Source organism: Mycobacterium sp. ITM-2016-00318, assembly GCF_002968285.2.
Taxonomy (GTDB): domain Bacteria; phylum Actinomycetota; class Actinomycetes; order Mycobacteriales; family Mycobacteriaceae; genus Mycobacterium.
The window spans coordinates 1,534,951-1,765,636 of sequence record NZ_CP134400.1; the positions used below are offsets into that span (position 1 = coordinate 1,534,951).

The 230,686-nt window shown below is 65.2% G+C and carries 202 protein-coding genes, 1 tRNA gene, 1 other RNA gene and 6 pseudogenes (2 of these 210 running past the window's edge); 105 read left to right on the forward strand and 105 right to left on the reverse strand.

What is annotated here, in order from left to right:
• Nucleotides 1-35 carry the 3' portion of a hypothetical protein gene (locus tag C6A82_RS26940; protein ID WP_396836806.1) on the forward strand. Its footprint begins 127 nt before the window's first position, so the window shows 35 of its 162 coding nt (coding positions 128-162); its start codon lies beyond the left edge, outside the window; its stop codon occupies nucleotides 33-35.
• A gap of 42 nt (nucleotides 36-77) precedes the next feature.
• On the opposite strand, the gene C6A82_RS07515 is transcribed toward C6A82_RS26940, so the two are convergent.
• From C6A82_RS07515 to C6A82_RS07525, 3 genes are all read right to left on the reverse strand, one after another.
• Nucleotides 78-368, reverse strand: a complete 291-nt coding sequence (locus C6A82_RS07515) for a hypothetical protein (protein ID WP_105344419.1) — start codon at nucleotides 366-368, stop codon at nucleotides 78-80.
• A 231-nt stretch (nucleotides 369-599) separates the two neighbouring features.
• Nucleotides 600-1,082 carry a Clp protease N-terminal domain-containing protein gene (locus C6A82_RS07520; RefSeq protein ID WP_105344421.1) on the reverse strand — a complete coding sequence of 161 codons (483 nt, stop codon included), beginning with the start codon at nucleotides 1,080-1,082 and terminating at the stop codon, nucleotides 600-602.
• 9 nt (nucleotides 1,083-1,091) lie between these two features.
• Complete coding sequence (locus C6A82_RS07525; protein WP_105344423.1) at nucleotides 1,092-2,468, reverse strand: FAD-dependent oxidoreductase; 1,377 nt, start codon at nucleotides 2,466-2,468, stop codon at nucleotides 1,092-1,094.
• 152 nt (nucleotides 2,469-2,620) lie between these two features.
• Between C6A82_RS07525 and prfB the strand changes: the two genes are divergently transcribed.
• From prfB to C6A82_RS07560, 7 genes are read left to right on the forward strand one after another with little or no spacing between them, the layout of a single operon-like run.
• Entirely contained in the window at nucleotides 2,621-3,715 is a 1,095-nt protein-coding gene (prfB, locus tag C6A82_RS07530) for a peptide chain release factor 2 (protein WP_105344424.1), read from the forward strand.
• 1 nt (nucleotide 3,716) lies between these two features.
• Complete coding sequence (locus C6A82_RS07535; RefSeq protein WP_105344426.1) at nucleotides 3,717-4,691, forward strand: mechanosensitive ion channel family protein; 975 nt, start codon at nucleotides 3,717-3,719, stop codon at nucleotides 4,689-4,691.
• The gene (locus C6A82_RS07540; RefSeq protein WP_105344427.1) at nucleotides 4,688-5,137 is read left to right on the forward strand and encodes a hypothetical protein; all 450 of its coding nucleotides are present in this window, start codon (nucleotides 4,688-4,690) and stop codon (nucleotides 5,135-5,137) included. The genes C6A82_RS07535 and C6A82_RS07540 overlap by 4 nt, the downstream gene beginning before the upstream one ends.
• 45 nt (nucleotides 5,138-5,182) lie before the next feature.
• Nucleotides 5,183-5,872, forward strand: coding sequence for a cell division ATP-binding protein FtsE (gene ftsE / locus C6A82_RS07545; protein ID WP_105344429.1), 690 nt, complete (start codon nucleotides 5,183-5,185; stop codon nucleotides 5,870-5,872).
• A complete protein-coding gene (gene ftsX / locus C6A82_RS07550) occupies nucleotides 5,872-6,765 on the forward strand; it encodes a permease-like cell division protein FtsX (protein ID WP_105344430.1) in 894 nt (297 codons plus the stop codon). The genes ftsE and ftsX overlap by 1 nt, the downstream gene beginning before the upstream one ends.
• 2 nt (nucleotides 6,766-6,767) lie before the next feature.
• A complete protein-coding gene (smpB, locus tag C6A82_RS07555) occupies nucleotides 6,768-7,262 on the forward strand; it encodes an SsrA-binding protein SmpB (protein ID WP_105344432.1) in 495 nt (164 codons plus the stop codon).
• Nucleotides 7,259-8,104, forward strand: coding sequence for an EamA family transporter (locus C6A82_RS07560; RefSeq protein WP_105344434.1), 846 nt, complete (start codon nucleotides 7,259-7,261; stop codon nucleotides 8,102-8,104). The genes smpB and C6A82_RS07560 overlap by 4 nt, the downstream gene beginning before the upstream one ends.
• Before the next feature lie 9 nt (nucleotides 8,105-8,113).
• Here C6A82_RS07560 and C6A82_RS07565 read toward each other — a convergent pair whose 3' ends face one another.
• Nucleotides 8,114-8,806, reverse strand: coding sequence for a GAP family protein (locus C6A82_RS07565; RefSeq protein ID WP_158261622.1), 693 nt, complete (start codon nucleotides 8,804-8,806; stop codon nucleotides 8,114-8,116).
• Nucleotides 8,807-8,921: 115 nt separating this feature from the next.
• Between C6A82_RS07565 and C6A82_RS07570 the strand changes: the two genes are divergently transcribed.
• Nucleotides 8,922-9,758, forward strand: coding sequence for a maleylpyruvate isomerase family mycothiol-dependent enzyme (locus tag C6A82_RS07570; protein WP_233216888.1), 837 nt, complete (start codon nucleotides 8,922-8,924; stop codon nucleotides 9,756-9,758).
• A 79-nt stretch (nucleotides 9,759-9,837) separates the two neighbouring features.
• Nucleotides 9,838-10,206, forward strand: a transfer-messenger RNA (tmRNA) gene (gene ssrA, locus C6A82_RS07575).
• A 266-nt stretch (nucleotides 10,207-10,472) separates the two neighbouring features.
• Here ssrA and C6A82_RS07580 read toward each other — a convergent pair.
• Nucleotides 10,473-11,413, reverse strand: a pseudogene (locus tag C6A82_RS07580) (transglycosylase SLT domain-containing protein).
• A 1,108-nt stretch (nucleotides 11,414-12,521) separates the two neighbouring features.
• The gene (locus C6A82_RS07585; protein WP_199193712.1) at nucleotides 12,522-13,475 is read right to left on the reverse strand and encodes an esterase family protein; all 954 of its coding nucleotides are present in this window, start codon (nucleotides 13,473-13,475) and stop codon (nucleotides 12,522-12,524) included.
• 375 nt (nucleotides 13,476-13,850) lie between these two features.
• On the opposite strand from C6A82_RS07585, the gene C6A82_RS07590 reads away from it, so the two are divergent.
• Both C6A82_RS07590 and C6A82_RS07595 read left to right on the forward strand, forming a co-directional pair.
• Nucleotides 13,851-14,666: a DUF2182 domain-containing protein gene (locus C6A82_RS07590; protein WP_311101730.1), complete on the forward strand. Its 816-nt coding sequence runs from the start codon at nucleotides 13,851-13,853 to the stop codon at nucleotides 14,664-14,666.
• 8 nt (nucleotides 14,667-14,674) lie between these two features.
• Nucleotides 14,675-15,304, forward strand: a complete 630-nt coding sequence (locus C6A82_RS07595) for a DUF1326 domain-containing protein (RefSeq protein ID WP_105343588.1) — start codon at nucleotides 14,675-14,677, stop codon at nucleotides 15,302-15,304.
• A 252-nt stretch (nucleotides 15,305-15,556) separates the two neighbouring features.
• On the opposite strand, the gene C6A82_RS07600 is transcribed toward C6A82_RS07595, so the two are convergent.
• Nucleotides 15,557-16,633 carry an NAD-dependent epimerase/dehydratase family protein gene (locus C6A82_RS07600; protein ID WP_105343590.1) on the reverse strand — a complete coding sequence of 359 codons (1,077 nt, stop codon included), beginning with the start codon at nucleotides 16,631-16,633 and terminating at the stop codon, nucleotides 15,557-15,559.
• 58 nt (nucleotides 16,634-16,691) lie between these two features.
• Between C6A82_RS07600 and C6A82_RS26945 the strand changes: the two are divergent.
• Together C6A82_RS26945 and C6A82_RS07605 are read left to right on the forward strand one after the other, a co-directional pair.
• Nucleotides 16,692-16,791, forward strand: a pseudogene (locus C6A82_RS26945) (hypothetical protein); the annotation flags it as partial.
• Between the two features lie 191 nt (nucleotides 16,792-16,982).
• Nucleotides 16,983-17,147: a hypothetical protein gene (locus C6A82_RS07605; RefSeq protein ID WP_158261615.1), complete on the forward strand. Its 165-nt coding sequence runs from the start codon at nucleotides 16,983-16,985 to the stop codon at nucleotides 17,145-17,147.
• A gap of 437 nt (nucleotides 17,148-17,584) precedes the next feature.
• On the opposite strand, the gene C6A82_RS07610 is transcribed toward C6A82_RS07605, so the two are convergent.
• On the reverse strand, nucleotides 17,585-18,553 hold the full coding sequence (locus C6A82_RS07610; protein ID WP_158261616.1) for an NAD(P)-dependent oxidoreductase: 969 nt from the start codon (nucleotides 18,551-18,553) through the stop codon (nucleotides 17,585-17,587).
• A gap of 170 nt (nucleotides 18,554-18,723) precedes the next feature.
• On the opposite strand from C6A82_RS07610, the gene C6A82_RS07615 reads away from it, so the two are divergent.
• From C6A82_RS07615 to C6A82_RS07635, 5 genes are all read left to right on the forward strand, one after another.
• Entirely contained in the window at nucleotides 18,724-19,917 is a 1,194-nt protein-coding gene (locus C6A82_RS07615; protein WP_105343592.1) for an NADH:flavin oxidoreductase, read from the forward strand.
• Between the two features lie 716 nt (nucleotides 19,918-20,633).
• On the forward strand, nucleotides 20,634-23,042 hold the full coding sequence (locus tag C6A82_RS07620; RefSeq protein ID WP_105343594.1) for a nitric-oxide reductase large subunit: 2,409 nt from the start codon (nucleotides 20,634-20,636) through the stop codon (nucleotides 23,040-23,042).
• Between the two features lie 2 nt (nucleotides 23,043-23,044).
• Nucleotides 23,045-23,701: a hypothetical protein gene (locus tag C6A82_RS07625; protein WP_233216836.1), complete on the forward strand. Its 657-nt coding sequence runs from the start codon at nucleotides 23,045-23,047 to the stop codon at nucleotides 23,699-23,701.
• On the forward strand, nucleotides 23,701-24,528 hold the full coding sequence (locus C6A82_RS07630) for a slipin family protein (protein WP_105343599.1): 828 nt from the start codon (nucleotides 23,701-23,703) through the stop codon (nucleotides 24,526-24,528). Before C6A82_RS07625 ends, C6A82_RS07630 begins: the two co-directional genes overlap by 1 nt.
• Nucleotides 24,521-24,853, forward strand: a complete 333-nt coding sequence (locus C6A82_RS07635; RefSeq protein WP_105343601.1) for a hypothetical protein — start codon at nucleotides 24,521-24,523, stop codon at nucleotides 24,851-24,853. The genes C6A82_RS07630 and C6A82_RS07635 overlap by 8 nt, the downstream gene beginning before the upstream one ends.
• Before the next feature lie 61 nt (nucleotides 24,854-24,914).
• Here the strand turns inward: C6A82_RS07635 and ctaD are convergent, their stop codons facing one another.
• The 8 genes from ctaD to C6A82_RS07675 all read right to left on the reverse strand — a co-directional run bounded on the left by ctaD (nucleotide 24,915) and on the right by C6A82_RS07675 (nucleotide 35,941).
• Nucleotides 24,915-26,663: a cytochrome c oxidase subunit I gene (gene ctaD, locus C6A82_RS07640; protein WP_311101731.1), complete on the reverse strand. Its 1,749-nt coding sequence runs from the start codon at nucleotides 26,661-26,663 to the stop codon at nucleotides 24,915-24,917.
• 597 nt (nucleotides 26,664-27,260) lie between these two features.
• Entirely contained in the window at nucleotides 27,261-27,845 is a 585-nt protein-coding gene (locus tag C6A82_RS07645; protein ID WP_142405794.1) for a hypothetical protein, read from the reverse strand.
• A gap of 291 nt (nucleotides 27,846-28,136) precedes the next feature.
• Nucleotides 28,137-29,375, reverse strand: a complete 1,239-nt coding sequence (locus C6A82_RS07650; protein ID WP_105349294.1) for an MFS transporter — start codon at nucleotides 29,373-29,375, stop codon at nucleotides 28,137-28,139.
• Nucleotides 29,375-30,568 (reverse strand): hypothetical protein, encoded by a 1,194-nt coding sequence (locus C6A82_RS07655; protein WP_142406065.1) that lies wholly within the window; start codon nucleotides 30,566-30,568, stop codon nucleotides 29,375-29,377. The genes C6A82_RS07650 and C6A82_RS07655 overlap by 1 nt, the downstream gene beginning before the upstream one ends.
• Nucleotides 30,565-31,224 (reverse strand): hypothetical protein, encoded by a 660-nt coding sequence (locus C6A82_RS07660; RefSeq protein WP_105349296.1) that lies wholly within the window; start codon nucleotides 31,222-31,224, stop codon nucleotides 30,565-30,567. Before C6A82_RS07660 ends, C6A82_RS07655 begins: the two co-directional genes overlap by 4 nt.
• Entirely contained in the window at nucleotides 31,208-33,640 is a 2,433-nt protein-coding gene (locus C6A82_RS07665) for an acetyl-CoA carboxylase biotin carboxylase subunit family protein (RefSeq protein ID WP_158261678.1), read from the reverse strand. Before C6A82_RS07665 ends, C6A82_RS07660 begins: the two co-directional genes overlap by 17 nt.
• Nucleotide 33,641: 1 nt before the next feature.
• Nucleotides 33,642-35,132, reverse strand: a complete 1,491-nt coding sequence (locus tag C6A82_RS07670) for an FAD/NAD(P)-binding protein (RefSeq protein WP_105349298.1) — start codon at nucleotides 35,130-35,132, stop codon at nucleotides 33,642-33,644.
• Between the two features lie 302 nt (nucleotides 35,133-35,434).
• Nucleotides 35,435-35,941, reverse strand: a complete 507-nt coding sequence (locus C6A82_RS07675) for a hypothetical protein (RefSeq protein WP_105349299.1) — start codon at nucleotides 35,939-35,941, stop codon at nucleotides 35,435-35,437.
• A gap of 98 nt (nucleotides 35,942-36,039) precedes the next feature.
• On the opposite strand from C6A82_RS07675, the gene lnt reads away from it, so the two are divergent.
• The 4 genes from lnt (at nucleotide 36,040) to C6A82_RS07695 (ending at nucleotide 41,453) form a co-directional block, all read left to right on the forward strand.
• Nucleotides 36,040-37,587 (forward strand): apolipoprotein N-acyltransferase, encoded by a 1,548-nt coding sequence (gene lnt, locus C6A82_RS07680; protein ID WP_105349300.1) that lies wholly within the window; start codon nucleotides 36,040-36,042, stop codon nucleotides 37,585-37,587.
• A gap of 278 nt (nucleotides 37,588-37,865) precedes the next feature.
• Nucleotides 37,866-39,533 (forward strand): alpha-glucosidase, encoded by a 1,668-nt coding sequence (locus tag C6A82_RS07685; RefSeq protein ID WP_233217189.1) that lies wholly within the window; start codon nucleotides 37,866-37,868, stop codon nucleotides 39,531-39,533.
• Nucleotides 39,530-40,009: a DUF309 domain-containing protein gene (locus tag C6A82_RS07690; protein WP_105349302.1), complete on the forward strand. Its 480-nt coding sequence runs from the start codon at nucleotides 39,530-39,532 to the stop codon at nucleotides 40,007-40,009. Before C6A82_RS07685 ends, C6A82_RS07690 begins: the two co-directional genes overlap by 4 nt.
• A gap of 19 nt (nucleotides 40,010-40,028) precedes the next feature.
• Nucleotides 40,029-41,453, forward strand: coding sequence for an NAD(P)/FAD-dependent oxidoreductase (locus tag C6A82_RS07695; RefSeq protein WP_105349303.1), 1,425 nt, complete (start codon nucleotides 40,029-40,031; stop codon nucleotides 41,451-41,453).
• Here C6A82_RS07695 and C6A82_RS07705 read toward each other — a convergent pair.
• Nucleotides 41,439-42,623: a hypothetical protein gene (locus tag C6A82_RS07705; protein WP_142406066.1), complete on the reverse strand. Its 1,185-nt coding sequence runs from the start codon at nucleotides 42,621-42,623 to the stop codon at nucleotides 41,439-41,441. The two genes, C6A82_RS07695 and C6A82_RS07705, sit on opposite strands and share 15 nt — an antisense overlap.
• Nucleotides 42,624-43,119: 496 nt before the next feature.
• Here C6A82_RS07705 and C6A82_RS07710 point away from each other — a divergent pair, with 496 nt between their 5' ends.
• From C6A82_RS07710 to ppk2, 3 genes are all read left to right on the forward strand, one after another.
• Complete coding sequence (locus C6A82_RS07710) at nucleotides 43,120-44,163, forward strand: methyltransferase (RefSeq protein WP_105349323.1); 1,044 nt, start codon at nucleotides 43,120-43,122, stop codon at nucleotides 44,161-44,163.
• 379 nt (nucleotides 44,164-44,542) lie between these two features.
• Complete coding sequence (locus C6A82_RS07715) at nucleotides 44,543-44,755, forward strand: hypothetical protein (RefSeq protein ID WP_105349305.1); 213 nt, start codon at nucleotides 44,543-44,545, stop codon at nucleotides 44,753-44,755.
• Nucleotides 44,756-44,780: 25 nt separating this feature from the next.
• A complete protein-coding gene (gene ppk2, locus C6A82_RS07720; protein WP_105349306.1) occupies nucleotides 44,781-45,623 on the forward strand; it encodes a polyphosphate kinase 2 in 843 nt (280 codons plus the stop codon).
• Between the two features lie 251 nt (nucleotides 45,624-45,874).
• Here the strand turns inward: ppk2 and C6A82_RS07725 are convergent, their stop codons facing one another.
• Nucleotides 45,875-46,189 carry a hypothetical protein gene (locus tag C6A82_RS07725; RefSeq protein WP_105349307.1) on the reverse strand — a complete coding sequence of 105 codons (315 nt, stop codon included), beginning with the start codon at nucleotides 46,187-46,189 and terminating at the stop codon, nucleotides 45,875-45,877.
• A gap of 711 nt (nucleotides 46,190-46,900) precedes the next feature.
• Between C6A82_RS07725 and C6A82_RS07735 the strand changes: the two genes are divergently transcribed.
• Nucleotides 46,901-47,590, forward strand: coding sequence for a L,D-transpeptidase (locus C6A82_RS07735; protein ID WP_105349310.1), 690 nt, complete (start codon nucleotides 46,901-46,903; stop codon nucleotides 47,588-47,590).
• A gap of 12 nt (nucleotides 47,591-47,602) precedes the next feature.
• On the opposite strand, the gene C6A82_RS07740 is transcribed toward C6A82_RS07735, so the two are convergent.
• Both C6A82_RS07740 and C6A82_RS07745 read right to left on the reverse strand, forming a co-directional pair.
• Nucleotides 47,603-48,037: a VOC family protein gene (locus tag C6A82_RS07740; protein WP_233217191.1), complete on the reverse strand. Its 435-nt coding sequence runs from the start codon at nucleotides 48,035-48,037 to the stop codon at nucleotides 47,603-47,605.
• Between the two features lie 211 nt (nucleotides 48,038-48,248).
• Nucleotides 48,249-49,898 (reverse strand): amidase family protein, encoded by a 1,650-nt coding sequence (locus C6A82_RS07745; protein WP_199193984.1) that lies wholly within the window; start codon nucleotides 49,896-49,898, stop codon nucleotides 48,249-48,251.
• A 1,185-nt stretch (nucleotides 49,899-51,083) separates the two neighbouring features.
• On the opposite strand from C6A82_RS07745, the gene C6A82_RS07750 reads away from it, so the two are divergent.
• Complete coding sequence (locus C6A82_RS07750) at nucleotides 51,084-52,805, forward strand: TrkA family potassium uptake protein (protein ID WP_158261679.1); 1,722 nt, start codon at nucleotides 51,084-51,086, stop codon at nucleotides 52,803-52,805.
• A gap of 10 nt (nucleotides 52,806-52,815) precedes the next feature.
• Here the strand turns inward: C6A82_RS07750 and C6A82_RS07755 are convergent, their stop codons facing one another.
• Together C6A82_RS07755 and C6A82_RS07760 are read right to left on the reverse strand one after the other, a co-directional pair.
• Nucleotides 52,816-57,054 carry a TIR domain-containing protein gene (locus C6A82_RS07755; protein ID WP_105349313.1) on the reverse strand — a complete coding sequence of 1,413 codons (4,239 nt, stop codon included), beginning with the start codon at nucleotides 57,052-57,054 and terminating at the stop codon, nucleotides 52,816-52,818.
• A 2-nt stretch (nucleotides 57,055-57,056) separates the two neighbouring features.
• Nucleotides 57,057-61,277 (reverse strand): TIR domain-containing protein, encoded by a 4,221-nt coding sequence (locus C6A82_RS07760; protein WP_105349314.1) that lies wholly within the window; start codon nucleotides 61,275-61,277, stop codon nucleotides 57,057-57,059.
• Between the two features lie 107 nt (nucleotides 61,278-61,384).
• Here C6A82_RS07760 and C6A82_RS07765 point away from each other — a divergent pair, with 107 nt between their 5' ends.
• On the forward strand, nucleotides 61,385-62,116 hold the full coding sequence (locus C6A82_RS07765; RefSeq protein WP_105349315.1) for a VIT family protein: 732 nt from the start codon (nucleotides 61,385-61,387) through the stop codon (nucleotides 62,114-62,116).
• A 156-nt stretch (nucleotides 62,117-62,272) separates the two neighbouring features.
• Here C6A82_RS07765 and C6A82_RS07770 read toward each other — a convergent pair whose 3' ends face one another.
• From C6A82_RS07770 to C6A82_RS07785, 4 genes are all read right to left on the reverse strand, one after another.
• On the reverse strand, nucleotides 62,273-63,493 hold the full coding sequence (locus C6A82_RS07770) for a biotin carboxylase (protein WP_105349316.1): 1,221 nt from the start codon (nucleotides 63,491-63,493) through the stop codon (nucleotides 62,273-62,275).
• Nucleotides 63,494-63,723: 230 nt separating this feature from the next.
• Nucleotides 63,724-65,076, reverse strand: a complete 1,353-nt coding sequence (locus C6A82_RS07775; protein WP_158261680.1) for an MmgE/PrpD family protein — start codon at nucleotides 65,074-65,076, stop codon at nucleotides 63,724-63,726.
• 87 nt (nucleotides 65,077-65,163) lie between these two features.
• Nucleotides 65,164-66,387, reverse strand: a complete 1,224-nt coding sequence (locus C6A82_RS07780) for an MFS transporter (RefSeq protein ID WP_105349318.1) — start codon at nucleotides 66,385-66,387, stop codon at nucleotides 65,164-65,166.
• A gap of 170 nt (nucleotides 66,388-66,557) precedes the next feature.
• Nucleotides 66,558-67,700: a BTAD domain-containing putative transcriptional regulator gene (locus C6A82_RS07785; RefSeq protein WP_105349319.1), complete on the reverse strand. Its 1,143-nt coding sequence runs from the start codon at nucleotides 67,698-67,700 to the stop codon at nucleotides 66,558-66,560.
• Nucleotides 67,701-67,841: 141 nt separating this feature from the next.
• Between C6A82_RS07785 and C6A82_RS07790 the strand changes: the two genes are divergently transcribed.
• On the forward strand, nucleotides 67,842-70,841 hold the full coding sequence (locus C6A82_RS07790) for a protein kinase domain-containing protein (protein WP_105349320.1): 3,000 nt from the start codon (nucleotides 67,842-67,844) through the stop codon (nucleotides 70,839-70,841).
• A 74-nt stretch (nucleotides 70,842-70,915) separates the two neighbouring features.
• On the opposite strand, the gene C6A82_RS07795 is transcribed toward C6A82_RS07790, so the two are convergent.
• Nucleotides 70,916-72,307 (reverse strand): nitrate/nitrite transporter, encoded by a 1,392-nt coding sequence (locus C6A82_RS07795; protein WP_105349321.1) that lies wholly within the window; start codon nucleotides 72,305-72,307, stop codon nucleotides 70,916-70,918.
• Nucleotides 72,308-72,495: 188 nt separating this feature from the next.
• Here C6A82_RS07795 and C6A82_RS07800 point away from each other — a divergent pair, with 188 nt between their 5' ends.
• The 3 genes from C6A82_RS07800 to C6A82_RS07810 are packed head-to-tail and all read left to right on the forward strand — an operon-like array spanning nucleotide 72,496 to nucleotide 78,335.
• Complete coding sequence (locus tag C6A82_RS07800; RefSeq protein ID WP_105349322.1) at nucleotides 72,496-73,416, forward strand: two-component system response regulator; 921 nt, start codon at nucleotides 72,496-72,498, stop codon at nucleotides 73,414-73,416.
• A gap of 4 nt (nucleotides 73,417-73,420) precedes the next feature.
• Nucleotides 73,421-77,203, forward strand: a complete 3,783-nt coding sequence (locus C6A82_RS07805; protein WP_311101732.1) for an FAD-binding oxidoreductase — start codon at nucleotides 73,421-73,423, stop codon at nucleotides 77,201-77,203.
• Between the two features lie 7 nt (nucleotides 77,204-77,210).
• Complete coding sequence (locus C6A82_RS07810; RefSeq protein WP_105348099.1) at nucleotides 77,211-78,335, forward strand: sensor histidine kinase; 1,125 nt, start codon at nucleotides 77,211-77,213, stop codon at nucleotides 78,333-78,335.
• Nucleotides 78,336-78,447: 112 nt separating this feature from the next.
• On the opposite strand, the gene ponA2 is transcribed toward C6A82_RS07810, so the two are convergent.
• From ponA2 to C6A82_RS07830, 4 genes are all read right to left on the reverse strand, one after another.
• The gene (gene ponA2, locus C6A82_RS07815; RefSeq protein WP_105348097.1) at nucleotides 78,448-80,913 is read right to left on the reverse strand and encodes a transglycosylase/D,D-transpeptidase PonA2; all 2,466 of its coding nucleotides are present in this window, start codon (nucleotides 80,911-80,913) and stop codon (nucleotides 78,448-78,450) included.
• A 161-nt stretch (nucleotides 80,914-81,074) separates the two neighbouring features.
• Nucleotides 81,075-82,874 (reverse strand): acyl-CoA dehydrogenase, encoded by a 1,800-nt coding sequence (locus C6A82_RS07820; protein ID WP_105348096.1) that lies wholly within the window; start codon nucleotides 82,872-82,874, stop codon nucleotides 81,075-81,077.
• A 56-nt stretch (nucleotides 82,875-82,930) separates the two neighbouring features.
• The gene (locus tag C6A82_RS07825; RefSeq protein WP_105348094.1) at nucleotides 82,931-83,341 is read right to left on the reverse strand and encodes a hypothetical protein; all 411 of its coding nucleotides are present in this window, start codon (nucleotides 83,339-83,341) and stop codon (nucleotides 82,931-82,933) included.
• A gap of 95 nt (nucleotides 83,342-83,436) precedes the next feature.
• A complete protein-coding gene (locus C6A82_RS07830) occupies nucleotides 83,437-84,237 on the reverse strand; it encodes a hypothetical protein (RefSeq protein WP_311101733.1) in 801 nt (266 codons plus the stop codon).
• A 199-nt stretch (nucleotides 84,238-84,436) separates the two neighbouring features.
• Here C6A82_RS07830 and C6A82_RS07835 point away from each other — a divergent pair, with 199 nt between their 5' ends.
• Entirely contained in the window at nucleotides 84,437-86,014 is a 1,578-nt protein-coding gene (locus tag C6A82_RS07835; protein ID WP_105348092.1) for an alpha/beta fold hydrolase, read from the forward strand.
• Nucleotides 86,015-86,016: 2 nt separating this feature from the next.
• Here the strand turns inward: C6A82_RS07835 and C6A82_RS07840 are convergent, their stop codons facing one another.
• The 4 genes from C6A82_RS07840 to C6A82_RS07855 all read right to left on the reverse strand — a co-directional run bounded on the left by C6A82_RS07840 (nucleotide 86,017) and on the right by C6A82_RS07855 (nucleotide 90,663).
• Complete coding sequence (locus C6A82_RS07840) at nucleotides 86,017-86,742, reverse strand: PAS and ANTAR domain-containing protein (RefSeq protein WP_142406037.1); 726 nt, start codon at nucleotides 86,740-86,742, stop codon at nucleotides 86,017-86,019.
• Nucleotides 86,743-87,113: 371 nt separating this feature from the next.
• Nucleotides 87,114-89,315 carry a molybdopterin-dependent oxidoreductase gene (locus C6A82_RS07845; RefSeq protein ID WP_105348089.1) on the reverse strand — a complete coding sequence of 734 codons (2,202 nt, stop codon included), beginning with the start codon at nucleotides 89,313-89,315 and terminating at the stop codon, nucleotides 87,114-87,116.
• Nucleotides 89,316-89,390: 75 nt separating this feature from the next.
• On the reverse strand, nucleotides 89,391-89,993 hold the full coding sequence (locus tag C6A82_RS07850; protein ID WP_105348087.1) for a class I SAM-dependent methyltransferase: 603 nt from the start codon (nucleotides 89,991-89,993) through the stop codon (nucleotides 89,391-89,393).
• A 1-nt stretch (nucleotide 89,994) separates the two neighbouring features.
• Entirely contained in the window at nucleotides 89,995-90,663 is a 669-nt protein-coding gene (locus C6A82_RS07855; protein ID WP_105348086.1) for a response regulator transcription factor, read from the reverse strand.
• Between the two features lie 121 nt (nucleotides 90,664-90,784).
• Here C6A82_RS07855 and C6A82_RS07860 point away from each other — a divergent pair, with 121 nt between their 5' ends.
• Together C6A82_RS07860 and C6A82_RS07865 are read left to right on the forward strand one after the other, a co-directional pair.
• Entirely contained in the window at nucleotides 90,785-90,940 is a 156-nt protein-coding gene (locus C6A82_RS07860; protein WP_199193919.1) for a DUF6131 family protein, read from the forward strand.
• A gap of 127 nt (nucleotides 90,941-91,067) precedes the next feature.
• Nucleotides 91,068-91,364 (forward strand): annotated as a pseudogene (locus tag C6A82_RS07865) (STAS domain-containing protein); the annotation flags it as partial.
• Here the strand turns inward: C6A82_RS07865 and C6A82_RS07870 are convergent.
• Nucleotides 91,312-91,971, reverse strand: a complete 660-nt coding sequence (locus tag C6A82_RS07870; protein ID WP_105348082.1) for a nuclear transport factor 2 family protein — start codon at nucleotides 91,969-91,971, stop codon at nucleotides 91,312-91,314. The pseudogene C6A82_RS07865 and the gene C6A82_RS07870 overlap by 53 nt on opposite strands.
• Nucleotides 91,968-93,761, reverse strand: coding sequence for a serine/threonine-protein kinase (locus C6A82_RS07875; RefSeq protein ID WP_105348080.1), 1,794 nt, complete (start codon nucleotides 93,759-93,761; stop codon nucleotides 91,968-91,970). The genes C6A82_RS07870 and C6A82_RS07875 overlap by 4 nt, the downstream gene beginning before the upstream one ends.
• Before the next feature lie 111 nt (nucleotides 93,762-93,872).
• Here C6A82_RS07875 and C6A82_RS07880 point away from each other — a divergent pair, with 111 nt between their 5' ends.
• Nucleotides 93,873-94,067: a hypothetical protein gene (locus C6A82_RS07880; protein ID WP_142406036.1), complete on the forward strand. Its 195-nt coding sequence runs from the start codon at nucleotides 93,873-93,875 to the stop codon at nucleotides 94,065-94,067.
• A complete protein-coding gene (locus C6A82_RS07885; protein ID WP_233217117.1) occupies nucleotides 94,048-94,497 on the forward strand; it encodes a hypothetical protein in 450 nt (149 codons plus the stop codon). Before C6A82_RS07880 ends, C6A82_RS07885 begins: the two co-directional genes overlap by 20 nt.
• Nucleotides 94,498-94,631: 134 nt before the next feature.
• On the opposite strand, the gene C6A82_RS07890 is transcribed toward C6A82_RS07885, so the two are convergent.
• Nucleotides 94,632-95,042 (reverse strand): IclR family transcriptional regulator, encoded by a 411-nt coding sequence (locus C6A82_RS07890; protein WP_304598322.1) that lies wholly within the window; start codon nucleotides 95,040-95,042, stop codon nucleotides 94,632-94,634.
• 117 nt (nucleotides 95,043-95,159) lie between these two features.
• On the opposite strand from C6A82_RS07890, the pseudogene C6A82_RS07895 reads away from it, so the two are divergent.
• Both C6A82_RS07895 and C6A82_RS07900 read left to right on the forward strand, forming a co-directional pair.
• A pseudogene (locus tag C6A82_RS07895) lies at nucleotides 95,160-95,393 on the forward strand (glyoxylate carboligase); the annotation flags it as partial.
• Between the two features lie 8 nt (nucleotides 95,394-95,401).
• Nucleotides 95,402-96,559, forward strand: coding sequence for a glycerate kinase (locus C6A82_RS07900; protein WP_105348079.1), 1,158 nt, complete (start codon nucleotides 95,402-95,404; stop codon nucleotides 96,557-96,559).
• Nucleotides 96,560-96,668: 109 nt separating this feature from the next.
• On the opposite strand, the gene C6A82_RS07905 is transcribed toward C6A82_RS07900, so the two are convergent.
• Together C6A82_RS07905 and C6A82_RS07910 are read right to left on the reverse strand one after the other, a co-directional pair.
• Nucleotides 96,669-96,959, reverse strand: coding sequence for a hypothetical protein (locus C6A82_RS07905; protein ID WP_142406035.1), 291 nt, complete (start codon nucleotides 96,957-96,959; stop codon nucleotides 96,669-96,671).
• 5 nt (nucleotides 96,960-96,964) lie between these two features.
• On the reverse strand, nucleotides 96,965-98,353 hold the full coding sequence (locus C6A82_RS07910; RefSeq protein WP_105348076.1) for an L-serine ammonia-lyase: 1,389 nt from the start codon (nucleotides 98,351-98,353) through the stop codon (nucleotides 96,965-96,967).
• A 215-nt stretch (nucleotides 98,354-98,568) separates the two neighbouring features.
• On the opposite strand from C6A82_RS07910, the gene C6A82_RS07915 reads away from it, so the two are divergent.
• Both C6A82_RS07915 and C6A82_RS07920 read left to right on the forward strand, forming a co-directional pair.
• Complete coding sequence (locus C6A82_RS07915; protein WP_105348074.1) at nucleotides 98,569-100,611, forward strand: NADH:flavin oxidoreductase; 2,043 nt, start codon at nucleotides 98,569-98,571, stop codon at nucleotides 100,609-100,611.
• 27 nt (nucleotides 100,612-100,638) lie between these two features.
• A complete protein-coding gene (locus tag C6A82_RS07920; RefSeq protein ID WP_105348072.1) occupies nucleotides 100,639-101,724 on the forward strand; it encodes an S-(hydroxymethyl)mycothiol dehydrogenase in 1,086 nt (361 codons plus the stop codon).
• 96 nt (nucleotides 101,725-101,820) lie between these two features.
• Here the strand turns inward: C6A82_RS07920 and C6A82_RS07925 are convergent, their stop codons facing one another.
• The 6 genes from C6A82_RS07925 to glyA all read right to left on the reverse strand — a co-directional run bounded on the left by C6A82_RS07925 (nucleotide 101,821) and on the right by glyA (nucleotide 108,842).
• Nucleotides 101,821-102,447, reverse strand: coding sequence for a GntR family transcriptional regulator (locus C6A82_RS07925; protein WP_105348070.1), 627 nt, complete (start codon nucleotides 102,445-102,447; stop codon nucleotides 101,821-101,823).
• An 85-nt stretch (nucleotides 102,448-102,532) separates the two neighbouring features.
• Entirely contained in the window at nucleotides 102,533-103,126 is a 594-nt protein-coding gene (locus tag C6A82_RS07930) for a sarcosine oxidase subunit gamma (RefSeq protein WP_105348069.1), read from the reverse strand.
• Complete coding sequence (locus C6A82_RS07935) at nucleotides 103,119-105,977, reverse strand: 2Fe-2S iron-sulfur cluster-binding protein (RefSeq protein WP_105348067.1); 2,859 nt, start codon at nucleotides 105,975-105,977, stop codon at nucleotides 103,119-103,121. The genes C6A82_RS07930 and C6A82_RS07935 overlap by 8 nt, the downstream gene beginning before the upstream one ends.
• Nucleotides 105,977-106,252, reverse strand: a complete 276-nt coding sequence (locus tag C6A82_RS07940) for a sarcosine oxidase subunit delta (RefSeq protein ID WP_105348066.1) — start codon at nucleotides 106,250-106,252, stop codon at nucleotides 105,977-105,979. Before C6A82_RS07940 ends, C6A82_RS07935 begins: the two co-directional genes overlap by 1 nt.
• 29 nt (nucleotides 106,253-106,281) lie before the next feature.
• Nucleotides 106,282-107,517 (reverse strand): sarcosine oxidase subunit beta family protein, encoded by a 1,236-nt coding sequence (locus C6A82_RS07945; RefSeq protein ID WP_105348064.1) that lies wholly within the window; start codon nucleotides 107,515-107,517, stop codon nucleotides 106,282-106,284.
• Nucleotides 107,514-108,842 carry a serine hydroxymethyltransferase gene (glyA, locus tag C6A82_RS07950; RefSeq protein ID WP_105348062.1) on the reverse strand — a complete coding sequence of 443 codons (1,329 nt, stop codon included), beginning with the start codon at nucleotides 108,840-108,842 and terminating at the stop codon, nucleotides 107,514-107,516. The genes C6A82_RS07945 and glyA overlap by 4 nt, the downstream gene beginning before the upstream one ends.
• 110 nt (nucleotides 108,843-108,952) lie before the next feature.
• Between glyA and C6A82_RS07955 the strand changes: the two genes are divergently transcribed.
• Complete coding sequence (locus C6A82_RS07955; RefSeq protein WP_105348060.1) at nucleotides 108,953-109,624, forward strand: GntR family transcriptional regulator; 672 nt, start codon at nucleotides 108,953-108,955, stop codon at nucleotides 109,622-109,624.
• Nucleotides 109,625-109,726: 102 nt separating this feature from the next.
• Nucleotides 109,727-110,356, forward strand: a complete 630-nt coding sequence (locus C6A82_RS07960) for a GntR family transcriptional regulator (protein ID WP_105348101.1) — start codon at nucleotides 109,727-109,729, stop codon at nucleotides 110,354-110,356.
• Between the two features lie 69 nt (nucleotides 110,357-110,425).
• On the opposite strand, the gene C6A82_RS07965 is transcribed toward C6A82_RS07960, so the two are convergent.
• Complete coding sequence (locus C6A82_RS07965) at nucleotides 110,426-112,885, reverse strand: FAD-dependent oxidoreductase (RefSeq protein ID WP_311101734.1); 2,460 nt, start codon at nucleotides 112,883-112,885, stop codon at nucleotides 110,426-110,428.
• Nucleotides 112,886-113,061: 176 nt separating this feature from the next.
• On the opposite strand from C6A82_RS07965, the gene C6A82_RS07970 reads away from it, so the two are divergent.
• The 5 genes from C6A82_RS07970 to C6A82_RS07990 all read left to right on the forward strand — a co-directional run bounded on the left by C6A82_RS07970 (nucleotide 113,062) and on the right by C6A82_RS07990 (nucleotide 118,601).
• Nucleotides 113,062-113,844 (forward strand): IclR family transcriptional regulator, encoded by a 783-nt coding sequence (locus C6A82_RS07970; protein ID WP_105342545.1) that lies wholly within the window; start codon nucleotides 113,062-113,064, stop codon nucleotides 113,842-113,844.
• Nucleotides 113,845-114,091: 247 nt separating this feature from the next.
• Entirely contained in the window at nucleotides 114,092-115,660 is a 1,569-nt protein-coding gene (locus C6A82_RS07975) for a BCCT family transporter (protein ID WP_233216778.1), read from the forward strand.
• Nucleotides 115,661-115,866: 206 nt separating this feature from the next.
• Complete coding sequence (locus C6A82_RS07980; RefSeq protein WP_105342547.1) at nucleotides 115,867-116,226, forward strand: bifunctional 3-phenylpropionate/cinnamic acid dioxygenase ferredoxin subunit; 360 nt, start codon at nucleotides 115,867-115,869, stop codon at nucleotides 116,224-116,226.
• On the forward strand, nucleotides 116,223-117,419 hold the full coding sequence (locus tag C6A82_RS07985; protein WP_105342548.1) for an NAD(P)/FAD-dependent oxidoreductase: 1,197 nt from the start codon (nucleotides 116,223-116,225) through the stop codon (nucleotides 117,417-117,419). Before C6A82_RS07980 ends, C6A82_RS07985 begins: the two co-directional genes overlap by 4 nt.
• A gap of 48 nt (nucleotides 117,420-117,467) precedes the next feature.
• Nucleotides 117,468-118,601 (forward strand): aromatic ring-hydroxylating dioxygenase subunit alpha, encoded by a 1,134-nt coding sequence (locus tag C6A82_RS07990; RefSeq protein ID WP_105342550.1) that lies wholly within the window; start codon nucleotides 117,468-117,470, stop codon nucleotides 118,599-118,601.
• Here the strand turns inward: C6A82_RS07990 and C6A82_RS07995 are convergent.
• Entirely contained in the window at nucleotides 118,591-119,451 is an 861-nt protein-coding gene (locus C6A82_RS07995; protein ID WP_233216777.1) for an LLM class flavin-dependent oxidoreductase, read from the reverse strand. The genes C6A82_RS07990 and C6A82_RS07995 overlap by 11 nt on opposite strands.
• A gap of 106 nt (nucleotides 119,452-119,557) precedes the next feature.
• On the opposite strand from C6A82_RS07995, the gene C6A82_RS08000 reads away from it, so the two are divergent.
• From C6A82_RS08000 to C6A82_RS08015, 4 genes are read left to right on the forward strand one after another with little or no spacing between them, the layout of a single operon-like run.
• Entirely contained in the window at nucleotides 119,558-121,084 is a 1,527-nt protein-coding gene (locus C6A82_RS08000; RefSeq protein WP_311101735.1) for an adenylate/guanylate cyclase domain-containing protein, read from the forward strand.
• A 20-nt stretch (nucleotides 121,085-121,104) separates the two neighbouring features.
• Nucleotides 121,105-122,625: an adenylate/guanylate cyclase domain-containing protein gene (locus C6A82_RS08005; RefSeq protein WP_105343670.1), complete on the forward strand. Its 1,521-nt coding sequence runs from the start codon at nucleotides 121,105-121,107 to the stop codon at nucleotides 122,623-122,625.
• Between the two features lie 40 nt (nucleotides 122,626-122,665).
• Nucleotides 122,666-123,649: a TIGR03885 family FMN-dependent LLM class oxidoreductase gene (locus C6A82_RS08010; protein ID WP_105343668.1), complete on the forward strand. Its 984-nt coding sequence runs from the start codon at nucleotides 122,666-122,668 to the stop codon at nucleotides 123,647-123,649.
• Complete coding sequence (locus tag C6A82_RS08015) at nucleotides 123,646-125,325, forward strand: alpha-amylase family protein (protein ID WP_105343665.1); 1,680 nt, start codon at nucleotides 123,646-123,648, stop codon at nucleotides 125,323-125,325. Before C6A82_RS08010 ends, C6A82_RS08015 begins: the two co-directional genes overlap by 4 nt.
• A 31-nt stretch (nucleotides 125,326-125,356) precedes the next feature.
• Here C6A82_RS08015 and C6A82_RS08020 read toward each other — a convergent pair whose 3' ends face one another.
• Together C6A82_RS08020 and C6A82_RS08025 are read right to left on the reverse strand one after the other, a co-directional pair.
• Entirely contained in the window at nucleotides 125,357-127,810 is a 2,454-nt protein-coding gene (locus tag C6A82_RS08020) for an alkaline phosphatase family protein (protein ID WP_311101736.1), read from the reverse strand.
• A gap of 164 nt (nucleotides 127,811-127,974) precedes the next feature.
• Nucleotides 127,975-128,817 carry a mycofactocin-coupled SDR family oxidoreductase gene (locus C6A82_RS08025; protein WP_105343672.1) on the reverse strand — a complete coding sequence of 281 codons (843 nt, stop codon included), beginning with the start codon at nucleotides 128,815-128,817 and terminating at the stop codon, nucleotides 127,975-127,977.
• 36 nt (nucleotides 128,818-128,853) lie between these two features.
• Here C6A82_RS08025 and C6A82_RS08030 point away from each other — a divergent pair, with 36 nt between their 5' ends.
• On the forward strand, nucleotides 128,854-130,230 hold the full coding sequence (locus tag C6A82_RS08030) for a wax ester/triacylglycerol synthase family O-acyltransferase (RefSeq protein WP_105343661.1): 1,377 nt from the start codon (nucleotides 128,854-128,856) through the stop codon (nucleotides 130,228-130,230).
• On the opposite strand, the gene C6A82_RS08035 is transcribed toward C6A82_RS08030, so the two are convergent.
• The gene (locus C6A82_RS08035) at nucleotides 130,227-130,967 is read right to left on the reverse strand and encodes an SDR family NAD(P)-dependent oxidoreductase (RefSeq protein WP_105343659.1); all 741 of its coding nucleotides are present in this window, start codon (nucleotides 130,965-130,967) and stop codon (nucleotides 130,227-130,229) included. The two genes, C6A82_RS08030 and C6A82_RS08035, sit on opposite strands and share 4 nt — an antisense overlap.
• Nucleotides 130,968-131,014: 47 nt before the next feature.
• Between C6A82_RS08035 and C6A82_RS08040 the strand changes: the two genes are divergently transcribed.
• Entirely contained in the window at nucleotides 131,015-131,752 is a 738-nt protein-coding gene (locus C6A82_RS08040; protein ID WP_105343657.1) for a TIGR02206 family membrane protein, read from the forward strand.
• Between the two features lie 7 nt (nucleotides 131,753-131,759).
• Here C6A82_RS08040 and C6A82_RS08045 read toward each other — a convergent pair whose 3' ends face one another.
• Nucleotides 131,760-132,935 (reverse strand): SpoIIE family protein phosphatase, encoded by a 1,176-nt coding sequence (locus tag C6A82_RS08045; protein ID WP_311101737.1) that lies wholly within the window; start codon nucleotides 132,933-132,935, stop codon nucleotides 131,760-131,762.
• On the reverse strand, nucleotides 132,932-133,672 hold the full coding sequence (locus C6A82_RS08050; RefSeq protein ID WP_105342862.1) for an alpha/beta fold hydrolase: 741 nt from the start codon (nucleotides 133,670-133,672) through the stop codon (nucleotides 132,932-132,934). Before C6A82_RS08050 ends, C6A82_RS08045 begins: the two co-directional genes overlap by 4 nt.
• Nucleotides 133,673-133,800: 128 nt before the next feature.
• On the opposite strand from C6A82_RS08050, the gene C6A82_RS08055 reads away from it, so the two are divergent.
• Nucleotides 133,801-134,751: an alpha/beta fold hydrolase gene (locus C6A82_RS08055; RefSeq protein WP_105342859.1), complete on the forward strand. Its 951-nt coding sequence runs from the start codon at nucleotides 133,801-133,803 to the stop codon at nucleotides 134,749-134,751.
• Here C6A82_RS08055 and C6A82_RS08060 read toward each other — a convergent pair.
• The 5 genes from C6A82_RS08060 to C6A82_RS08080 form a co-directional block, all read right to left on the reverse strand.
• Nucleotides 134,744-135,874: an ABC transporter substrate-binding protein gene (locus C6A82_RS08060; protein WP_105342857.1), complete on the reverse strand. Its 1,131-nt coding sequence runs from the start codon at nucleotides 135,872-135,874 to the stop codon at nucleotides 134,744-134,746. The genes C6A82_RS08055 and C6A82_RS08060 overlap by 8 nt on opposite strands.
• A 135-nt stretch (nucleotides 135,875-136,009) precedes the next feature.
• On the reverse strand, nucleotides 136,010-136,294 hold the full coding sequence (locus C6A82_RS08065) for a hypothetical protein (protein ID WP_105342855.1): 285 nt from the start codon (nucleotides 136,292-136,294) through the stop codon (nucleotides 136,010-136,012).
• 14 nt (nucleotides 136,295-136,308) lie between these two features.
• Complete coding sequence (locus C6A82_RS08070; RefSeq protein WP_105342853.1) at nucleotides 136,309-137,502, reverse strand: amidohydrolase family protein; 1,194 nt, start codon at nucleotides 137,500-137,502, stop codon at nucleotides 136,309-136,311.
• A 14-nt stretch (nucleotides 137,503-137,516) separates the two neighbouring features.
• Entirely contained in the window at nucleotides 137,517-139,742 is a 2,226-nt protein-coding gene (locus tag C6A82_RS08075) for an acyl-CoA dehydrogenase (RefSeq protein WP_105342851.1), read from the reverse strand.
• Between the two features lie 6 nt (nucleotides 139,743-139,748).
• Nucleotides 139,749-140,615, reverse strand: a complete 867-nt coding sequence (locus C6A82_RS08080; RefSeq protein WP_105342850.1) for an amidohydrolase family protein — start codon at nucleotides 140,613-140,615, stop codon at nucleotides 139,749-139,751.
• Between the two features lie 103 nt (nucleotides 140,616-140,718).
• On the opposite strand from C6A82_RS08080, the gene C6A82_RS08085 reads away from it, so the two are divergent.
• Nucleotides 140,719-141,399 carry a TetR family transcriptional regulator gene (locus tag C6A82_RS08085; protein ID WP_233216795.1) on the forward strand — a complete coding sequence of 227 codons (681 nt, stop codon included), beginning with the start codon at nucleotides 140,719-140,721 and terminating at the stop codon, nucleotides 141,397-141,399.
• 2 nt (nucleotides 141,400-141,401) lie between these two features.
• Here the strand turns inward: C6A82_RS08085 and C6A82_RS08090 are convergent, their stop codons facing one another.
• Both C6A82_RS08090 and C6A82_RS08095 read right to left on the reverse strand, forming a co-directional pair.
• Complete coding sequence (locus C6A82_RS08090; protein WP_311101738.1) at nucleotides 141,402-144,287, reverse strand: MMPL family transporter; 2,886 nt, start codon at nucleotides 144,285-144,287, stop codon at nucleotides 141,402-141,404.
• Nucleotides 144,284-144,727: an MmpS family protein gene (locus C6A82_RS08095; protein WP_105346104.1), complete on the reverse strand. Its 444-nt coding sequence runs from the start codon at nucleotides 144,725-144,727 to the stop codon at nucleotides 144,284-144,286. Before C6A82_RS08095 ends, C6A82_RS08090 begins: the two co-directional genes overlap by 4 nt.
• A 212-nt stretch (nucleotides 144,728-144,939) precedes the next feature.
• On the opposite strand from C6A82_RS08095, the gene C6A82_RS08100 reads away from it, so the two are divergent.
• Nucleotides 144,940-145,509 (forward strand): TetR/AcrR family transcriptional regulator, encoded by a 570-nt coding sequence (locus C6A82_RS08100; protein ID WP_105346069.1) that lies wholly within the window; start codon nucleotides 144,940-144,942, stop codon nucleotides 145,507-145,509.
• A gap of 45 nt (nucleotides 145,510-145,554) precedes the next feature.
• A complete protein-coding gene (locus C6A82_RS08105; RefSeq protein WP_105346071.1) occupies nucleotides 145,555-147,012 on the forward strand; it encodes a phospholipase D-like domain-containing protein in 1,458 nt (485 codons plus the stop codon).
• Between the two features lie 233 nt (nucleotides 147,013-147,245).
• Here the strand turns inward: C6A82_RS08105 and C6A82_RS08110 are convergent, their stop codons facing one another.
• The 5 genes from C6A82_RS08110 to C6A82_RS08130 all read right to left on the reverse strand — a co-directional run bounded on the left by C6A82_RS08110 (nucleotide 147,246) and on the right by C6A82_RS08130 (nucleotide 150,403).
• Nucleotides 147,246-147,548 carry a putative quinol monooxygenase gene (locus C6A82_RS08110; protein WP_105346073.1) on the reverse strand — a complete coding sequence of 101 codons (303 nt, stop codon included), beginning with the start codon at nucleotides 147,546-147,548 and terminating at the stop codon, nucleotides 147,246-147,248.
• 9 nt (nucleotides 147,549-147,557) lie between these two features.
• The gene (locus tag C6A82_RS08115) at nucleotides 147,558-148,487 is read right to left on the reverse strand and encodes an NAD(P)-dependent oxidoreductase (protein WP_105346075.1); all 930 of its coding nucleotides are present in this window, start codon (nucleotides 148,485-148,487) and stop codon (nucleotides 147,558-147,560) included.
• A 20-nt stretch (nucleotides 148,488-148,507) separates the two neighbouring features.
• Nucleotides 148,508-149,011, reverse strand: coding sequence for a nuclear transport factor 2 family protein (locus C6A82_RS08120; RefSeq protein ID WP_105346076.1), 504 nt, complete (start codon nucleotides 149,009-149,011; stop codon nucleotides 148,508-148,510).
• Between the two features lie 25 nt (nucleotides 149,012-149,036).
• Nucleotides 149,037-149,462 (reverse strand): hypothetical protein, encoded by a 426-nt coding sequence (locus C6A82_RS08125; RefSeq protein ID WP_233216981.1) that lies wholly within the window; start codon nucleotides 149,460-149,462, stop codon nucleotides 149,037-149,039.
• A 131-nt stretch (nucleotides 149,463-149,593) separates the two neighbouring features.
• Nucleotides 149,594-150,403 (reverse strand): SDR family oxidoreductase, encoded by an 810-nt coding sequence (locus tag C6A82_RS08130; RefSeq protein WP_105346106.1) that lies wholly within the window; start codon nucleotides 150,401-150,403, stop codon nucleotides 149,594-149,596.
• A gap of 49 nt (nucleotides 150,404-150,452) precedes the next feature.
• Here C6A82_RS08130 and C6A82_RS08135 point away from each other — a divergent pair, with 49 nt between their 5' ends.
• Complete coding sequence (locus tag C6A82_RS08135) at nucleotides 150,453-151,760, forward strand: hydroxyacid-oxoacid transhydrogenase (RefSeq protein ID WP_105346080.1); 1,308 nt, start codon at nucleotides 150,453-150,455, stop codon at nucleotides 151,758-151,760.
• A gap of 9 nt (nucleotides 151,761-151,769) precedes the next feature.
• Here C6A82_RS08135 and C6A82_RS08140 read toward each other — a convergent pair whose 3' ends face one another.
• A complete protein-coding gene (locus tag C6A82_RS08140; protein ID WP_105346107.1) occupies nucleotides 151,770-152,219 on the reverse strand; it encodes a universal stress protein in 450 nt (149 codons plus the stop codon).
• Nucleotides 152,220-152,313: 94 nt separating this feature from the next.
• Here C6A82_RS08140 and C6A82_RS08145 point away from each other — a divergent pair, with 94 nt between their 5' ends.
• A complete protein-coding gene (locus C6A82_RS08145) occupies nucleotides 152,314-152,598 on the forward strand; it encodes a hypothetical protein (RefSeq protein ID WP_105346081.1) in 285 nt (94 codons plus the stop codon).
• A gap of 5 nt (nucleotides 152,599-152,603) precedes the next feature.
• Here C6A82_RS08145 and C6A82_RS08150 read toward each other — a convergent pair whose 3' ends face one another.
• The 4 genes from C6A82_RS08150 to C6A82_RS08165 are packed head-to-tail and all read right to left on the reverse strand — an operon-like array spanning nucleotide 152,604 to nucleotide 156,565.
• Nucleotides 152,604-154,871, reverse strand: coding sequence for an ATP-binding cassette domain-containing protein (locus tag C6A82_RS08150; protein WP_105346083.1), 2,268 nt, complete (start codon nucleotides 154,869-154,871; stop codon nucleotides 152,604-152,606).
• A 58-nt stretch (nucleotides 154,872-154,929) separates the two neighbouring features.
• A complete protein-coding gene (locus C6A82_RS08155; RefSeq protein ID WP_105346085.1) occupies nucleotides 154,930-155,421 on the reverse strand; it encodes a universal stress protein in 492 nt (163 codons plus the stop codon).
• 53 nt (nucleotides 155,422-155,474) lie between these two features.
• Nucleotides 155,475-155,741 carry a YdeI/OmpD-associated family protein gene (locus C6A82_RS08160; RefSeq protein ID WP_105346087.1) on the reverse strand — a complete coding sequence of 89 codons (267 nt, stop codon included), beginning with the start codon at nucleotides 155,739-155,741 and terminating at the stop codon, nucleotides 155,475-155,477.
• Complete coding sequence (locus tag C6A82_RS08165; protein WP_105346089.1) at nucleotides 155,738-156,565, reverse strand: hypothetical protein; 828 nt, start codon at nucleotides 156,563-156,565, stop codon at nucleotides 155,738-155,740. The genes C6A82_RS08160 and C6A82_RS08165 overlap by 4 nt, the downstream gene beginning before the upstream one ends.
• A 254-nt stretch (nucleotides 156,566-156,819) precedes the next feature.
• On the opposite strand from C6A82_RS08165, the gene C6A82_RS08170 reads away from it, so the two are divergent.
• Complete coding sequence (locus C6A82_RS08170; RefSeq protein WP_105346090.1) at nucleotides 156,820-157,887, forward strand: low specificity L-threonine aldolase; 1,068 nt, start codon at nucleotides 156,820-156,822, stop codon at nucleotides 157,885-157,887.
• A 14-nt stretch (nucleotides 157,888-157,901) separates the two neighbouring features.
• On the opposite strand, the gene C6A82_RS08175 is transcribed toward C6A82_RS08170, so the two are convergent.
• Nucleotides 157,902-158,231: a hypothetical protein gene (locus tag C6A82_RS08175; protein WP_199193811.1), complete on the reverse strand. Its 330-nt coding sequence runs from the start codon at nucleotides 158,229-158,231 to the stop codon at nucleotides 157,902-157,904.
• Nucleotides 158,232-158,290: 59 nt separating this feature from the next.
• Between C6A82_RS08175 and C6A82_RS08180 the strand changes: the two are divergent.
• A pseudogene (locus C6A82_RS08180) lies at nucleotides 158,291-158,692 on the forward strand (amino acid permease); the annotation flags it as partial.
• Between the two features lie 63 nt (nucleotides 158,693-158,755).
• On the opposite strand, the gene C6A82_RS08185 reads toward C6A82_RS08180, so the two are convergent.
• The 7 genes from C6A82_RS08185 to C6A82_RS08215 all read right to left on the reverse strand — a co-directional run bounded on the left by C6A82_RS08185 (nucleotide 158,756) and on the right by C6A82_RS08215 (nucleotide 165,614).
• The gene (locus C6A82_RS08185; RefSeq protein WP_105346096.1) at nucleotides 158,756-159,700 is read right to left on the reverse strand and encodes a R2-like ligand-binding oxidase; all 945 of its coding nucleotides are present in this window, start codon (nucleotides 159,698-159,700) and stop codon (nucleotides 158,756-158,758) included.
• On the reverse strand, nucleotides 159,697-160,374 hold the full coding sequence (locus C6A82_RS08190; RefSeq protein WP_105346109.1) for a TetR/AcrR family transcriptional regulator: 678 nt from the start codon (nucleotides 160,372-160,374) through the stop codon (nucleotides 159,697-159,699). Before C6A82_RS08190 ends, C6A82_RS08185 begins: the two co-directional genes overlap by 4 nt.
• A gap of 82 nt (nucleotides 160,375-160,456) precedes the next feature.
• Complete coding sequence (locus C6A82_RS08195; protein ID WP_105346098.1) at nucleotides 160,457-161,260, reverse strand: SDR family NAD(P)-dependent oxidoreductase; 804 nt, start codon at nucleotides 161,258-161,260, stop codon at nucleotides 160,457-160,459.
• A 16-nt stretch (nucleotides 161,261-161,276) separates the two neighbouring features.
• Nucleotides 161,277-161,939, reverse strand: a complete 663-nt coding sequence (locus C6A82_RS08200) for a TetR/AcrR family transcriptional regulator (protein WP_105346100.1) — start codon at nucleotides 161,937-161,939, stop codon at nucleotides 161,277-161,279.
• On the reverse strand, nucleotides 161,936-163,081 hold the full coding sequence (locus C6A82_RS08205) for a sulfotransferase (RefSeq protein WP_105346102.1): 1,146 nt from the start codon (nucleotides 163,079-163,081) through the stop codon (nucleotides 161,936-161,938). Before C6A82_RS08205 ends, C6A82_RS08200 begins: the two co-directional genes overlap by 4 nt.
• The gene (locus C6A82_RS08210) at nucleotides 163,078-164,304 is read right to left on the reverse strand and encodes a DUF1214 domain-containing protein (protein WP_105346103.1); all 1,227 of its coding nucleotides are present in this window, start codon (nucleotides 164,302-164,304) and stop codon (nucleotides 163,078-163,080) included. Before C6A82_RS08210 ends, C6A82_RS08205 begins: the two co-directional genes overlap by 4 nt.
• Before the next feature lie 119 nt (nucleotides 164,305-164,423).
• Nucleotides 164,424-165,614: a thiolase family protein gene (locus tag C6A82_RS08215; RefSeq protein WP_311101739.1), complete on the reverse strand. Its 1,191-nt coding sequence runs from the start codon at nucleotides 165,612-165,614 to the stop codon at nucleotides 164,424-164,426.
• 94 nt (nucleotides 165,615-165,708) lie between these two features.
• Here C6A82_RS08215 and C6A82_RS08220 point away from each other — a divergent pair, with 94 nt between their 5' ends.
• The 3 genes from C6A82_RS08220 (at nucleotide 165,709) to C6A82_RS08230 (ending at nucleotide 168,308) form a co-directional block, all read left to right on the forward strand.
• The gene (locus C6A82_RS08220) at nucleotides 165,709-166,107 is read left to right on the forward strand and encodes a Zn-ribbon domain-containing OB-fold protein (RefSeq protein ID WP_233216827.1); all 399 of its coding nucleotides are present in this window, start codon (nucleotides 165,709-165,711) and stop codon (nucleotides 166,105-166,107) included.
• 338 nt (nucleotides 166,108-166,445) lie between these two features.
• Nucleotides 166,446-166,898: an STAS domain-containing protein gene (locus tag C6A82_RS08225; RefSeq protein ID WP_105343335.1), complete on the forward strand. Its 453-nt coding sequence runs from the start codon at nucleotides 166,446-166,448 to the stop codon at nucleotides 166,896-166,898.
• Nucleotides 166,899-166,943: 45 nt separating this feature from the next.
• Nucleotides 166,944-168,308, forward strand: a complete 1,365-nt coding sequence (locus tag C6A82_RS08230; RefSeq protein ID WP_233216826.1) for an aldehyde dehydrogenase — start codon at nucleotides 166,944-166,946, stop codon at nucleotides 168,306-168,308.
• A gap of 19 nt (nucleotides 168,309-168,327) precedes the next feature.
• Here C6A82_RS08230 and C6A82_RS08235 read toward each other — a convergent pair whose 3' ends face one another.
• Nucleotides 168,328-169,686, reverse strand: coding sequence for a cytochrome P450 (locus tag C6A82_RS08235; RefSeq protein ID WP_233216825.1), 1,359 nt, complete (start codon nucleotides 169,684-169,686; stop codon nucleotides 168,328-168,330).
• Nucleotides 169,687-169,787: 101 nt separating this feature from the next.
• On the opposite strand from C6A82_RS08235, the gene C6A82_RS08240 reads away from it, so the two are divergent.
• Both C6A82_RS08240 and C6A82_RS08245 read left to right on the forward strand, forming a co-directional pair.
• The gene (locus tag C6A82_RS08240) at nucleotides 169,788-170,936 is read left to right on the forward strand and encodes a zinc-dependent alcohol dehydrogenase (protein WP_105343334.1); all 1,149 of its coding nucleotides are present in this window, start codon (nucleotides 169,788-169,790) and stop codon (nucleotides 170,934-170,936) included.
• Nucleotides 170,937-170,948: 12 nt separating this feature from the next.
• On the forward strand, nucleotides 170,949-171,506 hold the full coding sequence (locus C6A82_RS08245; protein WP_105343332.1) for a hypothetical protein: 558 nt from the start codon (nucleotides 170,949-170,951) through the stop codon (nucleotides 171,504-171,506).
• 6 nt (nucleotides 171,507-171,512) lie between these two features.
• Here the strand turns inward: C6A82_RS08245 and C6A82_RS08250 are convergent, their stop codons facing one another.
• A complete protein-coding gene (locus C6A82_RS08250) occupies nucleotides 171,513-171,968 on the reverse strand; it encodes a Rieske 2Fe-2S domain-containing protein (protein ID WP_105343330.1) in 456 nt (151 codons plus the stop codon).
• Between the two features lie 86 nt (nucleotides 171,969-172,054).
• Here C6A82_RS08250 and C6A82_RS08255 point away from each other — a divergent pair, with 86 nt between their 5' ends.
• Both C6A82_RS08255 and C6A82_RS08260 read left to right on the forward strand, forming a co-directional pair.
• Nucleotides 172,055-173,131, forward strand: coding sequence for an NAD-dependent epimerase/dehydratase family protein (locus C6A82_RS08255; protein WP_105343328.1), 1,077 nt, complete (start codon nucleotides 172,055-172,057; stop codon nucleotides 173,129-173,131).
• Between the two features lie 41 nt (nucleotides 173,132-173,172).
• On the forward strand, nucleotides 173,173-174,270 hold the full coding sequence (locus C6A82_RS08260; protein WP_233216824.1) for an NAD(P)/FAD-dependent oxidoreductase: 1,098 nt from the start codon (nucleotides 173,173-173,175) through the stop codon (nucleotides 174,268-174,270).
• Here the strand turns inward: C6A82_RS08260 and C6A82_RS08265 are convergent.
• A complete protein-coding gene (locus tag C6A82_RS08265; protein WP_311101740.1) occupies nucleotides 174,249-176,441 on the reverse strand; it encodes an MMPL family transporter in 2,193 nt (730 codons plus the stop codon). The two genes, C6A82_RS08260 and C6A82_RS08265, sit on opposite strands and share 22 nt — an antisense overlap.
• A gap of 119 nt (nucleotides 176,442-176,560) precedes the next feature.
• Between C6A82_RS08265 and C6A82_RS08270 the strand changes: the two genes are divergently transcribed.
• The 6 genes from C6A82_RS08270 (at nucleotide 176,561) to C6A82_RS08295 (ending at nucleotide 184,039) form a co-directional block, all read left to right on the forward strand.
• Complete coding sequence (locus C6A82_RS08270; protein WP_233216961.1) at nucleotides 176,561-177,397, forward strand: PHB depolymerase family esterase; 837 nt, start codon at nucleotides 176,561-176,563, stop codon at nucleotides 177,395-177,397.
• A 40-nt stretch (nucleotides 177,398-177,437) separates the two neighbouring features.
• The gene (locus C6A82_RS08275; RefSeq protein WP_105345791.1) at nucleotides 177,438-178,382 is read left to right on the forward strand and encodes a DUF808 domain-containing protein; all 945 of its coding nucleotides are present in this window, start codon (nucleotides 177,438-177,440) and stop codon (nucleotides 178,380-178,382) included.
• Nucleotides 178,383-178,397: 15 nt separating this feature from the next.
• A complete protein-coding gene (locus tag C6A82_RS08280) occupies nucleotides 178,398-179,081 on the forward strand; it encodes a PAS and ANTAR domain-containing protein (protein ID WP_105345793.1) in 684 nt (227 codons plus the stop codon).
• Between the two features lie 136 nt (nucleotides 179,082-179,217).
• Complete coding sequence (locus C6A82_RS08285; protein WP_105345818.1) at nucleotides 179,218-179,583, forward strand: STAS domain-containing protein; 366 nt, start codon at nucleotides 179,218-179,220, stop codon at nucleotides 179,581-179,583.
• Nucleotides 179,580-183,740, forward strand: a complete 4,161-nt coding sequence (locus C6A82_RS08290) for a SpoIIE family protein phosphatase (RefSeq protein ID WP_105345795.1) — start codon at nucleotides 179,580-179,582, stop codon at nucleotides 183,738-183,740. Before C6A82_RS08285 ends, C6A82_RS08290 begins: the two co-directional genes overlap by 4 nt.
• On the forward strand, nucleotides 183,740-184,039 hold the full coding sequence (locus C6A82_RS08295; RefSeq protein WP_105345797.1) for an STAS domain-containing protein: 300 nt from the start codon (nucleotides 183,740-183,742) through the stop codon (nucleotides 184,037-184,039). The genes C6A82_RS08290 and C6A82_RS08295 overlap by 1 nt, the downstream gene beginning before the upstream one ends.
• 12 nt (nucleotides 184,040-184,051) lie before the next feature.
• Here C6A82_RS08295 and C6A82_RS08300 read toward each other — a convergent pair whose 3' ends face one another.
• On the reverse strand, nucleotides 184,052-184,810 hold the full coding sequence (locus C6A82_RS08300) for an SDR family oxidoreductase (protein WP_105345799.1): 759 nt from the start codon (nucleotides 184,808-184,810) through the stop codon (nucleotides 184,052-184,054).
• Nucleotides 184,811-184,812: 2 nt separating this feature from the next.
• Nucleotides 184,813-185,571 (reverse strand): TVP38/TMEM64 family protein, encoded by a 759-nt coding sequence (locus C6A82_RS08305; protein WP_105345801.1) that lies wholly within the window; start codon nucleotides 185,569-185,571, stop codon nucleotides 184,813-184,815.
• Between the two features lie 41 nt (nucleotides 185,572-185,612).
• Here C6A82_RS08305 and C6A82_RS08310 point away from each other — a divergent pair, with 41 nt between their 5' ends.
• Nucleotides 185,613-186,461 (forward strand): SDR family NAD(P)-dependent oxidoreductase, encoded by an 849-nt coding sequence (locus C6A82_RS08310; protein WP_105345819.1) that lies wholly within the window; start codon nucleotides 185,613-185,615, stop codon nucleotides 186,459-186,461.
• Nucleotides 186,458-187,990, forward strand: coding sequence for an FAD-binding protein (locus C6A82_RS08315; RefSeq protein ID WP_105345803.1), 1,533 nt, complete (start codon nucleotides 186,458-186,460; stop codon nucleotides 187,988-187,990). The genes C6A82_RS08310 and C6A82_RS08315 overlap by 4 nt, the downstream gene beginning before the upstream one ends.
• On the opposite strand, the gene C6A82_RS08320 is transcribed toward C6A82_RS08315, so the two are convergent.
• Complete coding sequence (locus tag C6A82_RS08320; RefSeq protein ID WP_233216962.1) at nucleotides 187,987-188,571, reverse strand: VOC family protein; 585 nt, start codon at nucleotides 188,569-188,571, stop codon at nucleotides 187,987-187,989. The two genes, C6A82_RS08315 and C6A82_RS08320, sit on opposite strands and share 4 nt — an antisense overlap.
• Entirely contained in the window at nucleotides 188,558-189,472 is a 915-nt protein-coding gene (locus tag C6A82_RS08325) for an acyl-CoA thioesterase II (RefSeq protein ID WP_233216963.1), read from the reverse strand. The genes C6A82_RS08320 and C6A82_RS08325 overlap by 14 nt, the downstream gene beginning before the upstream one ends.
• A gap of 36 nt (nucleotides 189,473-189,508) precedes the next feature.
• On the opposite strand from C6A82_RS08325, the gene C6A82_RS08330 reads away from it, so the two are divergent.
• Together C6A82_RS08330 and C6A82_RS08335 are read left to right on the forward strand one after the other, a co-directional pair.
• Nucleotides 189,509-190,390 carry a LysR family transcriptional regulator gene (locus C6A82_RS08330; RefSeq protein WP_105345806.1) on the forward strand — a complete coding sequence of 294 codons (882 nt, stop codon included), beginning with the start codon at nucleotides 189,509-189,511 and terminating at the stop codon, nucleotides 190,388-190,390.
• A 57-nt stretch (nucleotides 190,391-190,447) separates the two neighbouring features.
• Entirely contained in the window at nucleotides 190,448-191,722 is a 1,275-nt protein-coding gene (locus tag C6A82_RS08335; protein ID WP_105345808.1) for an MFS transporter, read from the forward strand.
• A 19-nt stretch (nucleotides 191,723-191,741) separates the two neighbouring features.
• Here the strand turns inward: C6A82_RS08335 and C6A82_RS08340 are convergent, their stop codons facing one another.
• Nucleotides 191,742-192,248: a nitroreductase/quinone reductase family protein gene (locus C6A82_RS08340; protein WP_105345809.1), complete on the reverse strand. Its 507-nt coding sequence runs from the start codon at nucleotides 192,246-192,248 to the stop codon at nucleotides 191,742-191,744.
• 15 nt (nucleotides 192,249-192,263) lie between these two features.
• Here C6A82_RS08340 and C6A82_RS08345 point away from each other — a divergent pair, with 15 nt between their 5' ends.
• The gene (locus tag C6A82_RS08345; RefSeq protein WP_105345811.1) at nucleotides 192,264-192,695 is read left to right on the forward strand and encodes a VOC family protein; all 432 of its coding nucleotides are present in this window, start codon (nucleotides 192,264-192,266) and stop codon (nucleotides 192,693-192,695) included.
• 61 nt (nucleotides 192,696-192,756) lie between these two features.
• On the opposite strand, the gene C6A82_RS08355 is transcribed toward C6A82_RS08345, so the two are convergent.
• Complete coding sequence (locus C6A82_RS08355; RefSeq protein ID WP_105345813.1) at nucleotides 192,757-194,340, reverse strand: PTS transporter subunit EIIC; 1,584 nt, start codon at nucleotides 194,338-194,340, stop codon at nucleotides 192,757-192,759.
• A 116-nt stretch (nucleotides 194,341-194,456) separates the two neighbouring features.
• Between C6A82_RS08355 and C6A82_RS08360 the strand changes: the two genes are divergently transcribed.
• From C6A82_RS08360 to C6A82_RS08375, 4 genes are all read left to right on the forward strand, one after another.
• Nucleotides 194,457-194,927, forward strand: a complete 471-nt coding sequence (locus C6A82_RS08360) for a glucose PTS transporter subunit IIA (RefSeq protein WP_105345822.1) — start codon at nucleotides 194,457-194,459, stop codon at nucleotides 194,925-194,927.
• Complete coding sequence (gene nagB, locus C6A82_RS08365) at nucleotides 194,927-195,712, forward strand: glucosamine-6-phosphate deaminase (RefSeq protein ID WP_105345814.1); 786 nt, start codon at nucleotides 194,927-194,929, stop codon at nucleotides 195,710-195,712. The genes C6A82_RS08360 and nagB overlap by 1 nt, the downstream gene beginning before the upstream one ends.
• A gap of 10 nt (nucleotides 195,713-195,722) precedes the next feature.
• Nucleotides 195,723-196,859, forward strand: a complete 1,137-nt coding sequence (gene nagA, locus C6A82_RS08370) for an N-acetylglucosamine-6-phosphate deacetylase (protein ID WP_105345816.1) — start codon at nucleotides 195,723-195,725, stop codon at nucleotides 196,857-196,859.
• 88 nt (nucleotides 196,860-196,947) lie between these two features.
• Nucleotides 196,948-197,478, forward strand: coding sequence for a DUF998 domain-containing protein (locus tag C6A82_RS08375; protein ID WP_311101741.1), 531 nt, complete (start codon nucleotides 196,948-196,950; stop codon nucleotides 197,476-197,478).
• 33 nt (nucleotides 197,479-197,511) lie between these two features.
• Here C6A82_RS08375 and C6A82_RS08380 read toward each other — a convergent pair whose 3' ends face one another.
• Nucleotides 197,512-198,429, reverse strand: a complete 918-nt coding sequence (locus tag C6A82_RS08380; RefSeq protein ID WP_105341260.1) for a LysR family transcriptional regulator — start codon at nucleotides 198,427-198,429, stop codon at nucleotides 197,512-197,514.
• A 170-nt stretch (nucleotides 198,430-198,599) separates the two neighbouring features.
• Here C6A82_RS08380 and C6A82_RS08385 point away from each other — a divergent pair, with 170 nt between their 5' ends.
• From C6A82_RS08385 to C6A82_RS08405, 5 genes are read left to right on the forward strand one after another with little or no spacing between them, the layout of a single operon-like run.
• On the forward strand, nucleotides 198,600-199,874 hold the full coding sequence (locus C6A82_RS08385; RefSeq protein WP_311101742.1) for an aromatic ring-hydroxylating dioxygenase subunit alpha: 1,275 nt from the start codon (nucleotides 198,600-198,602) through the stop codon (nucleotides 199,872-199,874).
• A complete protein-coding gene (locus tag C6A82_RS08390; RefSeq protein ID WP_105341700.1) occupies nucleotides 199,871-200,194 on the forward strand; it encodes a hypothetical protein in 324 nt (107 codons plus the stop codon). The genes C6A82_RS08385 and C6A82_RS08390 overlap by 4 nt, the downstream gene beginning before the upstream one ends.
• Nucleotides 200,195-200,199: 5 nt before the next feature.
• On the forward strand, nucleotides 200,200-201,030 hold the full coding sequence (locus C6A82_RS08395) for a TauD/TfdA family dioxygenase (RefSeq protein ID WP_105341701.1): 831 nt from the start codon (nucleotides 200,200-200,202) through the stop codon (nucleotides 201,028-201,030).
• The gene (locus C6A82_RS08400; protein ID WP_105341703.1) at nucleotides 201,027-201,884 is read left to right on the forward strand and encodes a TIGR03619 family F420-dependent LLM class oxidoreductase; all 858 of its coding nucleotides are present in this window, start codon (nucleotides 201,027-201,029) and stop codon (nucleotides 201,882-201,884) included. Before C6A82_RS08395 ends, C6A82_RS08400 begins: the two co-directional genes overlap by 4 nt.
• Before the next feature lie 9 nt (nucleotides 201,885-201,893).
• Nucleotides 201,894-202,121: a hypothetical protein gene (locus C6A82_RS08405; protein WP_105341705.1), complete on the forward strand. Its 228-nt coding sequence runs from the start codon at nucleotides 201,894-201,896 to the stop codon at nucleotides 202,119-202,121.
• A gap of 4 nt (nucleotides 202,122-202,125) precedes the next feature.
• Here the strand turns inward: C6A82_RS08405 and C6A82_RS08410 are convergent, their stop codons facing one another.
• Genes C6A82_RS08410 through C6A82_RS08445 form a run of 8 tightly spaced genes read right to left on the reverse strand, consistent with a single transcriptional unit; the run spans nucleotide 202,126 to nucleotide 208,816 of the window.
• Entirely contained in the window at nucleotides 202,126-202,737 is a 612-nt protein-coding gene (locus C6A82_RS08410; protein ID WP_105341706.1) for a TetR/AcrR family transcriptional regulator, read from the reverse strand.
• Entirely contained in the window at nucleotides 202,734-203,891 is a 1,158-nt protein-coding gene (locus tag C6A82_RS08415; RefSeq protein ID WP_396836807.1) for a lipid-transfer protein, read from the reverse strand. Before C6A82_RS08415 ends, C6A82_RS08410 begins: the two co-directional genes overlap by 4 nt.
• A gap of 2 nt (nucleotides 203,892-203,893) precedes the next feature.
• Entirely contained in the window at nucleotides 203,894-204,340 is a 447-nt protein-coding gene (locus C6A82_RS08420; protein ID WP_311101743.1) for a MaoC family dehydratase, read from the reverse strand.
• Nucleotides 204,337-205,446 (reverse strand): acyl-CoA dehydrogenase family protein, encoded by a 1,110-nt coding sequence (locus tag C6A82_RS08425; RefSeq protein ID WP_311101744.1) that lies wholly within the window; start codon nucleotides 205,444-205,446, stop codon nucleotides 204,337-204,339. Before C6A82_RS08425 ends, C6A82_RS08420 begins: the two co-directional genes overlap by 4 nt.
• 6 nt (nucleotides 205,447-205,452) lie before the next feature.
• Nucleotides 205,453-205,863, reverse strand: a complete 411-nt coding sequence (locus C6A82_RS08430) for a Zn-ribbon domain-containing OB-fold protein (RefSeq protein WP_105344033.1) — start codon at nucleotides 205,861-205,863, stop codon at nucleotides 205,453-205,455.
• On the reverse strand, nucleotides 205,863-206,432 hold the full coding sequence (locus tag C6A82_RS08435; RefSeq protein WP_105344035.1) for a MaoC family dehydratase N-terminal domain-containing protein: 570 nt from the start codon (nucleotides 206,430-206,432) through the stop codon (nucleotides 205,863-205,865). The genes C6A82_RS08430 and C6A82_RS08435 overlap by 1 nt, the downstream gene beginning before the upstream one ends.
• Before the next feature lie 2 nt (nucleotides 206,433-206,434).
• Nucleotides 206,435-207,634, reverse strand: a complete 1,200-nt coding sequence (locus C6A82_RS08440; protein ID WP_105344037.1) for an acyl-CoA dehydrogenase family protein — start codon at nucleotides 207,632-207,634, stop codon at nucleotides 206,435-206,437.
• A 3-nt stretch (nucleotides 207,635-207,637) separates the two neighbouring features.
• Complete coding sequence (locus C6A82_RS08445; protein WP_105344038.1) at nucleotides 207,638-208,816, reverse strand: cytochrome P450; 1,179 nt, start codon at nucleotides 208,814-208,816, stop codon at nucleotides 207,638-207,640.
• 158 nt (nucleotides 208,817-208,974) lie between these two features.
• Here C6A82_RS08445 and C6A82_RS08450 point away from each other — a divergent pair.
• Together C6A82_RS08450 and C6A82_RS08455 are read left to right on the forward strand one after the other, a co-directional pair.
• Nucleotides 208,975-210,436: pseudogene (locus C6A82_RS08450) on the forward strand (aldehyde dehydrogenase family protein).
• Nucleotides 210,433-212,724, forward strand: coding sequence for a CaiB/BaiF CoA-transferase family protein (locus tag C6A82_RS08455; protein ID WP_105344040.1), 2,292 nt, complete (start codon nucleotides 210,433-210,435; stop codon nucleotides 212,722-212,724). Before C6A82_RS08450 ends, C6A82_RS08455 begins: the two are co-directional and overlap by 4 nt.
• On the opposite strand, the gene C6A82_RS08460 is transcribed toward C6A82_RS08455, so the two are convergent.
• Complete coding sequence (locus C6A82_RS08460; protein ID WP_105344041.1) at nucleotides 212,714-214,213, reverse strand: NAD(P)/FAD-dependent oxidoreductase; 1,500 nt, start codon at nucleotides 214,211-214,213, stop codon at nucleotides 212,714-212,716. The two genes, C6A82_RS08455 and C6A82_RS08460, sit on opposite strands and share 11 nt — an antisense overlap.
• Before the next feature lie 153 nt (nucleotides 214,214-214,366).
• Between C6A82_RS08460 and C6A82_RS08465 the strand changes: the two genes are divergently transcribed.
• Together C6A82_RS08465 and C6A82_RS08470 are read left to right on the forward strand one after the other, a co-directional pair.
• A complete protein-coding gene (locus C6A82_RS08465) occupies nucleotides 214,367-215,062 on the forward strand; it encodes a proteasome protein (RefSeq protein WP_105344045.1) in 696 nt (231 codons plus the stop codon).
• A gap of 26 nt (nucleotides 215,063-215,088) precedes the next feature.
• Nucleotides 215,089-216,042 carry a TIGR03619 family F420-dependent LLM class oxidoreductase gene (locus C6A82_RS08470; RefSeq protein ID WP_233216866.1) on the forward strand — a complete coding sequence of 318 codons (954 nt, stop codon included), beginning with the start codon at nucleotides 215,089-215,091 and terminating at the stop codon, nucleotides 216,040-216,042.
• 39 nt (nucleotides 216,043-216,081) lie between these two features.
• On the opposite strand, the gene C6A82_RS08475 is transcribed toward C6A82_RS08470, so the two are convergent.
• Entirely contained in the window at nucleotides 216,082-218,022 is a 1,941-nt protein-coding gene (locus C6A82_RS08475) for a DUF1214 domain-containing protein (protein WP_311101745.1), read from the reverse strand.
• Between the two features lie 46 nt (nucleotides 218,023-218,068).
• Here C6A82_RS08475 and C6A82_RS08480 point away from each other — a divergent pair, with 46 nt between their 5' ends.
• Both C6A82_RS08480 and C6A82_RS08485 read left to right on the forward strand, forming a co-directional pair.
• The gene (locus tag C6A82_RS08480) at nucleotides 218,069-218,668 is read left to right on the forward strand and encodes a TetR/AcrR family transcriptional regulator (protein WP_105343252.1); all 600 of its coding nucleotides are present in this window, start codon (nucleotides 218,069-218,071) and stop codon (nucleotides 218,666-218,668) included.
• 81 nt (nucleotides 218,669-218,749) lie between these two features.
• Nucleotides 218,750-219,049, forward strand: a complete 300-nt coding sequence (locus C6A82_RS08485; RefSeq protein ID WP_311101746.1) for a nitroreductase family deazaflavin-dependent oxidoreductase — start codon at nucleotides 218,750-218,752, stop codon at nucleotides 219,047-219,049.
• Between the two features lie 6 nt (nucleotides 219,050-219,055).
• On the opposite strand, the gene C6A82_RS08490 is transcribed toward C6A82_RS08485, so the two are convergent.
• Nucleotides 219,056-219,253 carry a hypothetical protein gene (locus tag C6A82_RS08490; RefSeq protein WP_105343256.1) on the reverse strand — a complete coding sequence of 66 codons (198 nt, stop codon included), beginning with the start codon at nucleotides 219,251-219,253 and terminating at the stop codon, nucleotides 219,056-219,058.
• Between the two features lie 87 nt (nucleotides 219,254-219,340).
• On the opposite strand from C6A82_RS08490, the gene C6A82_RS08495 reads away from it, so the two are divergent.
• Nucleotides 219,341-219,718: a hypothetical protein gene (locus C6A82_RS08495; protein WP_396836808.1), complete on the forward strand. Its 378-nt coding sequence runs from the start codon at nucleotides 219,341-219,343 to the stop codon at nucleotides 219,716-219,718.
• 4 nt (nucleotides 219,719-219,722) lie between these two features.
• Complete coding sequence (locus tag C6A82_RS08500; protein ID WP_105343259.1) at nucleotides 219,723-220,460, forward strand: TIGR03619 family F420-dependent LLM class oxidoreductase; 738 nt, start codon at nucleotides 219,723-219,725, stop codon at nucleotides 220,458-220,460.
• On the opposite strand, the gene C6A82_RS08505 is transcribed toward C6A82_RS08500, so the two are convergent.
• From C6A82_RS08505 to crcB (C6A82_RS08520), 4 genes are read right to left on the reverse strand one after another with little or no spacing between them, the layout of a single operon-like run.
• Nucleotides 220,457-221,872, reverse strand: coding sequence for a CYTH and CHAD domain-containing protein (locus C6A82_RS08505; protein ID WP_105343270.1), 1,416 nt, complete (start codon nucleotides 221,870-221,872; stop codon nucleotides 220,457-220,459). The genes C6A82_RS08500 and C6A82_RS08505 overlap by 4 nt on opposite strands.
• A 40-nt stretch (nucleotides 221,873-221,912) precedes the next feature.
• The gene (locus tag C6A82_RS08510) at nucleotides 221,913-222,965 is read right to left on the reverse strand and encodes a DUF190 domain-containing protein (protein ID WP_105343261.1); all 1,053 of its coding nucleotides are present in this window, start codon (nucleotides 222,963-222,965) and stop codon (nucleotides 221,913-221,915) included.
• Entirely contained in the window at nucleotides 222,962-223,327 is a 366-nt protein-coding gene (gene crcB / locus C6A82_RS08515) for a fluoride efflux transporter CrcB (protein ID WP_105343262.1), read from the reverse strand. Before crcB (C6A82_RS08515) ends, C6A82_RS08510 begins: the two co-directional genes overlap by 4 nt.
• Complete coding sequence (gene crcB, locus C6A82_RS08520; RefSeq protein WP_105343264.1) at nucleotides 223,324-223,722, reverse strand: fluoride efflux transporter CrcB; 399 nt, start codon at nucleotides 223,720-223,722, stop codon at nucleotides 223,324-223,326. Before crcB (C6A82_RS08520) ends, crcB (C6A82_RS08515) begins: the two co-directional genes overlap by 4 nt.
• 71 nt (nucleotides 223,723-223,793) lie before the next feature.
• Between crcB (C6A82_RS08520) and pgm the strand changes: the two genes are divergently transcribed.
• The 3 genes from pgm to C6A82_RS08535 all read left to right on the forward strand — a co-directional run bounded on the left by pgm (nucleotide 223,794) and on the right by C6A82_RS08535 (nucleotide 226,815).
• Nucleotides 223,794-225,428, forward strand: coding sequence for a phosphoglucomutase (alpha-D-glucose-1,6-bisphosphate-dependent) (pgm, locus tag C6A82_RS08525; protein WP_105343265.1), 1,635 nt, complete (start codon nucleotides 223,794-223,796; stop codon nucleotides 225,426-225,428).
• Nucleotides 225,425-226,687: an MFS transporter gene (locus C6A82_RS08530; protein WP_105343267.1), complete on the forward strand. Its 1,263-nt coding sequence runs from the start codon at nucleotides 225,425-225,427 to the stop codon at nucleotides 226,685-226,687. The genes pgm and C6A82_RS08530 overlap by 4 nt, the downstream gene beginning before the upstream one ends.
• A 55-nt stretch (nucleotides 226,688-226,742) precedes the next feature.
• Nucleotides 226,743-226,815, forward strand: a tRNA-Ala gene (locus C6A82_RS08535).
• A 162-nt stretch (nucleotides 226,816-226,977) separates the two neighbouring features.
• On the opposite strand, the gene C6A82_RS08540 is transcribed toward C6A82_RS08535, so the two are convergent.
• Together C6A82_RS08540 and C6A82_RS08545 are read right to left on the reverse strand one after the other, a co-directional pair.
• On the reverse strand, nucleotides 226,978-227,118 hold the full coding sequence (locus tag C6A82_RS08540) for a hypothetical protein (RefSeq protein WP_199193660.1): 141 nt from the start codon (nucleotides 227,116-227,118) through the stop codon (nucleotides 226,978-226,980).
• A 217-nt stretch (nucleotides 227,119-227,335) separates the two neighbouring features.
• Nucleotides 227,336-227,800, reverse strand: a complete 465-nt coding sequence (locus C6A82_RS08545; RefSeq protein ID WP_105343268.1) for an SRPBCC family protein — start codon at nucleotides 227,798-227,800, stop codon at nucleotides 227,336-227,338.
• A gap of 97 nt (nucleotides 227,801-227,897) precedes the next feature.
• Here C6A82_RS08545 and C6A82_RS08550 point away from each other — a divergent pair, with 97 nt between their 5' ends.
• The 4 genes in view from C6A82_RS08550 to C6A82_RS08565 are tightly spaced (at most 25 nt apart) and all read left to right on the forward strand, a layout consistent with a single transcriptional unit that may run on beyond the window.
• A complete protein-coding gene (locus C6A82_RS08550; protein ID WP_311101747.1) occupies nucleotides 227,898-228,578 on the forward strand; it encodes a metalloregulator ArsR/SmtB family transcription factor in 681 nt (226 codons plus the stop codon).
• A gap of 25 nt (nucleotides 228,579-228,603) precedes the next feature.
• Nucleotides 228,604-229,380, forward strand: coding sequence for a methanethiol S-methyltransferase (gene mddA, locus C6A82_RS08555; RefSeq protein WP_105341333.1), 777 nt, complete (start codon nucleotides 228,604-228,606; stop codon nucleotides 229,378-229,380).
• Between the two features lies 1 nt (nucleotide 229,381).
• The gene (locus C6A82_RS08560; RefSeq protein WP_105341332.1) at nucleotides 229,382-229,873 is read left to right on the forward strand and encodes a DUF4395 family protein; all 492 of its coding nucleotides are present in this window, start codon (nucleotides 229,382-229,384) and stop codon (nucleotides 229,871-229,873) included.
• Nucleotides 229,874-229,876: 3 nt separating this feature from the next.
• A protein-coding gene (locus C6A82_RS08565; protein ID WP_311101866.1) for a rhodanese-like domain-containing protein crosses the window boundary here: on the forward strand, nucleotides 229,877-230,686 show its 5' portion. 552 nt of this gene lie beyond the right edge of the window; only the first 810 of its 1,362 coding nucleotides appear in the window; the start codon lies at nucleotides 229,877-229,879; its stop codon lies beyond the right edge, outside the window.

Here is a 230,686-nt window from a genome sequence, read left to right on the forward strand (position 1 = left end):
CCGACCAACCCCATAAAAGCCTGCCAACTTCTTGACTCAAGACACCACACCGCCGACATCGAAACTGATGCGGTAGATCAGCCGTCAATGTGTACCGGCGGGTCGGCGAAGGCGAAATCCCACCGGGTCTGGGTGGGGCCCATCGAATCGCACTGCTTGACGGGTGTGAGGTGAGAACTGAGACCGCTGGGAACCCAGGTGGCGACACCGATGCATCGCTGCCATGTGCCGTCAGGCTGGAGAGGGCCATCGCACTTACTGATGACGGGACCTCCGTACAGGCAACCCGCGCTCGCCGGCGGCGCGACGGCGATCAGCGCTGCGGACATCAGAAGAGCGGCAGATGCCCCGACTATGCAACGCCTCATGCCTGCCTCCCGTGAGCCCCAGCCGGCAGTCAACGACGCTACCGCGCAGAGGAACGAAGGTTCACGGCTTTTCTCTATTCGTGCGCCAGCGCTTCTTGTCGGCGTCGTCGACCCGGACAACGTATTCCGTTACTACGCCGTGCGTGGCCACGTGATCGACATGACCACCGAGGGAGGGCAGGTGAGCATCGACGGTCGAGGCCGACTCGATTCTTCCGCCGACGGGCTGACTCAGGGTTCGGCGGGGTCACCGCCGAGCCGAACCAGCACCGCGTCGCGCACGGCCTGCGGCTGCGCGCCCAGCCCGGCAAGTACGTCGCCGACTTCCGGCGAATCGTCGGTCAGCAGCCCGAGCACGAGGTGCTCGGTGCCGATGTACGTGTGATCAAGGCCAAGCGACTCACGCAGCGAGTGCTCCATCGCCTTCTTGGTCTCCTCGGCGAACGGGATGTGGCCTTCCGTGTCGGCGACTCCTGGACGGCGAAGCTCATGATCGTCAACGTCGTCGGTGCCGTACTTTGCGACGGCCGCACGTCGGATACCTTCTGGCTCGACACCGAGCGAAGCGAGCACCGGACCCGCCGTTCCGTTCTCGGCCATCAGAACCCCGAGAAGCAGGTGCAGAGGACCGATCTGCTTCTGCGCGAGTGCGCGTGCTTCCTGCTGCGAGATGACGACGGCGCGTCGCCCCATGTCGGTGAACCGCTCGAACACGTTCGGCTCTCAGCCGTGCGCGATCCGCAACAGATCGGCGACGCTCGTCAGCTTCACCCGCGGCCTGCCGCCGGTTCCGCCCGAGGAGCGTTCGTGCTCGTCGATCAGCTTCCAGTGGTCATCGGTGACGACCTTCGGCTGGCGCTCGACGAACCACTCGGCGAGCGCCTCGGGATGGTTCTCAGGGAGGTCCGCCAACGTCGCGCCTGCGAGATCGGAGAGCAGGGTGTCGACGGTCTCCTGCGAGTCGCTCTTGTTGCTGCCGATCACGCCCGTCGGCCCCCGTTTGATCCAGCCCACCACGTATTCGTTGCGGCTGCCGTCGACCCGTCCGGAGTCGTGCGGGATGGTGCCGCTGCGCTCGTCGAACGGCAGCCCGGGCGTCTGCACGCCGCGGTAGCCGACCGCGCGGACCACGAGCTGGGCGGGCACCTCTTCGCGCTCGCCGGTGTCCTTCGCCGAAACCCGCCCGGTGTCATCGGCGACGAGTTCGTTGCGGCCTAACACGATCGACTCGACCTTGCCGTCGCCCTTGATCTCGATGGGCGAGGTGCGGAACCGGAACACGATGCGCCGCTTGGCGCCCTTCGGTGTGACTTCGGCGTAACCGCGCAACACCTTGATGTTGTTGCGGACGGTCTTGCTGGCCGCCTCCAGGTCCTCGTCGGTGATGTCGGCGAAATCGGCGGGGTCGACGATCACGTCCACGTCACCGAGGCCCTCCAGATGACCGAGCTCCCGCAGCTCCAGCGTCGTGAACGGGGCCTGCAGCGGCCCGCGCCTACCGATGATGAGCACCTCCTCGACACCGCGGTCGTGCAGCACCTGCAGCGCGTGGTCGGCGATGTCGGTGGTGGCCAGCACGTCGGGGTCGGTGACCAGGATGCGGGCCACATCGAGCGCGACGTTGCCGTTGCCGATCACCACGGCCCGCCCGGTGGACAGGTCGGGTGCCATCTCCTCGAAGTGCGGGTGGGCGTTGTACCAGCCGACGAAGTCGACGGCGGCCACGCTGCCGGGCAGGTCCTCGCCGGGGATGCCGAGCGCCCGGTCGGACTGCGCGCCGACGGCGTAGATGACCGCGTCATAGCGTTCGGCCAGTTCCGTGGTCTGCACATGCTCGCCGACGACGATGTTGCCGAAGAAGCGGAACCGGGGGTCGAGCGCCGTCTTCTCGAACTGGGCGCTGATCGACTTGATCTTCGGATGGTCGGGCGCGACGCCGGAGCGCACCAGGCCCCACGGCGTCGGCAGCATCTCGAGCATGTCGACCCGAACGTCGGCGTCGTCGTCGGCGTCCGCGAATTTCAGCAGAGAAGCCGCGGCGAAGTACCCCGACGGGCCTGAGCCGACGATCGCCACGTGATACGGGCGCCTTTGACGCATATATGTGTGCCTTTACTGTCGCTGCCCGGCGACATGCAAAGGGGCTGTCGCGTCTGCCGCCAAGCTGTTGTTCCCCCACGTGACTCTAGAACGAGGAACCGCCCTGCTGCCGCTGGTCAGCAAGAACTGCCTCGCCGGTACCCTGATTTCTCGTGGATCCTGACCGTCAAGCCGATATCGCCGCCCTCGACTCCACCCTGACGACGGTGGAGCGGGTGCTCGATGTCGACGCGCTGCGGAGCCGCATCGAGAAGCTCGAGACCGAGGCGTCCGACCCGAACCTCTGGGACGACCAGACTCGCGCCCAGAAGGTAACCAGTGAGCTCTCTCACACCCAGGGGGAGTTGCGGCGTGTCGAGGAACTGCGCCAGCGTCTGGACGACCTACCGGTGATCTACGAGCTCGCCGCCGAGGACGGCTCGAGCGACGAGCTGGCCGATGCCGATGCCGAGCTCAAGCAGCTGCGCGAGGACATCGAGGCGATGGAAGTCCGGACGCTGCTCTCGGGTGAGTACGACGAGCGCGAGGCGCTGGTCAACATTCGCTCGGGCGCGGGCGGCGTGGACGCCGCGGACTGGGCCGAGATGCTGATGCGGATGTACATCCGATGGGCGGAGCAGCACAAGTACCCGGTCGAGGTGTACGACACGTCCTACGCGGAGGAGGCGGGCATCAAGAGCGCGACGTTCGCCGTGCACGCCCCGTTCGCCTACGGCACGCTTTCGGTGGAGCAGGGCACGCACCGGCTGGTCCGCATCAGCCCGTTCGACAACCAGGGGCGTCGGCAGACCTCGTTCGCCGAGGTCGAGGTCCTTCCGGTGACCGAGACCACCGACCACATCGACATCCCCGACAGCGACGTGCGCGTCGACGTGTACCGATCCAGCGGTCCCGGTGGGCAGTCCGTGAACACCACCGACTCCGCTGTTCGACTCACCCACGTCCCGACCGGTATCGTGGTCACCTGCCAGAACGAAAAATCGCAATTGCAGAACAAGGTCTCGGCGATGCGCGTTCTTCAAGCAAAGCTGTTGGAACGCAAGCGTTTAGAAGAACGTGCTGAGATGGATGCGTTGAAGGGTGACGGCGGCAGTTCGTGGGGTAACCAGATGCGGTCCTACGTCCTGCACCCGTACCAGATGGTGAAGGACCTGCGCACCGAGTACGAGGTCGGCAACCCCGCAGCGGTACTGGACGGAGATATCGACGGATTCCTCGAGGCGGGAATCCGTTGGCGCAACACATAAGATGACGAATAACAACCTACTTGCACTGAACTTCGCCGAGAGCTGGCAAGGCTTTTGGGATGGCAACCTCGGCGTTTGGATGCTGGATCGCGGCGTTCGGATCGCGCTGCTGTTGATCGGCGGTCTGCTGGCGGCCCGGTTCATCAACTGGTTCGCGAACAGGGTGGTCCGCCGCATCGACGCCGGATACCAGGAGAGCGACCAATTGGTCCGCTCGGAGAGCAGCAAGCACCGTCAGGCCGTAGCGTCCGTGGTCTCGTGGGTGACGGTCGCTCTGCTGTTCGTCATCGTCACCGTCGAGGTCACCGACATATTGGCGGTACCGGTCGGCTCGCTCGTCGCGCCCGCTGCCGTGCTCGGTGCGGCACTCGGTTTCGGCGCCCAGCGGCTTGTCCAGGACCTGCTGTCCGGATTCTTCATCATCACCGAAAAGCAGTACGGCTTCGGCGATCTGGTGTCGCTCACGGTTGCGGGCATCGCGGCGCCCGCAGAAGGCACTGTGGAAGACGTCACGCTGCGTGTCACCAAGCTGCGTTCAACCGAGGGTGAGATGTTCGTCATTCCGAACGGGCAGATCGTCAAGACGCTCAACCTGTCCAAGGACTGGGCCCGCGCCGTCGTCGACATCCCCGTGCCGACGTCGGCCGATCTCAACGTGGTCAACGACGTGCTCCACGACGTGGCTGAGGCGTCGACGAAGGATCCGACACTCAAGGATCTTCTGCTCGACACTCCGCAGCTGATGGGCGTGGAGAGCATCGAGTTGGACACCGTGAACCTGCGGATGGTCGCGCGCACGCTGCCGGGCAAGCAGTACGAGGTGGGACGGCGCATCCGCGTGCTGGTGGTCCGGGCGCTGCGCCGGGCCGGCATCGTGTCCTCCGACGGGAACGCGCCGTCGGTCGCCTCCATCCCGCACCCGGCCGAGGCGTCCGAGGACAACGAGACGCAGCGCGCGCCGGAGCAGAAGGCATGACCTCGTGGTTCAAGGCGAAGCTCGGCGGCCGCTTCCGCGTGTCGACGATCGTGCTCATCGTGGTGTTCCTCGCTTTGTTCTGGGTGCAGCAGACCGTCCAGCCCGAGCCCGCAGCACCTGAGCAGCCCACGCCCGCTGTCGTCCCGCCTGGTTTCGTGCCGGATCCGAACTACACCTGGGTGCCGCGCACACAGGTGCGGCGGCCGAAGGAACCGGACTACACGACCACCACGCCGACGACGACCACGACGACCACCACGACGACGCCGGGTCCTGACACGACCAGCCCGACCTCGCAGACCCCGACGACCACCGTGGTCGATCCGGACGGTCCCGGGGGCCCGCTCGGCCCGCAGACGCTGATCCAGACACCGACGGTGACGGCGCCTGCCACAGAACCACCGCTACCGGGTGTGGTGCCCGCCACGCCAGAAGCGCCGAGATAGCTGGCCGGAGGCTGCTTTGTCTCACCGCTACACTGGCGTGCCGTGATGATCACGCTCGACCACGTCAGCAAGCAGTACAAGTCTTCGGCGCGACCGGCGCTCGACAATGTCTCCGTCACGATCGACAAGGGGGAGTTCGTCTTCCTCATCGGTCCGTCCGGTTCGGGGAAGTCGACGTTCATGCGTCTATTGCTTGCCGAGGAGTCCCCGACCAATGGCGACGTGCGGGTGTCGAAGTTTCACGTCAACAAACTGCCGGGGCGGCATATCCCCAGCCTGCGGCAGGTCATCGGCTGTGTGTTCCAGGACTTCCGGCTGCTGCAGCAGAAGACCGTCTTCGAGAATGTCGCGTTCGCTCTCGAGGTCATCGGGAAGCGCCCCGACGTGATCAATCGCGTGGTGCCCGACGTGCTGGAGATGGTCGGTTTGTCGGGAAAGGCCAACCGGTTGCCCGGCGAGCTGTCCGGCGGTGAGCAGCAGCGCGTGGCGATCGCCCGTGCGTTCGTGAACCGCCCGCTCGTGCTGCTGGCGGACGAGCCGACGGGAAACCTGGACCCTGAGACCAGTAAGGACATCATGGATCTGCTCGAGCGCATCAACCGCACCGGGACCACGGTGTTGATGGCCACTCACGACCATCACATCGTCGACTCGATGCGTCAGCGGGTCGTCGAGCTCAGCCTGGGCCGCCTCGTCCGCGACGAGCAGCGCGGCATCTACGGAATGGATCGCTAGTGCGCTTCGGCTTCCTGCTCAACGAGGTCTGGACCGGTCTTCGTCGCAACGTCACCATGACGGTCGCGATGATCCTGACCACCGCGATCTCCATCGGGTTGTTCGGTGGCGGTCTGCTGGTGGTGCGCCTCGCGGACAACTCGCGCGGCATCTACCTGGACCGGGTCGAGAGCCAGGTGTTCCTGACCAACGACGTGTCGGCCAACGATCCGACGTGCGACGGCGATCCATGCAAGTCGCTACGGCAGAAGATCGAGGACAGAGATGACGTGCGGTCCGTACGGTTTCTCAACCGCGACGACGCCTACAACGACGCGATCAAGAAGTTCCCGCAGTACAAGGATGTCGCAGGCAAGGACGCGTTCCCGGCGTCGTTCGTCGTCAAGCTGGACAATCCCGAGCAGCACAAGGATTTCGACGACTCGATCGCCGGCCAACCCGGCGTCTTGAACGTGTTGAACCAGAAGGACCTGATCGACCGGTTGTTCGCGGTGCTCGACGGGCTGTCGAATGCCGCGTTCGCGGTGGCGCTCGTGCAGGCGGTCGGAGCTGTTCTATTGATAGCCAACATGGTTCAAGTGGCGGCCTACACCCGAAGAACCGAGGTGGGCATCATGCGGTTGGTCGGTGCGAGCCGCTGGTACACACAGCTGCCGTTCTTGTTGGAGGCGTGCCTGGCCGCGCTGATCGGCGTGGTCATCTCGATCATCGGACTGATCGTCGTGCGCGCGTTGTTCCTGGAGAATGCGCTCAGTCAGTTCTATGAGGCGAATCTGATTTCGCGAGTGGACTATGCCGACATCCTCTATATCTCGCCGATACTCTTGTTCGTCGGCGTTGTGATGGCGGGTGTCACCGGGTATGCCACCTTGCGACTCTACGTACGTCGCTAGCCGTGGCCAAGAAAGCCGACCCGGAGCGGTCAAGCAACAATCGAGTGGTCGCCACCAATCGCAAGGCGCGCCACAACTACTCGATCCTCGAGACGTTTGAGGCCGGCGTTGCGCTGATGGGCACCGAGGTGAAGAGTCTGCGCGACGGGCAGGCGTCGATGGCAGACGCATTCGCGACCGTCGACGACGGCGAGGTCTGGCTGCGCAATTTGCACATCCCCGAGTATCACCATGGCAGCTGGACCAATCACACGCCGCGGCGCAACCGCAAACTGCTGTTGCACCGCAGGCAGATCGACACGTTGATCGGCAAGATCCGCGACGGCAATCTGACGCTGGTTCCGCTGTCACTGTACTTCACCGACGGCAAGGTCAAGGTCGAACTCGCGCTGGCGCGCGGCAAACAGGCGCGTGATAAGCGGCAGGACATGGCGAAGCGCGACGCCGAGCGCGAGGTGGCTCGCGAAATGGGCAGGCGCGCAAAGGGTATGACCTGACCGGGATCGTCTTCGCGCTGGCTTCGGCGCTGGGTTACGGCATCAGCGATTTCGTCGGCGGCATCGCATCGCGGCGGGTGGCCGCCTTGCGCGTGGTGCTGGTGTCCTACCCCGTCGCGTTGGCGCTCCTGTTGGTGATCGCGCTGATCGTCGGGGGTGAGATCTCCCAAGATGCGGTGCTCTGGGGCGGGCTGTGCGGTGTCACACAGGCATTCGGAATCTGGTGGTTCTACGCCGCGCTGGGCGCAGGCCCGATCTCGGTGGTGTCACCGCTGACCGCGATCCTCGTCGCGGCGATTCCAGTCGGTGTCGGTCTAGCGCTGGGGGAGCGGCCCGGCGCGATCGCCGGCGTCGGTGTGGTGCTCGCGTTGGTCGCGGTGGTGCTGGTCAGTCGCGAGGCGACGGACAAGGACGTCACCCCGCACCGCTTCACGAAGAAGGTCGTCTGGTTGACAGTGGGCGCGGGCATCGCCTTCGGGATGAACTTCGTGTTGATCGCACAGGCGCCGCCCGAAGCGAATCTTTGGCCGCTGGTGTTCGCACGGTTGGCGGCCAGTTCGGTTGTGATCGTCATCGCGGCGGTGAGCGGCAGTTTTGCTGTCCCGCACGGACAACCGCTGCGGCTGGCGCTACTGGCCGCGGTGCTCGACGTCGCCGCCAACATCGCGATGCTGCTGGCACTGCATGCGTCGCTGCTGTCGCTGGCGGGTGTTCTCATGTCGTTGTATCCCGCAGCGACGGTGCTGCTCGCGATTGTGGTGCTACGTGAGCGGGTGACCCGCTGGCAATCGGTCGGCATGGTGCTCGCCGTGGCGGCGGTCGCGATGATCGCGGCCGGCTGAACCCTTCGGCTAGATACCGCTGACGCCGTTGACGAAGAAGAACGCCCCGATGACCGCAACGATCACGGCTGTCAGTCGCCTGCGGCGAACGATCACCCAATCGTGGAGCCGCAGCATCACGGCGTAAGTCGCCGCCGGTGCGACCAGGCTGCCCAGGAGCGGGATTTCAGCGAGGGCCAGCACGACGAGGTGATAGACGATCAGCGCACCGAACTGCGTCGCGGCACCTTCGCCCGACACCAGGATCGCGGCGAGCGCGACGACGTATTGAAGTGGCGTTGCCAGCGCCACGCCCGCCAAGTACGCGACCCACGGAGAGCCGCCCCGGATCGCGTCGCCAGCGCGTGCCGTCAGGCGGGAAAGTGCTGACTCCCTGGGCTGCGTCGCCGCCGCTCGGCGAGGGAAGCCCAGCGCAACCAGCGCGGCTATGAGCAGCGCGACGACGCCCACGCTGGTTTCGACGAGCGCGAGAGCGACGCCGTCTCCGGTCGCGGGCATGTCCTTCATGAGCCGCAGCGCGGGACCGCGCAGCAGAAACAGCGCACCGATGCCGACGGCCAGACCCATCGCGAGGCCGCCGAGCCAGAAGGCGAGAAGTTGCAGGACGGGTCGCGGACGCGAGATCACCAGGACGGTGACCCCTATCCGCAACGGGTCGATCATTGCGGCGAATGCCATCACCAGCACCGCGCTCCACACCACGGGGACGCTCCCGGGCGGTCTCCGGGTGTGCCGTTCGCCGATGTGATCGCAGTCTTTGTCGGGGCGCGACGCCAATCGCGGATCTGGCGGTTTCGCGGAAGGTACCGTCGGGCCGGTGAACAGCCCGTCACGCCCGTTGACCCGTCTCGACAAACCGGATGTTTTGAGCGGCCTTTTCGCCAGCTGGGATGCCATCGACGATGTCGTCGGCGACTTGCCCGATGCGCAGTGGTCACAATCCACGTCGCTGCCCGGGTGGACAGTGCATGACGTCGTCGCGCACGTGGTCGGCACAGAGTCGATGTTGCAGGGCGTCGGCACGCCGGAGGCCGACATCGACGTGTCGACGCTCAAGCATGTCCGCAACGACATCGGCGTCCTGAACGAGCGGTGGGTGCGCAGGCTGAGGGGCCTGTCCCATGCGGAACTGCTCGAGCGTTTTCGCGCGACCACGGCCGAGCGCCGTGAGGCACTGACCGCCATGGCGGAGGACCGGTGGCATGAGCTGACCGCAACACCGGCGGGGCCCGACAGCTATGGACGGTTCATGCGCGTTCGGACCTTTGACTGCTTCATGCACGAACAGGACGTCCGTGACGCGGTCGGCGAACTGGACGCTGACCTGGCGGGGCCGGCTTCGCGGTTGGCGCTCGACGAGATGGCAACGAGCATGGGCTTCGTCGTGGGCAAGCTGGGTAAAGCGCCGGACGGTTCGCGGGTGCGGCTGAAGCTGACCGGCCCGCTCGCGCGCACGATCAACGTTGCCGTCGACGGCAGGGCGAAGGTCGTCGATGACTTCGACGGCGAGCCGACGACGACGATCGCGCTCGACGGGCTGCTGTTCACCCGGCTGGCGGGCGGCCGGGTGGCCGTCGACCACGGCGCGATCGCGTACGGCGGCGACGAGGCCGTGGGTAGGCGGATCGTCGAGCACCTCAACTTTGTGATCTAGCTGGGATTAGTTGAACCCTGGCCATTGTTGGACCGCACGGTAAACTGGATTGTCCTGCCGAAAGTCGGCAGGTGTGCGAGGGGCTGAACGGTTTCGACTTCGCGCATCGAATCAAGGGAAGCGTGCCGGTGCAGGCAAGAGACCACCGTAAGCGTCGTTGCAACCAATTAAGCGCCGATTCCAATCAGCGCGACTACGCACTCGCTGCCTAAGCGACTGCGTGTCTGTCAGACCGGGAGCGCCCTCGGCCCGGACCCTGGCATCAGCTAGAGGGACAAACCCATACGTCCGGTCGCGGGATGTATGGGGACACCAAACAGCGACTGGGATCGTCATCCTGACTTGTTCGCGTGATCAGGAGATCCGAGTAGAGGCCTAGCGGGCTGCGCACGGAGAAGCCTCGAGGAAGTGCCGTAGGACCCGGGTTCGATTCCCGGCAGCTCCACTCAAGAAGAAGGTCAGAGCATATTTAAGCTCTGACCTTCTTCCTTTTCGGGCACATTTTGGGCACACCTTGATACCAGGTCGTCCATTTTGTCGGCCACCTACTCAAGGTCGTCAGGGAACAGGTCGCCGTACTGATCGAGTGTCATGGTCGCCGACTTGTGGCCCAACTGCGCCTGCACCGTCTTGACGTTGGCACTGCTGGCGATCATCAACGACGCCGCCGTGAGGCGCGCGATAGTGCACCACGGCCGGCAGGGCGTGAGCGGCTTACTGCGGGTGGGTCGCCAGGTAGTCCGCGACGGGGATCGGTGAGGTTGCGGAGTAACCGACGGGCAGGACCACATCGCCGGCAGTGGTGTTGTAGTAGACGTCCCACCGGTGGTAGCCCGCGAGAGCAGTGGGATCGGCTGCGAGCACCGCTGCGTAATCGTTGACCGCCTGCACGTATTGGTTCGAGTTGTTGTACCGGTACAGGGCGTAGTCGCGGTTGTCGGCGAAGCCGTTGACGGCGAGGTAGCGGCCGGCGGCCATGATGCTGTCGTGGGGCGAGAGGATGTCGCCACCGTCGCCGTAGGCGGCGAACGTCGAGGGCAAGAACTGCATGGGGCCTTGCGCGCCCGCGCTGCTCAGGCCGGCGACGCGGGCAAAGCCGGTCTCGATCAGGTTGATCGCCGCCAGATAGGTCCAGCTGACACCGGACGCCGATTCCGCCTCGCGGTAGTAACCCAGCAGTTCGTCGGCCGGCGGCGGCGGGTCGATGCGCCACGCAGGCAGCGTGGTTTGGGCGTAGCCGTTGCTCATCGCGGTGAGCTGGCGACGTGCGTCGACATTGTGGTCATAGATTTTGAGCAGCGGCGGGGGATTCGCGGGCGGGCGATCGGGTCCCATTCGGGGTGTCGGCCGAGGGCGCGGTAGGCCGCTTGCTGACGGCGTGCCGCCGCCACTAACACGCCCTCCGACGACGACGGGTCGCGCAACGCCTGCTGGTCGGCGACGAGGTCGTCGGCCAGATGCGTGGGGTCTGATGCCAGCCGCCACTGCGCGGGGTCGGACGCCGGCCGCGGCTTGGCGGGGTTGGTCGTCAGCCTCTGCTGTCGGAGCGGGAGCGCGGTCGCAGTGGTAGCCGACGGCGTGGTTGACGGCCTATTCGATTCTGAGCAGCCGACGAGTGCGAGCAGGACCATCGTGACGACGACAACTGGCGTCATGCACCGAACCGTACGAACGCCCGCGACAGCCAACCGCAACACGGTGCCGAGGACACGGTGGTGAGTCAAGGTGTTCACTTTCCGGCCAACTGGTGAATTGCCTAGGTCGAATTTACTAGGCCGCAGCTAGTTCTCGTATGGATCGTGTGACATCAACGCCCTGTAGATGTGCTGGTTTCGCGTGGACCATGCCGTAGATCGCGAGCTCAGCCACCACGCCGCCACGCCCTCCGCCTTGCTGGAACGTTGCAGTGGCGGTGGGCCCGCGAGGTTGGCACGGTGGTAATCGGGACGGCCCTAAGTTCCCAGGCCTCGCTTTCTGGGTGGATCGCCAAAATGGAGGGCGCGTTGTCCGCCGGGTCGTGCCGCGAACTTGAGGGAGAACAAGCCGGATTGAGGAAGTACCGGCAACCGACCTCTCAGCGGGCGCTAGGGCCTATCGTCTACGGCCCCTGTCGACCCCCCGACCCCCGGAACCGGGTTGGGAACCCGCTTCCCACAGTCCTGACAGGTACCCCAGTTTGACGTAACAGGATCGATCTCGCCGTCCGGGATTGCCCCCGATTCGCTGACGCTGACGCGTGAATGGGCGCAGTTCTCGGGATCGCTCTCGTATTGAATGGATTCGTCATGAGTGTCATCGGCCATAGCTCCCAGTATGAATTGCGCCGACGGACGCTGTAGGTACAAGTCGTAGTAGTCGTCATTGGATAGACCGCCGCCGACGATGCGATTGTCGGCGACGACCGCGAGTCGGGTTCGGTCCCGCACAAAATTCATCATTCGACCGTCATCACGATGCATCTGCTGCAGTCCGGCGGCCCGGTACGGGATGTTCAACGCAGCCAGGGGATCGTCGGGCAGCACGTAATACTGAACGTCACGGTCGGTCGTCTATCGCACGCCGACCCTGCTATCCGTCGGGGACACAGGTCTTTTCGTCTCACCGTGTGTTCGCAGTGCATGCGGCATGCTTCAGGAGACCGTTTTTGCATACCGCGATATGTGAACACAGCGCCGGCGTCGACTACCGCCTCGACCGTGATCGGGAACGCGCGCATGTCGACCGTCGGCCAGACCCATGGAGCAGCAGACCGAGGCGCCCAGATTAGGCGCCCAGCGTGCGCTGAATCTCGGGCTTCATCGCCTGCAGCTGCTGACCCCAGTAGCCCCAGCTGTGCGTGCCGGTAGGCGGGAAGTTGAACACGGCGTTGTTGCCGCCCTGGGCGATGTACGCGTCCCTCCAGGCCTGGTTGGCGCGCAGCGCGAAGTTGCCTTCAAGGAAGGTTGCCGGAAGGCTGGCCCCGCCCAACTCGCCCGGTACGCCGCTGCCGCTGTAGAGCCAGATGCGCGTGTTGTTGCCGATCAGCTTTGGAATCTGCACCGTCGGGTCGTTGCGCAGCCATGCCGGGCTGCCCGGTGGTCCCCACATGTCCTCGGGGCGGTAGCCGCCAGCGTCGCCCATCGCCAGGCCGATCCAAAACGGCCACTCACCGGCGGACGGGTTCAGGAAAGCCGACAGCGAGCCGGCATAGACGAATTGGTTGGGATGGTAGGCCGCCAGGATCAGCGCAGCGTTCCCGGCCATCGACAGCCCGACCACGGCGTTGCCGGTCGTTGAGATCCCCCTGTTGTTGGCCAGCCATTGGGGCAGCTCCTGGGTCAAAAAGGTCTCCCACATATAGGTCTGGCAGCCAGCCGCACCGCATGCAGGGCGTTCCCAGTTGCTATAGAAGCTCGACTGTCCGCCGACCGGCATCACGACCGACAGGCCGGATTGGTAAAACCACTCGAACGCCTGGGTCTCGATGTCCCACCCATTGGCGTCCTCGCGAGCGCGCAGCCCGTCGAGCAGGTAGACCGCGTGCGGCCCGCCGCCCTGGAACTGGACTTTGATGTCCCGACCCATTGACGGTGACGGGACCATCAAAGTTTCGACCGGCAGACCGGGCCGGGACCACGCCTCGGCGGTGGCCGAACCGCCGGCGAGTCCGACAAGTCCCGGCAGCACCAAAGCCACGATCGCTGCGACCAACACCCGTCGCATCTGGGCACACATCATGGGGACGAATGTGACCACCGCAACCAACCCCCATCACTCCTCGCAGAATCATGTGCGGTCGATACCGTCGTATCTACTCCACTTCCAGTAATGAAGCAAGGTTGACTTGAGAACCGCCATGGTGGCTGCTCCGCAGCTGCAGCCGGTCGAGACCACCGATTCCCGGCAGCTCCACCGATAGGGCCGCTGATCAGCGGCCCTATTCATTGCACGTCATTGCACGCCGGCCCACATCGACACCTTCGTCAACATCTGCGGTGAGTCCCTCCACCTGCGTCGTCGGTCGATGGCTTCCGGTGAATCGCCGACGGTTGCGGGCGTGTCCAGTAATACTTCGGTTTAGGAGGTCGGGCGGGAAGGCGCGGTCGAATGGGGATGAGCAACGCAGACGCACGGATTGTCGGGCACCCCGAAAGCGGCGACGGACTTGCTTTGCGCATTGGCGTCCCTGTCGTGCTGATCGGGCTGGCCGGCGTCGGCTGGTGGTGGTCTGCGCAGGTGGCCGCGGAGATGACTGGCGGTGCGATGGAACCGATGGCCGGGGAGAGAACCGACGGCGGAATGGGTCCCATGGCCGGCCCGATGTCGCTGGGCGCCTTCGCAGTGGCCTGGGTGGCGATGATGGCGGCGATGATGCTTCCGGCCATCCTGCCGGTGGTGATGCTGTACGCCCGGGCGGCGGCCCGCGGCACCGTCGCGCCGGTGCCCTTCTTCGTCGCCGGCTACCTCGCGCTTTGGACCGTGCTCGCAGTGCCTGCTTATCTCGTTTGGCGCGCGCTGGCGATGCCGTTGGCCGACGGACGTGCATGGGCCGGTCAGGTCGCGGGCGCCACGCTGCTTGTGGCGGCGCTGTGGCAAGTCAGCCCGCTGAAGTCAGTATGTCTCCGGCACTGTCGTTCACCGCTCGGATTCTTCATGCGCTACGGCGAGCGCCTCCGTCGCCCAATCGGCGCGCTTGGCATGGGAGTCCGCCACGGGGCGTTTTGTATCGGTTGCTGCTGGGCGCTGTTTGCCGTCCTCCTCGCCACCGCCGGCATGAGCCTGCTGTGGCTGGTCGCCTTCACCGCGTTGATCCTCCTTGAGAAGAACTTCCGCTACGGCGAACGCGTCGCGCTCGCAGCCGCCCCCGCCTTGGCCGCTCTCGGTATCGCGCTACTGATCTCACCGTCATTAATCACCACCATCGCCTAGGAGGGCACATGTCAGTCACCGAAACAACCACCACGTGGCGACTCAAGGGCACGGGGTATGAGTTCTGCAACTGCCAGCCGGGCTGCACCTGCAACTTCAATGGTTTTCCGACCTCGCCGGACGGCAGTTGCAAGGCCGCGGTGGCCAACCGGATCACCGAAGGCAACTGCGGCGACGTCGATCTGTCCGGCGTGACCGCGCTGATGATCATCGACTGGCCGAAGGCGATTCATGACGGCAACGGAAAGGCCGTCTTCGTTGTCCCACCAGAGGTCAGCGACCAACAACTCGACGCGCTGGCCCAGATCTACACCGGACAACTCGGCGGGATGCCGTGGGCAATCCTCGGGACCACCTACGAGGTCGCCGGCGTAGTGCGCGCCGATGTGGATCTCGACGACGACGGCATCAACAGCGGGTTCCGTGTCCCGGGTGTGGGCGAGGCGAAGGGCACCACGCTCAAGAACCCCGTTACCGGCGAGGATCACCGCGTCGCAATCGTGCTCGACCAAGGCTTCATCTGGAAACGCGGCGACTGCGGCCAAGGCAGCTTCGACGTCGAGGCGGAGGGCATCCACCTGTCGTTCAAGGACAGCAACTGGATTCTCTACGACTTCGACTGGACCAACGACGAATGAGCGAAGGCCGCCAGCAAGACCTGCGAGACGGATTTCGCCACGTGTTCACTGTGCGTGATGGCAAGCTCACGAGCTGGCGCGACTTCGTCGATACCGATGCCCTGGCCCGGCATACATGAACTGACTCGGGACATTCCGCCGTTACGCATCGCTGGCGGGAAGGGTGAGCGATGAACATGGCCGCCGGTCGCGATCTATGCATACGTCCGAGTCGACCAACTGCGAGCGAGCCTGCCCAGCAGCTGTACTCCGTTAAGTTTTGGTGGGCACGCAGCCGGCGGCCTTTATCTGCTTGTACAGATCGATGTAGTAGGGCAGGCACCCGTGCATCGCCTGCTCTGTTGTATACAGCGGCTCGTAACCAATCTCACGTCGGGCCTTTTCAACTGAAAAGTAGTTGTCGAGGTAGAGCCGTTCTACAGCCAGCGGCTCCATCGGTGGCTGCGGCCAGCCAAACCGAGAATGCAGCAGCTGCCATACGATCATGGCGGCGTGTACCAGCCGGCCGGAGACCCGCAAGCGGGGCCAACGTTCGCCGCACGCCTCGATAACCGGCCGGGCGAATTCGAACATGTTCACCGGATCGTCGTCGTTGATGAAGTACGGCTGGCCAGGCGCCGTGCCGCCCTCGATAAGATGTTCTGCGGCCAGGATGTAGCCGTGCACGAGGTTGTCGATGTAGGAGTTGTCCAACTTGGCGTGGCGGCTGCCGATGAGCGTCTTGACTTTACCGGCGGCCACTTGCTCGAAGATCTTGCGGAACATCGTCGTGTCGCCGCGACCCCAGATGCCGCTGGGCCGGATCGCACACGTCAGCATGCCGCCCACCCCGTTCTGAGATAGCACGAACTTCTCGGCTGCGACCTTCGTCTCGGTGTACACATCCGCGAATCTGGTCGTATAGGGCAGACTTTCGTCTCCCCCGGAGATCTTCTTGCCACAAAGGACAACGCTGTTGCTCGAGGTATACACGAAGCGTTTCACGCCAGCCTTCCGGGCTGCATGCGTGAGGTTCTTGGTACCGCCGACATTGACCGCCCAGCTCTGCTGGCGGTACTCCTCGCTGACCGGACCGCTCGGTTCGATGAGCGCGGCCGTGTGGAAGATCGTGTCAATCCCAGTGACGGCGGCCGCCACGGTGTCGGAGTCGCAGATGTCGCCCTCGATCGACTGCAGTTGCTGATGCTCCCGCAGCGGTGATCCTAGGCGGTCAAACGAGCGCACCGAGCACCCGCGGTTCAGGAGCTTCGAAACCAGGCTGGCGCCGACGAAGCCAGAGCCGCCGGTAACCATCACACGCTCGAGCTCGGCCGTCAACGATTCGCCCATGGCCGCGAGGATAACCCAAACCTGTTGGAGCCGTGAATGATAACTGGGCTATGGCATCAACCCCGAGTACGCGTTGTTACTGCGTCACCAGGAGCCACGACCATGGCCGGTGTGTGCACGGTGCCGTGATGGGCGGAGGCTTACTCGACCTCACGCTGCTCTGATACTCCCAAACTTCCCCGTGGCGGCTGATGGGTCCGCCGTATCCGCGCGTGAGCCGAGGAACGGTTGATGGGGGGTTTCTGCTCGGGCGATGTGGGTGTAGCGTTTCTCGGCGGTGCGCGACGTTCGGGTCGTCGCTCTGTTCGTCGCAGGGTGGGAACGTGATGTCTTCGTTAGAGGCCAAAGGATGAATCGCTGGTCCATCGTCGTCGGAGCGGTGATGTTGGCTGTCGGCGCGATAGGCACGGCTGTCTGGCTATTGCTCAAGCGGGGGCGGCCGGTGGTGGGTGCGGCCACACCGAGTGGGCAAGCAGTGGTGATCGCGGCCACGCCCCCACCTCCCGGGATCTGACCCTCCGACGGCAACACACGTCGAAGAAGTGAGTCAGAATCAGCTCAAACGCTGCCGGCGTCCGTTGAATCTTCGTCGACGTAGGTCACTTTCCACTCCGTCGTCGCGTTGTTTCCGGCGAACATAATTGCCGACACATTCCCGCCGTGGGTTGAGGGGAAGGCTGCGCGGTAGGGCTCTAGGTCGTCGAGCGAGTCCTGCATTCCCGCGCGAACAGCGGCGTCGACCTTGTCGACGTCGGGGGTTTCAACCGAATTAATCGGCAATCGTCCTTCGGCGTGGCCGACTGATCATTCCGCGCGGCGGGGACTCAAGACTGGACGCATTCTAAAGGCCGCTGTTGTATCGGCAGGCAACCCAACACCGTAGCCCGCTAGGGTTCCTGCCCGTTCAGCGCCTGCTGCTCAAGTGGACCAGCCAAGGTGCCCCGTTTTGCCCTAAAGGACCCCAACGGTTTCGGCGATCGCATCATCGAGACCGCCCGATCCATAACCGAGCGCGCTGCGGTAGGGCGCCGGGTCGAAGTAGAACCCGCGCGTCAGCGCGGACGCGAATTCCGGCAAGTAGAGTCCGCCTTCGAGGCGCTGCAGCGCATGCCACCAGTGCAACGGGGTCAGCCCCGCGCGCACCAGCACGTCCGGCACCGTGTGGGCTCGGCGAGGCTTGCCGAGTATGGCGGCGAGGCGCTCCAACAATTGATTCCAGGACAGGTTTTCGTCGCCGACCAGTGCAGGGCCGTGGTAGCGACGCTCCAATCCGCCAACGATCGCCTCGGCGACGTGCTGCACAGCGACCGCGTTGGTCCCCCCGCTCGCACTCAATAGCGGCAGCGGGGACCGGGCGTAGCGCACCAGTGGCCCCCACAGCGGTTCTCGGCCGGGAATCGTGCCGAACATGTACGGAATTTCGAGCACGGTCAGCGCCACATCGTCGCCCGCTGCGGCAAGAGCGGCGTCCGCCTGCTCCCGACGCACCCGGATGTAAGGGTGGTGGCGCGCAAGTTCGAGGTCGGGCCAAATCCGGTCGAAGTACGCGAAGTAGGAACTGCAAAGCACCGCCCGGTCGGCGTCACACTCGCGAGCCAGCCGCACAACTCGCTCCGCGGGTTCGACATTCGCTTTCCGGAAGAACTCGTAGGCCGGTCGCGGCGGGACCACGCGGTCGTCCTTGCCCAACGCGAACACCACCGCGTTGCATCCGTCGAACAGCTTGCGGACCTCGTCGTCGCTGCACTTGTCGAGGTCGGCGAGCAGGACCTCGACGCTTTCGGGCAGGAGGCCCTCGGCTGGCATGTCGAGAGCGAGCACCGAGACCCGGTGGCCGCGCCGGCACAGTTCCCGGACGGCGTAATAGCCGATTAGGCCGGTGCCTCCCAGGACTAGCGCGTGCATCGGGTCAGTCGACATCCAGGCTCCTTCGACAAGTGCTCCTGAGCCCACAACGCTGCCATAGAGGCGTAGATTGCGGGCCCTTCCAGGTGAATCGTTGACCCGCGTCCACAGTGAGCGGAGCCTGTGGTTCCACACCCCTAAAGCACTGTCGTGGTCAGTACGACGTTGTGGCAGGCTCCGTAGTTGTGGGTCCCGTTCCCGACGTCTTGTCGCCGGCTCAGCTCGGTCCGGTGACATTACGCAACCGAGTTATCAAAGCCGCGACGTTCGAGGCGGCCACCCCGGACGCGCTAGTGACCGATGACCTCATCGACTTCCACCGCAAACCGACCGCCGGTGGCGTCGGGATGACCACGGTGGCCTACTGCGCGGTGACTCCGGGCGGGCGCACAGAGCCTCACCAGATCTGGATGCGTCCCGAGGCGGTGCCCGGACTCCAACGGCTCACCGACGCTGTCCACGCCGAGGGCGCTGCGGTCAGCGCCCAGATCGGCCATGCGGGACCCGTGAGAGCCGTCAGGCCGGGTAAAGCCCGGGCATTGGCCCCGGTTCGGTCATTCAATCCGATCACGATGCGCTTCACGAAGAAGGCGACCCGTGACGACATCGAGGGCGTCACGGCCGCACACGCGGATGCAGCACGGTTGACCATCGATTCCGGCTTCGACGCGGTTGAGATCCATCTCGGTCATGGCTACTTCTGCAGCTCGTTCCTCAGCCCGCTGGTCAACCGTCGCGACGATGAGTTCGGCGGATCGCTCCAGAATCGCGCCAAGGTGGCCCGCGGTGTCGTTCAGGCCGTCCGACGTGCAGTGGGCAATCAGATCGCGGTGACCGCAAAACTGAACATGAGCGACGGAATTCGAGTTGGCATCACCGTCGACGAGGCCCTGACCACCGCCAAGTGGCTGGAGAGCGACGGCGGACTCGACGCGCTCGAGTTGACAGCCGGCAGTTCGTTCATCAACCCGATGTATCTGTTTCACGGCGACGTGCCGCTGCGGGAGTTCGCGAGCGTCTTCAACCCACCGTTGAGTTGGGGCGTTCGAGCAGTCGGGAAGAAAATCCTGCGCGAGTACCCGTACCGCGACGCGTACTTGCTCGACCTGGCGCGCAAATTTCGCGCTGAGCTGTCAATGCCCTTGATCCTGCTAGGCGGCATCACCAACCGCGAAACCATGGACCTTGCCATGGCCGAGGGCTTTGAGTTCGTCGCGATGGCGCGAGCTTTACTCGCGGAACCGGACCTGATCAACCGGATTGCTGCCGACATGAACACTCAATCCGCTTGCACACACTGCAATCAATGCATGCCGGCCGCATTTCGATCCCGCCCGTCCGTACGCACCCATTGCGTCGTGACCGGTTCTCCCGGTTGACCCTAGATGCACGGTCACATCGCCGTCGGCGATAGGTACCTGATGTCGGGCTTGCAGATGCCGCAAGCAACACCGTTATGCTGGTCGACATCTGCCGTCAAGGTTGTCAAGGGCGACGTTTATCCCAAACAGGAGCGCCTCAATAACTTCATGCGAGCTGGCGCGACGATATGACGGATATCGTTTGCCTTCCAGGCCCACACCCGAATACCTCACATCGACGTTGCAGTTCGTCGATTGGTTGTAGCGTCTGTTGCAACCAAAGCTGTTGAACTACAGCCGATGTCGTTGATAAACGGTGCTTTTCGGCCCACATCGCTTGCCGGAGTACACCGCGAGAAGAGCCTTGTGTTGCGCCTGGGCGAGCCGCGACTCGGCCCGGGTCGCAGCGGTGACTGCATGTACAGCACGGGCGGGCTTGGCAGTCTCCGTGTCTGGCGGCGCCTGCACCGTGAGGTCTTCCGGGGGTAGCGACTCGCGAAAGACAACCGCGTAAGTTCGCGCTGGGCAGATCATAGGAGCCGATCATCGCCTTGCCGGGTCGGTGCTCTTGCTCGCGGCGATCGCGGAAGCCCGGGTAGATCGGCGAACCAGTCGTCCCGGCTCCCGGACCGGGGTCGCGCGCAATGTGTCAAACCTCGCCACTTCGTCGCGGGCTTTGGTTACGTTGGCCAAGGAGCTGTGATTGTGAATCCGTCTCAGCAAGGGGTGCGGTAATGACAGATCAGTCCTTCAAGCCCAATGCGACCAAGGCCGAGCTTGCGATCTCGAAAGGCTGGGTTCAGGGCGTCGCCCTGGTCATGGTGTTCGGCTTCCTGGTGATGGGCGTGCTGGCCGCGCGCACCTATTCGGACTCGATGCCGCTGCCACAGCGGGTGGTCGGGCCGAACGGCCAGACCCTCTACACCGACCAGCAGATCACTTCAGGACAGCAGATCTTCCTGCGCCGTGGACTGCAGGAGTACGGCTCGGTGATGGGCCATGGCGGCTACCTCGGGCCGGACTACACCGCGGAGTACCTGCGGCTGTCAGCCGATCACGTCGGTGACGCATTGCGCGACTCCGGATCGCCGGACCCGACCGCCGCCGTCGTGGACATGATGCGAACCAACCGCTACGACAAATCAAAGGGGACTTTGCAGTTCACCGCCGAGCAGGTGCGCGCCTTCGAGCAGATACGCGCCTACTACGCCGACTTCTTCGGCACCGACTCCACAGAGCACGGGCTGATCCCGCAGATGATCACTGACCCGCAGGAAATCCATGACCTGACAGCGTTTTTCAGCTGGACTAGCTGGGCCAGCGCGGCCCAACGCGAGGGGCACAGCTACTCCTACACCAACAACTGGCCACCGGAAACGCGGGTCGATAACACGCCGACGGCCGACATCCTGGTCTGGTCGGCGATGTCGCTCATTGCCCTGCTCGCCGGGTTGGGCGCACTGTTCGCCCTCTACGGTCGGTGGAGCCGCAGGATCGGCTGGCACGCGGCCGAAACCCCGTCGCTGGCTTTCCGTCAACCGGGTGAGGTGGCGATCACGCCATCTCAGAAAGCAACGGCCTGGTTCTTCCTCGTCGTCGCCGTGCTGTTCCTCGGCCAGGCGGTGCTGGGCGGCGCGATCGAGCACTACCGTGCCGAGCTGAGCGACTTTTTCGGCTTCGATCTGGCCCGAATCCTGCCGTTCAATCTGGCACGCACCTGGCATGTGCAGCTGTCGCTGCTGTGGACAGCGGCATCCTTCCTCGCCGCCGGCATCTTCCTTGCCCCGATCATCTCCGGCCGCGAACCTCGGCGGCAGTCGTGGCTGACGTACGGGCTGCTCGGCGCACTGTTCGTCGTTGTGGCCGGCACGTTGGCGGGAACGGCATTGAGCACCTTTGGCGTCGACTGGGCGAAGGGCTCTATCTTCTTCGACCAGCAGTGGGAATATCTCGACCTGCCGAGGTTCTGGCAGATCCTGCTCGTCATCGGCCTGTTTCTGTGGATGGCGATTATCTACCGCTCGATACGATCCCGGTTGAAGACCGAGAGCAAGTTGAACATGCCCTGGCTGTTCTTCTATGCAGGCCTGGCCATCCCCGCGTTCTACGCGGTCGGCATGCTCGCCGGCACCCAGACGCACCTGACCGTCGCCGAGTTCTGGCGTTTCTGGGTGGTGCACTTGTGGGTCGAGGACTTCCTCGAACTGTTCACCACGGTCATGGTCGCGTACATCTTCGTGATGCTGGGCGTGGTGCGACGCCGGATCGCCATCCAGCTCATCTTCTTGGACATCATCCTGTACTCGGTAGGCGGGGTGATCGGCACGATGCACCACCTGTACTTCTCCGGCACACCGGTCGAGCACATGGCACTGGGCGCGTTCTTCTCCGCGATGGAGGTCATCCCGCTGACGTTCCTGACCATCGAGGCGTGGACGTTCCTCCAGCTGGGCTCCCGGCAGCAGTCGCGCAGTAGCGCGCCGTTCCCGCACCGGTGGGCGGTGATGTTCCTCGTCGCGGTCGGTTTCTGGAACTTCGTCGGCGCAGGGATATTCGGCTTCCTGATCAACCTGCCCATCGTGTCCTACTACCAGATCGGCACGGCGCTCACCGCAAACCACGCGCACGGCGCGATGATGGGCGTCTATGGGATGCTCGCCGTCGGCTTGGCGCTGTTCGCGCTGCGCTACATCATCCCGCCGCGACGCTGGCCGGACAAGCTGGCCAAGCTGTCGTTCTGGTCGCTCAACATCGGCCTGGCCTGGATGGTCTTCGCCACCCTGCTGCCGCTCGGTGTTCTGCAACTGTGGCATTCGGTCAACGACGGATACTACGAGGCGCGGACACTGGGCTACATCACTCAACAGGGCAACGTCGTGCTGGAGTGGCTGCGGATGCCCGGGGACTTCCTGCTCATCCTCGGTGGTGTGCTGCCTTTCCTCTGGATCGCCTGGCTTGGGGTTCGCTACGGGATCAAGGCGACCACGCATACGCTTCCCGCCGAGACCCTGTTCGTCGAGGAGCACGCCGAGGCGGAAGAGGACCGGACCGGGTTGGCTGTGACGGGGGGCGGCCGCCAGTCGCCCTACGCATCCGACCGCCGTCCGGCGCCCGATGACAGTGAGACCCGGGACAATCCGTGACCGTGGGCATCGGCATCGGCATCGCCGCGTGGCTGACCGTCGGCTACGCCGCCCTGCTCGTCGTCGCCGCATACGGCATCGATGCATTCGCCCGACGCGCTGCCGCCAAGGTGGAGAAACATCGGGCGGGTGCGTTCGTCTACCACGAGGATCACGACGCATGGCTCTGCCCGGAGGATCAGTGGTTGTGGCCCAAGTCGTTTGACCCCGACAACCGGGTCATGCGCTACCGGGGCAGCCCGTCGATCTGTAACGCCTGCCCGGTCAAGCAGACGTGCACCACCTCAAACGACGGCCGTGAGGTGAGCCGGGCGATCGACAGCTGGCCGGCGTCGGAAGCGGCGCGGTTCCACCGCGGGATCGCGTGCGCCGTTAGTGTCATCGCTGTCCTCTGGCCGCTCGCAATGGCTCTGGCGGCTGGGACCGCACCCGAGGCGCTCCTGCTCGTCGGGTGCGCCATCACGGCCGGCCTGGTGTCGCTGCCACTGTGGTCGCACCTGCGCCGCACCCCAGCAGTACCCGCCGGCGTGGTGTTCCAGTCGCTCGACGAGAACATCGAGGCTCGAAAGCGGTTGGCCGAAGCGGAGATTCGCCGCCGCACGTCCTACGCGTCTGATCGGCGGGAAGAGACCGAGCCCCAGCCGCGGAGGGTACGCTGATGGATCTGTGGGTGGTTGGTGTCGTCTTCGTCGTCATCCTGCTCGTGGCGCTGGCGATCGCTTCGCTGCGCATCGTCAAGGAGTACGAGCGCGGTGTGGCGTTCCGCCTCGGCCGGCTGCGCGGCCCGCTTGGGCCGGGCATCGTCATCGTGCTGCCCGGCATCGACAAGCTCGTACGTGTAGACCTGCGAACAGTCACGCTGACCATCCCGCCGCAGGAGGTCATCACCCGCGACAACGTGACCGCGCGCGTCAACGCCGTAGTGCTGTTCCGGGTAACCGATCCCACGAAATCGGTTATGGCCGTGGAGAACTTCGCAGTCGCCACCTCCCAGATCTCACAAACCACCCTGCGCTCGGTCGTCGGACGCGCGGACCTCGACACGCTACTCGCGCATCGGGCCGATCTGAATGAGGACCTGGCTGCCTCGATCGCGAGCCAGACGGAACCATGGGGAATCAAGGTCGAGGTCGTCGAGATCAAGGACGTCGAGATTCCCGAGATGATGCAGCGGGCGATGGCCCGCGAGGCCGAGGCGGAGCGGGAGCGGCGCGCGAAGGTGATCAGCGCGCACGGCGAGCTGCAGGCGTCGGCGGAACTGCGTGACGCAGCGATCACGCTCAGCGAGAGCCCCGCGTCGCTGCAGCTGCGCTACCTGCAGACGCTGCTCGAGCTCGGCGCTGACCAGAACTCGACGGTCGTCTTCCCGATCCCGATGGACATCGTCCGCCCGTTTCTGGAGGGCGCGCAGAGGAACTCGACAAAGGAGGCGGGCGGTACTGGCGACGCCGTCTCCCACATCAGAAGGGTGAAGTCCGATGAATAGCGCAGCACCTGATCCGGCAACCGTAGACGAGCGCGGCGGTGACGAGGTCGATGCCCTGGAGCCCGGTCGCGCCGTGGTCCTCGAGCCCAACCCGCCGGGGATGTGGCGGACGCTGATGGGATTGGCAGTCGCCGTGCTGGCGCCGCTGTTCGGCTTCCTCGTGGGCAGCATCTTCGGCGCCGGGACCGTGGGTGACTCGATCGACCCGATGTTTCTGTCCCTGTTCATCGGCATTGTGATCGGCGGCATCGGGGTGCTCGTTGCGCTTTCCGGCGGGGCGCGGTTGTGGAGGCATATCCATCAAGAGGATGCGGCCGAGTCGTGATGTGTGTCGTAGCCGGCGCTACGACGTCGTGGCCCAACGCATGCTCGAGAGACCTGGCGACCTAGCTGCGATCCGGCTCGGTGCGGGGACCGAAGCCTTCCTCCGATTCGCCGGCAGTGGCGTGGCGCCCGATGTGCGCCTCGGCGCGCATTCGGTCCACCATGTGCGGGTAGTGCAGCTCGAATGCCGGTCGCTCCGAACGGATTCGGGGCAGCTCGGTGAAGTTGTGCCGCGGCGGCGGGCAGCTGGTCGCCCACTCCAGCGAGTTGCCGTAGCCCCACGGGTCGTCCACGATGACCGGCTCGCCGTAGCGCCAACTCTTGAACACATTCCAGGTGAACGGCAGCACTGAGATACCGAGCGTGAACGCGCCGATCGTGGAGACGACGTTCAAGACGGTGAATCCGTCCGTCGGCAGATAGTCGGCGTAGCGGCGGGGCATGCCCTCGTCGCCGAGCCAGTGCTGCACCAGGAACGTGGTGTGGAAACCGATGAAGGTCAACCAGAAGTGCAGCTTGCCCAGCCGCTCGTCGAGCAGCCGGCCGGTCATCTTCGGGAACCAGAAATACACCCCGGCGTAGGTGGCGAACACGATGGTGCCGAACAGCACGTAGTGAAAGTGCGCGACGACGAAATAGCTGTCAGTGACGTGGAAGTCCAGGGGCGGGCTGGCCAGCAACACCCCGGTGAGCCCCCCGGCCAGGAAGGTGACCATGAACCCGACGGCGAACAGCATTGGCGACTCGAACGTCAGCTGGCCCTTCCACATGGTGCCTATCCAGTTGAAGAACTTGATACCTGTAGGCACGGCGATCAGGAACGTCATGAAGGAGAAGAACGGCAGCAGGACCGCGCCGGTGGCGAACATGTGGTGCGCCCACACCGCGACCGACAGCGCGGCGATGCTCATGGTCGCGTAGATCAGTGTGGTGTAGCCGAAGATCGGCTTGCGGGAGAACACCGGGATGACTTCGGTGACGATGCCGAAGAACGGCAGCGCGATGATGTACACCTCGGGGTGACCGAAGAACCAGAACAGGTGCTGCCACAGCAGCACACCCCCGTTGGCGGGGTCATAGATGTGGGCGCCGAGGTGGCGGTCGGCGGCCAGACCGAACAGCGCCGCGGTCAGCAGCGGGAACACCATCAACACCAAGATCGACGTCACCAGGATGTTCCACGTGAGGATCGGCATCCGGAACATCGTCATGCCCGGCGCGCGCATGCACACGACCGTGGTGATCATGTTGACGCCGCCGAGGATGGTGCCCAAGCCACCCACACCCAGCCCGAGAATCCACAAGTCGCCACCGGCTCCGGGGCTGTGGATCGCATCCGACAGCGGTGTATAGGCGGTCCAGCCGTAATCGGCGGCGCCGCTGGGGGTGATGAAGCCGGAGAGGGCCATCAGTGCGCCGAAGACGAACAGCCAGAACGACAACGCGTTGAGCCTCGGAAAGGCGACGTCGGGGGCGCCGATCTGCAGCGGCAGCACCAAGTTGGCGAAGCCGAACACGATCGGCGTGGCGTAGAACAGCAGCATCGCGGTGCCGTGCATGGTGAACAGCTGGTTGTACTGCTCGTTGGACAGGAACTGCAGCCCAGGCAGGGTGAGTTCGGCGCGGATGAACAAGGCCATCAGGCCGCCGATGAAGAAGAAGATGAAGCAGGCGACCATGTACATGATGCCGATCAGCTTGTGATCGGTGGTGGTCACCAGCTTGTAGATGAGGCTGCCCTTCGGCCCGAGCCGGGCCGGGAATGGCCGGCGGGCTTGCAGTCCCTGCAACGGGGGTGCTTCAGCTGTCATGGGGTCCCCAGACCAATCATCGGGGTCGCATGGATGGTGCTTCTAAGCCTAATACCGCTATCCCTGAGTGAACGGAATTTAGCGGCGAGAGTTCGGGAATGCCTGCGTCAGTTCTCGGTTGATTGTCGAGCACAGAAATCGTGGGCCTCGTCATAGCCATAGTCCCCGCCGTCGCGGAGATATGACCCACGTGGCGGATCGACTCGATGTGCTGCAGGAGTTTCATGCCGCGGCCCGGCAGGCTCGTCGTGCGCCTCGTCGTACTCGAAGTCAGCGCCCGGGGGTATGCGTATGTGATCGGCGCCGGGATTATCAGCGGGCCTGGTCTCTTCCATGTCACACCTCTTTCATGGGCGCTCGACTTGCCGCAGGGCGGTCGCCGCATCTCATTGTCGCGCCGTTGAGGACCACGCGGACATAGAAGTGACACTTCATTGGAGTTTTCTGCAGGGCCACGACAGCGATGGGTTGACCGCCGCCACTTCCCCGCTGGGTGGCGGGTAGACGACGTCAACATCCTGCGCGTTCCGCTGGTCCGGCAGCTCCACTGGAAAGAAGCAGGTCAGGGCCTGTTCAGCCCTGACCTGGCTTCCCTTCCTAGCCGTGGCTACCCGGTCCGTATGGGCCGAAGAAGTGGCATCCGACCGGGTTGGTTGCGCAATAGGAACCCGGTGCAGGTGCTGCGGGCGGCGGAGGCGGCGTCCGCACGGGTTCCGAACCGATCCAAATATGGCTCGCTAGTGGTTCGCCGGTGTTGATGTTCGTGATTGAGACGTTGCCTTCACCGAACGGGACGTACCAGTAGTCGTGGCAGACATTCGAGTCCCAACCGAACGCCGCTAACGGTCCCAGCGGTACCGGCTGTCCTGGGCACCATGTTCCGGTGGGATTCTCAGCCGCGGCAGTGCCTGTGCCCAGCCCCAACCCGGCCGCCGCGATGCCGCCTGAGATCAACGCCCCAACGACCGTGTGCCTCATCATCTTGTTCATCCTGTTTCCTTTGTCCACCGCGGCCTCCGGGGCTACAAATTTTGTGTGTGCTTGCTGGAATTTGACGCTGCGGGTAATTTTCCAGCTTGTGCGGTGTAATTGAACCTTGCCTCTGTTGCTACCGATCTCAATTTCGACATATTCACGGTCCGCCACACGACGAGTGGTCTCGACCACCGAGTCGACGCGCACAAGCGAAGGGATATCGGCGTGCGCTCCAAACCGGTGCTGGCCGGGGCGCTGTCCCCGGTAGGCCGCGCGGCGTCAGGCTTGGGCCCGGGAATGGCACCGCGCTGGCCCTCCCGTCGCAGCCATATGAATGGCGCCCGGGAATGTCCACCACAACCCGCCCGGGCCTGGGCCATCCTCGAACTATCGTGGCACGCGGACCGATTGCACCGCGTGGGCGCCGGCCTGAAACCCGACCTCAATCGGGGTCGCATCGCCACCACAGTCGCGATGCTCCGCCGAAATGGCACCACGTCATTCGGACGCAAGCGAGGGCTGTGACGAAAAGCGCTCGTGGTTGACGCTTTCGCGGCGGGCGACGCCCATGTTCACAACCACTCCCAGTGTGAGGACAACGAGCACGGCCCCGTATGCCGCAGCGAGATCCTTATCAACCAGGTATCCGACCACAGGAAGGGTCGTCGCGGTCGTGACACCGATGACCGCCTGTCGCAGCGCGCCGATCCTGCCCAGTGTGGACGCCTTCGCCTCGGACTGGAGGATGCTCACTTGTTGGCTGGACGACACCGCCACGCCGAGCCCGAGGACGACCGCACCGAGCAGTACAGCCGATTGCCCTATGGGACCGGCCAATTCGACGCCGACGGCAATCGTCGCGAAACCCACGATCTGTACCCCGAAGCCAGAGGTGACGGCTCCTCTTCTCGACACCTTCGACGAGTACCGTGCCCATAAGGGAGAGGCCATCATGGCCCCGACCGCAAAGCACACATCCAAGATGCCGAGCCAAATTTCATTGCCGTAGAGCTGGTTGACCAGCGGTGCCAGCGCGACATTGAACGCGGCGATCGTCAGGAAGTCGACGCCCAGTAGGAGCAGCGACAAGACGGAACTGGGGCTGTCGAGGGCATCTCGGAGTACCGCGCCCCACCCGGGTTTGTCGGCGTCGTCGCCGTCGTGCGTTGACGAGATCATCGATCGCGCCGATGCCAGCGCGTACGCGGCGACTGCGTAGGCAGTGGCGGCCGCAAAAAATGCCCACTTCGGCCCTGCGACCCAGAGGAAGGCGCCTGCGACCGCACCACCGACGATCTGACCCGCCTGAACAGAGACCGTCCATCGCACGTTGTATTGCGGAAGGTCGTCCGGATCGACCGATCGCGGGCCGACCGCGAAGATTCCTGCTCGATAGAACGGGCGGGCGAGGTTGACGATCAGACCGATGGCGATGCCCATGACCACCAGTCCTACGGGCGCGACGAGATATCCCATCAACGCCAGTGCAGGAACGATCGACGCGACGGCACACACCACTGCGGGGTTGACTCGGTCCGCCACACTACCGGCCACCGCCCCCAGCAGGATCGGCACCAGGAACTCGATCACCACAACACCGGTGAATGCGGAAACCGATCCCGATTTCTCGAAAAGCGCCTGCCCAAGCGTGATCGTGAAGCAGCCCGAGGCCAGGTTGAACAACATCGACCCGGTCAGCACGGGCAGTCCGGGCCACTGAGGAGCGATCGACACCATCAGGCAGACTCCAGAACCGGCGTCGGCGCAAGCGCAGCGATGCGGGCCCGATTGCACGCTTCTCGTGGATCGTCCGCGCGGGCGAGCGCGCCCACGGACCTCCCGTAGCTGGAGTGGACATGCGGCGACACCTGGTCTCCCGCGTTCAGGAGGGTGGTCACGACATCCACGCCAGGCATCGATCGCGCCTCATCGACGCCGTCCCAACCCGCTATGACGCCGATCTCGACCGGAAAAACGAATTGACTACTCGCGTAACCGAAGTTGTCGACTTCCGGGATGTCGTCGAGACCCTCGAGCAAGTCACGGACGAAGAGCTCGACAAGATCAAGTCCAGTGGAGGCCCGCACGAGGTCGAGAATCATGTCGCCGCCACCCCGAAGGTGTGTTTCGACGATGTGCGCCGCGCCGGCGTCGTCGAGGATCACTTCGGTGTGCAGCAGCCCGCGGTCGATGCCCAACGCTTCAACACACGCGACCGCAGCGTCCACGATGCGAGTACGGTCCACGAACTCAACTGGGGCCGGGTGCAGGTGTCCGGATTCGACGGCGCCGATGGTGGTCTTGGCGGTCACTCCGTGCCATGACGCGCCCGAACGCACGATCAGAGATTCGACACTGAATTCCCTGCCGCGCTTGCGCTCTTCGGCCAAGTAGCCTTCGACCTCGCCTGGGCGATCATCGAGCCACGCTTGCAGCTCATCGGCCGAACGGTGGAACGTCACGCCTATGCTGGCGCGCCCATCGACCGGTTTCAGCACGATCTCCGACGCCGGAACCGGACCCGACCATTCGACCCGACCGTCGACAACGAGACCGTGAGCGACGGAACCGAGGCCGGTGGCGTCGAGGCGGGTGCGCATCGCGGACTTGTTGATCGTGCGATGGGTCACCCCTGGGCTCGGAAAGCGAAGACCCAGCTTCTGAGCGACCAGCGCCCCGGTTGCGACGGCCTCGTCGTGGAGGCAGAGCATGCCGTCGAACCTGGTTCCGGAAGCAGCCTTGATCACTCTGTTCGCCAACGCGACATGGTTGTCGCCCTCGTATTCCGAAACGTCGATGATCCGCGCGTATGCGTCGGGCGTAAGCATCGTCTGCGCTGCCCCCGTCTTGATCAGTGTCAGCTCGGCTCCATGTCGACGGGCGACCTCGTGCACGGATGCGATGCCGCCCACCACAAGTAGATGAGTCATGCCGCGGTCCCCCCGGCACCGACAACCATCAGTGCGCTAGCGCCGGTCGGGAGCAGGCGATGTCCCACCCGCGCATCAGTGAGCTCGCGACTGATGCCGGGGAAGTCGTTCATGTCGACGAGTGCGACGTCGTCGATCATCGCCGTGTCGACGTCACCGACCAGGTTGCGCTCGAGAAGCAGACGCCGGCGACCGTCGGGATAGGTGACGGCCTGTGTGCACCGGAACCCGTAGGAGAAGTAATTCCGGAGCGACCGGTGGTTACGTGCCGAGATCTGAGCGAAACCGCGGTGTGCACCGAGGGCCTCCGCCGTCGCAATGTGGCGGTGAATGCCGGCACGGTGCAACGCACGTCCCTGATACATCGGCAACACCATCGCCGCGGCGAACGCGACGTCATTGGAAGCCGGTGCACAGGCGGCGAACTCGACGTCCTCACCCGCGGCCACCAGGTCGGTGGTCAGCGCGAGGTATGCCACCAAGTCGTCTCCATCGAAGAAGCCGAGCGACTCGCCGAAGACGTTCAAGTGACCGCGGACGAACATCTCCTCGTCGTCCTCGCGAACGTAGAAGTCAGAGTCGGAGAGGCTGCCGAGTACGACATCGCGCAGAGCGATGACCGCGTCGTAGTCCTCCTGGTCAAGCTGACGCCACATAATCAGGTACCTCCCATTTGGTTGTTGTGTCGATGTGGTGCAGAAGCTTCGAGATGGTGATCAGGCCGGACTCCACCGAATCGGTACGAAAAACCGCCCGGGCGAACTCGGCGTTGGTGTGGGTCATCGCGGAGAACTGTCGGCCGGGTTCGGCGATCTCCGAGAGAACCACGTCGGGATGTTCGAAGCGCTCCGGAGCTTCGGCGAGTAGCCCCGACACCGGAGAAATATTCAGCTGCCCCGCCAGTGAACGCTGATGCACCGAGGCGTGCCGGAAAGGAACCCCGCGCTGGGCGAGAATCGACTCCTCGACGAGGTTCACCCCGTAGGAGAGTTCGACCTCCTCCGGAATGGATCCGCCGCCGATTCGCGACCCCACTTCGCTGAACACCGGACCGTCGGGCGTCAGGAAGGCCTCGAGGTGGAATGCGCCGTCGAAACCGGGAAGGCCGTCTTCCAATGCAGTCCTTGCCAGTTCGAGGATGGTCTGTGCCTCCGGGCTGTCGGCGGGAAGCATCACCGAGCCCATGTAGCCGCCGCCGAGGAAGTCCAGGTGCGTGTTGACATAGAGCGCGACAGCCGAGAACACAACGCGCCCGCCACGGCACACGCCGTCCACCCGGTACTGTTCGCCGGGCTGAAACGCCTCGACCAGCCACGGATACGTTCGGCCTTGGTCGCTGAACGGACCGGTCCGCAGGAACGTGCGTAGTTCCTCGACATTGTCGAGTACGGACACGCCGGAGGAGCCGCGGCCGTGCGGTGGCTTGACGACGCACGGATAGCCGAGCTCGGCGACCGCGTCGTGCAGCTCGAGCGCGGACCGGACCTCGCGGTGCGGGGCCACCGCGATGTTCGCACGGCTCACCGCCGCCTTCATCACTGTCTTGTCTCGGAAGTGGAGCGCGTCGTCGGGGTACTGGCCGGGAATCCCTCTCCGGGAACGGATTTCAGCTGCTCGAAGGATGTCGGCTTCGGCCAGCACGATGATGCGCTGCAGACCGTGACGAACGACCATCTCGTCTGCGACCAGCGGAATCTCGTCGTCAGTCGTGTAATCGGAGAACTCGATCAGGTCGGCCAACCGGGTGGTGTCGACGTCAACGGGTCCTGAGGTGATCAAGACCGATCCTGCGGGGACGACGTCGGCGAACCGCGTCCGTCCGAAGTGATTGATGACCTTGGCCGGACTCATGACCAGGACCGGAGCATCGGTCATGATCTGTCCCTTTGCGGCTGCGCAGGAGTCTTCCGCCCGTGTCCAGGCTTCCCGCATGTCGTCGCCAACGGTCAGCACGTAGCCATTGAGGTCCGAGGAATCGGTGATGTCCGCGACGTCCTCGGGGCGATGTCGGCTTGGGCGCGCGACCCGCACCACTCCGGCACGTCCGTCGATCCCATCGACATACGCCGGGTCTGCCCAGTCCAGCTTCCGCATGGCGGCGGCGCCGTGCCGGTGGCCGGGTTCGGGCGCTGGGAGACCGAGGACCGCGAAGATGGTCTCGGTAGCGAAATGGCGCCCTGTCGTCAACTGGGTGAGTTCCCAGATCTGGTCGCCGCCGAATCGGGTATGGGTCTCGATCAGTCCGATGTTGAGGCCGTCGACCATCACCTCGGTGTGACTCGGTCCTGTGCGGTGCCCGATCGCATCGAGGATCTGCACCGTTCGGTTCACTACGGCTTCTCGTTGATTCGAGCCAAGCTCCGCAGGCTGCCAGTGGCCGAGTTCGACGAATTCCGGTTCCCCGGTGGTGAATTTCCCTGTGATGGCGAGGATTTCGTGACGCCCGTCGACACTCATCGCTTCGACGCTGAACTCATCGCCGGGCAACACCGCCTCGGCGATCACCGCGTTCTCCGGATTGTCCACGAGTGCCCACCATTTGAGCCCTGCGATCGAGTCCCATGCTGCACGTAGATCTGCGTCGTCGCGGATCAACCGCACGCCGGCGCTGCCGGCGCCGGTGACGGGCTTGAACACGATGGGAGCGTCCGACAACGCTTTACGGAACTCCAGGATCTCGTCGAAGCTGCGGCACAGGCGCCACGGTTGTTGGTGAACTCCATGGCTTTCCAGCGCCTGTCGGGTGAGTGCCTTGTTATGGGCGGTGCGGACGGCGTCAACCGGGTTCGACGGAATGCTCAGCGCGTCGGCGGCGACGGCTGCGGCCAGGATGGCGGATTCGAGGAAACACACCAGCGCGGTGACGGGTGATTCTTGGTGCATCGGCCGCAGCAAGTCGATGAGGGAGTCCGCCGAGATCTCGGGTACCTCGATGAACCGATCGACCGCGGAGCGCTGGAAATCGGTGGCCCGATCCGGTGTCTGGATCAGCGTGATGGTGGTGTCGGGCGGGCGCACCACCGGCAGGCTGGAGTCATTGCCGCTGATGACGACGAGATGGAGGGTATTCATGTCAGGCCGCCGTGCTTGTCGTCGGCGCGCGGAAGTGAGTTCGAGAGGTGATGGCATCGGCGATCGTCTGAGCAGCATGGCTGGCCTGTCGGACGACCACATCGAGTGCGGAAACGGTGAAATAGCTGGCAGCAGACACCTGGCCGACGAGCAGGAGGTCGTCGCGTGGCCCGCCTCCTGGGATCAGGGCCCTGCACGTCGCAGGATCGACTAAGCCGTGGCCCTCGTCATCACAATCGACCAGGCCCGACTTGACGAGGTCGGCAACTAGTTCGGGGCCATCCGCCAGGATCGATGACTGTCCGTGCGCGGGTATCACGCGGTCGACACCCAGGTCGGTGAGGATTCGGTCGAGGCCTTTGTCATTGGCGTCCACTCCTGCATGCAGAATCAGGCGCCCGGCGTCCTGCATGGCGCGAAGCTGACGCCAGCGGCTCAACGGGATCCTGACCCGGTATCGGAACCACTTCGATCCCAGCGATGCACGAAGCGCTGTCCTTTCCCGCTGGGGGAGCAGGGCGAAGGCGCAGTTGAGGGCGTGATTGGTGGCGCTGAGTGTGTGATGGCAGGCGAGGTCGGCCGGATCGGCCAGCGGGTCTGACCAGTGGGCGGCGTGGGCGGCGTCATCGAGGACATCTGAAAGCGAGAATCCGAACCGGCCGAGTTCGTGCTCGAGCAGCCCGAGCACCGAATCCGCTGTCAGCTCGTTTTCCAGCCCGAGCCCGATGACCGCGTCCTCAGTGAGATGCTCTGGCGCATCGGCGATCTGCGTCGCCTCGACCTGAATGCGGGGCAGGGTGCCGGTGCGGGAGAGCAGATGAACGATTGTCTCGCCATCGTCGAGCGCACAGGCGACGTCCACGGCGGTGAGACCGCTGCCGAGGACCGCAACCTCACGCTCACCGCCGACTCGGGCCCGCAGGCCACTGAGCGGGTAGGGGTCGACGATGGCGTGGGAGGTCGCGGGCGGGGACGGGGACCACACACCGGGAGCGACGACTGTGATGTCTGCCGGCGGCAGATCGGCTGTGTCACCCACGACCGACATTCCGTCGGCTCGGGGCTCGATGGTTCGGGCGTGCATAGGGTAGAGCCGGACGCGGACCCCGCAGTCGCGCAAACGAGTTATTGCCTTCGCCAGGGTCGCCGCCAGGTAGTCGCCGTAGACGGACCGCGGCATCGGCATTTCGTCCAAGCTGGTCGAGGGGCTACCGCAGCCGTCCAGCCAGCCCCGGAATGAATGAAGCGACGGAGACAGCGCCTCCAGCCGGTTTTGAGAGGTGTTCACCGCAGCGGCGGGCAAGTCACTACCGAAAGCGCTGCCGCGTCCGAGGTTGTCTGGGCGGTCGACGACGTCCAGTGCCAGTCCGCTCCAGGAGCTGTCTGCAAGCTCCGCGAGTCGACTGACTGTGAGGGTGCCTCCGACACCGATTCCGACGAAAGCGATGCGCCCGACGCTTGCCGTGTCCACCGTCGCAAGCCCGATCGTCATCGTGTTCCCCTCGTGGTCTTTTGGGCGTTCGTAGCCATGAGGGAAATAGTCGTGATTAGCGAATCGCTCCGTAATCCTCGCGAAGCCAGATTCCTCTACAGAATGGGAAAGGGTTTTCTATCCGACGGGTAAGGAAGCGCGGCTTCGCTCCCGCGGAAGTCGATGAATCGTGCGGGCTTCCGTACTCCCGCGCGAACGCGTGACGACCACGGCTACCGATCTGAATAGCCAAGCGCCGCAGTCAAGTCGAGGCCAGCGTGCGACTCAGCGCCGCGATGATGACGTCGGCAGGTGGTTGACCGCTACGGCCCGGCCCGGCCCGGCGCCATGGCTCGGGCGGCCCATGCGGCGGCAGCGGCAGAGAGGACGTGCCAGGCGCCGTGGTACTGCCAGAGGCTGTCCGGTCGGCACAAGGGCGACCCGGTGCGCCCTGCGGCGTAGGCGGCCAATCCCAGCGCAAAGACCCCGGCCGCCGCCGCCCATACCGAGCGCCACTGCCGGCGCCCGCTCCAGACAAGCCCGGCGAGGTACACCGCTCCCACGGCGACGATCGGCCAGTCGTGGGCCATGCCCGCCCATGACGGCTGGGGCCCGTGGAAGACGAAGCTGCCTGCCCCGACCGCCATCAGCGCCACGCCCGCAGCCTCAGCCAGCGGTGCTCTCAACCGCATCGCCCAGCACAGCACGGCGATCCCGGCGACGACGTAGGCCAGGCTGGTGGCGGCCAAGACGGGCTGCGCCAGCGCGCCGTCAGCGATGCGCTCGCAGTCCGAGTGACCGAAACCTGTGGGAGCGCTCAAGACCTGCATGGGCGACCCACGGTAGCGCGCATCGCTTCGCGAATTCGAGAGCCGGTCCTTCGAATCGCGGCAATCGGCAACCGCCAACCGGCAAACTTGGTCTCCTGATGTCATTGCGGAGCGTCCGCCTGATCGCGCACGCGGGCCGAACGTGGGCGGGCCTCACGGCGGCATTGGTTCTCGGCGCGCTGCCGGCGCTTGCGTTTCCCGCGCCATCGTGGTGGTGGCTGGCGTGGTTCGGCTTTGTTCCGCTGCTGTTGGTGGTGCGCGCCGCCCCGACCGCCCGAGGGGCGGCCGGGCGCGCGTTGTGCGGTATGGCCGGGTACATTCTGGCCACCCAGTACTGGCTGTTGCCGAGTGCGGGACCGCTGCTCATCGTCATGGCGATCGGACTTGGCGCGCTGTGGCTGCCGTGGGGACTGGCCGCCTATCTGCTTCTGCGCGAACCGATTACGGTCCGCGGGACTCTCGAGGCCATGGTGGTGTTGCCGAGTGCCTGGGTAGCGGCCGAAGCGGTTCGATCCTGGCCGAGTCTGGGTGGTCCATGGGCAACGCTCGGCGCGTCGCAGTGGAATCAGCCGGCCACGCTGGCCTCGGCCTCACTCGGCGGCGTGTGGTTGACGAGTTTCCTGATCGTCGGCGCGAACACCGCCATCGTCAGTGTGATCCTTAACCGGCGCTTGTCCGCCCGCCTCATCGCCGCAACGGTGGCAGTGGCATGTGCGGGTCTCGGCCCGGCATGGTTCTGGCTGGGACCGGCGCCTCCTGATGGGTCGACGGTGCGGGTGGCGCTCGTTCAGCCGGGCAATATCGAGGACTCGGCCGCCCGTCAGGCGGCTGGGGAAGCGCTGACCGCGGATCTGGCGGGCCGACGACTCGACCTGGTCGTCTGGGGTGAGAGCAGCGTCGGGGTCGATCTCACCGGTCAGCCGGCGGCGATGGCGCTATTGGCGGACCTGTCCCGGCGGGTCGGCGCGGACCTGCTCGTCAACGTCGACGCCCGTCATCGCACGGGCGGAATTTACAAGTCGTCGGTCCTGATAGGACCGAACGGATCGCGCGGCGCCTATTCGAAGACGCGGCTTGTGCCATTTGGCGAGTACGTACCGCTTCGGCCGCTGCTCGCATGGGCCACCCGGCACACCAAGGCGGCGGCCGAGGACCGACAACGCGGCAGCGGTCAAGTCGTGTTGCACACCGGACGGCTGCGGGGAAGCGACGCGGAAACACTTGTCGAAGGACTCGCAATCGGACCGCTGATCAGTTTCGAGACAACCTTCTCCGACCTTCCTCGCCGGGAGGTGCAACGCGGCGCGCAGCTGCTGGTGTATCAAAGTTCCACCTCGTCGTTCCAGGGAACTTGGGCGCAGCCACAGTTGGCCAGCCAGGCCGCGGTGCATGCCGCGGAGGTGGGCCACCCGGCAGTGCACACCGGTTTGTCAGGCGTCAGCGCGGCCTTTGACGCACGAGGCCGACAACTTGCGTGGTACGCCGCCACCGAACGCGGCGCGATCGTCGTAGATGTGCCGCTCGGATCACGCACCACCGCTTTCCAACGGCTCGGGAATTGGGTGTGGGGGTTGGCGTTTTCGATCCTCGCCGGCGCAGGCATCGTCGCGACCATGCGGTCCGGCCGACAGACATCTGCTGGCTGAAGGAGTCGCCTACGTGTGAACTCGGACGTAGCCGGGTACTGAGTGCACAGGTGTACGCCGAATGGTGACTGGAACGTGAAACATAGGGAGCCGACTGTGGCTGCGACGCTACGGGGCTTCGTGCGGTGGAATGTCAAGCCCGCCCACATGTCGACGGCGCCACGACGCCAGTGGTGCGGATGCGGTGCTTCACCTGGTCGACAACATCGATTCGGCGGCAGCGACGTCATCGGCAACCGGAAATGACACTGTCGCAACAGACTTGGTGGAAGCCTGCCGTGGTTTACCAGATTTATCCGCGCAGTTTTTCCGACTCGAACGCTGACGGATTCGGTGATGTCGGCGGCATCATCGGGCGGCTCGACTATCTGCGGGAGCTCGGGGTTGACGTGATCTGGTTGTCACCGGTCTACCGTTCACCGCAGATCGACAACGGCTACGACATCAGCGACTACCGCGACATCGATCCGCTGTTCGGCACGCTGGCCGAGTTCGACACGCTGCTCGCCGAAGTGCACGAACGGGGCATGAAGTTGGTGATGGACCTGGTGGTCAACCACACCTCGGACGAGCACTCCTGGTTCGTCGAGTCGCGGTCGTCCCGCGACGACCCGAAGCGGGCTTGGTACATCTGGCGGGACGCCCGCGACGGTGTCGAGCCGAACAATTGGGGCTCACTGTTCGGGGGATCGGCGTGGGCGTGGGACCAGGCCACCGAGCAGTATTACCTGCATCTGTTCGACGGTAAGCAACCGGACTTGAACTGGGAGAACCGTGAGGTGCGAGAGGCCGTGCACGACATCATGCGGTGGTGGCTCGACCGCGGCGTCGACGGCTTCCGGATGGATGTCATCAACTTCATCTCCAAGGCAGAGGGACTTCCCGACGCACCGGCGATCCCGGGCCAGCGATTCGTCAGCGCCATGGACCTGTTCGTCGACGGGCCGCACGTGCATGACTACCTGGCCGAAATGACCCGGGAGGTTTTCGCCGGCCGCGACGGCGAGTTCATCACAATCGGCGAGATGCCGGGCGTGACACCCGAACAAGCGCGGCTGTACACCGATCCGGCTCGAGGTGAGTTGAACATGGTTTTTCAGTTCGAGCACGTGTCCGTCGATCAGGGCCCGGCGGGCAAATTCGACTATCGCGGTCTCGACTTGGTCGTCCTGAAGAATGCGCTTCATCGGTGGCAGAAGGCGTTGGCCGACACGGGATGGAACAGCCTGTATTGGAACAACCACGACCAGCCACGCGTGGTGTCCCGGTTCGGCGACGACGACCCCGACTACTGGGCTGCTTCGGCGAAGGCGCTCGCGACCATTCTGCACGGCATGCGTGGCACCCCGTTCGTCTATCAAGGCGAGGAACTCGGAATGACGAACTACCCGTTCCGGAATCCGCAGGACCACAAGGACCTTGAGGCCGTGAACTACTACAACAGCGTCGTCGGACTCGGCGGCGACGAACGTGCGGCACTGGCCGGCCTGGCCAAGATCAGCCGCGACAACGCCCGCACACCAATGCAATGGGGCGCAGGACCAAGCGCCGGCTTCACCACCGGCGATTCATGGCTGCCCATCAACCCCAACTACACGTGGCTGAATGCCGCAGCGCAGATCCACGCACCCGACTCAGTGTTCGCGCACTACCAGGCACTGATCCGGCTCCGCCACGCACTACCGATCCTGGTGGACGGCGACTTCACGCCGCTGATGGCCGAAGACCCGACGATCTGGGCGTACGCCAGAACCAGCCCGAACTCACGACTCCTCGTGATCGCCAACTGCGGACGTGAACCCCGGACCGTCGAACTAGGCCCAGACTGGGTCGACGGGAAACTGCTGCTCGGCAACCTGCCTCAGATCCCGGCCACGACGACGTCATCGTCCCTCGACTTGGCCGGCTGGGACGCACGCATCTATTCTCTGGTGACTCCACAATGAATCGGCATGAGCGTGACCGCGACGAATCCGGCCGGCCCAGGAGCGGTCGACCTCGCGACGCCCTCGGTCGACCACTTCCGCTGGGCAGCGAAGGCGTTCCGCGCATTCCGGATGACCTCGAGTTGCCGCCGGCCGAAACCCTGGCCTTTGCTCAAGATCTGCTGGACCGGGGCCTGGCGTTCAACGCGCACGAAGTGCTCGAGGCCGCATGGAAGAACGGCCCGGACGACGAGAAGGAACTGTGGCGAGCACTGGCCCAGCTCGCGGTCGGCATCACGCATGTCCAGCGCGGCAACGGCGACGGGGCGGTCGCCTTACTTCGCCGCGCGTGGGCGGGCCTTACCCTCGACGGCACGGCCCCGTACGACATCGACGTTGCAGGCTTGGCCGACTACGCGGACGTGCTGATCGACGACCTCGCGGCGAATGCCGCGATAACACCGGAACGCCTGAGACCGCGTCTGGTCCGCAAGTGAGTGTGAGAGGAGCTCGCCAATGCGCATTGTTGTAATTGGGGGCGGCCCCGCCGGTGTGGCCGCCGCCCTGAACGCCGCTGAGTTGGGCGCAGAAGTCACGCTTATCGAGCGGCGGCGGGTCGGCGGAACGGCCTTCAACAGCGGCCCCGCGCCGGTGCGGACCCTCGCTCGGGCCGCGCGCCTGGTGAGGGACTGGAGTTCATGGGAGGCGTTCGGCCTGCGCGGCCCGCGGCCCGAGGTCGACCTCACCGCTACCTTGGCCAACGCCCAGCGGGTGGCCGCCTACCTCCATGAGCGGAAGCGCATCGCCGACCACATTCGCTCCGCCGGGGTCGACCTCGTCGAAGAGGCCGGCGACGCCCGTTTCGTCGACGCCAACACGGTCGCTTCGGCCGACGGCCGCACGTGGACTGCGGATCGGGTGATCATCGCCGTCGGCGGCAGGGCGGGGCGACTACCCATACCGGGGGCCGAACTTGGCCTGACCTACGAGGACGTGCGCAACGTGACCGCTCTGCCCGAGCGGGTCTGCGTCATCGGGGCGGCCGACACAGGCTGCCAACTCACGTCTATTCTGGCCGATTTCGGTTGTGACGTAACGCTTGTCGAGTATGGGCCGCGGATCGTGCCGCGCGCGGATGTCGATGTGTCGGTCGCGCTCGAACACGCTTTCCGGGGGCGAGGCATCGAGGTCATCACCGGCGCCGCAGTCCACCAACTCGAGGGCCTTGCCTCGGGTGTGCGCGTTCTGTACCGAGTCGGCGACGACTCCAGCGTGGTCGACGTGGACGCGGCGTTCTTCGCCGTCGGCTGGCCGGGTAATGCCGACCTCGTCGACGCTGCCGCCGCCGGCGTGGTCACCGAGCGTGGCTACGTGACGGTCGATGCGTTCATGGCCACTAACGTCCCTCACATATTCGCCGCCGGCGATGTCGACGGGAACAGCATGCTGGTCAGCAGTGCGACGATCGAAGGCCGTGCCGCCGCAGAGAACGCGGTGCTCGGACCGCGTCGTCGAGTTCGCCATGAGATTGTTCCCGCCGGCAGTTTCACCGATCCCGAGTACGGCAGCGTCGGGCTCACCGAGGAGCAGGCCCGCGCTCGCTACGACTGCGTCGTCGGTGTGGCCCGCTATGAAGACATGCTGCGACCCGTCGCTGACGGGCAGCCGGAAGGGTTTTGCAAACTCATAGTGGAAACTGCAGAGCGGAGGATTGTCGGCGCTCACGTGTTCGGCGAGTACTCGGCCGAGGTGATCCAGATGGTCGCGGCCTGCATGGCGGCGGGGATGCGCGTCGAGGATGTTGCCGAGCTTCAGTTCGCCTTTCCCACCTTCACCGAGGGAGTCAGTCAGGCTGCCCGGATGGTGGTCAATCAGCTCGGCGTCCGTCCGATGTCCCGACTCTGGAGCAGTCTGGGCGCTACACCGTCAGTCCTGGAATGACGTCGCGTCGCGCGCTTTTCGGCAGATGACGAGAGCCTCGATGTAGTCCCAGCGGTAGCGGTCGGGAGCCGCTGCGACGCGCTCCTCGAGCTCTCGGAGGAAGTCGGAGAGGAGGTCGGCCGCGCGTGCCTCGCCCTCGCGTGCAAAGGCCCGAAGAAGTAGCGGCCCTCCCCATGCGGTCACGCTCTTGACGTAGTCCCGCGCGAACAGTGCAGGATCGTCGTGCCAGTAAGGATTGTCGAGACGGAAAAGCTCGATGCTCTCGAGCTTCAGACCGGCGAAACTCCCGCCGCCCGCCTCGAAGGGCGCCCGGAATTCCTCAAGTGTGCGCGACCAGACCGGAACGACGGCCGCGGCGACGGTCGCGCCGCCTATGCGCCCGGCGCGGCGCCAGTCGGCGAGTAGCAGGTTCATGTCCCCGACGATCTCGACGTAGAGACCCGTCCTGTCCGGGCATGCGGCGGGGGAGGCGGGGATGGCGGCGATGAACCACCCCCCGGGCGCCAGCTCTGTTGCGCGCATCTCGAGCATTCGCTCCCACTGCCGCTCGGCGGTGACGCGCCAGGCGCTTCGCTCGTCCTTGTCCATGTGATCGGGGTAACCGGGAAAGACCGACCCGGTGGAGGCCAGGCCGGCGGTCTCGGCCACCCAGTGCATGGTTGTACCGGTCACCGCGAGGTGCACTGTGCCCTGTGGAAAAGAAGGCGCCTGGTGGAGAGGGATGCCGGCCATCGAAATGACTTCGGCGGGAGGCGGATTGCGATCGAGCGCGCGCATGCACGCCTCGCCGTTGGTCTCCGGCGAGGCGTAATGGGCGCCTGTGCCCGTGTCGACGACCCCGGGACCGGACTCGTCCAGCGCTGGGATCACGACCAACGCTCCTTGGTCCTCAGCCGGGCCGAAAGCGTCCCGAAGGTGGGCGGCTGCGACCCGCCACGCGTTCGTCGGGAGATCAACGAGTGCGTAGATCAGCGGGTGGCCGGCGCGCTGTGTCGCGAGAGCCCGGATCAGGCCGTGAGAGTTCACGCCGTCGGCGGCGCCCAGATCGGCCACGCAGAGCACGGACTCGGTGGCCAGCTCCGCAGCGGCGGCCATCACGGCCGGGTGGATTGCCTCGAAAGAGGCACGCTGCGAGAGGGCGTGCCGCGCGTAGTCGTCCGCCATGCTCACGAGCTCCGGGTTGCGTGACGGCGTGGCGGTTCCCTCCGCGCAGCGCCGCCGCGGCTCGATGGCGCGGGCCTATCGTCCCACACCGCCGGCGCGCCGTACCGCGTCTGGAAAACGGCGGACTGCCGATCGACGCGTGTTGACGTCATGTCGTCGGCTGATACGCCAGCCTCACCATGCCGGATGCATAGTCGTGGCCGAGATCAGGCTCAGTCGAAGTGGGAGTTCACCTGTGTGGAACGGCCTCACGCCGCGAGGATGATGGCATCGGCCGCACGCAGTTGCGCAAGCCCGTCGGCCACCGCCAGGCCCGGCTGAAACCACATTTTCCGCGCGCCCGTCGAAACTCGACGGAAAGCAGCCGGCAACCAAGGCCCACGTTCAGCGGTCAAACTTGTGGCGCAAACTTGTTGCGGCTCACGCGATTTTGGTGACGCGGATTTCGACGTGTGCGATGCTAATAGCGACTCTTCGACCGATTCAGCACACGGAGCCTGACATGAAAGAGCTTACCGACCAGGACGAGAATGCGATTTTAGATCTATTTCTCGGGATGTACTTTTTTCAATTCCTGGCTTCCGCAGTCGAGCTCGACCTATTTACGTTGCTCTCGGCCTCGCCGGGCCTCACGCGCGAAGAACTTGCCGAGCGCCTGAAGCTCGAGAACCAGCCCGCGCGCATCCTTCTACTCGGCTGTGGCGCGGTCGGCCTGCTCCGAAAGGAGGGCGATCGATACTTCAACACGTCAGGCGCGGAGCGGTTCTTTTCCAAGGCGAACCCGGCGAACATGGTGCCCGCGGTGCGAATGGCGAACCATATCCAATATCGGCCCATGGCGCGCTTCACGGAGGCGCTCAAGACCAACACCAACGTCGGGCTGCAGGAGATCCCGGGATCTGCACCGAACCTCTATATGCGCCTCGCGGAAAACCCCCCGTTGGAAAAGATCTTTCACGAGATGATGAGCCTCGTATCGTTGGGGACCGCGGCCTTCCTCGCGGGAGCGGTCGACCTGTCGCGTCACCGCAGATTGTTGGATGTGGGCGGTGGCGAGGCCATGAACGCCATCGCCCTGGCGGGCCGCTGGCCTGAGTTGCACGTGACCGTACTGGACCTTCCGACAGTTGCGGAGACCACTCGCGCGCGTCTGACGGAGCAGGGGATGGCCGAGAGGGTAACGGCGGTCGGCGGAGACTGCTTCACGGAGGAGCTTCCCGGAGAATTCGACGCGGTTTTGTTCTCGCGGTTCCTCGGGATCTGGTCCGAAGAGAAGATTCGCGGTTTGCTCGCGAAGGCCTCGCGGGCGCTTCGGCCGGGCGCGAGTCTCTATGTGATCGATGCGCTACAAGACGACGACGAGATGGGGCCGCCCTTCGTGGCGCACCTTAGCGCCTACTTTTTAACGCTCGCCTCCGGCGAGGGGATGATCCGAACATGGAACGAATGGACGGGCTGGCTGGAGGAAGCCGGTTTCGAGTCCTTCTCGCGCCGTCCCCTCCCTGGCGGCATGTCGGAGTTCCTCATTGAGGCCGTGAAAATCTAGGCCGCCGTAAGCGGTTCGACGGCGTTATCGTCCTCAGCCACGGACAGGGGAGTTTCAGTTCGTTCCCGGGCGATCCTTGTGCGTTTCGATTCCCGGCAGGTCCTGAGCAAGAAGCAAGTCAGTCCGAAAGGCCTGGCCTGTCTTTGCTTCTCGTCAGCGTCTCATCAGCCGCGGCATCATGCCTCCTTATCGCCATCTGCCAGATAACTGGAGTACACCGCAAGAAGTGCCTCCTGTGACTGAGAAAGCCGCGGCTCGGCTCGGATGGCAGCGGTAACTGCGTCGACCGAGCTACCGGGCTTCGCAGGCTCGACATCTGGACGCGCCTGCGCAGTGAGGTCTTCGAGGGCTGACAGAGAGATTCGGCACGATCGGACGGTTGCGCACCGTCGCCGACGCGGCGGCCGATTTTCTCGGCGCTGTCCCGCGGCCGGTGCAGACTGACATGTTTGCTACACGGGCCGTCATTTGCTACACGGGCCGTCAATGGTGGAAACGCCTCGGCAGCGCGGAGAAACGACGAGCAGTCCCGACGGACCGCCCGAACCTACTGCGCGAATCGTTCGAAGAAATGCCGGAAGCCGCCCAGTGAATCGTGCCCGCAGTACGATTCTTCGATGAGTAAAGGTGGGAAAAAATCGGGCGAGAAGTCCGCACGGAAGATCCCCAAAAACGTCTACCAAGCCGAACTTTTCCGCCTTCAAACAGAATTCGTCGGGCTCCAGGAATGGGCCCGGGAAACCGGTGCCAGGATCGTGATCATATTCGAAGGTCGCGACGCCGCGGGTAAGGGCGGGACCATCAAGCGCATCACCGAATATCTGAGCCCTCGCGTCGCGCGGATCGCCGCGCTGCCGGCACCCACCGAGCGGGAGCGCGGGCAGTGGTATTACCAGCGCTATGTCGCGCACCTACCGACGCGGGGTGAGATCGTCCTGTTCGACAGGTCCTGGTACAACCGGGCGGGTGTCGAGAAGGTGATGGGATTCTGTACGCCGCAAGAGCATGCGTTGTTTCTGCGGCAGACGCCCATCTTCGAACAGATGCTCATCGACGAGGGCATCATCCTGCGCAAGTACTGGTTCTCGGTATCCGATGAGGAGCAACTGCGACGGTTCAGGTCCCGGCGCAACGATCCGGTTCGCCAGTGGAAGCTCTCGCCGATGGACTTGGAGTCGATCTTCCGGTGGGAGGACTACTCGCGCGCCAAGGACGAGATGATGGTGCACACCGACATCCCGATTAGTCCGTGGTACGTGGTGGAATCCGATAGCAAGAAGCACGCCCGCCTGAACATGATGGCGCACTTGCTGTCCACGATCGACTACGAAGCCGTCGAGGCTCCCGAGGTGGACTTGCCGGCACACCCGGTGCGGTCCGGCAACTATCAGCGACCGCCGCGAGAACTGTCCACCTATGTCGGCGACTACATGGCCACCGTGCTGGGGGATACGGAGTGAAGCCGCGACCTCGGTGAGTCGAGGCCCCGGGGGAGTCGAAGGAGCCTCGGGTGATGACGGTCACTGAGGTGGTCTGCCCATCGCGATACCTCCTCGTCTCGCCCTGCATATAGGACTGACCAGACGGCCTGAACTCATCGACCGATCAGGGACGGTGTCGTCGGACGGTTCGGGAAACCTCTTGACTCGCGCGACGACGGGTAGGGCGGCACTGTGCGTAGACTGCGTGCGTTCCACCAGGGAACATCTCGTCAATGTTGGCGATCGCCGAGCAGCGTCGTGCGGAGAAGTTTAGATACGACCGCACGGGAAGTTTCCGTGCGTTCGTACTGCATGAGTCGTCCGAGATCCACGACGAGAACGAAGGCTGCATGCACAGCGAACCGCGCCTCACCCTCGCTGACGTCAGGTCGCGCGGCCGCCACCTGACGGACCCAGGCTTCGATGGTCGCTCGTTGCATGTTGTGAATTACGTTGAGATCCGGCGCCGGTACGTTGCCTCGCTCCACGTAGTAGACGTAGGCGAGTTCAGGCTGGGCGAAGGACCGGTCAACGTAGGCGTCCACCAATTGAGTAACTGCTTCGGCCGGTTCCTCGGTGGCAGCAAGGATGGTGGACGCGTCACCCGCTTGGACTGCCGCAAGTTAACGGCGATGCCGACAAGAATGGTTCGTTAGGTACTGACGTATGACTAGCCTCCGCTGTGATCGTATTCGCAACGGCGTCGTCCCTCTTGATCGCGACGGCGCGCCAAATCACCAGCTTCATGCCGTGTGAGCTGCTTCTTCACGTGGCTCACGCAAATTCGTTCTGCGTCAACGTCGTCATGGCCACGGTGCTGTTGCGAGGCGATCACGCCTGCATACCGATGCTTGGTAAAGCCTGGTCTCAGCGGTTGGCTGGCACACAATGATCTGGGCACGCGCTCGGCAGTCGAATCCAAGCGTCGGTGTGGCCGCCAGAGCATAGGAATCGAAACAGATGACGACAGGGTGGATTCCGTCCACAGTTTCTCCCGATCCGCAGGGCGGCCGCATGCTCGACACGGCGCTGGGGATTTTGATCGGGCTTCGGCGGTGTCGTTCGGAAGCAGCGTTCCAGGAACTGCTCGTCGCCGCCCAACGCCATCGGGTGCCGGTAAGTGCGATGGCATGGGGGCTCGTTCATCTGACCTGCGGTGGCGACAGATCACAAGAAACTCTGAACGCTGAGGAGTCTGCCGCGCGTCATGAGTGGGGCCGGTTGCTCGCCGAGCCCGTGGTGTTGCCCTGTTGAGGATGGCCCGTGCGTCCAAACTGGCGACGCTGGTGGCGGGACAACTCGGGTGGGCGCTCATAAGCCTGTCACTCGCTGTCCCCACCGCGGCGGACCCGGTACCGTCCGGCGCGGCGCAGCCCGCTCAGTGGATCGTGGTGGGCGTGCCCGCCGCAAACGCGACAACAGGAACCCTCACTGCCTTTCAGCGCGTCGGTCAGCAGTGGAAAGTGGTGCTGGGCCCCACGACCGCCAAGGTAGGCGAGCTCGGCGTCGGCGCACCCGCGGACGGCGTCCACCGGACTCCTGTCGGAACGTTCACATTCGACCAAGCCTTCGGACGCCAGCCCAACCCGGGCACCAAAATGCCCTATTTCCAAGCCACCGACCAAGATTGGTGGGACGAGGACGCCGGCTCACCTACTTACAACACGCACGTGCGCAGGACCGGCAGACCCTCATCGATCGCGGAAAATCTTTATGACTCCGGTCCCGTCTACGACTACGCCGTGAACATCGCCGTAAACCCGCAACGTATCCCGGGACGGGTGTCGGGAATCTTCCTCCACGTGACCGATGGCACTCCCACCTGGGGATGTGTGGCCGTCGGCCGCGACGAGATGCGTTCGGTGCTGAATTGGCTCGACCCTTCGGCGTCCCCACGAATGACCATCGGCGTCGGAAATCCAACGGTGGTCGCAGCCAATTCGTGACCCAACTCCCGACTAAGGCATCGGCCGCCACAGCTGCACCGTAGATTTTGCTCCTCCGGGCAGTTCGATCAGTTCGATAGGCGTGCCGTCGGGGTCGTAGATGAAGAGCATCCGTACGCCGGCGATGTCAACCGGTGGCGTGAAGCGCACGTCGGAATGGTGTTGTGTCAGCGCGTCATGCGTGTCGTCCAAGTCCGCGACGCGAAACGAGATATTCGTGTAGCCCAGGTGAGGTCCATCGACGTTGGGTGCCACAGCACCGAGGCTGAGCAACTCAATCATGGCCTGACCGACGAGCCCCCCGACCATCCGGCCGCTCTGTGCGGCGCCGCCCGTCACGGTGTCCAGACCGGCGCCCTCGAGGTCGACGTCGAACACGACGTCCATGCCGAGTACATCGGTGTAGAAGGACACCGAAGCATCCATATCGGATACTCCGATGCACACGTGAGAGAAGTTGTCGACAGAGAGCGGGCGAGGCTGGGACACATGGCCACACTTACCGCGTGGCGGGGTGCAGCGCAACGGGTCGGCGGCGGAATTGCCGCGGACTGCCGTTGCAACAGTGGTGAGGTCTGCGGAATTCAGCTCATTTGCCGTGGCTCCTCCGCGGTGGCCTGCCGGGACAGGGACGCTACTCGGCGGCCTCGCTGAGCTGTCAGCCTCCGACGGTCGGCAGGTATCCCGGCGTACGGCGGGCCTTCGTCGCGGTCTCGAAGGCGTAGGCGAGGTCTAGCACGTCGGCGTCGTGCCACCGGGCGCCGATGAAGCTGATGCCGATGGGGAGCGCCCCCTGCGGTCCGGCGAACCCGGCGGGTACGGTGACGTTCGGGTACCCGGCCACCGCTGCCGGTCCCGCACTGCCGTAGAGGAATTCGTCAGCGACACCGTCACGGTTGAAGTACTTGGTCACCCACCCGGGTGTGTTGGTGAGCGCCACGATGGCGTCTAGACGGTTCTGGGGTTCTGGCCCTCGGGCTAGCGCGTCGTCGATGGAGCCGCGGGCCAGACTGCGGATCGTGCTCCGCTGCGCGCGGACCGCCGGGTTGTCGGCCGGCACCGGGGACGCCTCGGCCTGTTCGAACAGCTCCTGGCCGAAGTATGCCAGCTCCTCCGGGTCCTGGCGGTCGAACGCGATGAGCCCTGCGAGGTCTGCGGGGTGGTTGCCGGGGGTGGCTGCTAAATAGTCTTCGATGTCGCGGTGGAATTCGGCCAGCAGGGCCGGGGTCTCACCGGCGCGGATCTCCTCCTGGTGGGCCAATTGCACCGGTACCGTCTTGGCGCCGGCAGCCATCAGCTCCTCAACCGCCATGGCGAATACCGCCTCGGTCCCGTCGTCAACGACCTGCGACTCGTCGGGGGTCAGTGTCAACACACCGATCCGGGCGCCCTTGAGCTTGTGTGGATCGAGCTCCGCGAAGTTTGGGTCAAAGTCGGCCGGACGCTCCGCGGTGGCGGCGTCGGCCGGGTCCCGACCGGCGATGGCCGACAACAGAATCGCGGCGTCAACGGCATGGCGGGCGATCGGGCCTGCCGTGTCCTGCTCGGCGGAGATCGGCACGATCCCCTCACGGCTGACCGTGCCGAGGGTCGGCTTCAGCCCGACGACACCGGTGGTGCCCGACGGGCAAACGATCGAGCCGCTCGTCTCCGTGCCAACCGCTACCTGGGCCAGCGACGCCGCCACACCCGCAGCGGATCCGCTGGAGGAAGAGCACGCGCTGCGGTCGAGGACGTAGGGGTTGGCCGTCTGCCCGCCGGCCCCGCTCCAGCCGCTGGTCGAGTTCTTCGCGCGGAAGTTGGCCCACTCGGAGAGGTTGGCCTTGCCGATCACGATTGCGCCGGCGTCGCGCAATTTGCGGGTGATCGTCGCGTCGTCCGGCTCGCTGTGCAGGAGCGCGCGGGAACCGGCCGTCGTCGGCATCCCTTCGGCGTCCACATTGTCCTTCAGCAGGACCGGGATGCCCTCCATCTCACTCCGCTGGCCCTGCTGCGCGCGGATGACGTCGCTGTGCGCGGCCTCGTCGAGCGCGTGCGCGTTGACGCTCAACACCGCTCGGACCTCATCGTTTACCTCGGCAATGCGGTCTAGGTAGGCCTGCGTCAGATCGACGGCGGTCAGCGCGCCGAACTGCATGCGCTCCTGCAGCTCCGGGATCGTGATTGCGTCTAGGGACAGTCCACCCGGCGCGAGCGTGCCGGGCTCTGCTTCGGCCATGGGGTTGGTGGAGAGAATGCCCGCAGTCGCCAGGAGAACGGCCAGCAGCGGGTGCCCGATGCGGCTCGAAACGATACGCGCGAAGCGCATCATGTCTCCTTCCGCACTGATCGTGAGACATGAACGATACGGGCCACCCGCACATCGCAAGTTTCAACGCAGATTTCCATCCCCCAGGAATGTCGTAGCTGTTCCTTTGGTAGAACCACACACGGCGGTGTGGCCAACCCGGCGAAGCCAGCCGAGGGGCCGACGAAAAAACATCGTGAAGTTGTCTGAGTGCCAATCGAATTAGACGCAGAGTTCATCGCCAGATGCAGCGCAATGGGAAGCTATCCCTCACTTCCGCCGTGTCCTCACGGCTGCCGAGGTGCCGGGGTGTCTGCCGACTATTCGCTTAGTCGACTTTCGTCAAGGTGAACTCGGACGTAGGACCACGGAACCCGTTCGGGTCAGAGCTGCCACATATGCCGGGGCCCGCTTGGCTGAACGCGGTGCCGGCGAGTGTTGATGCGCCCCATGAATATATGGTCGTTCCCGGGACCCGGTTGTTGTCGTCGCACGTGAGGGCATCGGACCGCGCAGCCGTCATGTTCCAGCGATCGCCCGCCAACTGCGCTTGCCCGGTATAGGGCGCGTTACCCGCCGACGAATTTGTCGCCGCGACATTGGCGCATCCGGGGCCACACGGTGTGATCGTCCACGTAGTCGTGTTTCCGGAGTCCACAGTGAAGGTGTAGGTGCCGCTCAACTCCCCAACGGGGGCGGCCGGGGCAGGAACACTGGGCGAAGGGGTAGTCGGACCGCCGGCCCATGCGGGGCTCGGAAACCCGACAGCGACCGCAGCGAAGACGGCCGCTGTGCCAAACACACCGGCGATATTCATGTTTCCCCCTCAATGGCCCGAACGTAGCCGTTCAGCCGTTGTACGGAGTATTGCTTCTATTCCGCCGCCATATCGACCAATTCAGTAAACCGCAGTCTGACCTTGAAAGCTTGTCACCGGTGAGGCTCGTTTCCGATCCGCCCAGTTGCGGGCATGGCCATGGCGATTCTGATGGCGTCGCGTGTTTCGTCGCCCATGTGCTGATCGGGGTCTCGATGCGGTCGGTCGCCATGTCGCGTTTTCTGTTTGCTGCAACATGTTTTCGGTTACGCTCGCCCAATGCGGTCGATCCGAAGTGGCCCGCGCAGGTGCGGTATCACTGATGCGCATAGGTCTCGATGATGTCCCCAAGGTCGTTTCGGGGGTTCATCGCTGACTTTCGATGGGCCTTGCTCGGTTCCGCCGCCTTGATCGCGTTCGTGCTTGGCTGGCTGGGATATACGGAATACCTGAACGAGTTGTACGTCGAGGGGGCAACTAAGCACCCCCCTCGGGCGACCGACATCGCCTACAACACCTTCAAGCTGTTTTTGATGGGGTCGCCTGCCACGACGGGGCTACCGGTCAAGATCGAGATCGCTCGGATCCTCGCGCCGCTCGTGTCCGGTTGGGCCGCGTTGAGCGGGCTGGCGTTGTTGTTTCACGATCGGTTTCAACAAATCCGCATACCGCTGATGCGGGGTCACGTCGTGATCTGCGGTCTGGGCTATGTCGGCAGCTTGTTCGGCGAGCATCTTCGTCAGGCCGGTCACCAGGTAGTCGTCGTTGAATCCGACTCCGCGAATCCGCTCGTAGAGGTGTGTCGCAAGTGGCGAAGTCCGGTCGTTATCGGCGATGCTCGGCTGGAAAGCACGCTACGGGGCGCCGGTATACAGCGTGCGGCACAACTTCTCGCGGTGTGCCCTACCGATGCGGTGAACACCGAGATCGTCGCCGTCGCGCGGCGACTCCCGACCGGCCGTCGAAGTGGTCCGCTGCGTTGTCTTGCTCGTATCGGCAGCCCGGAGCTGTGCCGGTTATTGCGGGTCCAGGAGGCCAACGCTTTGGACGGCGCCCCCTCGTCACTGGACTTCTTCAACATTGACGAGATCAGTGCGCAATTGTGCCTTGACGAGTTCTCCATAAGGGCCGAGAACGGCCGGCCGCATGTCCTCGTCAGTCGCCTTGATGCGCTGGGAATGTGGTTGGTGAAACACGCAGCATGGAGCTGGTTCACAGACCGAACCGACGACACCCCCCTCTGGGTCACAGTTGTCGACGACCGAGCCGAGGAACGCCTCGGCGGGCTCCTCGACCGACACCCCGCCCTCGAGTCGGTGTGTCGGTTCATTCAATCCTCGGCGTCGGTCCGTGATCTGCACCGACTCGACGCGGTGCAAGCCGACGTGGGAGCGCCCCCTATAACGTGCGCATACGTCAGCGCGTATCGCGACGAAGACGCAATTGAGGCCGCGCTCACCTTGCGCCATTACCTTGATTCGGCGGTTCCGATGGTGGTCGCGTTGTCCCGCACGGACGGAGTGGCCCGGCTCATCACCGACGCGACTGCCAGTGGCGAGCTGACGAACGTCAACGTGTTTCCGGCGTTGGAGCGCACGTGCACGGCCGAACTCGTCGCGGGCGGGTCATACGAGAGGATCGCGGTCGCCATCCATCGCCGTTGGTGCGCAGGGCAACTCGCCGCCGGCAAGGAGGCGCCGTCGTGGTCCGAGCTGGACGAGTCGCGCAAGGAGTCCAATCGAGCTCAAGCCCGCGACATGCCAGTCAAGCTGCGCAGCATCGGGTGTAGCATTGCGCCGCTGCACGACGTAAGCGCACCAGCGTTCGAATTTTCCGACGAGGAATTCGAGATGCTTGCGATCGCCGAGCACAAACGGTGGGTAACCGAACGACTGGAGTCCGGCTGGCGGCTGGGGCCCAAAGATGTTGGGCGGAAGACCACGCCTTATTTGATTCCGTTCGACGAGCTGCCGGACGACATCGCCGACCTCGACCGCGACGCGGTACGTCAGATCCCTGACGCGCTAGCCTTGGTCGATCTCAAGGCCATCCGGTCCGTCACTAGCTCAGGCCGTGTCGAACCGCCGGCGCTCATCGGCGATGACCGGTAGGCCTTCCTCGCTAGTCCGGCGGGATCGGTAGATCGGGGCAGACCTTGATGTAGTCGATGTCCGGCGATACCCACTCGTTCCACTGCTTATGGCTCATGTTCTCAGCGAGCTTGTCACACAGATCTGGTGGACCTGCAATGGCAGGCCAGACCCGGACAGTACCGTCCGTGCTGCCCGAAACGATGCGCTGGCCATCGGGACTGTACGCAATACTGTTCACGTTGTCGGTGTGGCCGATCAACGCATCAGCTGCCTGCTTGCCCGACTCGGTGTCCCACATCCGGATGGTTTCGTCGAGACTCGCGGACGCGAGCGTGCGGCCGTCGGGGCTGTACGCCAACGCAACGACCGTGTCCTCATGGGCTTGCATTGGCTCGCCGACTTTCTCGAGACTGCCCGCATCCAACCGCTGAATGACGCCATCGCCACCTGCGGCCGCGATCCGGCGGCCGTCGGGGCGGAAGGCCACTGCGAACACAACTACATCGGCGCCGCCGATTGGGACTGCCCGTATCAATTGACCTGTGTTGGCGTCCCACAACCCCACTGTGCCGTTGTAGCCCGTCTCCATGCCGCCAGAGGCGATGCGGTTGCCGTCGGGACTGAACGCGACGCTGTGTACCAGTTCGCCGTGTATCCGCGGCTCACCGATGGGACTGCCCGTTTGGACATCCCACAACCGGACGCTGTTTCCACCGCCGATAACCACGCGGCGTCCTTCGGGACTGAACGCCACGCTGGTCAGTGGCCCCTGCCCGGGATTGATCGGGGCGCCAACGGGCCCGCCCGCGTTCACATCCCACATCCGCACGGTGCCGTCGGCGCCAGCGGTGGCGAGGCGCCGTCCATCCGGGCTGAAAGCGAGGCTGGACAGCGGCTGCCCGCTGGCCACGACCGGCTTGCCCATCAGACGGCCATTGTCGGCGTTCCACAACCGCACCGTGCCGTCGTCACCAGCCGAAGCGATGCGATCTCCGTCAGGGCTCACCGCCACACTCGACACCCCTCCGATGTGGCCGACGAGCGGCCGACGTATGCCGACATCCCACAATCGGATCGTCCCGTCCTGCGCTCCCGACAGTAGGTGGGTGCCGTCGGGATTGAACGACAAAGTAAACACCGCGCTCTTGTGGCCCATCATGGGGGCACCGAGCAATTGCCTGGTGTCGACGTCCCACATCCGCACCGCACCGTCATTACCTCCGTCAGCAAGCCGGTGGCCGTCGGGGCTGAACGCCACGCTCATCACCTGGGTGCCGTGGCCGGTCATGGGATCGCCGATCGGCAGGCCGGTTTCGCCGTCCCATATCTGCACATCCCCGTCGGCACTCGCCGAAGCGAGTCTGCGGCCGTCGGGGCTGAACGCCACGTCCATGATGATTTCCGTCATGTCGTCCTCGTGGACTCGGTGCGGAGGACCGATCTGCTGCCCGGTGCGGACGTCCCAAATCCGTACAGCCCCGTCGTAACCGCCAGTGACGACACGCCGTCCGTCGCGGCTGAATTCCACGCAGACAATCTCGGCGGGATGGTCAATTGGTTGGCCGATGGGCTTGCCGGTTTTCGCGTTCCATAGCCGCAAGTCGGTGTCCACGCTGCCCGTGGCGATCATGAGCCCGTCGGGGCTGAACGCCACGCCCCACACCTCGTCTTCGTGGCCTGTCATTGGCCGGCCGATCGGTTCTCCAGTGTCCGCGTTCCACAGCCGGACGGTGCGATCGTCACTTGTGGTCGCGAGCCGGTCACCATCGGGACTGAACACAGCATCGTTAACCCATTCAGTGTGTCCGGTAAAGTCTTTGCCCACCTGTAGGCCTGTCTGCGTGTCCCACATGCGCAATGTTCCTTGGTCGCCTGCAGTGACGAAGCGGTCACCCCGAGGGCTGAAGGCGGCACCAGGGCTGAGGGCGCCACCGTAGGTTCCCGTCGCGGTGTCGATGAGCTTGAGGGTGTCGAAGGTCTTTACCGCCGCTGAGTACAACTGTTGGTCAAATGTGTTCGGAGAGATCGCGTTCGCGGCAAGTAGCTCATGCAAGGCCCTTTCATCACTGCCCGGCCTGTTGTCGTCCAAGATGCCGTCCGACTCGGCGACCAGCCGCACGCCCGTCGCCTGGCGGAACCGGTCTTGTGCTTGATGGCGGGCGCTGGTGGCATAGACCAGTCCAACGACGGCAACCACGGCGACTGCCGCGGTGATTGCAACAACGGCACGCAAGATCCGCGACCGCTTGCGCAAGGCGGTCGCGTGCTTGCGCAGGGCGGTCGCGTGCGCTTCGGCCTGTGATTGCCGTTCTTGCGCATTGCGTAATTCGGAGTGCCGACGTTCTTCCTCCGCGGCGACCCGATCGTTCTCGCTTTGTCGAGAAGCGTCGAGGTATTCGCGAACGGGATTCATCCGTTGTGTGAAGGTGGATGAGCCGACAACTTTTTCGGCATCAGCAAGACGGGAACCCGCGAGAAGCCATGCCGGGTCTTTGCCGTTGCTTCGCCATGCGGTGTCGGCTCGCTCGACGTCGTCGGCGACCTGAAGCTCCTGGCGTTGCTCGCGAAGCCAGTCTGCCAACTCATCCCACTGGCGCAGCAGGCTTTCCAGGGCGACCTCGACCACGACTTGGCCGTCGCGCTGGTCCTTGAGTAACAGCCGCTTGGCGACCAGTGCATCGATCAGGGGTCTGCTTTCCTCGGGCAGGTCGTCATAGCGGGCCACCCGACGCATCGGCTGGTCATTATGTGGGTTGACCGTGGCGAGCCATGGAATGAAAGCGGCTCGCAGACAATTGAGTTGGCGACTTCGTTGGTCGGGATCGGTGGCGAGCACCTCATTGATCTCCGTCTCGACGACACGGCGCATCCCGCCCATCGCCTGGTACTGCTCGACCGTCAACTCACCCGTCGATCCATAGTCGGCATACAGTCGCGCCAGCGTCAACGACAACATCGGCAGTGTGTCGGCGCCCTCGGCGGCGTCGACGAGAAGCCTCTCCACCAAGTGCGGTGAAATCGCGAGGCGCCGGCCGCCTTCGCTTGCACGAACCGCCGGGCCGGTGATCACCTCTTTGAACTGGGTCGGCGGCATCGGCTTGAGGTCGTCGAAAACCCGTGACTCGACGCCGACCAGTTCGGGATGCGTCTGCATGACCTCATATCGGTCGGTCCGAATGGTGGCGACCACTATCAGGCCCAGCGGTTGCAGATCCGTCCGCACCGTCAGTCGTCGAATCAGCGACATCAGCTCCGCCCCTTGGGCTCCGGCGTCAGCGGAGAACAATTCCTCGGCCTGGTCCAGGGGGAGTATCAGCGTAGGGGGAGTCGGTCTCTCATCGCCGCGAATCGGATCGGGTAACCGATCCGCGGCTGCATTCTGTACTTCGATCAGCAACTCGCGAAGTCGCTCGATGTCGTCGGTGCATGCGGACTTGATTTCGCCCAGGCTAGGTGCCGATAAACCGAGCTTGTCTCGAGCATGCCAAATGGCCGCTGCCAGGCCCGCGTCCCCGGTGAGCGCGTTGCGACCGGGCCGCACGACGCCCAACAGTGTGAAGCGACGATCTTCGCGTGCCAAGCGCGGCAGTAAACCCGCGCGTAGGAACGACGACTTACCTGTGCCCGACGGACCCAACACGACGAACAGCGACTTCGTCTCGGCCAGCCTCATGCCCCGCAGCTCATCGAGGCCGTGCACGATCGGCGCATCACGGCCGAAGAACACGGCGGCATCGACCTGTTCGAACGGTTCCCACCCGCGATATGGAGCCCGATCGACGTCGTCTGGCGGTGGCCAAACGAACGAATGCGCACTGATGCCAGTCCCGCGGATGGCATCTCGCAACCGGTACAAGCCAGTGGTGGCGAACAACACCGGAGGGCCGCTGCCCACATCGACCGAGGTCATGTCACTCTCGCCGAACAGGTCGCAGCGCTGCCACTCCGACGTCAAATCATCACCGGCCGACGGCTCGAGGCGGGCACACAGAATCTGCTTGTTCAAATTCTCCGCGACGCGATATTCAGTCCTGCACTCATGCGACGCTTCCCATTTTCTCGACAACAGGCAGACCACGGCTTCACATTTGGCACTCGCCTGCTTCAGCCTGTCCTTCCATCGCTCGCCCGGTCGCAGCCCCACTTCCGGATCGATGTCAAGGAAGATGTCAGTCGCCAGCGGAGGCTCCTGGCCCACCAACCAGCGCTTCAAAGCCAACGCCTCACGCGCATCATGACTGGAATGGCTAAGGAAAATTCGCGACATGTCTAGTCCGGCGGGATCCGCAGGTCGGGGCAGACCTTGATGTAGTCGATGTCGGGCGACACCCACTCGTTCCACTGCTTGTGGCTCATGTTTTCAGTCAACTTGTCGCACAACTCTTTTGATCCGGCAACGGCCGGCCAGACCCGGACGGTTCCGTCTGTGCTGCCTGAAACGATGCGCTGGCCGTCGGGGCTGAACGCGACGCTGTCGACATCGTCAGTGTGCGCGGTCAGCGCTGCACCTACTTGCTGGCCGGACTCGACGTCCCACAACCGGATGGTTTCGTCTCTACTGGCGGAAGCGAGTGCGCGGCCGTCCGGGCTGTACGCCAGAGAAACGACTCTGTCCTCGTGGCCTTTCATCGGCTGACCGATTATGTCGAGCCCGTCGGCATCCAAGACTTCAATGAACCCGTCGACACCGGCTGCCGCGACTTGGCGCCCGTCGGGACTGAACGCTACGGCCCATACGATCCTCTGTGCCTCGCCGATCGTGGTTGCCGCAACCAATTCACCTGTGTTGGCGTCCCACAACCTCACCGAGCCGGTGTTGTCACCCTCGTTGCCGCCGGAGACGATGCGGTTCCCGTCCGGGCTGAACGCAACACTGTTCACCCGTTCGCCGTGTCTCCGCGGCTCACCGACAGGACGAAACGTTTTGACATCCCACAACCGGACGGTGCCATCGTGGTCGCTCGATACGCCAACCGACGTGTCTCCACCGCCGATGGCCAAACGGCGCCCATCGGGACTGAACGCCACGCTCGTCAGTGGTCCCTGCCCCGGATCGATCGGGTCACCGACAAGCGTGCCCGTGTCCGCGTTCCACATCCGGACCGTGCCGTCGGCGCTGGCGATGGCCAGACGCTGTCCATCCGGGCTGAACGCGACGCCGGACAACGGCTTGTCGCTGTCGACAAGCGGCTTGCCGATCGGGCGGCCGCTGTCGGCGTCCCACAGGCGCACCGTGCCGTCGTCACCAGCCGACGCGATGCGATGTCCGTCTGGGCTCACCGCCACACTGGCTACGCCCCCGATGTGGCCGATGAGCGGCCGACGTATGCCGACATCCCACAATCGGATCGTCCCGTCCTGCGATCCCGAGAGGAGGCGGGTTCCGTCGGGGCTGAACGACAGAGTCCACACTCCACCCTTCTGGCCCAGCATGGGCGCACCAAGCAACTGGCGAGTGTCGGCGTCCCACAGCCTTACCGCACCGTCACCACTCCCGGAGGCAAGCCTGTGACCGTCGGGGCTGAACGCCACGCTGAGCACCCGACTCCCGTGAGCGGGCAAGGGCTCGCCGATCGGCAAGCCGGTCTGGGCGTCCCACAACCGCACGTCGCCGTCGCCGCTCGCCGACGCGATTCGGCGGCCGTCCGGACTGAACGCCACATCGATGACTTCTCCGGTGTGACCCTTCAACGGGGGTCCGGACTGCTGCCCGGTCGTGACGTCCCACAACCGCAACATTCCGTCGGCGTCCCCGCTGGCGATGTGCCGGCCGTCGGGGCTGAATTCCACGCTGATGACCCTGTCTGGATGTCTCAGCGGCTGGCCGATGGGTCGGCCGGTGTCGACGTTCCACAGCCGCATGGTGCGGTCCACGCTGCCGGACGCGAGCATGTGCCCGTCCGGGCTGAACGATATCGCCCACACCTGGTCTTGATGGCCCAACATCGGCTGGCCGATGGGTCGGCCGGTGTCGGCGTTCCACAGCCGCACGGTGAGATCGTCACTTACGGAAGCGATCTTGTGACCGTCGGGACTGAACGTGGCACCGTCGATCCACTTGGTGTGTCCGACCAGGTCCGCACCCAGCTGAAGGCCGGTCTGAGCGTCATACAAGCGCAGCGCTCCGTTATCGCCTCCTACGACGAAGCGGCGGCCATCGGGACTGAAGATGGCACCAAAGACCCCCATTGAGGGGTCGATCAGCTTGAGGGTGTTGAAGGTCTTGACACCGACGGAGTACATGTTCTGGCCGAATGTATTCGGAGAGAGTGCATTTGCGGCAAGTAGCTCGAGCAGGGCCCTCTCATCACTGCCCGGCCTGCTGCCGTTCAACATGTTGTCCGAATCGGAGGCCAACCGCACGCTTGTGGCCTGGCGGAACCGGTCTTGTGCCTGACCACGAGCACTTACGGCATAGACGAGTCCGACGACGGCAACGACGGCGACCGCCGCGGTGATTGCAACAACGGCACGCAGGATCCGCGATCGCTTGCGCAAGTCGCTCGCGTGCGCTTCGGCAACTGCTTGCCGTTCTTGCGCATTGCGTAACTCGGCGTGCCGGCGCTCTTCTTCCGCCGCTAGCCGATCGTTCTCGCTTTGTCGAGAAGCGTCGATGTATTCGCGAACGGGATTCATGCGCTGGGTGAAAGTAGGACTGCTCACAACTCTCTCGGCGTCGGCGAGACGAGAACCGGCGAGAAGCCACGCCGCATCCCTGTTGTTGCTTTTCCACGCCGTATCGGCACGCTCGACGTCGTCGGCGACCTGGAGTTCGTGGCGTTGCTCGCGAAGCCATTCTGACAATTCATCCCATTGGCGCAGTAGGCTTTCCAGGGCGACCTCGACTACGACTTGGCCGTCGCGCTGGTCCTTGACCAGCAGCCGCTTGGCGACCAGTGCATCGATCAGCGGTCTGCTTTCCTCGGGTAAGTCGTCATAGCGGGCCATCCGACGCAACGGATGGTCGTTCTCCGGGTTCACGGTGGCGAGCCACGGAATGAAAGCGGCTCGCAGACAGTCGAGTTGGTGGCGCCGTCGGTCCGGATCGGCGGCGAGAATCTCGTTGATCTCTGTCTCGACGACACGGCGCATCCCGCCCATCGCCTCGTATTGCTCGACTCTCAACTCACCCGTCGAGCCATAGTCGGCATATAGGCGCGCCAGCGTCAACGACAACATCGGCAGTGTATCGGCACCCTCGGCGGCGTCGACGAGAAGGCGCTCCACCAGGTCAGGTGAAACAGTCAGGGGGCGGCCACCCTCGCTGGCACGAGCGGCCGGGCCGGTGATCACCTCCTTGAACTGCGTCCGCGGCATTGGTTTGAGGTCATCGAAAACCCTTGACTCCACGCCGGCCAGTTCGGCGTGCGTTTGCATCACCTCAAACCGGTCGGTTCTGATGGTGGCGACGACGATGAGGCTCAGCGGTTGCAGTTCCGTTCGGACCGTCAGCCGTCGAATCAGCGACATCAGCTCGACTGCTTGGGCTCCGGCGTCGGCGGAGAACAGTTCTTCGGCCTGGTCCAGGGGGAGTATCAGCGTCGGAGGGGCCGGCTTGTCATCGCCGCTCACCGGATCCGGTAACCGATCCGTCGCCGTCTGCTGGATCTCGATCAGCAACTCGCGGACCCGCTCGACGTCGCCGTGGCACGCGGTCTTGATTTCGCCCAGGCTTGGTGCTGACAGGCCCAGCCTGTCTCGAGCGTGCCAAATCGCCGCCGCCAGACCGGCATCGCCCGTCAGCGCGTTGCGACCGGGCCGCACGACGCCCAACAGAGTGAAACGACGATCCTCACGGGCCACACGCGGCATCAAACCCGCGCGTAGGAACGATGACTTACCTGTGCCAGACGGACCCAACACAACGAACATCGACTTCGTCTCAGCCACTCTCATGCCGCGCAGCTCATCCAGCCCGTGCACGATGGCCGCGTCCCGGCCGAAGAACACGGCGGCATCGACCTGTTCGAACGGCTCCCACCCGCGATATGGAGCCCGGACCACGTCGTCGGGTGGCGGCCATACGAACGAGTGCGCGCTGATGCCGGTGCCGCGGATGGCGTCTCGCAACCGGTACAACCCTTTGGTTGCGAACATGACCGGAGGGCCGTCGTCCAGGTCGACCGAGGTCATGTCACTCTCGCCGAACAGGTCGCACCGCTGCCACTCCGACGTCAACTCGTCACCGGCCGACGGCTCGAGGCGGGCGCACAAGATCTGCTTGTTCAGATTCTCTGCGACGCGGTATTCGGTCTTGCACTCGTGAGACGCCTCCCAGTTGCTCGAGAGGAGACAGACCACGGCTTCACATTTGGCACTGGCCTGCTGCAGTCTGTCCTTCCATCGCTCGCCTGGACGGAGCCCCACGTCAGGATCGATGTCGAGGAAGATGTCAGTCGCCAGCGGGGGCTCCTGCTCTACCAACCAACGTTTCAGGGCCAATGCCTCGCGTGAGTCGAGACTCGAATGGCTCAGGAAAATTCGCGACATATCACTCTCTTGGAGGGTTAGCTCGGAGGTTAAACCTCCTTGTCGAGTGATCAAGTCGCTTTGCCGTAAATCATCGGAAGCGTCAGAAGCCGGTTTAGCCTCGGTACATGACATCGAAGCCGGTACCCGGGGAGGCGCCCGGGAAGACGCGACCACACCACGGGTCAGTTGCCAATAAACTCAATTGGCTTCGCGCCGCCGTCTTGGGCGCCAACGACGGGATCGTCTCGACGGCCGGCATTGTCATCGGCGTCGCCGCCGCCACCGCCGAGCGAGGGCCGGTGCTCACCGCCGGCATCGCGGGACTGGCAGCCGGAGCTCTGTCGATGGCGGTCGGCGAATATGTGTCTGTCAGCACTCAGCGCGACACCGAACGGGCACTTCTCGACACCGAAGGCCGAGAGCTGAAGTCACAGCCGGACGACGAGCTGAACGAGTTGACCGCGCTCTACGAGGCAAGAGGGCTCTCCGCGCAGACCGCGCGGCAGGCCGCCGTGGAGCTCACCGCTTACGATCCTCTCGCCGCCCACGCGGAGATCGAGCTGCGTATTGACCCGAAACAGCTGACAAATCCGTGGCTGGCAGCGATGTCGTCCGCGGTGTCATTCACCATCGGCGCACTACTGCCGCTCGTCGCTATTCTTCTTCCGCCCGCGTCTACGCGCATCGGGGTCACCGTTGCCGTGGTGCTTCTCGCGCTGGCGATGACCGGCTGGGTGGCCGCCCGCCTCGGTGGCGCAAAGCCTTTACGCCCAATCCTGCGGGTGACCGTGGGTGGCGCTTTGGCCATGGCGATCACCTTCGCGATCGGCCATCTCGTCGGCGTGACGATCGGATGACCGCCAACCGGGGCGAGCACGGTAGGAGACCGTCCTGATCGTTCCGTGTTGCGCTCTGACGCTTTGTGCGCACAACGACGAGGGTCCGCATGTGGGGTGTGACCCACATGCGGACCCTCGTGTCTCGGGTTGGCTGTCATCGCCAGCCCGGTGCAACTACGCGGCATGGAGAGCCATGCACGGCTTGGCGGCGCACGCCTTGGAGAGAGCGTGCCCTGCGGCGAGAGAACGCACACGCGACGTCGGTTGCGTGATCCGCTGGATCGGAGCCGCGTTGGCCGCGATCGCTGCCAGCATCTCGGTGTAGTTCCAGCCGATCTCGCCGCCCGACATGGCTGACAGGTTGATCATCTGCTCCCGGCCAGGCCGGCCCGGTCCCGTCATGCTGGGCTTCATGTTGATGTCGATGGCCTTGATGACACCGTTGGCGTCTGCCCGGCAATCGATGCGAATCGCTGCAGTGGCCTTCAGCAACTGCGCAACTCGAACAGCATGCCGGCCGAATTCGCGGAGCTGATCATCGTCGCCCGCCGGCTTGCTGTTGGACTGGATCGGCACCACTCCGCTGAACGGCATCACGCCGCCGTGATGGCCTGTCCGCTCGATCGCCGGAAGCGTCCAGTGGGTGGGTTCGTTGTGAATGCCGTCAGCCGTCTCATAGGTTCCCGGCGGCATCACTGTCACAGCGAGTTCTCTGCCGGCCAGGTACTCCTCGATGAGGAACTTGTTGCCGAACTTCGGTCCGACATGGGACTCGATGTGCTCTGCCGCTTCCGCAACGGACCCGACGACCTTGACACCGGCGCTGCCGCGGCCGCGGACGGGCTTCACGATGACTGGGAATGTCAGCCCGTTCTGCGAAACTGCCTTCTCGATTTGACCTTTCGCCGGTCCGTTCTCCACGTTGACGAGGGCTTGCACGGGCACCGGGACGCCGATCGCGCTGATGGCCGCCTGGCACACGTCCTTGTCTTCGAACTTCTCGACGACGTCTAGCGGTTGGCCGACGACATAGAGCCCGTCGTTGGAACCGAAGTTGGCCATCGGATGCTCATCGAACAAGCTGGTGTTGGCCCACAGAATTTCGGCTCCGTCGGCCACAGCCTGGGCGATTCCCTCGAGCGTGTCCGGGTAGGTCCAATCCGCGTCGACATCGGCACGCGGATCACTCGCGGGGGTCAGCACGTCACAGCCTGCCTGCGCCAGTGCGTTCGCAATGTCGGCGGATGAATCCCGGTACCCGAAAGGGTTCGAGGGCTTGACCGCTCCGTTCAAGGACGGGGGTGTCACCGCCTGGTGCAGAACCGCGATCGGCCTGCCGTACAGCGACGGCGCATTCTGGACTTCGGTCTTGATCTGATCGATTGTGGTGGTCATTTGAGTTCTCCTGTGTGCGTAAGTGTTTGGTGTTCTCGGTCTTGCTTGCGCATCCGAAATTACGGATCTGTGGTCCAGAAGGCTCGCTTGTGCTCACAAGCTTTGAAATGACGCGATTCTCAGGTTTTGCGCATTGTGCTCACCGGCCGCCAATGGCGCGTCAGTATCCGTGATCCAGCGTCGTCAATCTCGAATTGACTTGCTGTTGAGCGCTATTGAACGCGTCGCGGTCAGCTGTTCAGGGCAGGGAAGTGCGCGACGATATCTGCAATGTCCGCGCAGTTCTCCAGATCAAGGACCATGTCCGCGAGGGAGTTGATCACCGCAGGAGCGGCGCCGAGCCCCATCTCGAGGCAGCTCGTGAACTTGGTAATCGCCTCGTCGTCGGTCATGGGCTGCTCCGGGCTGCCCTCCATGAACTCGAGGAAGCGTTCGACGCGCTTACCGTCCTTGCAGAGGATGGTCACCCGGGTCGGGGCCATGGCACCCGCGTCGATCGCATCGTCGACCAGGACGCTCGTACGCGCGGCGAGAGCACTGACATTGGGATCGGAGATCTGGGGCCGCTGGAAGGTCGCCACATCGACCCTGCCGTGGATGAGCGCCGCCGCGAAGCAGTAGCCGGCGTTGAACTGGGCGTGGATCGTCGAGTCTCTGGCAACGTCGTAGGGCTCGCCGACGATCTTGTTGTTCACTTCACTCATGCCGATGACGACGCTCTGAATGTTCGCTGTTGTCAAGCCTTCTCGGTGCAGCTCTCGACCGATGGCGATCGCGTTATGAGTGCATCGGCAGCAGGGATACGGCTTCATGCTGTGCGTCATGATCTCCCACGTCTGGCCCAGATCCTGCAGGAGGGCGTCGGGCAGGACCTCGCCGCGCTCATAGAGTTGGAACAGCCCGGCTTCTCCCTCGAGGAAGCGCGTCGGCCCCGTGAGCCCCGCCTCGGCGAGGAAGGCCGCGGCCGTGCCGTTGCGCGAAGCGAACCCCGCTCCGAGGCGCTTCGCCAGCACGCCGTCGTTCAATGCTTGACGCGTGCCCGACGCCTGGTGATAGGCGAGCGCGACCGCGTCGGAGAACTTCCCAGCGCGCAGGTCGAGCACCCGCCCGGCCGCGGCCGCCGCACCGAGCGCGCCCATGACAGTCGTCGGGTGCCAGCCCTTGGCCATGCTGTTGGGTGCGGACAGCCCGAGGCGCGCCTGCAGCTCGACGCCGGTGGCGAGCGCCGCAATGAAGTCGCGCCCGCTCACGCTGCCCCGCGCCTCCGCCGCCGCCAAGGCCGCGGGCAGGATCGTGGCGTAGGCGTGCACACGGCCGGGATCGTGATTGTCGTCGAAGTCCAGCGCGTGCGCGGCTGCGCCGTTGGCGAGCGCGGCTGTCGGCGGCGCGACGCGTCCTTTGCCGATGAGCATCGTCGACGGGCCACCGCCCTCCCAGCCGAGAAGGAGGCGATTGACCTCCGGAATGCCGGGGGCGTCGGCGGCGGCGGCGATCACGCCAAGGGTGTCCAGCACGAAGAGCTTGATTCGCTCCACCACCGACGCGGGGAGGCTAGAGAAACTCCAGTTCTCGTAGGCGGCCATCACCTCGCGGCTGAACCCGTCGGCGGGCTTCGACGTAACGCTCATCGTGGTGGCTCCCTCGTGGCTCGGATCGGACTATATAGCGAATCAGTTGCGGGGCAGGGCAAATGCTGCGGCGGCCGCTGCCACACCGGCGAGGATGAGGACTGTCAATGCGACGCCGGTCCAACCCGCGTGGGCCAACGCGATACCACCGAACCAGCCGATGATGCTGGATCCGGCGTAGTAGAACAGGTTGTACAGCGATGAGGCCTGTGCCTTGCCGACGGTGGCTGCGCGGCCGGCCCATCCGGTGGCGATCGCGTGGGCGCCGAAGAACCCGACGGTGCCCACCACAAGTCCGATCAGTATCAGAAAAAGATTGCCGCACAGGGTGATCAGCACACCGGTGATCATGATTGCGATCGATGTCAGCAGAACGGCCTTGCGGCCGAACCGGGTGGCCATGGCCCCTGCGAGCGTCGACGCACAGGTGCCCGCCAGGTATGCGCAGAAGATCAGGCTGACCACCGTCACCGGCAGGTGATAGGGCGCGGCGGTCAGTCGGAATGCCAGGTAGTTGTAGATGGCCACAAACCCACCCATGAGCAGAAAGCCCTGAGCGAAAAGTATGAGCTGGCGAGGTGACCGCAGATTGGCGAGGAGGCGGTGGCTCAGAGTGCCCTCCGGGTTGACGCTCCGCCCGGTCGACGGCGCGAAACCCCGTGACTGCGGCGCGAGTTTGACGAAGGCCGCTGCCGCGGCGGCGCACAGTACCGCGACGGTGAACATGCCGACACGCCACGTTGAAACGTCGGTGACGGGACCGGCGACCACCCGGCCAAGCAGTCCGCCGATACTGGTCCCCGAGACGAACGTGCCCGCCCCGCGGGCGGCGTGCTCACAAGCGATCTCCTCGGTGAGGTATGCGATCGCGATGGCAGGCACCCCACCGAGCAGGAGTCCCTCCAACAGCCGTCCGGCGAGCAACAGATGAAAGCTCGGTGCCAACGGCGTGAGCAGACCCAGGACGCTTGACGTGATGACCGAGATGGTCATCGCCTTCACCCGTCCGATACGGTCGGCGATCACCGACCAGGGGACGACACCGACCGCCAGCCCGATCGTGCAGGCCGACACCATCAGCGCGGCACTGGCCGCGCCGACACCCAAGTTGGCCGAAATCTCGGGCAGTACCCCCTGCGGTGAGTAGAGCTGAGCGAAGGTGGCGATGCCCGCGCAGAACAACGCCGCCAGCAGACGGCGGTACGCGGAGGATCCTCGGCGGTAGCCGGCCCATGCGGGCCTGCGGCTGAGGGAGGTGGTTTCCATGCCGCCAAGTTATGTGGCCGGGAGTGGCGTGGCTCGCTTGTGCGCACAAGCCGCGCAATTAGCGATATCGCGGTTTTGCGCATTGTGCTCACTGCCGGACGCAGCCGCCACGCCCACTGCAATCCCGTCAATCCCGCTGAAAGGCAACCTGATCGAGCGGAGAAGGGTGACTATCCGAGGTCGGGCCCGTGGGCGGTGGCTTCGAATGTGAACTTGTGATCGCCGACGCCGATGACGTCTCCGTTGGCGAGGGTGGCGCTGGTGTGGATGCGCCCGTCCCGCACGTAGACCCCGTTGGCGGAGCGCAAGTCGGCGATCACGAAGCTGCTCCCGGTGTCGATGATGGCAGCGTGGTGGCGGCTGACCTTGCCGTCGGTGAGGACGATGTCGTTGTCGGGGCTGCGGCCGATTCGGGTGCTCATAGCGAGCGGGTGGACGCGTCCCTCGGAATCGCGCAACACTGGAGCGTCGGAATCGGTCTCGGTGTTCTCGCGGTGCGCGACGATGATCGTCTCATCGGCGTTCGCCTGGGCGGCCTTACCGGTGTTGAGTGGCTGTTGGTGCAGTACTTGCTCATAGAGACCGCGCAGCCTCGGACCAGGGCCGATGCCGAGATCCTCGGCCAGCGCGCGTCTCAATCGGTGGTAGGCATCGAGCGCGTCGGATTGGTGGTCGGCGAGGTAGTAGGCCGTGATCAGCTGCGCCCACAATGGCTCGCGGTAGGGATGGTCGGTGGTCAGCGCTTCGAGTTCATTGATCACCGAATGAGGCCTGCCACAGGCATTCTCGGCTTCTGCGCGGGCGATCTGTGTCACCAGTTTGTCCTCGGCCAGTGCCGCGGTGAATGCGTCGAAGACGATGAAGTCGCGCAGGTCGTCGAGCATGGGACCACGCCAGTGGGCAAGTGCAGCGGTGAAGTGGCTGCTGGCCTCCTCGAAGTGCGCATCGGAAGCGGCACGTACGCCCTTGGTTCGTTCTGTGATGAAGCGTCCGACGTCACAATCACTGTCGGGCACAGAGAGGCGATACCCCGGCGCTGCGCGGGTCAAGGTCTTGTGCGGATCGACCCCGGGCCCGGTTATCAGGCGACGCAGATTCGATACGTAGGTGTGCAGCGTGGAGGGCGCGCCACGGGGCGCGCCGTCGCCCCAGGCCGCATTGATCAGTTCATCCGTTCCCACTGTCCGATTGCGGTGCAGCACCAACATCGCGAGAACCGCGCGCTGCTTGGGCGTGCCCAGCGCCACGATGGTGTCGGCGACCCGCACCTCGCTTGGTCCCAGAATGCCGAACCAAACACCTTCCTGCGCCATCGCGCTGTCCAGCCTTTCACCTCGGCGGCAATGTGACCATTCTGCTATTAACAGATGCGTCAAACCGATACTCGGTTCTCTACGTGGCCACCGTCCTGCGGTCTTACGATCCAATTGGGCTTAGACACATGATTGAGGGTTATGAGCAGCGACCTGACAACAGGACGTAGCGCGGTCATCCCCATCACCGGGCAGTTGCGGGTGGGCGGGTTCGAGGATGCTGTAGAGATCGGACGCGGTGGTTTCGGGGTGGTGTACCGCTGTCGCCAGGTCGAGCTGGATCGGGTGGTGGCGGTAAAGATCCTCACCGTGGACATGGACGACAACCGTGTGCGGTTCGATCGTGAGCAGCGGGCGATGGCCAAGCTGACGGGGCACCCGAACATCGTGGCGGTGCTGCAAGTCGGACAAACCGACGACGGTCGTCCCTATCTGGTGATGCCGTTCTGCCAGCGGGGATGTATGCAAACCGAGATCAGTGCGGATGGCCGGTTGCCGCTGGCGGAGGCGCTGCGGGTTGGTGTGGCGATGGCGGCTGGGTTGGAATCGGCGCACCGCTTGGGAATCGTTCATCGCGACGTCAAACCGGCCAATGTGTTGTGGACCGACTACGGCGATCCGGCTCTGACCGATTTCGGTATCGCACACATGTCCGACGGGTTCACCACCGCGAGTGGCATGATCAGCGGCTCGCCGGCGTATATCGCTCCTGAGGTCATGGGTGGCAGTGCGCCTGATCGCGCATCCGACGTGTACGGGCTGGGCGCCACCCTCTTCGCCGCGTTGACGGGCCATGCCCCCTTCGAGCGGCGCAGCGGAGAATCGGTGATGGCACAGCTGTTGCGCATCACCACGGATCCGGTGCCAGATCTTCGTGAGCAGGACGTCCCGTCGGACGTCGCGCAGGTTGTCCAGCAGACCCTGTCCCGCAATCCTGCGAACAGACCCGCGATGGTCGAACTCGGTGAGGCGCTTCAGGATCTGCAGGCCGGACATGGCTTCGCGGTGGACGCGATGGCGCTGGCGGGCGGCAAGCGGACCGGCGAGATCGCGCATCGCCCCGCGCCCTCCGCATCGTCGGGCCGGCGCGAGGGGAACCTACCGGCGCCGCTGGCCGGATTCGTCGGGCGCGAGGCCGAACGCGCCGAGCTGGGGGCGCTGATCTCATCCTCACGACTGGTGACGGTGACCGGGGTCGGTGGTGTCGGAAAGACAACGCTGGCGCTGCAGGCTGCTCGCGAGCGGCTGACCGAGTTCCACGACGGGGTATGGCTCGTCGAAATCGGTGAGCTGCGTGACGGGTCGCTGTTGACGGGGCAGGTCGCGGGCGCGCTGGGGATCCACAATCAGGGCGTTAGGCCGTTGGGCGAGTTGCTGGTTGAGGTGCTCGCGCAACGCGAAACGCTGTTGGTGTTCGACAATTGCGAACACGTCATCGACGCTGCCGCCCTGCTCGTCGAAACTCTGCTGCAGGGTTGCCCGCGGCTTCGGATAGTGGCCACCAGCCGGGAGGTCCTTGGTGTCGGGGGAGAGGCGGTGCTGCCGCTGCGCCCGCTGAGCTACCCCGACGGAAACACTGTCGTGGGCCATCTCAGCCTCACCGAATACGACGCGGTGGCGTTGTTCGTCGAACGTGCGCGCACCGCTGCGCCGGGGTTCACACTGACTGCGCAGAACGCCGACGCCGTGGCGCGGATCTGCGCGCGGCTGGACGGGTTGCCGTTGGCGATCGAGTTGGCCGCGGCCCGACTGCGGGCGATGTCGGTCGAGCAGCTCGCAAAGCGGCTGTCTGATCGGTTCGGGTTGCTCACCCGGGGGAGGCGGGGGGCGCCGACGCGTCAACAGACATTGCGGCTGTGCATCGCGTGGAGCTTCGATCACTGCACTGCCGAGGAGCAGCGATTGTGGGCGCGGTTGTCGGTGTTCGCCGCCAGCTTCGAGCTCGAGGCGGCCCGCGATGTCTGCGCCGAGGACATGTCGGCCGACGAACTGCTCGATGAGCTCAGCGGGCTGGTGGACAAGTCGATCCTCATTCGCATCGAGGAGGACGCCGAGGTGCGGTTCCGACTGCTCCCGACCTTGCGGGAGTACGGCGAAGCCCACCTCAGCGGGGACGAGTACCAGCGGCTGCAGCGGCGTCACCTTGATTGGTATCGGCGACTGGTCAACGCCGCGAGGTCGGAATTCTTCACCCAGCACCAGATCCCGTGGATCAACCGCCTGCGCAGAGAAATGGCCAACCTTCAAGAAGCGCTGCAGTTCGGCCTGACCGACTCTCCGTCAGTCGTGCTGGAGATGACGACCATGCTGCGCTACGTCTGGGCGGCCACCGGGATGATTCAGGAAGGGCGCCGGTGGCTGGAGCAGGCACTGAGCGCCGCTACCGAGCCGACATCGATGCGCGTCCATGGGCTCATCGCCCTCGGCACGCTCGGCCTCAGACAGACTGATTGGGCGATGGTGACAGCATGTGTGGCCGAGGCCCGCGAGCTCCTCGAAGCGATGCCCGACCCGGTAGCCCAGGGTTATATCGACTACACCGAAGGCTTCGGCGCCCTGCTGCGCGGTGAGTTGGAACTGGCCCCGGCGTGGGCCGAGCGAGCGTTGGCCGCCACCGACGATTTCGAAGTCCAGATCATGGCGATGACTCTGATGACGTTGCGGTTCTCCATCACCGGTGACGCGGCACAGGCACTGCAGTACGCGGAGCAGGGGCTGGCGTTGGCTGAACCGCGCCGCGAAACGCTGATGCGGCACTACATGTTGGCTGCCGTCGGAGGTAGCCGCCTCGCTCTGCGCGACGTAGAGGGTGCTGAGCGCGTGATGCGCGACGGGTTGCAGCGTTCCCGGGCGATCCACGATCCGTGGACCGGAGCCCAGTTCTTGGAGATGTTGGCCTGGGCGGCGGCGGCTAACAACGATCCGCGGCGTGCCGCGGTCCTGCTGAGTGCTTCGGCCGCGATCAGCCGCGCCAGTGGCGCCACCTCGACAACCGTTGCTTTCGCCGGCGCGTTCCACCACAGGTGCGAACGGTATGCCCGCGAACAACTTTCGGCGATCGAATACGAGACCGCATCGATCGAGGGCAACGCACTCAGCTTCAACGAGGCAGCGGCCTACGCGCTCGATGAGTATCACTAGACGCCAGTCGGGCTGCCGCTGAGGCGGCAGCCCGACATGTCTTCGTCGAATCGAGGCGGCTTTCACCGACTCCGTCAGACGCCGGCCCGCGCCATTCGGGAGTTCGGTCGAAGGTAGGCGAACCAGGTGAGCGCCAACAAGACGACGAAGAAGCCCGTGTAGAACCACAGTGCCGGCTCGATGCTGCCGTACTGCGATTTCGCCCATGCGTAGGCCAGCGGAACCACGAAGCCGCCGAACGCGCCGATCGCAGAGATGAAGCCAAGCGCCCCGGCCGCCTGACGGCGCATCAGCACCATGGTGTGTGGGTCACCGCCGGCGTCCTCTCCCTTGACCCGGAAGATCTTGGAAATCATCCGGTAGGTCGAGCCGTTACCCATGCCGGTGGCGACGAACAGAAACAGGAAGCTGGCGAAGAAGCCCGGCAGGTTTGCCGCTTGCACCGACCACAGCACCGCGGCCGCACCAAGGGCCAGCATCGCAAAGCTCGCCGCGGTGACGCGCGCTCCGCCAAACCGATCCGAGAGCCAGCCGCCGAACGGCCGTGCCAGCGACCCGATGCCGGCGCCCAGGAATGCCCACGTCAACGCCAGGTCTCCGCTGTCGAACACCGTCTTGAGCAGCGTCGGGAACGCTGCGGAATACCCGATGAACGAGCCGAAGGTGCCTATGTAGAGAAGCGAGAGGATCCAGGTGTCGGAGTGGCGCAGCGATTGCCACACCGGCGCCACGTCGGCCTTGGCCTCGCTCAGGTTGTTCATGCCCAGGTACGCGCAGACGGCAGCGGCAACGGCCAGCGGCACATAGAGCAGCCCGGCCATCGACAACACGACGCCGCCGCCGAGCGTGATCACAATCGGAACGATCTTCTGCACCACCGCCACGCCGATGTTTCCGCCGGCCGCGTTGAGGCCGAGCGCCCAGCCCTTCTCCTTCTCCGGATAGAAGAACGAGATGTTTGCCATCGACGACGCGAAGTTGCCGCCACCGAATCCGGCCGTGGCGGCGATCAACAGCAGCACGCCGAACGGAAGGTCCGGCTGGGTGACCGCCCACGCCAGCCCAAGGCAGGGAATCACCAGCAGAAGCGCCGAGACCACGCTCCAGTTGCGTCCGCCGAAGATCGGAACCGCGAAGGTGTAGGGGAGTCGGAGAAGCGCACCCACCCCGCTGGGCACGGCCACCAGCCACAATGCCTGGCTGGGGCTGAGCGCGAAGCCGGACGCAGCCGCAGTGCCGTCGGGCCCGGCCATCATCTGGACGACCACGATGCTCCACAAGAGCCACGCCGAGAACCCGATGTGCTCGGCAAAGATCGACCAGATCAAATTGCGGCGGGCGATCGGCTTGCCGACCGTGTTCCAGAACTGCGGGTCCTCCGGTCGCCAATCATCGATCCAACTTTCGCCGCGACTCGATGGCTCGGGTCGTGAAGGCGCGAGTAGCGGGGTGGCTGTCATGGTCATGTCGGGACTCCGTTCAGTACGTGCTGATCGCCAATGGCCGGACGATCAATTTCTGCTGTGCACGCACGCCACATCGGTGGGCGCGTTGAACGACACGATTTCGCACCGGTCTCAACAACTTCTCAACAAACTTTCCTCGGACGTCAATTACCGGCGCCGGGAACATAAGCCGTGTTAGCGTCCCCGCTGTGGAGCCCACGATGAACGTGCCCACCCGGAGAAAAGTGCTCATCGTCGACGATGAGCCCGACATCCACGCCATCACCCGGTTGACCCTGCGCGATCTCGTTCACGGCGAGGAGCAAGTCGAATTCGTCAGCGCCATGTCGGGACGAGAGTGCGTCGAACGCCTACGCGAGCAGCCCGACATCGCCGTGGTGTTGCTCGATGTGGTCATGGAATCCGAGCACGCGGGCCTCGATGCGATCGGCGTGATTCGCGAGCAGCTCGGCAACCGGTTCGTACGAATCTTGTTGCGTACCGGGCAGCCGGGCGCAGCGCCGGAGCGCGAGACCATCGAGCGCTACGACATCGACGGTTACCTGCCCAAGGGCGAGGAGTCGGCCAACCGCGTGTTCGTGGCGGTGCGGACGGCGCTTCGGGCCTGGGATCAGCTGGTCGAGCTCGACCACCGCCGCCGTCAACTCGAGATCGTCCACGAATGTGCGCTGTCGCTGCACGCCTTCGATGCGGTCGACGACCTGTGCAGCAGGATCCTCGACGCGGCCGTCGCCATTTGCCCTGCGCCGCTGGCGGTCTTACATCTGGAGACCGTGTCGAGCGGCGACGAATCCCGAGCATTGACCAGCCACGTGTCGACTCAGGATGACCCGTCGGCGGTCGACGCCAAGGTGGAGGAGGTGTCCCGATCGTTGCGCGAAGGCCTCAATCAGGAGGGACCGGTGGCGGGTGGATACATATGGCCCATCGCGCTCGACCGCCAGCTCGGCGACGGATGGCTTTATGTCCAAGTCGCCGACCCGGATCAGTTGACGCGCACCAACCTCTCGTTGTTGGTCGCCCACGCGCGCAACGCCCTGTACGCCAGCGTCGCGCAGGCGATGCTGGCCGGGCGCGAGGGCCCGTTGTTCACCTCCATCGCAGTGTGAACCGATGACAGTTCGCACCATCCCGCACGCCGGCGTGCTCGAGGATCTCGATACGTTGCCAGCTTATCTGGCGGTGGATCATGGCGCGGCTCATCCGACGACTGGGCGCTACTCGTGCGCGTTCTGTGGCGTCGGAGACAGCGGTTTGGTCGCCTCCGAGGATGCGTCCGAGGCGGGCTGGGACACTCTCGGGTCCGGCGCGGTCAAGGTCGAGCTGTCCAGGCGTGGTGTCAGCGAGGAGTTCGACGGCACGCTCAGTGAGGACGGGATGGTCGTGATCGCGACCAGCGAGCCGTTGGTCGCGGCGGGCGGGGTGCTGTCTGTCTCGATGGTCGGTGAAACCGGTTCCGGGTCTTCCCCGCGCGCGGTCGTCTTGCGCGACGCGGGTCCGGTCGCGTCCGAGTCGGGCGCGATGACCGGGCAGCGGTTCGTTCGGTACCGGCGCGGCGGTGGGATCACCGAGAGTCGGATGGAGCAGGTGGGGCCGACGCGCGGCTGTGCCAAGCTGCTGTTGTCGACCGTCCGGCAGCGGCCGGCGTTTCCGATCCATGTGACGCCGAGTGTTCGCGATGGCGACGGCCGGCGGGCGATCTCCTATGAGGAGGCGATCGGCCGGCTGGCCGATCTGGTGCTCGAGCACCTCGGGTCCCGGGGGCGCACCTTGTTGTATGCCTGTGGCCAGGTCGACTACTTCACGATCTTCGCCGTCCAGGAGGTCCTCCGGCTGCTGGGCGTTCGGAACCTGACCGGCAATGCCGAGCATTGCCTCAATGCCGGCGCGGTGCACAACGAGACGCTCACCGGTCAGGAGGGGCCGTTCGTCACGATCGACCAGGGTCTACGCGGCGACGGTGAGCGCCTGTATCTGTTGAACGGCTGGAACGGCTATGTCACCCATCCGCCGGCATTTCAAGAGCTCCTGAGGCGGGAGGATCTCGACGCCTACCTTGTCGAGGTCCAGGTCACCGAGTCGGCGAAAGCGGTCGCCGAACGCCTGGGGCCCGATCGGGTCCTGTTGATACGGCCGCGCACGGATCCGATGTTGGCGATGGCGGTAATCCGCGAAATCCTGGTCGAGCACACCGATGCGATCGACCATCGATTCCTCGATCGCTTCGCCGATCGGCAGTCGTTCGAGAGTCTGCGTGCCCGAGCGATCGCGCCGGAGTTCGCCGCGGATCTTGTGGCGTCGCGGATCGCGGCCGGACCCGAATACGTCGACCGTCTGGCTACCGCGATCCGGCGGATCGCGCGGACGATCGCGCGTGCGGGCGTGGCACCGGTGAACATCCCGTCGGTCGGGTTGTCGCAGACGAGCGGGATTGTCGCGCACTGCCTCTGGGGTTGTGCGATGGCGTTGGTCGGCAAATACGGGCTGCGCGGCGACGGTTCGCTGGCCGGGGGCACCCTACGGCTGCCGGGCCAGATCAACGCCCAGTCCGAGGTTCAAGGCCTCTCCCGCAATGTGTTCATGGGCCGGATCCGGATGGACGGCCACGTCGATGCCGCCCGTCGCATGGGGCTGGATGACGACGCCTACGAGCGTGTACTGAACGACGAGCCTCGCGCCGCTCTGGACTACGCCGAACCAGCCGACATGCCCGAGCTCTTCCTGTTCTTCGGCACGCAATTCGAAGCCAACATGATGCAGCGGCGGCGCTGGCTGGACAAGCTCACCGGGCCCGGCGTGCGTTTCGTTGTCGTCGACCCCATCCCCGATCCGTTCGCCGAACAGCACGCCGAGCTGATCATTCCCTCGCCTCCGCACCCGGCGACCACCAAGCTGTACCAGAACGGGGAATGGCGTCTGTCGCTTGGGGTTCCGCAGAAACGGGCGGCGCAGGAGACCCGCTCGGATGCGACCATCCTCTACGACCTGATGGCCGAGATCACGAACCGCGTCGAGCGTGACGACGCGGTTGCCGAAGCCCATCCGGTGCTCGCTCGCCATGCCACTACCGGCTGGCTTCGCGGCCGGTTCAGCGATCCCGGGCTACCGCGCGTGGACGGCGAGGTCAGCCGCGCACACCTATGGGACCGCATCCAGGCCTACATGGGTGGCGGGTCGGGGCCGCTGTATTGCCGCCCAGAGCACGCCGACGGCACACCGATCGCCTGGCACGAGCTGTTGGCCGGGTCGGTCGTCTACGGCGGCGTTGGCACCACCCGCTTCCGCCTCGACTATGACAGCGAAGACGCCCAGCCGTTCGGCGACGTGTACCGCCGTCCGACGAGGTTCAAGTTCTTCACCCCGACCGAGGAGGACCTGCACTTCCCGGAAGGCGTGATCCTCAACAGCGGCCGTTCGTCGTTGTCGGACGATCGCGCCGCGGTGCAATTCGCCACCAACACCTTCAATTCCGGCAAGGCCACGCCGCTCGCCGGGATGCCCGACGACGCTCCGCTCTTCGTGTCAACGGCGCTGGCTAGAACCCACGGACTGCGTACCGGCGACCAAGCGAGGGTCATCAGCAGAGAGACCGGCGAGGAAATCGTTGTCCCGGTCGTGGTCAGCGACCGGGTCAAAGGCGACACCACCTACATGAGCTTTCACAAGTCGCGCGCTCAACTCGAGTCCGGCGTCTACGTCAACGATGTCACCGAATCGAGTGGTCGGTGTCGGTATTCGAGCCAGACCACCGTCAAGGCCACCGAGGTCGTTCTGGAGCGCGTAGCTCCGCTGCGGCTTGACCCGTCGACGTTGGATCCGACCGAGGAACTGCCGCTGTGGACCGGGCAGCAGACCCCGCTGCATGTCACGGATGTGCTGCGCGAGACCCACGACGTGGTGACGTTCCGCTTCCAGGGCGACCCGATGTGTCGGTTCGTGTACCAACCGGGGCAGTTCCTGTCGTTGGTGCTCGACATCGACGGCAAGAAAGTCGTGCGCTCGTATTCCATCTCGTCGACGCCGACGCGGCCCTACGTCCTGGAGATCACCGTGAAGCGGGTCCCGGGCGGGTTGGTCAGCAACTGGCTGATCGACAACCTCAAACCCGGCGACCGCATCGAGGCCTCGGGGCCGCGCGGCAACTTCTGTCTGCGCCCCGGCCAGATTCCCCGCAAGCTCCTGTTCCTCGGCGCGGGAAGCGGTGTGACGCCGCTGATGTCGATGGCGCGGTGGCTGTGCGATGTGTCCGCCGATGTCGACGTGGTGTTCCTCAACTCGGTGCTGACCTCGCGCGACATCATCTTCGTCTCCGAGATGGAACTCTTGAGCTCCCGTTACCGGATGTTCTCGCCGGTGGTCATGACCACCACCCGCGAGTACTCGGGCACCACCATGACTGGGCGAATCAGCAGGGCGATGATCGATGCGATGGCCCCGGATCTCCATGAGCGCCAGGTGTACATGTGTGGCCCTCCGGGCTTCATGGATGCCGCGCGCGCCATCCTCACCGACATGGAGTTCGACCTCAGGAACCTGCACGCCGAGAGCTTCGGCGGTGTACGCACCTCGGTCGCCGACAAACCGGCTCCCATCGGTTCTCACGCCCAGGACGTCGAGGATGGCCTCGCGGTCGGCGCACTCGGCGTTTCCTTCGTGCGCTCGGGCAAGGCCCAGCGCACCGACGGGCGTGCCACCCTGCTCGACATCGCCGAAGCCTGCGACGTCAACCTCGACTACGCCTGCCGCGTCGGCAGTTGCGGGGCCTGTCGCACGCGCCTCCTCGACGGGGAGGTGACCTGCGAGGACGACGGCGCCCTCACCCCCGAGGAGCGCAGCCAGGGATACGTGCTCACCTGTGTGGCCCGGCCACGCACCGACTGCACCCTCGACGCGTGAGCGAGACGTGAACGATCTCGTCGACATCTTGCGACGCCATCGACGCCATCTTGTCGCCGAAGTCACGGCGCAGATCACCGCCATTGCGGTCCCCGCGCCGGAGTTCGGCGAAGCGAAGCTGCGCGCCAACCTCGAGCTCTGGTTCGACGATCTGATCGAGCTCATCGATTCGGGCACCTCGGATGCGATGCACGACCGCGTGGAAGGCATCACCAGCCGCAGCATTCGTCCGTTCTCGCAGGACTCATTCCGCGCGAGCTACCTCATCAGGCCCGCCTTGCAGAAAGTACTGGAGAACGAGGGTGCCGACTTCGCTCAGATCGAGCCCGTTCTGACACGGATGATGATCGCTGCGGGTGAGGCGTATTCGGCGGCCTACCAGGCTCGGCTGCTCGCACTGCAAGAGCAGCGGCTATCGCGCGAGGCCGAAGCGGATCGGCTGCGTGCGGTGTCGCACCTGGTGATGGGTGTGGCCCATGAGCTCAACACGCCCCTCGAGGTCATCAGCCAGGCGGCTGAACTGATGGCGCACGACGGGAACAACGACCTTCGCGACGCGGCGATGCTTATTCGTACCAATGCTTCCCGCGCCAGCCGCCTGATACGTCAGTTTCGCGGCCTTTCGGTCGGTGAAACCCCAGACGCGATCCAGCCGGTCGACGTTGTGCGCGCGGTCAACGACGCGATCGCTTTGTATCGCACGAGCGCCCTGGAGCCGAAGCTCGACGTGAATGTTGTCGACCAGCTCGGGCATGCCGGGGGCGATAAGCAGTGGCAGGGCTATCCGTTGTACTTCACGCACGTGCTCGCGAACCTCTTGTCCAACGCCGAGCATCACGCTTACCGCGACGCCGGCGGCCCCGTGGACATCGTGATTGCGCGCCGCGGCGACCGCCTGAACGTCACGGTCGCCGATCGCGGAGTCGGGATTGCGAAGAATGACCTCGACAACGTCTTGCACCCCTTCTTCACCACCGGGCGCAGTCGGGGCCGGACCGGACTGGGGATGGCAGTGGTCTACAACCTGGTGACTGCCGGGATGCACGGCACACTTCGCGTCGACTCCGAGGTGGGAGAGGGGACTCGTGTGCATCTCGACCTGCCTTGGCGCGACCCGCACGGCGCTACGTGATCTCGCTCGCTCGGAGTCTTGTAGCCGCATTGCAGAGAACCGTTTCTTTTGCGGGCGCGGCTGGCACATGCGCTCCTTGACCAGGCACTGAAACATTTTTCGGCCGCGGGCATCAGGGCGGTGGCGGCTCACCCGGCGGCGGCGGTGGCGGGGGGCCCAGCAACGGCACGGTGATCGGAGGTAGGCCCGGTATCTCCACGACCGTCGTGCCGGCCTCCGGAGGAGGACCTCCATCCGGTCGATCAATCGGCGGCGCCTCGACCGGACGTGGTGGAGGCGCGGGCGATATCCCGTTGCTGATATTGATGGTGATGACCGACCCGGGGAAGGTTTGACCGCTCGGGTTGGTCCCGACCACCGTGCCATAAGACGCGTAACTGTTCACCGACGGCGTCTGGTCGGCGACCTGAAAACCCGCGTCTTTGAGACGCTGACGCGCCTCATCCACCTTGAGTCCTGACACACTCGGGACGCTGCCGCCCGGTGCGCCGTCGACATAGAGCGGATCGGTCGGCGGCAGGTGCACTTCGCCGAAATCGTTCGCTATCGGCTTCATCGCCTCGAACCATGTACGGGCGGGCTCATTGCCGCCGTACAGGTCGCCGCTGCCGCACGCGCGCAACGGGAATGAACAGATGCCGGACGGACTGCTGGAGTCGGCGAAGATGTAGTTCGCTGCTGCGTACTGATTGGTGAAGCCGACGAAACCAGACGATCGATGCGATTCGGTGGTCCCGGTCTTTCCCGACATCGGCAGGGTCCAACCTGCCGAACTGGCCGCGCCCGCCGCCGTGCCTGGGCTGACATGGTCTTTGCCCAGCGCGTTCGCGAACGTGTTGGCAAGCCCCTCGGGGACTGCCTGGTCACACGGCTGACTGTCGAATGACACCTCATTGCCATGGCGGTCGAAAATCGTGTCGATCGGCGTGGGCGGGCACCACACGCCGCCGGAGGCCAGGGTTGCGGCAACGTTCGCCAGTTCGAGGGCGTTGAGCTGGTAAGGACCCAAAGTGAACGACCCGGTGTTCTGTCTCTTGATGTAGTCGGCCAGACTCTCGTTACTCGTCGGGTCGTAGGGACGCCCCGTCCCGGGAAGCGCGTAGGACCGAAGACCCAGACGCACCGCCATGTCGACCGCGCGCGGAACGCCGACCTGTTGGATCAACTTGGCGAAAGCAGTGTTCGGTGAGGTTGCCAGCGCATCGGTGACATTCATCGACCCGCGGTAGTTCCCGGCATTCTTCACACACCAGGTTTCTCTCGGACAGCCCGGAGTATCGCTGCTGCCCAGGCCCTTGGCCTGAAAGAATCCAGGCGCCTGCAACTGGGCATTGATACCCATGCCCATGTCGAGTGCCGCGGCTGTGGTGAAGATTTTGAAGATCGAACCGGCCCCATCGCCCACGAGCGAGAACGGCTGCTGTTGCACCGTCTCGTTGGCTTCCCCGTTGAGCCCGTACGTCCGGTTGCTGGCCATCGCCATAACGCGATGCGTGTCCTTGCCGGGCTTGATCACGTTCATCACGCTCGCGACACCGTCGAGGGTCGGGCTGGCGATCCCGTCGATCGCCGATTTTACCGAAGCTTGCACCTTGGGATCCAGCGTCGTCCGTATCAGATAGCCGCCGCGTGCGACTTGCTCCTTACTGATACCTGCTTGCGCGAGGTACTCCAGCACATAGTCACAGAAGTAACCGTTCTCGCGGGCGGCGATGCACCCACCTGCGAGTTGCTTCGGCTGGGGTAGCACTCCCAACGGCTCGGCTTTGGCGGCACGAAACTCATCGGATTGGGCAGGGAGATTCTCGATCATCGTGTCCAACACGAGATTTCGCCGCTGCAGCGCAGCCTCGGGATTGGTGTAAGGGTCGAGCGAACTCGTCGACCGCACCAGGCCGGCCAGCAGCGCGGCCTGGTGCCAGTCGAGCTGCGAGGCATCGATGCCGAAGTACGTCTGCGCGGCGTCCTGAATACCGAACGCGCCGTTGCCGAAATAGACCAAGTTGAGGTAACGGGTCAAGATCTCCGGTTTGGACAGCGTCTTGTCGATGGTCAGCGCCATCCGGATCTCGCGAAGCTTACGCGCCGGCGTCAATGCAACAGCTGCTCGCCTCTCGGCGTCAGTCTGGGCCGTCACCAGTAGCTGATAGTTCTTGACGTACTGCTGCTCGATGGTCGATCCGCCGCGGGTGTTCACGTTGCCCGACAGGTAACCGGACAGCCCCGTCAAGGTGCCTTGCCAGTCCACGCCATTGTGTTCGGTGAAGCGCTTGTCTTCGATCGAGACGATCGCGAGCTTCACGGTGTTTGCGATCTGCTCGGTAGCCACCTCGAAGCGCCGCTGAGAGTACAACCACGCGATCGGGTTCCCCGCGACGTCGACCATCGTCGAAACCTGCGGCACCTCACCCTGGAGGAGTTGCGCGGAGCCATCGGCAACGACGTCGGACGCGCGGTTGGACAACAGCCCGATGCCGCCGACGAACGGGAACATCAGCGCGGCCACCAGTACGCCGGCTAAGAGACAGCACCCCGCCAACTTCCGAACGACCCCCAGGACCGGTTGGAGCTCCGGCATCCCCCCAGACTAATGGTGAATTTGGGTCCACATGCTCACACCACGCCGAGTTTCGCCCGCGTCGACGAATGGCGTTACCGAGCCAAGCGCACCGGCCACGGTGTGTTCGCACTCTTGATGGGCCTACGAAGGCCTCTCGCTACGGACTCGGCGGCGCCTGGTCAGCCGAACCAGGCGTTCTGCATCTCCAGCGTTGTGCGGTCAAGTGACTGCAAAAGGTCAAGCTGCGGACCGGTTTTCGGCAGTTCGTAACGGAAGAAGTACCGCGCGGCTTGTCGTTTGCCATCATAGAAATCACCCTCGCGTCGGTGCGCGGCAACCACCTGCTCAAGCCACATCCACGCGACCACGATGTGTCCGAACGCCTCGAGATACGCCACGCTGTTGGCCAGGGCCGCCTCAATGTCGCCTGACTCGAACATCACGGCGGTCACCCCGGTCAGGTGCTGCCCCGCCGCATCGAGCGCAGCTGACAGTTCTGCCGGCTCGCCCCCGAGCTCGCCGGCCTCCGCCACCGTCCGGCCGATCGCTTCGCCCAGCGCCGCGAGCCCCGCACCGCCGCGCATGGTCACCTTGCGACCAAGCAGGTCAAGACTCTGGATGCCGTGTGTGCCCTCGTGGATGTGGTTGAGCCGGTTGTCGCGATAGTGCTGTTCGACGTCGTACTCGCGCGTGTAGCCGTAGCCGCCGTGAACCTGGATCGCGAGGTTGTTGGCCTCCAGGCACCACTGCGACGGCCAGCTCTTGCCCACCGGCGTGAGCATGTCCAGGAGCAGCGCGGCGTGGGCGCGTTCGTCGTCTGACTCCGCGCTGTGCTGAAGGTCGACCAGCTTGGCGCAGTACAACAGCAGCGCCATCCCACCCTCGACATACGCCTTCTGCGCCAACAACATTCGCTTCACGTCGGCATGCTCGATGATCGGCACCTGCGGGGCCGTCGGATCCTTGGCCGTCACCGGGCGGCCCTGCGGGCGTTCCCTGGCGTATCGAACCGACTTCAGGTAGCCGGTGTAGCCCAACGCCACCGCACCCATCCCGACACCCAGCCGGGCCTCGTTCATCATCGTGAACATGTAGGCGATCCCGCGGTGCTCTTCGCCGACAAGATAGCCGACCGCGCCGGGTTGCCCGCCGGGACTGAAGGTGCCGTCACCGAGACTGAGCACCGTGTTGGTGATGCCTCGCTGACCCATTTTGTGATTGAGGCCGGCTAGTGCCACGTCGTTGCGCTCCCCGATGGCGCCGTCGGCGTCGACGAGGTACTTGGGCACAACGAACAGCGAGATGCCCTTGGTGCCAGGAGGACCGCCGGGGATTTTCGCGAGTACGAGGTTGACGATGTTGTCGGTGAGCTCATGTTCGGCGCCGGAAATCCACATCTTGGAGCCGAACAGCCGGTACGTGCCGTCGTCCTGGGGTTCTGCTCGGGTGAGGATATCGGCCAGCGACGAGCCCGCCTGTGTCTCGGACAGCGCCATCGTGCCGGAGAACCGGCCGGTCAGCATCGGCTGTAGATAGGCCTCGACCAGCTGGGGCGAGCCGAACCGGGCCAGCAGGTTGGCGTTGGCCATGGTCAGCATCAGGTAGCCGGTCGTGCCGACGTTGGCTGCCGAGAACCATGCGAAGCCGGCCTGGGCCACGGTGACGGGCAACTGCGCACCGCCCAACCGTCGGTCCAGCGACATCGGGAGGAGATCTGCCTCCGCGAACGCGTCCCAGGCGTCCTTCACCTCGGGAATGATCGTGACCTTCTCGCCGTCGAAGGTGGGCTCGTTGGCGTCGCTCGTCTTGTTGTGCGGCGCGAAATACCTTTCGGCGAGTTGTTCACACAGATCGAGTACTGCGTCGAACGTCTCACGCGAGTGCTCGGCGAAGCGCTCACGCTTAGTCAACTCGTCGACCTGCAACCATTCGAACAGCAGAAAATCCAGGTCACGGCGCGAAAGCAACATCGACTTCATAGCCGTCCTCTGCTCAGTCCGGTCGGGGCGGGACCGCCCTCGCGGACATTGTCCCGCTACTGATCCTCCTCGACGCGTCTCAGTGCCTGCTGAAGCAAATCGACCAGCGCCTGCGGGCGATCGCTCGTCCGTGGAAACGCCAGCGGTCGTTTCAGATCGCACGGCTCCCTGTCCTGGTCCTTCATGTCGTACACCGATCCATCGGGTGTGACGACCGCGCCTGCCCCGATGTCCCAGCCGACGATCTTGTGCCGGAGCGATGCACGGTAGCGGTCTGCGGTCGGGGGTCCTTTCAGGACGAGAAAGGGCCTGCGCTGCGGCCGGATCTGCAATCGATGCATGCGGTCGATGAATCGGGAGAGAGCACGCTCCTGCTCGGCTACTTCGGCCCGCTGACGTTGAAGCGATTGCACTTCTTGAAGACGCAGCGCCGCAGCCTCCCGCAGCGCCTCCTCCCAAACGCCCATCGTCGCTTCCCATCCATGGTTACCGGCATGACCTCTTGTCGATTACCACCGCCGAAGCCGCCTGAATCGGATGGAGACGCAACTGTTCCTCGTCGTCAGCTCTTACCGAGTTGTTCCAGGGCTACGCGCAGCGAAGTACTGGGTATCTTGACGATCCCGCCATAGGGCTGATCCATCTCGAGCATCATGAAGATGGGTACTGCGAGCGCTCCGGCGGCGATCAACAAAGCCACGGCCATGCTGAAGTTGCGGGGCGCGAAGAGGCCGAAGCTCGCGAAGATGACCGCAAGCCACCCAACGACGACCATGAAAAATCCCCATGGGAACCGGCTGCCGATCTGCTCGACCGTCGTCCATCGTGACTCGGCGATCTCGTCGGTGATCTCCAAGGCATGTGACCGCAGCCACCGCTCTTGTTCCGTGTGTGGCGACAGGGCGAACAGATCGCGCTGTACGAGGTTGATGCCGGCCCCGCTGCCGAGAGCCGTGAGCGACACGGGGCTGTCTTCCTCCGGCCAGATCTGGCTTATTCGCTGGGCAAGCAGTTCCTTGAGCAGAACGCGAATCTGGGCGGTCTCGGATCCGTACTCGGCCAATGTTCGATCCAGCAAGATGAATTGCACGCCGGCAGCGCGCAATTCGCTCTCCTTTTCACCGAGGGAGGTCATGGAGTTGCCGGTGAGAAGGCCGAGCACTACTGCCGACAGCGTTGCCAGCATGCCCATCACAATCCGGATGGAGTCGCGAGAGTCGGTGCTCAAGTGCTGCTCGGGAAGCACTTTCCCGAGGACCATTCCAAGCAGCGCGCCGCCGAATATGATGGCGAAGACAGCAAGCCCGATCAGAACGTCTTTCATCCGCTTCTCCGACTTGCCGACGTCAATCCCACGGTCCACGGGTTCCTGGTTCGGCGAATATACATCGGGGCCTGTCTTGTGATGCAGTGAATGGTGTATGCGGAGATGACGCGATGTTACCCATGCATCAGATGCCAGGGTTCAGCCATTGTGCAGTGTTCACGAGTAATCACAGTTACATTTCACGTGCATGGCGGCCTCGGGAAGAACGCGCGAATTCACGTTTTGGCGCTGCCTCATGTCTGTTGCACTGGCAATCGTGGTCGGTCTTGGCTCGTGGAGCGCGTCTTCACGGTTCCTCGCTGACGCCGGTGCGGCTGACGGCTACCTTGATCAGCTCGCCGAAGCGGCCGACACCCCCCGATTGGTTTGGGCCGAGTGTGGAGGCGGATTCCAGTGTGCAACAGCGCAAGTACCGTTGGATTACAACCGGCCGCACGATGACCAGATCGGGCTGTCAGTACTCAAGCTGCCCGCATCGGACCCTTCGGCCCGAATCGGCACGCTGTTCATAAATTTCGGTGGTCCCGGTCAGTCCGGCGTGGGCCGGCTCCGAGATCGGGCCAGGTGGCCGTGGCTGTTCTCCGAGGAGTTGCGAGCGCGATTCGACCTGATCTCGTGGGATCAACGCGGGGTGGCGCGCAGTGCTGCGGTTCGCTGTTTTCCCGACGATGTCGAGCAGTGGCAGTTCCTGGTTCCTTACCCGCAACTGCCGATGACTGCTGCCCAGGAGCTCCCACTCTTTGCCTGGGCCAAGGATTTCGCCGACCGCTGCCGGCAGCACGCCGGTCCCATCGTCGACCATTCGTCGTCGGCCAACTCGGCACGCGACTTGGAGTTGTTGCGCCGGGCAGTCGGCGATACGGCATTGAGTTACCACGGCCTTTCGTACGGCTCGCAGCTCGGCGCTATCTACGCCAACCTCTTCCCGGGACGCGTACGTGCGATGGTGTTGGACGGATCGATGGATTTTCGAGGCAACGTCGACGGTCACGGGAACGAAGGAGCCACTGTTCCGCTCAACGACCGCCAAGACGTCGCGACCGGAACCGCCGCGGCCTTCGAGCAGTTCTTGCGCGACTGTGCGGCGGCCCGGCGGCGCTGCGCCTTCTCCGAGGGGGACTTGCCGGTCAAATGGGCGACCTTGGTCGACCGTTCGCGAACCACGCCCATTGATGTCTACGGGCACGGGTGGACCGTGCAGGAGATCGTCGTGGCGACACTGGCGAAGCCGACCACCTACCCGCAGTTGGCGGTTCTGTTGCAACAGCTCTTCGCCACAGGCACCGCAGCGCCAGAACTGATGGACGACATCACGGGCAGTGATCCGCCGCCAGCCATTGGCGACCCGGCGTACCTGGGGAATCGCGAAGAGGCCTACAACGCGATCCAGTGCGCTGACAGCGTCGTGCCCACCGACCTCGACTCCTACAGCAGGGCAGCGGTGTCGGCAAAGTGGAGGTCACCGGACTTCGGCCGTATCTCAGTCTTCGACGCCCTTCCCTGCGCTTTCTGGCAGGGCCGTGACGCGGATCGTTATACCGGCGTGTGGAACCGGCGCACCGCCGCACCACTTTTGGTCCTCAACACCCGAAATGACCCCGCCACTCCGCTCTCAGGCGCGTATGAAGGGGCAGCCGAGTTGTACGACGCCCGAGTGGTGGTGACCGAAGGTGCCGGGCACACGAGCATGTATGTCGCGAGCACCTGCACAGAGCGCGTCAAACGCGATTACCTGTTCTCCGGCGTACTGCCGCCCGCAGACACGGTGTGCAGAAGAGACCGATCGCCGTTCGAAGAGGCGCCAGGCTCATGAGGTCAGCCGGTGGCTGGATCGGCGAGGCCTTCGTCGCCGTCCTCCTCGGGCGTGGACAGCGTCATCAGGAGGTGGTCGACGGCCCCGCGTGTGCTGCTGTGGACATTCAGTAAGCCGGGCAGCTGGGCAGCGATTTCCTCGGCGACCGTGTGAAGTTTGGTGTTGAGCTCTTGTGAACGCCACCGCAACACATCGAACGCGGAATCGGCACGTACGTCATAGACCGCCATCAACATCCCTTTGGCCTGTTCGATGACCGCTCGGTGCGCCACGATCTCTTCCAGCTCTTCAGTGATGCCCTGTTGAACGGCGCCTTCGACGGACTCTGTCACGTCGATGTAGAACCCGCGGGTCGCCGCGACCTCGCCGTTTTCATCGTTGACGATCTCTCCGACGACCACGACGTTGCGCTCCTCGCCCGTTGTGGTCCGGATGCGGTGCCTGCTGCTGAACGGCGCAGAAGACCGCTTCAGCAGCGCCTTGACCTTCGCGATATCGTCGGGGTGCTTGTGGCGCAGGATCAACTCGGTCGTCGGCCGTACCTCGCCGGGCTGGTAACCGTGCATACGCGCGACCGTGCTCGACCACGTCCACGATTCGGTGTTGTAGTTGTATGCAAATCTGCCGACACGCGCAGGCTCGCCACCCAGGAGAGCCCTGTCCAGATCGTTTGGCGCGACGCCGTCGGTGCCGGTTTCCGCCTCCGGGGTGAACTCCTCTTTAGGCAACACAATTTTCTATTTACCACATGTGCCCGAGTTCGGATTCTGTGGACGATCTGTCAACAGGTCGGCCCCGGTCACCTGGAAAGCGGTGACCGGGGCCGGCGTCGTAACGTCAGGTGTGCTGCCTGGTCGAGGGGTAGTAGGCGTCGCAGGCGGCGTTGTTACACGCGCGAATGGTGATCGGTTCGACTGCTCCGTCTCCGAGGCCGATGGATATCTCGACGTCTCTGGCCGGCCCGCCACAGACGGGGCACCGAACCGCCGAATCGTTACCGGAACCCATTGATCAAGGCTGCGTCCATCCTCGATGCCGGTCCAGTGGTAGAGGGGTTTTCTTCGTTCGGTGGACGCAGATTGCTCGAATGTTTCGCTATTCAGCCCACGACGATCCGAACCGGGATGTCGGCCTGCCGGGGCATGCCGGTGATCGGATCGTATTCGGTGTCGGTGGCGACGAGTCTGCCGACGTTGCTGCCGTGGTCGCGATAGTCGCGGTCGCCGGTGGGAAATCCCCCGAAGGCGTGGTGCATCGAGATGACGTCGCCCCGCATACTGTCGTCGGCCTCGACCACGCAGGGGATGCGATCGTGGCGCGAAACCACCGTCGCCTCCGTTCCCGACTCGAGGCCCAGCGACGCCAGCGTGTCGGGATGCGCATAGGCGGGGTTGTAGGGCTTTCCGCGGTTCAGGGCGGACAGCGTGATGCCCGAGGAGTTCATGAAGTTCGGATGGCGGCGCGGGATCAGCCGCAGCGGGAACTCGGCGTCGCCCTGTTTGGGCCGGAACTCCTCGGCCAGGACCTCCGCCAACCCCGACAACAGGACCTGGTTGCCGACGTCCAGGCGTGCCGTGCAGTCGGGGTCGCGTTCCTCCACCACGACGTCGACATCGAAGATGTTGCCGTGCGGATGGCGGCGCACCTCGTCGAGCGGAATGCGCGACGTCGAGCACATCTGCTCGAACAGTTCCTCTGTCGTGAGCTCGGATTCACCGTTGAGCGCGATGACGATCGGGGCCGATTCCATGAATCGGCCCCCGCCGCTTCCGAAGAAGTTGACGAACCAAAGCTCCAGCTCCATCCGCTTGGCCAGGCCGAGGAAGAACTGCCACTCCTCGGTGAGGTCCGATCCTTCCGGGGGTGCGATCAGACGCGGTGCGTACTGGGCATACGGCGCAGGGATACCGGTGCCGCTGGTGAAATACTTGATCAGTTCGCTGCCGGCCGTCATCGCCGGCGTCTCCATCTGCATCAGCGGGGCGATCACATAATCGGCCATCCTCGACGTGCCCGACATCTCGGTGTCCAACGTCACCAACAGGTCCAGGCGCTTGAGGGCCTGCTCTGTTCTGCGCTGATCCGGCCATGCGGCCATCGGGTTCCCGCCGACGCAGATCAAGGCTCGCACTTGACCGTCGCCGGTGAGCAGGATCTCTTCTGCCAGCGCGGCGGTCGGCATTCCGGCCACCGTGTCGGTGAGACCGCGCACGCGGAGCTTCTCGCCGTAGCCCCAGCCCTGGTAGGGGGCATGCGGTTGAGCCTTGGCGGTGAAGGCGGGAAGCAAGGTGTTGGGACGCAATACCTTGTCACCGGCCCGTGCCCATCGTCCGCACACGGTCGTCAGACACAAGGACAGATACTCGACCAGGCTGCCGTGGCGCCCCATGTTGGGACCCGTTCCGGCATTCACCATTCCGCCCCGCGTGCCATGTGTCGCGAAAAGCCGTGCGGCGGCGACGATCTGCTGCACCGGCACATCGGCCCGTTCCGCGGCGTACTCCGGCGTGAATCCCGCGACCGCCGCGGTCAGCGTGCTGAAACCGTCGACGTTCTCGGTCAGGAAATCGGTGTCGCACAAACCTTCGCCGATGATCAGGTTGAGAAAGGCCGCCAGGATCGTGACGTCTTCGCCGGGCCGAGGCTGGAGGTGGATCGCAGCCCGCGCGGCGGTCTGAGTCCTTCTCGGATCCACCACGATCAACTGCATTCCACGCGCAACGGCCGCCTTCAGGTGCTGTGCGGGGTTCTGACCCGGGATGCCGATCGCCTTGGACACCACCGGGTTCGTGCCGGCCAGCAGCCAGGTGTCTGCGTCGTCGAAGCTCACGTCGCCGCCAAGCCAGTGCCCGTGAGCCGCCAGCGCGATCTGCTTGCCGGGCTGGTCGATTGTGTTGGCGGTGAAAAACATCGGCGACTCGATGGCGCGGATGAACGCGTTGGCCATCAGCGCCGACGCCGGATACGGCAGGCCGTTCGTGCCTAGATATACGGCCACTGAGCGCGGCCCGTGGTTGTCGATCAACGAGGACAGCGTCGCCGCGATCTCGTCCATCGCCTGCTCTGCCTCTATGGGAGCGAACGTGCCGTCGGCCTGACGCTTCCTGCTGCTCAGCAGGCGCTCCGGATTGTTGTGGATCGCGGGCAGCGCGCGCCCTTTCGCGCAGGTGTAGCCCTTGAACATCGGGTTGTCGGGATCACCGGTGACCTTGGTGAGCCTTCCGTCGGTGACCGTGGCGATCACGCCGCAATGCGCTGAACAGATCCGGCAGATCGCGGGATGAGTCGTCGTTTGCGGCACCTCAGGATGCTAAGCGGTCGCTCAGCATGTTGGGGCCGAAATGGTCAACCGGGTGCTACCACCGGCTGGACCTGATCACGGTTTGATCCAGCGCCATTGATTTGTAGACCAACGTTCGGCATCGGGAAATGCGTCTGCGACCGCGCCGACAACACCGGGCCACTGGTAGGTGTCGTAGTCATCGCCGGACAGCCAGCCGCCCGAGGCGACTTTGGGCAGCCATGCCGCGATGTCAGCGGAGACGCTCTCGTAGTCGTGGCGGGCATCGATGTGAACCCATGTCAGGGACGCGTCGCCGAAAAGTGACGAGGCAGCGACGGAGTCGCTGATCAACAGCTGCACGCGGTCTGCGAAACCGCACGCAATCACGTTGCGGTGCAACATACCTGCCATGGTCCCGCCACCGTGGTCCACAGCGCGGGCGTGAGCGTTGATGTCGCTTTGGCCTTCGGGTCCGCTGCCCCGACAGGTATCGACGCCGATGATGGTGGCCTCGCTGTTGGCGTCCGAAACGACTTCCGCCAACGAGCACAGGCTCTTTCCGAGGTAACACCCGACTTCGACGAACACGCCGTCTCCGAACGCAGCGACTGCCTCCTCCTGCGCATCGCGCCACTGAAACCAGCCCGGAATGTCGGCCCACCGCGTTACCGGGGCGTCAAAGCGGTTGTCGGCCAAACTACGGACCGCCCTTCCAGTGTTCGATGCGGTTGTGGTCCGGCGTGAAGCCGTGTTTGACACCCCAGAGGACGGCTTGGGTTCTGCTGCTGGCGCCGATTTTGCGGTAGATCGTGCGGATATAGGACTTCACGGTGTTCGGGCTCAGAAAGGTGAGCCGTGCGACGTCGGCGTTGCTCTTGCCTTGGGTGATGAGCGCCAGAATTTCGGCTTCGCGGTCGCTGAGCCCTTCTCCGCGCCCTGGCCAGTCCAGTCCGGGTGCACTGCGCGCTCGCGGCACGGCTGCGCTGATCACGGTCTCCCCGGCGTGCACGGCCTCCAGCGCGGCCACCAGTTCACGAGCGGGCAGGGTCTTGGACAGATAGCCGTGGGCGCCGCGCGATTGTGCGCTTTCGACGAGATCGGGGTGAAAGTTCCACGTGTACACCACGACTCGGCGCGCACGCGGGTTGGCGACCAAGTGTGCGATCTCTTCGTGGTCGGATTCCGGCTGGGCGAACGAGTCGTAGAGGACGATGTCGACGCTGTCTTTCACCGGCATGGTGGAGTCGAGTTCGGCGACCACGATGCGGTCGCGATACGGGTCGAGCATGTTCGCCACGCCCATGACGACGACGTCGTAGTCGTCGACGAGCGCCACGGTGATCGGCGCAGGGGAGTTACTGGGCATGGCGAGAAGAATACCTACTTAGGGGTGTATTGCCACCCCCTTTTGGGTGGTCGAATGACTCACGGTGATAAACGCTCGACCGACCGGTCGAATGCCCACCGCCTCGCAGAAAGGATCTCCCATGATCATTCTCGGCATCATCCTGCTGATAGCGGGGTTTCTGCTCAAGATCTCGATCCTGTGGACCATCGGCATCATCCTGGTGGTCGTCGGCGTCATCCTGGCGATCGTCGGTTCTACCGGACGGGCCGTCGGCGGGCGCCGCCACTGGTTCTGAGCCTTTGTGATGCCCCGCACCGCCGCGTGTACTACGCTCGGAGATCTCAGCGCCTCTGCTTGTCTGGTTCAGGAACAGCCGCGAGACACAGCGCCTCCCAAACCCATGCAGTGAACGTGAGGTTTCGATGTCGCCCTTTCCGACCCCTCAACACCATCCATCGTTGTTGTCTCTGGATACCGAGACGGCGCACGGCACAGTCGAGGTGATCCACGCGCGCGGCGCCATCGATCTCCTGACGGGACCGGAGCTCGAACGCTGTATCGAGGTCGCGCTGGGCAAAGCGCCCTCTGCGATCGTCGTCGATATGACCGACGTCGACTTCCTCGCCTCGTTCGGGATGTCGATTCTGCTGAGGACCAACGATCGGCTTACGCAGGACACCCCCTTGGTGGTCGTCGCCGACGGGCCGGCAACGAGCCGTCCGATGGAGATCCTCGGGCTGACAGATGTGCTGACCATTTGCGGCACTCTGCAGGCGGCGCTGGAAAGCCTTCATCCGTCGCCGTAGAACAACGAAAAAACTGGTAGGACGGATCACTCGCGTCCAGAGTTCCTTTGAGAGTGCCTTTGGTCATCGGGTGACTCAGATCCATCGCTGATGGATCGCGCATCTGCGCCCAGTCGGTGACGATCGTTCGCTTCCTGATCTTCCATGTACCGTCGCGCTTCTCGTACTTGTCGAGGTAGCGGCCGCCGATGAGCAGGTCGACGTCATGATCGCGACCGGCGAGCGTGTGAACCGCGATCGTGTAGATCTCGCCTTCGGCCGTGTCGCCCGCGATCATGAAGTTCACCGTCGTGATGTTGTGCTGCATCGTTCGGATGTAGGGGCGTGCGGCGGCGAGCTCCTCGAGGAACTCCTCAACTGTGCCCGTCGAGAATTCGCCGTGTGCGTCGACGGCGTCATGGTGATAGAGGTTTTTGAGGCTCTCGATGTCACCGCGGTCGACAGCTCGGCAGTAGGCGTGGACGAGTCTTCGCAACTGAAACTCGTCGATGATCTCCTGGTTGAGTTCGAGCCGGCTCATGCCGCCTGCAGCGTGATCTCTGAGATCTCCGTCCGACTCCGGCCGTCGGTGGTGCCCAACGTGTTGATCCACACCAGCACATTCGACGTCTTGGTCCCGTTGTGAACCTCTATGCGGTTGTGACCCCGCTGAAGTGGCGTGGTGCCGACCAACTCGGTGGTTTCGGCCAGCGTGGTCGGATTCTCGGTGGGCGACGAGCGGATCTGCACGTCGGTGCCCGTGCTGGACACGTCGATGGTGACGGCGCTCAGCGCGGTCGGCTCGGACAGGTGCAGCAGCAGACCCTCTCCCTCGATGAAGTTCGGGAAAGGGACCGGATCGGAGTAAGTGACGGTCGGCCACGAGGTCTCCGGGTTACCGTCGATGGCCAGTTCGGCTTTCTGCGGGTTGTCCGGAGCGGCGCCGGGGGAGAAGACGGTTGCACTCACCGGCTTGACAACCGGCCGTGGGCCATCCCAGGCGCCGAAGCCGTCGGTGAACCAAACGGCTGACGCCGCCACCAGCACGATCACACCGACGAGCGCAGCGAGCGCTGCCATCCGGCCTGTTCTGCGCTTGGTCGTCGTGCCCTTCGGCGAGTCGACGGTCGACGAGGACGAACGTCGCTTCGCAGGGCGCTGTGGTGAGAAGGTGGCGATCGTGTCAGCGTCGAGTGTCTGGCCGTCCCACATGCCGCTGACCTCAACTTCGTCACCGTCGGTGAGTTCTACGGCGGTGAGTTGAGTCTGGATCTCGACCGGTAACCGGGCAGGCAGGTTGTCGATCGGGTCATAGGGCGCCAGGTGAAACGACAGCGTCCCGTGTCGGCCTTCGCCATCGACGTGGCTTCGTCCCACGCCGTGCGCCGTGCCGCGGATCTCCACTCGTTCGAGGCGTTGGGTGGCAGGCCGGTCCGGCGAAGAACCCGATGACGGCGAAATGGTTTGCGGCAAAGGAGCTCCGGCGTCGCCACGCGTGCCCTGATGGGTGAGGGCATGGGCGAAGTCGAGGCATGTCGGATATCGCGCGTCGGCGTCCTTGGCAAGCGCGCGCGCAAGCACGGCGTCGAGGTGCGCGAGATCGGGTCGACGGTCTGAGATCCGTGGCGGTGGCGCGCCAAGGTGGTTGCTGATGACGACGGCGCGGTTCGAGTCGTGAAACGGCGGAGCGCCGGTGAGCAGGTGAAAAGTGGTCGCAGCCAACGCATATTGGTCGGCCCGGCCGTCGAGCGGCTTGCTCAGCAGCTGCTCGGGGGCCATGTAGTTGACGGTTCCCACCGCGACGTTGTCGTCGGTGAGGTTGCTGACGTCGTCGATGCGTCGAGCGATGCCGAAGTCGGTCAACAACACCCTGCGCCGACGACCGTCAGCGGCGGTCACGAGGATGTTCTCGGGCTTGACGTCACGATGGAGAAGTCGACGCTCGTGGCCGAAGTCGAGCGCGTCGGCCACCGCCGACACGATGTCGGCGACGTCCTGTTCCGGCATGCCGTCTCGATAGCGCTGTCGGATCAGTCGGCCTGCGTCTGTGCCGTCGACGTAGTCCATCGAGATCCACAGCCTGCCGTCGTACTCCCCGCGGTCGAGGACGCCGACGATGTGCGGATGCCGCAGCGTGGCGGCCAGTTCGGCTTCGCGGATGAACCTCGCCTGAAACTCCCCGTCCGTCGTGGAGGTCCTGGTCAGGATCTTCAGGGCGTCGTGACGAGGCAGTCGAGGATGCTGGACGAGGTAGACCTCGCCCATCCCGCCGGTGCCGAGCAGCCGCTCGATCACATACCCGGCGAATACCTCACCGCTGTTCAACGGCATGGCCGCAAGCCTACAAACCGGTTCTTCGGCTTACCTCGCGGATAGGAAACCCTCTCCCGCCGCCGCCCCAACCCGCGTCCCACCCGACCGGGAGCATCTACAGGAGAGAACATGACAACCACCAAGAAGAGCCGGGCCATCGTCGGCACCCTGCTGGCGTCGGCCGCGTCCGTCGTCGGAATGATCGGCGTGGCCGCACCGGCGCAGCAGCCGACCAGTACTACGCAGTGGCGCTCAGGGCGCGCTGACAAACTGTGTCGCCAACGGAGCAGGCCACTGTGGGGTCGTGGCTGTCGCGACCAATGAGTGCGCAGCGGCGGCTTCGAACAATTTCGGCGAAGAGGTCGGAGCCTCTGCGGCCACGCGGGGCGCCGCAGAGAGCGCTGCCCTTGGCAAGCTGCAGAACCAGACCCGCGCCAAGGTCATCGTATCGGGCTGCTCGAACGGCAACACCCCGCCGCCGCCCAACGAGCCGCCGCCCCGCCGCCTGCGCCGAAGCAGGGGCCGACCGTTTCGTTCAACAAGGTCCTCGGCGGTCTCGAGTCTCACATCACCGACCGCAGCGGTGACGTCGCAGTGCACCTATGCGACGGACGACTACAACCGCAGCTTCGGATTGCCTGCCAACTCGACCTACGACCTGAGGATCGTTCCGGCCGTTCCGCGCTTCAAGAACTGGACCGTCACGGTCAACTGCGACAACGGAACGAGCACGACGGCGACAACGTACTTCTGAGCCGCGCTTCACCCATCACCCGAAAAAGGGCCGCAGAGATGCGGCCCTTTTTTGCATGCCGCGCTGCGGCTTTCAGCTCAACTCGGCGGAAAGCGCCTTCCCGGCGTTGGTCAGCCGCGGCATGCCGGAGCCTTTCAGTATTTCGCGGTCCTCGTCGATCGGCATGGTGGCCATGATCGCCTTGCCGACGGCAGTGCATTGCGGCTCCACCGGCGGCCGACTTCGGTGAACATCCGCATGGCGTGGCGCGATTGTGCCTCTGCGACATAGACGATTTCGTCCCCGTCGAGCATTGCCGGGTTCGCCGACTCACCGAGCTCGTCGACCAGCCGTGCCAGATGCGGACGCGCCCACACGCTGAGCATCCGCGACGACGCGTCGCCGAGCCGGATCAGCCGAGGACCGAGAACGTATTGGCGCGACGACTCCTGACGAATGTAGCCGAGATCGACCAGCGTTCGCAGCAACCGGTGGATCGTGGGCAGGGGCAGGCCGGACTGGTTGGCGAGCTGTGACAGCGCGAGGGTGCCGCCCGCATCGGCCATGGTGTCGTCCTCTACGCGGGGCTCAGAATTTCCGCTATCCAGATATTATCTCCACGATACGAAAACTTCGGGCACAGCGAGGTGGTATCGATGACCGATTACAGCAACTCACTCGCCGCGGAAGGTCTGGGCTGCAAGGCTATTCGCGTCGTCGAGCCGCGCCGGTCGCAGGCGGCACTGCAACACGCGAAATATCTGCTGGCCGAATACAGGATCCCGGTCGTCGTCGAGGTGATTCTCGAACGCGTCACGAACGTGTCCATGGGCACCGAGATCGACAACGTGGTGGAGTTCGAGGAGCTGGCACCCGTGGGTGAGGACGCTCCGACTGCAGTCGTGATGCTGGCCTGACGACCGCGATGCCGACCGTCCTGATCGCCGCCGACAAGTTCAAGGGATCGCTCACCGCCGCGCAGGTGGCCGACGCCGTCGGCGAAGGCGTACGCCGGGTGCGGCCCGACGCGCAGGTCGAGTCGGTGCCCGTCGCCGACGGGGGAGACGGCACGGTCGCCGCCGCGTTGGCCGCCGGGTTCGAGCATGTGCCGGTGGTGGCGTCGGGTCCGACGGGTGAGCCGGTGCAGACCGGCTTCGCCCGGCGCGCCGACCTGGCGGTGGTGGAGATGGCCGACGCGGCAGGACTGGTCCGGCTGCCGGGCGGTGAACCGGCACCGCTCACCGCGTCGAGCCGCGGCCTCGGTGATGTTGTCGCAGCGGCCGTCGCCGCGGGCTGCCGCACCATCGTGCTCGGCATCGGTGGCTCGGCAAGCACCGACGGCGGTGCCGGGCTGCTCGCCGGGCTCGGTGCCCGGCTGCTCGACTCCGACGGGATGCAGGTGGCCGACGGCGGCGCCGCGCTCGCCTCGATCGCGGCCGTCGACCTCGCGCCACTGCACGAGCTGATGGACGGCATCGGTGTGGTGCTCGCCAGCGATGTGGACAACCCGCTGACGGGCCGCAACGGCGCGGCCGCCGTCTACGGGCCGCAGAAGGGCGCGACCGCCGAGCAGGTCCGCGAACTCAACGGTGCGCTAACGCATTTCGCCGATATCATCGCCGCGACGACCGGCGATGACCGTCGGAACCGGCCCGGCGCGGGTGCCGCGGGTGGAACGGGGTTCGCCGCTCTGGCGGTTCTCGGCGCCGAATTCCGGCCCGGCGTTGAACTGGTGTTGGAACTGGTCGACTTCGACGAGCGCCTCTCCCGTGCGGACCTGGTGGTGACCGGAGAAGGCGCTCTCGACGAACAGACGCTGCACGGCAAGGCGCCCGCGGGCGTCGCGGCCGCGGCGCGGGCGGCCGGCGTTCCTGTCGTCGCGGTGTGCGGCCGCAACCAGTTGAGCGCCGACTCGCTGCACCGGGCGGGCATCGCTGCGGCCTATGCGCTGACCGACATCGAGCCCGATGTGGCACGGTGCATCGCCGAGCCCGCGCCGCTGCTGGTGCGTCTCGGCGAATCGATAGCGACCGTCCATCTGTCGGGAGAAGGTAGACCGAAGCGCAACCGAGGACGAAGGTAAGAAGCAGGAGCGACACCGCCGTCGACGGACCCGATGATTTCGAGCCGAGTGAACGGCTCTACACGGCCCAGCCGCCGAAATCTGCATCAGGGTCGCTGCCGCCGCGAAATCACGACCCTGGTGTAGAACTCGACGAAGACTTGTAGCGCTCCGCTCGGCTGAGCAACTCGAGATCCGACTCGTCCAACGGAATATGATGCGACACATACACATCGACCACGGCGTTGAAGCGCCGCATCACCGCGCGGGGGCTGATGCCGAACCAGCTTCGGCAATCCGTCTCCGGCAGCTCGTCATCGACACCCCGCTCCACGACGAACGCGAGAATCCTGCGGTCATAGCAGTCCAGGTGCATCATCGTTTCCCACTCGTGTCCGTGCGAGGTCGCCAGTGCAGACATGGCGGTCAGCACTCGACGTAGTTCACGGGGACGTTCACGGCAAGCCCTCCGGTCGATGTTTCCTTGTACTTGGAATGCATGTCGGCGCCGGTCGTACGCATCGTCTCGATCACCTGGTCGAGGGTCACATGGTGCGCACCGTCACCGCGCAGCGCCATCCTGGCCGCGTTGATGGCCTTACCCGCGGAGATCGCGTTGCGCTCGATGCAGGGTATCTGTACCAGACCCCCGATCGGATCGCACGTGAGCCCGAGACTGTGCTCCATCGCGATCTCGGCGGCATTCTCCACCTGTTCCGGTGTGCCGCCGAGGATTTCGGCGAGACCGCCTGCCGCCATCGACGCGGCCGAGCCGACCTCTCCCTGGCAACCCACTTCCGCGCCGGAGATCGAGGCGCGCTCCTTGTAGAGCGAGCCGATGGCTCCCGCCGCCAGCAGGAAGTGGATCGCAGTGTTATCCGGGTCCCGCTTTCCGGCCCGCGTGTAGTGCATGGCGTAGTGGAGCACGGCGGGCACAATTCCCGCGGCGCCATTGGTGGGTGCCGTGACGATCCGCCCGCCGGACGCGTTCTCCTCGTTGACGGCCAATGCGACGAGATTCACCCAGTCCTCTGCGAACTCCGGTCGACGGTCCGCGTCCTCCTCGTTGAGGCGGTCATACCAATCCTTGGCCCTGCGGCGAACTCGCAGTGAACCGGGAAGAACCCCGTCGCGGCTGATGCCGCGCTTTTCGCATTCGACCATGACGTCGCGGATGTGCAGGAGGCGCTCGTAGATCTCGCCGGTCGGACGCGCCTCACGTTCGATCGCCAACATCAGCTCGCTGACGCTGCAGCCGTGATGGTTGCAGAGTTCGAGCATCTCTTTGGCAGAACCGAATGCCAGCGATCGGGCGTTCGTGCGACGCGCCGAGGACGCTTGGCTTTCGGCTTCGGTGACGACGAAGCCGCCTCCGATCGAGAAGTACGTCTCGCGGTGGAGTTCGAGACCGTCCACATCGAGCGCGGTGATCGTCATGCCGTTCGGATGAAACGGCAGGATCGTCAACGGGCGCAGCACCATATCCTGCTCGGCGAGCGCAATTTGACGTGACCCGCCGAACGCGATCGTGCCAGTGGCTCGCATCGCGCTGACGCGGCGCTCCACCTCGTCGGTCTGAATCTCTTCGGGTCGGTGGCCTTCGAGGCCGAGCAAGACTGCCGTGAACGTGCCGTGTCCGGCCCCGGTTGCCGCGAGGGAGCCGTAGAGATCCACGCGGACGTCGTGGACGTCGTCGAAGGCATCCATTGCGTGGAGGTCGTCGACAAAGCGGGCCGCGGCCCGCATCGGGCCCACGGTGTGCGAGCTCGACGGGCCGATCCCAACGGAGAAGAGATCGAACACGCTGATCGTCATCCGAGTTCATCTCCTTCCCGCATCTGTGCTTCGTGATCGCCATTTGATATATGAGTTATATCGTTAACCGTAGATCAGGCTGGTCATCGGGTCAAGAGAGCCATCCGGTGGCCGTCCCACCCTTGACTGGCGGCGGCAGGTGACATACATTACTACCTGTCTTGAAGTGTTAGTCCGGCTCACTGAAATGTTAGATCGCTTCGTTAGGTGCTTCCATGCAGCTCATTGATCCACTCCTGCAGCAGTTCCAGCTGAAGAACGTGCTCCTGCGCAACAGGGTCGTCAGCACATCGCACGAGCCGTCGTACACCGAGGACGGCATGCCCAAGCGGCGTTACCGCCTCTACCACGAGGAGAAGGCGAAGGGCGGAATCGGTCTGACGATGATGGGCGGGTCCGCCGTGGTGGCTCCCGACAGCCCAGCCGCCTTCGGCAACCTGCACGTCTACAAGGACGAAATCGTGCCGTGGCTTCGCGAGTTGGCCTACGGGGTGCATGAGAACGGTGCCGCGGTGATGTGCCAGATCACCCACCTCGGCAGGCGCACAAGCAACTACGACGGCGACTGGCTTCCGGTCATCGCACCGTCGGCGATCCGCGAGCCCGCACACCGCGCCTTCCCGAAGGTCGCCGAGGAATGGGACATGGACCGCATCGTGAAGGCCTACGCCGATGCGACAGCGCGGTGTCGCGAAGCCGGCCTGGACGGTATCGAGCTCGAGGCCTACACGCATCTGCTCGACTCCTTCTGGTCCCCGCTGACCAACCACCGCGAGGACGAATACGGTATGGGCAGCCTCGAGGATCGGCTTCGGTTCCCGCTGCGAGTCATTCGAGCCGTGCGTGAAGCCGCCGGACCGGACTTCGCCGTCGGTATCCGCATGTCGCTCGACGAGGACATCAAGGGCGGCCTGAAGTATGACGACGGTGTCGAAATCGCCAAGCGTGTCGTGGCTGAGGGCATCGACTTCATCTCCGTCATCAAGGGCTACATGGCGAGCGATGAGGCACTGTCGCGGGTGATCCCGCCGATGGGGACGCCGGTCGCGCCGCACCTCGAGTTCGCGGGCCGGGTCAAAGAGGCGCTGCAGATCCCGGTCATGCATGCCGCGCGCATCAACGACGTGGCGACCGCGCGGCACGCCATCCGCGACGGATTGATCGACCTGGTCGGTATGACCCGCGCGCACATCGCCGACCCGCACATCGTCGCGAAAATCCAAGCGGGCGAGGAGGATCGGATACGGCCGTGCGTCGGCGCGAGCTACTGCCTCGACGAGATCTACCAGGCCCGTGACGCCAAGTGCGTGCACAACGCGTCGACCGGACGCGAGGACCGGATGCCGCACAGCGTGCCCCGCGCGGCCGGGCCTGCGCGGAAGGCGGTCGTGATCGGTGGCGGCCCCGCGGGACTCGAGGCCGCCCGAGTGCTGGGCGAGCGTGGACACAACGTGGTCGTATTCGAGGCGGCCGACGCACCGGGCGGCCAGATCCGGCTCGCAGCGTCGGCGCCCCGGCGGCGCGACCTCATCAGCATCGTCGACTGGCGACTGGCCGAGTGCAAGCTGCTCGACGTTGATATCCGGACCAACGCCTACGCCGAGGCGGACGAAGTGCTCGCGGAGAACCCCGACATCGTCGTGGTGGCCACCGGGGGACTGCCCAACACCGAATTCCTCACCGAGGGTGCGCAGTTGGTGACCGATGCATGGGATGTGCTCTGTGGAGCGGTCCGCCCGCGCGGGAAAGTGTTGTTTTACGACGATAACGGCGGACACCCGGGAATGGACGCTGCCGAGGTGGTCGCGCGCAGCGGCGTCGAGCTCGAGTTCGTCACGCCGGAGCGCACATTGGCACCCGACGTCGGAGGCGTGAACTACCCCGGCTACTTCAAGGCCTTTGCCGAATTCGACGTTCGAGTGACGCTCAACGAGCGGCTGACAGGGGTGCGCCGTAAAGACGGTCACCTCGAAGTCGACCTGTACAACGAGTACGCACATGCCACCAGGCAGCGACTGGTGGATCAAGTCGTCGTCGAGCACGGCACCTTGCCGCAGGACGACCTGTACTTCGACCTGGTGCCCGGGTCGGTGAACCTGGGCGAGGTGGACCAGCAGGCCCTTCTCGATCTGCGCCCGCAGGACGTCGTCCGCAATGCCGAGGGCGGCTATCAGCTGTTCCGGATCGGCGACGCCGTGGCGAGCCGCAACATCCACGCCGCAATCTATGACGCCTTCCGGCTCTGCATCGTCCTGTAACCCTTCCCCACAACAAGGAGTACCTCCATGCCATTGCACGTTCGAGGCGTGATCGCCCGAGCCAAGGGCGCGCCCGTCGAAGTCGCGACGATCACGATCCCCGACCCCGGCCCGGGCGAGGTGGTGGTGGCTGTCCAGGCCTGCGGCGTTTGCCACACCGACCTGACGTACCGCGAGGGCGGCATCAACGACCAGTTTCCGTTCCTGCTCGGACATGAAGCCGCGGGCGTCGTGGAAGAGGTCGGCGAGGGCGTGGATTCGGTCGCCGTCGGCGACTTCGTGATCCTGAACTGGCGGGCGGTCTGCGGACAGTGCCGCGCCTGCAAGCGTGGACGTCCCCAGCACTGCTTCGACACCTTCAACGCCGACCAGAAGATGACTTTGGAGGATGGCACCGAGCTCACGCCTGCCCTCGGAATCGGGGCGTTCGCCGAGAAGACGCTCGTGCACGCCGGACAGTGCACCAAGGTCGACGCCAACGCGGACCCCGCCGTCGTCGGACTGCTCGGGTGTGGCGTGATGGCGGGCCTCGGTGCCGCGGTGAACACCGGCAATGTCTCACGCGGTGACTCGGTCGCCGTCATCGGCTGCGGCGGTGTCGGCGACGCAGCGATCATGGGAGCCAGGCTCGCGGGGGCGGGCACGATCATCGGCGTCGACCGCGACCCGCGCAAGCTGGAGTGGGCGCGCGAACTCGGCGCCACCCACACCGTCAACGCCACGGAGACCGACACCGTCGAGGCCGTACAGGAACTCACGGGAGGATTCGGCGCGGACGTCGTCATCGACGCCGTCGGACGACCCGAGACCTGGCGCCAGGCGTTCTATGCCCGCGACCTCGCGGGATCGGTTGTGCTGGTGGGTGTGCCGACACCCGAGATGACACTCGAGATGCCGCTCGTCGACTTCTTCTCCCGCGGCGGATCACTGAAGTCGTCGTGGTACGGCGACTGCCTGCCCGAGCGCGACTTCCCAACCCTCGTCGACCTGTATCAGCAGGGTCGGCTGCCACTGGATCGCTTCGTCTCCGAGCGGATCAAGCTCGACGAGGTCGAGGAGGCGTTCCACACCATGCACAAGGGCGAGGTGCTGCGGTCGGTGGTAGTGCTGTGAGCGGCAGCCTTCGCATCGACACGTCGAGACTGCACTGACGGCGGGACCTACTCGAACATTCCCGCCATGGCTGCATTCTCAACGCTGTGATGAGCTTTAGAACATCTTGCGGATGTCGTCCTCGAACTCACGCACATGCGCCTCGGCCAGCTTGCGCGCGCGGGCCCCGTTGCGGTCGAGGATCGCCTGCAGCACTTCGGTCTGACCGTGCACGTGGTGGTCGAGATCGGGCAGGCGCTCACGGGCCAGGTTCCACATCCGCAGCGATAGGTCGAGGCTCTGGGTGAGCGTGTCAAGCAGATAGGGATTGTGCGCCATCCGGTGTATCGAACGGTGCACCAGCACGTCGAGGTCGAGAAGCTTCGCGGGGTCGGTGCAGGCATTGATGTCGTCGAGGAGCGCCTGCAATTCCTGGCGTTCCTCGTATCGCGCTTCGGTGGCCGCGCGCTCGGCCGCGAGCCCTTCGAGACGTTCGCGCATGTCGCAGATCGCTTCGAGGTCATCGAGATCCAGGTCGGCGGCGTAGCTGCCGCTGCGCGGGTAGACGACGACCAATTTGCGAAACGCGAGCCGTTTGATCGCCTCGCGCACCGGGGTTCGGCCGACACCGAGCTCGGCGGCCAGCTGCTCCTCCTCGATGGGAGCGCCTGGGGCGATCTCGAGGGAGACGATCCTGTCGCGAATAGCCTCGTAAGCCTGATCGGACAGCAGCGGGCCTGGCATGTGGCGCCACCCCCTTGAAACGCAACGTGCGGCAGCTGAGATATCAGTTGGTGATGACGCTACATCAGTCCGGGCCCGCCGCGGGCTACCAGTCGACGCCGTATTGCTCGGCGGCGTCGATCAGCCAGTCGGCGAGATAGCGGGCGAACGATGACCGCACGATGATGCGGTAGTCGCTCCCGTTGTCGCTCAGTGGGATCAACACGACACCGGCCTGGCCGAGCACCGTCTGCGCGGCGGCGCCCGGTGCGAACACTGCCGGATGCAGGTCCAGCGAGCAACCTTTGGCGATCACGTCGCGCGCATGTTCGCCCCGCAGCCGAAGCGTGGTGCGCTGGGCGGAGACGTCGACTGCCGCGCCACCGTGCTCGGACATCGCCTCCCGCAGTGCCGCCTCGATGTCTTCACCGTCGCGGCGCTCCGAGGTGACCAGCCATTCCTGCGGGCCGAGCCAGATCACAGCGGATTCGCGGCCGGACACGATGGTGGACGGTGTCGTGGGCAGCGCGTCGACGGCGAGGACGTCGGCGACTGCTCTGCCGCCAGGTCCCGACGGATCAACCCAGAGGTCGACCATCGCGACGAACGGTTCATCGATGACGGTGGTGGACGCGGACAGCTCGGCGAAGCGAGACTGGTAGCCCTGCAGGGGACTACGGCGGGTAAGGGTGTCAGCCATCGCGGCGAGCTCCTTCCGGGTCGACGAGCACGGAACCGGTGACTTCGACGGGCACCAGGGTGCCGTCTACCGGGACGTGCAAGGTTTCTCCGATGCGGGCGTGGCCGCCCTTGACGAGCGCTAGCGCGAACGGCCGGCCCAGCTCGGCGCTTCGGTAGCTCGACGTGACGTGCCCGAGCATCGGCACCGGCGGCGGTGGCAACTGGTCGCCCTCGATGTACTCGATGATCTGCGCCCCTTCGGGCAACACCGTGTCCGCATCGGTGGGAAGCAGCCCGACGAACTGTTTGCGCAACGGATTCAGGTTCTCGCTGCGGGTGAACGACCGCTTACCGACGAAGTCGCGCTTCTTCTTCGACACTGCCCAGCTCATGCCGAGATCCTGCGGCGTGATCGTGCCGTCGGTGTCCTGCCCGATGATCGGGTAACCCTTCTCGGCGCGCAGGACGTGCATCGTCTCCGTGCCGTACGGCGTGATCCCGTGCCGCTCACCCGCGGCGATGAGGCGCTCCCACAACGCTGTTGCGTACCAACCCATGACGTTGACCTCGTAGGCCAGTTCACCGGAGAAGCTGACGCGGGCGATGCGGACATGCACGCCGTCGAGCGTGGTGTCCCGCCACGCCATGAACGGGAACGCCTCGTTGCTGACGTCGACATCACCGAACAATGCGCCGACGACGTCGCGCGACTTCGGGCCGACGACGGGGAAGGTGTGCCACTGCTCGGTGACCGACGTCAGCCGCACCCGCAGGTGCGGCCACTCGGTCTGCAGCCACTCCTCCATCCAGTCGAGGATCCGCGCCGCGCCGCCGGTGGTGGTGAACGCCATGTAGCGGGCGTCGGCCAACCGCATGACGGTGCCGTCGTCGATGACCATGCCGTCGACGCCGCACATGACGCCGTAGCGGACCATCCCGACCTTCAGCGTGCTCATCATGTTCGTGTAGAGCATGTCGAGGAACTGGCCCGCATCCGGCCCCTGCACGTCGATCTTGCCCAGCGTGGATCCGTCGAGGATGCCGACTCCGCTTCGCACAGCCGCACATTCGCGGAGGACGGCGCTTTCCATATCCTCACCCGGAAGCGGGTAGTAGCGGGGACGCTTCCACATGCCGACGTCCTCGAAAACCGCGCCGCGTTCGACGTGCCAATCATGCACCGCCGTTACCCGTTCGGGATCGAACATGTGGCCACGGGCGCGACCGGCCAGTGCGGCGAACGCCACCGGCGTGTACGGCGGACGGAACGTGGTGACGCCGAGGTCCTCCATCGGTACGCCGAGCAGATCGGACGTGATGCCAGAGGCGACCACACCGGACGTCTTGCCTTGATCGTGTGCGGTGCCGATCGTCGTGTAGCGCTTGATGTGTTCCATCGAGCGCATGCCTGCTCCTACCGCGCGGACCAGGTCGGCCACCGTTGCGTCGCGCTGGACGTCGACGAACTGGCGGGTCGCGGCCTTCGCGTCGGGCACGTACCACACGACCGCACCGGGGGCAGCTGCCGAAACCGGATCAGCTTCTCCGGCAATGGGGTTCGGCGGAGCGGAGAAGCCGAGTGCCTCGACCGCGGACGCTGCCGCCTCGCGGCCGCTGCGCAGGCATCCGGGTAGGTCGAACACGCCGTCGGCCGATCCGACGACGCTGATCGCGTCGAGCGACTCACCGGGAACGAAGGCGCCGAGCGTGTCGTCGTAGCGCAGCTTGCCGCGGGCCTGGCTGAAGAGGTGCACCGCCGGATTCCAGCCACCGCTGACGAGCAATACGTCGCACGGGATGGCGACGGGAGCGGCGTCCTCGCCGGGCCGGTCGACGATCGCGTGGGTGACGCGTGCGTCGCCGCGCGTGCCGGTAACCATCGACGCCGGGCGGATTGTGATGCCGCGTGCGGTGCATTCGTCGCGTAGTTCCTGCCTGACGCCGGGGCGCGCATCGACGACCGCGTTGATCGCGACGCCCGCGTCGTGCAGGTCGAACGCCGCCAGGTAGGCGCTGTCGTTGGTGGTGAAAACGACTCCGTGCTCGCCGACCCTCACGCCGTACCGGTGCAGGAACGTCCGCGCGCCATTGGCAAGCATGATGCCGGGCCGGTCGTTGTCGGCGAACACCACGGGTCGCTCGTGGGCGCCCGCGGCGACGACGATGTGCCGCGCCCGGATCCGCCACACTCGCTGCCTGCTGACAGCGGCGGGCGCGTCGGCGCCCAGATGATCGGTACGCCGTTGCAGCGCAAGGACGAACCCGTCGTCGTAGTGGCCGAAGGCGGTAGTGCGTTGCAGGTGCAGCACGTCCGGGTAGGTCGCCAGTTCGGCGACGGCGTCGGCCACCCAGCCCAGGGCCGGCCTGCCCTCGATCAGGTCAGTGGAGCCGAGCAGGGCGCCGCCCGCTTCGCATTGTTCATCGATCAGCACGACCCGCGCCCCAGCCCGCGCCGCGGTCAACGCGGCGGCCAACCCGGCAGGCCCTGCACCGGCGACGAGCACGTCGGCATGCACGTGGGTGCTGTCGTACCTTGCGGTGTCGGGGATCTCTGCGAGCCGGCCCTGACCCGCAATGCCGCGCGCGACGAGGCCGTCGAACAGTTCGACCGTTGTCGCAAGCAGCATCGGCTCGGGGAACGGGTGCTCGATCTGGACGAGGCCACCGGTGTCCTCGGCCCATGCCGCGGTGAAGCCGCGCGGGCGGCCCAGCTTGATGCTGGTGGTCACCTGATGCACGCCGTTGGCGAGTAGCGCTGAGGCGAGCGTGTCACCGGCGTGCCCAGTCAGCTCCCGGTCGTTGAATGCGAAGCTCAGGGTCGTGTCCCGGGCAATGCGTCCACCCGTGCTGGTACGGAAATGTGCAGTCATCAGACCGTGGGCCTCTGCTCGTGCGGGCGGTAGACCCGCTGGAATCGGTAGGTCGCTGTGTCGCGGATGGCGTTGAACCAGCGGCGGCAACCGTGGCTGTGGGTCCACCGCTCGGCGAACAGCCCCTTGGGATTGCTGCGGAAGAACACGTAGTGCGCCCACTGCTCGTCGGTCAGCGTTTGGGGGTCCTCGGGATACGCCACGTGCGCCTCGCCGCCGTAGTGGAACTCTGTCTCTTCGCGCGGCCCGCACCACGGGCATTCGATGAGCTGCATCGTGTCGCTCCTGTATGTGAGTGGGGCTGTTAGTGCGCGACGCCCGCGGCGCCGTGTTCGTCGACCAGCGCGCCGGACACGAACCGGTCGAGGCCGAAAGGAGCGACGAACTCGTGCGGCTCGTCGTTGGCGATCGTGTCTGCCAGACACCACCCGATTCCCGGCGTCGCCTTGAAACCGCCTGTGCCCCAGCCCGCATTGAGGTACAGATTCTCGTACGGGGTGCGGCTGACAATGGGGGACGCGTCGGGGCAGACGTCCACGATGCCGGCCCAGGTGCGCAGCAGGTGGGCGCGGGCGAAAATCGGGAACAACTCGACGGCGGCGCCCATCTGGCGCTCGATGATGTGGAATGCGCCGCGCTGACCGTAACCGTTGTAGGAGTCGATCCCCGCGCCCATCACGAGTTCGCCCTTGTGCGCCTGAGATACGTACACGTGCACCGCGTTCGACATCACGATCGTGGGGTGGACCGGCTCGAGCAGTTCGGACACCAGCGCCTGAAGCGGATGGCTCTGTAACGGTGTGCGGATCCCCAGCATGTCGGTCAGCGTCGACGTGTGCCCGGCCGCGCACAGTGCGACCCGCCCTGCGCTGATGGTGCCCTGTGTCGTGCGCACTGCGGTCACCGTGTCACCGTCGGTGTCGAACCCGATGACCTCGCAGTTCTGGATGATGTCGATGCCCGCCTCATCGGCCCGGCGGGCGAAACCCCATGCGACGTAGTCGTGCTTGGCGATGCCTGCGCGCGGCTGGTAGGTGGCGCCGAGCACCGGATAGCGAATGTCGTTGGAGATATTGATGATCGGGCACAGCTTCTTGACCTCGTCGGGGTCGACCCACTGGGCGTCGATGCCGTTGAGCTTGTTGGCCTCGACCCGACGCACGCTGTCGCGGACGTCCTGCAGGCTGTGCGCGAGGTTGAGGACCCCGCGCTGGCTGAAGAGGATCGGATAGCCGAGGTCCTCCTCGAGTCCTTCCCAGAGCTTGAGCGCGTGCTCGTAGATGCGTGCGCTTTCGTCCCAGAGGTAGTTCGATCGGATCAGCGTGGTGTTGCGGGCCATGTTGCCGCCGGCCAGCCAGCCCCGCTCGAGCACCGCGACGTTGGTGATGCCGTGGTTCTCGGCGAGGTAGTGCGCGGTCGCGAGGCCGTGTCCGCCTCCGCCGACGATGACGACGTCGTAGGACTTCTTCGGTTGCGGTGTGCGCCAGAGAAACTCGGGATGGTCCGGCAGATGCGCGCCGGGAGGCGCCGACGGTGTCACAGCGAGGCCTCCGTCAGGTTCGGGTACAGCGGGAAACGCTGCGACAGTACGTCGACCCTGGCGCGCAGGGCGTCGAGGTCGGCGTCGTCGGCGTCGGGCCGCAGCGCGAGGCTGATGATGTCGGCGACCTCACGGAAGCCGTCGAGGTCGAAGCCGCGGGTCGCGAGCGCCGCGGTGCCGATGCGCACTCCCGAGCTGATCATGGGCGGCCGCGGGTCGAACGGAACAGCGTTGCGGTTGACGGTGATTCCGACCCGGTGGAGGCGGTCTTCTGCCTGCTTGCCGTCCAGCTCGGACTTGCGGAGGTCCACCAGCACCAGGTGCACGTCGGTGCCTCGCGACACCACGTTGATCCCCGCTTTACGCGAATCCTCCTGCAGGAGGCGCTCGGCAAGGATCTTCGAGCCGTCGAGGGTGCGCTGCTGACGCTCGCGAAATTCCGGCTCGGCGGCGAGCTTGAACGAGACCGCCTTGGCGGCGATGACATGTTCGAGCGGACCGCCCTGCTGGCCAGGGAAGACCGACGAGTTGATCTTCTTGGCCAGCGCCTCGTCGTTGGTCAGAATGATCCCGCCGCGCGGGCCGCCGAGCGTCTTGTGCGTGGTGGAGGTGACGACGTGGGCATGAGGGACCGGTGACGGGTGCAGGTCGGCGGCCACCAAGCCTGCGAAGTGCGCCATGTCGACCATCAGGTACGCACCGACTTCGTCTGCGATGCGCCGGAATTCGGCGAAGTCGAGCTGCCGCGGATAGGCCGACCAGCCGGCCAGGATCAGCTTGGGCTTGCGTTCGTGGGCCAGCCGCTCGACCTCGGCCATGTCGACGCGGTGGTCGTCCTCGGACACATGGTAGGCGGCGACGTCGTAGAGCTTGCCGGAGAAATTCAGCTTCATCCCGTGGGTGAGGTGGCCGCCGTGCGGAAGGGCAAGCCCGAGGATGGTATCGCCCGGCGTGAGCAGAGCGGCCATCACCGCGGAGTTGGCCTGTGCACCCGAATGCGGCTGCACGTTCGCGAATTCGGCGCCGAACAGACACTTGAGCCGGTCGATGGCAAGCTGCTCCGTCACGTCGACGTGTTCGCAGCCGCCGTAATAACGCCGACCCGGGTACCCCTCGGCGTACTTGTTCGTGAGCACAGACCCCTGCGCCTGCATCACGGCCAGCGGCGCGAAATTCTCACTTGCGATCATCTCGAGGGTGCGCTGCTGACGGCTCAACTCGTCGGCGATGGCGCGATAGACCTCAGGGTCGAGCGCGGCGAGGCTCTCGCCCAAGATCGGGTTGGCGGCCTTCGCCGTGGTCAGTCCTGCGGTGTCGAGACTCATGCGCGCCTTCCTGCTCGCGTTGATACGTGACTAATATATCAACTGTGGGATAGAGTAAGATCAGATCGCGACCACGTCAATAGGCGGGTCGGGACGAGAAGGGATGGGCGATGACGCTGTCGGAATTGTCGTTCGCCGACGTCCAGGCGGGCGTCGGAACCCATGCGGACCGTGCCTACGAAACGGTGCGCGAGCGGCTCGTCATGCTCGACATCCGGCCCGGTGAGCCGATCAACGACGACAGCCTTGCCGCCGAACTCGGGTTGGGTCGTACGCCCGTCCGCGAGGCGCTCAAGCGCCTGGAGCGCGATCGGCTGGTGATCGCGTATCCCCGTCGCGGCACCTTCGCCACCGCGGTGGACATGACCGACCTCGCCGACATCTCCGAGATCCGCAAGCAGCTGGAACCGGTCGCGGCGGCCCGCGCGGCCCGCACGGCGACCGCAGAAGCCAAGGCGCGACTGACCAAGCTGGCGTACGGCATCGCGGGCATCGACGACACCGATGACCCCCGCGAGATCTTGCGGCATGACGTCCACGTCCATCGCGAAATCTATCGGGCTTCAGGCAATCCCCACCTGGAGACGATCCTCGTCGGCCTTGACGCGCACGCGACGCGGATCTGGTGCCTCTTCCTCGACCGGCTTCCCGACGTCGGGAGCCACGTCCGCGAGCACATCGAACTGCTGGAAGCGATCGTCGCGGGCGACGAGGACACCGCCGCCGACCTGACGCTGTCCCACGTCAACGGATTCGAGCAGGCGATCCGGGCGTTGCTGTAGACCCACTCGGGGCGAACTGATATATCATCGTCGCACCAGGAGAAGGGTGCTGCAGTGACGGTTGTCGGTGTGGAATCGCTCGGCGAAGTCGACCTCGGTGCGATGTCGTTCGCCGATCAGGCGTACCTCGTGATCCAGGACAAGCTGATCATGCTGGACATCCGGCCGAACGAGGCGATCGTCGAGAGCGAACTGGCCGCAGGGCTCAACCTCGGCCGAACGCCGGTACGTGAGGCCCTGAAGCGGTTGGAAGCCGATCGTCTGGTGGTGTCGTTTCCGCGTCGCGGCACCTTTGCCACCGGCGTCGACGTCGCCGATCTACGGCATATCTCGCAAATCCGCGTGAACCTCGAACCCGTCGCTGCGCGGGCCGCCGCCGAGAACGCCTCTGCGGATGTGCGCGCGCATCTGCTGGAACTGGCCGACCGGACCGACGCACTGGAGATCGGCACCATCGATCGTCATCAGTTGATGCGGTGGGATCTGCGGGTGCATCGCGCCATCTACCGTGCGACCGGCAATCCCCATCTGGAGGATGTGCTGATCCGGTACGACAATCTCGCGACGCGCATCTTCTGCCTTTTCCTCGACCGGCTTCCCACGGTCGCGCAGCATGTTGGCGAGCACACCCAACTGCTGCGCACCATCGCCGACGGCGACGGTGAAGCCGCCGCCGAGATCGCCCTCGCCCACGTCACCGGATTCGAGAAAGCCGTCCGCGCGATCGTCTGACTGGACCGCGTGGCTGGCGACGATCCCGGGACGCTGGGGGCAGCTCAGCGTCAACGTGAATGTCTATGTTCACGCGCGGATTTTCTTCATCTCTGGATCGACGAGCGGCTCGGCGACGACGGTGGCGGCGATGCGACGGTCGAAGTACTGGATCTCGACGCCGGTGCCGACGTTCGCCTTCGCGGGTAGCCAGGCGTAAGCGATCGGCGCTCCGACTGTGTGCCCGTACGCTGCGCTGGTGATGTAACCGGCCGGCGTGCCGTCGACGAAGACCGGCTCGGAACCGAGTACGACCGATGCACCGTCGTCGATGGTCAGACAGACAAGGCGGCGCCCTACCGTGTCGTCGGAGACGCCCGCAAGGGCGTCGTGTCCGACATAGCCGTTTTTCTCCGCGCGCACAGAGAAGCCGAGCCCCGCCTCGAACGGATTGTGCTCGGCGGTCATATCAGTGCCCCACGAGCGGTAGCCCTTCTCCATCCGCAGGCTGTTGAAAGCGGCTCGGCCCGCGGCGATGACGCCGTGGCGCTGGCCTTCCGCCCACAGCGCGTCCCACAGGCGGAGTCCGTGTTCGGCGGTGGTGTACAGCTCCCAGCCGAGTTCGCCCACATAGGACAGCCGCATGGCGGTGACTGGAACGCCGGCGATGCGCACCTTCTTGCACCGGAAGTACTTGAACGACTCGTTCGTGAAGTCTTCGCGGCTCAGCGCCGACACGAGGTCGCGGGCATGCGGGCCCCACACGCCGATGCAGCAGGTTCCGCCGGTGATGTCTCTAACCGCAACGCTGTCGTCGGGTGGCGCCTGGCGGCGGAAGTAGTCGAGATCCAAATTGCCGTTCACGCCGACCTGGAAAGCGTCCTGCGACAGCCGGGCGACGGTGATATCGCTGCGAATACCGCCGGCTTCGTCTAAAACCATCGTGTACGTGACTGATCCGACCGACTTGTCCATCTTGCCGGTTGTCAACCGCTGCAACAGGTGTACCGCTTCTGGCCCGGAGATCTCGAGCCGCTTCAGCGGTGTCATGTCGTAGAGCGCCACCGCGGTTCTCGTTCGCCACGCCTCGGCTGCTGCGATCGGCGAGTGAAACATGGCCGCCCAGTCGTCGCGGGCGGGCGGCCGCCACTCGGCGGGCAACAGGTCGACCAGACTGGCGTTGGCCTCGAACCAGTGTGGCCGTTCCCACCCGGCAGCCTCGAGAAACATTGCCCCGAGTTCCTTTTGCCGCGCGTGGAACGGGCTGACACGCAGGTTGCGCGGGGATTCCTTGGGCTGCAACGGATGCAGAATGTCGTAGACCTCGATGAAGTTCTGCTGCGATGTCTCGCTGACGTAGCCAGGGTCGAGCTGCACCTCTTCGAAGCGGTGCACATCGCAACCGTTCAGCGCGACCTCTGACCGCCCGTCTACCAACACCTGCGCCACCGCGCGGGCCACGCCCGCGGAATGCGTCACCCACACCGCCTCGGCGATCCAGAAACCGGCGACCTCGTCGGATTCGCCGACCAGCGGTGCGCCATCGGGGGTGAAGGAAAAGATGCCGTTGAAACCCGATTCGACGCTCGCCGTTTGCAGGCAGGGCAGCAGTTGCCTGGCCTGCTCCCAGGCCGGAGCGAAATCGTCTTCGGTGAACGACAGCATGGAAGGCATTGCGACGGGGGTGATCTCACCGTCGGGCAGCGCGCGCATATCGACCGGCATCGGGCGATGGGCATACGACCCGATGCCGAGGCGGTCCACGTGCTCGCGGAAGTACAGGTCCTGATCCTGATGGCGCAGTATCGGGAACCAGGCCTCGGACATCTCGGTATTTCGCCCGACCAGTTCGGGAATCTGGTGGGTTCTGACGTACTGGTGAGCCAACGGCAGCAGCGGCACATCCATGCCGATGAGCGCGCCGAGGTCGGGACCCCAGAATCCGCCGCAGGAGACGACGATGTCGGCGGCCACCGTGCCGGCTGTGGTGGTCACCCCGGTGACTTTTCCTCCACTGTGCTCGATACCGATCACCTTGGTCGACCCGCGGAATTCCGCGCCCCGGCTCTGCGCGCGGCGCGTGAGCGCGACGACGATGCGCGCGGACTTGGCGAGTCCGTCGGTTTCGGTGTGAAAGCCGCCCAGTATCCGGTTGGGATCGAGCAGTGGGTGCAGTTTCGCGCACTCCTGCGGATCGATCACGCGCCCCTTGACTCCCCACGCCGTCGCCCAGCCCTGCCTGCGGTGCAGTTCGGCGAGCCGCCCTTCGGTGGTCGCCACCTCGAGGCCGCCGACCTGGTTGAAGCACCACGCGCCGTCGACGTCCAGCGACAGGCACTTCTCAACCGTGTATGACGCGAACGCCGTCATCGTCTTCGAAGGATTGGTTTGGAACACCAAGCCCGGCGCATGCGAGGACGACCCACCTGTCAACGGGAGCGGCCCCTGGTCTAGCACCGTGACGCGGTCCCATCCGCGGGAGGAGATTTCGTCCGCCAGGTTTGTGCCGACGATGCCGGCCCCGATGATCACGACGCGGGGTGATCCCATGTGCGTACTGACTCCCGTTTACGTTCGGATTGATCTACAACTGATATACCAAAATAAGATTTCTGTGCGGAGCGGTCAACTTTGTTAGCGCATGGCGCAACCGGTTCCTCCTTGAGCAACGCGCCCGCGATGGGTGGGTCACGAACAAGCCGGGCTGTCTCGGTAATGTCGCCGCTGTGAGCAACGGGACCTCCGAAGCGGGCGGCGGGGGTGTGCAGTCAGTTGACCGTGCAGTTTGCGTGCTCGAGATCCTCGCCCGCCTCGGTGAAGCCGGGGTGACCGAACTCGCCAGCGAAATCGGGGTCCACAAGTCGACGGTGTCGCGGTTGCTCACCGCGCTCGAGGAGCATGAACTCGTCGAGCAGGCACATGAACGAGGCAAGTATCGGCTCGGGTTCGGGATTCTGCGGCTGGCCAATGCGGTTTCCGGGCAACTCGACATCACCCGTCAGGGCCGCGAGATTTGCGAACGGCTTGCCGTCGAGATGGGAGAGACGGTCAACATCGCGGTGCTGCGATCACACTATGTGGTCAACGTCGACCAGGCCCGCGGCCCGACCTCGGTCGGCAGTCACAACTGGGTCGGTGAGTTGACGCCGCTGCACGCGACGTCGAGCGGCAAGATCCTGCTGGCGTCCATGTCGGTGGAAGGGCGACATGACCTGCTCAAAGAGGCGGGGTTGACCCGCTACACCGAACACACCATCACCTCGTTCGACGACCTGGATCATCAACTCGATTCGATCGCACGCGACGGCTATGTCGTGTCGATGGAAGAGTTCGAGCATGGGCTGACCGCGGTGGCGGCGCCGATTCGCGATCACACCGGCACGGTCATCGCGGCGCTCAGCGTCTCGGGCCCGGTCTACCGGCTGACCGAAGACAGGGCTCGCGAGATCGCCCCCGCTGTCGTCTCCGCCGCCGCCTCGGTCTCGGAACGCATGGGCCACCAGGGCTGACGCTCAGTTCGACGCGTATCACGTCACAACGTCAAAGAACTTCTGTCGAACGCTGGTGTATCACTCTGGAGCGCTCTAATATATCAGCGTTGGTGTGGCCGCTGTCACACCCGCCTGAATCAGCCTCAGGAGTCTGACTGTGACCGCACAACAAGATCAGCCGCTCGATATCGAGGAGCTGAAAGCCAAGCTTCACCACACTTTTCCGGGTCCTGGCGCGCCGGTTCCACCCGGCCACGACGCCGAGGTGCCGCTGTGCCAGCGACCCCCGGTCACCGACAAGGTGGTCTTCGGTATCACTGCGGTGATCGTCATCGCCATCCTCTGTTGGGGCCTGATCTGGCCCACGCCGTTCGGTTCGACGATGTCGTCGATCTTGAACTGGGTGGTGAGCAACATGGGTTGGCTGTTCATCGTCTCGGCCACTTGCTTCGTGCTGTTCGCGGCATGGCTGGCGTTGAGTCGCTACGGAAGGATCCCACTCGGCCGGGACGGGGAAAAGCCCGAATTCAACACCGTCAGCTGGGTCGCGATGATGTTCAGCGCAGGCATGGGCATCGGTCTCATCTTCTGGGGTGTCACCGAACCGCTGACCCACTTCGTCAATCCGCCACCGGGTCTCGCCGACTCGAAGGCGGGCACAGCGCTCGCGACCGCCCTCTTCCACTGGGGCTTTCACCCGTGGTCGATGTATGCAGTGGTCGGCCTGTCGATCGCCTACGGCAGCTACCGGATGGGCCGGCGGCAACTGATCAGCGCATCGTTCATCCCGCTGCTCGGACGGAAGCGGGTCGAGGGCCCGATCGGAAAGACGATCGACATACTCGCGATCTTCGCAACGATGTTCGGCACTGCAGCATCCCTTGGCCTCGGCGCGCTGCAGATCGGCTCGGGCTTCGAGGTTCTCGGTTGGGTCGGCAAGGCGGGCACGCTGCTACTCGTGACGGTGGTCGCGCTGCTCACGCTCGCCTTCGTCGCCTCCGCGGTGTCCGGCGTATCGCGCGGCATCCAGTGGTTGTCCAACATCAACATGGTGCTGGCACTGCTGCTGGCGATCTTCGTGTTCGTCGTCGGGCCGACGGTGCTGATCCTCAACCTGCTGCCCACAGCGCTCGGCGATTACGCCGCCAACCTCGCTTCGATGTCGGCACGGTCCGCTGAGGCCGGCGGGGAAACCGAGAAGTGGCTGTCGTCGTGGACGATCTTCTACTGGGCTTGGTGGATCTCGTGGACCCCCTTCGTCGGCATGTTCCTCGCCCGCATCAGCCGGGGCCGTAGCATCCGGCAGTTCGTGATCGGCGTGATCCTCATTCCGACGACTGTGAGCCTGCTGTGGTTCGTCATCTTCGGCGGGGCAGGCATCGGCCAGCAGCGCGACGGTATCGACATCTTCGGCAGCGGCGAACCCGAATCGACGCTGTTCGGGATGCTCGGCAACCTGCCATTGGCAGGCTTGTCGTCACTGCTGGTGATGGCCCTCGTCGCGATCTTCTTCGTCTCGGGCGCCGATGCCGCTTCCATGGTGATGGGAACGCTGTCCCAGAGCGGCTCCGTCTATCCGTCGCGGTGGGCGGTCGCGTTCTGGGGCATGAGCACCGGTGCGGTGGCGGTGCTGATGTTGTGGGCAGGCGGAAACGACGCCCTCAACGGCCTGCAGACGATGACCATCATCGTGGCCGCGCCGTTCGTGATCGTGATGATCGGCATGTGCGTCTCGCTCTTTCTGGATGTCACGCGCGATCCGATGATCGCTGACCTCCGAAAGACGGCCGTCGCCGACGAGCCGACGCTCAAGGAGCCAGCGCCGCAGAACTAAGTGTTCCAACCACTGGTCGCCGTAGCCCGAAAAGGTGCGGCGACCAGTGCTTTCCGCCGTCCTTTCCTCGCGTGAGAACTCACAGGAAAAGGCGCTGCGATTCCGCTTGACAAAGGTTTGGGGGAACGCACACACTGTTGCGTATTGCGAGTTGAGTTTCTCTATACGCGTCATTACGTCATCCCAGCGAAACAAGGAGGCAACAATTGCTCGAAGTCTGTCCGCTCTCCGAGTTGCCGCCGGGTGGGGCGGTTCGCGTCGACGCCGAGCCGCCTATCACCGTGTTCCACACCGAGGACGGCGAGGTGTTCGCCATCGACGACACCTGCTCTCACCAGGACGCGTCACTGGCCGACGGCTGGCTCGAGGGTTGCGAGGTGGAGTGCCCGCTTCACGCGTCGCGCTTCAATCTGCGCACCGGCGCCGTCGACGCTCCTCCTGCCAAGCTGCCCGTCCGCACCCACGCGGTCGCCGTCGATGACGGCATGATCCGTGTCGAGCTGAGCGACGAGAAGCCGAACCTTCCGCCCGACATCCGCGCGCGTCTTTCGCAGGGGCGGTCGTGAAGCACGTCGCCGTCATCGGGGCGTCGCTCGCTGGTCTCTCTGCCGCACGGGCGCTGCGGACGCAGGGCTTCTCGGGTCGCGTGACCGTCGTCGGCGATGAGACCCGACGGCCGTATGACCGCCCGCCGCTGTCGAAACAGTTTCTCGCCGGCGACATGACCGAGGCGGATTTGGCGCTCGAGGACGACGACGATCTGCAGGTCGAGTGGCTGCTCGGCTCGGCCGCCACGAAACTTGACACTACCTGCGGCGCAGTGAAACTCGCCGACGGAACCCACTTGCCCGCCGACGGCTTCGTGATCGCCACCGGCTCCCGCGCCCGCCGTTGGCCCGGTTGTGAAACGATGGCGGGCGTCCACGTCATCCGCACCATCGACGATGCGATCGCACTGCGGGGCGACCTGCGGCCCGGTGCCCAGCTGGTGGTCATCGGCGCAGGCTTCATCGGCGCCGAGGTCGCATCGACCGCCCGGAGAATCGGGATGGACGTCACCGTCGTCGAGGCGGCGCCGACACCGCTTCAGGTCCAGCTCGGTTCGCGCCTCGGCGCCGTCGTTGCCCAGGCGCACGCGTCGAACGGAACAAGGCTCATCTGTGGAGTCAGCGTCGCCGGGCTGACCGGTGAGAATCGCGCACTTCGCAGTTCGAGCTGCGCCGACCGGGTCACCGGGGTCGACCTCGCCGACGGCCGCCACCTGCCTGCTGATGTCGTCGTCGTCGGTATCGGAGGCGTTCCGAACATCGAGTGGCTGCACGGCAGCGGGATCGAACTCGGTAACGGCGTTGTGTGCGGGTCCAACGGTCAGACCAACGTTCCCAATGTCGTCGCGGTCGGCGACTGCGCCGCATGGCGCGATGCGCCTACCGGCGTCCCGCATCGCGTGGAGCACTGGACGGGCGCGCTGGAGCGTCCGGCGATCGCCGTCGCCACACTGCTTGCAGGCGGCATTGATCAGGGTGCAGCAGTCAAAGCGCCGTACTTCTGGTCAGACCAGTACGACTCGCGCATTCAGTTCGCCGGCATCGCACATCCCGACGACGAAATCACCATCGAGGAGGGCAGCTGTGAGGACGGCTGCTTCGTTGCGACCTACCGGCGCGACGGCCGGTTGGTCGCCGTGCTCGGTGTCGATCAGCCGCGCATGTTCACCCGATGGCGCCGTCAGCTCGCGACAGCGCCTGCCGCCGCTTGATTTCCAGTCCGTCAATCCCCCGATCACGAAAGGTTCTTCAGAAGCGCCATGACCACGTTTGAAGCGGCCCCCAGCCTCCCCGAGAGCCTGATCTCCACCCTCGCGGGCCACTACTACACCCATCCCGAGGTCTTCTCGCTCGAGCAGGAGAAGATCTTCGAGACGATGTGGTTCTGCGTCGTGCGGTCTTCGGATCTGGACAAGGCGGGCGCCTTCAAAACCGTGCAGGTCGGCCGTGAGAGCGTGCTGGTCACCAGATCGCGCAAGGGTGACGCCAACGCCTTCTTCAACGTCTGCCGCCACCGCGGCGCCCAACTGTGCACCGAAGAGAGTGGCGAGGTCAGGCGCGCGTTCCAATGCCCTTATCACGCATGGACATACGACCTTGACGGCAAGCTCGTCGCCGCCCCGAACCTGACCAAGATGCCCGACATCGACCGCGTCGAGTACGGACTGCGAAGGATCGCGGTCACGGAATGGCTCGGTTACGTATGGGTGTGCCTGGCCGACGAACCGCCGCCGTTCGAAGCCACGGTGATGCAGGAGATCGCCGACCGGCTTGGTGACATCGATTTCATCGAGCACTACGGCATCGCCGATCTGAGCGTGGGACATCGAATCGTCTACGACGTCAAGGCCAACTGGAAGCTCATCGTCGAGAACTTCATGGAGTGCTACCACTGCGCCACGATCCACCCCGAATTGACTGACGTACTCCCAGAATTCGCCGATGGCTATGCCGCCCAGTTCTACATCGGCCACGGCGCCTCATTCGGTGACGATGTCGAGGGCTTCACCATCGACGGATCCGAGGGGCTGGACCACATCCCCGGCGTCACCTCCGATCAGGACCGTCGCTACTACGCGATCACCGTGCGCCCGCAGATGTTCGTCAACCTGGTGCCCGATCACGTCATCGTGCATCGGATGTTTCCTATGGCCGCCGATCACACGATCGTGGAGTGCGATTGGTTGTACCTGCCGGAGGTGGTCGAGTCCGGCCGCGACGTGAGCCGGTCGGTCGAGCTGTTCCATCGGGTGAACACCCAGGACTTCGAGGCTGCTGAAAGATGTCAGCCCGCGATGAGCTCGCGCGTGTATCGCAACGGTGGCGTGCTGGTGCCGAGCGAGCACCACATCGGCGCCTTCCACGACTGGCTGCGCGACATGCTCACGGTGTAGCTGTGATCAGCGGCCGGACCTGTCGGCCGATCACGTCGACGAACTGTTCGATGTCGGCGTCGGGGCGCGGTTGAAATACGATCGAGTCGGCGCCCGCATCGATCCACCGATGCGCCGCTGCGGCGATGTCCGCCGATGACCCGTAGACAGCGCGGTCCTCGGAGGGGTCCAATTCCCAAAACGCCACCTCGTCGCGCGCCTGCTGCGCGGCGTCCGGTCCGGTAGCGCAGATCAGATACAGGACGGTCGAATGCCCCTGCGGAGCATCACTTTTGGCGCGGCCGGAGGCGACGTGTTGCAGCGCCTCACGAAGACCGTCCGGCGAGGTGCCGCCGGTGATCACCGTGCCCGAGGCGATTTCGCCGCTGAGTTCCAGTGTCCGCGGTCGTTCGGCGCCGATCAGCAGGTCGATATCCGTTTCAGGTGGCCAGTCGAGGCCGACGTCGGTGAGCTTCACGTAGCGGCCGTCGTAGGTGACGCGCTCACCGCGCAGCAGCGCGGAGAGGACCGTCACGTATTCGCGCAGCAGCGTCATCGGTGATGCGACCTTCTCGCCGATCTGCGCCATCCAGTCCTGAACCCCGTGGCCCAGGCCGACCCGGAGACGGCCGGGGTAGGCGCGGTCAAGGGTGGCGATCTCCATCGCCGTCATTGCGACGCTGCGCATCGGCACGGGCAGCACGCCGACGCCGACCTTGAGGTTGTTGCTGTTTGCCAGTGCGATAGCTGCGGCGGAGATCCCGCCGGCAAGGAAACAGTCCTCCCACAGCCACAGTTCGTCGAGGCCGGCGGCGTCGGCGGCCTGCGCCGTACTGGCGAGGCGCGCCGGGTCGAGTCGTGGACGAAACACTGCGCCAATGCTGGGGGTGGACGATCGCTGCTTGGTCATCGAGTTCGATTCTGCCTTCTTTGCTCGTCCGGTCCGCCGCGCGTACTCAGCCGCTTAGTCTCCCGACATGGAACGTATCTGGCAGTGGGCGTGGGACCGGTGCGGGCCAAGGTACTCGTGGGCGTTCTTGGCGATCAGCCTCGTTGTGCTGCTGCCGACCTACCTCTTGTCCTCGTGTTTCGTTGTCGCTGTGGAGGGCTCCACCCGCTACCTGGAGGCTGGGGCTATCACCCTCGTCGCCACGGTGGTTCTGGTTCACGTGATGATCCTTCCCGGCGTGGGAAGCGGTCGGGTCGTGGAGAGATGGGCCGCAGGCGAAGCGGTCGATGATGCAACGGCACTGGACGCCACCTACACGTGGGTGCGGGGGGTGGTTGCCCGCTCGGTGATCGCCGGCTTCGTCGGAGCAGGCCTGCTTGCAGCCGTAGTGGGTGTGACCGCGGGCGGGACCGGCTGGCGGATGATCCAGTACGCGATACTGGGCGCTGCCGTCGGAACGGCCGTGGCTCTGATCGGTGTGCACAGCTTCGCGGAAGCGGCGTTGCGGTCATCAAGGGCCGCCATCGCGGGTGACACGGCGATCGGCGATTCTCTGCCGCGCTCCCGACCGTCTTTCGCCGCGTGGACGAACGTATCCATGCTTGCGGCGATGTTCGCATTCGCTGTTGGCGGCGCGATGCTTGCGGCAATCATCGATCGGGTACGGGACGCTCCCGTGCTCGCAGGCGTCATTGCTTGCGCGCTGACCGTTTTCTTCGCGGTACCGACGACGATCGGCGCGGTGTTCGCCCCTTCACTACGGCCTATTCGCGATCTCGCGCAAGGAACCAAACGTGTTGCGGCCGGTGACTACAGCCAGCGCCTGCCGGTTGTTCAGGATGATGACCTTGGCGCACTGGCCGCGTCGTTCAATCGGATGCAGGCGGGTTTGGCTGAGCGGCAACGCCTTCAGGGCGCATTCGGCACCTACGTCGATCCGGCTCTGGCGTCGCGCTTGCTCGAGCAGGGTGACGATGTGTTCACCGGCGAGCGCCGTGAGGTGACGGTGATGTTCGTCGACATCCGCGACTTCACGCCGTTCGCGGAGTCGAACTCGGCTGAGGACGCCGTCGCTCGCCTCAATGCCTTGTTCGACATCGTCGTGCCCGCGGTGGTCGACGAGGGCGGTCACGTGAACAAGTTCCTCGGCGACGGCGCTTTGGCGGTGTTCGGTGCGCCGAATGAGCTCGCGGACCACGCCGACGCCGCGGTGAGAGCCGCGTTGGTCATTCAGCGCCTGGTGGCCGAGCGGTTCGCGGGCGAGCTTCGGATCGGTATCGGGATCAATACCGGATTCGTGATCGCAGGCACCATCGGCGGGGGAAGCAAGCTCGAATTCACTTTGATTGGTGACACCGTCAACGTCGCCGCTCGCGTCGAGCAACTCACCAAGACCACCGGCGATACCATCCTGCTCACGCAACAGACAGTCGACGCGCTGGCGGCTCGACCGGCCGGACTTGTCGATCGCGGAGCCCATGCGCTGAAGGGAAAAGCGGCAGCGGCACAGATATTCGGCCTCGACGATGCGGCTATTCGCGCGGATGACCGATAGCAGACGCCTAGTCTCGCGCCATGGACCGCATCTTTCAGTGGTTGTGGGACCGGTACGGAACGAGGTACTCGTGGGCGCTAGGTGCCCTGATGTATCCCATCGCGCTGGTGACGTATCTGGTCTGGTCGATGACCATCGTTGCTTTCGAGAGGTCCAGCCACTACGGCGAAGCGGCCCTCTTCACTGCGTTTGCAGTGGCGGCGCGCACGTACATGCTCTTTCTCTCCGGCCGGAAAGGAGTGCACGCTGTTGAGCAGTGGGCCGTGGGCTCGGAGGTCGACCCGCGGGAAGTGCTGACCGCCACGTACATCTATTCTCGCCGGACGGTCGTCCAGGGAGTCGCGGCCGATACGTTGTGGACGGCGCTGTTCATGGTCGGAGTTGGTGCGATCGCCGGAGCTACCGGGTCGCGGCTTTTCCAGTACGCGATCCTGGGTGTCGCTCTCGGAGTGGGCACGATGCTGATCTCCATGCACGGCTTTATGGAAGGCGTGTTTCGGCCCGCCCGTGAGGCCATCGCCGGTGACACGGGAATCGGTGACTCCCTGCCCCGTTCGCGCCCGACTTTCGCCAATTGGACGAACCTGTCCGTGACAGCGGCTGTCTTCTGTGCCTATCTCCCTGTCGCGCTGCTGGCAGCGGTCTTCGACGTCGCCGGGCGAGGGCCGGCATTCGCCGTGGCGATCGCGTGCGTGCTGACCTTTGGCTTGGCGCTACCGCTCGGGGTCGGTGCCTCGTTTTCGCCGGCGCTGCGGCCTATTCGCGATCTTGCCGCGGGAACTGAGCGTGTTGCGGCCGGGAACTACGGGCAACGGGTGCCGGTGGTTCAGGACGACGATTTAGGCGTGTTGTCGGCGTCGTTCAATCGTATGCAGGCGGGTTTGGCTGAGCGGCAACGGCTTCAGGCGGCGTTCGGCACGTATGTCGATCCGGTGCTTGCGTCGCGGCTGCTGGAGCAGGGTGATGATGTGTTCACCGGCGAGCGCCGTGAGGTGACGGTGATGTTCGTCGATATCCGTGACTTCACGCCGTTCGCGGAGTCGAACTCGGCTGAGGACACGGTGGCTCGGCTCAACGCGTTGTTCGACGTTGTGGTGCCCACCGTCGTGGACGCGGGTGGCCATGTGAACAAGTTCCTCGGCGACGGTGCACTTGCGGTGTTCGGCGCGCCCAACGAACTCGCGCACCATGCCGACGCCGCGGTGAGGGCCGCCGTACTGATTCAGCGCCTCGTGGCCGAGCGCTTCGCGGGCGAGCTTCGGATCGGTATCGGCATCAACACCGGAGTGGTGATCGCAGGCACCATCGGCGGGGGGAGCAAGCTCGAATTCACCTTGATCGGTGACACCGTCAACGTCGCGGCTCGCGTCGAACAACTCACCAAGACCACCGGCGACACCATCCTGCTCACGCAACAGACAGTCGACGCGCTGGCTTCCGCGCCAGACGACCTCGTCGACCGCGGGTCGCATGCGCTCAAGGGCAAGTCGGACGCCGCGCAGATCTACTGCATCGAATCCGCTGTCTCGCGACCGCGCTGACGGTGACGTAAGCGTCGGCGATAACGGGTATGTCGGTGACATGACTGTCATCGGCTTCCACTGTTCGCACGAGCAGATCAATCCCGCCCAGCTCCTCCGGGACGTCCAGCGAGCGGAAGCGGCCGGGTTCACCGCCGGAATGTCGTCGGACCACTTCAGCCCATGGAGTGCACGGCAGGGGGAATCCGGCTTCGCATGGGCCTTCCTCGGTGCCGCGCTGGCAACCACCGAACTGCCTTTCGGCGTCGTCAATGCGCCCGGCCAGCGATATCACCCCGCGATCATCGCCCAGGCCATCGCCACGCTCACGCAGATGTTTCCCGGTCGCTTCTGGGCCGCCCTCGGATCGGGCGAGGCCTCCAACGAACGCGTCAACGGCGACGTCTGGCCGCGCAAGGAGGTGCGGGATCAGCGACTCGTCGAGTGCGTCGACGTCATTCGGCGCCTGCTCAACGGCGAAGAGGTCAGTCACGAAGGCCTCATCCACGTCAACCGCGCGCGGCTGTGGACGTTGCCCGCGACGGCACCCGATCTCGTCGGTCCCGCCGTCACCCCGCAGACCGCCGCCCGCCACGCCGCCTGGGCCGACGGCCTGGTCACCGTGAACCAGTCGAGAGAGACGTTGCGGAAGGTCCTCGGCGCTTACCGCGACGCCGGCGGGCGCGGTCCGGCCCGCCTTCAAATACATGTCAGCTGGGCCCCCACCGATGAAGAGGCCATCGCCATCGCCCACGACCAGTGGCGCAGCAACGTTTTCGCCCCACCCGCATGCTGGGATGTCGAGTCGATCGAGGCATTCGACGTCATCAGCGAAAACGTGTCGCCCGACCAGGTCAAGCAATCCGTTCGAGTGTCGAGCGATCTCAACCAGCACATCGCCTGGCTTCACGAGGACGTCGAACAGGGATGGGACGAGCTCTACATCCATTTCGTCGGCCAGCACCAAACCGAGTTCATCGACGCTTTCGGTGAGCATGTGCTGCCGCAACTGTCGCCCACCGCGCCGCGGGCGGTCACCGCATGAGACGCAGCGAGACCGGCGACCTGTGGTGGAAGAACGCCGTCTTCTACTGCGCGGATGTCGAGACGTTCTACGACCGCAACAACGACGGATGCGGCGACTTTCGCGGCATGACCGAACGCATCGAATACCTCTTCGACCTCGGCGTGACATGCCTCTGGCTGATGCCGTTCTACCCGACCGCGCGCGTCGACGACGGCTACGACATCACGGACTTCTTCGGCGTCGATGCGCGCCTGGGAACCCACGGCGACTTCGTGGAGCTCGTCAGGACCGCCAAGTCGACCGGCATCCGGGTCATCATCGATTTCGTCATGAACCACACCTCGGACCGCCACCCGTGGTTCAAGTCCGCCAGGCGGAGCACCGACGATCCATACCGCGACTTCTACGTGTGGAGCGCTACCGAACCGAAGTCGAGCAAGAAAGACGTCGTGTTTCCCGACAAGGAGGACAGTCTGTGGGAACTCGACCAGAAGACCGGCGAATGGTATCTACACCACTTCCTGAAGCATCAGCCCGACCTCAACATCGCTAATCCCGCTGTACAGGAGGAGATTTCACGCACCTTGGGCTTCTGGCTGGAGCTCGGGGTCTCGGGCTTTCGTGTCGACGCCGTGCCGTTCCTGTTCGCCAGGGACTCGGCACCGGACGATTCGAACGCGTTCGACCCCACTCAGTACCTGGGCGACGTGCGCAACTTCGTCACCCGCAGGCTTGGGGATGCTGTGCTGCTGGGCGAGGTGAACCTTCCGTACAAAGACCAGGCGACGTTCTTCGGCGGGCCCGACGGCGATGGCCTCAACATGCAATTCGACTTCATCGGCATGCAGAACATGTACCTTTCGCTCGCGCGCGGCGACGCCAGACCGATCGCCAAGGTGCTCAAGCAAAGACCCAAATTGGACATCACGAGTCAGTGGGCCAATTTCGTGCGGAACCATGACGAGCTGACGCTCGACAAGCTGAGCGACGAAGAGCGGCAGGAGGTCTTCGACGCCTTCGGTCCCGACCCGGACATGCAGCTTTACGGACGCGGGCTGCGACGACGGCTGCCGTCGATGCTCGGCGGCGACGACCGCCGAATGCGCATGGTGTACTCGCTGATGTTCTCTCTTCCTGGTACGCCGGTCCTGTTCTACGGCGAGGAGATCGGAATGGCCGAGAACCTCGATATTCCCGGACGACTCGCCGTCCGGACGCCGATGCAGTGGACGGCAGGCGCCGCCGGCGGCTTCTCACGAGCACCGAAACGACGGCTCGCCCGTGCGCTAACCGACGGGATGTTCGGACCTGACCGCGTCAACGCCGCCGACCAACGTCATGACCACCAATCGTTCTGGTGGTTCATGCGAAACCTGGTCTACACGTACCGGTCCCAGCCGGAGATCGGGTGGTCGACGCCGGAGATCCTCAAGCAACCCAACAAATCCGTCCTCGCCCACGTGTGCCGGGAGAAGTCGGGTTGGGCGATGGTCGCCCTGCACAACTTCGGGTCCGACGGCTGCATGGTTCCGATACAGCTGCAGGACGTTCCGCCGAACTGTGTACTGGTCGACCTGCTCGACGGACTGTCAGAGCATGAACTCGACGCGAAGGGGCACATAGAACTTCGGTTGGAAGCCTACGGATATCGGTGGCTGCGACTGCGCAGGCCAGGCGACGACCCGATCATTTGAAGCAGTGCACACGTGGTGCGCGGCCGCGGCGCTAAGCAGGGAGCCCTGACGCCGGATCTGGGCCCCAGAATTCGTTCATGGGCTGGGCGTACTTGTCATTGTTCGTCAGCGGGTCTATCCCGAGGGAGTCCTCGATGGTGCGCTGCAGGCTGTAGTGGTTGTAGTAGTCGTCGGCGACGAATGCGCCTGCGCGCATCCCGTTGGGGTTGGTGACGGGATCGTAGGCGGCCCCCGGTGACGGGATGACGATCATCACGATGTGGTTGCCTTCGTTGCCGACACCGGTGGTGATGTTGTTGTAGTCCTCGTCGAAGGTGATGAAGATGGCGCTCTTGGTGTTCGGGTCGTTCCAGGTTTCCGACTCCATGATGGTGGTCACCTGGTCATCGAGCCACGCGTCGCCGGCTGCGACGTTGTACTGATGGGCCGGGCTCAAAAAGCCGAGGGCCCAGTGGAATATGCCGAAGGGCACGTCCGTGGGGCCTTCCATGTTGGTTTCGTCGTCCGCGGCGAACCACACGAAGTTGGGGGTCGTCGAGGGGCTGGCGAGATCCGTTTTCAGCTGCGAGATGTCGAACAGGTGCGTCGCCACGCGGTCGGGGTCGTTGTAGATATCGGAAAAGGCGAGGAACGGCAGCCGGTCGGTTGGCGTGCTGTAGCCGCCCCCGCCCTCCATGTAGCCGCCCCATGTCTTGTATCCGCCGAGCCCGTTAGGCGTCGCCTCGATGCTGTCGGCCAGATTAGGAGTGCCTGAGGGGAAGCAGTTGGACGGGCAGTTGTAGTTGAAGCCGAAGTCGGACCCGCCGATGATGGGGTAGTAGTTCGGGTCGCTGGGGTGAGTCACCCCGTAGTAGTTGGACGCGTATCCGTATTTGCCCATCAGCTCGTTGATGAACGGCGCGTTGGGGCTCCCGACGATCTGACCGGTGCCCTTGTTCTCGAGGTAGACCATGAACACGTGATCGAGCTCGCCGACGGTCGACTCCGGCCGGGCGAGCGTCGCAGGGGTGAGGCTGGGGTCGTTGACGGTGAACGAGAGGTTGTCGGCGTAGGCGTTGTTGTAGTTGCCGAGTACCGGATTCCGATCGTCGAAGGCCACCACCACCTGCGCGCTTCGGGTGTTCACCGGGATGGATGCGGAGGTGGAGCGGTGGATGAACCCGGTGGAGAACAAGCGATCCCATGCAGTGACCGGCTTCAGTGTTCCCGTGCCCAACTGATTGCCGTTCTCGTCAAGGAACCTGACGGTGACGGTCGACCTGGACGGGTCGATCAGGAAGCCGCCGAGGTCACCGCTCAGCGTGTAGGTGCCCTCGCCGGCGTCGATCAACGCCTGGGAATCACGAAGGTCGACCGTCTGCGTGAGGGTCGAATCCGCGACCGGCCCGCCGCCGAAGAACTGCTGTCCCTCCGCAGGTGTGGGGATGGCGCCATCCCTGCTCGGGAATGCCAGAAGGCTGGGGAGAACCGGGCCGGGCGAAGCGGTCGGCACCGGGAAGCGACGTAGGGTGCCGTACTTGATCACCGTCGGTGTGCCGGTCTGTGTCCAGCCCGGCACGGTCACGGAGGCGTAGCCCGACAGTGACGGGTCACCGGCTTCAGCGCCCGGATTGACCAGCAGATTCGGGCTCTGATTGAGACTTGTCGTCGTCTGGCCGGTCGCACCATGGGGGATGAAGGGCCGCTGGAACTCCTCTCGTACGAAGGCAAGGACGCTCCACAGCACCGGCGATTGCGCCGGGCTCCCAGGGCCGAACGGTGCCAGGAACACTTCCAGCACGGCATCCGCTACGTGCGCGACCACTCCGACCAGGTGGGTATGCGGTTCCTCGAGGATGTCCTCGAGGTCTGGAGGCGGGGCCGACACCACGGCCGTCGGAGGCGCGACCACGGGATTCACCGACAGGCTGTTGATGGCCGCCGGGGTGAAGTCGAGTGTCGGCGCCTGCTGTCCAACAGACCGTGCCGACTGCATCCCTGCCGGGACGCCGGACTGGTGGATTACGCCGCCGCCCAGCGACTGGACCTGTTGTCTGATGCGCTCGCCGTCCCGCAGGAGATGCCCGCCCGAGGTGTCCCGGTCAACCGTGTCGGCGCCTGGCAGCTTTGAAACAGTCGTCAATGCGTTGGCAGCCGAGCCCTTGGCATCGCGGACATCTTTTGCGGCGTGCGCACCGCCGGAACTCCTCAGCACCACCACAGGCGCGCCGTCACGGCCGCCGAAGATCTTCGACACCGTACCAGCCAGGCGTGACGGCAGGTCTGACAGTGCATCTCGCAAGTCACTGTCGCTCAACCTGTTTGGCGGAGTCGCAGTACCGCCGATCGTCGACGATGGGGTCGTGGCCGAAGAGGACGTCGTCGACGGGGTGGAAGGCGGCGCCGTCGTTGACGACTCACCCGTTGTCGGCGAATCCGAACCTGCGTCCGCCGGGAGGGCGTAGGCGATGCCCGGCGTGGTGGCCACCGCCACCCCCAGTGCCACTGCCAACCCTCCGACGTAGCCGATGCACCTGCCACAACCCATGGTGATTTCCCTTCGGGCCCGCACAGAGGGCGGTAGACAACCAGTAGATACCTGCCATCCCTCCCACGTGGTGTTTTGCGGTAGTTGAAGGCGGGAGATGCTGCGCGAGACTGCCTACGACTTCAGAATTTCGCGACGGCGCCCGCGTCGATCGGCAGCGCCGCTCCGGTGATGTACTTCGATTCGTCGGAGGCGAGGAACAGCACCGCGTCGGCGACCGCGCGCGCCTCGATGAGCGGCGCGGGCAACATGTGGAAGTGTCCGATCACCGCCGCCGCGTCGTCCATCGTCGGCTCGGCGAGGTCCGGTCGCAGCATGCGACGGAACCACTCGTTGTCGAGCATCGGGGTCCGGATGTTGCCGGGGTGAATCGAGTTCACCCTGATCCACTGCGGGGCAAGCTCATTGGCCAGTGAGTTCTTCAACCCGACCAACGCGTGCTTGGCCGACGCGTACGCGGACATGTATCCGCCGCCGCGCAGTCCGAGCATCGAGCTCACCAGGATGATCGATCCTCCGCGCCCGTCCGACATATGCGGCAGCGCGACCTTGACCGTGTGCATGACGCCGGTCAGATTGATGTCCAGCATGGTCTGCCAGTCGGTCTCGTCGACCGACGCCGCCGGCGAGGGCACTCCGCTGATGCCGGCGTTGGCGACAACCACGTCGGGCCGCCCCAACTCGTCGACACCCCGCTGCAGTGCGGCGCCAAGACCCTCGAGGTCCCTGACGTCCGCCTTCTCGGCGACGATGCGTCGGTCCAACTTCTCGACCAGAGCTGCGGTCTCTTGAAGGTCCGCCTCCGTCGCGCCGGGGTAACCGACGCCGTCGATGTCGCCGCACACATCGACGGCGATGATGTCGGCGCCTTCCTCCGCGAGCCGGACGGCATGCTCGCGGCCCTGGCCGCGCGCTGCACCGGTGATGAAGGCGACCTTGCCGGCTGCCCTGCCAATTGTGTTCATCGTCGTCACCTCGCCCAGAAGGGTACCGTCACGTCGATGAAGCTGATCTCGCCGACGGACGCGATGTTCCTCATCGGCGAATCCCGTGAACACCCGATGCATGTTGCAGGCCTGCAGTTGTTCGAACCGCCAGAGGGCAGTGGCCCCGACTTCATCCGTGAGCTGCACGAGACGATCGTCGGAAACGACGACTTCCAGCCCACTTTCAGGAAGCATCCGGGCAGGATGCTCGGCGGCATCGCCAACGTCGCGTGGGCCTTCGACGATGACGTCGACATCGACTACCACCTGCGCAGGTCCGCCCTGCCGCGGCCCGGCCGCGTCCGCGAGCTTCTCGAGCTCGTCTCGCGGCTGCACGGCAGCCTGCTGGACCGGCATCGGCCCCTGTGGGAGACGCACCTCGTCGAGGGCCTCGAAGACGGACGCTTCGCCATCTACACCAAGATCCACCATTCGCTGCTCGACGGCATCTCGGCGCAGCGGCTCACGATCCGGTCGATGACGCCCGATCCCGCCGACCGGGAAGTCCGGGTGCCGTGGGCTCTGCAGCCGAAGCGCAGGAGCAAGGACGGGACCGGGGAGTCGCGGTCGGCGCTGCAGACGGTCACCGGCGCGGTCGGATCGCTGGCCTCGCTGGCCCCCTCGACGCTGTCGGTGGCGCGCGCCGCGCTGGTGGAGCAGCAGCTGACCCTGCCGTTCCGCGCGCCCAAGACGATGTTCAACGTGCCGATCGGGGGAGCGCGGCGGGTGGCCGCACAGTCGTGGCCGCTGGCCCGGATCCGGGCGATCAAGTCCGCGGCGGGTGTCACCGTCAACGACGTCGTTCTCGCGATGTGCTCGGGAGCGTTGCGCGCCTACCTCATCGAAGAAAACGCGCTGCCCGAAACGCCTTTGGTGGCGATGGTGCCGATCAGCCTGCGTGCCGAGGGCGACCAGGATGCGGGCGGCAACATGGTCGGCACGATCCTGTGCAACCTGGCCACCGACACCGAGGACGCCGCCAAACGCCTGGAGGCGATCAACACCTCGATGCGCGACAACAAGAAGGTGTTCGCCGAGCTGCCAAAGACCCAGGCGCTGGCGCTGTCGGCGTTCCTGATGTCCGGTATCGCGCTGGGGTTGGTGCCCGGGTTTGTGTCGTCGGCGCCGCCGCCGTTCAACATCGTCATCTCCAACGTTCCCGGCGCGCGCGAACCCATGTATTGGAAGGGCGCCCGGCTGGACGGCAATTACCCGCTGTCGATCGCCTTGGACGGACAGGCCCTCAACATCACGCTGACCAACACAGCCGACAACCTCGACTTCGGCCTTGTCGGATGCCGCCGCAGCGTGCCGCACTTGCAGCGCCTGCTCATGCACCTCGAGGACTCACTGGCCGACATGGAGAAGGCCGTCGGAGTCGGTGCCGGTTAGCCTGCGCCCTTGCCGTTGTCGACCCGGTAGACCGCACCGTGGACGGCGGCCGCGGCATCGCTGGCGAGAAACGCGATCACGTTCGCGACATCGAGGGGCGACATCATGCCGCGCGGTGACGCCGTTCGCATGATCAGGTCGAAGTTGGCGTTCTCCGGTGCGGAGAAGCTCTCGATCTGCGGGGTCAGCATGCCGCCGGGACACACCGCGTTCACCCGGAGTCGATCAGCGCTGTACTCGACGGCAAGGGCGCGCGTCAGCCCGATCAGGCCATGCTTGGCGGCGCAGTAGCCGGCCGAATACGCCTGCCCTTCGACTCCGGCGATCGAGGCAACGTTGACGATGTTGCCGCCCCGGGCGAGCAGATGGGGAAGCGCGGCGCGGCAGAGGTGGAACGGTCCGCTGAGATTGACCGCGAGGTCTTGCCCCCAGTCGTCGTCGGTCATGGACTCGATTCGGCGCATCCGATGGCTGCCGGCGATGTTGATGAGCACGTCGAGCCGGCCGAATCGCTCGACGCAGCGCTCGACCGCGTCGCGGCAGGCCTGCGGCGAACTCAGTTCCACTTCGGCGTAGGCACCGTTCTCCACATCGCCGAAGACCGCAGCGAGCCGGTCGGTGTTCCTCGCGATGCCGAAAATCGTTGCACCCTCACGTGACAGCAGGCGAACGGTTTCAGCGCCAAGTCCAGAGGAGGCGCCAGTGACGAGAATGACTTTGCCGCGTAGTGGAGACATGCGTTCAATCCGCCCTTCAGCGTCGTCGTGGCATTACCGTAATTGAGGTGGAGTTACTTGCCGCGCAGCGGGAGTTCACGGCGTACGGCCCGTCGCATCTGGTCGTGCTGGTCATATTCGTGATCGGCGCCGTCGCCCTGGTGGCGGTCGGGCGCAGGCAGTCCGAGGCGCAAGCCCGCGTGCTCGGCCGCGTGCTGGCGGTTCTGCTCGTTGTGGCGTTGGTTGTCGCGATGGCCTACAAGATCGCCCGGTTGGACATCCAGACGTCGGTGCCTCTGCAGCTCTGCGATATCGCGGAAATGGTGGCCGCGTACGCGTTGTGGTCGCAGCGGCACTGGGCGTTTGCGCTCACGTATTACTGGGGCCTGTTCCTGAGTTCGCAGGCGCTCATCACGCCCGACATCGGCACGCCCGCCGAGGGCGCACCGGACTTTCCGCACCACCTTTTCGTCACGTTCTTCGCCCTCCACGTGCTCGTGGTGTGGGCAGCCATCTATCTCACCTGGGGACAACGGATGCGGCCGCGGTGGCGCGACTTCCGGTTCGCAGCGATCGTCGCTCTCGCGTGGGTGGCGTTCACGTTGGCCTTCAACGTCATCTTCGACACCAACTACGGCTACCTGAACAGGAAGCCGCCCACCGCGTCGGTACTGGATCTCCTGGGGCCGTGGCCGATGTACCTGCTCGTCGAGATAGCGATCGTGGCCGTGGTGTGGGCACTGATGACGTGGCCGTGGGAGCGGAAACGAACCGCCGTCGATGCGAAGCGGGAAGCAGCTCGCTGATATCGGACTACCGCGAACTCGGGCCGTGTCCAGCGCGCACGCCGAGCGCGAGCACAGCCGTGTCATCCTCGACGCCTGGGCCAAGGCCGTCGAGCAGGGCACGGACGGCGTCGACGATGGCCGATGCCGTCGTTGGCGAGTGGGACTTGGCGAAGCGCAGCAGGGCGCCCTCGTCGTCGTAGCGTTCATGGGCAATGCCGGTGCTCGCCTCGGTCAGTCCATCTGTGTACAGAACCAGCGTGTCGCCGGGTGCAAGCCGGAATCGGCTCGCGACGAACCTCGGCTCCGCGGACATGCCCACTGCATGGCCGCCGCTCGTGTCGACGTATTCAGCATCGCCGTCGGCGGTGAGCAGCAACGGCGGTGGGTGCCCCCCGCTGGCAAGCGCGACGTCGAAGCCGTTGTCGCACAGCGTCAATCGTCCGTAGATCACGGTGCTGAACCGGTTGCGGGCACCCCGCAGTCGCTGGTTGAGAACCGTGTTGAGATTGTGCAGAACCTGCACCGGATCGTCGTCGAAGACCGCGGCGGCACGAAGCGAATACCTGGTCAGGCCGGTGATCACCGCGGCGTCGACGCCCTTGCCCGCCACGTCTCCGAGGAAGAAGCCCCAGGTGTCCCGCGATAGCGGAAACAGGTCGTAGAAGTCGCCGCCGACGTCGTCAGCCGATGCCGTGAAGTAGTAGTCGGCGGCGTCCAAACCGGTCGGGGGGATCAGCACCGGCGGCAGCAACGACCGTCGCAGAGTGTCCGCGAATTGCCGAGCGCGTTGTTTCTCCGTATCGGCCTGTTGTCGCGCTCGCAGCAGTTCCACTTCATAGGCGCGTCGGTCAGATGCATCGACGATGGTGATCTGCAGCATCTCCCGCTCGTGGTCGCCGTCCCTCATCATGTTCGCGGTGAGAAACATCGGCAATCGATTTCCCTCGGCCGTCACGATGTCGACCGTGACACCGTTGAGATCGCTGCCTGTTTGAAGCAGCGGCCCGAAATGGGTGTCGTAGAGGATCCGGCCGCTGACCGTAAGAAGGTCGCTGAAGGGCTTGTCGCACAGTGCGTTCGGCTCATATCCCAGCCACTTGGACAGCGTGTTGTTGACGCGGATGATGCTGCCATCCGGTGTGGCGATCACGTGGCCGCACGGAGCGTTGTCCCAGAGCTCCTCGAAGTCGCGGTCTCTCACGTCGACCGGGCGAACGCCGAAATCGCCTCGGCTGTGAGGTCCGGCGCACTCACATGGGGACAGTGTCCAGTCGCATCCAGCGTGACCAGTTGACTGTCGGAAATGTGTTGGTGGACGTAGGCACCCACTTGGCGTGGGGCGATCGCATCCTGGGAGCACTCGATCACCAGGGTGGGCAGCGATATGCGCGTGAGATCGGCCCGGTTGTCCGACAGGAAGGTGGTACGGGCGAACACCAGCGCCCGCTGCGGGTCTGTGCGGCAGAATGTCTCGGCCAATTCGTCCTGCAGTTCCGGCCGGTCGGGCGTGCCCATGATGACCGGTGCCATCGCCGCCGACCAACCCAGATAGTTCTGCTCCAGGGACTCGAGGAGCTCGTCGATGTCGGCCCTGGAGAATCCGCCTCGGTACTCGTCATCGTCGATGTAGCAGGGTGAGGGCGTCAGCAGAACCAGTTTGGCGAACCGGCTCGGATCCTCGATCGCCGCGAGAGCGCCGATCATCGCCGACACGGAATGGCCGACGAATACGACGTCGCGCAGCGCAAGCTCATTTACGATGTCCAGGATGTCAGCGGCGTAGCCGGACAGCGAGGAGTATCTCGTCGCGTCCCACGCATCTGGATCCGAAAACCCGGCACCGACGAGGTCGAATAGTACGAGTCGAAAGTCGGGCCTGAGGCGGTCGACAACAAGGCGCCACAGGTTCTGGTCGCACCCAAAGCCGTGCGCCAACATGATCGTCGGTCCGTGTTCGGCGCCGACGATATTGATGTTGTGCTTGGAGTGAACGTCTACCGCACCCACTTTAAGCAAAGCCCTGGGGGTCGCTTAAACTTACTCTGGAGTAACAAAGGGGGGACTCGATGGCCGGCGATCGCGCTTCACGCCAGGATCGGGCGGGCTCGGGCATCGAGCCACCGGTCGCGCCCAAGGTGCGCCGGGCGTTCGGGCTGCTCGAGCGGCTTGCACCGGCGGCTGGGGCGCGATGGGCCCTCGAGCTGTGGTGCACGCCGCCGGCCGTGGAGATGAGCCTGCGCATGCCGCCCGGAGTCGTCGCCGGTGAGCCGGTCGAGGCAACGTGGTCCGGACACCGAATCGTAGGGGAATCCTGGGGTGAGGGGCCAGCGGTGTATCTGGTGCACGGCTGGGGCGGCTGCCGCGCACACCTGGGCGTCTTCGTGAAACCGCTCGTCGAAGCGGGTCACCGCGTCTTCGCCGTCGACCTGCCCGGCCACAATGAGTCCGATCCGGGAGAACTCGCGCCCGGCCGCACGACGATCGTCGAATGCGCCGAAGCAGTGCGCGCCTTCGTCGCCGCGCATGGCCCGGCACGCGCGATCGTCGCGCACTCCCTCGGCGCGAAGGCGGCCGCGCTCGCTGTTGCGAGGGGGATGCCGGTAGAGGGTTTGGTGTTCTTGGCGCCGATGGGTGACTTCTCGTTGTATCTGGACCTTTTCGCCGATCGACACGGATTCGGGCAGCGCATCCGAACCCGCCTGCACCGGCGCCTTGATCGACGACTGCGAATGCCGTTGTTCGATACCGACATTCCCAAAGCGGTGAGCTCAATCGACGGTCCGCCGCCGCTCCTACTCGTGCACGACCCCGACGACCCGGACAGCCCTTACGAGACGAGCGAGAAAATCGCCGACATGTGGCCGGCAGCGAAACTGGTGACCACCCGCGGACTCGGACGGCTCGCGCACTACCGCATCCTGCGGCACCGACCCGCGATTCAGGCAGCCGTCGATTTCATCGGGCGAGCTCCCACCGTCGAGGCCGAGTTGACCCGCCAGGACGTCCGGATCAGCTGATCACCTTGGACCAGTTGGCCCCGAGGTAGTCCGAGTTCTTCTTGCTCTGCTCGTCGGTCGCGATCACCGGTGTGCCTTCGATTTTGGGCAGCGCGTCGAGCGCCTTCTTGTCGACCGTGCCCGCCTTCTCCATCGCATCCGCGCGCACGGGTCGGGCGAGACCCTTCAGGAAGAGGTTCTGGCCCTCGTCGCTGTAGAGGAACTCCTGCCACAGCCGGGCCGCGGCGGGGTGCGGGCCGTCCTTGTTGATCGCCTGGAAGTAATAGCCGCCGACAAGCGCGTTTGCCGGGACGAACACCTTCCAGGTGGGGATTTTCTTGGTTTCGGCCGCGTTCAGGTAGTCCCAGTCGATGACGACGGGGGTCTGACCCGACTCGATGGTGGCGGGCGTCGGGTCGACGGGCACGAAGTTGCCCGCCTGCTTGAGGTTGACGAAGAACTCGACGCCGGGCGCGATGTCGTCGACCGACCCGCCGTTGGCGATGGCGGCCATCAGCACCCCGTTGGCCGCAGCGCTGGCGGTGGTGGGGTCGCCGTTGAGCGCGACCTTGCCCTTGAACTCCGGCTTCAGCAGGTCGTTGAAGTCCTTGATCTCGGGCACCTTGGCGGAGTCGTAACCGATTGACTCGTAACCGCCGTAGTCGTTGACCCATGTACCGTCCGGATCCTTGAACTCGGCCGGGATGTCGTCGAACGTCGCCACCTTGTACGGCGCGAACAGATTGGTGTTCGCCAGGGCGATCGCCTGGCCCAGGTCGAAGACATCGGGCGCGGTGCTCTTGCCCTTCTGCTGGTTGGCGGCGTTGATCTCGTCCTGGCTGTTGGCGTCGGGCTGCGCGGAGTTGACCTTGATCCCGTACTTCGTGGAGAACGTGTTGATGATCTCCTTGTAATTCGCCCAATCCGGTGGCAGCGCAATCACGTTGAGCTCTTTCTCGGCCTTCGCGGCCTCGACGAGCTTGTCCATCCCGCCGAAGTCCTGCGCGGAGGTGGCCTCCCTGGCATTCACACCGGACTCGGTCTGGTTACCTTCGTCCTTCTTCTCGGGCGGAGCGCAGGCCACCAGACCGATGACGACGACAGCGGATGCGGCGGTGGCTGCGAAGAGCCGTGATCGGGTCATGCGAACCTTCCGGTGGGAGGGGATCCAACGTGGCGGAACCCTACCGCCACGTTCTTTCGCGGGGGTGAATTCCTGGCATTCGCGCCTTCCGCATCCTTACGGGCCGGTCGACCCGGGCGATATGACGCGGGCGGGCTACGACTTCCACTGATCGACGAGATCGGCCCACCGACGCGAGATGGTCTTCTCCAGTTCGCCGCGTCTGCGGCGGGTGTTCACGTCGTCGGGTTCGATCGCGCCGATGGCCAGGCGCGCCACCTCCTCGACCTGTTCGCGCTCGAGGCCGAACCTCAGCAATGCGCCGAGATCGTGTGCGGTGTCGATCTCGTCGGCCAGTTCCGAACGAGCCAGAAGCACCGCCGCGTTCTCTTCGCCGACCTCCAGCAGCATGGCCACCAGACTGGACTTCTCGACCTTCACGAAACGCGACGCCGTCAGGCGGGCCTGCGGACGGACAACTCGATACCGTTGTCGCGCATCACTGTTCGGCTCTGCTGCGGCGTGTAGTCGAAGTTCTCCAGATCCTTGATGTACGACGCCGGGTCGGCCAAGCCTTCGACATGGGGGAAGTCCGAACCCATGATTATGCGGTTGTCGCCCAACAGCTTCCGCAGGCTCGCCAACTCGTCTTCGTAGAACGGCGACACCCAGACGTGACGCTTGAAGGTCTCGCGCGGATCCTCTTTGTAGATGAAAGGGATCTGGCCGTAGGACTTGGTCAGCTTCTCGAACAGGTGGAACACCCACGCCGAGCCGCTTTCGATGGCGGCCATCCGCAGGTTGGGGAAGCGCAAGAACAGGCCGTTGTGGAGGTGATTGGCGAAGGTGTCCTGAAGCGCATCCCCCGAGAACAGCGACCGGAAGCCGAGCAGCGCTTGGAAAGACATCATGTAGTCCGGCTCGCCCCACGCAGGCATGAACTTCGAGTAATACGTCTCGCCGGAGTGATAACAGACAGTGATGCCGGAGTCGTTGGCCAGCCGCCAGAAGTCGTCGAACAGCGGGTCGCCGGGTGCGCACATCCCGACGGCGGTGGAAATCGGTCCCGGCACCATGACGATGAAGCGGGCATCGTGGTCGAGTGCCCACTGCAGTTCTTTTACCGCCTCGTCGGGTTTGCACAGCGTGATGTAGGGGGCCGCGAAAATGCGTTCCCGGTAGGCGAATCCCCAATCCTCTTCCATCCAGCGGTTGAAGGCGCGGAATGTCGCGACGACAGCATCGAGATCGGGCAGCAGTGCCTGTTCCATTCCGACACCGAGCGTCGGCAACATGATGCAGCCGGCCATGCCCTGCTCGTCCATCAATGCCAACCGAGCGTCTCGGTCCCGGTAGGCCGGTGGAATCGGTTCGAGGTCACCGAACAGCGTGTTGAGATTCGCGCCCCTCGGATTGCGTCCGCGGAAATACTCGTCGAGCGCGCCGGGCTTGCCCACGGGGTCGAACGTCGGGTTCGGGATGAACCTGTTCACCTTGCCGCCGACGATCAGGCGCTGCTTACCGTCGATGTCCGCCCACTGAATGGCCCGCTTCTTGAAGGCGGGCTCGATGTGACGGGTGAACGCGTCAAGCGCCTCGTAATAGTGGTTGTCACAATCGAAGTAGGTGAATCCCAAGTCGGTCGTCATGACGCCCGTCCTTTCTAGTTGCGTGGCAGGCCGAGGATCATGGAAGCGATGACGGTCAGCTGTATCTCTGCGGTGCCTCCGCCGATCAGTTCGGACGGCATGTCGAAATACGGCCCGATGACAGCGGGATCCGAGTCCTCGAGCAGTGCGACGCGACCGGTCAGGCGCAGCGTCGCCGTCGAGGCCCGGCGCAGCAACATCACCATCGCGTACTTCGCGATGCTCGAGGTCGGCCCCGCGGCCTGGCCTTCGACCAGACGCAGCGTCTCCCGCAGCACCATGGCTTTGATCGCTGCGGTGTTGGCCTCGATCTCGCCGAGAGCGCGCAGCGCGGCGTCCTGGTCGGGACCGTCGATCCGCGCGATGTGCCGAAGTGCGGCTGCCCTGTCGATGTTGACGTAGTTGCCGATCGCCGTGCGTTCGACCGCCATGGTCGCGACTGCCAGATCCCATCCTGTACCGGGCTTTCCGACGAGCATGTCGTCGGGAACGAACACGTCGGTGAGGAAGACCTCGTTGAAGTCGAAGTGCCCGCTGGCCTGTTTGATCGGCTCGACCGTGATGCCGGGCGACGCCATGTCCACGAGGAAATAGCTGATCCCACGATGCTTCGACGCGTCCGGGTCGGTGCGCGCCAACAGGGCGCCGAACTGCGCGCGATCCGCCTGCGAGGTCCAGATCTTGTGCCCGTTGATCAGCCAGCCGCCGTCGACCTTGCGGGCCCGCGTACTCAACGAGGCGAGGTCCGAACCCGCGCCCGGCTCACTGAACAGTTGGCACCAGCGCTGAACTCCCCGCAGGATCGGCCACGCGAACCGCTCGCGCTGACGGTCCGTGCCTACGTCGAGAATCGTCGGCAGAATCCACTCCGCGATTCCCAGTGACGGTTTGATCAGGTCGGGACGATTGTCGAACTCCTCGTTGATGATGGCCAGCTGGACCGGCGAGGCACCCACGCCCCATGGTGCGGGCAGCTGGGGTGCCACCAGTCCCGCTTCGGCCAGCATGTCCCGTTGCGCGCCGGCGGCCAGACCAGGTGCGCGCTGATCGTCGGAGGGATGTTCGTTGTGCAGCTCCTGCGCCCGGTCGAGGGTCGCTGCGACCGAAACCCGGAACTCTGATTCGACATCGCCCAGATTCAGCGCGGTCGAGCGTTTCGTCGAGCGGGCCAGGTCGCCCACCTCGCGGCCCCACTGCGCCGTCGACCCGAGCGATGCGGCGAGGCTGATCGCACGCCGCCAGTACAGGTGCGTGTCGTGTTCCCAGGTGTAGCCGATGGCGCCGAACATCAGCAGCGCATCAAGCACCAGGTCGGGTCCCGTGGCGACGGCCATCAAGGCCGCCGAGCCTGCCGCAAGGCGATGTTGCTCGACGGAATCCGCCGAAGCGCGAACCGCGTCCCAGGCGGCCGCGGCCGCGAGTTCGGCATGTACGAGAAGCACCGCCGCCTTGTGCTGCAAAGCCTGGAATGCGCCGACCGGACGCCCGAACTGTTCCCGCGTGCGGATGTATTCGGTCGCAGTGTCCACACAGCGGCGGACCGTGCCCGCCGAGGCACACGCCGTCAGCGCCACCGTGATGCAGTGAGCACGAACGGCGTCGATCCTCGATATCTCCGAACCGGCCTCGACGAAGTAGTCCTCGAGTTCGAGCACGCCCACGTCGGTCGACAGGTCGGTCCCGCGCTGAGGATGTATCGACAACCCCTGGGCCGGTGCGCCCTTCGCCTCCAGTGCGAACCAGTGCAGGCCGCCGTCCTGCGAGCGTGCTGACAACAGGATCCGCTGCGCCGCACAGACTCCCAAGATCGACGACGACGAACCGCGCAGGCGCCAGCCGTCTGCGTTTGGGATGGCGCGGACATCGGACTGATCCGGCAGCACCAGGGCGGCGGTGGTCCCCGCCGCGAGTTCGGCGACCAACGGCGCGCCCGACTCGTCGGCCGTGTTAGCCACCGCACTTGCCGTCACGGTGGACAGGAGAGGCCCTGGCAGCAAGGCCGCGGCGGCCGTCTCGACGACGCATGCCAGATCGGTGAGCGTGCCGCCCTGGCCACCGGCCTCCTCGGGAAGGTGCACTGCGTGAAATCCATGCGCGGTCAACTCTTCCCACCATGTCGGCAACTCACCGGCGGCGATCGAGTCGAGGGCGGCCCTCGTCTTCTCTATGGGCGCGTGGCGAGCCGCAAAGCGACCCACTGCGTCGCTCAGATCTTCCTGTTCACTCGTGATGGCAAGCATGGACCGTCAGCCGTCCAGGCCGAGGATGCGTGCGGCATTGCCGTACAGGAACTTCGGCCACACTTCGTCCTTCAGGGGAACGCCGGGTAGCTCGCCGAAGATCCTCTCGAGGGACAGTCCCATCGGGAAGTAGCCGGCGTAGAGCACCTTGTCCGCGCCGCGCGAGTTCGCGTAATCGAGGATGGCCTTCGGGTAGTACTTGGGAGCGAACGCCGACGTGGAGTAGTACAGGTTCGGCCACTTCACCATCAGCTTCACGGCGAGGTCCTCCCAGGGTTCACAGCCGTGGCGGGTGACGAACACCAGATCGGGAAAGTCGAACATCACAACGTCGATCCGGTACACCTCTTGCGGCTTGAACGGAACTCGCGGACCGGGCACGCCCGCGCACACGAAGATCGGGATGCCGAGTTCGACGCAGGTGGCGTAGATAGGATACATCTTCGGGTCGTCGATCGGGACCTGCGGGAAGGTGCCGGCCGGGAAAACCGACGTCGCCCGTATGCCGTACTGCTCGTACTCGCGACGGATCGCGTTCACCGAGCCCATCACGTCATTCGGGTCGGAGATCGCGCCGGAGGGGATGAAGCGATCGGGGAACGTCTTCAGCGCGAGGGCGGCCGAGGCCTCGCTCACGCCGATCATCGCCTTCTCGATTCCGAATCGGTCCATCTGCTGCAACACCAGCGATACGGGGTCGTCTGTCGGCAGGCCGGTTGGCACGTCTTTGAACATGTACTGGACCGGGAACTCGAAATTCTCCTTGGATTCCCGGTCCTTCGTCTGCCTGCGGATGAAGTCGTACTGCGCCGAACCGTCGTGCGGGAAACCGATCATGGTGTCGATGACCGGCAGACCGACGGGTCCCGCCATTGCTTCCTCCCAATTGAAAACGACCGTGGTGCGACCACTTCTCGACCATATTGAAACATGGTTCTACCGATGTCAAACCATCTAGCTGGGGATATGGTTTACAGTGCTGCATAGGAGAAGAATCCTGTTCTCGGAATCGGGAGGTGCGATCGTCGCCACAAGGGCTCCCGACCACGCTCAGAGCGACATCGTCTCGCTGGCCGACATGACCAGCGGGCAGTTGGCGCGGCGCGCCAAGATTATCGAGGCGGTGATCGATCTGATCGCCGACGTCGGCGCCGATGCCGTGCAGATGCGCGACGTGGCGCAGCGATCAGGAGTCGCGCTGGCGACCGTGTACCGATACTTCAGCTCCAAGGAGCATCTGCTGGCCGCAGCGCTCGAGGACTGGCAGAAGCGACTCACCCGCCGTGTGCTGGCCGCAGCCGGTCCCGCCGAGCAGGGACCGCTACCCGGGGTATTGGATTATCTGCAACGCGCCCAGCGTGCTTTTCATCGCAACCCCAAGATGACTGCACTGATGCTTCAGGCGATGACCTCGACCGACCCCGAGGCGAAGACCGCGATCGACCACATGGGTCGCACGAACGTCGAGATGTTCGACCGCCTGCTCGAAGGCGTTGCGCCGGAGCAGATCCCAGATGTCAGCTTCGGCCTCAATGCCGCGCTGACCAGTGCACTCACCGCGGTGCTCACCGGTGCGCTGACCCTCGACGAGTCGCTGCGGCGGGTCGAGTGGGTCGCGCGCACGCTCATCGAGGCCGCGACTCGGCGATCCGGCTGAGGTCAGACCGGCGTCGGTGTGCGCGGTGACGGCCACGGCGACGGCACAGGCCTCTCACGTACCCGCATCGGCCACCAGAACCACTTGCCCATCAGCGCCGCGATGGACGGCGTCATGAACGACCGGATCACCAGGGTGTCGAACAGCAGGCCGAGGCCGATCGTTGTGCCCACCTGCCCGATCACCGTCAACTCGCTCACCGCCATCGAGATCATCGTGAACGCGAACACCAGACCGGCCGACGTCACCACCGAGCCCGTGCCGCCCATCGACCGGATGATCCCCGTGCGTAGTCCGGCATGGATCTCTTCTTTGAATCGTGACACCAGTAGCAGGTTGTAGTCCGCACCCACCGCAAGCAGGATGATGACCGACATGGCGAGCACCATCCAGTGCAGTTCGGTGCCAAGAAGATGCTGCCAGATCAGCACTGAAAGGCCGAATGAGGCGCCGAGTGACAGCACGACCGTGCCGACGATGACCGCCGAGGCCACGATGGCGCGGGTGATGAGCAACATGATGATGAAGATCAAGGCCAACGCGGCGACAGCGGCGATCACGAGGTCGTATGTGTTGCCGTCGGACAGGTCCTTGAATGTCGCCGCGGTGCCGCCGAGGTAGATCGTCGACCCCTCCAGCGGAGTGCCCTTGATGGCTTCCTTGGCTGCCTTCTTGATGGCGTCGATCCGCGCGATGCCCTCGGGCGACAGGGGATCCCCGTCGTGGCTGATGATGAACCGCACGGCGTGTCCGTCGGGGGAAAGGAACTGTTCCATACCGCGTTTGAAGTCAGGGTTGTCGAATACCTCGGGCGGCAGATAGAAGGAGTCGTCGTTCATCGACGCGTCGAACGCCTCACCCATGGCCGACGAGTTGTCCTGCGCCGCCGCCATCTGATCCTGCATGCCCTTCTGCGAGGCGTACATCGTCAGCATCATCGACTTCATGCTCTTCATGGTCTCGATCATCTCGGGCATCATCGCGACCATCTGCGGCATGAGGGAGTCGAGCCGCTCCATCTCCGGGATCAGCTGCTGGATGTCGTCGGTCATGATGTCGATACCGTCGAGCGTGTCGAAGATCGCCCGGATCGAGTGGCAGACCGGGATGTTGTAGCAGTGCGGTTCCCAGTAGAAGTAGTTGCGGATCGGCCGGAAGAAATCGTCGAAATCGGCGATATTATCCCGCAATTCGGCGACGTCGGCGGTCATGTCCTTCATCTTGACCACCATGTTGTGGGTGGTGTCGGCCATCTCGGCGGTCAGGTTGGACATCCGCGTCATGGTGTCGATGGTGTTCTGCATCTCGTCGGCCTGCACGAGCATGTCGGCCATCCGGTCCTGCATGTACTTCTGGTTCAGCTGCTGGGTGGTGCCCTGCATGCTGATCTGGAACGGGATCGAGGTGTGCTCGATCGGCTTACCGCTTGGACGGGTGATCGCCTGCACCCGGGAGATGCCCTCGACGCGGAAGATGGACTTGGCGATCTTGTCGATCACCAGGAAGTCGGTCGAGTTGCGCAGATCGTGGTCGCTTTCGACCATGAGCAGTTCGGGGTTCATTCTGGCGGGGGAGAAGTGCCGGTCGGCGGCAGCGTAGCCCTGGTTGGCCGGCAGGTCGGCCGGTAAATAGCTGCGGTCGTTGTAGTTGGTCTTGTAGCCGGGCAGCGTCAGCAGCCCGACGAGCGACAACGCGATGGTGGCCACCAGTATCGCGCCGGGCCACCGCACGACCATCGCGCCGACCTTGCGCCAACCGCGGGTGCGCAGCGCCCGCTTCGGTTCGAGTGCCTTTCCGAACCGGCTTGCGACGGAAATGATCGCCGGCCCGAGCGTGAGGGCGGCAAGCACGGTGATGAACATGCCGATAGCCAGCGGTACGCCCATCGTCTGGAAGTACGGCAGCCGGGTGAAGGACAGGCAGAAGACGGCGCCCGCGATGGTCAGGCCGGAGCCGAGCACCACGTGCGCGGTGCCCCGGATCATCGTGTAGTAGGCCTGTTCTCGCTCTTCGCCGACGGAGCGCGCCTCTTGATATCGGCCTATCAGGAAGATCGCGTAGTCCGTTGCGGCGGCTATCGCCAGCGTCACCAGGAGGTTGGTGGCGAAGGTGGAGAGCCCGATGATCTCGTGATAGCCGAGGAACGCCACGAGCCCGCGCGACGCGGCCAGTTCGAGAACCACCATCACCAGCACCAGCAGCACGGTGACGATCGACCGGTAGACCAGCAGCAACATGATGATGATGACGCTGAACGTGACCGCCTCGATCAGCTGCATGCTGCGGTCGCCTGCGATGTGCTGATCTGCGGCCAGCGCCGCGGGGCCTGTCACGTATGCCGTGACGCCCTGCGGTGGCGAAAGGCTCTCGACGATCGCCTGCACGGACTCGACCGACTCGTTCGCCAACGCCTCGCCCTGGTTGCCCGCCAACTTGACCTGGACGTACGCCGATTTGCCGTCGTTGCTCTGTGCGCCAGTGGCGGTCAGCGGATCGCCCCAGAAGTCCTGCACCGACTGCACGTGGGCGTTGTCGGCCTCGAGATTGCGGACCATCTCGTCGTAGAAGGCGTGCGCCTCGTCGTCAAGCGGTTCCTGGCCTTCGAGCACAACCATGACCGAGCTGTCGGAATCGCCCTCGGCGAAAAGCTCGCCGACTTTCTTCATCGAGATCATCGAGGGTGCGTCGTTCGGGCTCATCGACACCGCGCGCATCTGGCCGACGGTCTCCAACTGCGGGACCATCACGTTGGCGACGGCGATGACCGCGATCCAGCCGAGGATGATCGGCACCGCAAAGGCGCGGATGAGGCGCGGAATCAGCGGGCGCCCAGCATGTCTGGCGGGAGGGAAGGCGTCGGTGGGCGCGTCGATGCTGTGTGCGCTCATGCGGACTTCACAAAGCAGAAGGTCTGGGCGTTCAAGCCGTCGGACGTCCTCTCGTCTTTGACTTCGTCATCGACCGTGATCCGGCAGGTGATCGAGCTGCTGTCGCCCTGGGCGACGATGTTCGGCGCGGCGGACGGTGCCGTCGTCTCCAGCGTCAGCGACCAGGGCAGCGGTGCGCCGTCGATGCGCTGCGGTTTGGCGTCGAGGTCGAGGTAGTTGATGTCGACGTATGTTCCGGTGCCGAAGACCTCGTACTTGACCACCTTGGGGTCGAACGGTTCGGGGTCGTCGGCGAAGTTCCGCGGCGTCACCGTTACCCCTTCTGCGCCGAAGAAGGTGCGGACGCGCGAGACCGTCATGCCCGCGATGACGAGGACTGCCACGATCAGTAGCGGCAACCAAGCCTTCTTGAGGAAGGTCAGTGGCGAATTGCCGCTCATCAACCGTTGTCCTTCCACGTGGCAGACGTCACCGGGAAACTTATACGGTCGGCTAAGTAGCGACAAGCCGTATGGCTAAGATCACTTAGCCGAACGTTCTGTTACCTCAGCCACACGGCTGACGTTTTCGGCCGGCGATCGACGTTGGCGTGTTTAGGATCGGGAGCCACAAAAGGGGGTACGGTCAGCGGCACGAAGCTGAAGGGACGCGCGTGACGAAGTTGGCATCGCCCCGAGGTGTGGTCCGCGACCGAGTGCTGCAAGCCGCCCTTGACCTCTTCGCCGAGTACGGCGTCAGCGGGACGTCGCTGCAGATGATCGCCGACCGCGTCGGGGTGGCCAAGGCCTCGGTCTACTACCAGTTCCACACCAAAGAGGACATCGTACTGACGTTGATCAGCCCGGTGTTCGACGACATCGCCCGTCTGGTGAAGATTGCCGACGCGGTCGGTTCGGATGCGGCCAGGCGAGACGTCGCGATCAGCGGCCTTGTCGAACTCGCGGTACGTAACCGCCGTCTCACGACGGTGTTCTTCGGAGATCCGGCGATCGACCCGCTGGTTCGGTCACATGACGAATTCGCCTCCGCCATCGAGGGTTTCGACGCCCTGCTCGTCGGTCCGGCGCCCGGCGAAGCGATGCGGGTTGCGATGTCGGTGATCACAGCGGGGATTTACGGCACCGCGATGAACCCCCAACTGGTCGACATGTCCGACGACGACCTGCACCGATTGCTTTTGGAGACGACCCATCGCCTGTTGATCGCGCTCGACGGCGACTGAATAGTCGATTCACCCGTACGCAGAACTGGGTACACACCATCCGATATGACAGACGACCGATTGCTCATCCAGGACCAGACGTGCTGGCGCGTCGCCCGCACCGATCAGTTCGCATGCATCGTGGACGCAGCCGATTACTTCCGGCACGTCAAAACGGCGATGATGCGGGCGCAACACCGGGTGATGCTCATCGGTTGGGATCTTGACGCCCGGATGACCTTCGAACGCGGCAAGAAGACGCTGCCCGGTCCGAACCAGTTGGGCGCCTTCCTCTACTGGCTGCTGTGGAAGCGACCCCGTCTCGAGGTCTACCTGTTGAAGTCCAACCTGCGACTGCTGCCGGCCTTTGACGGCATCTGGTTCGGGCTGACGCCGGTGTCGGTGGTAAATCAGATGAGCAGCAGAAGAATGCATTTCGCCATCGACGGTGCCCGTCCCATGGGCGCCGTGCATCACCAGAAGATCGCCGTCGTCGACGACGCCGTGGCGTTCTGCGGTGGTCTCGACCTCACCGTCGACCGGTGGGACACCTGTGCACACGAGCACGACAGCCGTGCCCGCCGCACGGTCGGCCGCAGCTACGGGCCGCGCCACGAGGTGGCCGCCGCGGTCGACGGCGAAGCTGCCCGCGCGCTCGGTGAAGTGGCACGGCAGCGATGGACGACGGCGACCGGGAAGCAGCTGGAACCGGTCGACGCGCGACACGTCGCGTGGCCGAGCAAGCTCAGGCCGAGCCTTCGCGACGTCGAGGTCGGTATCGCGCGAACGCTTCCCGAACTCGACGATCGCGACGAGGTTCGCGAGGTCGAGGCGCTCAACCTCGCGGCTATCGCGGGCGCCCGTCACACCATCTTTCTGGAGAACCAGTATCTGGCGGCGCGGCGCCTTGTCGATGCGCTGGCCGGCCGCTTACGGGAAAACGACGGTCCGGAGATCGTCATCGTTCTTCCCCGCCGTGGCAACAATCGTCTGGAACAGCAGACGATGGACGGCGCACGTCACCGCCTCATCCAGCAGCTGTGGGCGGCAGACGAACACCATCGACTGGGCATTTATTACCCGGTGACCGACGGCGGGGCGCCCATCTACGTGCACTCGAAGGTCATGACGATCGACGACCGGTTGTTGCGCATCGGTTCGTCGAACCTCAACAACCGGTCGATGGGATTCGACAGCGAATGCGACGTGGCCATCGAGGCGGACTCGAACAACGTGGACAGTGACTCCGTCCGCCGCGAAGTCACCTCGATGCGGAACCGACTCCTGTCGGAGCATCTAGGCGTCCCGGTCGGCGACTTCGAGCACGCCGTGGCCCGGCATCGGTCGTTGCACGCCGCCGTCGAGGAACTTCGCGGTGACGGCAGAACCCTGCGGCCCTTCACGGAGGAGACCATCGCCGGTGAGGCGAGCCCGCTGGCGGAGAACGACCTGATGGATCCCGATCACGTGCCGCGGTCGCTGAGCCAGAGCATGCAACGCTTCATCACGGGTCTGAGGCGATGAAGCGCTAGGCCCGCGTCAAGGCGACCGTGATGCCGTCGATGACGACAGGAAACCCTTCGCACCCGACAGGAAACTTGCCGCTCGAGCGGGTGACGCCAATCCGACTGGCACCAAAGACAATGCGATGGCCACCGCCGCGGCGCGAGTGACGAGCGCCATGTTGCCCTCTCTGTTTCCGGTCATCCCATCCCGTCGGGAATTATCGCAGCCAGAATCGCAGCAATTTCACAGTGTCAGCAACCGGCGGCCACACCGCGACTGACGTATTGCTTGATGGCCGGCGAGCCGTCAATGAGTCCGAGGAACTTCGGCACCGATTCGGTGACCCAGGTGCTCTGTCCGTGAGAGTCGACGGCTCCCTGATCGCGATAGACCTCGACAACGGAGTAGAAGCCGGGTTCGTCGATGCTCTCGGCGAAGCCGTAGTAGACGACGCCCGGTTCGGTGTTCGACATCGTGGCGACGTAGGTCAGCAGCTCTTCAAAAGCCGACGCGTTCGCGGGCGGCACCGTGAAGTGAGCGATGAATGTGATCAATGGAAGTGTCTACACTTTCGCCGGTTCACCGATGACGTGATGCGATGTGGGGAGCCGGTTCTGCGCTGCTTCGATCGTCCGGCGCACCCCTTCGCGCACTGTGATCTTGCTCGGACCTAAGAGCCCGACCATCTTGGTGGTGTCGGCCCAGATCGGCCAGGCCTTGCTGTCCTCGGCGAAAACCGGTTCGACGCCGAGTATTTCACCCGCCATCCGGCAGTATTCCTGCGTCGTCACCGGTTCGGTTCCGCCGACGTTCACCACTTCGGCGCCGACTTTCGCGATGCCCGCCGCCGCGATGGTCTTCTCGACATAGTCGTCCTCGTACAGCGGTGTGTGCACGTTGCGCACGCCCGGATACACCCTCACCGGCTCGCCGCGCATGATCTGGTCGATGCGTTGGGTCACACCGCCGCCGCGTGGCCCGTAGAAGGAGAAGATCCGCACAACGGTCGCCGGCAGTTGATAATCGGCGCTGAGATGCTTCACCAGGAACTCGGCGGCGATCTTGCTCGCCGCATAGTTCTCCGCCGAGGAATGAAGGCCGTAGGGGTCGTCTTCCCGCAGCGGCCGCTCGCCCTGATACGCGTAGAGCGATCCCGTACTGCCGTGGACGAAAGCCTCGCAATCGCGGTACCGCCTCGCGAGGCGTCCGGTTGCGCCCGCGTTGACTTCGTAGGCGTCTTTGTGGGTCGGTGGTAGGACCGCGTAATTGATCACCACGTCGACCGAATCGGGCAGCGGCGAAAGATCGTGATCCGCCAGGTCGAACGCTATCGGAGTGGCACCGGCTTGTTCGAGGCTCCGGCTCTGCGCGGGATCGGAGAATCGGGCGACCGCGAAAACCTCGTTGGCTTTAGCCAACTCGACTGCGACCGGATAGGCCACTACGCCGCTGGCACCGGTGACGAGAACTCGTCGTCCGGAAAGAGACGTCATCAAAACCCCTTCAGTCGTAGCTAATCCGTCACCGTTGAAGTGCGACGGGCCAACTTCGCCGCGGCCACGCGCAGCCTGGTGGAAATACGTTGCGGCAGCGATGTGGTGATGTCTTCGCGCAGCCGCGTTACCGTGGAGGTCTTGATACGCCAGCGGCCACCGGCTTTCACATACGTTTCGTGATAGTGGCCGTAGCCGTGCAGAACCACCGCGGGCAGCAACCGCACCACGTCCGCGAGGGCCCATACACCGGTCGCCGTCGTCTCCGAGGTCAAGGTGATCTCGGGTGCATAGACCTGGTGCACCGTTGGCTGCGACGGCTTGCCGAGGGTACGGCGGACGTAGAGCACGAAATCGTCCGCACCAACGGTCTGCCTGCCGCCGGCGCCCGCGATGGTGCTTGTGAAGTCGTCGTCGAACAGCCTGCGCCAGGCGCCCCAGTCCTTGGCATCGAGATACCGGCAGTACTCGGCCTTCAACTGTTTGATGGCCTCGATCTCGAGCAGGGCCGCGACGTCGTCCATCCTTCGATCCTTTGCGAAACGGCGCTCAGTGGCCGTCGTCGCTCGCCGCTGTGGCCGGAGTGCCTGCGGCGTCATAGCTGCCCATGAACTCGATCGGCACGCCGCCCATGGTGCAGAAGAAGAGGTTGACCCCCGGCACGTCACCGAAGAGCACTGTGACGTCGCTTGCCATGGTCCTGGCTTTCTCCTGCACGCCGCTGTAGTCGTCGGTGAGAAACGACAGCGCGGCGAGCCCTTCGGGGGCGACATCGCGCAGATTCTCGGGCACGTCGAGGACCTCGACCAGGCCGGCGTCGCCACTGCCGAGCATCGTCACGTCGGCGCCATCGGACGGCGGCCAGCCCAGCGTCGTCTCCAGCACCTCGCCGGGCACCCGGAACTGTGTCTGCATTTCCATGCCGACGACATCGGTGAGGAACGAGATGAAAGTGCTCGCCGCATGGCTGCGCATGACCACATGGTGAAGTTGATTCGGCAAGTCGAAACCTCGCTGTACGTGAGCCCACGGCGCTTCCCGGAGGCTCCCGCCATGCTAAGCGACTGCCCAGCACGTGAAGCTGGTTTCGTCAGACTCAAACCGCCTCAGCGTGCCGTGCCTGACGCTGTCGTCGCAATACCACCGTCGACGGGGATCACCGCACCGGTCAAATAGGAGCCGGCCCGGCTGGCGAGAAACACCGCGATGCCTGCCATATCGTCGTCGCGTCCGATCCTCCGCAGCGGCGCGGCGGCGGCGATCGAGTCGCCGAAGGCCTCCAACGTCGCCGCCATCATCTTCGATTCGAACGGACCGGGCGCGACGGCGTTGACGGTGATGTGCGCAGGCCCGAGTTCACGGGCGAGCACCCGCGTCAGCTGGTGCACGGCGGCCTTGCTGCTGGCGTAGGAGTACGTGGGCATGGGGCTGACGTGAATCCCGTCGATACTGCCGACGTTGATGACACGGGCCGGGTCATCGGCCGTGCCCGCCTGGCGCAGAGCCGGCAGCAACGCCTGGACCAGCCAGAACGGCGACTTGACGTTGAGGTCGAGAACCTTGTCCCAGGCGGAGTCGGGAAAGCTCTCCAGCGCCTCGCCCCAGGTCGCGCCGGCGTTGTTGACCAGGATGTGCAGGTCGTTCATCTCGGCGGTGACGAGGCCGGCGAGCCGAATGCATTCGTCGTGCTGGGACAGGTCGGCCGGTACCGCCTTCACGTCCCCGAATGCCGAGAGCTGCGCCTCGGCAGCGGCGCAGGCATCGGCCTTGCGGGAGCTGATGACCACCCGGGCGCCCGCCTGCAGCAGCCCGCGCGCCATCATCATGCCGATACCTCTTGTGCCGCCGGTGACCAGCGCGTTCTTCCCGGTGAGATCGAAAAGTTGTGCGTGCGTGCTGATTTGACCGTCGGTCATGACCACCGCTCTTTCGTTATAAGCTCGGCTTCAGGCGTTGGGAGGCTCGATGAGCTGCTGTCATTATCAACCCACCGGTGACGGCCTGGACACCGCATTCACCGTCGATGCATCCAGGATCACCTTCGGCAGGGGTTGCCTGAACGAACTCGGAGATCGCGCCACGGCGCTGGGGATGGCGCGGGTGGCGTTGTTCACCGACCCTGTCGTGGCCGAACTGGAGATCTTCGACACGGCGCGGCGGTCACTGCGCGAAGCAGGCATCGATGTGCTCACCTACACCGAAGTTCACGTCGAGCCCACCGACGAATCGTTGACCCGCGCAGCGGCATTCGCGTCGGAGGCCAATCCCGACGGCTACGTGTCGGTCGGCGGCGGATCGGCGATCGACACCGCCAAGGCGGCGAACCTGTACGCCAGTCATCCGGCTGATTTCCTGACCTATGTCAACCCACCGGTGGGCGAGGGGACACCCGTGCCAGGCCCGCTGAAACCGCACATCGCATGCCCGACGACGTCGGGCACCGGCAGCGAGGTGACCGGCATCGCCATCTTCGACCTGCTGTCGATGTCGGCGAAGACGGGCATCGCCTCACCCGCGCTGCGCCCGACCGAGGCCCTGGTCGACCCCGACTGCACGGACACACTGCCCGCTCAGGTCGTCGCCTGCTCAGGGCTCGACGTGCTGTCGCACGCGGTGGAGTCGTTCACCGCGCGACCCTTCGTGCGCCGTCCCGCCCCTGACGCGCCGAGCCAGCGTCCGATGAGTCAGGGCGCGAACCCGTGGAGCGACCTCGGCAGCCGCGAAGCCATGCGACTGCTGGGGCGATACCTGGAGCGTGCCGTTACCGATGCGTCGGATCGCGAGGCGCGCGAGCAGACGATGTGGGCTGCGACACTGGCCGGCATTGCGTTCGGGAACGCCGGGGTGCACATCCCGCACGCGATGTCGTATGCGGTTGCCGGACAGGTGCGCGCCTTTCACCCTGACGGCTACCCGGGAGCCGAAGCCATGGTCCCGCACGGGATGTCGGTGATCCTCAACGCGCCAGCCGTTTTCCGGACCACCGCGAGTACCGATCCGCGACGCCACATCGAGGCTGCAGGTCACCTCGGCGCAGACGTCACCGATGTCGCAGAGCAGGATGCCGGTGCTGTCCTCGCCGAAGAGCTCGTTCGAATCATGCGCGCAGTGCGGATGCCCAGCGGGTTGGCCGCCGTGGGTTACGTGGAGGCGGATTGCGCCAAGCTCGCCGAGGGGGCGTGGCCGCAACAGCGGTTGTTGCAGAACGCGCCGGTCGAAAGCGACCAGGCGATGCTGGCGGAGTTGTTCGGCGGCGCGCTGCGCTATTGGTGAGTCGAGGAGTCAGTCGGCGGTCTCGACGACCATCACCTCGGTGTTCGCGCGACGCCGCACCGCCCTCGGCACCGATCCCAGCAACCGGCCCGCGATGGACTTGACCCCGACGTTGCCGACAACCAGCAGGTCGGCGTCGACGTCGTCGACCAGCTTGACCAACACCTCGACCGGGGCGCCCGAGAGGGCCTTCTCCTCGATGTCCGTCGCGCCGGCCGCCCGGGCCCGATCGGCGGCCTCCCGGAGCATTCCGTAGACCGGTGCGTTGCCCTCGGTCCGATACTGTTCACCCCTGGGCTGGTCCGGTTCGCCGGACCGCAACTCCTCTTCTGGCAGGTACGCCGTCGCCACGATGAGCTTCGCGTTCGATTCGGCGGCGATCGCCGCAGCTCGATCGACTGCTCGAAAGGACGATTCCGAGCCGTCGGTTCCGACGACCACAACCTTGGGTTCGCTCATCAGCACTCCATTCCGATCTTGTATCAACTACCCGGGACGTAGCGTTTTCACGCTTTTCGCGGAGAATGGGCAGCAAAGCCGATGAGGAGGATCGATGCTTGCCGAGCTGGGCCGCAGGGCAGACGCCGCGTTGAGACGGGGAATCGACGCCGCGGGTGAGGCCGTGTACGCCACGGTGCTGCACGCGCGCAGGATCGTCGGCGCGGTCTCGGTGGCGGCCCACCGGGTGAAGCGTGAAACGAAAGACCTGGTGTGGGATTACCAGGATGTCGCCACCGATCTGCGCCGCCCCGGTGACGGACGAGCCAGTCAGGTGGAGGCCGACAGTGCTACCACGGAGGAGCGGCCAAGGTTGCGCGTCGTCGGGTCCGACGACTGACCGCCTCAAGCGTCGGTCTGCCGTCGCAGCCGCCACCGCACGAATCCGGCGTACACCAATGCCAGTAGGCCGAGCATCGCGATATCGAGCAGCCACGTCGAGGCGGTGTGCTGCCACAGCGGATCATGCGCCGCCGGAACAAGGTTTGGCAGGTCGATCGTCGACGCGGTCGCGGCGACACCCCATCGCACCGGTGTAAGCCCGGCGACCACCTCGAGCACCGGACGCCCGGTGATCGGTATTAAACTCCCCGCGAGCACGAGCTGTGCGACGCAGGCGGCGGCCAGCAGCGGAATGTACTGATTGCTGCTGCGCGAGACCGCCGAAATCACCAGGCCGAGGATCGCCGCGACCGAAGCCGTCGCGGCCACATCGACGAACAGCTCGGCGGTGGGAACGCCGAGAACTGCGGCCGTCTGCGGCGCGCGTTTACCGACGCCGGGTGCGGTGACTGCCAGCACGAGAAGCGCCGACTGGGCGACGGCGACGGTACTGAACACCAGTATTTTGGCCAGCAGGTACGCCGACGGGGAGAGCCCAGCGCCCTGCTCGTGGCGGTAGATCGCCCGCTCGCCGACCAGGTCGCGCACTGACAGCGTCAACCCCATCAGGACTGCGCCGAAGGTGAGCAGTACGACGAGCTGCCTCGGCTCGAACGGTGCGGCGGATCCCGCTGCGGGTTTCGTGAAACCAGCGTCACCGCCGACCGCGAGCGGCAGCAGGCCGACGATGATCGGCGCCAGCACGAGGAAGACGAGGTAGCGCCGGTCGGCGACGACCAGCTGCAGCTGGCGCTGCGCGACCGCCGCGACCTGACGCCAGAAGCTTGTCCGCTTCAACTGTCTTGGCGGCGATGACGGCACCGGCTGTGCGACGGGCTCCGCGGCCGCGCCGTGGCGTTCGAAGAAACGTCGTTGCGCTCCTTCGGGATCCGCGCCGATGTCGTGGTAGATGTCAGCCCAGTCGTAGCTGCCCATCGCCTCGCCGACACCGTCGGGTGAGCCGCGGTATGCAGCCCTGCCGCCGGGGGCGAGCAGCAGCACCTGATCGCAATCGTCGAGGAACCTCAGCGAATGCGTCACCACGACGATCGCGCGACCGGCATCGGCGAGCCCGCGCAGCATCGTCATCACCCGTTGGTCGAGTGCGGGATCCAGGCCGGTGGTCGGTTCGTCGAGCACCAGCAGCGACGGTTCGGTCAGCAACTCCATCGCGATCGAAACGCGTTTGCGCTGCCCGCCCGACAGTTGGTCGATGCGCGTGCCGGCGTGGCTTTCCATCTCGAGTTCGTCGAGCACCCGCGAGATCACTTGCCGCCGTTCGCCTTCGCTGATGTCGGGTGGCATTCGCAGTTTGGCCGCGATGTCCAGCGCCTGCGCGACGGTCAGCCCACGGTGTACGGCGTCTTCCTGCGGCACCATGCCGATTCGACTTCGCAGCGACTCGTACTCGGCGTGCAGATCGCGACCGTCGAACTTCACCGCACCGCTGGTCGGCCGCCACACTCCGACGATGACTTTCAGCAGCGTCGACTTACCCGAGCCGGACGGCCCGATCACCGCGGTCAGCGCGCCGGGCCGCACAGTGAGCGACACGCGATCCAGCAGCGTGATGTCGCCGTCGGAGAGGGTCAATCCGACGCCGCGCACCTCGAGACCGCCCGTCGTCGTTGCTGGTCCGGTGCGGTGGACGAGAGTGCCTGCGGCGAAGACGAAGTCGACATTGCCGATCGTGACGATATCGTTGTCTTGCAAGACTTTGGACTGGACCCCCTCGCCGTTGACGAAGGTGCCGTTGACGCTGTTCGCGTCTTGAATCTGCACACCCGACGGTGTTGTCACCAACGTTGCGTGATGCCGCGCCGCCAGCATGTCGGAGATACCGATGTCGGCGTCGGCGCCGCGACCGATCGTCATCGATTGCACCGACGGCCGCTTGGTGTCCACGCTCGGCCGTTCATCAGGCGGGGCACCGAGTTCGAACGTCACCGCTGGGCCCTCGGGGTTTCCGAGATGCAAAACGCCGCCGTCGCTGACCGGTGTCGATTCGACCCGCTCGGTGGCGACGAACATGCCGTTGAGGCTGTCGTTGTCGACTGCGGTCCACTGCCCGTCAACGCATCTCAGGATCACATGGGCCCGCGAGATCGCCGGGTGCAAGATACGCAGATCCGCGCGAACGTCGCGGCCGACGACGACATCGCGTCCCGGCGGAAAGGTGCGTCGGATCTCACCGGCGCGAACGGTGATCAACGGCGGTAGCGGCTCGCCCATCGTCTAAAGAGCCCTCCGCCGGTCGCCGGCGTGCGTCACCGGCACACGATAAACCGGGCTAGTCGGCTGTGTGGACGATCAAGATGTCGATTCTCGCCTTGCGCGCGACTTCGGCGGGTACCGAGCCGAGCAGGCGCCCGGCGACGGAATCCAGGCCGACGTCGCCGACGACGAGAAGATCGGCGTTCACCTCGTTGACCAGTTTCACGAGTGCGGGAACCGCGGCGCCCGAGATCGCGCGCTCTTCGACGCTCGGAGCGCCCGCGGCCCTGGCCTTGTCGTGCGCTTCACGAAGGATGCCGTACACGGGGGCGTTGCCGTGCAAGATGTAGCCCTCGCCGCCGAGGGCGTCCGCCGCGCGGGGGTCGGAGACATGGTCGTGCGACGGAGCCCGCGACCAACCGCCCTTCTCGACCTCCTCCACGTGTGCGCTGGCGATGATCAGCTGTGCGTGCTCCTGAGCGGCTGCGACCTCGGCCGCGCGCACAACCGCGCGCATCGAGGACTCCGAGCCGTCGGTTCCGACCACAATGGTCCGATATCCGTCCACGCCGAGACGCTAACCCCGGTTCGTCGGCAGTGGGCCGGATTCGCCCGATGCCCTCATCTGCCGCTGCGCTCGCGGTGCTTGCATCCCGGCCAGCAGCAGGGCCTGCGCATCCCTTCCTCCAGCTCCTCCTGGGTTCGCCGGATGCGGCGCTCGCGCGTCTTCTCCTGTTTGGCGTCGGTGACCCAGCAGATGAACTCGTTGCGTGCCAGCGGCGTGATGTCTTTCCACGCCGCCAGTGCGGTGGAGTTGCCGATCAGTGCGGCTCGTAGATCTGCGGGCAACGTGTGTACCACCCCGCCGGGTACTCGCTGGCTGCTCACGGGGACAGGGTAGTCGGCGCCCGCTCGGCCCCGCTTCGATCGCCGCCCATGTCCGCCGCGAGCCCGCGGAGCCGGTGTTCGCAGTGCTCGAGGACGGAAAGATCGACGTCCGCGGCTCCTGGCTTGCCGTTGCGGTACTCGAAGGGGTTGTCGATGTCGCGGATCATCGCGATCACGTACGCCAACAGATAGGTGATCACGCCGACCACGAGCAGAGTCGAGGCCAGCTGTCCGATGTCGGTGATGAGCAGCAGCACCAGGATCATCAGCCCCGTGACCTCCGCGATGAGATAGGCAGCTGACACATACGACGTGCGCCGCATTGTGTCCATCCGCAGCACGAGCTTGCGAATGGTCGACTGCTCGGACTTCAACCGGGTGGTGAAGCCCGCCTGGATTTTGGGGGCGAAGACGATGAAGAGCGGATTGAGCTCCCGCAGACGGCCGAGAACGTCGTCGAGACCGTCATTGTGCAGGAGCCATCGTCGAATCGAGGCGTTCGTGTCGGCCAACAGCGAGACACAGTGGCGTGCTTCTGGCAGATCGAGTTCGGCGTGCACGATGAGGCATTCGTCGGCGATCGAGTCGAGACTGCCCGCCAATTCACCTGGGAGCCGCTCGGCCTCCTTGAAGTCGGCGGCCGTGCCGCTGAGGATGAAGCCGACGATGAAAACCTCTGCGGCGATCAGACCGGTGAGCAACGGGCTGAGTTCGAGGTGCCGCAGCGGGCTCACGTCGTAGAGCCACTTGAGGATGATCACCGCAGCGGCCACGGGCAAGACCTGCAAGAGGAGTCTCGGGTTGCCCCGCAAAACCTTCGTCATTTCCCGAGGATGCGATATTCAGCCGGCTTTTTTCGCCATTTTGCACGGACGGGCCTGCACAAACGGTTCGGCCCGCCACGGTGTAGGTGGCGGGCCGAGTACAGCTCTCTGTTGAACTGCAAGAGTCGCGGACCGTTTGGACTCCGGGAATGACGTTAGGGTCAGACGGCGCGCGAAGAAATCGGGTGTTTCCCTATGTTTTTCACAGGTTGCGGGCCGCGACTGCTGAGAACGACGACCTAGATTGATCTGCCGTGACGACATTGCACGACACCACCGTCCGTGGCTTCGCCTCCGACAACTACTCGGGTGTGCACCCCGAAGTGCTCGCCGCGATCGCCGCAGCCAACGACGGACACCAGGTCTCGTACGGCGAGGACGTCTACACCGACCGGCTGCAGCAGGTGGTCGCGCGCCATTTCGGCGACGGTGTCCAGACGTATCCCGTCTTCAACGGCACCGGCGCCAACGTGCTCGGAATGCTGTCGATGCTGCCCCGCTGGGGAGCCGTCATCTGCGCCAGGACCGCCCACATCCACGCAGACGAAGGCGGGGCGCCCGAGAAGGTCGCCGGCATCAAGCTGCTTCCGATCGCGACCACCGACGGCAAGCTCACGCCCGACCTGATCGCGCAGGAGGCCTGGGGATGGGCCGATGAACACCGAGCCCAGCCGCGGGTGGTCTACATCACGCAGTCCAGCGAGTTGGGCACCGTCTATACGCCTCCTGAGGTGCAGGCCATCACCGACTTCGCGCATGAGCGCGGGATGCGCGTCTTCATGGACGGTGCCCGACTGTCGAACGCCGCCGCGGCGCTCGACGCGCCCCTGCGTGCCTTCACCACCGACGCGGGCGTCGACGTCCTCAGCTTCGGCGGCACGAAGAACGGCGCGCTCGGCGCTGAGGCGATAGTCGTGCTCGACACCGCCGCCTCCGACGGGCTGATCCGGCTGCGCAAGAGCCTGATGCAGCTGGCCTCGAAGATGCGGTTCGTCTCCGCGCAGCTGCTTGCACTGCTCGACGGCGACCTTTATCTGCGCACGGCCCGGCACGCGAACGAGATGGCTTCGCGGTTGCGCTCGCGCATCGAGGCGGGCATTGCCGACGGAAGCATCCGCGGCGTCGAATTCACGCAGCCGACGCAGGCCAACGCCGTGTTCGCCCGCCTGCCGTCCGGCGTCGCAGATCGGTTGCGCGAGAGCTTTCGGTTCTACGACTGGGACGCCGCGACGGGCGAAGTGCGCTGGGTGTGCAGTTTCGACACCGATCCCGAAGACGTCGACGCCTTCGTCGCGGAAGCCGCGCGCCTGACGTCGACGTAACGGGACGTGGTGGGTCAGGGTTGTGCGGTGTAGCGGCGCAGGAACGCCAGCGACCAGAAGACCCCGAGTGCGGCGATTGCGCCCCACCAGAGGAGCGCCACGATCAGCCAGAGCCCGGAGAAGCCGACGTATCCGAGCCCGGACAGCGTCGCCGCGCCGAAGACCACCCAGAAGATCTTCCACAGCGCGAAGACGGCGGCCAGGCCGGACAGGATTCCCATCACGAGGGCGCGGGTGCGATCGACGCCGTTGACTGCCTCCTGAACGCGGGTGGGCACGATGTTCATTGCTTGTTCCTTGTCGTCATGCGTCGCCGGGTCGGCGTCGTCATGGCGCAAGTACATCCAGCCGAGGCGGCTACCGATCAGTACAGCATGCGCGCCGCGGGAAACGTTGTGGCCACCTCATTAAGTCGTCAGGTCCCTTGCTTTCGGTGGTGAGCGCATCGGGGGTAGGAGTTCCGGACTGGTTGTTCAGTGCCATCGCGTTGGTGGCGGTCACCAACGGTGCGCTTCTGACGATGATCATGGCGAGCGGGCTGACCTACGGAATGGCCGAGGCCGGCTTGTTGCCCGGCGTGCTGAGAAGGGTTCTGCGGCAGCGGCGGACACCTTGGGTGGCGATCGTGGCGACGACGGCGGTGGCGATGGTGCTCACGCTGATCGGAGACCTGTCCACACTGGCGGAGACCGTGGTTCTGCTACTGCTGTTCGTCTTCATCTCCACCAATGTGGCGGTGTTGGTGCTGCGTCGCGACAGCGTGGAGCATCAGCACTTCCGCGTGTGGACGTTCGTGCCGGTGCTGTACCTCACCGCGCACGGCGACGCGGAGCGAAACCGACGTCGCCGCACGCGAAGACGAAACGGTCTAGGCGGTAGCGGCCAGCGTCTTCGCGTCCTCGTCGGCGAACGTGTCCTCGAGTTGCAGTGGTGAGTAGTCGACGTCGATCTCCTCGAGCGGGCGGCCCCGTGCGCTGCTGATCGTGCCGAACCGTCGCATTCCTTTGTCGGCCGCGTACTGCTGGAACTCTTCCTTCTGCAGGTTGAACGGAATTTCCTCGTACAGGTCATAGGCATCGTCGGTGTTCTGCAGCGCCATCGGAATCAACTGGTTCATCCGGTCCTCGAAGACTTTCCAATTGGAGTCGTCGGCGGCGACATGGCGACGGCAGGTGAAGGTGCCCCATGCCATGTGACGACGCTCGTCATCGCCGATCCGCCGGACCAGCTCCTGCATACCCGGGAGGATGTTGTTGTCGACGCAAATGCGGTGCCAGGCATAGTATCCCGTCAGCGCCATCATGCCCTCGATGACGTGGTTGTAGGTCGCCGATGCGCGCACCTGAGCGGCAGGGGAGGGATCGGAGACCAACGTGTCGAGCGACTCGGGCAACTCTTCGTAGAAGATCTTCCGATAGGTGGGGAGGTCGTCGAGAAGGACCTGGATGTCGTCGGTCACACCGACCGCGTCCAGCCACAGCCGGAACACCTGGGTGTGCTTGGCCTCCTCGAATGCGAACTGGGTCAGATACATCTCGTCGCCGAGCCGTCCTTCCGCCCGCATGGCCGCCATGAACGGCTGGATGTCCTGAGTGACCGCTTCTTCGCCGGCGATGAACTGCGCGCACAGCCGGGTTGCCCATTCGCGCTCCAGGTCCGTGAGCGCTTCCCAGTCGGCCCGGTCGCGGGAGAAGTCGATGTCCGCGGGATTCCAGAACTTGGCGTTGCCGCCCGCGAAGAGTTTGAGGGGCAGGCTGTCCCATTTCAGGCCGCCTCGCGCGAGTGACGCTGAGCGGCTTCGTGTCGTTGTCATCTGTTGACCTCCTTGATTTTTCGGGCTGAGCTGGTGGAAGCGAATGCGTCGGCCAGGACGGCGACCAGCCTGCGCACGGCGAGTGCGGGCTGCTCGGGTGAGGGTTCGTCGAGTCCGAGGATGGGATCCATCCCGCGCACGTACGGCGCCAGCGCCATGTGCGGAAAGATCATCAATAGGAGTGACAGCAGCGCCTCGGTGTCGCAGTCCGCGCGCAGATTACCGCGCACGTGGGCGTCGCGGACAAGCGGCCGCAGTACCTCCAGGTAGTGGCGATGGATGACGGTGCGCACGCTGACGCGGGCATCGGTGTCGACTTCGAAACTCGAGGCGGCGTGCAATGCACGGTCCTGCGGATGGTCGGCGTAGTAGGCGACCCACGTGTCGAGCAAGTCGGTAAGGAACTCGAAGAACGGCCTGCTCGGGTCGAGTTCCCTGATGCGGTCCTCCATGTAGCGGCGCACCCGCTGGCTGCCGATCTCGGCGATGTAGGCGTAGAGGTCACGTTTGTCCGCGAAGTACTGGAACAGGCTGCCCTTGGCGACGCCCGCCCGACGTGCGATGACATTGAGGCTGCCTTGCGAGAAGCCGTGCGCGCCGAACTCTGCCTCGGCGGCTTCGATCACGGCGGCGCGTCGATTCGGGTCGACGCGGGCCCATGTCACCGTCGGCATCGGGTCCTCCCAGGAGTCGATGACCACTGGTCATTTTACTGTGAGCCGCGTCACGGTCAAGACCCCGTGAGCAGCCGCGCTGTCAGACGAAGTCTGAGCCGCCGTCGACGTTTACGGTCGCCCCGGTCACGTAGCCGTTGCGCTTGGAGGCGAGGTAGGCGGTGATCGAGGCGATCTCCTCTGGCAACCCGGCGCGGCCGAGATCGCAGGGCTGGTGAAAGTTGTTGTCGATCCACTCCATGACGTCGTGCGGATCGCTGGCGTCGAGACCGTCGGCGGCGAGAATGTCTCTCAGGTTCTCGGTGAAGCTGGCGGTAACAACCGTTCCGGGGCACACGCAGTTGACCAGGATTCCGTCTTTCGCGAGGCTTTTGGACAGGTTCTTCGTCACGCTGCACAGCGCTGCCTTCGATGCGGTGTAGGCGACGATGCGGGGGTTCTGCCGCTGAATCGAATGTGCGGACAGGGTGACGATGCGCGCCCATCCCGCGGCGCGGAGCAGGGGTAGGGCCGCGCGGATCGAACGAACGCCGGACATGGTGCCAAGGTCGAACGCGTCGTGCCATTGCGCGTCGTCCATCTCCTCGAAATACCCGTCGCCCGGACCTATCGTGTGGACCAAGCTGTTCAGCTTTCCCCAGCGTTCCGTGACGGCAGAGAAGCCCGCGGCTATCGAGTCCGCATCGGCCATGTCGACACTGATGCCGACGGCGTCGGGGGCGCCCGCCCCGCGCAGAGTTTCCTCTGCGGCGTCGAGAGCGGCTCTGCTCCTTGCCATCAGCGCTACGCTGGCGCCTTCGGCGGCTAGGGTCTCGGCGATCGCCAGGCCCATCCCTTTACTGCCGCCTGTGACGACAGCTGTCGATCCGGTGAAGCCGAGGTCCATGGTTCCTCCTGGGAAGTCAGCCGCTGGGGTGTCCGGAAGCGGCGATTCGTCTGATCGCCTCGGGTGCGACACCGAGGCCGCGAAGGCAGAAGCGGAGCGTGTGTCGGCGGACATCACTGCGTTCGCAATCGCCTGCCGCCCATTGGCGTTCGGTGTTCGCCCACACCACACCCTGTATGGACAGCGCCTCGGTCAGCGGGTCGATGCCGCGGAACACGCCCTGATCGAGACCGCGCTCGAGCTGTTCGGTGAGCGGTTCGAGCATCGCGGTGTACGCCGGCTGGATCATCTCCGGGGAGGCGAACATCTGCGATTGGGCCTCCAGCGAGAGGCGACGAAGGTCGGATTTGATGTGATCGTCGAACGCCAGGTCGAGCCGTGCGTCGATCCAAGCCGCTACCGCATCGATGGCGCCGGGGGCGTCGGCCATCTTCTTCCTCAACCGCCGGGTTTCAACACGTGCCATCTCCAGGAAGACCGCAGCGACCAGCTGATCCTTGGATTGGAAGTGGCGGTAGAAGGCACGGGTGCCGAGCTGGGTGTGCGCCAGGACGGTTGCCACGCTGAGCCCCCGGACGCCCTGTTCCCGAATGCTTTCCGAGGCGGCCGCGAGAATGGCGCGACGGACCTCGGGGTCGGGGGCGAGTTTCTCCCGTCGCCGAGTGGCCGGGCGAGTCATGCTGTCGCGTCGTAGGTGCGCAGGTACTGAGTGAAACGTTCGCGGACGGACTCGGGTGTCAGACCGTAGTCAGCCAGGTCGTAGTCATGTGAGCCGCGGGTGCCGGGCTTGTGCTCGCGGGCCCAGTGCGCGACAGAACGTGCTGCGGCATCGGTGAACTCGAGTCCAAGCGACTCGTAGCCGGCGGCCAACGTCGTCACCGGGTCGGCCTGCAGGTCTGCGAAGGCGACATCGGAGAAGCGCTCGTCGCCGACACGTTTGCGGAAGTCCATCGCTCGTCGAATACCTTCAGACCAGCTGTCGAGCTGCTCGGTGCCGAGTTCGACCGGATCGTCGCGGTCACTGCTCCAGCTGCGCACATACCGGATCAGGCTGCAGACGGAACCCATGACCCTGGCCGGATCTCGATGGCTCCACAAGAATTTGGCGTTGGGGTACGCCTCGACGAGTGCATCGAGGGCGAACACGTGCACCGGCGTTTTTAGGTGCCAGAGGCTCGGCGGGCAGTGCCACTGAAGCAGCTTGAGCACCCGCCGATGGAACAGGTAGGTCTCACCCATGTCGCAGGTCATCAGCCATGCCAGATAGCCCGGGACGCGGACAACGCCATCGAAGTGGAAGGTCCGGAAGCTCATTCCCATCAGGTCTTGGCATTCAGTTGGCGCAGTCGGCTCGGAGTTGTACAGCGACTTCATCAACGGGAACATGTCGTTCAGCATCTGCAAGCCGGCCTCGGCCTGCGCGATGCGCGGGTCGCAATCCTGGGTGGCGGCCTCTGGCGGCGGAGTAGGCGCCTGCGACTCCCACATCCGCAGGGAGCGGAACTGCGGGTCGGCGGCCACAAGCTGACTCAGCGCCGTGGTGCCGGTCCGCGGCAGGCCGATGACGAAGACCGGTCCGCCGACGATCTCGTCATCGATCTCTGGGTGGCGCGCGTAGGTCTCCTCGATCTTGAGACGCTGGATCAGGGCATTGCTGATGGTGGCGTGCTGGATCACCGCGCCCATCTCCGAGAGGTCGGCCTCGATGTTCAACGACTCGACAGTGCGCTCGAGCCCCTCTCTGTAATACCGGGAACCGAAGTCGTCGAGACCTGTTGCGGCGCGCGCACCGTCTTCGAGTTCATCCGCGCAGAACGTCATCGCGCGAACCGCTTGTTCACGGCGTGCCTGCGTCGCTCGAGCACCGAAGCCCTCTCAGCCGGTGTGACCATCGCGGTATCTGCGGGCAGCGTCGATGCCACCTCGTCGAACGACACCAGTCGAGAGGTCGGTGTCGGTGCCGTTTCGGTACGCACACACCGCAGGATCATGGCGCCGTTGCTGTGCCCGGCGGTGTCCAGCCAATTGGCGACACCGGGATCGCGTCCGCACAGAACAACCCGTACCAGGCCGTCGGAATCCACCGCGGTCTGATGTGCGTTGAGGCTCGACTGGTGACGACCGTAGTGGATGGTCTCCCACCAGGGGTTGCCCAGCGAAAAGCTCCAATAGACGCCGACGGGCGGGTCGATTTCCAGGATGAGGGCCTCGTCGGGAGCCAGTTCCCAGCGGCCGATCACCGGCTTGTTCTCGGCTGCCGCTCCCATCGCGGTCCGGTCTATCGGTGGCAGGAACCCGTTGGATGGCGGCGCAGCACCGAATTGGAGGAAGAACTGGAGGTTGTCGCTGACGAAGTCGCCGAGCGCAACCAGCTGCCTTGACACCGTGACGTCGAGATCCCTTGTGAAACGGGCTGTCTCGACGGGTTCGCCAATCCGCTCGATGTGCAATGTCGACGGCACCTCGGTCTCCCAGTCGTAGAAGAAGTGCCTCACCGTCAACGTCGGATGATCGCCGTCGATCAGCATCCAGTTGCCCTCCTGCTGCTGCGCCGACAGCGCGACCTCGAAGCAGCCGTCGTCGCCGACATCGAGCTCGTCAACCAAAGCATTTGCGGTCGAGGCCATCCCGTTCATCGTCTGAAGGCCGACATACCGTGCAGTGCCACGATTGCCGGATAGCCGGTAGCTCTCGCCGCCTCGCATCGTGGCCCGGGTGTAGAGGCAGTCGGGACACTCCATTCCCCAGGTCACGACGTCGTCGGTGCTCGTGCGGCGCACCTGAAGGATCGGATCCGGATCGAAACGCAGTGCTTCGTCGACGCCTGCCGCGAGCAGCACCAGCAGGTGCCGTAGCCCGGCTGCGCGATCGAGTGGGCTTCGACTCGTCTGGTCCCCGTCCACCGTTTGTGCTGCGCCTTCCAGCCTGCCCAGAAGCTGCGACCAGGCCGAAGCGACATCGAGGTCGTCGTCCTCGTCTCCGGTGAGCACCGCCTCCGCTATCGAATGCGGCAACCACGTCGGAGACCCTTGCCCAGCGCTCACGTTTCCTCCGACCGTGCGGGTGCGATGGCGCCGTTAAATGAAAACAATGTTTTCGCTTAACGAGCCTCGACTATCACAGGCGCGGAGGGTTGTTGTCAATGGTCGACCGCGGACCGACCTCAGGCGGTCAGCACCATGCAGGCGGCGATGGGGCCGCCACCAGCGGCCGCGACGGCGACCTCGGGACGGCGGCCCAATTGGCGCTCGCCGGCCTGGCCGCGCAGCTGCAGGCACGCTTCGTGCAGCAGCCAGTAGCCGTGCATGCGCCCCGCGGACAGTTGACCGCCGTAGGTGTTCAGCGGCAGCGCACCGTCGAGCGCGATGCGCGTCGCGCCGTCCACGAACGGGCCCGCCTCGCCGTCGGCGCAGAAGCCCAGCGCCTCCAACCACGCGAATGTCAGATAGGTGAAGCCGTCATAAAGTTCGGCGACGTCGACATCCGACGGGGTGAGATCGGTGCGCGACCACATCTCGGCGGCCGCCTCGACCGACGCCATCTTGGGGAAGTCGTCGCGGTGGAACCACCCTCCCGAGCCGTATGTCCCGCCGATCGCTTGCACCGCCACGGGGCGACTCGGGCAGTCGGCCGTGTAATCGGCCCGGGACACCACCAGGGCGATTGACCCGTCGATGGGCACGTCGCAGTCGAAGAGCCCGAATGGCGTCGACACCGGCCGTGCCGACAGGTAGTCCTCCATCGTCATCGGGTCCCGGAAGGCGGCGCGCGGGTTGAGCCCGGCGTTGCGCCTGCTGTTGACCGCCAGCCAGCCCAGCTGTTCTTTCGTCGTGCCGTAGAGCTCCATGTGCCGCCGGCAGTGCATGGCCAGCCAGTTGGCCGCGGAGTAGGAGTGCGCGGCCACCAGTTCGTCGATGTCCTCGAACGGTTTGAGCTTGCGCCTGGTGCCCGGCACGTGCGGCTCCACCGGCGGCGAAGCCAGGGGAGCGAGCATCGGCGACGCCTCCTGGTTCATCGAACCGCCGAGCATCGCGACCGTCCGGTACACCAACACATGACGTGACTGCCGCTCCGACACGGCACGGAAGGCCGACATCACCGGGATGAGGACCCCGCCGGTATCGAACCCTTTCGTCCGGTCTGCAGCTTGAATGCCGAGCGCCTCAAGCAAATCGGCGGGCACGGTGTCACCGAATGTCGCGATCCCGTCGATGTCCGAAGGCGTCAGGCCCGCGTCGTCGATGGCTGCACGCACTGCCTCCATCGTCAGGTCCAGGCCGGGGATGCCCATACGCCTGCCGATCCGCGAGATGCCGAGGCCGCTGATGATGGCGTCCTTCTCGAAATGGCTCATCGCGCTCCCGAATGTCTATTTTTGTAATGACAGTCGATCGGACTGTACTTTGCTCCCTATGGCCGACGACGCCGCACCCGAAATTCCGGCCCGGATGCTGCCCAAGCTCACCGACGACAATCGCGCCTTCTGGACGGGCGGTGCCGACGGGCAGCTGCACATCGCATGGTGTGCGCGGTGTGAAAAATGGGTGCAGCCCCCCGCCGCGAAGTGCCCCGACTGTCAGGGGGAACTGGTCGCGCGCGCGGTTTCGGGCCGGGGCACCGTTCTCACCTACACGGTGAACCACCAGCGGTTCATGCCGACGGTTCCGGTGCCCTACGTGATCGCGATCGTCGAACTCGAGGAGCAGGAAGACCTGCGCGTCGCCACGAACATCGTTGACTGCGAACCGGGTTCGGTACACATCGGGCTGCCGGTCGACGTGCGCTTCGAACGCCATGAGGTCGACGGTGACACCGTGTACTTCCCGCTGTTCGCGCCGCGGGCCTGATGGCCGGCCTATGAGTGCTTGTTCGAATGACGGAGTGCGTCGAACTGCATGTAGTCGGTATGTCGGAACATCAACACTCCTAGCTGAGTATGGGGTCCGCCCGTCAAGCCCGGCCGCTATCACGCCAAACTGCCGATGACGGAGCCAATTAACGAAGAGTAACAACGTGTTTCGATACGTTAAGCGAAGCTGCCCGGAACGATGAGTCGCGACAATTTTGTGTGTGCGGTAGCGTGGGTGCCGCGGTTGAGTTCCCAGCCTGCAACGACAAGAGCAGGCAACAAGTGACGGGCGTCTCCCGCTATCGCGTGGAATCATCGCCCGGTCGAAGGTGTGAAATGACCGTCATCAGCAGTACCGAATACATCAGGGATGTGGGAAACGCCGGCCTCCCGAACGCGTCCATATCGGTGGAATCGCGGGGGCGGACGACGCTGCTCACCGTCGCGGGCGAGGTCGATGCCTCGAACGCGGAATTCTTGGAGATGGTGCTTCGTGGGTTCACCGGAAGAAGCGGAGCAGTGGTTGTCGACCTGAGCGGCAGCAGCCTTTTCGGCGCGCGACCCTTGAGGGCGCTATCCGACTGCGATCGCCGCTGCCGTCGCGACGGCGTGCCGTTCGTCGTCGTGACTTCCCCTATGCAGCAGACACTGTTGAGTCGAGTCGACGGCAGCGCCGGCATTCGGACCGCCACTTCCGTCGCCGTCGCTGTTGAACTGTCGGAGCACGAGATGTCGATGGGAACCGGGTCGTCGATTTCTCGAGTCGACCCGGAAAAACTGCGTTGTTGACCGGCGGGCCGATTCAAGGCGGCGCGACTGGGTAGACGCCGGTACGTGGCTCAAACGACTGATCTGACCGTGCTTGACCCGCGCACCGGCGCGGTGGTGACCCGAATCCCGACCGCCGACGTCAACGCGTGTGAACGCGCCGTTGTCAATGCTCAAAATGCCCGGGAGGGCTGGGCTCGCGCCGGGGCGGGGGAACGTGCCGCCCGTATCAGAGACGCAGCCGCGTCCGTCGAAGCGGAGGCCAAGGAACTCGCCGAGCTAATCGAGCGCGAAACGGGCAAGCCGGTGGACGATGCCCTCGGCGGTGTGCAGGCAGGCGTCGACACGCTGCGTCAGTACGCCGAGCTCGGGCCGCTCCATCGCGGTCGTAGCCTCCAAGGTGGTTGGGAGGCAACCGATTTGATGATCGCCGAGCCTCGCGGTGTGGTCGCGGTCCTTTCGCCGTGGAACGACCCGATCGCGGTCGCGGCCGGATTGCTCGGCGCCGCCTTGGTAACCGGTAACACCGTGGTGCACAAGCCGAGTGAACGCTGTCCGTCTGCTGGCAGGCGGTTCGCCGAACTGCTGGCCGCGCAACTTCCGGATGGTGTGCTCGAAATTGTCGATGGCGACGGATCTGTCGGCGCCATGCTCGCAGGCGCTGACGGCGTCGACGTAGTGGCCCACGTGGGCAGCTCGGCGACCGGCCGCGAGATCGCCATGGCCTGCGCTGCGCGCGGGGCCAAGGCTCTGTTGGAGAACGGCGGCAACGATGCGCCCATCGTCGACAATGACATCGATCCCCGTTGGGCCGCCGAGAAGATCGCCACCGGCGCGTTCGCCAACGCCGGGCAGATCTGTGTCTCGGTCGAGCGGGTCTACGTCGTCGAGTCAGTCGCCACGCGCTTCCTCGACGAACTCGTTCGCGAAGCCCGTGAATGGGCGGCTCGCATCGGACCGCTCGTCGACGAACGTCATCGCACCCAGGTGCACCAGCATGTCACCGACGCGGTCGACAAGGGGGCTGCGGTATTGGTCGGCGGCCAGATGGACACCGGACCCGGCTCGTTCTATTCGCCGACGGTGCTCGCCGACTGTCGGCCGGACATGTTGGTGATGAGCGAGGAAACGTTCGGTCCTGTCGCACCGGTCCGCGTGGTGCCCGACTTCCCGACGGCGCTCGCCGAGGCGGCACAGGATCGCTACGGTCTGGCGGCGACGGTGCTGACGTCAGACATGAGCCACGCCCAGCAGGCGTGGCGGACGCTTCCCGTCGGAACCGTCAAGATCAACGCCGTTTTCGGTGGCGCACCCGGCGGGGCCTCCGAACCGAGGAAGGCCAGCGGCACCGGGTTCGGCTTCGGACCTGAACTGCTCGATGAGATGACGGCCATGAAGGTCGTGCATTGGACGGCGCCTGGACCAGCGTGACGCCTCGACGCCACTAAATTCAGGTGGTTGTGCCTGGCAGCCTGGCCGCTGTGGTCACGGCGAAGTTCAGGGTGAGCTGGTTCAGCGTCATCGGCAGCGGCTCGCCTGGCAACAGTTGCGGCTGTGACGACAGTCGAATATCGAAGGTGGCCAACAGATGCGCCAGCACGCTGCTGGTGGCGAACAGCACGAGATCCCGGCCGGGACATTCGGCGGGACCGGCCGAGAACGGTACCAACTGGGGATAGTTCATGGCGCTGCCGTCGAGCCAGATGTCGGGCACGAACTGGTGGGCGAAGGGCAGCAGATCGTCGTCGCGGTGAAACGCGGGTGTGACGATCATCAGCCCGGCGCCCGGCGCGACCGAGAACCGCTCGACACCGTCGCGCCATTCGGTGACCGCCGTCGTGTCGCGCAGGATGGTGGGCGTTGTCGGCCACAGCCGAACCGACTCCAAGACGCAACTGCGCAGATATGACCGCACCAGTGGGACATTCGGGGTCACCGAATCTTCGATGGCGCGCGTCATCTGGGCGGGGTGGGTGGCGAGCAACGCCAGCGTACGGAGCAGGGCCATCCCCGCGGCGTCGAATGCGAACAGCCACTGGGGCATCTGTCCGACCGGGTCGACCGCTCCGCTTGCCGAAGCCGATGCGACCTGCGCCACCAGCGTGTCGGGCTCGGGGTCTTCTGCGTAGCGGTACAGCTGCTCGAAGAATTTGGCGCGTTCCCGATAGTGCGGCAGCGACAGGAACGACCAGTTGCCCGCCTTGCGCAGCCGCAGCAGCGAGTCGGTGACCTGTTCGTCGTCGCGCGCTGCGCGCCCGAACATCAGCCGGCGCACGAGCTGCCACCACGCGGTCATGAAGTGGGCCGAATCGATCGAGCCGTCGCGGGTGACGTCGTCAATGAGGCCGGCGACCTCCTCGCTGATCACCTCGATGAACGCCGGGGCCAGCCGGTGCAGGTCGCTTCCGGAGTCCAGGACTGCCTCGTTGACCTGCCGACGTCGCTGGCGAATCGGTCCCTGCGAGATCAGCACGCCGTGTGGCTGAAACCACTGCAAGGCCTTGCGCTTCTCTCGGTTGGCCGGGTGGAAGGGTTCCGGTGCCCCGGCCAGCACGCGGCCGACGTCTTCGGCGTCGAGGATCACCACGATGCGACGGCCCGGAAGGACGAGTTCCACCGGCCCCCGGCCGAACGCCCGTCGCAGCTTCTTCATCCGGGCGACGGCACGGGCGTCGGCCTGAACGCGCTCGAGTAGCCGAACTACGGGACGACGCCGCGCGATCACCCCCGCAGCAATCGATGAGCCCCCGAGGTCGACGAGGGCGGCGAGCGCCCTGGTGCCGGACAACCGGTGCGGTTGCGACTTCACAATGCGGTGGCGTACCCGGGCCGCCTCCGGCTAAACGGCCGCCGTGTCGTTTCGACCATCGGACACGGGGTAGTCCGCAGAACCGGTCGAAGGGAGACGTTATGCGGGCAATGGTCTATCGAGGGCCCTACAAGGTGCGCGTCGAAGAGAAGGACACGCCGCCCATCGAGCACCCCAACGACGCCATCGTGCGCGTCACCATGGCCGCGATCTGCGGATCGGACCTGCACCTCTACCACGGCATGATGCCGGACACCCGCATAGGAATGACCTTCGGTCACGAGTTCATCGGCGTGGTCGAAGAGGTCGGTGCATCGGTGCAGACTCTGAAACCCGGCGACAGGGTGATGGTGCCGTTCAACGTCTACTGCGGATCGTGTTACTTCTGCGCCCGAGGCTTGTACTCCAACTGCCACAACGTGAATCCCAACGCCACCGCGGTCGGCGGCATCTACGGGTACTCGCACACGTGCGGAGGCTACGACGGCGGCCAAGCCGAGTTCGTCCGTGTGCCGTTCGCCGACGTCGGTCCTGCGCTGATCCCGGACTGGATGGATGACGAGGACGCGTTGCTGTGTACCGACGCGCTCGCCACTGGGTACTTCGGCGCCCAACTGGCCGACATCGTCGAGGGCGACGCCGTGATCGTCTTCGGCGCGGGGCCGGTCGGGCTGTACGCGGCGAAGTCGGCATGGCTGATGGGCGCGGGCAGGGTGATCGTGATCGACCATCTGGAGAACCGGCTGGCGATGGCGCGGACGTTCGCCCACGCCGAGACCTTCAACTTCGCCGAATACGACGACATCGTGGTGGCGATGAAGAAGGCGACTGGCGGCCTTGGTGCGGACTCGGTGATCGACGCCGTGGGCGCCGAAGCCGACGGCAACCTCCTTCAACACGTCGCCGCCACGAAGTTCAAACTGCAGGGCGGCTCGCCGATCGCGCTGAACTGGGCCATTGATTCGGTGCGCAAAGGCGGAACGGTTTCGGTGATGGGCGCTTACGGGCCGATGTTCAGCGCCGTGAAGTTCGGCGACGCGATGAACAAAGGACTGACGTTGCGGATGAACCAGTGCCCGGTGAAAAGGCAGTGGCCGCGGCTGTTCTCACATATCCAGAACGGCTATCTGAAGCCCAACGACATTGTCACTCACCGCATTCCGCTGGAACACATTGCTGACGGCTACCACATCTTCTCCGCCAAGCTCGACAACTGTGTCAAGCCGATCATTCTGCCGCAAGCCAGCTGATAGGAGCGAACCATGGTGTACACCGCCGATCACCCGCCGACCCGGAACGCCGAGGAACTCCGGGCCCGCATCCCCGGCTGGGGTGTCGACCTCGATCCGAAAGATCGCCCGGCGGTGCCGCGATTGAAATTCGAGACGACCGGAGCGCATTGGGACTTTCCCGAGCGGCAGGAGCAGAAGTGGCCACGCGAGAAGTCGATCGAACACGAGATGTTGCCGCCGGTGTTCGGCACGTCGACGCCGCCTCGCGGACTGTCGGGTGTGGTACGCCGATACGCGTACCGCTACAGCGAAGGGCGGGCCGCTCATTGGCTCCTGCTGCTGGGTGCGGACCGAATCAACTCGATCGAGAGCCACCTCGTATCGTTCACGACTCTTCGACCGGACAACCCCATCACCCAGACCGGCATCAGGAGCGAATGGACCCACCACGGCTGGCGGTCTCGGGTCGGCACGAAGCGGGTCGACAGGTCACACACGTGGATGGACCCGATCATCGTCGGCGGGCCGTGGGTGCTCGCGGCGGCCATGGTTGTCAAGGCGGGCCGGCGGCTGGCCCGACGGCGCTGAGGGGTCTCAGCCCGTCAGCCAGATGGCACCGTCGCGCACCTCGACATCGAAGCTCCGCAGCTTGGCAGCGTTGCCGAACGCTCTGACGGCAGCGGAATATGGCTTGAAGCCGAAAATTCGCCCCTTCGGACCGGATGTCATAGCACCCCTTGTGACGTCGTAATCGGCTCGATGCCAAGGACATTCGAGGCATCCCTGGCCATTGACACGCCCTCGCCCCAGCTTCGCGAACTGGTGCCTGCACAGGTTGCTCACCGCGAAGGGGCTGCCGTCGGGCGTCAAACCGACGGCGAGCACGCCATGAGCCACTGTGCGGACCTCGACGACGCGGCGTTCGTCGAGGCGATCGATCGCGACCAGTCGCCTGCCGTCCGCGGACACGGGGTCGTCATGCGTGACCGGTGGAAATGGGCTGGCCGTGTCGACTCCCCGGCGGTGCGGATCGTTGCGAAGCTTCCTCATCGACCAGCGGTACCCTCGGCCCGCGGCGGCTAACCGATATCTCCTGTGACGTGTTGGCACCCTCAGTCGTGGGTAGATGCAGCCGCATGCGAATCGTTATCACCGGGGCCTCTGGGAACGTCGGCACCGCCCTGCTTCGCCGGCTCGCCGGGCCGGAGGCGGGACACGAACTGGTCGGCATTGTGCGCAGGCCGCCGCGGGAGGCCGGCGTATACGCGCACGTGCAATGGCATGAACTCGACCTGGCCGATGCCGATGCGGCCGCTGCGCTGACGCACATCTTCGACGGTTCGGACGCTGTCGTGCACCTGGCGTGGGGTTTTCAACCGACGCGCAACACCGATTACCTGTCCAGGCAAGGGGTCGGCGGCACTACCGCGGTCCTGCGCGCGGCCCACGAGGCGTCGGTCGGCCAATTGCTGCACATGTCGTCAGTTGGCACTTATGCCGCGGGCCGCTACGGCGAGCGCGTCGACGAATCATGGTCGACCGCAGGCATTCCGACGTCACCGTACAGCCGCAACAAGTCGGCGGCCGAGGCGCTGCTCGACTCCTACGCGTCCGAGCACGGGGAGTCGGGTGTGCCGATCGCCAGGATGCGACCCGGTTTCATCGTGCAGCGCTTGGCGGCCAGCGGACTGATGCGGTACGCGCTTCCCGGCTACGTGCCGATGCTCGCAGTGCCGCTCCTTCCGCTCCTCCCGTTGGATCGCCGGCTGTGCATTCCCCTCGTCCACGCCGATGATGTCGCAGACGCATTTGCGCGCGCGATCGAGCGACGGGCCTCAGGACCGTTCAACCTCGCCGCAGAGCCGCCCCTCGGCCGCGACGATGTCGCGAAAGTGTTGAAAGCAAAGCCGATTCACCTGCCGTCGGCCGTGCTGGGAGCACTCGTCGACGTCAGTTGGCGCGCGCGCTTGCAGCCGATCGACCGCGGCTGGCTCGACATGGCGTTCAGCGTGCCGTTGCTGGACTGCTCGCGGGCGGCCGCGGAGTTGGGCTGGAGTCCGACGTGGTCGTCGGTCGATGCACTGGCTGACGTCATGGAGGGGGTGGGACAACAGGCGCATGCCGAGAGCCCGCCGCTGCGGCGGCGATCGATGGTCGAGCAGTTGCACCGCGATCTCACCAAGGGCCTGATGACCACCAGGCGCCTGCCGTAGATGACAGCCGACGAGCGGATCGTCGTCGTCGGCGCAGGGCCGTGCGGTCTGGGCATCGCCCGTCAGCTCAAATACGAGCAGGCATCGATGCGCTCGTCGCCGACCGCGCCGACGCCCCCGCCGCCGCGTGGCGCAGTCGCTATGACGGCTTCCGCCTGGACACCTGCGGCTTCTGGTCCCACCTTCCGGGACAGCGCATCCCGCGCCGCTACGGTCGCTGGCCGAAGCGTGACGACATCGTGGACTACTTCGACGACTACGTGCGACGCCAAGGTTTGCGCCTGGCGCAGAAGGTTGAGGTCAGCCGGCTCAGCCGAATCGATGACGGCTGGCGTATCGATACCGAAAGTGACGTGCTGACCGCCGAGGCGGTGCTCGTTGCGACCGGCAACTTCCACACCCCGATAGTGCCGCCGTGGCCGGGCACAGAGGATTTCAGCGGCGCACTCCTTCACTCGGCGCACTACCGGAACGCGCGGCCGTTCATCGACCGCGACGTGCTGGTGGTCGGATCGGGCAATTCCGCGACCGACATCGCCCTGCAGTTGGCAGACGCAGAGGCGCGGCGGGTCCGGATGGCTGTCCGCAGGCCGCCGCAACTGGTGCCCCGCTCAGCGGCCGGCGTGCCCGTCGATGCGTTCTCGCCGGGGTTCAGCCGGTTGCCCGCACCGATCCTCGACAACGCCGCCCGAGTGATGCAGCGGCTGTGGTTCGGCGAAGTGCGGAAGGCGGGGCTGCCCGTGCCGGAGAAGGGCATCTATACGGCCCTTCTTGAGGACGGCCAGATCCCGACGTTGGGCGACGAACTGGCGCGAAACGTTGTGCACGGCCGCATCGAGGTGGTGGCCGCCGTGCAGTCGTTCGACCGCACCTGCGTTGTGTTGGCCGATGAAACAACGATCGAGCCGGACGTCGTCATCGCGGCTACCGGATACCGGCGAGGCCTTGAGCCTTTGGTCGGCCATCTCGGGGTACTCGATGGCAAGGGGCGTCCGGTGAGCAACGGAGTGCCCTCTGCGGCAGCGGGTTTGTGGTTCGCGGGCTACGAGGAGCCGTTGATCGGCCCCCTGCGGTCTTTTCGGCTGCAAGCCTCCGGCATCGCGCGGGACATCGCCGGCTACCTCGAAGCCGCCAGCTGACCGGGGCTTTCGCGCGCTTCCAGCTTCGTTCCCTCGATGTCGACGTCGGGGACGTAGGTGTCGAACCACTTCGAGTGCGCCCACATCCTGTTGCCCAGAATGCTCATGATCGCCGGAATCAAGGTGAGCCGGACGACGAACGCGTCCAAGAAGACGCCGACGGCCAACGTCAGCCCAACCGATTTGATGATGGGATCGCCTCCGGCGAGGAAGGCGACGAAGACGCCGAACATGATCAGGGCCGCGGCGGTGACGACACGTGCGGAGAGGCCGACGCCGTTGCGCACCGCTTCCAACGCATCGTCGGTCTTGGTCAGCTCTTCCTTCATCCGGGAGACCACGAACACCTGATAGTCGCTGGACAGGCCGAAGATGATCGCCAGCACGATGATCGGAAGAAAGCTGATCGTTTCGCCGGGCGTGACACCGAGAAGATCAGCGCCCCAGCCCCATTGGAAGATCGCGACCTGAACGCCCAATGCCGCGAACACCGAGAGGAGGAAGCCGACGATCGAGGTGACGGGCACGAGCGCAGCCCGGAAGGCAACGGTCAGCAGGATGAACGCGAGCCCGACGACCACCACGAGGAAGATCGGCAGCGCAGCGGCGAGCTTGTCCGAGGTGTCGATGTTGGACGCGGTGGTGCCGCCCACGAGAATCGTCGCGCCGGTGTCGCCCTCGATGGTGGCCCGGTCGTCCCGGATTCGGTTGACCAGATCGGCGGTCGCGGTGTCATTCGGTCCCGTCGTCGGGATGACCTGGATGATGGCGGCGCCGTTCTGGCTGGCCGCGGGTGCGGCGGTGACCACTCCGGGTTCCTGGCGGAGACGCGATGCGATGGCCGCGACCGCATTGGGATCGTCGGCCCTTGTGACGTCGGCCACCACGAGAAGAGGACCGTTGAAGCCCGCGCCCATGTGCTCCGAGGTCAGATCGTAGGCCTTGCGCGAGGTGTTCGACTCCGGTTGCGAGGCGCCGCTGGGCAATCCGAGATGCATTCCGAAGGCGGGCAGGCCGAGCACGACGAGTGCGGCGGTTCCAGCGATCAGCAGCCGCTTGCGCGTGGCCACGACGAAGCGTCCCCATTGGGCGCCGAGGGTGCGGTGCGGGGTGAACGCCGCCACCTGAGCCGTTTCCTTCGCGCGGTCGAACGGCGTCGGGATGAACTTCGCGACGCGATCTCCCGCGAAACCGAGCAGCGCCGGCAGAAGCGTCACCGCGATGAGCAAGGCGATGAGGACCGACACGGCGGCCGCGACGCCCATATAGGTGAGGAAGGGAATGCCGACGATCGACAATCCGCACAGCGCGATGATCACCGTCAACGCGGCGAATACCACCGCCCCGCCGGCAGTGCCGACCGCCAGCGCGGCAGACTCCTCCTTTGGTCTCAGCAGGAGCAGATTGTTGCGGTAGCGGTTCAGGATGAACAGCGCGTAATCGACGCCGCACGACAGCCCCAGCATCAGCGCAAGAGACAGCGCGGCGGTCGGCATATCGACGAGGGCGGCGACGGCGAAAATGCCGAGCGCGCCGATGCCGACACCGATGCACGCCGTGATGATGGGCAGCCCGGCGGCGACGACGGCGCCGAATGTGAGCAGCAGGATCAGGAACGCGACGACGATGCCGATGATCTCGGGCAGCTCGGGAACGCTGACCTTGTAGCCGGGAAACACGCTGCCGGAATACTCGACCTGCACCCCGGCCAGCTGTGCGGGTCGCATGGCGGCCTGCACCGCTGCGAGCGGGCCGTCATCGACTTCACCCGGCTGGGCCTTCCATTGCACCGTTCCCAGCGCGACCTGGCCATCCGGTGATACCAGCCGAGTCTGCGTGGGCCCCGCCGCGACCGCGATCTGGGGAATCGAGCGCAGGTTTGCGATCGATTCGTCGATGCCGGCGGCCAGCATGGGATCGCTCAGCCGGGCCCCGGGCCCGGCGGCGAAGGTGACCTGCGTCTGCGCGCCGCTGAAAGCGGGCAACTTCTGCTGAAGCTGCTCGACGGCCCGTTGCGATTCGGTGCCCGGAATCGTGAAGTCGTCGCTGGGCTCACCTCGCAGGCCGACGCCGGCGAGGGCGACGCCGACGAGCACGGCAAGCCATGCGCCGAGCACCAACCGGCGACGACGAAAGCAAAAGCCGCCGATGGCGTACAGGTACTTCGACATTCGTTTCACCTCGGGGTACATAGGAGAGGGGGAAAATGTTGAGTCGTTCATTCCCGAGTGGGGGGAGTCTTATGCGCCGGTCGGCTGCGTTGCGGTGTGAGCTTTCACACTGGACTTCGGTGGTTGCGGTGATCGCTGTGCTTGCGTGCTTCGGGTTCTACGGCGGCGCCAGGGCCTCGGCGAGCGGTGTCGACACCACAGGTGCACTGCCGTACGGGGGCCTGAACCGTACCTATGTGCTGCACGTTCCTCCGGGCGTCGAACGCCCAACGGGTCTGGTCATCAACATGCACGGAGCGGGGATGACCGCAGGGGAACAGGCCGCGCTGTCGAACTACAACGCCGTCGCCGACCAGCACGGATTCGCGGTGGTTTACCCGGACGGGATCGACCTGAGCTGGGCGGACGGTCGCGGCGCATCGACACCCGACCGTCAGGGCGTCGACGATGTCGGCTTTCTCGCGGCGCTGGCCGATCGGCTGACCGCGGATTACAACATCGAGCCCGGCCATGTGTTCGCGACCGGGATGTCAGCCGGGGCGTTCATGGCAGGGCGGCTGGCCTGCCAGCGTGCCGACCTCGTGTCGGCCATCGCCCCGGTGGCCGGATCGCTCGGTTCCGCCTACCCCTGCAATCCGTCGGAGCCGGTGTCCGTCTTCGCGACCAACGGCGTCGCGGATCCTGTCGTGCCGTACGCGGGCGGCACCATGGTGGGCCGCGGCGGAGCCAGCGACATCGTCGCACCGGCGGCGCTGGCCGGTCGGTGGCGCGCTCTGGACAACTGCCCGGGTGCGCCCGTCGAGGATTCTCCGAGCGCCGGAGTGCGGCGTTCGATGGCCGCAGGATGCGCCGGCGGCACCCAGGTCGTGTTCGTCAGCGTCGAGGGCGGCGGACACGAGTGGTTCGGGGGCACGTCGCAGGCGAGCGGCCAGTTCTTCGCCGATCAGCTGCGGTGACCGCGGAGCCGGTAACCTCCAATTCGATGAGGGAAATGCGATGAGCGCCGGACTGTTCGGCCTCCTTGACGATGTCGCCGCGATTGCCCGGCTGGCCGCAGCCTCGGTAGATGACATCGGAGCCGCCGCCGGGCGGGCGACGGCGAAGGCCGCGGGGGTTGTGATCGATGACACCGCGGTCACCCCTCAGTACGTGCACGGCATCGCCGCAGCACGCGAGCTGCCGATCATCAAGCGGATCGCCATCGGATCGCTGCGCAACAAGTTGCTGTTCATCTTGCCCGCGGCGCTGCTGCTCAGTCAGTTCGTGCCGTGGCTGCTGACCCCGATCCTCATGCTGGGCGCGACCTACCTTTGCTACGAGGGCGCCGAGAAGGTGTGGGGTCGTATCAGCGGACACGACGCGCACGCCGGACCGGTGGCGGTGCGGGGCGAGGACGCCGAGAAGCTCATGGTCACCGGCGCCATCAGGACGGACTTCATCCTGTCCGCCGAGATCATGGTGATCGCCCTCAATGAAGTCGCGGACCAGCCATTCCTGCCCAGACTCATCATCCTTGTCATCGTCGCCCTCGTGATCACCGCCGTCGTCTACGGCGTCGTGGCCGGCATCGTCAAGATGGACGACGTGGGGTTGAGCCTGACCCAGCGTTCGTCGGCGTTCGCGCAACGCGTCGGTCGCGGCCTGGTTGCCGGCATGCCGAAGCTGCTCGCGGCACTGTCGACGATCGGCACCGTGGCGATGCTCTGGGTGGGCGGCCACATCCTGTTGGTGGGAGCTGACGAGCTCGGCTGGCATGCGCCCTACGGCGTCGTGCACCACTGGGAGGAAGCCGTTCATCACATCGGTGGCGTCGGCGGGGTGCTGGCGTGGCTGATCAACACCGCCGCGTCAGCGGTGATCGGCTTGGTCGTCGGCGCCGTCGTCGTCGCGATCATGGGGGTGATCCACCGGATCAAAGGGCGCTCGCAGCAACCGAACTGATGTAAGAATCGCCTCATGACGAAGCCGAATCCGGCCCGCCGCGGGGAGGCCGAGCTATCGCCTTCCGCGGCTCCGCACCTGAACGTCGGCAGTTTCCGTTTCTGGTTCGTCGGACAACGGTGGGAGTGGTCCGACGAGGTGGCCCGGATGCATGGCTATGAGCCCGGCTCCGTCGTGCCCACCACCGAGCTGCTGCTCTCGCATAAACACCCCGACGACCGTCAGCACGTGCAGGACCTCCTGGATCACCTTCTGCATTTCGGCGGGTCGTTCTCCAGCCGCCACCGCTTCATCGACACCGCGGGCGGTCAACACACCGTGATTGTGCTGGCCGATCGGATGCTGGACAGCAACGGCGCGGTGGTGGGCAGCGAGGGTTATTTCATCGACCTCACGGACACGTTCCATCAGGCTCGTCGGCAGGTCCTCGACGACTCGCTGCCAGAACTGTTCGAGGCGCGTGCGGCCATCGAACAAGCGAAGGGTGCCCTGATGCTCGTCTATCGCATAAGCGCCGACGCCGCCTTCGAGATCCTGCTGTGGCGCTCGCAGCAGACCAACACCAAACTGCGGGCGCTGGCCAGTCAGGTCGTCGCCGAACTCGACACTCTGCGGTACCAGCCTGACAGCCTGCGGCGGGAATTCGATCATCTGCTGCTGACCGTGCACGACCGCGTCGGCAAACCCCGCGAACGTTAGCGACGGTGTTGTTGTCCACCGAAGCGTCACAAACCTGCAGGTTTCGGCCACAACGATCTTGGTCATAAGGCTTAATGTGAAATCTGGGGTGGCAACGGGGGCTGTGCTGGCCGGATGAGCGGAGGTGAACGGGCGCGTGGCGCTCCTGGAAGTGAAGAAGGATGTTCGCGAAGCGGGGGTCATCGTGTTCGCGGACGGCGAAATCGACTCCGGCACGGTCGACACCTTGGTCTCCCACCTCGACGCCGCGCTCGAGGAGGCTTCCGGCCATCCCACCCGAATCCTTATCCTCGAGTTGGGTGACGTGACCTACTTCGGGAGCGCGGGCCTCAACGCCGTCCTCGGTTGTTACAAGAAGGGTCTGGCCGACGACGTGTCGGTACGTGTCGTCGCCAGCAACGCCGAAGTGATCATGCCGATCGAGGTCACCAAGCTCGACAGACTGCTCAAGCCTTACCCAACCGTGATGGACGCGCTCGACGGCACTGACGGAACGCAATGACCGGCGACGCAGAGCGCGGTTTTCCGACCGCGGTCTTCGGCGCTGACCTTGATGTGGGCCGAGACCTGGCGCAAGTGGATTGGTCGGCGACGCCGCTGGGTTCTCCGTCAGGCTGGCCGCAAAGCTTGCAGACCGCCGTTTCCATCCTCCTGTCATCCCGCTTCCCGATGTGGATGGCGTGGGGGCCGGATCTGACCTTCTTCTGCAATGCCGCCTATCGGCGCGACACGCTGGGCCGGAAGTATCCCTGGGCGTTGGGTAGGCCAGCCAGCGAGGTGTGGTCGGAGATCTGGGACGACATCGGCCCGCGCATCGACCGGGTGCTCTCCACGGAGCAGGCCACCTGGGATGTCGGACTTCTGCTTTTTCTCGAGCGGTCCGGCTACCCCGAGGAGACCTACCACACGTTCTCCTACAGCCCACTGCGAGACGACGACGGCCGCGTCGTCGGTATGTTGTGCGTCGTAAGCGAGGACACCCTGCAGGTGATCGGCGAGCGCCGAATGGCCACGCTGCGAGACCTCGGGTCGGATCCGAGCGTGATCCGCTCCGAACAGGAGAGCGTGACGTTCGCCCATCGGCAACTCGAGCAGAACCAACGCGACCTTCCGTTCACGGCAACCTATCTCTTCGACGACGGTGGGGACGCCCGCCTGGCGGGAGCGAGTGGAATCGCCGCCGGGCATCCCGCCGCGCCAGCGGTGCTGCCGGCAGACGGGGCGGCGGTCTGGCCGGTGCAGCAGGTGTCGCGCGGCGAGTCGATGCTGGTCGACCTTGTCGGCGCACCGTTCGCCGATCTGCCGACCGGTGACTGGCCCGAGCCGCCGGTCAAGGCTTACGTGGTTCCGCTGACAGTTCAGGGTGGGGCGCCCAGCGGCTTCCTGGTGGCCGGGCTGAACCGCTACCGGCCGATCAACGAGCGCAATACCGGCTTCGTCGCATTGGTGGCGGCCTACATCGCCGCGGGGATCGGCAGTGCGAGAAGCTTCCGGGCTCAACAGCGACGAGCCGAAGAGCTCGCGGAGCTGGACAGGGCGAAGACCACGTTCTTCTCCAACATCAGCCACGAGTTCCGTACCCCGCTGACGTTGATACTCGATCCCATCGCCGAGCTGCGCGGCCGGTCCGGCGGGCTTGCCGATGACGTACGGCAAGACCTGGATGTCGTGTGGCGCAATGGCCTACGGCTCACCAAACTCGTCAACACGCTGCTGGATTTCTCCCGTATCGAGGCGGGAAAAGAGCAGGCCCGCTACGAACCGGTGGATCTCGCGGCCGTCACCGCCGAATTGGCCAGCGTCTTCCGGTCCGCGGTCGACCGCGCCGGACTCGAGTTCGTCGTCGACTGCCCTCCGCTCGACGAACCCGTCTACGTCGACCGCGATATGTGGGAGAAGGTGGTGCTCAACCTGCTTTCGAATGCGCTGAAGTTCACCTTCGACGGTTCCGTCGGGGTCATGGTGCGCAGGCAGGGTGAGGAGGCGGTCGTCACCGTCGTCGACACGGGTATCGGCGTGGCGCAGGACGAGATGCCGCGACTCTTCGAGCGATTCCACCGCATCGAGTCCGCTCATGCGCGCTCGAATGAGGGCAGTGGAATCGGGTTGGCGTTGGTGCAGGAGTTGGTGAACCTGCACGGCGGCACCATCTCGGCCGAGAGCACCGAAGGCAGCGGAACGTCGTTCACCGTCCGGTTGCCGTTCGGGTTCGCACATCTGCCCGTAGACGCCGTCGTCTCGACGCGACAGACGCGGGCGGCGTCGGGTCTCGCCGAACCGTTTGTCCAAGAAGCACTTCGATGGATGCCAGGTGATGTTTCCGACGCAAGTACCGAAGGCGTCGTTGATCTCCTTTCCGACGCCACCGTGGCTCATGCGCCTGGAGCCGCATCGACGACACATGTGCTGATCGCCGACGACAACGCCGATATGCGGGAATACCTCGGGCGACTGTTGAGAGGCGCCGGTCACCGCGTCGACGCGGTCAGCGACGGCCAGGAAGCCTTGGAGGCCATCCGTGCCGACGTTCCCGATCTGGTCGTCAGCGACGTGATGATGCCGAGGCTGGACGGGCTGGCGCTTGTCGCCACGTTGCGCTCAGATCCACGGACTGCTGCGGTACCGGTTCTGCTGCTGTCGGCGCGCGCCGGGCAGGAGGCGTCGATCGAAGGGTTGCAAGCCGGCGCAGACGACTACCTCGTCAAGCCCTTCGCGGCCGCTGAACTGCTTGCCCGGGTGCGGGGAATCATCGAGTTGGCGCGACTGCGCAACCACCACGCCCGTTGGCGCACCGCACTTGTCGACTCTCTGCAGGAGGGGTTCTTCGTGTGCGACGAGGTCGGCGCTGTCATCGAGATCAATGCCGCGTTCGCCGAGATCACGGGTTACGGCACCGAGGGGTTGCCCTATCAACCGCCGTTCGCCTGGTGGCCGTCGGCCGAGAGCGACCCTGAGGCGCGCAGGCAGATCGACGCCGCGTTCGCGGAGATGCTGGAAGAGGAGCACGGCAGCTTTACGATCCCGATCAACCACCGCGAAGGGCACCGCTTGTGGGTGACGGTGAACTTCAATCACGCCGAGGATCCGGACACCGGACGGCGAGTCATGGTCGGCACATTCCGTGACGTCACCGCCGAGCACTACACCGTCCAGCGCGAAAGCGCGCTTGCCTCTCTCAATCAGCAACTCGCTCAAGCGGACACACTCGACGACGCGATGCGCGCAGCCGCAGAGGAACTGCGGCGGCTGTGGCGGGCGCATCGCGTATGCGTCGTAACTGTGTCGCCCGATAGCGCGGAAACCGACGCGCCGCAGTTCATGTCTGTAGGTGAGCCTGCGCAGTGGTCGCATCTGCCGCCGCGCACGCAGCAGATGATCAGGGCGCTCGGAGAGGGCGATCTGCTCACGCCCGACACGTCGCAGCCCGGGATGGCGGGCATCGCACTGCAACACCCCCGCGGGATCCTTGTGCTGCACATCGAACTCGCCGAGCGGCGGCCGTTCACCGACGAGGACGACATGTTGCTCACGGTGCTGGCAGGCAGGCTCGGCCAGGGTCTGCAGCGGGTGCATCAGCTCGACCAGCAGCGGGAGACGGCGCTGGCGCTGCAGAACGCGATCCTGGGTCCGTCCAACCTGCCGAAGGGATTCGCGGTGCGCTACCAGCCCGCCGCCCGCCCGCTGCAAATCGGTGGCGACTGGTACGACGTCGTCGATCTCGACGACGGCCGTATCGCGCTGATCGTCGGCGACTGCGTCGGGCACGGGCTGCCCGCGGCGACGGTGATGGGCCAGCTCCGGAGCGCCTGTCGCGCGTTGCTTCTCGAGGAACGAAGCCCCAGCGCCGCGCTGTTGGCGATGGATCGGTTCGCCGCCCGGCTCTCCGGCGCGCGATGTACCACCGCCTTCTGCGCGGTGCTCAGCCCCGACACCGGTGAGCTGGTGTACTCCAGCGCGGGTCATCCACCCCCGATCATGGTGTTGGCCGACGGCACGACCCGATTGCTCGACGGTGCGCGCGCCACGCCGCTAGGGCTGTCTCTCGATCGATCGCGGCCCGAGCGCCGGGAGACCCTGCCTCCGCGCGCAACCCTGCTGCTCTATACCGACGGACTGGTCGAGCGCCGCCGCGAACCGCTGGACACCGGCATCGCCCGCGCCGTCGAACTCGTTGCGAAGAACCGCTCCAGCGCGCTCGACGACCTCGCCATGCAGGTGATGTCACGGCTGGCGCCCGGCGATGGCTATCAGGACGACGTCGCGCTTCTGCTGTACCGCCAGCCCGCCCCGCTCGAACTCGAGTTCCCCGCTGAGGCAAGCAATCTCGCCCCGACCCGCGCGGCGCTTAAGGGCTGGCTGTCCCGCGTGGGGATGGACGAGGATCAGACGCTCAAGGTGCTCATCGCCACCGGTGAGGCGCTCGCCAACTCGATCGAACACGGGCACCGGGTGATCACCGGGGGAGCGATCAGCCTGCGAGCGATCGCGCTCGCCGATCGGGTGCACGTCACGGTCGTCGACGCGGGTTCGTGGAAGCCGCCCGTGGCGGCTGCGCATCGGGGCCGCGGCATCGCGCTGATGCGTGCTCTGATGCAGGACGTCACCATCTCGCCGCGTGCCAGCGGCACCACCGTTCACATGCACACAAGGATCGCGTGATGGCCACGGCGCTGAACATCGAAACCCAGGACCGCGGTGACGGCACCCTTGTGCTGACAGCGACGGGTGAGATCGACCTGAGCAACATCGATGCGTTCTCCGGGGCCCTCTCGGCGGCAGGGACCGACGGCGCGTCTCTCATCGTCGACCTCAGTGACGTGCTGTATCTGGACAGCGGCGCGATCAACGTGTTGTTCGCCAATGCGGGCCGAATACGCTTGATCGCCAATCCTGTTCTGATGCCGGTGTTGCAGATCAGCGGGCTCACCGACGTTGCCTCGGTCGAACCTGCCGCTTAGGCCGTCAGATTCTCAGGTGGCATTTCGGATGCGCGGCGACAGCTGCACGATCTCGGGCACGACGCTCGGGTTCTGGTGTGCGGTGATGACGAGGGACACCAGCGTGTTGGCGACGTCGTTGAGTGTCGACATCTGCGCCGGAAGCTGGCCGTGCTCAACCCATGATCGGAAGAGCAGCGACAGCAGATCGCGATCCGCGCCGCGCAGGATCTCGGTGTCGGCGGTCGGGCCGATGCCGACGCGCACGAGCGAAAGCTCAGGATGTTCGCTGCGCCACGAGTGCAGAATCTCGTCGAGGGCGGCCTTGCTCGCACTGTAGGCCGAGACGCCGGCACGAGGACGGCCGACGTCGTGGCTCGACGCGATCAGCACGACACCGTCCTCCGAGAGGTGGGGAAGCGCGGCGCGCAGCACGTTGTTGGCGCCGACGGCATTGACGGAAAACGCATGCACCCATGTCGTGACATCGGTGTCCTCGATGTTCGCGAACGGCACGACGGTGCTGGTGAACACGACGGCGTCGAGTCCGCCGAGTGTTTCGGCCGCCTCGGCCACGACCCGGTTGATCGCGCCCGCGTCTTCGACGTCGAGTTCCAAAGCGGTGCCGCCGACGGCATCTGCCAGCTTGGTCAGCAGATCCATCCGTCGCGCCGCAACAGCCACCTTGGCGCCGGCCGCCGCGGCGCTCTCCGCGACCGCGTGGCCGATGCCCGACGAAGCGCCCACCACGAGGAGGCGAAGTCCGGCGGCGTACATCGGTCGACCGTCCATTGCTACTGCCCTTCGCTCTCGGGTGTTAGCCCACCCTTTGTTTGACGGACAGTACCTGGTCCGTCGGTCGTCGTATGACGACGCCCACGCCAATGGCGGTAGCCATGGTGGGTCGCCAACGCGCCGATGACGGCGGTAATGCACCAGATCGCGATGGCGACATACGCCAGCGGTGACGACAGATCGCCGATCGATGCGCCCAACGCGGTGTAGACGAACGCCCGCGGTACCGAACCGATGAACGCACCGGCGGCGATCTGCCACAGCGGCATTCCGAAGGCACCGAACGCGTACGACGCGAGCGCATCGGAGACGCCCGGGATGAACTTCTGGCCGACGACTGCCCACAGCCCACGCCGTTCGATCAGGCCGTCCAGGCGGTCGGAGCGCTCGGTGCCGAGGAGTGTGCGCGCGCTCGTCCTGCCTACCCGCCGCCCGATCAGACCGGCGATGACCGCCGTACCGACCGTCGCGCCGAGAGTGACGAACAGCCCGAGCACTGGACCGAAAAGCAGGCCGCTGCCCGCGGCGAGGATCGGGCCCGGCACGAAGATCGCCCCGAGCAGCGCCGACACCACGACATACGTCAGTGGCGCGAGCGGGCCCGTTGCGGTGACCGTGCGCCGGACATCCTCGACGTCGACCACACGGGTAACGGCAACGAGGTAGAACAGGCCGAGCAGAAACGCCGCGAACACGGCCAGCCGAATGATGTGTCCGCGTCGGGAAACGGCGGGCGCCTCGTCGTCGTCGTCGATCATCTTGGAGACGATTCTTCCGCACGCCGCGTATGGTCCGGCGAATGACCGGTGACGGCGTCCCGCCCATCGATGACTGGAACAGGCTTCTCGACGGGCGGGTCGCGGTGGTCACCGGGGGAGGCGCGGGCATCGGCGCAGGGATCGCGCGCCTGTTCGCCCAGCACGGAGCGCTCGTCGAGGTCGCCGAGATCGATCGCGAACTCGGTGATGCGATCCGCGACGAGGTCAGCGGCGCGGGCGGACGTATCCGAAGCCACGTCGTCGATGTGACCGACGACGGTGACGTCGCCCGGATGGCCGACGCCGTGCTGACCGAGCACGGCCGGGTCGACGTGCTGGTGAACAACGTCGGCGACTACCGCCCGCTGGTGCCCTTCGCCGAGTCGACTCCCGACTCGTGGCAGCAGATGTACGACGTCAACCTGCGCCACGTCTTTGCGGTGACCAGGGCGTTCGTGCCGTCGATGATGGAGGCGGGACGCGGCAGCGTCGTCACCGTGCACTCGGTCGAGGGGATGCGCGGATACCCGAAGGACCCGGTGTACGGCGCGATGAAAGCGGCCGCCGCGCACTTCACCACCTGTCTGGCCGTCGACCTCGGACGGCACGGTATCCGCGTCAACGGCATCGGCACCGACTTGGCCCAGACGCCGCAGGTCGACTACCTGACCGGCTATCAGGATGTCGGCGAACTATGGGCGTCATGGGCGCCGGTCGGACGGGTGGGCTGGCCGGAGGACCAGGCGCGGGTGGCGCTGTTCCTGGCCTCCGACCAGTCCGCGTTCGTCACCGGGCACAACATTCCCGTCGACGGCGGCACGAAAGCCGGTGGCGGCTGGCTGTTCTCACCGCGCGAGGGCCGCTTCGTCAACAGGTCGAGGAACCTGTGACCGTGCCCGAGGAAACCGTCGACGTCCTCGTCGCAGGGTCCGGCGGTGGAATCGCCGGTGCCTACACCGCTGCGCGGGAGGGGCTTTCGGTCGCGCTGGTTGAGGCGACCGACCGATTCGGCGGCACGTTCGCCTATTCCGGCGGCGGCGGGATGTGGTACCCGTGCAATCCGGTTCTCGCTCGTGCCGGCAGCGACGACACCATCGAAGACGCGTTGCGTTACTACCGCGGCGTCGTCGGTGACCGCACGCCCGCCGAACTTCAGGAGACGTACGTGCGGGGCGGTGCTGCGCTGATCGAATACCTGGAGCGCGACGATCACTTCGCGTTCAAGGTGCTGCCGTGGCCGGACTATTACAGCTCGGTGTCGGGCGCCCGCACCGACGGGATGCGCCACATCGTGTCGCGGGCGGTGCCCGACGACCGGCTCGGCCGATTCCGTGGACTGGTCCGAGGACCGCTGGACCACGAACGCCTCGGCGCACCGAAGCCCGACCTGCTCACCGGCGGTCGCGCGGTCATCGGCCGCTTCCTGTCTGCGATGGCCGACAATCCCGCCGTCACCGCGCATCTGAACACCAGCCTCGTCGAGCTGATCGTCCACGACGGCCGCGTCGTCGGCGCCGGCGTGGAGACCGCCGGGGTGCGGAGGGTGATCCGGACCCGGCGTGGAGTACTGCTCGCCGCGGGCGGGTTCGAACAAAACGATGCGATGCGATCCGAATTCGGCGTTCCCGGAGCCGCATTGGACACGATGGGCGCGCCCGGCAACGTGGGGCACGCCCATCGCGCCGCGATGCTCGTCGGCGCGAGCACGGACCTGATGGACCAGGCGTGGTGGTCACCGGGACTGGTTCACCCCGACGGCAGGGCTGCGTTCGCGCTGTGTTTCACCGGCGGCATCTTCGTCGACCGCGCCGGTCGCCGGTTCGTCAACGAGTCCGCCGCCTACGACAGGTCGGGCCGCGAGATCATTCGGGCGATGCGCGAGGGCACCGTCGGCCCGCGGTACTGGATGATCTATGACAGCCGGGCAGGCGAGGCGCCGCCGGTGATGGCGACCAACGTGTCGCTGTCGCCCACGAGCGAGTACGTGTCCGCGGGATTGTGGCGAGAGGCCGATACCGTGGCGGGCCTCGCCGGCCAGATCGGCGTTCCGGCAACCAATCTCGAGGCCACGGTGCACCGCTTCAACGAGTTCGCAGCGCGCGACGATGACGCGGACTTCGGCCGCGGCAGGGAGTCGTTCGACCGTGCGTTCACCGGCGGTGCATCACCGCTGGTGCCGATCGACACCCCGCCCTACCGGGCGGCGGCGTTCGGCATATCGGACCTCGGCACCAAGGGCGGGCTGCGCACCGACGTCGACGCGCGGGTGCTGGACGCCGACGGGGATTCGATTTTCGGACTCTACGCGGCGGGCAACACGATGGCCGCGGTGTCGGGCACGACGTATCCGGGTGGCGGCAATCCGATCGGCGCGTCGATGTTGTTCAGCCACCTCGCGGCACTGCACATGGCCCGCTAAGGCGTGCGGTAGCCGTCTCGGGTGAGGATGCGGATCGGGTCGGTGCCGTCCCACTGCGCGCATGTCTGCGAGATCCTCGACAGGTTGGCCTGAAAGCTCGACTTCTCTTCGGCGACCTCGGTGAAGAACCCGAAATCGTCGACGGTGTCGAAGAACGCGACTCGCTGACCCGGCGATGTGAACTCGCATGCGAGCTCGTACCCGAGCGCTTCGTAGTGAGCCTTCTTCCCGTCGTAATCATCTGTCAGGGTGCAAATCTGGTGGAGACCGGACTTGGCGTTGGCGTGCAGATCGCGGAACACACTCGGCCCGTCGGTGAAGTCGGCGATCAGCTCGATTTGGACCGGCCCGGCTTGCGCGACACCGACGTGTATGTCCACCGACGCCGCCGCGCCTCGGTAGCGGCACGCGCTGGAGACCCGCGGCAGGATGTGGAACGGGCCGACGCCTAGGACGTCGACCCAGCGGCGGGCGGCCGGTAACAGGTCGTCGACCACGAAGCCGAGTTGGAACATCCGGTACTCGCCCTCGGGCCACGGCTGCTGGAACATCCTGTGGTGCAGGGGATCAGCGATTGGCACGGATGAGCACCTCCTGGGTGGTGCTGGCCACCAGGTGACCGTCGATGTCGTGGACGGCGCCGCGAACCAGGCCGCGGTGTCCCGCAACCGCCAACAGTTCCGCGGTGTGGCTGTGCCACCGGTCGAACTGCACCGGCCGGTGCAGCCATATCGAGTGGTCGAGGCTGAACGCGGTCGACGACTCGACGCTGACCGGTTCGGGGTGCCCGCGCAGCGCGATGTCGAGCAGCAGGTAGTCGGTGGCGTAGGCGAGCAGGACGCTGTGTAGGACGGGGTCGTCGCCGACGGTGCGTGGCAATCGCATCCAATGCGATCGCGGGCCGGTGGCACGGGGCCCGCCGAAGAAACATGTCGGCTCGGCGATGCGCATGTCCAGCGGCGGCGGTCGGCTGATCCAGGTTCGAGCCCGCTCGATCAGGCCTTCCGGCGCGCTTTCCACCCAGTCCTGCAGGCGCGGCAGTTCGTCGGGATCGACCCCCTGGGGTGCGCGCTCCGCGAACTCCGGTTCCGTCGGGTTGTCGTGGAACGACACCATGGCGATCAGCAATGTGTTCCCGCCCTGTTCGACGGCGACGCGACGCGTGGCCATCGACCGGCCGTCGCGCACCCGGTCGACCGCGACGTCGAGCGGATGATCGGGGTTGCCGGACTGCACAAAGTACGCGTGCAGGGAATGCGGCGGTTTGTCATCGACGGTGGTGGCGGCGGCCTGCATCGCCTGGGCGATCATCTGGCCACCGAAGACCCGCCCGAAGCGGTTGGCCTCGCTGTGCACGCGAAAACGGTCGTCGCCCATCGGCTCCGGTCGCAACGATGTCAGCAGGCTGTCGAACGCGCGCTCGATGGTGTGCTTCAGATCCGGCAGGTCGGCCATCTCGACGATCTTGCCCGACTGCAACACGGCCTCGACGCCACGGTCGATGGTTATGGTCGAGAGGTGAACCTCGAGGAACTGCGCTGGTTCGTGGTACTCGCAGAGACCGAACACGTCACCGACGCCGCCGCGCAGTTGTCGGTGAGCCAGCCGACGCTGTCCCGAGCCCTTGCCAGGTTCGAGCGCGAGGCGGGCGCGCCGCTGTTCGACAGGGTCAATCGAAGGCTCCGGTTGAACGCATACGGCCAGATCATGCTGGAGCACGCCCAGCGCAGCATCGCCGAGATGCGGTCGGCGCGCGAACGCATCGCCGCACTGCGCGACCCGGACACCGGCCGTGTCCGGCTCGCTTTCCTGCATTCTCTCGCGAGTTGGTATGTGCCAGAACAACTGCGGCGGTTTCGCCAGTCCGCCCCGGCTATCGGATTCGACCTCGTGCAGGGGTCTGCGCACGAGATCACGCAGCGGGTACTTGACGGTCAGGTGGACATCGCGGTCACCGCGCCTCGTCCCGAAGGGTCCGACTTCGGTTGGCGGCGATTGTATGTCGACGAGTTGTGCCTGGCCGTCCCGCACGGGCACCGGCTGGCAGCGCGGACGCGGGTGCGGCTGTCTGCCGTGGCGGGGGAACCCTTCATCGCACTCGCGGAACAAGCCGGCCTGCGACAGCTCACCGACCAACTGCTGGCAGAGGACAACGTCAAACCCGACATCGTCTTCGAGGCAACAGAGATCCCCACGGTGGAAGGACTCGTTGCCGCGGGGTTCGGCGTTGCCGTCATTCCCGTTCCCCGCGATGGCGGCAAGGCCAAGACCGTTCACGTTCCCATCTCGAACGCGGGGGCCAAGCGCGAGGTCGGCCTGGCCTGGGGCACGGCGCGCGATTTGTCGCCGCCCGCGAGACGGTTTGCGGCCTTCCTCAGCAATGATGCGCTGGATGCATAGTTAGCGACAAAACTATGCATTGGACACATCAATGCAGCTCTTTTAGCGTCTTTGTTCATGACCATCCAGCAGACCTCCGCCCGGATGTGGGCAGGACACAGCCGCGGCTCTGCCGAATACCGGCGCCTTCTCGCCGCGCTCTTCTGCGCGGGGGTCGCGACCTTCGCTCAGCTCTACTCGCCGCAGGCCGTGCTGCCGCTGATCGCCGCGGACCTGCACGTCGGCGCCGCCACCGCGGCGTTGACGATTTCGGCCTCCACCATCGGCCTGGCCCTCGGGGTGATCCCGTGGTCCACCATCGCCGATCGCATCGGCCGTGTGCGAGCGATAACGATGTCGGTCACCGTCGCGGCGGTGGTCGGTCTGCTCGTCCCGTTCGCGCCCACCTACGAACTTCTGCTCGCCGGGCGATTCCTCGAGGGACTGCTGATCGGCGGCGTGCCCGCGATCGCCATCGCCTACCTCACCGAGGAGATCGATCCCACCCACGCGGCACGGGCCGCGGGCACGTTCGTCGCGGGCACCACCATCGGCGGTCTGCTGGGCCGGATCGTGTCCAGTCCCGTTGCGGAGATCGCCGGCTGGCGCATCGGCGTCTGCACCGTCGCGGCGGTGTGTTGTGTCGCCGCATTCGGCTTTGTCAAGCTCGCCCCCCAACCTCGTGGTTTCCTTCCGTCGAAGGAGCCAGGGACCAATCCAGAAGGCACGCTTCTCCATCGGCTGGCCGCCAATCTTCGCTCACCGCGACAGCTCGCCCTCTTCTCGCAGGGCTTTCTGCTCATGGGCGGCTTCGTGGCGCTGTACAACTTCCTCGGCTTCCGGCTGACCGCGGCGCCGTTCCACCTGTCGCCGTTCATCGTCAGCCTGGTGTTCGTGGCCTATCTCGCCGGGACGTGGGCATCGGCACGTGCCGGTGCGGAGGTGACGCGGTTAGGGCGCAAGCGGGTGCTTCTGGTCTCCGCCGCGATCATGGCCGCGGGAGTCGCAATCACGATGAGCGACAACCTCTTCGTCGTCCTGGTGGGCCTGTTGATCGCCACGGCGGGCTTCTTCGGCGCCCACTCCATCGCGTCCGGGTGGACCGGCCGGTCGGCCCCGGCCGGTAAGGCGCAGGCGTCCTCGCTCTACAACCTCTTCTACTACGGCGGTTCGAGTGTCTTCGGCTGGTTCGGCGGGGTTGCCTACGACGGATACGGCTGGGGTGCGGTCGCCCTGACCATCATGGCGCTCGTCGTCATTGCAGCGGTCGTGGCCGCAAGATTTCTACCCGAAATAGTTCCGGTCCACCGGCTCAGTAAAGGCGCTTCCTCGCCACCTACACGGGTTTCCTGATCTCGGGATCCCGCCCCGTCTAGGGGGACTGATGGTCTGCTTCGGTGAACACGTCAATGGTTTCCACGGGCTCGAGCATGATCACCGGGATGTGACGGGTCGTTGACCTCTGATAGCTGAGATACGGCGGATACACGGACACCATGAAGTCCCAGATCCGATGTCGCTCTTCGTCTTCGGGCTCGCGCCAGGTTGCGCGGAAGGCCTGCGTCGCGATCTGGACATCGACATGGTCGTCGGCGCGCAGATTGAAGTACCAGTCGGGGTGCTGGTCGGCTCCGCCCTTGGACCCGACGATGACGATCTCACCGCCGATGTCACCGTAGATCAGTGGGACGATGCGCGTCTTACCGGATTTGCGACCCCGCACCTTGATCAGGCAGTGCGTGGTGAAGGGGTGGCCACCGATCTCCGAGATGTCCATGACATGGCCCCGCGTACCACCGGATTGCAGATAGAGCTCGCGGTGCTTGGCCATCCAGTCGCGGCGCTCTTGCCGGATTGCAGCGGCTGAGTCATTGCCCATGGCACCATCTTGCACGTGACCGACGGCAACGCTCCAGCAATTACCGGGATCCACCATTTCTCCGTAACCGTCCGCGACATCGAAGCCAGCTTGGCCTGGTATCAGCGGGTGTTCTGGGCAGAACACATCCCGATGCAATTTCCACACTACGAACGAGAGGACACCGGTTATGGCGTACTGCTCCTCGAGCCGCGCTCCGGCCTGGTGATCGGGCTTCACACGAACACCGGCAACGACGGCGCGCCGTTCGACGAGGCCAAGACCGGGCTGGACCACATCGGCTTGAATGTCGCGGGCCGCGAGCAGCTCGAGGCATGGACGGCGTGGCTCGACGAGCTCGGTGTCGAGCATTCCGGCATCAGGACCGGCGAGACGCCATTTCCCTTCGCGACAGTGGTTTTCCGCGATCCGGACAATATCCAGCTGGAGTTGTTCGCCGTCGTGTGACCCGCTCAGGCCATCGAGGGGTTGGGCCGCATGCACCCGTGACGGTGTGACGCTGTCGTTCCTAGAGAACGTCGTTGATGTCGTTCTTCAGCGCCTCGGCGTCCGTGCCGAACACCGCCTGAACGCTGTTGCCGATCTCGACGACGCCCGCCGCCCCGAGACCCTTCAAACGCGCCTGGTCCACCTTGTCCTTCTCGTGGACCTCGACGCGGAGCCGGGTGATGCAGGCGTCGACGTTGACGAGGTTGTCCCGGCCGCCGAACGCCGCGATCACCCTCTCGGCCTTGCTGTCGGTCGCCGCGGGTGCGGTGGCCGTAGCGGGGGCGGCGGCTTCTCCGCCCGGCGTGGCCGCGATCGCCGATACGGCGCCCGCACCGAGGTTGGCTTCCTCTTCTGCCTCGAACTCGTCCTCGGGCTCACGGCCGGGGGTGCGCAGGTTCCACCTCGTGATCGCGAACCGGAACAGCAGGTAGTAGAGGACGAAGAAGACCACCCCCATTCCGATGAGCAGCGGGATGTTCTTGGCGGCGGGTGCCGTGCCGTACAAGAGCAGGTCGATGAGGCCCGCCGAGAACGAGAAGCCGAGGTGTATGTCGAGCAGGTAGGCGATCGCCAGCGACAGGCCCGTCAGCACAGCGTGGATGAGGTACAGCGGGAAGGCGACGAACATGAACGCAAACTCCAGCGGTTCGGTGATGCCGGTCACGAACGCCGTCAGCGCCGCCGCCGCGAGAATCCCAACCGCGAGCTTGCGCTGCCTCTTGTTCGCCACATGGATCATCGCCAGCGCGGCGGCCGGCAGCCCGAACATCAGAATCGGGTAGAAGCCCGAGGTCAGGATGCCTGCGGTGGGGTCGCCCGCGGCGAAGCGGGTCAGTTCACCGGTGACGGCCTCCCCGCCGGGCGGCTGATAGTCGCCGTAAAGAAACCAGATATAGGAGTTCGGGATGTGGTGCAGCCCGAGCGGGATCAGCATGCGGTTGGCGAAGCCGTACACGAATGCGCCGAGTGCGCCTGCGCCGCCGATGAACTCGCCGAGTGCCGTCAGGCCCGCGTCGAAGATCGGATAGAAGTAGCTCATGGCAAAGGCCAGGAACAGGCACACGAGCGAAACGATGATGGGCACGAATCGTCTGCCGCCGAAGAATCCGAGGTAAGAGGGCAGCTTTATGGTGTGGTAGCGGTCGAACAGCCACGCAGTCACAAGACCGACAACGATGCCGGCGAACACGCTGTAGTTGATCTGTGCCTGTTCCCCCGCCTTGTCCACCTCGCCTGCGAGCACGATCGGCGACATGGTCTTGAAGACCGCCTCGACCACCAGGTAGCCGACGACCGCGGCCAGTGCGGTCGAACCGTCCGCCTTCCTCGCGAACCCGATCGCGACGCCGACGGCGAACAGCAGTGGAAGGTTCGAGAAGAGCGCGTCGCCCGCCGCGCTCATCGCCTTGAAGAAGGGCCCGATGACCGGGGCCTCGATCCTGCCCAGCAGGTCGGGTTGGCCCACGCGCAGGAGGATTCCTGCCGCGGGCAGCACCGCGATCGGGAGCATGAGGCTCTTGCCGAGCCGCTGCAACTGCGCGAACCCCGGGAAGTGCATACCCGACCTATGCTGAGCCGCTTGAGATTTCGCCGTGTCGCTCATCGATCGGTCACCCTTCTACTGCCGCAATGGCTCTGCCGCCGAAGCGCCAGCGGTAGCTTAGACGAGAACACCCGAAGTTGAGACCGTCTTGCCGGCACACTCGTATTGTTTGGGTGGTGAGCAAGACGCTGGTCCAAGCCCCGGTGGCGGGGCGCGCAGTTCGGCTAGAGGACGTGCCCGACCCGGTGTTCTCCCAGGGGATGGTGGGCTACGGCGCGGCGGTCGACCCGCCACGCGGGCTGGTCGAGGCCGTCGCGCCGGTCAGCGGCAAGCTGCTGAGGCTGATGCCGCACGCCTACATCGTGATGACCGCCGACAACGTCGGCATCCTGGTGCACCTGGGACTCGACACGGTCGCTCTGAAGGGGGAGGGCTTCACCGCTCACGCCGCTCAGGGCGACGACGTCACCGCCGGGCAGGTCATCATCACCTACGACGTCCCGGCAATCGAAGCCAAGGGACTCAATCCCATCGTCCCCGTCGTGGTCATGGATGAACGCGATTCCGGCAACGTCGTGCCGTCCGATGCGGTCACCGCAGGGTCCGATATCGCTTCCGGCGCAGACCTTTTCCTCGCAGCCAAGTAATGGAAGTCATCATCCTGGCCGACGCCGAGGAAATCGGTGGCATCGCGGCCGACGCGATCGGCGCGCTGTTGGGCCGCAACCCCGCCGCCGTGCTTGGACTGGCCACCGGGTCGTCGCCGCTGGCGATCTACGACGAGCTGGCGGCGCGCTGCGAGGCAGGCACTATCTCGTTTCGGCAGGCCCGCGGTTTCACCCTCGACGAGTACGTGGGTCTACCCGCCGACCATCCGCAGCGGTACCGGACCGTCATCGACGAGGTGTTCGCGTCCCGCGTCGATTTCGTTCCGGGGGCAGTGGAAGGCCCCGACGGCCTGGCGGCCGACATCCCGGCTGCGTGCGCGGCTTACGAGAGCGCGATCCAGGCGGCGGGCGGAGTCGATCTGCAGATCCTCGGAATCGGCACCGACGGGCACATCGGGTTCAACGAACCGGGTTCCTCGCTGGCATCCCGTACCCGCATCAAGACTTTGACCAGGCAGACCCGCGTCGACAACGCCCGATTCTTCGACGGCGACCTCGACGCGGTGCCCACTCACTGTCTGACGCAGGGCCTCGGGACCATCATGGCGGCCAGGCACATCATCCTGGTGGCCACCGGCCGCAGTAAGGCCGAGGCCGTGCACCAACTCGTTGAGGGCCCGGTGAGCGCGTTGTGGCCGGCGACGGTGCTGCAGCACCATCCGCACGTCACCGTCCTGCTCGACGACGCCGCCGCGCGACGGCTTCAGCTCGTCGACTACTACCGCGAGACGTACCGCTCGAAGCCGAAATGGCAGGGCATCTGAGCCCGCCGCCATGCTGATCACCGCAGATGCGCTGCTGACAGGCCGAGAATTGCTGGCACCCGCATGGATTGAGGTTGCCGACGGTTTGGTTACCGCGGTCGGGGCGGGACCTACACCGCGGCCGGCGGATCGCAATCTTGGTGCGGTGACGGTGGCGCCGGGTTTCGTCGACACGCATCTGCACGGCGGGGGAGGAGCGAACTTCTCCACGGCCGACCACACCGAAACGGCTACCGCTGCCGCATTTCACCGCAGACACGGCACCACCACCATGGTCGCGTCGCTGGTCACCGCGGGTCCCGCGGATCTGCTGCGCCAGGTCACGGCTTTGGCCGACGACGTCCGCTCCGGGGTGATCGACGGGATTCACCTGGAAGGCCCGTGGCTGTCCACGCTGCGGTGCGGGGCCCATCAGCCGTCCCTGATGCGGGATCCCGATCCCGGCGAGATCGACCGCGTCCTCGAGGCAGGCGGCGGAGCGATCCGGATGGTCACCATCGCACCGGAACGCGAGGGTGCACTGGCTGCGATTCGACAGATTGTCGATGCGGGAGTGGTTGCTGCCGTGGGGCATACCGAGGCGACCTACGAACAGACCAGAACGGCCATCGACGCCGGTGCGACGGTCGGCACGCATCTGTTCAACGCCATGCGGCCGATCAACACCCGGGAACCCGGTCCGGTCATCGCGTTGCTCGAAGACCCGAGGGTGACAGTGGAGTTGATCACCGACGGCGTCCATGTCGATCCCGCGCTGTACCGGCATGTCGTGCGTAGCGTCGGGCCGGATCGCGTTTCCTTGGTGACCGATGCGATGGCGGCGGCAGGGATGTCCGACGGTCGGTACTGGCTCGGACCGCTGGCTGTGGACGTCGTCGGAGGGGTGGCCCGCGTCGCGGACAGCCAGACCATCGCGGGCAGCACCGCGACGATGGATCACCAGTTCCGGTTCGCGGTGCAGCACAGTGGATTGCCGCGTGATGAGGCGCTGATGGCCGCGATGCGGCAGTCGTCGAGCAATCCCGCTCGCGCGCTGGGGTTACCGGGCGGAGAGCTCGCCGCCGGTACGCCAGCCGACTTGGTGGTACTGGACGCCGATCTCGCGGTGTCGGCCGTCATGCGTCGCGGGTCGTGGGTCACCCATTAGCGATTTCGGCGCGCTTACCGACGCTGAGCGTGGATTTCCGCGCCGAATTCGCGTAGCCGCCGCATGGATATGGCTGGCGGGTGCGGCGGTGTACCTCGTGTGCGAGGCGGTCGCCGCTGCGGGATACCCCGGCTACAGCTATATCGACGACTACATCAGCGACCTCGGCGTGTACGCGATCATGAACATCGGGTTCACCATGCACGGCGCACTGTTCCTGCTCGGCGCCATCGTCGTATCGCGTGCCTGTCGAGACATCGGTGCGGCCGGTTGGGGTTTCGTGCTTGCCGCGGCGGCGAATGCGATCGGCAACGCGCTCGTCGGCGCCTTCAGGAGTGGTGACCACTGGCATGTGCTCGGCGCAGGACTGGCGATCGTCGGCGGCAATGTCGCGGTTGTCATCGCCGGTATCGGCAGTCGCGAGGCATCACGTCGGTACAGCAGCGCAAGCATCGTCATCGGAGCCGTTGGCCTTGCGTGTCTCACGGCACTGATCATCGACGGCGCCAGCGGTTCACGGCTCATACCCGTCGGCGTCCTCGAGCGCGGATCCGTCTACTCGATCGTCGTCTGGGAGCTCATGACGGGCGTCGTGCTCTTGCGATTTCGGCGCGTTTAGTACCGCTGAGCGTGACCAAGCGCGCCGAAATCGCTAAGCGCGGGCGATGTTCTCGACGATGATCTCGCAGGCCGCCTCGTAGAAAGCGCTGATGAGGGTCGAGAAGGACAGCTCGAACGGGTAGATCATGTGCACTTCGAGCGGTTCGAGCTGCCACTCGGGCAGGACCGGCACGATGCTGCCCACGCGCAGTTCCTCGGTGCAGATGATCTGCGTCGGCATCGTCCCGATGCCAAGCCCCTGCAGGATGTACTGCTTGCACACCTGAAAGTTGTTGGCGCGGGCGCGAACCTGTGGGGACAGCTCATGTAATCGTTTGTTCTTCGAGAGGGTGAGCTTGCGCGGGCCCGCGAAGCCGAAGTCGATGAACGGCACGGTGTCCAACTGCGCGGGGGCGATGACTGGTTCCGGCAGACTTCGCACGAAGTCCGGCGACGCGCACAGGAACAGTTCCAGGTCGAAGACCTTCCTGGCGATGAGTGTCGAATCCTGTAGCGGCCCCGTCCCGAACACCACATCGAACCCGTCCCTGATCGGGTCGACCATGTTGTCCACCAGCCGGATGTCCAGCCGTGAGTTGGGATGGCGCGCCAGGAACGTGGCGCCGACTCTCGACGCGTAGTCGATGCCGACGAACACCGGTATCGCGACCCTCAGCTCGCCCTGCGGCTCCTGCCTGCTGCCCTCGACCAGGGCGCGAACGCCGTTGGCCTCGGCCAGGATGTTCACGGAATGCGCGTAGATCTTCTCGCCGAGGTCGGTGACGGTCAGCTGGTGGGTGTTCTTGCGCAACAGCTTGATGCCGAGGTCGGATTCGAGCTTGGTCAGCTTGCGGCTCACAGTCGACTTCGGCATGCCGAGCAGTGTGGCCGCCTTCGACAGGCTCCGGCATTCGACGACCTTGCCGAATACCAGCAGGGCGTCGAGGTCGAACGGCGGGTTCTGTTCCATGAGCTCCTCCTACTCGATCCTGCGGTGAGATCGCAACTTCGACGCAGACGACGATCTGCTAGCAGACTCGATGCGGAAGGCGTCGTTCCAAATATGCAACAGGGTGTTGCGCCCATGTATCTGTTTTCGCAATTTCCGCGAATGTAGTTTTCGGCAAGGAGGTAAGCCTCATGAGTCACAACAGCCTGGTGACCAAACCCGAAAGCGGACACTGGACCGACGCCTACCCGGAGTTGGGCCGCGGGCCGGTCTCGCTCGAGGACTGTGTCTCGACGGAGTTCTACGAGAAGGAACGCGAGCACGTCTTCCGCAAGACCTGGCTCTACATGGGCCGGGTCGAACAGGTTCCCAAGTCGGGCAGCTACTTCACCCGCGAACTGCGGTTCCTCAACACTTCGATCATCATCGTGCGCGGCAAGGACGACGTGATCCGCGCGATGCACAACATCTGCCCGCACCGCGGAAACAAGTTGCTGTGGGAGGACGATCCCTTCAAGGAGGTGTCGGGTCGCGCGCCGCTGCTGTACTGCCGCTTCCACGGCTGGCGCTACAAGCTGGACGGCTCACTGCACTCGGCGACCCGCAAGGATCTGCTTCTCGACTTCGACGCCGACAGTTGCCGGGTGCCTGCCGTGCAATGTGAAGTGTGGGAAGGCTTCATCTTCGTCAACCTCAACCCGCACAACACCGAGCCTTTGTCGTCGTTCGTCGGTGAGCTGGCGCACGACATCGAGGGCTATCCGTTCCACGGGCCGCACCAGGTGTACCGATTCAAGGCCGAACTGCAGTGCAACTGGAAGATCTTCCTCGACGGTTTTGCCGAGAGCTACCACGGTCCATACCTGCACGCGTCGTCATTCGGTGCTCTGACCGCGGAGGCCAGAGAGGCCTTCGACCAACCCAACCCGTTCACCGACGCGCTGGCCTACCAGCTCAAGGGCCCGCACCGGATGTTCTCGTTCTCCGGTGAACCGTCGCAGAAGACGCCGTACTCCAAGCCCATCGAGTGCGTTTTCGAGGCCAGCGCGGCGGGTCCGTGGAACAAGAAGATCGATCGCGGGCCGATGCCGCCGGGTATCAATCCCACCGGGTCGGAGAAATACGGCTTCGACTCCTATCAGTTCTTCCCGAACTTCGTGCTGATCTTCGGCGCGTCCGGGTTCACCGTTCACACGCACTGGCCCACCGGTCCGCATTCGCACATCTTCGAGACGGAGGCGTACTACCAACCGCCCACCACTCACAAGGAGCGGCTGGGCCAGGAGCTGACGATGACGTTCCTCAACGACATCATCCTCGAGGACGCCAGCCCCTCGGAGGGCTTGCAGGCCATGCTGAACAGCGGCGCCCTCACACACTTCACGATGAACGACGAGGAGATCCTGCTGCGTCATCTGCACAAGACCGTCGCGGACTACGTCGAAGCAGGGGAGGCGGCACGATGAACACGCTACTGCCGCCGGGGTTCTCGCAGCTGGACCACCTCGTCGAGGAATGGGCCATCGAGGACGGACACGAGCGCTACGTGAAGCGCGTCAACAGCTCGATGGAGGAGATCAAGGCCTTCTACGACGAGGTGTTCCCGTTCGCCGAGGAAGCCGTCGCATACATCGACAAGTTCGACTACGCCGAACCGCTTCCCGACGACGTGGCGAACCTCCGTAATCTGCTCTACTCGTTGATCACCGTCTCACTCGCGGTGGAGCTTTGGAAGCAGCCGCGAGTGAAGCACTCCGCCAGCACCATTCTCACGAGAGTGAGCTGACGACCATGGGACTCACCTCCGCACAACTCGACGTCATCGACCTCACTCCGAGGATCGGCAGCGAGATCAGAACCGACGTCGACACATTGCTCCGCGGCAACGAAGCGCAGAACATCCGCGCCACCCTGGAACAGCGCGGCGTCGTGTTCTTCCGCGGCCTCGACATCGACGACGAGCAGCAGGTCGCGATCGCCAAGACGCTCGGTGCGATTCCCGAGAATGAGGGCCAGGGCGGCATCTACAAGATCTCGCTCGACAAAAACGTCAACCAGCGGGCGGAGTACCTGAAGGGCTCGATGTTCTGGCACTTCGACGGCTCTTTGCAGCCCTACCCGAACCTGGCCACGTTGTTGCGCGCCGTCACGCTGTCGAACTCCGGCGGTGAAACGGAATTCTGCAACACATATGCGGCCTACGACGATCTGCCGCAGGAGGACAAGGACCTGATCGCAGACCTGCGGGTGGTGCACAGCGCGGAACGGTCGCAGTATTACGTCCGGCCCGAGATGAGCTACGAGGAGCTCACCTTCTGGCAGAAGTCGCCGACCAAGACCTGCCCGATCGTGTGGACCCATCAGTCCGGGCGGAAATCGCTGCTGCTCGGTGCGACGGCGGACTATGTTATTTCAATGCCGGTCGAGGAAAGCCGCGCTGTGCTTGCCCGTCTTCGCGATTGGGCTACCCAACCGCAGTACGTCTACCGCCACGAATGGCAACCGGGAGACCTTCTGATGTGGGACAACACCGGCACCATGCACCGGGTGCTCCCTTATGCCGCCGACAGCGGACGTCTCATGCATCGCACGATCCTCGCGGGCGAAGAACCGCTGCAGTGAAACTCGGCATCGCCACGCCCGTCGTCACGAACGTTGCGGGCGCACCTCTGACCTGGGAGCAGGACGCGTCCATCGAGGAGATCGGCCGCATCGCCGAGGCTGCCGACCATCTGGGCTATCACCACCTGACGTGTAGCGAGCACATCGGTATGCCGGCAACGGAGTCCGGCCGACGCGGGTCGCGGTACTGGGACCCGCTGGCCACCCTGGGCTACGTGTCGGCGCGCACGACGCAGATCCGGTTGGCGACGATGACCCTGGTGCTCGGCTACCACCACCCGCTGGAGATCGTGAAGCGCTACGGCACACTCGATCACGTCAGCGGCGGCCGCGTCATCCTCGGTGTCGGTGTCGGCACGTTGAAGGAGGAGTTCGACCTCCTCGGCGCGCCGTTCGAGGACCGCGGTGAACGCGCCGACGATGCGCTGCGCGCCCTGCGCGCCGCGCTGCCGAGCAACGAACCGGTGTATGCGGGCAAGTACTACCAGTTCGGCGGGCTCACCGTCGATCCGTGCGCGCTGCAGGCGCACATGCCGATCTGGATCGGCGGCCGCACGCGACGATCGCTGCGGCGCGCGCTCACACTGGCCGAAGGTTGGTGTCCGTTCGGCATCCCCCTCGACACTGCCGCCGAGTGGCTGAAAGCGCGAGAGATTCCGCCGGGGTTCGAGGTGGTGCTGCCTGCGGATCAGCCGCTCGACCCAGTGAAGGAACCCGAGGCGACGGCCGAGACGCTGGCGGCGATGGAGGCGGCGGGAACGACGATCGTTTCCGCGCGGTTCGTCCACCACTCGCTGGAGCACTACCTCGAACAGCTGCACGCGCTCGCGGAGGTGCATCGCCCAGGCGGTTAGCGTGGGTGTATGCGGTTACGCACAGCGGTGGCCCTCGCGGCCATCGTGGTAGCACTCAAGGCCGTGATCATCGGTGTGGTGGCGCGCGGCCGCTGCGAGCTCATCGGCCGCTGCGGTGACGGCACCGCCTGGTACGTCGGTTCTGGTATCGCCGCAGCGATACTTCTGGCCCTACTCGTCGTCGCCATCGCCGATGCGCGTTCTTTCGCTGGCGAGCAGAAGTCAGCGCGCGAGTAGGACGTCAGCGCGTGCGGCCCGACCGGTCCGGCGCGAACCCACGCACAACGTGCGCGCGCAGGAAGTCGCCGACCACGCGGGCGTCATCCATATCCAACGCCGCCGACGGGGTGCTGAACAGCGAGAACAACATCCGCGCATACCACTCGCCTGCGGCAACCACATCAAGATCTTTACGTACCTCGCCGGTGAGCTTCGCCGCGGCGAGGTAAGGGGCAAGAAAATCCGTGCACTCGCGTAGCAGCACGGCGGCGTTCTTGGTGAGCAGCAGGCTCACTTCGTCCTCGTCGAAGTAGTCTTCCGGCTCGATGACGCGCCGGGCCCTCGTCACGAACACTCCCGCGAGAACCAGTTGGTCCTCCAGCGTCTCGCCTTTGCACATCGCAGAGGCCATCTCGCGGTAGAACTTCTGCGAAGCACCCTCCGCACATGCCTCGACGATCTCGGCCTTGTCGCGGAAGTATTCGTACACCGTGCTGCGGGAGACGTCGGCGGCGCGGGCGATGTCGACGACCGTCGTCTTGTCCAGACCGTGCCTGCGGAAGCAGTCGAACGCGGACTCGATGATGAGTTGACGCGTATCCGTGGTGGTCGACGCCGAGGTCACGGCTGTCATTCCGTCGCCAGGATCAACGCGCTCGTCGGCACCCCGGTCCCCGAGGTGACCAGGACATGCTCGACATCATCGACCTGGTTGTAAGAGGTGCCGCGTACTTGACGAACTCCCTCGGTTATTCCGTTCATTCCGTGGATGTATGCCTCGCCGAGAAGGCCGCCATTGGTGTTGATCGGCAGCTCTCCACCGAGCGAGAGTCGCTCGATCGTCGCGAAGTCCTTCGCCTCCCCGCGCCCGCAGAAGCCGAGCTCTTCCAGTTGTGCGAATACGAACGGGGTGAAGTGGTCGTACAGGAAAGCCGTCTGAATATCCGTCGGCTTGATACCCGAATCGCGCCAGAGCTTTTCGGCGACCACACCCATCTCCGGCAGCCCGGTGATGTCGTCTCGGTAGTAGCTCGTCATCATCTCGCCCTCGGCCGCCGCACCCTGCACGGCGGCGGTGACGACCGCCGGTGGCTGCCGCAAATCTCGCGCGCGTTCGACACTCGTCACGACCAGTGCTACGCCGCCGTCGCTCTCCTGGCAGCAGTCGAGCAGCCGAAGGACGGGCTCGATGACCCATCGTGAGTTCTGGTGGTCCTCGAGTGTGATCGGCCGCTCGTAGAACCACGCGTCGGGATTGCGTGCCGCGTGGGCGCGGTCGACGACAGAAATCCTGCCGAAATCTTCGTTGGTGACGCCGTACGTGGACATGTACCGCTGTGCATGCAGCGCGACCCACGCCGCGGGCGTCAGCAGACCGAAAGGTGCGTAGTTCGCCATGAACAACGGGGTCTCACCGGTCGGTCGCGCCGTCGACCCGCCGAAACGAAAGCCGGACCGTTCGTTGAACGCGCGGTAGCACACCACCGCATTCGCCGTGCCCGTCGCGACAGCCATCGCCGCCTGCACCACGGTGCCTGCCGCCGCCCCACCGCCGTGATGGACTCGGCTGAAGAACGTCAGGTCACCGATGCCGACGTTGCGGGCGATTTCGATCTCGTCGCTCGTGTCCATCGTGAACGTGACCATGCCGTCGATATCGGCGGGCTCGAGACCGGCATCATCAATCGCGGCCTTGACTGCCTCACAGGCGAGTCGGAGTTCACTGCGCCCCGACTCTTTCGAGAATTCGGTCTGGCCGATGCCCGCGATGGCGGTCATTCCCGACATGCTCATTTTTCGAGCAGGCTCACGGTCGCGGTTCCCGACACATGGTCGCCGAGGCTGTTGGCGCCCCTGAACTCGACCTCGATGAGACCCTCGCCGTCGACGCCCTCGGTCTTGCCGGTGACGGTGCCGGTGAATCGCAGTGGGTCGTTGGGGAAGGCAGGGACGCCGAGCCGAATGGCGAGCTTCTTCACCATCGCCTCGGGGCCCGCCCAGTCGGTGAGGAACCGCACACACAGTCCGTTGGTGGTGAGGATGTTCATGAACATGTTCGGCGAGCCCTGCTTTTTCGCGAACTCCGGATCGTGATGCACGGGCATGAAGTCGCGCGACGCGATCGCGCCCGCAACGATGACCGTTGCGGTGACGGGGATCTCGAGCGGCACGACCTCGTCTCCGACGTTGATGTGGCGCCAGTCCAGAGTGGTGGTGCGGAACTCGATGGTCGTCATGCTGGTCCTCCTACGTATGAGGCGCCGAGGCGCGCCAACTGTGCTGAGGCCGACCCGAGCGTCAGCTCGTTGTGCTTGGCCCACAGGAAGTACCGGGATAGGGGATAGGTGATGTCGATGCCGATTCCACCGTGCACCTGCTGGGCGGTCGCGGTGACCCGCGAACCGGCTTCTGCCGCCCAGAATTTCGCGACGGCGGCGTGCCGGCCCGGCGGCCCGCCCTGGTCGAGGTGCCATGCGGCTTGCCACATGGTCCACCGGATGGCCTCGACGTCGATGAAGGCGTCTGCCATCCGCTGCTGCACGGCCTGGAAGCTGCCGATCGGCCTGCCGAACTGCTCGCGCTCGGTGGTGTAGGACGCAGCCAGCTTCAGTGCGCGCTCGGTGACGCCGAGTTGGATCGCACACAGCCCGACCAGCGCACGCGCATACAGCGATTCGAGTATTTCCCAGCCGCCTGTGAGCCGCTCGGCTGCGACGGCACCGTCCAGGAACACGTCGGCGTGCGGCTCGCCGTTCGTCGTCACGACGGACCGAATGTCCACGCCCGCGGCATCGGTGTCGAGCAGGAAGACGCCGACCTCACCGCCGTCAAGCGCAGCCGGGATGAGCATCGTCTGTGCAAGCTGTGCCGCCGGCACCAACTCCTTGACACCGTCGAGACGCCAACCATCGCCGTCGCGCCGAGCGGTCGTGACCGGCGCGGTGGGGTCGGAGCGGCCCGGTTCCGCAAGGCCCGCAGTGAGCAACAACGACCCGTCGACGACGGCGGGCAGGTATCGCTTGTGCTGGGCATCGTCACCGAAGCGGGCGATGGTGTCGGCACCGAGCAGCAGGGTCGCGTAGACGGGCACCGGCGCAACAGCCCAGCCCACTTCCGCGAGCAGCACGGCGAGCTCCACGAAGCCTTGGCCGCTGCCACCTACGCTCTCGGGCAACGAAATCCCCAGCAGGTCGGCCGCCGCAAGTTCGCGCCACAACGCCTCGTCGTGGCGCACGTCGCCGGCTTCCAGCTCGGTGAGGTGTTCGGGTGTGGCACGGTGCTCGAAGAGCTGACGCGCCACCTTGGCAACGGTCTCCTGGTCCTGCGTGAAGGCGAAATCCATGAGCGTCTACCGGGCCGGACGAAACTGGTGTAGCACGAGGTCTTTTCCGTCGAGGGTGTCGAATGTCTCGTAGAACACCTCGACAGGCATGCCGACCTCGACGTCCGCGGGTGCGATCTCGCACAGGTTCGACACCAACCGCACGCCCTCCTCGAGTTCGACGAGCGCGACAATGTACGGATATTCCATCAACGGCATCGGCGGGTGCTGCGGCATCACGTAGCTGTATACGGTGCCGCGACCGCTGGCCTCGACGGTGTCCCAGTCAAGGGAGTTGCACGCCGGGCACATCGGTCGGGCCGGCTGCCGCAAGGCATGACATCGCGCGCATCGCTGGATCAGCAACTTGTTCTCGCGTAGCCCGTTCCAGAAGAACTCGGTATCCGGGCTGATCGTCGGCGCCAGTCTCGTCGCCATCAGGCCCCAGCCGTTCCGGCGGGGGCCCCCGTCTTGAACCGGAAGACTCGAAACCGTTGTCGTCCCAGAACTTCACCGTTCTGGTCGGTGTATGCGGACAGCCACGTGACGAAGTGGCCGGCACCGAGCGAGGTGTTCTTCTCGTCGGAGATGTCCTCGTACACTGTCGTCACCGAGATGACGTCACCGAGGCGCGGATAACGCTCGATCTCGAACTCCGAGTTGGTCGCCACGATCCCGGTGAACCCCGCGTCATTGATGAACTCCGCCGGGTTGTTGTCCTTGTCGATTTCAATCGGAACACCGCCCCGCTCGGCGATTCCCTCGATCTTGGGCGCGGGCATGGTCCACGCCTGCAGCATCACCGGCGGTGAGACGATGCCGCCGAACCTCGACTTCTCCGCGAACTCCGGATCGAGATAAACGGGGTTCATGTCGGCGAGCGCATGGGCCCAATGGCGGATCATCGGTTGGTTCACCGGGTCCGGTGCAACGGTCGGCTTGCCGGATCCGCCCGTCGGCTTGCCGATGAGCGCGTCCAACTTCTCGCGAAACTCGGTGCTGTCCATCGTCACTTGGCGTCTCCGTTCTGATTCGCTCGAAGGTCCCGTGGTGCGCGCGGCATGAAAAGGCCTGCCATCGCGATGATGTCGCGCTGCAATTCATTGGCGCCGCCGCCGAAGGTGTTGATGACCGCGATGCGGTAGGCGGATTCCAGCGCGCCACCCAGCGGTGCGTCCTCGCCCCGTCGGACGCCGCTGCGGTCCAGCACCTCCAGCAGTCCGCGGGCCGCCTGCTGCGTCAGTTCGGTGCCGAACACCTTGACCGCCGACGCTTCGCCCATCCCGAGTTCGCCCTTGGTCATCGCCGCGTTGACCCGTAGGTTCATGATCTTGTAGGCGGCAACCTGTGCTTCGACACGGGCCAGCGCATGCTGCACCCAGGGCTGGTCGATCACGCGTGCGCCGTCCAGTTCGGTGGCCTGTGCCCAGGCCAGCGTCTTCTCGAACAGCGGCTCGAGCGCACCCATGTTTCCGAGCGCCGCGCGTTCGAAGTTCAACTGCGTGGTGATCAGCCGCCAGCCCTCGTTCTCGCCGCCGACGATGGCCGTAGCAGGTACGCGGACGTCGTCGTAGAACGTGTAGAACGTCGACACTCCCGGCATGGTGTGCAGCGGCCTGTACGAGAAGCCGGGCGACGATGTCGGCACGATGAAGATCGAGATTCCCTTGTGTTTCTTCACGGTGGGATCGGTTCGCGCCGCCAGCCAGATGTAGTCCGCGTACGCCGCACCGCTGGTGAACATCTTCTGGCCGTTGATGACGTAGTCGTCGCCGTCCCGCACGGCGCTTGTGCGCAACGACGCCAGATCGCTGCCTGCCGACGGCTCGGAGTAGCCGATCGCGAACTCGACTGTGCCGTCGAGAATGGACGGCAGGAACTTCTGCTTCTGCTCCTCGGTGCCGTAGTGCGCGAGCGTCGGCCCGACGGTGTTGAGGGTGACCAGCGGAATGGGCGTGTTCAGCCGTTGCGCCTCTTCGAAGAAGATGAACTGTTCGAGTGCGGTGAACCCGCGGCCGCCGTATTCCTTCGGCCAGCCGACGCCGAGCAGGTTGGCGGCTCCGAGTGCTCGCACGCAGTCCCTGACCGCGTCCGCGCCTTCCATGCGGTCCGCGACCGCGGCGATGCGGTCGGGCGACATCACGGCTTCCAGTGACGACCGGATCTCTTTGCGCAATTGCTTCTGTTCAGGGGTGAAATCGAGATGCATGTGTCAGTCCGATCCGAGCCGTACAGGCATGCGCTTGACGCCGGGCACCATGGTGGCTCTCATCCGGTCGACATCGCCGACGAGCTGCAGCTCGGGGTATCGCCCCAGCAGCACCTCGAAGAAGACGCGTGCCTCCAGCCTGGCCAGTTGAGCTCCGATGCAGGAATGTTCTCCGCAGCCGAACGCGATGTGCGGGTTGGGGTGTCGCCTGATGTCGAACTCCTCGGCGTTTGACCCGAATATCTCCTCGTCCCTGTTGGCGGAGCCGTAGAGCATGACGACCACGTCGCCCTCGCGAATTCGTTGTCCGCGGATCTCGACGTCTGCTGTCGCCGCCCTTGCCATGTGTGTCACGGGCGTCGTCCAGCGCAGCATCTCTTCGACGGCGCCGGGGATCAGCGACGGATCGTCGACCAGTTGCCGACACTGCTGCGGGTGGTCGATGAGGGCCAACGTGCCGAGCGCGATCAGGTTGCGCGTCGTTTCGTTACCCGCGACCAGCAGGAGGAAGGCGAAATTCAACAGGTCTTCGTCGGTCAGCTTCGCCCCGTCGACCTCGGCGGCGGTGAGCACCGACAGCATGTCGTTGCGCGGCTCGGCGCGCCGAGCGGCGATCAACTCCTGAAAGTAGCCGAACAGCTCACCGACGGCGACGAGCGCATCCTGTTCGATCTCGGGATCGGCGCTTCCGGTGCACGCGTCCGACCATCGGCGGAACCGCTCCCAGTCGTCGGGCGGGGCGCCGAGCAGTTCGGCGATCATCCGCGTCGGCAGGGGCGCGGCGAGCTCTTCGGCGAACTCATGGGTGGACCCGGAGCTGACATCATCCAGGACGGCGTAGACGATCTCGCGGACCTTCGGCTCGAGAATCGACACCTGCCGCCGGGTGAATCCCGTGTTGATCAACTTGCGGAGCTGCCGATGCCGCGGCGGATCGGTGAAGATCAGGTTTCCCTCCTGCACCGGGTTCGGCATCACGGGATCGGGGATGGTGATGCCCTTGGTGGAGGAGAACGTGTTCGGGTTCGTCGACACGTACCGGATGTCTTCGTACTTGAGCAGCGCCCAGAATTTCGTGACGTCGTTCCAGCACACCGGCGCAGTGGCGCGCAGCTCTTTGTACGCGGGATACGGATCTCCGATGAAGAAGTCTGGGGAATGCAGTGGAAACGTTGTGGGCACCAGGGCCTCCTCGACACCATCGTCGGACAGATCAACGATGGGTGTCCGATGACTCTTGTCTACTCGCCGCGGATATTGCTGTCAATCCCCCTCATTGACGAGCCATGTCCGACAGGTGTAGACCAAGTGTTGGTCCACTAGCTCGGTGAGGAGCCGGTATGGCTGACCCGCTTCGATTGGTTGATGACTACTCGCTGTACATCGGCGGGCGGTGGATCGAGCCACGCGAGGGGCGCTACGACGACATCTCGCCGTCCACCGAAGAGACGATCGCTTCGGCGCCCGACGCAGGCGCAGACGACGTCGACGCCGCGATCGGTGCCGCACGCCGCGCGTTCGACGAAGGACCATGGTCGGCGGCCACCCCGGAGGAACGGGGCCGGTGTCTTACCCAGCTCGGCAACGCACTCTTGGCGCATGCCGACGACTTTTTCTCGCTGGCACAGATCGAATGGGGCTGCGTCGCCAATGAGCGGCTGATTCAGGTCGACGGGCCTGCCTTCATGGCGCTGCGCGCGGGCGAACTGGCCGCCCAACTGGCTGACGAACCGATCGATGCGTACGGGGCGGCAGGCAGCACAGCTCTGTCACGAACCGCTGGGCGTGGTGTCCGTGCTCACGCCGTGGAACTTCCCGCACAGCCTCAACGTGATGAAGGTGTCCAATGCGCTCGCAGCGGGAAACACCGTCGTGCTCAAGCCTTCGCCGCTGACACCCCTGGCCGGCCTCGCACTGGCCCGCGTCATCGACGAGCACACCGACATACCGTCGGGTGTGGTGAACGTCATCACGCCGAGCGGCGTCGAAGTCAGCAAGACACTCACCACAGATCCGCGTGTTGACATGGTCAGCTTCACCGGAAGCTCGGCAGTCGGCAGGGAAGTCATGTCGGCGGCCGGCGCGTCGATGAAACGGATCCTTCTCGAGTGCGGTGGCAAGTCGGCCGGCATACTTCTCGGCGATGTCGACGTGAATGACGAACTGCTGCAGCGGATTCTGTTCGACGGCTGCTCGTTGCACGCGGGGCAGGCGTGCATTCTGCAGAGCCGACTCCTGCTTCCCGACGGTCTTCACGACCAGGTCGTCGAACGGCTCGTCGAGCTGGCGCGGAGCTTACAGGTGGGGGATCCGACCGATCCAGAAGTGCAGATGGGTCCGCTGATCAGTCGAGCGCAGCGAGATCGTGTCGCGGCCCTCGTCGCGGCGGCGGTCACCGACGGTGCGACGCTGGCGGCGGGCGGTCGCCCGCCAGCGGGACTCGACACCGGTTTCTACTTTGAGCCGACGGTTCTGACCGACGTGGACGCCGACTCACGTATCGCGCAGGAGGAGGTGTTCGGCCCGGTGCTGTCGGTGTTGCGCTACAGCGACGACGACGATGCGGTGGCCATCGCCAACAACTCGCAGTACGGGCTGTCGGGTGCGGTGTGGGGGCGTGACGTCGACCGCGCGGTCGCCGTAGCGCGCCGCGTCCGGACCGGCCAGATCGCCGTCAACGGGTGCATCCCCGGCGACGCGCCGTTCGGTGGTTTCAACCAGAGCGGTTTGGGGCGCGAGGGCGGAGGGCTAACCGGGTTACACCGCTACATGGAGCCGAAGGCCATCGGAATCCCGGGATGACCGGAGCGCTGTCGGGGTTGCGCGTCGTCGAGATCGCCGGTGACATCGCAGGGCCGTACTGCACCAGGCTCCTCGCAGACCTCGGAGCCGACGTTGCCAAGATCGAGCCACCGACCGGTGACCCTCTTCGCCGCTGGGGGCCGTTTCCCGACGGTATCCAAAACGTTGAGAGGTCAGGACTTTTCGAGTACCTCAACGCCGGAAAGCATTCGGTGACAGTGGACCTCGACGTCGACCTGTCGGCAGCCAGATCGCTCATCGCTTCGGCTGATCTCCTCGTCGATGGAACGCCGCCCGGGGCGCTTGTCCGGGCCGGACTCGACGTCTCAGCACTCGAAGCGCTGCGTCCCGGCCTCGTCGTAGCCCGTATATCGCCGTTCGGCCAGCACGGACCGCTACGCGACCGGCAGGTGACGCCGTTGACCATACAAGCGGCTTCGGGATGGGTGAACCTGCGCGATCCCGACCGTCCCCCGGTACAGGCAGGCGCCAGGATCGCCGAGTACGTGGCGGGCGGTTACGCCGCGCTGGGCGCGCTCACCGCACTGAGGACGGTGTCGTCCAATACAGCTCATGTGGTCGAGGTCGACGTATCGGTGATGGAGTCGTTGTTGTCGACGCTTCCTTATCCGATGTTGTTGGCGGAGAAGATGCGCAGTCTCGGCTTGCCCCCGAACACGAAGGCAGGCCCCGTGATGGGCGTCGTGCGTGCCGCGGACGGCTGGCTCGGCATCAACTGTCTTACGGGGCAGCATTGGCTCGACGTCTGCGCGATGCTCGGGTTGCCGGAATTCGGCGAGCATCAGATCGCGGTGATGCTCGGTGGCCCCGAACGCGACGAATTCTACGAGAAGGCTCAGCCGTGGCTTTCGGAGCGAACCGTCGACGAGATCGTCGAACTCAGCCAGGCCCTGCGCATTCCGTCAACTCCCGTCAACGACGGCGCCACCGTCTTGCAGTGTCCGCAGTACCGAGATCGTGGGTTCTTCGTTGAGGCCGGGGATGGTGAATGGCGGTTCCGCCGCCCCGGTGCGCCGTTCCGGTTGTCGAAAACGCCGGTCCTGCCGGTTCGGGCGGCACCGCGCCTCGGTCAGCGCCACGGAAGCGTGACGGGAGGACGGCCCAAGGCCGACGCCGAACGAGCCATGCCGTTAGACTGTGTGAAAGTTCTTGATCTGTCGACATTTTGGGCGGGCGCGTACCTCACTTGCTATCTCGGCGCGTTCGGCGCCGACATCACCAAGGTCGAGTCGATTCAACGCCCCGACGGTTTCCGCTACTCCGGGGCATACGCCCACGAGGGCGATCTGTGGTACGAGCGCAGCGGAATGTGGCAGGCGACCAACCTCAACAAGCGCGATATCACCCTCGATCTCGCCTCCGACGATGGCCGCGACCTCGCGCGTCGGCTCGTCGGCGATGCCGATGTCGTCGTGGAGAACTTCTCGCCAAGGGTGGTCGAACAATTCGGACTCGACTACGAATCGCTCGTGGCGCTGAACCCCGACGTGATCCAGGTGCGCATGCCGGGGTTCGGGCTACAGGGCCCGTGGCGCGACTACGTCGGCTGGGCCTTCAACTTCGAGGGGACATCGGGGATGGCCGCAGTCACCGGGCATCCCGATGGTCCGCCGTGCGTCCTCCAGGGCCCCGCCGATCCGATTGTCGGTGTGCATGCCGCGGTGGCGCTGCTGGCGGCACTCGAGCACCGGACTCGTACCGGTGAAGGCCAACTCATCGAGATCGCGCAGATCGAAGTCGCGGCGTCGTTGGTCGCCGAACCCGTGATCGAGTACTCGATGAACGGTGCGGTTCAGACGCGCGAGGGCAACCGTCAGCGCGGTTTCCTGCAAGGCGTGTACCCGACAGCCGTGGAAGGCGAGTGGGTGGCGATCTCGATCGGCGACGACCTCGGGCTGGACCACGACGCATTCGACGAAGCCGTTGCCGCGTGGACGCGCACGCTGCAGCCCTCAGAAGTGGTCGAAATTCTCACCGCACAGCATGTCCCGGCTGAGCGGGTGCTGACCAGCGATCGGATGTACGACCTCCCGCACCTCGATGCGCGGAGCTACTACCAAGGGATCGAGCATCCGGTCACCGGCTTGCACCGCTATCCGGGCTGGCCGTTCGTCATCACTCCCGGGCCCGGTCAGCACCACCGGTCGCCGCCGCCGACGTTGGGCCAACACAATGACGAGATCCTACGACGCCTCGGCCTGACCGACGATGCGATCGCCGAATTGCGCGCGCGAAACGTGATCGGCGAAAGGGCGCTCAACGCCTGACCAGAGCGTCCTCCAGCAGCGCCAGGTACCGCTGCTCGCGTTCGGTCATTTCGTTGGTCGTGATCGCGCCGAAGGCGGCGGCGTCCCGCGCGAACCGGGACGCCGCGTCAGGCAGCGCGTCCGGCCCCTGCAGCCGGAAGCTGCTCGGTACCAGCGGACCGAACAGCAGCGCTCGACGCAGGTGCGGCCAATCGTCGACGTTCGGTTCGACTCCCGCCGCTCTGGCGAAAGTCAACGCCGCCAGGTTCATCCGGGTCTTCTGCGGCATCCCGCGTCTGGCCCGGTACGCCCCGATCGCCGACCGAAGTTCCAGCTCGCTCGGCTCGTCGACGACCCCGCCCCACACGTAGGCGATCCACCGGGCCTGAAGTTCCAGTGGCACGAAGAGTCCGCCTGACTGGTCCCACATCCCGACGAAAGCCAGACCGGGAAGATCAGGGTGGAAGGTGTAGCGGTCGGCGTCGAGATGGACGGTGTCGAGGTCGACGATCATCCTCATCTCGTCGCTGAGAAACGGCAGATCGATTTCGAAGCCGGTGCCGAACAGGATGCCGTCGAACTCGTCGGAGGTGCCGTCCGCGAAGGTCAACCGTTGTCCGTCGACCGACGTCAGCCACGGCCGCACCGTGATTCGGCCCTCCGCCACCAAAGGCAGATACTGCTGGGCGAGGGTGACGCCGGCGGCGAACAGGGACGGATCAGGCGCAGGCGCGCCGTACTGCTCCGGGCTGCCACCGGCTTCGACGACGATCTCCTTCAACTGCCGGTCGACCTCGGCCGGCGGGAGGGTCTCGTTCGCCAAGGTTCCGTACCGCGTGAAGATTTTCGAATCGGACGGCACGCCCGCGGCGAACTTCGGCAGCACATACCGTTGGCGACGCTGAGCGACCTCCACCGGAGCCCCGAGTTGCGCCAGCTCCGAAGCGATTTCGAGCGCACTGATGGCGCCACCTGCGACGAGGACGCGCTTACCGAGATACTGACCAGGTTCGCGGTAGTGGTAGGTCGCCATCGCACCTGCCGAGCCACTGAAAGTCTCGAGCCCGGGAATGATTGGCACATAGGGTGATTGAAACCGACCGCTGGCAACGACGACGCGTTCGAAGGCCTCCGTCCTGCCCGAGTGCCCGACGAGCCAGTCGCCGTCGCCGCGGCTCAGCCGGTCCACGCGGTTGCCGAAGCGGATGCGTGGCGTCAGCGCGAAGGTGTCGGCGTAGCGGCGCAGGTAGGCGAGCATGTCCTGGTTCGACGGGAACGTGAGGTCGTTGTCGTGTTCCAGATCGCTGAACGAGGTCAGGATGCGGCTCGTGTTGGTGTGCATGGTCGGCCAGACGCCGCTGACGCCGGCCAAGCCTGTCCACTGTCCGCCCAGGGAATGGGTCTGCTCGAAGATCGTCGGCTCGAAACCCTGCGACAGCAGCCAGCGAGCCGTCACCAGGCCGCCAGGCCCGGCACCGATCACCGCTGTGTCGTTCCGGCTTCGGTTCATCTCCCGAACTGTCGCACGGGTGTCAATTACGCTCAATGACATGCCGGAGACGTCGTACGCGCCATGCGGCGACCTCAGGCTGGCCTATCAGGTGTTCGGCGAAGGCCACGCACCACAATGCGCCGGTCGCGGCGTGGCTGGCAGGATGAACAGGTGACAGTCGTTCTCGCCTTGCGCTGCGCCGACGGCATCGTGCTCGCCTCGGACTCGCAGATCACCGATCCGGCCCGAGGCGTGAGCTATCCCGCGCAAAAGCTGCACCCACTGGGCGGCAATGCGGCCTGGGGTGGCAGTGGGTCCCGCGCCGTTCTGTATGACATCGAGCAGTTGCTCAATGCCGAACCCGATGCCGTCGTGGAAGCCCAGGATGTCGGTCGCGCCTTGCAGGCGCGGGTGCTGCCCATCTTCAAACACCACTACGGGAACTTCATCTCCGATGTGCCGGAGACGAAGTCCGGTGCGACCCCGGCCACGTTCGTGCTCGCCGCGGGGTATGCCGACGGGAAGCCCTTCATCGTGGACATCGATCCACACGGGTTGATCGGCCACCACGAGGAGACCGGCTTCCAGTCCGTCGGCAGCGGCGCGCCGATGGCGCAACAGGCCTATGCGCTGCTGGCCAGTTTCCAGACGTCTCGGCGCGGGGTCGACTACGGCGTCGCGGCGGCATTGCGGGTCCTCGACGCACTCGACGTGTCATCACCGAGCGTCGGCGGACCGATGGACATCTGCCGGATCACGCCCGAAGGGGCGCATCGTCTCAGCCCCGACGAGGTCGAGGAGGTCCGTGGCCAGGTCACCCGGTGGCTTGATCAGGAGCGGCGAACCGTCGACGAACTGTTTCCCTGAGCCGTCCGGTGATGAATCATGAGCGCGTGACGGTTTCGCCTCAGCTATCGATACTCCTTCGCACCTTCAGCAGCGATGCCAACCACGACTGGAACGCGACGCTGGAGATGACGCGGGCCATGGACGCTGCGGGGGTGGACCGTGTCGTCGTATCGGACCATTTGGTCTTCGGTGAGAATCTCGACGCCTACGCAGACCCGTCGCTCGGCGGCCAGGCGGGCGGGCGCCAGCCGACCGGACCCGACGGCAATTGGCTCGAGCCGGTAATCTTCCTGACCGCGGTGGCCGCCACGACGACGCGCATCCGGCTCGGGACCGCTGTACTGCTCGCGGCGTTGCGACGGCCCGCGGTGTTGGCCAAGCAGCTCGCCACGCTGGATGTGCTGTCCGGCGGCCGCGTCGACGTGGGTGTCGGCGTTGGTTGGCAACGCGAAGAGTACGAAGCGGTCGGCCTGTCGTTCGAGGACCGTGGACGTCTCCTCGATCACACATTGGAGGTCTGCCAGCTGCTGTGGACCCAACAGCGCGCCGCGTACTCGTCGCCGGAACTGACCTTCAACGGCATCCACCAGATGCCGAAACCCCTGCAGCAGGGCGGCATACCGGTGTGGATCAGCGGCACGGTGAACAAGCGGGTGGCCCGTCGGCTCAGCACGTTCGGGACGCGGTGGATTCCGTGGGGACCGGCGATCGCGAACCTCGAGGAGTCGGTGTCTGCGATGAAGCAGGCGATCGTCGACGCCGGCGGCGACCCGAGCAATCTCGAGGTCCAGGGCACCGCGCTGTTGAAGAGGGCCGACGACGGCTCGCTCGACGTCGATGCATCGATCGCGCAGGCTGCCAAGCAGGTCGCGGCCGGGGCCACCGACGTCCGCTTCGGCGGGTCGCTGCCAGACGATCCGCAGCAGGCGGCCGACGAGTTCGCGGAATTGGTCGGCGCCTTCAGGGAACGCACGGCGAGTTCTGCACCCGGGCTGTAGATCGGCGGAGACCGCAGCCCCCGCGCAGATCTCGCCGTGTTATGTCTGCACGAAGGGCGCAAACCGGTTGTTGAAACCGGCCTGGCGGTCGGCGATCTGGTCCTGCCGGTAGGGGTCGCCCGCCGGGATGAAGGCGTCCGCAGGCAGCTTGCTGGATAGCTGATCGTTGTCGACGACCTCGTAACTGACAATCCTCGGCGCTGTCGTGCCCAGGTCCTGGAAACGGATCGAGAACGTGCCCTGGTTCAACCCGCCGGTGGACACCCAGTTTTTCGTATTGGAGTCGGTCGGCGAGATCACGAACGTGTAGGTCCCGTCGGCGTTTCTGTGGGCCTGCTCGTTGTTCAGGCTCGACGGCTGATCCCAGTAGTTGTCGGTGATCGTCCAGTCGTTGGTCACCGGCACCACGAAGTACCCAGAGTCGCCGGGATCAATTGTCACGACCAGTGACTGGTTGTCCTCGAGCTGGAAGTAGCCCGCGCTCTGCAACTGAGTCGACAGGAACGCCGCGTTGCTCGTCGGCTGTGGCACCACGTTGGGCTCGCGCTGCTCGCCCGTCGCAGGGTCGACGGTGGCGACTCTGATGTAGTCGCGTTCCATCTGCAGGCCGAGGAGCATGATCACCGACGTGACCGCACCGCGCACGATCGGCAGCTCAGGCAGCGGCGGGACGATGGACACAAGCTGCGTCAGCAATGGACTGTCGGTCACCGCGGGCCCGATGAGGGGAATCGTGAAGATGCCCATCTGGGCGAGGAAGCTGTTCGGCGGGCCGCTGATGCGCTCGATGGACAAGCTCATCGGCTGCTCGTCGTTCCAGTCGGCCAACGTGTCTCGCGCTGCGATCAGAGTCGAATCCGACGTCAGCTGAAGGTAGTTGCCTTGGTAGCCGGCTGGCGGCGGGTCACCGGAGACGAGGATTTCGAACTCGCCGTTCTCGTCGACCTTCAGTTTGTCCTGCCCGATAACGGCTGCGGTGTTCCCGGACAACCCGGTCAACAGGCTGAACGTGGTGTCGGTTGGCTGGTTCGTTCCGTTGAAACCCTGGGTTGCATCCCAATTCTCGAATCTGCCCCTGATGACATAGGTCGACGTCTTGTTCACCGGCATGAATCGGTAGATCGTGTCGGGGTTGTCGTAGAGGATGCGCGAGCCGCCGACCATTTGGCCGTACCAGGTGTGCGGCGGCGCCACCTGCATGACCGCCCTTGGTGTCATGGGATTGAGGATCTGCTGCTGAAACGCCGCACCCATCGCGTACTCGTCGACTGCTCTGCTGAGCTGCCCGAGGTTGTCCTCGTCCGGGCCGCCGACCTCGCTGTACTCGCCGAGCGCCGTGACATACCAACCGGTCTTGAGGACCAGCTTCGTCAACTGAACCGGCAGCGTGTTGACGGTCTCAGTGGCGGTCTGCTCGGCGTCGCGTTGTTCCGGCGTGCCAAGGGGGCTGACCGCTTGAGTCGTCACCGATTCTGCGACCGCCGCTGCAGAAGTGGATGATTCCGGTGCCCTCGCAGGTGTCACGGCCTGTTCGAGCTCGCGGCGGACAAAGCCCGCAACGGCGACCAATGCGGGATTGGGCGCAGGCTTGGGCGCTTTTGGTGTGCTTTTGATCGTCTGCGCGACAGCCGAATTGGTTCCTGCGTTGGCCTTCAGTGCCAGCCGCGTCGTCTTCCTCGCATCGCGGATAGCCGACCTGACTTCGCTTCGCGTCGACTCGACTCTGTCTCGGACGTCATTGAGCTGCGAGTGGATCTGTTTGATCACCGGGTCGGCTTTTTTGGACGACGGGGCGCCGGAGGATTCCGACGTAGCCGATGTGTTCTCCGAGCCCGCGTCCTGGCCGTCACTGGCCGAAGCGATTCCCGGGTTGTTGGCGATCGCCACCCCGATACCCAGCGCAACGGCCAGTCCGCCGACCCTGCCGATGAACCGGCCGTAGTGCGTGTCGATGGAGTGGCTGCACGGCGTCTTTGCCATGGGCTGAACCCTTTCGTGCGACCCCCGCTGCCGGTACCGTAGTCAGGTGACTACGGTTCGCGCAAGCACCAGCTCAGGACGCGCCGACGGACCAGTCGGCAAGGACGAGGTTGTCGCGGCCGTTATTCGATCGGCGGCCGACCTGTTCGCCGAGCGCGGTCTGGCTGCGACGTCGATCCGCGACGTCGCCGCGCGCTCGCGCGTCAACCACGGCCTGATCCACCGGCACTTCGGCAGCAAGGACGCATTGGTGGCCGCCGTGCTCGACCACCTCGGGCAGCACCTCGCCCAACTCCTCGCCGATGGAGCCGATGGCAGTGCGTTCGCCGACGCCGTCGATCGGCAGCTGCGGGTGCTCGCATACGCGTCCCTCGACGGCTATCCGATCGGTGAGCTGCAGAGCCGCTTCCCGACGATGGGAGTGCTACTCGACGCGGTGCGGCCACAGCATCCGAGCGAGCTGAGCGCCCGGTTGGCCGCCGCGCACGCCATCGCGCTGCAGCTCGGCTGGTGCTTGTTCGGCGATTTCCTGCGAGCGTCGACGGGATTGGCGGACCTGGACGAAATGGACGACCGCACCTTCGTACGCTCGGTAGGGCAGACGGCCGCGTCGATCCTCGGCGCGCAGTACAGGGGAGGTCAGTGAATGCGGGTCCCTCGCGCGGTGGCGAGATTCAATCGCCGGATCACCAATCCGCTCGCGATCCGGTTCGGCCGGTGGGCACCTTTGAACGGAACGCTCGAGCACGTCGGACGCAAATCGGGTAAGCGATTCGAGACACCGCTCAACATCTTCGAAACCGCCGACGGGTTTGTCATCCCCATCGGCTACGGCCTCGAATCACATTGGGTGCAAAATGCTTTGGCAGGTAAACCTCTTGTGGTCCATAAGGCAGGGCGATCGGTGCCTGTCGCCAACGCGCGCATCGTGAGCAAAGCGGATGCGGAGCGTCTCGTGACGCGGGGACGGACGGTTTTTCGCCTGCATCCGTACAACGAGGCGGCCCTCGTGGTGACCGCGAGCTAACCGGAGCTAACAGTCCGTGCTGCTGAACCGCTGACCGATGTAGTCGATCAGCCGCGGGTCGTCCGAGGTGAACCTGTCCACCTCTTCTCCGCCGTCGCATCGCAGCAATGCCACCGTCACCCGGCCTTCTCGGCGGGATACCACCGACCAGACGGCGCCGCTGTCTTCCCACCGTTGAAGTTCTGCGACCCGATCGCTCTCCATGGCCACACGATTCCACGCTGTCGTAGGCTTCGGCCCGTGAATCCGGCATCGGCAATCGCGGTTGCGGCGATCTTCGTGTGGCTCGGCATGGTGCTCGCGATTTCCTTCATCGAAGCGCCGCTGAAGTTCCGCGCGCCCGGCGTCACCCTGCAGGTCGGCCTCGGCATCGGCCGGCTGGTGTTCCGCGCGCTCAACGGTGTCGAACTGCTGTTGGCCGCTGGGACGGTGGCGGCCTTCATCGGCCGACCGCCGAGCGTCTCGGGGGCAATGGTGGCGGCCGCCGTCGCGGTGACCGCACTGCTGGTGCAGGTGCTGCTCGTGCGGCCGCACCTGACGAAGCGCTCGGATACGGTGCTCGCCGGGGAGGAAGGCCCCCGCTCACGCGCGCACTTCGTGTACATCGGGTTCGAGTTGGTGAAGGTCGCCGCCTTGCTCATCGCGGGGGTCATGCTGCTCGCCGCATGAGACGATCGCTCGATGCGGCTGGGCTTGCACGCACTGGGCATCGGCAGCGGTGCCAACCGCCGACTGGATCGACCCGATGATCGGGCTGAGCTTCGCCGCCGCCGCCACCTCGACTATCCGGATCGCGACAGGTGTCCTGCTGCTTCCCGAGCACAACCCGGTGCTGGTGGCCAAGCAGGCCGCCACTCTGGACACCCTGAGTGGCGGCAGGCTCTCGCTCGGCATCGGGATCGGCTGGTCGCGTGAGGAGTTCGACGCGCTCGGTGTCCCGTTCGAGTGCCGCGGAACGCGCACCGAGGAATACGTCGATGCCATCCGCACCTTGTGGCGCGACGACCTAGCGTCGTTCGATGGCGAGTTCGTCAGCTTCACCGGCATCCGGGTCAACCCGAAGCCGTTGCAAGACCGCCGGATTCCGATCGTTCTCGGCGGCAACAGCGACGCGGCGTTACGCCGGATCGTGTCATGGGGCGACGGCTGGTACGGGTTCAACCTGGACAGCGTCGATGCGGTAGCCCAACGCGTGGCCTTCCTTCGCCGGCAGTGCAGCGAGCATCGTCGCGATCCCGCCGAGTTGCGGCTTGCTGTTGCGCTGCGCGACCCGAAGCCCGGTGATGCAGCGAAACTCGCTGCGCTGGATATCGACGAATTGGTGCTCGTCGAGGCGCCGCCGGACGACGCGCGCGACGCCGCCGATTGGGTGCGGGGGCTCGCCGATCGATGGATGGCCAAACTCGTTTAGCGCACGAGTTCGCGTGCCTGCGCGCGGGCGTCGTGTGCGATCTGTTGTTCCCGCGCGTACAGCAAGCCGTAGGTGAAACCGTTTTCACCGGCGGTCGTTCCGGCAATCAACGCGAACCTGCGTAGAACATCGGAGGCCACGACGCTGTCCTGATGGTCGCCCAGCACCCGCTGGATTCGCTTGTAGTGCTTCTCCGATTTCTTCGCAGCGGAGGATTTGTCGATGGAACGGCGAAGTTCGGCCGCATACCGCGCGCGCTTGGCCGCCTTACGGGCGCGATGCAGCATGGCGTCGTCGCCTCTGTCGACCGCAGCCGCCAGCCTGCGGTCCGCCTTGCGCTCGGCACGCAGCGCCCGCTTGCGCAACGCCTTGATTGACGGTGTACCTGCCACCGGTATCGCGCTGCGCCACTGCTGCAGAGTCGCGAGGAGCTCGAGGTATCGGGTCGAGCCCATCGCCTCGGTGACGGTCGCTCGTGCGCGAAGCTGCTCTGACTGCAGGTCGGTGTCGATCCGGTTGGCGACAGGTCCGAGGACGAGTTGGGGTGGCCACTGGTCGAGCACCTCACGGAAGCGTCTGCGCTGAACCTGACGGTCACGGACCTCACCCAGCAGGCCCGCGAACCACTTGAGTTCCTCGTCGACGTGTTCGGTCACGGCCGAGTCCAAAAGCTTGTCGAAAACTCGAATCATGCTGCGCAGCCGCCGAATCGCCACCCTGGTGTCGTGAATCGGTTCCTGCCCGCGCCGCAGTTGCAAATCGCCGTCGAAGATCGCGTCGACCTGCTCGCCGACGTAATCGAGAAGCGCGCGATGCGCATCGCCGTCGGTATCCGGAGTCGGGTCGACACCGAGCGCGTGCACCAATTTCGACGGGTGCCGCGAGGGACGCGCACCGGCAGCGCGTAGCCGCTTGGCGAGCCGACGGGCCAGCCCGCGCGCTTTCGACCCGTACTCGACCTCGATCTCCCGCCAGGCAAGCAGCCGGTGGTCGACGGAGGCATGGACGTGATCGTCGGCGAGCTCGGCGCACAGATGGTCGTGTTGGAGGATGCGGTAACGGGTGCGTTCGGTGCGCAGCGTCGCGACGCTGAGCAGTTCCTTGCCAAGGCGCAGTCCCGTCAGCAGACCTTCGAGTTCCGAAGGCAGGTCACCGGCCAGCGAAGTGCGGATTTCGATGCGGCCGTCGATGTCGGGAACCTTGAGCTGCCAACCGGTGTCATCGTCGCCGGTCCGTCGACGCAGGACGACGCCGTGCGACTTCAAGTCGTGGTCGGCGGTGTCGTAGTACTCGCTTTCCAGGTGCACGGTGCTGCGATCGACGTCGCCGTCGTCAATCAGGTCATCGAGGGCCGGGACCACGAAGTGGTCGTCGACCTCCCATTTGTCCTCGCGTTCGAGCAGCTCGTACACCGCACGAGGATTCCGCAACCGCGACTTGCTAAACCCAGGATCAGTAGTCGTGGCGCGCCAGCGCGGTGCCGCCGCGGCGATCTTCACCGTCGATCGACACGAGGGCAGGAACAAGCTCGCTGGTCACCAGGCCGTGCTCACGGGTGAGCTCGTCGATGATCCCGAAGCTCGCGGCGATGCGGTCGGGCGCATCGACGACGATCGTCGTCACTGGCACACGCCGGGCCAGCTGCATCCACCTGTCGCCGTGTGGTTCATGATCGCCGTGGAAGCCCCACATGCCGCGCAGCACCGTGGCCCCGCTGGTCACCCGCGCGTCGAACAACCGCCGCACGATCGCGCGGTGAACGGGTGTGCCGTCATACATGTCGGCCTCCGAGGTGTGGACCATCAGCTTTTGCCACAGCGCCCGGCCGTGCTCATCGGTCGCGGGCAGGGCAGGCGGCGGGGTCAGCGTGTCGCCGTCGCGCTTACACAGCTGTGCGCGCTCGATGGTGAAAACCGGCTCGCGCAGCAAGCTTTCGAGTTCGGGCAGCGCCGCGGCGACCTGTTGGCCCGTCCCGACCGCGATGATCATCACCGGAACACCGATGTTGCGGCTGAAGAACTCGGCGCGCCTGCGGTGGCCGCGGACGGTGCCGTCGACGCCGAGAAAGACGGAAGCACCCGCGAACCCGAGACGATGCAAGACATCGCACACCGCGCGGTACGCAGGCCTCCCGTCGGCGCGATCCTGTCGGCCGACGTAGATCGTGAGCTTCGCCGTGTCGGGCGCCGCACTCGTACCGCCGAGCTTTGCGCGTTCCAGCGTGACCAGGCCGCGGGTCAACATCGCGGACACCCGGTCGGCCAGGCCGGCCATCTTGTCGGCTTCATCGACCGCCGCGACGGCGATGGGAGAGTTCTCGGACATGCTCAACGTCTGGTCGGTGCGCAGCACGTGGTGTGGCCCGAAGCCCGCGATACCGCGCAATACGACGCTGGTGGCGACAGCGTTGTCGCTGTAGAGGCCGAGCAGCGCGTCCGACAAGAAGCGGTCGCCATGCCGGAGTCGCTCGTCGAAGTAGGAGGTGAGCTTGAGGTAATCGGTCACAGCGCCGCTCCGAGAGTCTGACCCAGCCAGGCCGCGGCCAGACCGAGTCCGACGCTGACCGCGATGTTGGCGAACGCCGACACGACCTGCCGCTCCTCGCTGAGGCGCTGCGTCTCCAGCATCCACGTCGAGAAGGTCGTGTAGGAGCCGACGAAGCCCGTACCCGCCAGCAGCGCCAGGTGCGGGCTGAGGGCGAGTCCGGCGAGGAAGCCGAGCAGCAAGGCCCCGGTGAGGTTGACCACGAGGGTGCCGACCGGAAACGGCCGCGCGACCCGCCTGGACACCGCGCGGTCGAGGGAGAAGCGCGCCACCGCGCCGAGGCCGCCGAGCAGCATCACGCCGATCCAGATCGCCACAGTCATCGGCGCACCCGGACCCGCCGCGTCAGCGCCGTCGCGACATACACGGCGACCAGGCCGGCCACGATGCTGGCGAGCGTGTACCCGACCGCCAGTCCGTAGTGCCGGTGTTCGAGCATCTTGATCGTCTCGACCTGCATGGTCGAAAACGTCGTCAGGCCTCCACAGAAGCCGGTGCCAAGCAGCGGACGCCGATAGCTCGACGTTGGCAAACGCTCGAGGAGCCGGGTGACGAAGAACCCGAGCAGCAATGCACCCACGATGTTCACGATGAACGTCGGCCACGGCCAGTGGCCCGGGTCGGGCGCGGCTAACGCCTCGAGTCCTGCGCGGGCCAGTGTCCCGATTGCACCGCCTGCGAACACCGCGGCCAGTTCGCGCCCGTCGAAACTAAACACAAGCCAAAGTAACGCCGTCCAGCTCTCCGACCGGCATACGGCACGGATTGCAGCGGGGCACAATCAGGTCTATGGCTGCCAACCCACGCGCCGGACAACCGGCACTGCCCGAAGACCTCATCGACGTGGCTGCGGTGGTCACCGCGTACTACACCGTCGAACCGGACCCCGACAACGTGGATCAACAGGTGGTTTTCGGCACCTCGGGCCACCGCGGGTCGAGCCTGGACGCCGCCTTCAACGAGGCGCACATCGTCGCGACAACGCAGGCCATCGCGGAGTATCGGAAAGCTCAGGGCACCACCGGCCCGCTGTTCATCGGCCGCGACACCCATGCACTGTCCGAACCCGCGTGGGCCTCGGCGCTGGAGGTGCTGGCCGCCAACGACGTGGTGGCGATGATCGACTCGGCCGATCGGTACACGCCGACGCCCGCCGTGAGCCATGCCATCCTCTCGTTCAATCGCGGCCGCGAGGGAGATCTCGCTGACGGAATCGTCGTCACGCCGTCACACAACCCGCCCCGCGACGGCGGATTCAAGTACAACCCGCCCAACGGTGGACCCGCCGACACCGACGCGACGGGCGTGATCGCCAAACGCGCCAACGAGATTCTGCGCAACGGGCTCAAGGCCGTGAAGCGGGTTCCGCTGGCTCGCGCCCTGCAAAGCGCGCAGCGCCACGACTACATGGACGCCTACGTTGCCGACCTGCCCAACGTGGTCGACGTCCACGCCGTCAGCGCCGAGAAGATCCGCATCGGCGCCGACCCGCTGGGCGGAGCGAGCGTCGACTACTGGGGTGCCATCGCCGAACGGCACAAGCTCGAGCTGACGGTCGTGAACCCGCTCGTCGATGCGACGTGGCGGTTCATGACGCTGGACACCGACGGCAAGATCCGGATGGACTGCAGCTCGCCCAATGCGATGGCCTCGTTGATCGCCAACCGCGAGTCATACCAGATCGGGACCGGCAACGACGCCGACTCCGACCGGCATGGCGTCGTCACGCCCGACGGTGGGCTGCTCAACCCGAACCACTACCTGGCGGTGGCGATCGAGTACCTCTACACCAACCGACCGGAGTGGCCCGGGTCGACGGCTGTCGGCAAGACAGCGGTCAGCTCGTCGATCATCGACCGCGTCGTCGCGGGCCTTGGCCGCAAGCTGCTAGAAGTGCCGGTCGGATTCAAGTGGTTCGTCGACGGCTTGATCAGCGGAACCATCGGCTTCGGTGGCGAAGAGAGCGCGGGCGCGTCGTTCCTGCGTCGCGACGGGTCGACGTGGACCACCGACAAGGACGGCATCATCCTGGCGCTGCTGGCGTCGGAGATCCTCGCCGTCACTGGCTCGACGCCGTCGCAGCGGTATGACGCATTGGCCGAAAAGTTCGGTGCGCCAACGTATGCGCGCATCGATGCACCGGCCGACCGTGAGCAGAAGGCGCGGCTGGCCAAGCTGTCCCCCGAACAGGTGACGGCGACGGAGCTCGCGGGGGAGGAGATCACCGCGAAGCTGACGACGGCACCGGGCAACGGCGCACCGCTCGGCGGGTTGAAGGTGACGACGGAGAACGCGTGGTTTGCGGCGCGCCCGTCGGGGACCGAGGACGTCTACAAGATCTACGCCGAGTCGTTCAAGGGGCCCGAGCATCTGGCGGAGGTGCAGGAAGCCGCCAAGGAAGTGGTGAATACAGTCATCGGGTGAACCCTGACTGCGACTGTTCGTCGGACACCGCGAAGGCGAAGCTGCCGCGTGAAGTCTGGCTGCTGATCGCGGCGAACGTCGTCGTCGCACTCGGCTACGGCGTGGTCGCGCCGGTGCTGCCGCAGTACGCGCGGCACTTCGGCGTCAGCATCAGCGCGGCGACGTTCGTGATCACCGCCTTCGCGTTGATGCGACTGGTTGCCGCCCCGCCCGCGGGGTTGTTGGTGCAACGGGTGGGGGAGCGCCGTGTGTACGTCACCGGCCTGGTGATCGTCGCGCTGTCGACCGGCGCCTGCGCGTTCGCCGAAACATATTGGCAGCTTCTGGTTTTTCGTTCGCTCGGCGGTCTGGGGTCGGCGATGTTCACGGTGTCGTCGCTGGGTCTGATGATCCGGATCTCCCCGCCCGACGCGCGCGGTCGGGTGGCGGGCTTGTTCTCCTCGGGCTTTCTCATCGGATCGGTCGGCGGACCGGTGCTGGGCAGCCTGACCGCGGGGTTCGGCCTGGCCGCCCCGTTCGTGATCTACGGCGCCGCACTGATGGTCGCCGCGGCGGTGGTGTTCGTCAGCCTGCGCCACTCCGAGGTCGCGGCACCCGAAGCGAGCACCGATCCCACAGTGTCGGTGCGAATGGTGTTGCGCCACCGGGCGTATCGCGCCGCGCTGTTCTCCAACTTCGCGACCGGGTGGGCGGCGTTCGGGCTGCGCATCGCGCTGGTGCCGCTGTTCGTCGTCGAGGGCCTGGGATACGGCGCGGGCTTCGCGGGTCTGGCGCTGGCGACGTTCGCCATCGGGAACATCGCGGCCGTCATCCCCAGTGGATACCTGTCGGATCGCGTCGGGCGGCGCAAGCTGCTCATTGTCGGTCTGACGGTGTCGGCCGTGACGACGGTGCTCGTCGGCTATACGTCGTCGCTGCCGGTGTTCCTGGCCGCGGCCTTCGTGACGGGTGCGGCGACCGGTGTCTTCGTCTCTCCGCAGCAGGCGGCGGTGGCCGACATCGTGGGCAACAAATCCCGTGGCGGAACCGCCGTTGCCACGTTTCAGATGATGGCCGATCTGGGCTCGATCGCCGGGTCACTGGCCGTTGGGCAGGTGGCCGAGCATGCGTCGTATGCGGCGGCGTTCCTGGTCAGCGGCGGCATCCTGCTGGCGGCAGCCATCGGGTGGGTGTTCGCGCCGGAGACTCGCGGGCTGCCGCCCGTCCGACCGACGCCGATGAGAGCAATCGGCCCGGAGGCCGGCGGCGAAGTGCCGTGACCAGTGGTTTTGAACGCTTCCTGCAGGTGGTGTAGCTTCGATGGGCACAACTTGAGGGGCTATGGCGCAGCTGGTAGCGCACCACACTGGCAGTGTGGGGGTCAGGGGTTCGAGTCCCCTTAGCTCCACAAACTGAAACCCGCTCTGACATCGGCCGCGGCGGGTTTCGTCGTTTGCGGGGAAGCGTCCGCGACAGGCCGAGTGTCCTAACTCTGAACCTATCACCGAAGAGAACACCGCCGACGCGGCGGCGAGCCGCTCGTCGGTCACCCGTCCATAGACCGCCGTCGTCATCGCTCGGTGTGGCCGTGCCACACGGCGACGACATCGGCTTGGATACCGGCTTCCCGCATTCGAGTGATGTTGGGGTGGCGAAGCGTTCCAAGGGTGACCGGCTTGAGCCCCGCCGCCTCGCGCTGGGGCGAACTCACGGCTGCACTCGCGCACCGGCAGCGCGGTGCCGTCGGCGCGCGACAACAATAGGTCTGCGTCGGTCAGCCGTCGGCCTACGGCGAGCCGCTCGCCCAAGTGGTCCGCGTGCAGCGCCTTGATCCACGTGCTGACTGGAGGTCTAACTGAACTGCCAGTGCGATGGTGACCCTGCGGAAACACACCGAAGCCCATGCCGGGCCAAGGATCTGAGCTAGATCACGCGCCCTGCTCGGCTGCGTTCTTGATTCGGTTCAGGGTTTGTTGGATGCCGCTGCGGAGTTGTTTGTCGCGCGGAATAGGTATTTCAGCTATCCGGTTCGCGATCGGACACCACAGAAAGCGGTAGGACTCAATCACCTCGGTGCCGGCGCCGACGTGCCGAAGTTCGTAGCGCCACACGGTTTCTTCTCGGCCCTCCTTATGTAGGGTCGTGAACGCGAACTCCTGCCCGGGATCGGCAGCCGTGATGACCGCATCGGTGTGCCAGCGGACCTTGCCGAGACGGTTGTGGCCTCTGAACCGAGCGCCGACCGCGGCGGTGGTAGCGCCGTCGAGCCATTCGCACCGATAGCACTCCGGGCTCCAGTCGCCCATGCGGGTGATGTCGCTTATCAATTGGTAGACCGTCAGGGGTGCTGCGTCGATCTCAACACGTGCTTCGCCAGTAGTTGCGGTTGGCATTGCAGGTCTCCTTCGTTTAGCCCATAGTGCCCGTCGTAACCGCGGCGGGTGATAAGTAGGGCTTGTCAGCAGGCCATTCAATAACTATATTGAATAGGTGACTACAGCGTCTGCGGCCAAACGTGACTTTAAGGACCGGCTCTATGCGGAGTTCGCTCGGATCGGCAAGTCGCTGGCCAGCCCCCACCGTCTAGAAATCCTCGAAGTGCTCGCGCAGGGTGAGCGCACGGTCGAATCGGTGGCCTCAGAGACGGGCCTATCGATCGCCAACGCGTCGCGGCATCTGCAACAACTGCGCCAGGCCCAGCTCGTCCTCACACGCCGCGAAGGACTGTTCGTGCACTACCGGCTGACCGGACCCGAGGTCATCACTCTGATATTGGCTCTGCGCCATACCGCCGAGCAACACCTCGCCGAGGTCGACCGGGTCGTGGACGACTTTTTCGGCGATCGCGACGACTTCGAACCGGTGACACCCGACGAGCTGTCGCGCCGGATGACCAACGGTGAGGTCGTGGTGCTAGATGTGCGACCCGAGCAGGAGTACGCGGCGGGACATATCGCCGGGGCACACTCTGTCCCCGTTTCGGACATATCGGCCCGTCTAGCTGATCTCCCCCGCGAGAAGGAATACGTGGCGTACTGCCGCGGGCCCTACTGCGTGTACGCCGACGAAGCTGTCGCGGTGCTGCGCGCAAACGGGCTCAAAGCGCAACGTCTCACCGAGGGTTACCCGGAGTGGTGGCTTTCGGGGCGGCCAGTGCGCACGGCCAGGTAACGGATCACGACATCAGGAGGTCTCAATGACGCGCTTACTCACCGTCGGCTACGGGGCCGTGTGCTACGTCGTCTTCCTGGCGGCCTTCCTCTATGCGATCGCCTTTGTGGGCAACTTCGTCGTCCCGCGCACGATCGACCACGCCATCGACGCGCCAATCGCGGAAGCGATCGTGGTCAACGTGCTGCTGCTCGGCCTGTTCACGGTGCAGCACAGCGTTATGGCGCGCCCGGCATTCAAACGCTGGTGGGCGCGGTTGGTGCCCAAGACGATTGAGCGCAGTACCTATGTCCTGCTGTCGAGCTTGGTGCTCTTCCTGCTGTTCTGGCAGTGGCGGACGATGCCGGCGATCATCTGGGACGTCACCTGGATGCCGGGTCGGGTCGGAACGTGGGTGCTGTTCGGATTGGGTTGGGCCACCGTTCTGCTCTCGACGTTCATGATCAACCACTTCGACCTGTTCGGTCTGAGGCAGGTGTATCTGGCCTGGCGCGGAACTCCGTATAGCGACCTGGAATTCCGCACTTCGCTCCTGTACCGGGTCGTGCGCCACCCGCTCATGCTGGGCTTCATTGTCGCGTTCTGGGTAACGCCCACGATGACGGTGGGCCATCTGCTGTTCGCCGTGGCGACAACCACCTACATCCTGATCGCCATACAGCTCGAAGAGCACGACCTCAACGCAGCACTCGGTGATCGCTATCGCGACTACCGCAGCCGCGTGCCGATGCTCATCCCGGGGCTTCACCGACGGAGGGGCCACACCGCACCCGACGCGGCTGTCCGACCGATAGGGGCATGAAATGACTGTGAATCCAACCGTCCGCAGTCGTCTTGAAGCTCAAGGCTTTTGTGGACTCGACGACAAGACGCTCGCCGAGCTTGGCCCGTGGATGCGATGGACCTACACGCTTGGCACGCTGGTCACCCTGATCGGTGTGGTGTTGACGTCCCCAGTTGTGCTGTGGGTGCTTGCAGCAATCACATCCGTGGGCATCTTCCTCCCGTTTCACCCGTTCGATCTTCTCTACAACTACGGAATGCGCTTTCTGACCCGTACGGGGCCTTTCCCCAACTCGGGCCCGCAGCGCCACTTCGTTTTCGTCGTCGCGACAGTGTGGCTGATGACGACGGGCTGGGCCTTCTACATCGGCGCAGACATCGTCGGGATCACGCTTGGTTTCCTGCTGATTTTGGTTGGCGGACTTGCCAGCACCACGAACTTCTGCATTCCGTCGTTCATTTACAACACCGTCGTCGGTCGACGAAGTGCACCAGCGGAACGGAGCGCGTAAATGGTGGCCGGGGTTGAGCTGGTACCGCTGGTCGACGAAGGACTGGGCAATTCGGCGTACCTCGTTGATATGGGTGACGGGCGCGCGCTGGTCGTCGACGTCAGCCGCGACTTACGCGCCGTTCATGAGGCCGCGTCCAAGCGGGGTTTGACAGTCGCGTTCGCCGCCGATACCCACCTACACGCCGATTTCCTGTCCGGTGCAAACCAACTCGCGGCAACCGCGGGAGCGAAGGTGCTCGCATCGGCCGCAGGTCACCGCGAGTTCGCGCACGCGGGTCTACACGATGGTGACGAGGTTGACCTGGGAGGCTTGCGTCTGCGGGCATTGTTGACACCCGGGCACACTCACGAGCACGTAGCGTATCTGCTTCTCGACGGTGACCGCGAAGTCGGAGTGTTTACCGGCGGGTCACTCATCGTGGGCTCGGCCGCCCGCACCGATTTGATCTCGGAGGAGCGCACCGACGAACTCACCCGTGCCCAATACTCGTCACTGCGCCGGCTGGCTAGCTTGCCCGGGGACGTGCAGGTTTGGCCCACACACGGCGCCGGTTCGTTCTGTTCGGCACCGCCGGGCGCCGAACGCACCAGCACGATCGCGAGCGAGCTGGCCAACAACCCGCTGCTGCAGGCAACTGACGAAACCGCTTTTGTGGCACAGCTTCTCGGATCGTTAGGCAGCTATCCACCCTACTTCCGCCGCCTCGGCGAGATCAACCGCCTCGGTCCGCCGCTGCTGGAGGGTGAACCCGGGTTGGCGCCGCTGAGCGTGGATGAAGTGCGGGTCAGGTTGACCGACGGCGCGGTTCTG

Coding starts and splice junctions, on each gene's coding strand:
- C6A82_RS08075 (WP_105342851.1), bottom strand. CDS start 139,742: ATGCTTGCCATCACGAGTGAACAGGAAGATCTGAGCGACGCAGTGGGT.
- C6A82_RS07960 (WP_105348101.1), top strand. CDS start 109,727: ATGTCGTTCGCCGATCAGGCGTACCTCGTGATCCAGGACAAGCTGATC.
- C6A82_RS07890 (WP_304598322.1), bottom strand. CDS start 95,042: ATGGCCGATGCGGGCGGCACCCTCGCGCTGTCACAGCTCGCCAACCAG.
- C6A82_RS07630 (WP_105343599.1), top strand. CDS start 23,701: ATGGATCTGTGGGTGGTTGGTGTCGTCTTCGTCGTCATCCTGCTCGTG.
- C6A82_RS07790 (WP_105349320.1), top strand. CDS start 67,842: ATGAGCAGCGACCTGACAACAGGACGTAGCGCGGTCATCCCCATCACC.
- C6A82_RS07540 (WP_105344427.1), top strand. CDS start 4,688: ATGACCTCGTGGTTCAAGGCGAAGCTCGGCGGCCGCTTCCGCGTGTCG.
- C6A82_RS08120 (WP_105346076.1), bottom strand. CDS start 149,011: ATGGACGACGTCGCGGCCCTGCTCGAGATCGAGGCCATCAAACAGTTG.
- C6A82_RS08545 (WP_105343268.1), bottom strand. CDS start 227,800: ATGCCAACCGCAACTACTGGCGAAGCACGTGTTGAGATCGACGCAGCA.
- C6A82_RS07930 (WP_105348069.1), bottom strand. CDS start 103,126: ATGGCTGACACCCTTACCCGCCGTAGTCCCCTGCAGGGCTACCAGTCT.
- C6A82_RS08410 (WP_105341706.1), bottom strand. CDS start 202,737: ATGACAGCCGTGACCTCGGCGTCGACCACCACGGATACGCGTCAACTC.
- C6A82_RS07535 (WP_105344426.1), top strand. CDS start 3,717: ATGACGAATAACAACCTACTTGCACTGAACTTCGCCGAGAGCTGGCAA.
- C6A82_RS08135 (WP_105346080.1), top strand. CDS start 150,453: ATGAGCTGCTGTCATTATCAACCCACCGGTGACGGCCTGGACACCGCA.
- ctaD (WP_311101731.1), bottom strand. CDS start 26,663: ATGACAGCTGAAGCACCCCCGTTGCAGGGACTGCAAGCCCGCCGGCCA.
- C6A82_RS08055 (WP_105342859.1), top strand. CDS start 133,801: ATGGCCGGCGATCGCGCTTCACGCCAGGATCGGGCGGGCTCGGGCATC.
- C6A82_RS08080 (WP_105342850.1), bottom strand. CDS start 140,615: ATGGCGGGACCCGTCGGTCTGCCGGTCATCGACACCATGATCGGTTTC.
- C6A82_RS08405 (WP_105341705.1), top strand. CDS start 201,894: ATGCGGTTACGCACAGCGGTGGCCCTCGCGGCCATCGTGGTAGCACTC.
- pgm (WP_105343265.1), top strand. CDS start 223,794: ATGGCTGCCAACCCACGCGCCGGACAACCGGCACTGCCCGAAGACCTC.
- C6A82_RS08095 (WP_105346104.1), bottom strand. CDS start 144,727: ATGAGCGGCAATTCGCCACTGACCTTCCTCAAGAAGGCTTGGTTGCCG.
- C6A82_RS07755 (WP_105349313.1), bottom strand. CDS start 57,054: ATGTCGCGAATTTTCCTTAGCCATTCCAGTCATGATGCGCGTGAGGCG.
- C6A82_RS08265 (WP_311101740.1), bottom strand. CDS start 176,441: ATGTCGAAGTACCTGTACGCCATCGGCGGCTTTTGCTTTCGTCGTCGC.
- C6A82_RS07870 (WP_105348082.1), bottom strand. CDS start 91,971: ATGAGCCGGCTCGAACTCAACCAGGAGATCATCGACGAGTTTCAGTTG.
- C6A82_RS08420 (WP_311101743.1), bottom strand. CDS start 204,340: ATGACGACCATCGAGTTCCGCACCACCACTCTGGACTGGCGCCACATC.
- C6A82_RS07855 (WP_105348086.1), bottom strand. CDS start 90,663: ATGCCCAGTAACTCCCCTGCGCCGATCACCGTGGCGCTCGTCGACGAC.
- C6A82_RS08430 (WP_105344033.1), bottom strand. CDS start 205,863: ATGGCGACGAGACTGGCGCCGACGATCAGCCCGGATACCGAGTTCTTC.
- C6A82_RS08490 (WP_105343256.1), bottom strand. CDS start 219,253: ATGGAGAGCGATCGGGTCGCAGAACTTCAACGGTGGGAAGACAGCGGC.
- C6A82_RS08035 (WP_105343659.1), bottom strand. CDS start 130,967: ATGTCTCCACTACGCGGCAAAGTCATTCTCGTCACTGGCGCCTCCTCT.
- C6A82_RS08255 (WP_105343328.1), top strand. CDS start 172,055: ATGCGAATCGTTATCACCGGGGCCTCTGGGAACGTCGGCACCGCCCTG.
- C6A82_RS08205 (WP_105346102.1), bottom strand. CDS start 163,081: ATGACGTTCTGCGCGGATGAACTCGAAGACGGTGCGCGCGCCGCAACA.
- C6A82_RS07695 (WP_105349303.1), top strand. CDS start 40,029: ATGCGCATTGTTGTAATTGGGGGCGGCCCCGCCGGTGTGGCCGCCGCC.
- C6A82_RS08225 (WP_105343335.1), top strand. CDS start 166,446: ATGACCGTCATCAGCAGTACCGAATACATCAGGGATGTGGGAAACGCC.
- C6A82_RS08145 (WP_105346081.1), top strand. CDS start 152,314: ATGCTTGCCGAGCTGGGCCGCAGGGCAGACGCCGCGTTGAGACGGGGA.
- C6A82_RS08190 (WP_105346109.1), bottom strand. CDS start 160,374: ATGCCGACGGTGACATGGGCCCGCGTCGACCCGAATCGACGCGCCGCC.
- C6A82_RS08185 (WP_105346096.1), bottom strand. CDS start 159,700: ATGACAACGACACGAAGCCGCTCAGCGTCACTCGCGCGAGGCGGCCTG.
- C6A82_RS07775 (WP_158261680.1), bottom strand. CDS start 65,076: ATGGCCGCCTACGAGAACTGGAGTTTCTCTAGCCTCCCCGCGTCGGTG.
- C6A82_RS07710 (WP_105349323.1), top strand. CDS start 43,120: ATGAAAGAGCTTACCGACCAGGACGAGAATGCGATTTTAGATCTATTT.
- C6A82_RS07820 (WP_105348096.1), bottom strand. CDS start 82,874: ATGAAGTCGATGTTGCTTTCGCGCCGTGACCTGGATTTTCTGCTGTTC.
- ponA2 (WP_105348097.1), bottom strand. CDS start 80,913: ATGCCGGAGCTCCAACCGGTCCTGGGGGTCGTTCGGAAGTTGGCGGGG.
- C6A82_RS08475 (WP_311101745.1), bottom strand. CDS start 218,022: ATGGCAAAGACGCCGTGCAGCCACTCCATCGACACGCACTACGGCCGG.
- C6A82_RS08090 (WP_311101738.1), bottom strand. CDS start 144,287: ATGAGCGCACACAGCATCGACGCGCCCACCGACGCCTTCCCTCCCGCC.
- C6A82_RS08200 (WP_105346100.1), bottom strand. CDS start 161,939: ATGACTCGCCCGGCCACTCGGCGACGGGAGAAACTCGCCCCCGACCCC.
- C6A82_RS08220 (WP_233216827.1), top strand. CDS start 165,709: ATGCTGCCCAAGCTCACCGACGACAATCGCGCCTTCTGGACGGGCGGT.
- C6A82_RS08245 (WP_105343332.1), top strand. CDS start 170,949: ATGGTGTACACCGCCGATCACCCGCCGACCCGGAACGCCGAGGAACTC.
- C6A82_RS08340 (WP_105345809.1), bottom strand. CDS start 192,248: ATGGGCAATGACTCAGCCGCTGCAATCCGGCAAGAGCGCCGCGACTGG.
- C6A82_RS08060 (WP_105342857.1), bottom strand. CDS start 135,874: ATGACCCGATCACGGCTCTTCGCAGCCACCGCCGCATCCGCTGTCGTC.
- C6A82_RS08130 (WP_105346106.1), bottom strand. CDS start 150,403: ATGACCGACGGTCAAATCAGCACGCACGCACAACTTTTCGATCTCACC.
- C6A82_RS07990 (WP_105342550.1), top strand. CDS start 117,468: ATGACCACGTTTGAAGCGGCCCCCAGCCTCCCCGAGAGCCTGATCTCC.
- C6A82_RS08455 (WP_105344040.1), top strand. CDS start 210,433: ATGACCGGAGCGCTGTCGGGGTTGCGCGTCGTCGAGATCGCCGGTGAC.
- C6A82_RS08435 (WP_105344035.1), bottom strand. CDS start 206,432: ATGGACAGCACCGAGTTTCGCGAGAAGTTGGACGCGCTCATCGGCAAG.
- C6A82_RS07940 (WP_105348066.1), bottom strand. CDS start 106,252: ATGCAGCTCATCGAATGCCCGTGGTGCGGGCCGCGCGAAGAGACAGAG.
- C6A82_RS08305 (WP_105345801.1), bottom strand. CDS start 185,571: ATGATCGACGACGACGACGAGGCGCCCGCCGTTTCCCGACGCGGACAC.
- C6A82_RS07765 (WP_105349315.1), top strand. CDS start 61,385: ATGACATCGAAGCCGGTACCCGGGGAGGCGCCCGGGAAGACGCGACCA.
- C6A82_RS07525 (WP_105344423.1), bottom strand. CDS start 2,468: ATGCGTCAAAGGCGCCCGTATCACGTGGCGATCGTCGGCTCAGGCCCG.
- C6A82_RS08280 (WP_105345793.1), top strand. CDS start 178,398: ATGACGAAGCCGAATCCGGCCCGCCGCGGGGAGGCCGAGCTATCGCCT.
- C6A82_RS07760 (WP_105349314.1), bottom strand. CDS start 61,277: ATGTCGCGAATTTTCCTGAGCCATTCGAGTCTCGACTCACGCGAGGCA.
- C6A82_RS08150 (WP_105346083.1), bottom strand. CDS start 154,871: ATGGGCGAGCCGCTACCGCCGTTGATCACCGTTCGCGCCGGTGAGATC.
- C6A82_RS08000 (WP_311101735.1), top strand. CDS start 119,558: ATGGAACGTATCTGGCAGTGGGCGTGGGACCGGTGCGGGCCAAGGTAC.
- C6A82_RS08240 (WP_105343334.1), top strand. CDS start 169,788: ATGCGGGCAATGGTCTATCGAGGGCCCTACAAGGTGCGCGTCGAAGAG.
- C6A82_RS08385 (WP_311101742.1), top strand. CDS start 198,600: ATGAGTCACAACAGCCTGGTGACCAAACCCGAAAGCGGACACTGGACC.
- lnt (WP_105349300.1), top strand. CDS start 36,040: ATGTCATTGCGGAGCGTCCGCCTGATCGCGCACGCGGGCCGAACGTGG.
- C6A82_RS08390 (WP_105341700.1), top strand. CDS start 199,871: ATGAACACGCTACTGCCGCCGGGGTTCTCGCAGCTGGACCACCTCGTC.
- nagA (WP_105345816.1), top strand. CDS start 195,723: ATGCTGATCACCGCAGATGCGCTGCTGACAGGCCGAGAATTGCTGGCA.
- C6A82_RS08175 (WP_199193811.1), bottom strand. CDS start 158,231: ATGTACTTGCGCCATGACGACGCCGACCCGGCGACGCATGACGACAAG.
- C6A82_RS08310 (WP_105345819.1), top strand. CDS start 185,613: ATGACCGGTGACGGCGTCCCGCCCATCGATGACTGGAACAGGCTTCTC.
- C6A82_RS07955 (WP_105348060.1), top strand. CDS start 108,953: ATGACGCTGTCGGAATTGTCGTTCGCCGACGTCCAGGCGGGCGTCGGA.
- C6A82_RS08380 (WP_105341260.1), bottom strand. CDS start 198,429: ATGGAACAGAACCCGCCGTTCGACCTCGACGCCCTGCTGGTATTCGGC.
- C6A82_RS07635 (WP_105343601.1), top strand. CDS start 24,521: ATGAATAGCGCAGCACCTGATCCGGCAACCGTAGACGAGCGCGGCGGT.
- C6A82_RS07920 (WP_105348072.1), top strand. CDS start 100,639: ATGCCATTGCACGTTCGAGGCGTGATCGCCCGAGCCAAGGGCGCGCCC.
- C6A82_RS08395 (WP_105341701.1), top strand. CDS start 200,200: ATGGGACTCACCTCCGCACAACTCGACGTCATCGACCTCACTCCGAGG.
- C6A82_RS08300 (WP_105345799.1), bottom strand. CDS start 184,810: ATGGACGGTCGACCGATGTACGCCGCCGGACTTCGCCTCCTCGTGGTG.
- C6A82_RS07795 (WP_105349321.1), bottom strand. CDS start 72,307: ATGACCATGACAGCCACCCCGCTACTCGCGCCTTCACGACCCGAGCCA.
- C6A82_RS07835 (WP_105348092.1), top strand. CDS start 84,437: ATGTCTGTTGCACTGGCAATCGTGGTCGGTCTTGGCTCGTGGAGCGCG.
- C6A82_RS07600 (WP_105343590.1), bottom strand. CDS start 16,633: ATGGGCGAATCGTTGACGGCCGAGCTCGAGCGTGTGATGGTTACCGGC.
- C6A82_RS07735 (WP_105349310.1), top strand. CDS start 46,901: ATGGCCCGTGCGTCCAAACTGGCGACGCTGGTGGCGGGACAACTCGGG.
- C6A82_RS08125 (WP_233216981.1), bottom strand. CDS start 149,462: ATGCGCAGCCATGCGGCGAGCACTTTCATCTCGTTCCTCACCGATGTC.
- C6A82_RS07770 (WP_105349316.1), bottom strand. CDS start 63,493: ATGACCACCACAATCGATCAGATCAAGACCGAAGTCCAGAATGCGCCG.
- crcB (WP_105343262.1), bottom strand. CDS start 223,327: ATGACTGTGGCGATCTGGATCGGCGTGATGCTGCTCGGCGGCCTCGGC.
- C6A82_RS08295 (WP_105345797.1), top strand. CDS start 183,740: ATGGCCACGGCGCTGAACATCGAAACCCAGGACCGCGGTGACGGCACC.
- C6A82_RS07900 (WP_105348079.1), top strand. CDS start 95,402: ATGCCGACCGTCCTGATCGCCGCCGACAAGTTCAAGGGATCGCTCACC.
- nagB (WP_105345814.1), top strand. CDS start 194,927: ATGGAAGTCATCATCCTGGCCGACGCCGAGGAAATCGGTGGCATCGCG.
- C6A82_RS08025 (WP_105343672.1), bottom strand. CDS start 128,817: ATGAACACAATTGGCAGGGCAGCCGGCAAGGTCGCCTTCATCACCGGT.
- C6A82_RS07875 (WP_105348080.1), bottom strand. CDS start 93,761: ATGCCGTTGAACAGCGGTGAGGTATTCGCCGGGTATGTGATCGAGCGG.
- C6A82_RS07880 (WP_142406036.1), top strand. CDS start 93,873: ATGACAACCACCAAGAAGAGCCGGGCCATCGTCGGCACCCTGCTGGCG.
- C6A82_RS08050 (WP_105342862.1), bottom strand. CDS start 133,672: ATGTTGGCGCACGGCTTTGGGTGCGACCAGAACCTGTGGCGCCTTGTT.
- C6A82_RS08415 (WP_396836807.1), bottom strand. CDS start 203,891: ATGTCGGGAATGACCGCCATCGCGGGCATCGGCCAGACCGAATTCTCG.
- C6A82_RS08275 (WP_105345791.1), top strand. CDS start 177,438: ATGAGCGCCGGACTGTTCGGCCTCCTTGACGATGTCGCCGCGATTGCC.
- C6A82_RS08015 (WP_105343665.1), top strand. CDS start 123,646: ATGAGACGCAGCGAGACCGGCGACCTGTGGTGGAAGAACGCCGTCTTC.
- C6A82_RS08560 (WP_105341332.1), top strand. CDS start 229,382: ATGACTGTGAATCCAACCGTCCGCAGTCGTCTTGAAGCTCAAGGCTTT.
- C6A82_RS07965 (WP_311101734.1), bottom strand. CDS start 112,885: ATGGGATCACCCCGCGTCGTGATCATCGGGGCCGGCATCGTCGGCACA.
- ppk2 (WP_105349306.1), top strand. CDS start 44,781: ATGAGTAAAGGTGGGAAAAAATCGGGCGAGAAGTCCGCACGGAAGATC.
- C6A82_RS07805 (WP_311101732.1), top strand. CDS start 73,421: ATGACAGTTCGCACCATCCCGCACGCCGGCGTGCTCGAGGATCTCGAT.
- C6A82_RS08425 (WP_311101744.1), bottom strand. CDS start 205,446: ATGGATTTCGCCTTCACGCAGGACCAGGAGACCGTTGCCAAGGTGGCG.
- C6A82_RS08250 (WP_105343330.1), bottom strand. CDS start 171,968: ATGAGGAAGCTTCGCAACGATCCGCACCGCCGGGGAGTCGACACGGCC.
- C6A82_RS07690 (WP_105349302.1), top strand. CDS start 39,530: ATGAATCGGCATGAGCGTGACCGCGACGAATCCGGCCGGCCCAGGAGC.
- C6A82_RS07610 (WP_158261616.1), bottom strand. CDS start 18,553: ATGTCGACTGACCCGATGCACGCGCTAGTCCTGGGAGGCACCGGCCTA.
- C6A82_RS08105 (WP_105346071.1), top strand. CDS start 145,555: ATGACAGACGACCGATTGCTCATCCAGGACCAGACGTGCTGGCGCGTC.
- ftsE (WP_105344429.1), top strand. CDS start 5,183: ATGATCACGCTCGACCACGTCAGCAAGCAGTACAAGTCTTCGGCGCGA.
- C6A82_RS08495 (WP_396836808.1), top strand. CDS start 219,341: ATGGTGCTCGCGATTTCCTTCATCGAAGCGCCGCTGAAGTTCCGCGCG.
- C6A82_RS08165 (WP_105346089.1), bottom strand. CDS start 156,565: ATGACGAAGGTTTTGCGGGGCAACCCGAGACTCCTCTTGCAGGTCTTG.
- C6A82_RS08010 (WP_105343668.1), top strand. CDS start 122,666: ATGACTGTCATCGGCTTCCACTGTTCGCACGAGCAGATCAATCCCGCC.
- C6A82_RS08005 (WP_105343670.1), top strand. CDS start 121,105: ATGGACCGCATCTTTCAGTGGTTGTGGGACCGGTACGGAACGAGGTAC.
- C6A82_RS07665 (WP_158261678.1), bottom strand. CDS start 33,640: ATGAATACCCTCCATCTCGTCGTCATCAGCGGCAATGACTCCAGCCTG.
- C6A82_RS08440 (WP_105344037.1), bottom strand. CDS start 207,634: ATGCATCTCGATTTCACCCCTGAACAGAAGCAATTGCGCAAAGAGATC.
- C6A82_RS07590 (WP_311101730.1), top strand. CDS start 13,851: ATGAGCAACGCAGACGCACGGATTGTCGGGCACCCCGAAAGCGGCGAC.
- C6A82_RS08290 (WP_105345795.1), top strand. CDS start 179,580: ATGACCGGCGACGCAGAGCGCGGTTTTCCGACCGCGGTCTTCGGCGCT.
- mddA (WP_105341333.1), top strand. CDS start 228,604: ATGACGCGCTTACTCACCGTCGGCTACGGGGCCGTGTGCTACGTCGTC.
- C6A82_RS07825 (WP_105348094.1), bottom strand. CDS start 83,341: ATGGGCGTTTGGGAGGAGGCGCTGCGGGAGGCTGCGGCGCTGCGTCTT.
- C6A82_RS07585 (WP_199193712.1), bottom strand. CDS start 13,475: ATGATGTGTGCCCAGATGCGACGGGTGTTGGTCGCAGCGATCGTGGCT.
- C6A82_RS07915 (WP_105348074.1), top strand. CDS start 98,569: ATGCAGCTCATTGATCCACTCCTGCAGCAGTTCCAGCTGAAGAACGTG.
- C6A82_RS07650 (WP_105349294.1), bottom strand. CDS start 29,375: ATGGTGTCGATCGCTCCTCAGTGGCCCGGACTGCCCGTGCTGACCGGG.
- C6A82_RS08335 (WP_105345808.1), top strand. CDS start 190,448: ATGACCATCCAGCAGACCTCCGCCCGGATGTGGGCAGGACACAGCCGC.
- C6A82_RS07620 (WP_105343594.1), top strand. CDS start 20,634: ATGACAGATCAGTCCTTCAAGCCCAATGCGACCAAGGCCGAGCTTGCG.
- C6A82_RS07935 (WP_105348067.1), bottom strand. CDS start 105,977: ATGACTGCACATTTCCGTACCAGCACGGGTGGACGCATTGCCCGGGAC.
- C6A82_RS07660 (WP_105349296.1), bottom strand. CDS start 31,224: ATGTGGCGTCAGCTTGACCAGGAGGACTACGACGCGGTCATCGCTCTG.
- C6A82_RS07925 (WP_105348070.1), bottom strand. CDS start 102,447: ATGCCAGGCCCGCTGCTGTCCGATCAGGCTTACGAGGCTATTCGCGAC.
- C6A82_RS08195 (WP_105346098.1), bottom strand. CDS start 161,260: ATGGACCTCGGCTTCACCGGATCGACAGCTGTCGTCACAGGCGGCAGT.
- C6A82_RS08215 (WP_311101739.1), bottom strand. CDS start 165,614: ATGAGCCATTTCGAGAAGGACGCCATCATCAGCGGCCTCGGCATCTCG.
- C6A82_RS08115 (WP_105346075.1), bottom strand. CDS start 148,487: ATGACGTCTCTTTCCGGACGACGAGTTCTCGTCACCGGTGCCAGCGGC.
- C6A82_RS08140 (WP_105346107.1), bottom strand. CDS start 152,219: ATGAGCGAACCCAAGGTTGTGGTCGTCGGAACCGACGGCTCGGAATCG.
- C6A82_RS07860 (WP_199193919.1), top strand. CDS start 90,785: ATGATCATTCTCGGCATCATCCTGCTGATAGCGGGGTTTCTGCTCAAG.
- C6A82_RS07780 (WP_105349318.1), bottom strand. CDS start 66,387: ATGGAAACCACCTCCCTCAGCCGCAGGCCCGCATGGGCCGGCTACCGC.
- C6A82_RS08030 (WP_105343661.1), top strand. CDS start 128,854: ATGAAGCTGATCTCGCCGACGGACGCGATGTTCCTCATCGGCGAATCC.
- C6A82_RS07905 (WP_142406035.1), bottom strand. CDS start 96,959: ATGTCTGCACTGGCGACCTCGCACGGACACGAGTGGGAAACGATGATG.
- C6A82_RS07745 (WP_199193984.1), bottom strand. CDS start 49,898: ATGCGCTTCGCGCGTATCGTTTCGAGCCGCATCGGGCACCCGCTGCTG.
- C6A82_RS07675 (WP_105349299.1), bottom strand. CDS start 35,941: ATGCAGGTCTTGAGCGCTCCCACAGGTTTCGGTCACTCGGACTGCGAG.
- C6A82_RS08355 (WP_105345813.1), bottom strand. CDS start 194,340: ATGAGCGACACGGCGAAATCTCAAGCGGCTCAGCATAGGTCGGGTATG.
- C6A82_RS08070 (WP_105342853.1), bottom strand. CDS start 137,502: ATGACGACCGACTTGGGATTCACCTACTTCGATTGTGACAACCACTAT.
- C6A82_RS07785 (WP_105349319.1), bottom strand. CDS start 67,700: ATGGCGCAGGAAGGTGTTTGGTTCGGCATTCTGGGACCAAGCGAGGTG.
- C6A82_RS07605 (WP_158261615.1), top strand. CDS start 16,983: ATGAATCGCTGGTCCATCGTCGTCGGAGCGGTGATGTTGGCTGTCGGC.
- C6A82_RS07595 (WP_105343588.1), top strand. CDS start 14,675: ATGTCAGTCACCGAAACAACCACCACGTGGCGACTCAAGGGCACGGGG.
- C6A82_RS07515 (WP_105344419.1), bottom strand. CDS start 368: ATGAGGCGTTGCATAGTCGGGGCATCTGCCGCTCTTCTGATGTCCGCA.
- C6A82_RS07670 (WP_105349298.1), bottom strand. CDS start 35,132: ATGACGATCGGGCTTGCGACGGTGGACACGGCAAGCGTCGGGCGCATC.
- C6A82_RS08460 (WP_105344041.1), bottom strand. CDS start 214,213: ATGAACCGAAGCCGGAACGACACAGCGGTGATCGGTGCCGGGCCTGGC.
- C6A82_RS07910 (WP_105348076.1), bottom strand. CDS start 98,353: ATGACGATCAGCGTGTTCGATCTCTTCTCCGTTGGGATCGGCCCGTCG.
- glyA (WP_105348062.1), bottom strand. CDS start 108,842: ATGAGTCTCGACACCGCAGGACTGACCACGGCGAAGGCCGCCAACCCG.
- C6A82_RS07655 (WP_142406065.1), bottom strand. CDS start 30,568: ATGACTCATCTACTTGTGGTGGGCGGCATCGCATCCGTGCACGAGGTC.